The 230,686-nt window shown below is 73.0% G+C and carries 195 protein-coding genes, 4 tRNA genes, 3 rRNA genes, 8 pseudogenes and 2 riboswitches (2 of these 212 running past the window's edge); of the genes and pseudogenes, 131 read left to right on the forward strand and 79 right to left on the reverse strand.

The window, feature by feature from the left end; translation table 11 throughout:
- A protein-coding gene (locus tag O7606_RS26330; protein ID WP_281596680.1) for a lipoprotein crosses the window boundary here: on the forward strand, window positions 1–467 show its 3' portion. The gene continues 181 nt to the left of window position 1, outside the view; 467 of the gene's 648 nt are visible here — the last part of the coding sequence; its start codon lies off the left edge, out of view; the stop codon is at window positions 465–467.
- Between the two features lie 174 nt (window positions 468–641).
- Complete coding sequence (locus O7606_RS26335; protein ID WP_281596681.1) at window positions 642–1,304, forward strand: GNAT family N-acetyltransferase; 663 nt, start codon at window positions 642–644, stop codon at window positions 1,302–1,304.
- Between the two features lie 21 nt (window positions 1,305–1,325).
- Here the strand turns inward: O7606_RS26335 and O7606_RS26340 are convergent, their stop codons facing one another.
- Window positions 1,326–1,670, reverse strand: a complete 345-nt coding sequence (locus O7606_RS26340; RefSeq protein ID WP_281596682.1) for a hypothetical protein — start codon at window positions 1,668–1,670, stop codon at window positions 1,326–1,328.
- Window positions 1,671–1,877: 207 nt separating this feature from the next.
- Window positions 1,878–1,951, reverse strand: a tRNA-Gly gene (locus O7606_RS26345).
- 316 nt (window positions 1,952–2,267) lie between these two features.
- Here O7606_RS26345 and O7606_RS26350 point away from each other — a divergent pair.
- The 7 genes from O7606_RS26350 (at window position 2,268) to O7606_RS26380 (ending at window position 9,457) form a co-directional block, all read left to right on the forward strand.
- Window positions 2,268–3,512, forward strand: coding sequence for an IS256 family transposase (locus tag O7606_RS26350; protein WP_281596683.1), 1,245 nt, complete (start codon window positions 2,268–2,270; stop codon window positions 3,510–3,512).
- 419 nt (window positions 3,513–3,931) lie between these two features.
- Window positions 3,932–4,005, forward strand: a tRNA-Pro gene (locus O7606_RS26355).
- 225 nt (window positions 4,006–4,230) lie between these two features.
- Entirely contained in the window at window positions 4,231–5,583 is a 1,353-nt protein-coding gene (tig, locus tag O7606_RS26360; protein ID WP_281596684.1) for a trigger factor, read from the forward strand.
- 169 nt (window positions 5,584–5,752) lie between these two features.
- The gene (locus tag O7606_RS26365; protein WP_281596685.1) at window positions 5,753–6,394 is read left to right on the forward strand and encodes an ATP-dependent Clp protease proteolytic subunit; all 642 of its coding nucleotides are present in this window, start codon (window positions 5,753–5,755) and stop codon (window positions 6,392–6,394) included.
- Window positions 6,395–6,408: 14 nt separating this feature from the next.
- Window positions 6,409–7,071: an ATP-dependent Clp protease proteolytic subunit gene (locus O7606_RS26370; protein WP_281596686.1), complete on the forward strand. Its 663-nt coding sequence runs from the start codon at window positions 6,409–6,411 to the stop codon at window positions 7,069–7,071.
- Between the two features lie 211 nt (window positions 7,072–7,282).
- Window positions 7,283–8,581: an ATP-dependent Clp protease ATP-binding subunit ClpX gene (clpX, locus tag O7606_RS26375; RefSeq protein WP_281596687.1), complete on the forward strand. Its 1,299-nt coding sequence runs from the start codon at window positions 7,283–7,285 to the stop codon at window positions 8,579–8,581.
- A 78-nt stretch (window positions 8,582–8,659) separates the two neighbouring features.
- Window positions 8,660–9,457: a carbon-nitrogen hydrolase family protein gene (locus tag O7606_RS26380; RefSeq protein WP_281596688.1), complete on the forward strand. Its 798-nt coding sequence runs from the start codon at window positions 8,660–8,662 to the stop codon at window positions 9,455–9,457.
- 50 nt (window positions 9,458–9,507) lie between these two features.
- Here the strand turns inward: O7606_RS26380 and O7606_RS26385 are convergent, their stop codons facing one another.
- Window positions 9,508–9,738: a hypothetical protein gene (locus tag O7606_RS26385; protein WP_281596689.1), complete on the reverse strand. Its 231-nt coding sequence runs from the start codon at window positions 9,736–9,738 to the stop codon at window positions 9,508–9,510.
- Window positions 9,739–10,384: 646 nt separating this feature from the next.
- Between O7606_RS26385 and O7606_RS26390 the strand changes: the two genes are divergently transcribed.
- The 3 genes from O7606_RS26390 (at window position 10,385) to rrf (ending at window position 15,556) form a co-directional block, all read left to right on the forward strand.
- A 16S ribosomal RNA gene (locus tag O7606_RS26390) occupies window positions 10,385–11,899 on the forward strand.
- Window positions 11,900–12,252: 353 nt separating this feature from the next.
- A 23S ribosomal RNA gene (locus O7606_RS26395) occupies window positions 12,253–15,360 on the forward strand.
- A 79-nt stretch (window positions 15,361–15,439) separates the two neighbouring features.
- Window positions 15,440–15,556, forward strand: a 5S ribosomal RNA gene (rrf, locus tag O7606_RS26400).
- The 16S, 23S and 5S rRNA genes sit together here, the layout of an rRNA operon.
- Before the next feature lie 326 nt (window positions 15,557–15,882).
- On the opposite strand, the gene O7606_RS26405 is transcribed toward rrf, so the two are convergent.
- Window positions 15,883–16,569, reverse strand: coding sequence for a hypothetical protein (locus tag O7606_RS26405; protein ID WP_281596690.1), 687 nt, complete (start codon window positions 16,567–16,569; stop codon window positions 15,883–15,885).
- 70 nt (window positions 16,570–16,639) lie between these two features.
- On the opposite strand from O7606_RS26405, the gene O7606_RS26410 reads away from it, so the two are divergent.
- The 3 genes from O7606_RS26410 (at window position 16,640) to O7606_RS26420 (ending at window position 21,023) form a co-directional block, all read left to right on the forward strand.
- Complete coding sequence (locus O7606_RS26410; protein ID WP_281596691.1) at window positions 16,640–19,258, forward strand: valine--tRNA ligase; 2,619 nt, start codon at window positions 16,640–16,642, stop codon at window positions 19,256–19,258.
- A 131-nt stretch (window positions 19,259–19,389) separates the two neighbouring features.
- Window positions 19,390–20,661 (forward strand): folylpolyglutamate synthase/dihydrofolate synthase family protein, encoded by a 1,272-nt coding sequence (locus tag O7606_RS26415; RefSeq protein ID WP_281599892.1) that lies wholly within the window; start codon window positions 19,390–19,392, stop codon window positions 20,659–20,661.
- The gene (locus O7606_RS26420) at window positions 20,658–21,023 is read left to right on the forward strand and encodes a DUF4233 domain-containing protein (protein ID WP_281596692.1); all 366 of its coding nucleotides are present in this window, start codon (window positions 20,658–20,660) and stop codon (window positions 21,021–21,023) included. Before O7606_RS26415 ends, O7606_RS26420 begins: the two co-directional genes overlap by 4 nt.
- 13 nt (window positions 21,024–21,036) lie before the next feature.
- On the opposite strand, the gene O7606_RS26425 is transcribed toward O7606_RS26420, so the two are convergent.
- Window positions 21,037–22,611 carry a VOC family protein gene (locus tag O7606_RS26425; protein WP_281596693.1) on the reverse strand — a complete coding sequence of 525 codons (1,575 nt, stop codon included), beginning with the start codon at window positions 22,609–22,611 and terminating at the stop codon, window positions 21,037–21,039.
- Between the two features lie 143 nt (window positions 22,612–22,754).
- On the opposite strand from O7606_RS26425, the gene ndk reads away from it, so the two are divergent.
- On the forward strand, window positions 22,755–23,180 hold the full coding sequence (gene ndk / locus O7606_RS26430; RefSeq protein ID WP_281596694.1) for a nucleoside-diphosphate kinase: 426 nt from the start codon (window positions 22,755–22,757) through the stop codon (window positions 23,178–23,180).
- A gap of 37 nt (window positions 23,181–23,217) precedes the next feature.
- Here the strand turns inward: ndk and sigJ are convergent, their stop codons facing one another.
- Complete coding sequence (gene sigJ / locus O7606_RS26435; protein ID WP_281596695.1) at window positions 23,218–24,192, reverse strand: RNA polymerase sigma factor SigJ; 975 nt, start codon at window positions 24,190–24,192, stop codon at window positions 23,218–23,220.
- A complete protein-coding gene (locus O7606_RS26440) occupies window positions 24,189–24,629 on the reverse strand; it encodes a carboxymuconolactone decarboxylase family protein (protein WP_281596696.1) in 441 nt (146 codons plus the stop codon). The genes sigJ and O7606_RS26440 overlap by 4 nt, the downstream gene beginning before the upstream one ends.
- Window positions 24,630–24,877: 248 nt before the next feature.
- Between O7606_RS26440 and O7606_RS26445 the strand changes: the two genes are divergently transcribed.
- The 3 genes from O7606_RS26445 (at window position 24,878) to O7606_RS26455 (ending at window position 30,929) form a co-directional block, all read left to right on the forward strand.
- Complete coding sequence (locus tag O7606_RS26445) at window positions 24,878–26,431, forward strand: alkaline phosphatase D family protein (protein WP_281596697.1); 1,554 nt, start codon at window positions 24,878–24,880, stop codon at window positions 26,429–26,431.
- 528 nt (window positions 26,432–26,959) lie between these two features.
- Window positions 26,960–30,133: an isoleucine--tRNA ligase gene (gene ileS, locus O7606_RS26450; RefSeq protein WP_281596698.1), complete on the forward strand. Its 3,174-nt coding sequence runs from the start codon at window positions 26,960–26,962 to the stop codon at window positions 30,131–30,133.
- 118 nt (window positions 30,134–30,251) lie between these two features.
- The gene (locus O7606_RS26455) at window positions 30,252–30,929 is read left to right on the forward strand and encodes a lysophospholipid acyltransferase family protein (protein ID WP_281596699.1); all 678 of its coding nucleotides are present in this window, start codon (window positions 30,252–30,254) and stop codon (window positions 30,927–30,929) included.
- A gap of 57 nt (window positions 30,930–30,986) precedes the next feature.
- Here the strand turns inward: O7606_RS26455 and O7606_RS26460 are convergent, their stop codons facing one another.
- The gene (locus tag O7606_RS26460; protein ID WP_281596700.1) at window positions 30,987–32,462 is read right to left on the reverse strand and encodes a cryptochrome/photolyase family protein; all 1,476 of its coding nucleotides are present in this window, start codon (window positions 32,460–32,462) and stop codon (window positions 30,987–30,989) included.
- Between the two features lie 71 nt (window positions 32,463–32,533).
- On the reverse strand, window positions 32,534–33,067 hold the full coding sequence (locus O7606_RS26465) for a hypothetical protein (RefSeq protein WP_281596701.1): 534 nt from the start codon (window positions 33,065–33,067) through the stop codon (window positions 32,534–32,536).
- On the opposite strand from O7606_RS26465, the gene O7606_RS26470 reads away from it, so the two are divergent.
- The 12 genes from O7606_RS26470 (at window position 33,054) to O7606_RS26525 (ending at window position 46,044) form a co-directional block, all read left to right on the forward strand.
- Window positions 33,054–33,434: a hypothetical protein gene (locus O7606_RS26470; RefSeq protein ID WP_281596702.1), complete on the forward strand. Its 381-nt coding sequence runs from the start codon at window positions 33,054–33,056 to the stop codon at window positions 33,432–33,434. The genes O7606_RS26465 and O7606_RS26470 overlap by 14 nt on opposite strands.
- Before the next feature lie 33 nt (window positions 33,435–33,467).
- Complete coding sequence (locus tag O7606_RS26475; RefSeq protein WP_281596703.1) at window positions 33,468–33,602, forward strand: hypothetical protein; 135 nt, start codon at window positions 33,468–33,470, stop codon at window positions 33,600–33,602.
- 950 nt (window positions 33,603–34,552) lie between these two features.
- Window positions 34,553–36,547, forward strand: coding sequence for a TIGR03960 family B12-binding radical SAM protein (locus O7606_RS26480; RefSeq protein WP_281596704.1), 1,995 nt, complete (start codon window positions 34,553–34,555; stop codon window positions 36,545–36,547).
- A 182-nt stretch (window positions 36,548–36,729) separates the two neighbouring features.
- Window positions 36,730–37,443 (forward strand): TIGR03936 family radical SAM-associated protein, encoded by a 714-nt coding sequence (locus O7606_RS26485; protein ID WP_281599893.1) that lies wholly within the window; start codon window positions 36,730–36,732, stop codon window positions 37,441–37,443.
- A 141-nt stretch (window positions 37,444–37,584) separates the two neighbouring features.
- On the forward strand, window positions 37,585–40,590 hold the full coding sequence (locus O7606_RS26490) for an Rne/Rng family ribonuclease (protein WP_281596705.1): 3,006 nt from the start codon (window positions 37,585–37,587) through the stop codon (window positions 40,588–40,590).
- Between the two features lie 322 nt (window positions 40,591–40,912).
- Window positions 40,913–41,227, forward strand: a complete 315-nt coding sequence (gene rplU / locus O7606_RS26495; RefSeq protein ID WP_281596706.1) for a 50S ribosomal protein L21 — start codon at window positions 40,913–40,915, stop codon at window positions 41,225–41,227.
- 10 nt (window positions 41,228–41,237) lie between these two features.
- Complete coding sequence (gene rpmA / locus O7606_RS26500; protein WP_281596707.1) at window positions 41,238–41,495, forward strand: 50S ribosomal protein L27; 258 nt, start codon at window positions 41,238–41,240, stop codon at window positions 41,493–41,495.
- A gap of 102 nt (window positions 41,496–41,597) precedes the next feature.
- Window positions 41,598–43,148: a GTPase ObgE gene (gene obgE / locus O7606_RS26505; protein WP_281596708.1), complete on the forward strand. Its 1,551-nt coding sequence runs from the start codon at window positions 41,598–41,600 to the stop codon at window positions 43,146–43,148.
- A gap of 70 nt (window positions 43,149–43,218) precedes the next feature.
- Entirely contained in the window at window positions 43,219–43,668 is a 450-nt protein-coding gene (locus O7606_RS26510) for a GNAT family N-acetyltransferase (RefSeq protein ID WP_281596709.1), read from the forward strand.
- Window positions 43,669–43,947: 279 nt separating this feature from the next.
- Window positions 43,948–44,838, forward strand: a complete 891-nt coding sequence (locus tag O7606_RS26515) for a hypothetical protein (protein WP_281596710.1) — start codon at window positions 43,948–43,950, stop codon at window positions 44,836–44,838.
- A 67-nt stretch (window positions 44,839–44,905) separates the two neighbouring features.
- On the forward strand, window positions 44,906–45,403 hold the full coding sequence (locus O7606_RS26520; RefSeq protein ID WP_281596711.1) for a phage holin family protein: 498 nt from the start codon (window positions 44,906–44,908) through the stop codon (window positions 45,401–45,403).
- Window positions 45,400–46,044 (forward strand): DUF3618 domain-containing protein, encoded by a 645-nt coding sequence (locus O7606_RS26525; protein ID WP_281596712.1) that lies wholly within the window; start codon window positions 45,400–45,402, stop codon window positions 46,042–46,044. Before O7606_RS26520 ends, O7606_RS26525 begins: the two co-directional genes overlap by 4 nt.
- Before the next feature lie 48 nt (window positions 46,045–46,092).
- On the opposite strand, the gene O7606_RS26530 is transcribed toward O7606_RS26525, so the two are convergent.
- The 3 genes from O7606_RS26530 to O7606_RS26540 form a co-directional block, all read right to left on the reverse strand.
- On the reverse strand, window positions 46,093–47,112 hold the full coding sequence (locus O7606_RS26530; protein ID WP_281596713.1) for a glycosyltransferase family 2 protein: 1,020 nt from the start codon (window positions 47,110–47,112) through the stop codon (window positions 46,093–46,095).
- A gap of 97 nt (window positions 47,113–47,209) precedes the next feature.
- Window positions 47,210–48,454, reverse strand: a complete 1,245-nt coding sequence (locus O7606_RS26535) for a cytochrome P450 (protein ID WP_281596714.1) — start codon at window positions 48,452–48,454, stop codon at window positions 47,210–47,212.
- A gap of 277 nt (window positions 48,455–48,731) precedes the next feature.
- Window positions 48,732–48,950, reverse strand: coding sequence for a DUF397 domain-containing protein (locus tag O7606_RS26540; RefSeq protein ID WP_281596715.1), 219 nt, complete (start codon window positions 48,948–48,950; stop codon window positions 48,732–48,734).
- Window positions 48,951–49,017: 67 nt separating this feature from the next.
- On the opposite strand from O7606_RS26540, the gene pepN reads away from it, so the two are divergent.
- The 8 genes and pseudogenes from pepN to O7606_RS26580 all read left to right on the forward strand — a co-directional run bounded on the left by pepN (window position 49,018) and on the right by O7606_RS26580 (window position 59,460).
- Window positions 49,018–51,528, forward strand: a complete 2,511-nt coding sequence (gene pepN, locus O7606_RS26545) for an aminopeptidase N (protein ID WP_281596716.1) — start codon at window positions 49,018–49,020, stop codon at window positions 51,526–51,528.
- Entirely contained in the window at window positions 51,525–52,541 is a 1,017-nt protein-coding gene (locus O7606_RS26550; RefSeq protein ID WP_281596717.1) for a serine/threonine dehydratase, read from the forward strand. Before pepN ends, O7606_RS26550 begins: the two co-directional genes overlap by 4 nt.
- Window positions 52,542–52,792: 251 nt before the next feature.
- Window positions 52,793–53,389 carry a nicotinate-nucleotide adenylyltransferase gene (nadD, locus tag O7606_RS26555; protein ID WP_281596718.1) on the forward strand — a complete coding sequence of 199 codons (597 nt, stop codon included), beginning with the start codon at window positions 52,793–52,795 and terminating at the stop codon, window positions 53,387–53,389.
- Window positions 53,390–53,498: 109 nt separating this feature from the next.
- A complete protein-coding gene (gene rsfS, locus O7606_RS26560) occupies window positions 53,499–53,948 on the forward strand; it encodes a ribosome silencing factor (RefSeq protein ID WP_281596719.1) in 450 nt (149 codons plus the stop codon).
- Window positions 53,945–54,544, forward strand: a pseudogene (locus O7606_RS26565) (histidine phosphatase family protein); the annotation flags it as partial. The gene rsfS and the pseudogene O7606_RS26565, both read left to right, overlap by 4 nt.
- 305 nt (window positions 54,545–54,849) lie before the next feature.
- Window positions 54,850–55,698 carry a DegV family protein gene (locus O7606_RS26570; protein ID WP_281596720.1) on the forward strand — a complete coding sequence of 283 codons (849 nt, stop codon included), beginning with the start codon at window positions 54,850–54,852 and terminating at the stop codon, window positions 55,696–55,698.
- A gap of 466 nt (window positions 55,699–56,164) precedes the next feature.
- The gene (locus O7606_RS26575; protein ID WP_281596721.1) at window positions 56,165–56,953 is read left to right on the forward strand and encodes a ComEA family DNA-binding protein; all 789 of its coding nucleotides are present in this window, start codon (window positions 56,165–56,167) and stop codon (window positions 56,951–56,953) included.
- A 164-nt stretch (window positions 56,954–57,117) separates the two neighbouring features.
- The gene (locus O7606_RS26580) at window positions 57,118–59,460 is read left to right on the forward strand and encodes a ComEC/Rec2 family competence protein (protein WP_281599895.1); all 2,343 of its coding nucleotides are present in this window, start codon (window positions 57,118–57,120) and stop codon (window positions 59,458–59,460) included.
- Here O7606_RS26580 and O7606_RS26585 read toward each other — a convergent pair.
- Window positions 59,443–60,252, reverse strand: coding sequence for an inositol monophosphatase family protein (locus tag O7606_RS26585; protein WP_281596722.1), 810 nt, complete (start codon window positions 60,250–60,252; stop codon window positions 59,443–59,445). The genes O7606_RS26580 and O7606_RS26585 overlap by 18 nt on opposite strands.
- A 178-nt stretch (window positions 60,253–60,430) precedes the next feature.
- On the opposite strand from O7606_RS26585, the gene holA reads away from it, so the two are divergent.
- Both holA and O7606_RS26595 read left to right on the forward strand, forming a co-directional pair.
- Entirely contained in the window at window positions 60,431–61,411 is a 981-nt protein-coding gene (gene holA / locus O7606_RS26590) for a DNA polymerase III subunit delta (protein ID WP_281596723.1), read from the forward strand.
- A gap of 242 nt (window positions 61,412–61,653) precedes the next feature.
- The gene (locus O7606_RS26595; protein ID WP_281599896.1) at window positions 61,654–62,091 is read left to right on the forward strand and encodes a hypothetical protein; all 438 of its coding nucleotides are present in this window, start codon (window positions 61,654–61,656) and stop codon (window positions 62,089–62,091) included.
- Window positions 62,092–62,282: 191 nt separating this feature from the next.
- Here the strand turns inward: O7606_RS26595 and rpsT are convergent, their stop codons facing one another.
- Both rpsT and O7606_RS26605 read right to left on the reverse strand, forming a co-directional pair.
- The gene (rpsT, locus tag O7606_RS26600) at window positions 62,283–62,549 is read right to left on the reverse strand and encodes a 30S ribosomal protein S20 (protein ID WP_281596724.1); all 267 of its coding nucleotides are present in this window, start codon (window positions 62,547–62,549) and stop codon (window positions 62,283–62,285) included.
- Between the two features lie 129 nt (window positions 62,550–62,678).
- On the reverse strand, window positions 62,679–63,779 hold the full coding sequence (locus O7606_RS26605) for an aminoglycoside phosphotransferase family protein (protein ID WP_281596725.1): 1,101 nt from the start codon (window positions 63,777–63,779) through the stop codon (window positions 62,679–62,681).
- Window positions 63,780–63,833: 54 nt separating this feature from the next.
- Between O7606_RS26605 and O7606_RS26610 the strand changes: the two genes are divergently transcribed.
- The 8 genes from O7606_RS26610 (at window position 63,834) to O7606_RS26645 (ending at window position 71,737) form a co-directional block, all read left to right on the forward strand.
- The gene (locus O7606_RS26610) at window positions 63,834–64,448 is read left to right on the forward strand and encodes a DUF4240 domain-containing protein (protein WP_281596726.1); all 615 of its coding nucleotides are present in this window, start codon (window positions 63,834–63,836) and stop codon (window positions 64,446–64,448) included.
- A complete protein-coding gene (locus O7606_RS26615) occupies window positions 64,445–64,981 on the forward strand; it encodes a DUF4240 domain-containing protein (protein WP_281596727.1) in 537 nt (178 codons plus the stop codon). Before O7606_RS26610 ends, O7606_RS26615 begins: the two co-directional genes overlap by 4 nt.
- A gap of 197 nt (window positions 64,982–65,178) precedes the next feature.
- Window positions 65,179–67,062, forward strand: coding sequence for a translation elongation factor 4 (gene lepA, locus O7606_RS26620; RefSeq protein ID WP_281596728.1), 1,884 nt, complete (start codon window positions 65,179–65,181; stop codon window positions 67,060–67,062).
- A 316-nt stretch (window positions 67,063–67,378) separates the two neighbouring features.
- Window positions 67,379–67,663, forward strand: a complete 285-nt coding sequence (locus O7606_RS26625) for a GlsB/YeaQ/YmgE family stress response membrane protein (protein WP_281596729.1) — start codon at window positions 67,379–67,381, stop codon at window positions 67,661–67,663.
- 158 nt (window positions 67,664–67,821) lie between these two features.
- Complete coding sequence (locus O7606_RS26630; RefSeq protein WP_281596731.1) at window positions 67,822–69,111, forward strand: sugar ABC transporter substrate-binding protein; 1,290 nt, start codon at window positions 67,822–67,824, stop codon at window positions 69,109–69,111.
- Window positions 69,108–70,097: a sugar ABC transporter permease gene (locus O7606_RS26635; protein ID WP_281596732.1), complete on the forward strand. Its 990-nt coding sequence runs from the start codon at window positions 69,108–69,110 to the stop codon at window positions 70,095–70,097. Before O7606_RS26630 ends, O7606_RS26635 begins: the two co-directional genes overlap by 4 nt.
- A complete protein-coding gene (locus O7606_RS26640) occupies window positions 70,097–71,035 on the forward strand; it encodes a carbohydrate ABC transporter permease (protein ID WP_281596734.1) in 939 nt (312 codons plus the stop codon). Before O7606_RS26635 ends, O7606_RS26640 begins: the two co-directional genes overlap by 1 nt.
- Window positions 71,036–71,110: 75 nt before the next feature.
- Window positions 71,111–71,737 (forward strand): MOSC domain-containing protein, encoded by a 627-nt coding sequence (locus O7606_RS26645; protein WP_281596735.1) that lies wholly within the window; start codon window positions 71,111–71,113, stop codon window positions 71,735–71,737.
- 116 nt (window positions 71,738–71,853) lie between these two features.
- Here O7606_RS26645 and O7606_RS26650 read toward each other — a convergent pair whose 3' ends face one another.
- The 3 genes from O7606_RS26650 to O7606_RS26660 all read right to left on the reverse strand — a co-directional run bounded on the left by O7606_RS26650 (window position 71,854) and on the right by O7606_RS26660 (window position 74,724).
- Window positions 71,854–72,756, reverse strand: a complete 903-nt coding sequence (locus O7606_RS26650) for a phytanoyl-CoA dioxygenase family protein (RefSeq protein ID WP_281596736.1) — start codon at window positions 72,754–72,756, stop codon at window positions 71,854–71,856.
- A gap of 186 nt (window positions 72,757–72,942) precedes the next feature.
- Window positions 72,943–73,812, reverse strand: coding sequence for a hypothetical protein (locus O7606_RS26655; protein ID WP_281596737.1), 870 nt, complete (start codon window positions 73,810–73,812; stop codon window positions 72,943–72,945).
- Between the two features lie 120 nt (window positions 73,813–73,932).
- Complete coding sequence (locus O7606_RS26660; RefSeq protein WP_281596738.1) at window positions 73,933–74,724, reverse strand: enoyl-CoA hydratase family protein; 792 nt, start codon at window positions 74,722–74,724, stop codon at window positions 73,933–73,935.
- 17 nt (window positions 74,725–74,741) lie between these two features.
- On the opposite strand from O7606_RS26660, the gene hemW reads away from it, so the two are divergent.
- Window positions 74,742–75,965 carry a radical SAM family heme chaperone HemW gene (gene hemW, locus O7606_RS26665; RefSeq protein WP_281596739.1) on the forward strand — a complete coding sequence of 408 codons (1,224 nt, stop codon included), beginning with the start codon at window positions 74,742–74,744 and terminating at the stop codon, window positions 75,963–75,965.
- Window positions 75,966–76,046: 81 nt separating this feature from the next.
- Here the strand turns inward: hemW and O7606_RS26670 are convergent, their stop codons facing one another.
- The gene (locus O7606_RS26670; protein WP_281596740.1) at window positions 76,047–76,844 is read right to left on the reverse strand and encodes a DUF4870 domain-containing protein; all 798 of its coding nucleotides are present in this window, start codon (window positions 76,842–76,844) and stop codon (window positions 76,047–76,049) included.
- A gap of 256 nt (window positions 76,845–77,100) precedes the next feature.
- Here O7606_RS26670 and hrcA point away from each other — a divergent pair, with 256 nt between their 5' ends.
- The 3 genes from hrcA (at window position 77,101) to O7606_RS26685 (ending at window position 80,073) form a co-directional block, all read left to right on the forward strand.
- Window positions 77,101–78,123: a heat-inducible transcriptional repressor HrcA gene (gene hrcA / locus O7606_RS26675; RefSeq protein ID WP_281596741.1), complete on the forward strand. Its 1,023-nt coding sequence runs from the start codon at window positions 77,101–77,103 to the stop codon at window positions 78,121–78,123.
- Between the two features lie 74 nt (window positions 78,124–78,197).
- On the forward strand, window positions 78,198–79,337 hold the full coding sequence (gene dnaJ, locus O7606_RS26680) for a molecular chaperone DnaJ (protein WP_281596742.1): 1,140 nt from the start codon (window positions 78,198–78,200) through the stop codon (window positions 79,335–79,337).
- Window position 79,338: 1 nt separating this feature from the next.
- Entirely contained in the window at window positions 79,339–80,073 is a 735-nt protein-coding gene (locus O7606_RS26685) for a 16S rRNA (uracil(1498)-N(3))-methyltransferase (RefSeq protein ID WP_281596743.1), read from the forward strand.
- Window positions 80,074–80,091: 18 nt separating this feature from the next.
- On the opposite strand, the gene ppk2 is transcribed toward O7606_RS26685, so the two are convergent.
- Both ppk2 and O7606_RS26695 read right to left on the reverse strand, forming a co-directional pair.
- Entirely contained in the window at window positions 80,092–81,003 is a 912-nt protein-coding gene (ppk2, locus tag O7606_RS26690; protein WP_281596744.1) for a polyphosphate kinase 2, read from the reverse strand.
- Between the two features lie 62 nt (window positions 81,004–81,065).
- Window positions 81,066–81,827, reverse strand: a complete 762-nt coding sequence (locus O7606_RS26695; RefSeq protein WP_348651124.1) for an SDR family oxidoreductase — start codon at window positions 81,825–81,827, stop codon at window positions 81,066–81,068.
- Between the two features lie 104 nt (window positions 81,828–81,931).
- Between O7606_RS26695 and O7606_RS26700 the strand changes: the two genes are divergently transcribed.
- A complete protein-coding gene (locus O7606_RS26700) occupies window positions 81,932–82,282 on the forward strand; it encodes a histidine triad nucleotide-binding protein (protein ID WP_281596745.1) in 351 nt (116 codons plus the stop codon).
- Between the two features lie 30 nt (window positions 82,283–82,312).
- Complete coding sequence (locus tag O7606_RS26705) at window positions 82,313–83,695, forward strand: serine hydrolase domain-containing protein (protein WP_281596746.1); 1,383 nt, start codon at window positions 82,313–82,315, stop codon at window positions 83,693–83,695.
- A 137-nt stretch (window positions 83,696–83,832) separates the two neighbouring features.
- Here the strand turns inward: O7606_RS26705 and O7606_RS26710 are convergent, their stop codons facing one another.
- The gene (locus O7606_RS26710; RefSeq protein WP_281596747.1) at window positions 83,833–84,396 is read right to left on the reverse strand and encodes a snapalysin family zinc-dependent metalloprotease; all 564 of its coding nucleotides are present in this window, start codon (window positions 84,394–84,396) and stop codon (window positions 83,833–83,835) included.
- 370 nt (window positions 84,397–84,766) lie between these two features.
- Between O7606_RS26710 and O7606_RS26715 the strand changes: the two genes are divergently transcribed.
- The 9 genes from O7606_RS26715 to O7606_RS26755 all read left to right on the forward strand — a co-directional run bounded on the left by O7606_RS26715 (window position 84,767) and on the right by O7606_RS26755 (window position 92,483).
- Window positions 84,767–85,828, forward strand: coding sequence for a PhoH family protein (locus O7606_RS26715; RefSeq protein ID WP_281596748.1), 1,062 nt, complete (start codon window positions 84,767–84,769; stop codon window positions 85,826–85,828).
- A gap of 13 nt (window positions 85,829–85,841) precedes the next feature.
- On the forward strand, window positions 85,842–86,315 hold the full coding sequence (gene ybeY / locus O7606_RS26720) for an rRNA maturation RNase YbeY (protein WP_281596749.1): 474 nt from the start codon (window positions 85,842–85,844) through the stop codon (window positions 86,313–86,315).
- Window positions 86,291–87,703, forward strand: coding sequence for a hemolysin family protein (locus O7606_RS26725; RefSeq protein WP_281596750.1), 1,413 nt, complete (start codon window positions 86,291–86,293; stop codon window positions 87,701–87,703). The genes ybeY and O7606_RS26725 overlap by 25 nt, the downstream gene beginning before the upstream one ends.
- A complete protein-coding gene (locus tag O7606_RS26730) occupies window positions 87,696–88,073 on the forward strand; it encodes a cytidine deaminase (RefSeq protein WP_281596751.1) in 378 nt (125 codons plus the stop codon). The genes O7606_RS26725 and O7606_RS26730 overlap by 8 nt, the downstream gene beginning before the upstream one ends.
- Complete coding sequence (gene era / locus O7606_RS26735; RefSeq protein WP_281596752.1) at window positions 88,070–89,044, forward strand: GTPase Era; 975 nt, start codon at window positions 88,070–88,072, stop codon at window positions 89,042–89,044. Before O7606_RS26730 ends, era begins: the two co-directional genes overlap by 4 nt.
- 189 nt (window positions 89,045–89,233) lie before the next feature.
- Window positions 89,234–90,343 (forward strand): acyltransferase, encoded by a 1,110-nt coding sequence (locus O7606_RS26740; protein WP_281596753.1) that lies wholly within the window; start codon window positions 89,234–89,236, stop codon window positions 90,341–90,343.
- A 153-nt stretch (window positions 90,344–90,496) separates the two neighbouring features.
- On the forward strand, window positions 90,497–91,318 hold the full coding sequence (recO, locus tag O7606_RS26745) for a DNA repair protein RecO (protein WP_281596754.1): 822 nt from the start codon (window positions 90,497–90,499) through the stop codon (window positions 91,316–91,318).
- 28 nt (window positions 91,319–91,346) lie between these two features.
- Window positions 91,347–92,156: an isoprenyl transferase gene (locus tag O7606_RS26750; RefSeq protein WP_281599898.1), complete on the forward strand. Its 810-nt coding sequence runs from the start codon at window positions 91,347–91,349 to the stop codon at window positions 92,154–92,156.
- Between the two features lie 132 nt (window positions 92,157–92,288).
- Entirely contained in the window at window positions 92,289–92,483 is a 195-nt protein-coding gene (locus O7606_RS26755) for a hypothetical protein (protein WP_281596755.1), read from the forward strand.
- 205 nt (window positions 92,484–92,688) lie between these two features.
- Here the strand turns inward: O7606_RS26755 and O7606_RS26760 are convergent, their stop codons facing one another.
- Window positions 92,689–92,880, reverse strand: a complete 192-nt coding sequence (locus tag O7606_RS26760) for a hypothetical protein (RefSeq protein ID WP_281596756.1) — start codon at window positions 92,878–92,880, stop codon at window positions 92,689–92,691.
- Window positions 92,881–93,392: 512 nt separating this feature from the next.
- Here O7606_RS26760 and O7606_RS26765 point away from each other — a divergent pair.
- The gene (locus O7606_RS26765) at window positions 93,393–93,665 is read left to right on the forward strand and encodes a hypothetical protein (RefSeq protein ID WP_281599899.1); all 273 of its coding nucleotides are present in this window, start codon (window positions 93,393–93,395) and stop codon (window positions 93,663–93,665) included.
- A gap of 222 nt (window positions 93,666–93,887) precedes the next feature.
- Here the strand turns inward: O7606_RS26765 and O7606_RS26770 are convergent, their stop codons facing one another.
- The gene (locus O7606_RS26770) at window positions 93,888–94,184 is read right to left on the reverse strand and encodes an MTH1187 family thiamine-binding protein (protein ID WP_281596757.1); all 297 of its coding nucleotides are present in this window, start codon (window positions 94,182–94,184) and stop codon (window positions 93,888–93,890) included.
- 261 nt (window positions 94,185–94,445) lie between these two features.
- On the opposite strand from O7606_RS26770, the gene O7606_RS26775 reads away from it, so the two are divergent.
- Entirely contained in the window at window positions 94,446–94,682 is a 237-nt protein-coding gene (locus O7606_RS26775) for a hypothetical protein (protein WP_281596759.1), read from the forward strand.
- A 221-nt stretch (window positions 94,683–94,903) separates the two neighbouring features.
- On the opposite strand, the gene O7606_RS26780 is transcribed toward O7606_RS26775, so the two are convergent.
- The 3 genes from O7606_RS26780 to O7606_RS26790 all read right to left on the reverse strand — a co-directional run bounded on the left by O7606_RS26780 (window position 94,904) and on the right by O7606_RS26790 (window position 97,890).
- A complete protein-coding gene (locus tag O7606_RS26780) occupies window positions 94,904–95,704 on the reverse strand; it encodes an energy-coupling factor transporter transmembrane component T (RefSeq protein ID WP_281596760.1) in 801 nt (266 codons plus the stop codon).
- Window positions 95,701–97,164, reverse strand: coding sequence for an ABC transporter ATP-binding protein (locus O7606_RS26785; RefSeq protein WP_281596761.1), 1,464 nt, complete (start codon window positions 97,162–97,164; stop codon window positions 95,701–95,703). Before O7606_RS26785 ends, O7606_RS26780 begins: the two co-directional genes overlap by 4 nt.
- Before the next feature lie 132 nt (window positions 97,165–97,296).
- Complete coding sequence (locus O7606_RS26790; protein ID WP_281596762.1) at window positions 97,297–97,890, reverse strand: ECF transporter S component; 594 nt, start codon at window positions 97,888–97,890, stop codon at window positions 97,297–97,299.
- A 72-nt stretch (window positions 97,891–97,962) separates the two neighbouring features.
- A riboswitch (TPP riboswitch) is annotated at window positions 97,963–98,071 on the reverse strand.
- A 435-nt stretch (window positions 98,072–98,506) separates the two neighbouring features.
- On the opposite strand from O7606_RS26790, the gene O7606_RS26795 reads away from it, so the two are divergent.
- The 4 genes from O7606_RS26795 to O7606_RS26810 all read left to right on the forward strand — a co-directional run bounded on the left by O7606_RS26795 (window position 98,507) and on the right by O7606_RS26810 (window position 101,806).
- Complete coding sequence (locus O7606_RS26795) at window positions 98,507–99,451, forward strand: permease (protein WP_281599900.1); 945 nt, start codon at window positions 98,507–98,509, stop codon at window positions 99,449–99,451.
- Window positions 99,448–100,224 carry a TIGR03943 family protein gene (locus tag O7606_RS26800; RefSeq protein WP_281596763.1) on the forward strand — a complete coding sequence of 259 codons (777 nt, stop codon included), beginning with the start codon at window positions 99,448–99,450 and terminating at the stop codon, window positions 100,222–100,224. The genes O7606_RS26795 and O7606_RS26800 overlap by 4 nt, the downstream gene beginning before the upstream one ends.
- 36 nt (window positions 100,225–100,260) lie before the next feature.
- Window positions 100,261–101,091 carry an alpha/beta hydrolase gene (locus O7606_RS26805; protein WP_281596765.1) on the forward strand — a complete coding sequence of 277 codons (831 nt, stop codon included), beginning with the start codon at window positions 100,261–100,263 and terminating at the stop codon, window positions 101,089–101,091.
- Window positions 101,092–101,308: 217 nt separating this feature from the next.
- Entirely contained in the window at window positions 101,309–101,806 is a 498-nt protein-coding gene (locus tag O7606_RS26810) for a DUF6328 family protein (protein ID WP_281596766.1), read from the forward strand.
- A 70-nt stretch (window positions 101,807–101,876) separates the two neighbouring features.
- Here the strand turns inward: O7606_RS26810 and O7606_RS26815 are convergent, their stop codons facing one another.
- The 7 genes from O7606_RS26815 to O7606_RS26845 form a co-directional block, all read right to left on the reverse strand.
- Entirely contained in the window at window positions 101,877–102,482 is a 606-nt protein-coding gene (locus O7606_RS26815) for a hypothetical protein (protein WP_281596767.1), read from the reverse strand.
- Window positions 102,483–102,546: 64 nt separating this feature from the next.
- Window positions 102,547–102,948, reverse strand: coding sequence for a Fur family transcriptional regulator (locus O7606_RS26820; protein WP_281596768.1), 402 nt, complete (start codon window positions 102,946–102,948; stop codon window positions 102,547–102,549).
- A 127-nt stretch (window positions 102,949–103,075) separates the two neighbouring features.
- Complete coding sequence (locus O7606_RS26825) at window positions 103,076–103,375, reverse strand: metalloregulator ArsR/SmtB family transcription factor (RefSeq protein WP_281596769.1); 300 nt, start codon at window positions 103,373–103,375, stop codon at window positions 103,076–103,078.
- Between the two features lie 42 nt (window positions 103,376–103,417).
- Window positions 103,418–104,284: a metal ABC transporter permease gene (locus O7606_RS26830; RefSeq protein ID WP_281599901.1), complete on the reverse strand. Its 867-nt coding sequence runs from the start codon at window positions 104,282–104,284 to the stop codon at window positions 103,418–103,420.
- Window positions 104,281–105,045, reverse strand: a complete 765-nt coding sequence (locus tag O7606_RS26835; RefSeq protein WP_281596770.1) for an ABC transporter ATP-binding protein — start codon at window positions 105,043–105,045, stop codon at window positions 104,281–104,283. Before O7606_RS26835 ends, O7606_RS26830 begins: the two co-directional genes overlap by 4 nt.
- Window positions 105,042–106,037 carry a metal ABC transporter substrate-binding protein gene (locus O7606_RS26840; protein ID WP_281596771.1) on the reverse strand — a complete coding sequence of 332 codons (996 nt, stop codon included), beginning with the start codon at window positions 106,035–106,037 and terminating at the stop codon, window positions 105,042–105,044. The genes O7606_RS26835 and O7606_RS26840 overlap by 4 nt, the downstream gene beginning before the upstream one ends.
- A gap of 104 nt (window positions 106,038–106,141) precedes the next feature.
- A complete protein-coding gene (locus tag O7606_RS26845; RefSeq protein ID WP_281596773.1) occupies window positions 106,142–106,399 on the reverse strand; it encodes a DUF6703 family protein in 258 nt (85 codons plus the stop codon).
- Window positions 106,400–106,426: 27 nt separating this feature from the next.
- Here O7606_RS26845 and O7606_RS26850 point away from each other — a divergent pair, with 27 nt between their 5' ends.
- The 3 genes from O7606_RS26850 (at window position 106,427) to O7606_RS26860 (ending at window position 108,870) form a co-directional block, all read left to right on the forward strand.
- Complete coding sequence (locus O7606_RS26850) at window positions 106,427–106,768, forward strand: antibiotic biosynthesis monooxygenase family protein (RefSeq protein ID WP_281596774.1); 342 nt, start codon at window positions 106,427–106,429, stop codon at window positions 106,766–106,768.
- A 25-nt stretch (window positions 106,769–106,793) separates the two neighbouring features.
- Window positions 106,794–107,342 (forward strand): hypothetical protein, encoded by a 549-nt coding sequence (locus O7606_RS26855; RefSeq protein ID WP_281596775.1) that lies wholly within the window; start codon window positions 106,794–106,796, stop codon window positions 107,340–107,342.
- 148 nt (window positions 107,343–107,490) lie between these two features.
- Window positions 107,491–108,870, forward strand: a complete 1,380-nt coding sequence (locus O7606_RS26860) for a glycine--tRNA ligase (RefSeq protein ID WP_281596776.1) — start codon at window positions 107,491–107,493, stop codon at window positions 108,868–108,870.
- 74 nt (window positions 108,871–108,944) lie between these two features.
- On the opposite strand, the pseudogene O7606_RS26865 reads toward O7606_RS26860, so the two are convergent.
- Window positions 108,945–109,679: pseudogene (locus O7606_RS26865) on the reverse strand (class I SAM-dependent methyltransferase); the annotation flags it as partial.
- Between the two features lie 188 nt (window positions 109,680–109,867).
- Here O7606_RS26865 and dusB point away from each other — a divergent pair.
- The gene (gene dusB, locus O7606_RS26870; protein WP_281599902.1) at window positions 109,868–111,031 is read left to right on the forward strand and encodes a tRNA dihydrouridine synthase DusB; all 1,164 of its coding nucleotides are present in this window, start codon (window positions 109,868–109,870) and stop codon (window positions 111,029–111,031) included.
- Window positions 111,032–111,101: 70 nt separating this feature from the next.
- Here dusB and O7606_RS26875 read toward each other — a convergent pair whose 3' ends face one another.
- Window positions 111,102–111,899: an AfsR/SARP family transcriptional regulator gene (locus tag O7606_RS26875; RefSeq protein WP_281596777.1), complete on the reverse strand. Its 798-nt coding sequence runs from the start codon at window positions 111,897–111,899 to the stop codon at window positions 111,102–111,104.
- 203 nt (window positions 111,900–112,102) lie between these two features.
- On the opposite strand from O7606_RS26875, the gene O7606_RS26880 reads away from it, so the two are divergent.
- Both O7606_RS26880 and ppdK read left to right on the forward strand, forming a co-directional pair.
- Complete coding sequence (locus tag O7606_RS26880; protein ID WP_281596778.1) at window positions 112,103–112,855, forward strand: response regulator transcription factor; 753 nt, start codon at window positions 112,103–112,105, stop codon at window positions 112,853–112,855.
- Between the two features lie 331 nt (window positions 112,856–113,186).
- A complete protein-coding gene (gene ppdK / locus O7606_RS26885; RefSeq protein WP_281596779.1) occupies window positions 113,187–115,895 on the forward strand; it encodes a pyruvate, phosphate dikinase in 2,709 nt (902 codons plus the stop codon).
- On the opposite strand, the gene O7606_RS26890 is transcribed toward ppdK, so the two are convergent.
- Window positions 115,896–116,387: a roadblock/LC7 domain-containing protein gene (locus O7606_RS26890; protein WP_281596780.1), complete on the reverse strand. Its 492-nt coding sequence runs from the start codon at window positions 116,385–116,387 to the stop codon at window positions 115,896–115,898.
- A gap of 447 nt (window positions 116,388–116,834) precedes the next feature.
- Here O7606_RS26890 and O7606_RS26895 point away from each other — a divergent pair, with 447 nt between their 5' ends.
- From O7606_RS26895 to O7606_RS27010, 24 genes and pseudogenes are all read left to right on the forward strand, one after another.
- Window positions 116,835–118,067, forward strand: a complete 1,233-nt coding sequence (locus tag O7606_RS26895; protein WP_281599903.1) for a deoxyguanosinetriphosphate triphosphohydrolase — start codon at window positions 116,835–116,837, stop codon at window positions 118,065–118,067.
- A gap of 101 nt (window positions 118,068–118,168) precedes the next feature.
- Window positions 118,169–119,002 carry a siderophore-interacting protein gene (locus O7606_RS26900; RefSeq protein ID WP_281596781.1) on the forward strand — a complete coding sequence of 278 codons (834 nt, stop codon included), beginning with the start codon at window positions 118,169–118,171 and terminating at the stop codon, window positions 119,000–119,002.
- An 89-nt stretch (window positions 119,003–119,091) separates the two neighbouring features.
- Window positions 119,092–120,723 carry a BCCT family transporter gene (locus tag O7606_RS26905; protein WP_281596782.1) on the forward strand — a complete coding sequence of 544 codons (1,632 nt, stop codon included), beginning with the start codon at window positions 119,092–119,094 and terminating at the stop codon, window positions 120,721–120,723.
- A gap of 77 nt (window positions 120,724–120,800) precedes the next feature.
- Window positions 120,801–122,682, forward strand: a pseudogene (gene dnaG / locus O7606_RS26910) (DNA primase).
- Complete coding sequence (locus O7606_RS26915; RefSeq protein ID WP_281596783.1) at window positions 122,682–123,203, forward strand: hypothetical protein; 522 nt, start codon at window positions 122,682–122,684, stop codon at window positions 123,201–123,203. The pseudogene dnaG and the gene O7606_RS26915 overlap by 1 nt, the downstream one beginning before the upstream one ends.
- Before the next feature lie 170 nt (window positions 123,204–123,373).
- Window positions 123,374–124,843, forward strand: coding sequence for a thioesterase domain-containing protein (locus O7606_RS26920; RefSeq protein WP_281596784.1), 1,470 nt, complete (start codon window positions 123,374–123,376; stop codon window positions 124,841–124,843).
- An 86-nt stretch (window positions 124,844–124,929) separates the two neighbouring features.
- Window positions 124,930–126,072: a YhjD/YihY/BrkB family envelope integrity protein gene (locus O7606_RS26925; RefSeq protein ID WP_281596785.1), complete on the forward strand. Its 1,143-nt coding sequence runs from the start codon at window positions 124,930–124,932 to the stop codon at window positions 126,070–126,072.
- A gap of 346 nt (window positions 126,073–126,418) precedes the next feature.
- A complete protein-coding gene (locus O7606_RS26930; RefSeq protein WP_281596786.1) occupies window positions 126,419–127,597 on the forward strand; it encodes an ROK family transcriptional regulator in 1,179 nt (392 codons plus the stop codon).
- Between the two features lie 29 nt (window positions 127,598–127,626).
- Window positions 127,627–129,189 carry a sugar ABC transporter ATP-binding protein gene (locus O7606_RS26935; RefSeq protein WP_281596787.1) on the forward strand — a complete coding sequence of 521 codons (1,563 nt, stop codon included), beginning with the start codon at window positions 127,627–127,629 and terminating at the stop codon, window positions 129,187–129,189.
- Between the two features lie 76 nt (window positions 129,190–129,265).
- Entirely contained in the window at window positions 129,266–130,387 is a 1,122-nt protein-coding gene (locus tag O7606_RS26940) for an ABC transporter permease (RefSeq protein WP_281596788.1), read from the forward strand.
- A gap of 123 nt (window positions 130,388–130,510) precedes the next feature.
- Window positions 130,511–131,563 (forward strand): substrate-binding domain-containing protein, encoded by a 1,053-nt coding sequence (locus O7606_RS26945; protein ID WP_281596789.1) that lies wholly within the window; start codon window positions 130,511–130,513, stop codon window positions 131,561–131,563.
- A 20-nt stretch (window positions 131,564–131,583) separates the two neighbouring features.
- Window positions 131,584–132,801, forward strand: a complete 1,218-nt coding sequence (locus O7606_RS26950) for a Gfo/Idh/MocA family oxidoreductase (RefSeq protein WP_281596790.1) — start codon at window positions 131,584–131,586, stop codon at window positions 132,799–132,801.
- A gap of 628 nt (window positions 132,802–133,429) precedes the next feature.
- Window positions 133,430–134,590: an inositol-3-phosphate synthase gene (locus tag O7606_RS26955; protein ID WP_281596791.1), complete on the forward strand. Its 1,161-nt coding sequence runs from the start codon at window positions 133,430–133,432 to the stop codon at window positions 134,588–134,590.
- On the forward strand, window positions 134,574–135,431 hold the full coding sequence (locus O7606_RS26960) for an SCO3242 family prenyltransferase (protein ID WP_281596792.1): 858 nt from the start codon (window positions 134,574–134,576) through the stop codon (window positions 135,429–135,431). The genes O7606_RS26955 and O7606_RS26960 overlap by 17 nt, the downstream gene beginning before the upstream one ends.
- Window positions 135,428–136,270 (forward strand): sugar phosphate isomerase/epimerase family protein, encoded by an 843-nt coding sequence (locus O7606_RS26965; protein ID WP_281596793.1) that lies wholly within the window; start codon window positions 135,428–135,430, stop codon window positions 136,268–136,270. Before O7606_RS26960 ends, O7606_RS26965 begins: the two co-directional genes overlap by 4 nt.
- Window positions 136,271–136,369: 99 nt before the next feature.
- The gene (locus O7606_RS26970) at window positions 136,370–136,969 is read left to right on the forward strand and encodes an EboA domain-containing protein (protein WP_281596794.1); all 600 of its coding nucleotides are present in this window, start codon (window positions 136,370–136,372) and stop codon (window positions 136,967–136,969) included.
- Between the two features lie 28 nt (window positions 136,970–136,997).
- On the forward strand, window positions 136,998–137,849 hold the full coding sequence (locus O7606_RS26975; protein ID WP_281596795.1) for a TatD family hydrolase: 852 nt from the start codon (window positions 136,998–137,000) through the stop codon (window positions 137,847–137,849).
- Window positions 137,849–139,039, forward strand: coding sequence for a metabolite traffic protein EboE (eboE, locus tag O7606_RS26980; RefSeq protein WP_281596796.1), 1,191 nt, complete (start codon window positions 137,849–137,851; stop codon window positions 139,037–139,039). Before O7606_RS26975 ends, eboE begins: the two co-directional genes overlap by 1 nt.
- On the forward strand, window positions 139,036–140,472 hold the full coding sequence (locus O7606_RS26985; protein ID WP_281596797.1) for a nucleotide pyrophosphatase/phosphodiesterase family protein: 1,437 nt from the start codon (window positions 139,036–139,038) through the stop codon (window positions 140,470–140,472). The genes eboE and O7606_RS26985 overlap by 4 nt, the downstream gene beginning before the upstream one ends.
- Window positions 140,472–141,542 (forward strand): polyprenyl synthetase family protein, encoded by a 1,071-nt coding sequence (locus O7606_RS26990; protein WP_281596798.1) that lies wholly within the window; start codon window positions 140,472–140,474, stop codon window positions 141,540–141,542. The genes O7606_RS26985 and O7606_RS26990 overlap by 1 nt, the downstream gene beginning before the upstream one ends.
- A 378-nt stretch (window positions 141,543–141,920) precedes the next feature.
- Complete coding sequence (locus O7606_RS26995; protein WP_281596799.1) at window positions 141,921–144,761, forward strand: PQQ-dependent sugar dehydrogenase; 2,841 nt, start codon at window positions 141,921–141,923, stop codon at window positions 144,759–144,761.
- A gap of 408 nt (window positions 144,762–145,169) precedes the next feature.
- Complete coding sequence (locus O7606_RS27000) at window positions 145,170–148,034, forward strand: PQQ-dependent sugar dehydrogenase (RefSeq protein WP_281596800.1); 2,865 nt, start codon at window positions 145,170–145,172, stop codon at window positions 148,032–148,034.
- Between the two features lie 88 nt (window positions 148,035–148,122).
- A complete protein-coding gene (locus tag O7606_RS27005) occupies window positions 148,123–150,255 on the forward strand; it encodes a ThuA domain-containing protein (RefSeq protein WP_281596801.1) in 2,133 nt (710 codons plus the stop codon).
- Window positions 150,256–150,544: 289 nt separating this feature from the next.
- Complete coding sequence (locus O7606_RS27010; RefSeq protein WP_281596802.1) at window positions 150,545–151,552, forward strand: sugar phosphate isomerase/epimerase family protein; 1,008 nt, start codon at window positions 150,545–150,547, stop codon at window positions 151,550–151,552.
- Window positions 151,553–151,715: 163 nt separating this feature from the next.
- Here the strand turns inward: O7606_RS27010 and O7606_RS27015 are convergent, their stop codons facing one another.
- Entirely contained in the window at window positions 151,716–152,126 is a 411-nt protein-coding gene (locus O7606_RS27015; protein WP_281596803.1) for a hypothetical protein, read from the reverse strand.
- Window positions 152,127–152,392: 266 nt separating this feature from the next.
- On the opposite strand from O7606_RS27015, the gene O7606_RS27020 reads away from it, so the two are divergent.
- The 5 genes from O7606_RS27020 (at window position 152,393) to murF (ending at window position 157,818) form a co-directional block, all read left to right on the forward strand.
- Window positions 152,393–152,465: transfer RNA gene (locus O7606_RS27020), tRNA-Asn, on the forward strand.
- A 186-nt stretch (window positions 152,466–152,651) separates the two neighbouring features.
- Window positions 152,652–154,772 carry an MMPL family transporter gene (locus tag O7606_RS27025; protein WP_281596804.1) on the forward strand — a complete coding sequence of 707 codons (2,121 nt, stop codon included), beginning with the start codon at window positions 152,652–152,654 and terminating at the stop codon, window positions 154,770–154,772.
- The gene (locus O7606_RS27030) at window positions 154,762–156,000 is read left to right on the forward strand and encodes an FAD-dependent oxidoreductase (RefSeq protein ID WP_281596805.1); all 1,239 of its coding nucleotides are present in this window, start codon (window positions 154,762–154,764) and stop codon (window positions 155,998–156,000) included. The genes O7606_RS27025 and O7606_RS27030 overlap by 11 nt, the downstream gene beginning before the upstream one ends.
- A 143-nt stretch (window positions 156,001–156,143) precedes the next feature.
- Window positions 156,144–156,217 (forward strand) — tRNA-Ile (locus O7606_RS27035).
- Window positions 156,218–156,426: 209 nt separating this feature from the next.
- Window positions 156,427–157,818: a UDP-N-acetylmuramoyl-tripeptide--D-alanyl-D-alanine ligase gene (murF, locus tag O7606_RS27040; RefSeq protein ID WP_281596806.1), complete on the forward strand. Its 1,392-nt coding sequence runs from the start codon at window positions 156,427–156,429 to the stop codon at window positions 157,816–157,818.
- Window positions 157,819–157,831: 13 nt separating this feature from the next.
- Here murF and murC read toward each other — a convergent pair whose 3' ends face one another.
- A complete protein-coding gene (murC, locus tag O7606_RS27045) occupies window positions 157,832–159,277 on the reverse strand; it encodes a UDP-N-acetylmuramate--L-alanine ligase (RefSeq protein WP_281596807.1) in 1,446 nt (481 codons plus the stop codon).
- A 363-nt stretch (window positions 159,278–159,640) separates the two neighbouring features.
- Window positions 159,641–160,216: a helix-turn-helix transcriptional regulator gene (locus tag O7606_RS27050; RefSeq protein ID WP_281596808.1), complete on the reverse strand. Its 576-nt coding sequence runs from the start codon at window positions 160,214–160,216 to the stop codon at window positions 159,641–159,643.
- 183 nt (window positions 160,217–160,399) lie between these two features.
- On the opposite strand from O7606_RS27050, the gene O7606_RS27055 reads away from it, so the two are divergent.
- Both O7606_RS27055 and O7606_RS27060 read left to right on the forward strand, forming a co-directional pair.
- Window positions 160,400–161,266, forward strand: a complete 867-nt coding sequence (locus O7606_RS27055; RefSeq protein WP_281596809.1) for a helix-turn-helix transcriptional regulator — start codon at window positions 160,400–160,402, stop codon at window positions 161,264–161,266.
- Window positions 161,259–161,450 (forward strand): DUF397 domain-containing protein, encoded by a 192-nt coding sequence (locus O7606_RS27060; RefSeq protein WP_281596810.1) that lies wholly within the window; start codon window positions 161,259–161,261, stop codon window positions 161,448–161,450. The genes O7606_RS27055 and O7606_RS27060 overlap by 8 nt, the downstream gene beginning before the upstream one ends.
- 302 nt (window positions 161,451–161,752) lie before the next feature.
- Here O7606_RS27060 and O7606_RS27065 read toward each other — a convergent pair whose 3' ends face one another.
- The 3 genes and pseudogenes from O7606_RS27065 to O7606_RS27075 all read right to left on the reverse strand — a co-directional run bounded on the left by O7606_RS27065 (window position 161,753) and on the right by O7606_RS27075 (window position 163,656).
- A complete protein-coding gene (locus O7606_RS27065; protein ID WP_281596811.1) occupies window positions 161,753–162,610 on the reverse strand; it encodes a hypothetical protein in 858 nt (285 codons plus the stop codon).
- A 713-nt stretch (window positions 162,611–163,323) separates the two neighbouring features.
- Window positions 163,324–163,404: pseudogene (locus O7606_RS27070) on the reverse strand (PIN domain nuclease); the annotation flags it as partial.
- Window positions 163,401–163,656, reverse strand: a pseudogene (locus O7606_RS27075) (type II toxin-antitoxin system prevent-host-death family antitoxin). The pseudogenes O7606_RS27075 and O7606_RS27070, both read right to left, overlap by 4 nt.
- A 211-nt stretch (window positions 163,657–163,867) precedes the next feature.
- Here O7606_RS27075 and O7606_RS27695 point away from each other — a divergent pair.
- Window positions 163,868–163,975, forward strand: a pseudogene (locus O7606_RS27695) (prevent-host-death family protein); the annotation flags it as partial.
- Between the two features lie 49 nt (window positions 163,976–164,024).
- Window positions 164,025–164,186, forward strand: a complete 162-nt coding sequence (locus O7606_RS27080) for a type II toxin-antitoxin system RelE/ParE family toxin (RefSeq protein WP_281599904.1) — start codon at window positions 164,025–164,027, stop codon at window positions 164,184–164,186.
- A gap of 340 nt (window positions 164,187–164,526) precedes the next feature.
- Here the strand turns inward: O7606_RS27080 and O7606_RS27085 are convergent, their stop codons facing one another.
- Entirely contained in the window at window positions 164,527–164,937 is a 411-nt protein-coding gene (locus O7606_RS27085) for a RidA family protein (RefSeq protein ID WP_281596812.1), read from the reverse strand.
- Window positions 164,938–164,997: 60 nt separating this feature from the next.
- Complete coding sequence (locus O7606_RS27090) at window positions 164,998–167,415, reverse strand: LuxR C-terminal-related transcriptional regulator (RefSeq protein ID WP_281596813.1); 2,418 nt, start codon at window positions 167,413–167,415, stop codon at window positions 164,998–165,000.
- Between the two features lie 222 nt (window positions 167,416–167,637).
- Between O7606_RS27090 and O7606_RS27095 the strand changes: the two genes are divergently transcribed.
- Entirely contained in the window at window positions 167,638–168,027 is a 390-nt protein-coding gene (locus O7606_RS27095) for a rhodanese-like domain-containing protein (protein WP_281596814.1), read from the forward strand.
- A 278-nt stretch (window positions 168,028–168,305) separates the two neighbouring features.
- Here the strand turns inward: O7606_RS27095 and O7606_RS27100 are convergent, their stop codons facing one another.
- Window positions 168,306–168,683: a hypothetical protein gene (locus O7606_RS27100; protein ID WP_281596815.1), complete on the reverse strand. Its 378-nt coding sequence runs from the start codon at window positions 168,681–168,683 to the stop codon at window positions 168,306–168,308.
- Window positions 168,684–168,842: 159 nt separating this feature from the next.
- On the reverse strand, window positions 168,843–169,604 hold the full coding sequence (locus O7606_RS27105) for an SDR family oxidoreductase (protein WP_281596816.1): 762 nt from the start codon (window positions 169,602–169,604) through the stop codon (window positions 168,843–168,845).
- Between the two features lie 101 nt (window positions 169,605–169,705).
- On the opposite strand from O7606_RS27105, the gene O7606_RS27110 reads away from it, so the two are divergent.
- Window positions 169,706–170,542 carry a helix-turn-helix transcriptional regulator gene (locus O7606_RS27110; RefSeq protein ID WP_281596817.1) on the forward strand — a complete coding sequence of 279 codons (837 nt, stop codon included), beginning with the start codon at window positions 169,706–169,708 and terminating at the stop codon, window positions 170,540–170,542.
- Between the two features lie 214 nt (window positions 170,543–170,756).
- Complete coding sequence (locus O7606_RS27115) at window positions 170,757–171,698, forward strand: hypothetical protein (RefSeq protein ID WP_281596818.1); 942 nt, start codon at window positions 170,757–170,759, stop codon at window positions 171,696–171,698.
- Between the two features lie 111 nt (window positions 171,699–171,809).
- On the opposite strand, the gene O7606_RS27120 is transcribed toward O7606_RS27115, so the two are convergent.
- The 4 genes from O7606_RS27120 to O7606_RS27135 form a co-directional block, all read right to left on the reverse strand.
- On the reverse strand, window positions 171,810–172,259 hold the full coding sequence (locus tag O7606_RS27120; RefSeq protein WP_281596819.1) for a helix-turn-helix domain-containing protein: 450 nt from the start codon (window positions 172,257–172,259) through the stop codon (window positions 171,810–171,812).
- Between the two features lie 99 nt (window positions 172,260–172,358).
- Window positions 172,359–172,853 carry a TetR/AcrR family transcriptional regulator C-terminal domain-containing protein gene (locus O7606_RS27125; RefSeq protein WP_281596820.1) on the reverse strand — a complete coding sequence of 165 codons (495 nt, stop codon included), beginning with the start codon at window positions 172,851–172,853 and terminating at the stop codon, window positions 172,359–172,361.
- Window positions 172,854–173,059: 206 nt separating this feature from the next.
- A complete protein-coding gene (locus tag O7606_RS27130) occupies window positions 173,060–173,578 on the reverse strand; it encodes a GNAT family N-acetyltransferase (protein WP_281596821.1) in 519 nt (172 codons plus the stop codon).
- 55 nt (window positions 173,579–173,633) lie between these two features.
- Window positions 173,634–173,882, reverse strand: a complete 249-nt coding sequence (locus O7606_RS27135; RefSeq protein WP_281596823.1) for a GntR family transcriptional regulator — start codon at window positions 173,880–173,882, stop codon at window positions 173,634–173,636.
- Window positions 173,883–174,042: 160 nt separating this feature from the next.
- On the opposite strand from O7606_RS27135, the gene O7606_RS27140 reads away from it, so the two are divergent.
- The 3 genes from O7606_RS27140 (at window position 174,043) to O7606_RS27150 (ending at window position 177,347) form a co-directional block, all read left to right on the forward strand.
- Complete coding sequence (locus O7606_RS27140; protein ID WP_281596824.1) at window positions 174,043–174,492, forward strand: helix-turn-helix transcriptional regulator; 450 nt, start codon at window positions 174,043–174,045, stop codon at window positions 174,490–174,492.
- Between the two features lie 5 nt (window positions 174,493–174,497).
- Window positions 174,498–174,908 carry a VOC family protein gene (locus tag O7606_RS27145; RefSeq protein WP_281596825.1) on the forward strand — a complete coding sequence of 137 codons (411 nt, stop codon included), beginning with the start codon at window positions 174,498–174,500 and terminating at the stop codon, window positions 174,906–174,908.
- A 63-nt stretch (window positions 174,909–174,971) separates the two neighbouring features.
- A complete protein-coding gene (locus tag O7606_RS27150) occupies window positions 174,972–177,347 on the forward strand; it encodes an excinuclease ABC subunit UvrA (RefSeq protein WP_281596826.1) in 2,376 nt (791 codons plus the stop codon).
- Between the two features lie 161 nt (window positions 177,348–177,508).
- Here O7606_RS27150 and O7606_RS27155 read toward each other — a convergent pair whose 3' ends face one another.
- Both O7606_RS27155 and O7606_RS27160 read right to left on the reverse strand, forming a co-directional pair.
- A complete protein-coding gene (locus O7606_RS27155) occupies window positions 177,509–178,153 on the reverse strand; it encodes a response regulator transcription factor (RefSeq protein WP_281596827.1) in 645 nt (214 codons plus the stop codon).
- 43 nt (window positions 178,154–178,196) lie between these two features.
- On the reverse strand, window positions 178,197–179,453 hold the full coding sequence (locus O7606_RS27160) for a histidine kinase (protein WP_281596828.1): 1,257 nt from the start codon (window positions 179,451–179,453) through the stop codon (window positions 178,197–178,199).
- Between the two features lie 146 nt (window positions 179,454–179,599).
- Between O7606_RS27160 and O7606_RS27165 the strand changes: the two genes are divergently transcribed.
- The 5 genes from O7606_RS27165 (at window position 179,600) to O7606_RS27185 (ending at window position 186,892) form a co-directional block, all read left to right on the forward strand.
- Window positions 179,600–180,349: an ABC transporter ATP-binding protein gene (locus tag O7606_RS27165; protein ID WP_281596829.1), complete on the forward strand. Its 750-nt coding sequence runs from the start codon at window positions 179,600–179,602 to the stop codon at window positions 180,347–180,349.
- The gene (locus O7606_RS27170; RefSeq protein ID WP_281596830.1) at window positions 180,346–182,964 is read left to right on the forward strand and encodes an ABC transporter permease; all 2,619 of its coding nucleotides are present in this window, start codon (window positions 180,346–180,348) and stop codon (window positions 182,962–182,964) included. The genes O7606_RS27165 and O7606_RS27170 overlap by 4 nt, the downstream gene beginning before the upstream one ends.
- 856 nt (window positions 182,965–183,820) lie before the next feature.
- Window positions 183,821–184,468, forward strand: coding sequence for a hypothetical protein (locus O7606_RS27175; protein WP_281596831.1), 648 nt, complete (start codon window positions 183,821–183,823; stop codon window positions 184,466–184,468).
- Window positions 184,469–184,513: 45 nt separating this feature from the next.
- The gene (locus O7606_RS27180) at window positions 184,514–185,443 is read left to right on the forward strand and encodes an LLM class F420-dependent oxidoreductase (protein WP_281596832.1); all 930 of its coding nucleotides are present in this window, start codon (window positions 184,514–184,516) and stop codon (window positions 185,441–185,443) included.
- 180 nt (window positions 185,444–185,623) lie between these two features.
- Entirely contained in the window at window positions 185,624–186,892 is a 1,269-nt protein-coding gene (locus O7606_RS27185) for a D-arabinono-1,4-lactone oxidase (RefSeq protein ID WP_281596833.1), read from the forward strand.
- A 143-nt stretch (window positions 186,893–187,035) separates the two neighbouring features.
- Here the strand turns inward: O7606_RS27185 and O7606_RS27190 are convergent, their stop codons facing one another.
- The 3 genes from O7606_RS27190 to O7606_RS27200 form a co-directional block, all read right to left on the reverse strand.
- Window positions 187,036–188,175 (reverse strand): site-2 protease family protein, encoded by a 1,140-nt coding sequence (locus O7606_RS27190; RefSeq protein ID WP_281596834.1) that lies wholly within the window; start codon window positions 188,173–188,175, stop codon window positions 187,036–187,038.
- Window positions 188,176–188,226: 51 nt separating this feature from the next.
- A complete protein-coding gene (locus tag O7606_RS27195; RefSeq protein ID WP_281596835.1) occupies window positions 188,227–188,922 on the reverse strand; it encodes a proteasome protein in 696 nt (231 codons plus the stop codon).
- A 127-nt stretch (window positions 188,923–189,049) separates the two neighbouring features.
- Window positions 189,050–190,495: an alpha-amylase family protein gene (locus O7606_RS27200; protein WP_281596836.1), complete on the reverse strand. Its 1,446-nt coding sequence runs from the start codon at window positions 190,493–190,495 to the stop codon at window positions 189,050–189,052.
- Window positions 190,496–190,830: 335 nt separating this feature from the next.
- Between O7606_RS27200 and O7606_RS27205 the strand changes: the two genes are divergently transcribed.
- Window positions 190,831–192,558, forward strand: coding sequence for a hypothetical protein (locus tag O7606_RS27205; protein ID WP_281596837.1), 1,728 nt, complete (start codon window positions 190,831–190,833; stop codon window positions 192,556–192,558).
- Window positions 192,555–194,015 (forward strand): NADH-quinone oxidoreductase subunit NuoF family protein, encoded by a 1,461-nt coding sequence (locus tag O7606_RS27210; protein WP_281596838.1) that lies wholly within the window; start codon window positions 192,555–192,557, stop codon window positions 194,013–194,015. Before O7606_RS27205 ends, O7606_RS27210 begins: the two co-directional genes overlap by 4 nt.
- Window positions 194,016–194,036: 21 nt before the next feature.
- On the opposite strand, the gene O7606_RS27215 is transcribed toward O7606_RS27210, so the two are convergent.
- The 6 genes from O7606_RS27215 to O7606_RS27240 form a co-directional block, all read right to left on the reverse strand.
- Window positions 194,037–194,399, reverse strand: a complete 363-nt coding sequence (locus tag O7606_RS27215; protein WP_281596839.1) for a hypothetical protein — start codon at window positions 194,397–194,399, stop codon at window positions 194,037–194,039.
- Between the two features lie 201 nt (window positions 194,400–194,600).
- Window positions 194,601–195,890, reverse strand: coding sequence for a serine--tRNA ligase (serS, locus tag O7606_RS27220; protein ID WP_281596840.1), 1,290 nt, complete (start codon window positions 195,888–195,890; stop codon window positions 194,601–194,603).
- A gap of 223 nt (window positions 195,891–196,113) precedes the next feature.
- Window positions 196,114–197,163 (reverse strand): MerR family transcriptional regulator, encoded by a 1,050-nt coding sequence (locus O7606_RS27225; protein ID WP_281599906.1) that lies wholly within the window; start codon window positions 197,161–197,163, stop codon window positions 196,114–196,116.
- A gap of 47 nt (window positions 197,164–197,210) precedes the next feature.
- Window positions 197,211–198,464, reverse strand: a complete 1,254-nt coding sequence (locus O7606_RS27230; protein ID WP_281596841.1) for a saccharopine dehydrogenase NADP-binding domain-containing protein — start codon at window positions 198,462–198,464, stop codon at window positions 197,211–197,213.
- A 74-nt stretch (window positions 198,465–198,538) separates the two neighbouring features.
- Window positions 198,539–199,696, reverse strand: a complete 1,158-nt coding sequence (locus tag O7606_RS27235) for an alcohol dehydrogenase catalytic domain-containing protein (protein ID WP_281596842.1) — start codon at window positions 199,694–199,696, stop codon at window positions 198,539–198,541.
- Window positions 199,693–200,067, reverse strand: a complete 375-nt coding sequence (locus tag O7606_RS27240) for a hypothetical protein (RefSeq protein WP_281596843.1) — start codon at window positions 200,065–200,067, stop codon at window positions 199,693–199,695. Before O7606_RS27240 ends, O7606_RS27235 begins: the two co-directional genes overlap by 4 nt.
- A gap of 138 nt (window positions 200,068–200,205) precedes the next feature.
- Between O7606_RS27240 and O7606_RS27245 the strand changes: the two genes are divergently transcribed.
- A complete protein-coding gene (locus tag O7606_RS27245; protein WP_281596844.1) occupies window positions 200,206–203,073 on the forward strand; it encodes a LuxR C-terminal-related transcriptional regulator in 2,868 nt (955 codons plus the stop codon).
- An 88-nt stretch (window positions 203,074–203,161) separates the two neighbouring features.
- On the opposite strand, the gene O7606_RS27250 is transcribed toward O7606_RS27245, so the two are convergent.
- Both O7606_RS27250 and O7606_RS27255 read right to left on the reverse strand, forming a co-directional pair.
- Window positions 203,162–203,713, reverse strand: a complete 552-nt coding sequence (locus O7606_RS27250; RefSeq protein ID WP_281596845.1) for a DsbA family protein — start codon at window positions 203,711–203,713, stop codon at window positions 203,162–203,164.
- 139 nt (window positions 203,714–203,852) lie between these two features.
- Window positions 203,853–204,308 (reverse strand): annotated as a pseudogene (locus O7606_RS27255) (BON domain-containing protein); the annotation flags it as partial.
- Window positions 204,309–204,487: 179 nt separating this feature from the next.
- Between O7606_RS27255 and O7606_RS27260 the strand changes: the two are divergent.
- The 3 genes from O7606_RS27260 (at window position 204,488) to O7606_RS27270 (ending at window position 210,066) form a co-directional block, all read left to right on the forward strand.
- Window positions 204,488–206,341 carry a hypothetical protein gene (locus O7606_RS27260; protein WP_281596847.1) on the forward strand — a complete coding sequence of 618 codons (1,854 nt, stop codon included), beginning with the start codon at window positions 204,488–204,490 and terminating at the stop codon, window positions 206,339–206,341.
- Between the two features lie 233 nt (window positions 206,342–206,574).
- Window positions 206,575–209,301 carry a cellulose binding domain-containing protein gene (locus O7606_RS27265; protein ID WP_281596849.1) on the forward strand — a complete coding sequence of 909 codons (2,727 nt, stop codon included), beginning with the start codon at window positions 206,575–206,577 and terminating at the stop codon, window positions 209,299–209,301.
- Window positions 209,302–209,427: 126 nt separating this feature from the next.
- Window positions 209,428–210,066 (forward strand): maleylpyruvate isomerase N-terminal domain-containing protein, encoded by a 639-nt coding sequence (locus O7606_RS27270; protein ID WP_281596850.1) that lies wholly within the window; start codon window positions 209,428–209,430, stop codon window positions 210,064–210,066.
- Between the two features lie 72 nt (window positions 210,067–210,138).
- Here the strand turns inward: O7606_RS27270 and O7606_RS27275 are convergent, their stop codons facing one another.
- Together O7606_RS27275 and O7606_RS27280 are read right to left on the reverse strand one after the other, a co-directional pair.
- Window positions 210,139–210,546, reverse strand: a complete 408-nt coding sequence (locus O7606_RS27275; protein WP_281596851.1) for a hypothetical protein — start codon at window positions 210,544–210,546, stop codon at window positions 210,139–210,141.
- A gap of 157 nt (window positions 210,547–210,703) precedes the next feature.
- Complete coding sequence (locus tag O7606_RS27280) at window positions 210,704–210,847, reverse strand: hypothetical protein (RefSeq protein WP_281596852.1); 144 nt, start codon at window positions 210,845–210,847, stop codon at window positions 210,704–210,706.
- A gap of 365 nt (window positions 210,848–211,212) precedes the next feature.
- Here O7606_RS27280 and O7606_RS27285 point away from each other — a divergent pair, with 365 nt between their 5' ends.
- Window positions 211,213–211,581, forward strand: a complete 369-nt coding sequence (locus O7606_RS27285; protein WP_281596853.1) for an STAS domain-containing protein — start codon at window positions 211,213–211,215, stop codon at window positions 211,579–211,581.
- A gap of 64 nt (window positions 211,582–211,645) precedes the next feature.
- On the opposite strand, the gene O7606_RS27290 is transcribed toward O7606_RS27285, so the two are convergent.
- The 6 genes from O7606_RS27290 to O7606_RS27315 all read right to left on the reverse strand — a co-directional run bounded on the left by O7606_RS27290 (window position 211,646) and on the right by O7606_RS27315 (window position 219,131).
- Window positions 211,646–212,479: a 5'/3'-nucleotidase SurE gene (locus tag O7606_RS27290; protein WP_281596854.1), complete on the reverse strand. Its 834-nt coding sequence runs from the start codon at window positions 212,477–212,479 to the stop codon at window positions 211,646–211,648.
- Between the two features lie 274 nt (window positions 212,480–212,753).
- Entirely contained in the window at window positions 212,754–213,851 is a 1,098-nt protein-coding gene (locus O7606_RS27295) for a hypothetical protein (protein WP_281596855.1), read from the reverse strand.
- A 4-nt stretch (window positions 213,852–213,855) separates the two neighbouring features.
- Window positions 213,856–213,987, reverse strand: a riboswitch (cyclic di-AMP (ydaO/yuaA leader).
- A gap of 154 nt (window positions 213,988–214,141) precedes the next feature.
- Entirely contained in the window at window positions 214,142–215,056 is a 915-nt protein-coding gene (locus O7606_RS27300; RefSeq protein ID WP_281596856.1) for a cation diffusion facilitator family transporter, read from the reverse strand.
- A gap of 308 nt (window positions 215,057–215,364) precedes the next feature.
- On the reverse strand, window positions 215,365–217,482 hold the full coding sequence (locus O7606_RS27305; protein ID WP_281596857.1) for an AAA family ATPase: 2,118 nt from the start codon (window positions 217,480–217,482) through the stop codon (window positions 215,365–215,367).
- A gap of 123 nt (window positions 217,483–217,605) precedes the next feature.
- The gene (locus O7606_RS27310) at window positions 217,606–218,544 is read right to left on the reverse strand and encodes an alpha/beta hydrolase (protein WP_281596858.1); all 939 of its coding nucleotides are present in this window, start codon (window positions 218,542–218,544) and stop codon (window positions 217,606–217,608) included.
- Window positions 218,545–218,798: 254 nt separating this feature from the next.
- Window positions 218,799–219,131 carry a hypothetical protein gene (locus O7606_RS27315; protein WP_281596859.1) on the reverse strand — a complete coding sequence of 111 codons (333 nt, stop codon included), beginning with the start codon at window positions 219,129–219,131 and terminating at the stop codon, window positions 218,799–218,801.
- Between the two features lie 376 nt (window positions 219,132–219,507).
- Here O7606_RS27315 and O7606_RS27320 point away from each other — a divergent pair, with 376 nt between their 5' ends.
- Together O7606_RS27320 and O7606_RS27325 are read left to right on the forward strand one after the other, a co-directional pair.
- On the forward strand, window positions 219,508–219,999 hold the full coding sequence (locus tag O7606_RS27320; protein WP_281596860.1) for a DUF3145 domain-containing protein: 492 nt from the start codon (window positions 219,508–219,510) through the stop codon (window positions 219,997–219,999).
- Window positions 220,000–220,080: 81 nt separating this feature from the next.
- Entirely contained in the window at window positions 220,081–221,802 is a 1,722-nt protein-coding gene (locus tag O7606_RS27325) for a glycoside hydrolase family 3 N-terminal domain-containing protein (RefSeq protein WP_281596861.1), read from the forward strand.
- Window positions 221,803–222,211: 409 nt separating this feature from the next.
- On the opposite strand, the gene fabF is transcribed toward O7606_RS27325, so the two are convergent.
- From fabF to O7606_RS27350, 5 genes and pseudogenes are all read right to left on the reverse strand, one after another.
- Window positions 222,212–223,438 (reverse strand): beta-ketoacyl-ACP synthase II, encoded by a 1,227-nt coding sequence (fabF, locus tag O7606_RS27330; protein ID WP_281596862.1) that lies wholly within the window; start codon window positions 223,436–223,438, stop codon window positions 222,212–222,214.
- 2 nt (window positions 223,439–223,440) lie between these two features.
- A complete protein-coding gene (locus O7606_RS27335; protein ID WP_281596864.1) occupies window positions 223,441–223,680 on the reverse strand; it encodes an acyl carrier protein in 240 nt (79 codons plus the stop codon).
- A gap of 86 nt (window positions 223,681–223,766) precedes the next feature.
- The gene (locus O7606_RS27340) at window positions 223,767–224,711 is read right to left on the reverse strand and encodes a beta-ketoacyl-ACP synthase III (RefSeq protein ID WP_281596865.1); all 945 of its coding nucleotides are present in this window, start codon (window positions 224,709–224,711) and stop codon (window positions 223,767–223,769) included.
- Window positions 224,712–224,725: 14 nt separating this feature from the next.
- Window positions 224,726–225,640, reverse strand: a pseudogene (locus tag O7606_RS27345) (ACP S-malonyltransferase); the annotation flags it as partial.
- 106 nt (window positions 225,641–225,746) lie between these two features.
- A complete protein-coding gene (locus tag O7606_RS27350) occupies window positions 225,747–226,967 on the reverse strand; it encodes a helix-turn-helix domain-containing protein (RefSeq protein WP_348651178.1) in 1,221 nt (406 codons plus the stop codon).
- A gap of 71 nt (window positions 226,968–227,038) precedes the next feature.
- Here O7606_RS27350 and O7606_RS27355 point away from each other — a divergent pair, with 71 nt between their 5' ends.
- Window positions 227,039–227,695, forward strand: coding sequence for a phosphatase PAP2 family protein (locus O7606_RS27355; RefSeq protein WP_281596868.1), 657 nt, complete (start codon window positions 227,039–227,041; stop codon window positions 227,693–227,695).
- 598 nt (window positions 227,696–228,293) lie between these two features.
- Here the strand turns inward: O7606_RS27355 and O7606_RS27360 are convergent.
- Complete coding sequence (locus tag O7606_RS27360) at window positions 228,294–228,935, reverse strand: hypothetical protein (protein ID WP_281596869.1); 642 nt, start codon at window positions 228,933–228,935, stop codon at window positions 228,294–228,296.
- Window positions 228,936–229,181: 246 nt separating this feature from the next.
- Between O7606_RS27360 and O7606_RS27365 the strand changes: the two genes are divergently transcribed.
- Window positions 229,182–229,772 carry a copper resistance protein CopC gene (locus O7606_RS27365; RefSeq protein ID WP_281596870.1) on the forward strand — a complete coding sequence of 197 codons (591 nt, stop codon included), beginning with the start codon at window positions 229,182–229,184 and terminating at the stop codon, window positions 229,770–229,772.
- A 396-nt stretch (window positions 229,773–230,168) separates the two neighbouring features.
- Here the strand turns inward: O7606_RS27365 and gltX are convergent, their stop codons facing one another.
- On the reverse strand, window positions 230,169–230,686 hold the end of the coding sequence (gene gltX / locus O7606_RS27370) for a glutamate--tRNA ligase (RefSeq protein WP_281596871.1). Its footprint extends 892 nt past the window's final position; the window shows 518 of its 1,410 coding nt (coding positions 893–1,410); the start codon falls outside the window, past its right edge; it ends in the stop codon at window positions 230,169–230,171.

Raw genomic sequence — 230,686 nt, forward strand, 5'->3', positions numbered from 1 at the left:
GCGTCGGCAGCGCCTGCGAGCTGCCGGTCACCTTCGGGCTCGCGGCGTCCTGGCAGCCCGAGGCCGTCGCCCCCATGGCCCCGGACGACCCGTGGGCCGCGCTCGCTCGTCGCGGACCGCTCACCATGGCCTGCGAGATCGACGCCAAGCCCGCCGGCGCCATCGGCTTCCTCCGGGTCTGGACCGGCGGCGAGGCCGAGCCGCGGGCCAGCCTGCGAGCCTTCATCGGTACGCAGGCACAGGATCCCGCCTACACCGAGCTGCGCGTGGACGGCCGTCCCGCCGTGGAGGTCACCTACCGTACGAGCAGCCAGCTCGACGACGCGCTTAAGCCGGAACGGGCGTTCGCCGTGCGGACCGGGCGGGGCGTCGTCGCGGTCTCCCTGGACAGCCCCGACCACGAGGAGCACGAGGAGATGCTGCCCGCCTACGAGCTCGCCAGGCGCACCCTCGTGGTGACCCGGTGACCGCCGCCGCCTGATCCAGTCCGCCGCCACCTGATCCGCCCCGCCGGCCGCGTTCCGACCCGCCGCCCGGTCGACGCTACGCCGGGGTCCGACGGCCGATCGCGGTCGTCGATCCGTCGCCGCCCGACCGGAAAGGGGTTGCCGGGCAACCCGGAGCTGCGGCAACCTGCGGAGGTGACCGAGACGCGGGTGCTCACCGAGCACGACTGGCCGCTGTGGCGAAGCCTGCGGCTCGCCGCGTTGACCGAGGCCCCCCACGCCTTCGGCGCCCGCCTGGCCGACTGGCAGGGCGACGGCGACCGCCCGGAACGCTGGCGCGGCCGGCTGGCCATCCCCGGCTCGTGCAACGTCGTCGCGTCGCACGACGGACAGCCCGTCGGCATGGCCAGCGGAATCCCGACCGACCAGCACGACGTCGTCGAGCTGATCTCCATGTACGTGGCCCCGTCGGGGCGGGGCCGGGGCGTCGGCGACCAGCTCCTGCGGGCGGTCGAGCAATGGGCCCGGCAGGTGGGCGCGCGGACGCTACGGCTGGCGGTGGCGGAGGGCAACGAACCCGCCCGGGCCCTGTACCGACGCCACGGCTTCCACGAGACCGGCGAACTCGGCGGGCTCATGCCCGACGGACTCCGCCGCGAACACATCCTGGCCAAGCGCCTTACCGCTCAGGGCGTGTGCGATCCTCCCGGAGCCGACGGAGCCGACGGAGCCGACGGAGCCGACGGAGCCGACGGGACGGAGTGGACGACGGGCGCCGGAGTCGTCCCTCGTCACGGACGACCGACGCCCGCCAGCCGGTCTGAGCGGCCCTCCGCCGGGCCAGGCGGGGACACCTGAGCCGGCCCGACCCCGGCGATGTCACCGGCAGACGGTGCCCAGCGACACGACCAGACAGCACGCGCCGACGACGACCAGGACGAGCGCGGTAGCCGCCCGGACCGCCCAGGCGCGGTGGCGTCGGGTGACCGGAAGGATCTGCTCGACCGCCACGGCGCTGACCCAGCCGAACGCCAGCAACGGCAGATACAGGTCCCAGGCCGGGTCCGCGAAGGCGCTGGCGTTGCCGGAGCCCCCGTAGTTCGGGCAGTCCCTCTGCTGGACGATCGGCTCCAGCGCCGATATCACGACCACGAGAGCCAGGCCGCCCACCACCAGGGACCAGAAGCCGGCCAGGAACGGTGGACGCCCGCGATCGTCGTTCACGCCGGCCACTGTATGCGCATACCCGAGCGCCCGAGGACCGCCGAGCGGGGCGAGTTCCCTGCTGTCGACCTGGATGGGGTCGCCGGGTTGGGGCGACCGCCAGGGTGACACGAGCCGGGGGTGAGAGATCCGTGGTACGTGGGCCGTCCAAGATCGAAGATCCGCTATCAATGTGATCGGAGTTAAGGCCTTGAACTGCTGTTTGTGTGGAGCGGGCGACGGGAATCGAACCCGCACCGTCAGTTTGGAAGACTGAAGCTCTGCCATTGAGCTACGCCCGCGTACGCCCCGCCGCGACGGGACGCGCCGACAGCCTACCGTGTGCCCGCTGGCGTCGCGCAGCCACATACCAGCGCCCTTCCGACGCCAACGGAGGAACGCCGGGCGCCTGCTCCGGCGACCCGACGTCGACGCGCGGGGATCGTTCCGCCGGCCACCCCGATCCGACCGACCGTACGCCGGACGGTGGGCGCCGCAGAGGTTGCGTCCACAGGAGTGGTGTACGACTTGCCCGTGTTGGGCGTGTTGCGTAGATGAGAGACGGCCATCGCGTCGATCCTTCAAGACGACCAAGTCAGAGAAGGAAGAGAGAACGCGATGGCCGCTTCAGAGAGTGTGAACCCTGTTGACCTGCTGCGCGAGCAGATCGCGGGCGCGTCGCCGGACGTGTTGCAGGCGATGATCAAGACGTTCGCGCAGGCGGTGATGTCCGCCGAAGCCGACGCGATCTGCGGTGCCGGGTACGGGCAGCGCAGCGACGAGCGGGTCAACTCCCGCAACGGCTACCGGCAGCGCGAGTGGGACACCCGGGCCGGGACGATCGACCTGGCGATCCCGAAGCTGCGCCAGGTCAGCTACTTCCCGGACTGGCTGCTGACCCATCGTCGGCGGGCCGAGCAGGCCCTGATCTCGGTCGTGGCGACCTCGTATCTGCTGGGGGTGTCGACCCGGCGGGTGGAGAGGCTGGTCGAGCAGCTCGGCGTCCGGCAGCTGTCGAAGTCGCAGGTCTCGGAGATGGCCGCCCACCTCGACGCGCAGGTCGAGGCGTTCCGCAACCGGCCCCTCGACTCCGGGCATTACACGTTCGTGTGGATGGACGCGCTGACGATGAAGGTCCGCGAACACGGACGGACCGTCAACGTCCACGCCCTGATCGCCGTCGGCGTCAACGCCGACGGCCAACGCGAAGTGTTGGGCCTGGACGTCGCCTCCGACGAGGACGGCGCCGGCTGGCTGGCGTTCCTGCGGTCGCTGACCGCCCGCGGCCTGACCGGTGTCCGCCTGGTCATCTCCGACGCCCACGCCGGCTTGGTGCAGGCCATTGGGGCGGCCCTGCCCGGGGCCTCCTGGCAGCGGTGCAGGACCCACTACCTGCGGAACCTGCTGACGAAGGTCCCGAAGTCAGCGCAGCCGTGGATCGCCACCCTCGTCCGGACGATCTTCGACCAGCCCGACACCGACGCCGTCCACGCCCAGTACACGCGGGTCGTCGCCACGATCGAGGCGAAGTTCCCGGCCGCCGCCGAGCACCTCGACACGGCCCGCGACGACCTGCTCGCCTTCACCGGGTTCCCGCGCGAGATCTGGCGTCAGATCTGGTCCAACAACCCGCAGGAACGCTTGAACAAAGAGATCCGTCGGCGCACCGACGTCGTCGGGATCTTCCCGAACCGGCCCGCGATCATCCGCCTCGTCGGTGCCGTCCTGGCCGAGCAGACCGACGAGTGGACCGAAGGACGCCGCTACATGGGCCTGGAACTCCTCGCCAAAGCCCGCCTGATCACCGTCGACACCGACCAACACGACACCGACCAGCCCGACCCCACCCCGATCGCCGCATAACATCAGACCGGATCCCGCGATGGCCGTCTCCTACACCACTCGCGCGGACGTGACCCGCGCAGACGGGGCAGCTCGACAGGGCGCCCGACCAACCTGCCCGGGTCCTCCTCGCCGCCCACCTCGTTCGGCCGCCCCACCGGCCGCCCCGCCCCCCACGGCGGACCGCGTCCGACCGCCCCACCCCCACGGCGGACCGCGTCCGACTCCCGCCGACCCCAACCGGGCGTCCGCCGACGCCGTTCGGCCGACTGCCGGGCGCGGCTTCGCAGAAACGGGGCCGTCCGGGGGAGTGGATACCCCTACTTCCGCGAAGTGGGTGCGCGGAGGGACGCCCGGCCGGCCGGTTTGTCGGAATCTGGGGGTGGGCGCGCCGCCCGGAGACGCCTGCCGGGCGCGGACGGCATACACTTCTGTCGCCACGGGGTGTGGCGCAGCTTGGTAGCGCACTCGCTTTGGGAGCGAGGGGCCGTGGGTTCAAATCCCGCCACCCCGACTGTCGTCGCGGCCGGTCCGCCGGGGCGTCGCCGCACCGGTGCCCGAGCGGCCGCGAGCCGCAACGGGGCCCGAGCGGCCGAGCCGCAACGGGTGCCCAAGCGGCCGAGCCGCAGCGGTGCCTGGGCGGCTGCCGGAGCGTCCGGCCGGCTCGCCTACACTCGATGGGCTGAAGCATCGCCCCAGCCAGACCGATCAAACCGAGATCCGTTCAAGGAGTACGCCTGTGAAGAGCACCGTCGAGACTCTGAGCCCGACGCGCGTGCGGCTCGCCATCGAGGTGCCGTTCGTCGAGCTCGAGCCGAGCCTCAAGAAGGCGTACCGGGAGATCGGCCAGCAGGTCCAGGTGCCCGGCTTCCGTCGGGGCAAGGTCCCGGCCGCCGTGATCGACCAGCGGGTCGGTCGGGGCACCGTCCTCAACGAGGCGGTGCAGGAGGCCATCCCGCAGAAGCTCCTGGACGCCGTCCGTGAGCACGACCTGAAGACCCTCGGCCGCCCCGAGGTCGAGATCACCGAGTTCAACGACGGTGACAGCCTCAACTTCACCGCCGAGGTGGACGTCCGTCCGGAGATCACCCTGCCGGACCCGGCCACCATCGAGGTGACCGTCGACGAGCTTCAGATCGACGACAGTGAGATCGACGAGCAGGTCGGCAGCCTCCGTGACCGGTTCGCCACCCTCAAGACCGTCGAGCGGGCCGCCGCCAACGGCGACTTCGTCCAGATCGACCTGAACGCCACCGTCGACGGCGAGGACGTGCCGGGCGGCTCCGCGACCAACCTCTCCCACGAGGTCGGCAGCCAGCAGCTCCTGCCCGGCCTGGACGAGGCCCTGGTCGGCCTCTCCGCCGGCGAGAGCGCCACCTTCACCACCCAGCTCGTCGGCGGCGACTTCGCCGGCCGGGAGGCCGAGGTGACGGTGACCGTCCGCACGGTCAAGGAGAAGGAGCTGCCGGAGCTGAACGACGAGTTCGCGCAGATGGCGAGCGAGTTCGACACGATCGACGAGCTCCGGGGCGACGTCCGGGAGCGGATCACCCGGGGCAAGCGGGTCGAGCAGATCTACGCGGCCCGGGACAAGGCCCTGGAGCAGCTCGTCGCCGCGGCCGAGGTGCCGGCGCCGGAGGGCGTGGTCCGCGAGGAGATCGCCAGCCGCAAGCAGGCGATGATCGACCAGCTCGAGCGGATCGGCGCCTCGCTGGAGGAGTACCTCGCGGCCGAGGAGAAGACCGAGGAGCAGATCGACGAGGAGCTGACCACCTCGGCGACCGAGGGCGTCAAGATCCAGCTCCTGCTGGACACTCTGGCCGACGCCGAGGACGTCCAGGTCTCCGACGACGAGTTCGGTCACGAGATCGTCCACCGGGCGCAGCGTGCCGGGATGCCCCCGCAGCAGTACTACGACCAGCTCGTCCGCTCCGGCGCGGCCGCCGCGGTCTTCGGCGACGTGCGGCGCGGCAAGGCGCTGGCCTCGGTGATGGAGCGCATCACGATCAAGGACGCGGCCGGCGAGGTGGTCACCCTGGACGCGCTCAAGGCGGAGGCCGAGGAGACGCACCAGCACGACCACGAGCACTGATCGCGGGTTCGGCCGCCGTCCGCCACTACCGGCGTTCGGCGGCCGAAACCCTTTTCCGGGTACGGGTCCGAGGGGCTGCGCTGATAGCGAACAGTGCCCCGACCGGGACTCTGCCGCCCGACGCAGCGGTTAGTGTCGGGTACGACGGTACGGAGAGCGAAGGGCTGCCATGACCGACATGCACATCCCAGCGAAGCCGCTCCGGGCGCTCGACGCCCGAGGTGGCGACACCATTGGCAACCTCGACGACTCGGTCTACAACCGGTTGCTCAAGGAGCGCATCATCTTCCTGGGCAGTGAGGTGAACGACCAGGTGGCCAACCGCATCTGCGCGCAGCTCCTGCTGCTCGCGGCGGAGGACCCGGACCGGGACATCTTCCTCTGGATCAACTCGCCGGGTGGCTCGGTCTACTCCGGCATGGCGATCTACGACACCATGCAGTACATCGACAACGACGTGTCCACGGTGGCGATGGGCATGGCGGCCTCCATGGGTCAGCTCCTGCTCTGCGCCGGCACGAAGGGCAAGCGGTACGCCCTGCCGCACGCGCGGATCATGATGCACCAGCCGTCCGGCGGCATGGGCGGCACCGCGTCCGACATCGCCATCCAGGCCGAGCAGATGCTCTACACCAAGCGCATGTTCCAGGAGCGCGTGGCGCACCACACCGGCCAGAGCCAGGCCCAGATCGAGGCGGACTCGGACCGGGACCGCTGGTTCACCGCCAAGGAGGCCATGGACTACGGCTTCATCGACAAGGTGATCACCGGAGCCGCCCAGGTTCCGGAAGGCGCCGGGACCCTGAGCTGATCGAGGAGCTGACGATGACCGACCTGAGCCTGCCGCCGCAGTTCGCGCCGGTGCACAACCGCTACGTCCTGCCGTCGTTCGTCGAGCGCACGTCGTACGGGGTGAAGGAGTCCAACCCGTACAACAAGCTCTTCGAGGACCGGATCATCTTCCTCGGCGTCCAGGTGGACGATGCGTCGGCGAACGACGTGATGGCGCAGTTGCTGACCCTCGAGGGCACCGACCCGGACCGCGACATCATCATGTACATCAACTCGCCCGGTGGCTCGTTCACCGCCATGACGGCGATCTACGACACCATGCAGTACGTCCGGCCGGACATCCAGACCGTGTGTCTCGGGCAGGCCGCCAGCGCCGCCTCGGTGCTGCTCGCGGCCGGTACGCCGGGCAAGCGGATGGCGCTGCCGAACTCGCGGATCATCATGCACCAGCCGGCCACCGAGGGCGGCTACGGTCAGGGCTCGGACATCGAGATCCAGGCCCGCGAGATCATGCGGATGCGTACGCAGCTCGAGGAGATGTACTCGAAGCACTGCAACCAGCCGGTCGAGAAGGTCCGCAAGGACATCGACCGAGACAAGATCCTGACGGCCGAGGAGGCCCGCGAGTACGGCGTGGTCGACACCATCCTCACCAGCCGGAAGAAGGGTCTGCTGGCCGCCAACGCCGCCAGTTGACACGCGCCGGTCAGCGGCCGGTCCGGGGTCTGTTCCCGGCCGGCCGCTGACACGCCCCGCATTGGGGGTCGGAGAAACCTCCGCCAGCGGGTAACGTCGGGTCCGTACCGCTCCACCGGGTCGGACCGGCGGGGGTGCAGTGAAGGACACGGGGATCAGCGTCCTCAAGCCAGGGCCGGCGCACCGGCCGATGAGTGCAGGGAGAACGTAGGTGGCACGGATCGGTGACGGCGGCGACCTACTCAAGTGCTCCTTCTGCGGCAAGTCGCAGAAGCAGGTCAAGAAACTCATCGCGGGCCCCGGGGTCTACATCTGCGACGAGTGCATCGATCTCTGTAACGAGATCATCGAGGAGGAGCTGGCCGAGTCCGGCGAGGTGAAGTGGGAAGAGCTTCCCAAGCCGATGGAGATCTGCCAGTTCCTCGACAACTACGTGGTGGGGCAGGACCAGGCCAAGAAGGCGCTCGCGGTCGCGGTCTACAACCACTACAAGCGGATCCAGGCCGAGGCGGCCGGCGCGCCGGGCTCCGGCAGCGACGCGGTCGAGCTGGCCAAGTCCAACATCCTGCTCATCGGGCCGACCGGTTGCGGCAAGACGCACCTGGCCCAGACCCTGGCCCGGATGCTGAACGTCCCCTTCGCGATCGCCGACGCCACGGCGCTGACCGAGGCCGGCTACGTCGGCGAGGACGTCGAGAACATCCTCCTCAAGCTGATCCAGGCCGCGGACTACGACATCAAGCGGGCCGAGACGGGCATCATCTACATCGACGAGGTCGACAAGATCGCCCGTAAGTCGGAGAATCCGTCGATCACCCGGGACGTCTCCGGTGAGGGCGTCCAGCAGGCCCTGCTGAAGATCCTGGAGGGCACGGTCGCCAACGTCCCGCCGCAGGGCGGCCGGAAGCACCCGCACCAGGAGTTCATCCAGATCGACACCACCAACGTGCTGTTCATCTGTGGTGGCGCGTTCGCCGGCCTCGATCAGATCATCGAGGCGCGCACCGGCCAGGGTGGCACCGGCTTCGGGGCCCGGCTGCGTGCCGTCTCCGAGCGGTCGACCGACGACATCTTCGGTCAGGTCATGCCGGAGGACATGCTCAAGTTCGGTCTGATCCCCGAGTTCATCGGCCGGCTGCCCGTCATCACCAACGTCCGCAGCCTCGACCGGCAGGCTCTGGTCCAGATTCTCACCGAGCCGCGTAACGCCCTGGTCCGGCAGTACCAACGCCTCTTCGAGCTGGACGGTGTCGAGCTGGAGTTCGAGGAGCCGGCGCTGGAGGCCATCGCCGACCAGGCCATGCTGCGTGGCACCGGGGCCCGTGGGTTGCGCGCCATCATGGAGGAGGTCCTGCTCTCCGTGATGTACGAGGTGCCGAGCAACCCTGACGCCGCCCGGGTCCTGATCACCCGCGAGGTGGTCCTGGAGAACGTCAACCCGACGATCGTGCCCCGCGAGTTCACCGGCCGGCGGGCGGCCCGACGGGACCGCGAGGAGAAGTCCGCCTGAGCGCCGTGGGCCCCTTCGTGGGCTCATCCGGATTCGCGGGCCAGCGCGAGCCCCAGCGACGACCCTAGGGTGGTGCGTATGCGCGTCGCCGTGTGTCAACTGAACTCCCGGGCGGACCGGGCCGCGAACCTGGCGGCTGCCGAACGCCTGCTGGTACGCGCCGCCGAGGCCGGGGCCGATCTCGCGCTACTGCCGGAGTACGTCGACTATCTCGGCCCGGCCAGCGGCGTGCCCGCCCCGGAGCCGGTCGACGGCGAGTTCGGCAGCTTCTTCGCCGAGCTCGCCCGTCGGCTGGGCATGTGGGTGATCGCCGGGTCCTTCCACGAGCGTGGGCCGGACGAGCGGCGCACCTACAACACCTCACTGGTGTTCGACCGGTCCGGCGCGCTCGCCGCCACCTACCGCAAGATCCATCTGTACGACGTGGAGATTCCGGGGCGGGTCTCGTATCTGGAGTCCGCCGCGGTGGCGCCGGGCGCCGAGCCGGTGGTGCTCTCGGTCGAGGGCCTTCGGGTCGGCCTCTCCATCTGTTACGACCTGCGCTTTCCCGAGCTGTACCGACGGTTGGCGACCGAGGGCGGCGCCGAGCTGCTCGTGGTGCCGGCGGCGTTCATGCTGCACACCGGTCGGGACCACTGGGAGGTGCTGCTGCGCGCCCGCGCCATCGAGAACCAGTGTTTCGTGGCGGCGGCCGGGCAGACCGGCGACCACGATCCGGGCCGTACCTGTTTCGGGCGCAGCATGGTGGTCGACCCTTGGGGGACGGTCCTCAACCAGCTTCCGGACGGCAGCGGCCTCACCGTAACCGACCTCGACCTGGAGCGGCTCCGGACGATCCGGGCCGAGTTGCCGAGTCTGGCGAACCGTCGGCTCTGAACGGTCGGTCGGACCGTTCGGGCCGGCGTCGGCAGTGACCGCGGCAGGGTTCAGGGTTGCTGGAGCAGTACGCCGATGACGGCCAGGCCGGCGATGGCGGCGGCCGTGACCAGCAGCGCCGTGGTCATCCGGGACGGACCTCGACGGGCCAGCATCCGCACCGAGGCCACCAGCGCGAAGAGCACGAAGAGCCCGATCACCACCTGCCAGAACGGCAGGAGGAGGCCCAGGAGCGCGTCTTCGGCGAGCACTGTCGCCGGGGACCGTGGTAGGTCAGCCATGTCAGACACTCTGGCACGTGGGACCACCCCGTGTCGGTACTCCATCGGAGCGAAGCAACCCGGCGGCCGACCGGAACAGGCGTGAAAAACAGTGATGAACGTCGATTTGCGTCTCGGAGGCCAGACGCGTAACTTTCTCTCTGCAAGCGGGAGGCCGGGGCAAACCGGCCGAAGCGGGCATCAGGTTCGCGGCGGAGACGCCAAGCGGAGCTGGCCGGGCGGTGCGAAGTTCCCCGAAAGATGGGGTTGCAATCGCGAAGCCGACCGGGTAAAGTACCGAAGCCGGCAGGAGCCGGGCGGAGCGCCGCAGAGCGGCGATCGGCCGGTCTGCGGGAACCCACGACGGAAACGACCACCGATTGCGGTGTGCGTCGACGTGGGCCCGGCAACCAAGCGGAAATGATCTCGCTGAGAGAGTTGACGCCGAGGTGCCGGTAAGGTAGGTTCGAGCGGTTGCCCCGGATGGGTCTCCACGGTGGTGGGGGTTGCTGATGGTGTGTGGTTGTTCTTTGAGAACTCAACAGGGTGCTTGATAAGCCAGTGCCAATTAGTTTACCCCGTGCTGGCGCAGACCTTTGTGGTTTGTGTTGGTGGGGATTCCTTTGGCAACACTTTTTGTTGCCGGGATGGATTTTTCGACAGGTTTTTGTTGGAGAGTTTGATCCTGGCTCAGGACGAACGCTGGCGGCGTGCTTAACACATGCAAGTCGAGCGGAAAGGCCCTTCGGGGTACTCGAGCGGCGAACGGGTGAGTAACACGTGAGCAACCTGCCCCAGGCTTTGGGATAACCCTCGGAAACGGGGGCTAATACCGAATATGACCTTCGGTCGCATGATTGTTGGTGGAAAGTTTTTCGGCTTGGGATGGGCTCGCGGCCTATCAGCTTGTTGGTGGGGTGATGGCCTACCAAGGCGACGACGGGTAGCCGGCCTGAGAGGGCGACCGGCCACACTGGGACTGAGACACGGCCCAGACTCCTACGGGAGGCAGCAGTGGGGAATATTGCACAATGGGCGGAAGCCTGATGCAGCGACGCCGCGTGAGGGATGACGGCCTTCGGGTTGTAAACCTCTTTCAGCAGGGACGAAGCGCAAGTGACGGTACCTGCAGAAGAAGCACCGGCCAACTACGTGCCAGCAGCCGCGGTAAGACGTAGGGTGCGAGCGTTGTCCGGATTTATTGGGCGTAAAGAGCTCGTAGGCGGCTTGTCGCGTCGACTGTGAAAACCCGCGGCTCAACTGCGGGCCTGCAGTCGATACGGGCAGGCTAGAGTTCGGTAGGGGAGACTGGAATTCCTGGTGTAGCGGTGAAATGCGCAGATATCAGGAGGAACACCGGTGGCGAAGGCGGGTCTCTGGGCCGATACTGACGCTGAGGAGCGAAAGCGTGGGGAGCGAACAGGATTAGATACCCTGGTAGTCCACGCTGTAAACGTTGGGCGCTAGGTGTGGGGGGCCTCTCCGGTTTCCTGTGCCGCAGCTAACGCATTAAGCGCCCCGCCTGGGGAGTACGGCCGCAAGGCTAAAACTCAAAGGAATTGACGGGGGCCCGCACAAGCGGCGGAGCATGCGGATTAATTCGATGCAACGCGAAGAACCTTACCTGGGTTTGACATGGCCGCAAAACCTCCAGAGATGGGGGGTCCTTCGGGGGCGGTCACAGGTGGTGCATGGCTGTCGTCAGCTCGTGTCGTGAGATGTTGGGTTAAGTCCCGCAACGAGCGCAACCCTCGTTCGATGTTGCCAGCGCGTTATGGCGGGGACTCATCGAAGACTGCCGGGGTCAACTCGGAGGAAGGTGGGGATGACGTCAAGTCATCATGCCCCTTATGTCCAGGGCTTCACGCATGCTACAATGGCCGGTACAATGGGCTGCGATACCGTGAGGTGGAGCGAATCCCAAAAAGCCGGTCTCAGTTCGGATCGGGGTCTGCAACTCGACCCCGTGAAGTCGGAGTCGCTAGTAATCGCAGATCAGCAACGCTGCGGTGAATACGTTCCCGGGCCTTGTACACACCGCCCGTCACGTCACGAAAGTCGGCAACACCCGAAGCCGGTGGCCCAACCCTTGTGGAGGGAGCCGTCGAAGGTGGGGCTGGCGATTGGGACGAAGTCGTAACAAGGTAGCCGTACCGGAAGGTGCGGCTGGATCACCTCCTTTCTAAGGAGCACCATCCGGCGAAAGCTGGTATGGGGCCCGCGGCCTGCGAATGTTGGGTCGGGGTGCTCGAATGGCGGAGACACTGGTGAGTTTTTGCTGGGCAACGGCCTGAGATTCTAGTACAGCTGCCTTGTGGGGTGGTGGGAACGGGTTGATGGTGCGGCTTGGTGGGAATGTAGGGCACCCTGTTGGGTCCTGAAGGAACAACCCTGTGTGGTGGGTTTCTTCTGGATGTGACTGCCAGGCATGGCCTGGTTTCTCATACCGTCGGCGGTTGTCGGGTCTGGTGGGAGACTGTGGGTTGTGGGTTGGTCGTTTGTTGAGAATTGCACAGTGGACGCGAGCATCTTTGTGGTCAAGTTGTCAAGGGCGAACGGTGGATGCCTTGGCACCAGGAGCCGATGAAGGACGTGGGAGGCCGCGATAGGCCTGGGGGAGCTGTCAACCAAGCTGTGATCCCAGGGTGTCCGAATGGGGAAACCTGGCATCAGTCATGTGATGTCACCTGCACCTGAACACATAGGGTGTATGGGGGGAACGCGGGGAAGTGAAACATCTCAGTACCCGTAGGAAGAGAAAACAATTTAGTGATTCCGTGAGTAGTGGCGAGCGAAAGCGGATTTAGGCTAAACCGGTTGCGTGTGATACCTGTCAGGGGTTGCGTGGTCGGGGTTGTGGGACCCTGCTCAACATGCTGACACGTGTTGGAGAAGTTACAAAGTCAGTGGCTAGTCGAACAGTCTGGGAAGGCTGACCGTAGACGGTGATAGTCCGGTAGGTGAAAGTTGCTGACCTTCTGTGGGTGTTCCCGAGTAGCGGCGGACTCCTGAAATCTGCCGTGAATCTGCCAGGACCACCTGGTAAGCCTGAATACTTCCTGGTGACCGATAGCGGACGAGTACCGTGAGGGAATGGTGAAAAGTACCCCGGGAGGGGAGTGAAATAGTACCTGAAACCGTTCGCCTACAATCCGTCGGAGCCTTGCGGGGTGACGGCGTGCCTTTTGAAGAATGAGCCTGCGAGTTAGTGGCATGTGGCGAGGTTAACCCGTGTGGGGGAGCCGTAGCGAAAGCGAGTCTGAATAGGGCGTTTTAGTCGCATGCTCTAGACCCGAAGCGGAGTGATCTAGCCATGGGCAGGCTGAAGCGCGGGTAAGACCGTGTGGAGGGCCGAACCCACCAACGTTGAAAAGTTGGGGGATGACCTGTGGTTAGGGGTGAAAGGCCAATCAAACTCCGTGATAGCTGGTTCTCCCCGAAATGCATTTAGGTGCAGCGTCGTGTGTTTCTTGCCGGAGGTAGAGCACTGGATGGTCTAGGGGGCCCACAAGCTTACCGAAATCAGCCAAACTCCGAATGCCGGTAAGTGAGAGCGCGGCAGTGAGACTGCGGGGGATAAGCTTCGTAGTCGAGAGGGAAACAGCCCAGATCACCAGCTAAGGCCCCTAAGCGTGTGCTAAGTGGAAAAGGATGTGGGGTCGCATAGACAACCAGGAGGTTGGCTTAGAAGCAGCCACCCTTTAAAGAGTGCGTAATAGCTCACTGGTCAAGTGGTTCCGCGCCGACAATGTAGCGGGGCTCAAGCACACCGCCGAAGCTGTGGCATTCACATGGTACTTCGCGGCGCCTTGATGTGCCGTGCAGGTGTGTGGATGGGTAGGGGAGCGTCGTGCCGGGGGTGAAGCGACGGGGTGACCTAGTCGTGGACGCGGCACGAGTGAGAATGCAGGCATGAGTAGCGAATGAAGGGTGAGAAACCCTTCCGCCGGATGACCAAGGGTTCCAGGGCCAGGCTAATCCGCCCTGGGTGAGTCGGGACCTAAGGCGAGGCCGAGAGGCGTAGTCGATGGACAACGGGTTGATATTCCCGTACCCGCGAAGGAGCGCCCGTGATGAACCTCGTTGTGCTAACCATCCGAGCTGCAGGTGGTCTTCGGATCATGTGTGGTGAGCGTGGGAACCTGGCGGGTAGTAGTCAAGCGATGGGGTGACGCAGGAAGGTAGCTGAGCCCGGCCGGTGGTTGTGCCGGGGTAAGCGTGTAGGCCGTGCCATAGGCAAATCCGTGGCGCACAGGGCTGAGACGTGATGCCGAGCCGATTCAGGTGAAGTCAGTGATCCTATGCTGCCGAGAAAAGCCTCTAGCGAGTTCCGAGCGGCCCGTACCCCAAACCGACACAGGTGGTCAGGTAGAGAATACCGAGGCGATCGGGTGAACTGTGGTTAAGGAACTCGGCAAATTGCCCCCGTAACTTAGGGAGAAGGGGGGCCGGAGACGTGAAGCCCCGCGCGGGTGGAGCGTTGTATGGCCGCAGAGAGCAGGGGGAAGCGACTGTTTACTAAAAACACAGGTCCATGCGAAGAAGTAATTCGATGTATATGGACTGACGCCTGCCCGGTGCTGGAACGTTAAGGGGACCTGTTAGCTCTTCGGGGCGAAGCGGAGAACTTAAGCGCCAGTAAACGGCGGTGGTAACTATAACCATCCTAAGGTAGCGAAATTCCTTGTCGGGTAAGTTCCGACCTGCACGAATGGCGTAACGACTTCCCCACTGTCTCAACCACAGGCCCGGCGAAATTGCAGTACGAGTAAAGATGCTCGTTACGCGCGGCAGGACGGAAAGACCCCGGGACCTTTACTATAGCTTGACATTGGTATCCGAATTAGCTTGTGTAGGATAGGTGGGAGCCGGTGAAGTCCATACGCCAGTATGGGTGGAGGCAATCTTGAAATACCACTCTGGTTGATTTGGGTATCTAACTTCGGACCGTTATCCGGTTCAGGGACAGTGTCTGGTGGGTAGTTTAACTGGGGCGGTTGCCTCCTAAAGGGTAACGGAGGCGCCCAAAGGTTCCCTCAGCCTGGTTGGCAATCAGGTGTTGAGTGCAAGTGCACAAGGGAGCTTGACTGTGAGACTGACAGGTCGAGCAGGGACGAAAGTCGGGACTAGTGATCCGGCACTTGCGTGTGGAAGCGGTGTCGCTCAACGGATAAAAGGTACCCCGGGGATAACAGGCTGATCTTCCCCAAGAGTCCATATCGACGGGATGGTTTGGCACCTCGATGTCGGCTCGTCGCATCCTGGGGCTGTAGCAGGTCCCAAGGGTTGGGCTGTTCGCCCATTAAAGCGGTACGCGAGCTGGGTTTAGAACGTCGTGAGACAGTTCGGTCCCTATCCGCCGTGCGCGTAGGATACTTGAGAAGGGCTGTCCCTAGTACGAGAGGACCGGGACGGACGAACCTCTGGTGTGCCAGTTGTCCCGCCAGGGGCACGGCTGGTTGGCTACGTTCGGAAGGGATAACCGCTGAAAGCATCTAAGCGGGAAGCTCGCTTCAAGATGAGGTATCCCACCCTGGTGACAGGGGTAAGGCCCCCAGCTAGACGACTGGGTTGATAGGCCGGAGATGTAAGCTCGGTAACGGGTTCAGTCGACCGGTACTAATAGGCCGAGGACTTGACTACAAAGATTCTGCTCGCGTCCACTGTGCAACTCACGACAAACGAACACCACGCTCGTGTGTGTTTGATAAGTCGATAGTGTTACGGCGGTCATGGCGGAGGGGAAACGCCCGGTTACATTCCGAACCCGGAAGCTAAGCCCTCCAGCGCCGATGGTACTGCACTCGGGAGGGTGTGGGAGAGTAGGACACCGCCGGACAATCTTTCAACGAGGGTCACCCCAGCTGGGGTGACCCTCGTTGCGTTTCCCGGGTACTCCACGCCACGACTCGCCGGTGAGCCGCGCCGGCGGAGAGCCGGGGGAGCCCGGTCTCCTCCGGGTCGGGCTCGTGCGGCGGCCGCGCGTACCCGGGGTGCGCAGCAGCGCGGTCAGCCGCCGGGAGCGCCCGGACCGAGCCGGCCGGGAGACAGCCGCCACCAGACCGGCGGGTGGTGGCGTCAGACCGGGCCGGATGGTGGCGTCAGGGTGGTGCGGTGCGTCAGGCGGTTCGGCTGGTGGTGACGTCGGGACGCCGGGTGGTGGCGTCAGGGACGGGTCTGGATCTCCTCGCGGATCCGCCGGAACAGCTCGGCGGAGTCGGACACCGGGCGGCCGGGAAACATGCCCATCACGACGCTGCCGTGGTCGGCCCAGCCGCACACCGCGAAGTCGCCCCCCTCACCGCGGGTGGTGCCGCACTTCATCACCCCGCCGAGCCGACCGGCCGGCACCTCGTGCAGCTCGTCCACCGCGCCGGTCTCGTCGGTCATCGTGCCGAAGAGGGTGTCGAGTTCCCGTTCCGGCTGCCAGAGCAGCGTGGCCCCGCCGAACACGAGCACCGACCGTCGTTCGTCCGACGGATCCTGGTAGACCACGCCGAAGCTGCGGTCCAACTGGATGCTGGCGGCGAAGCCGCTGCGCAGGTAGTCGGCGGTGCTGCGGGCCCGTTCGCTGTCGTCCTCGCGGAGACCGGCGGCCTCGGACCGGACGGTGAGCACGGTGTCCTTCTGCTGGGCCACCCGCCACCCGAAGACGCCGACGACGGCAGCCCCGGCCAGCCCCACGGCCAACCCGGCGGCCATGGCGACCCGCCAGCGTCGGGACCGGGGGCGGCGGGCGGCGGGCTCGTCGCCGTCCCGCTCGGGGTGGGTGAGCCGGATCGGTTCGAGGGTGAGGTCGATCGGCGCCGGGCCCCCGCCGGACGGCCGCTCGGACAGGTACGCGTCGGACATGACCGCCACCGTACGCGAACACCAGGTGGCGCACGTCGGGTCCGCGGAAGCGCTCCGTAGACTTTCCCGGGTGACCGAGAGACTGGATGCCCGCCGCCCCGACGCGCCCGAACTGCCCGCCCAGTACCAGCCGGGCGAGGTAGAGCAGCGGCGGTACGAGCAGTGGGTGGCCGGCGGCCACTTCCGGGCGTCGGCGCAGAGCGACAAACCCCCGTTCACCATCGTCATCCCGCCGCCGAACGTCACCGGCTCCCTGCACATGGGGCACGCCCTCGACCACACCGTGCAGGACTCGCTGGTGCGCCGCAAGCGGATGCAGGGCTTCGAGGCGCTCTGGCTGCCGGGCATGGACCACGCCGGAATCGCCACCCAGAACGTGGTGGAGCGGCAGCTCGCCGGCCAGGGGCTCTCCCGCCACGACCTCGGGCGGGAGAAGTTCGTCGAGCGGGTCTGGCAGTGGAAGGCCGAGTCGGGCGGGGCGATCCTCGGCCAGATGCGCCGGCTCGGTGACTCGGTCGACTGGGAGCGTGAGCGCTTCACCATGGACGAGGGGCTGTCCCGGGCCGTACAGACGATCTTCAAGAAGCTGTACGACGACGGCCTGATCTACCGGGCGAACCGGATCATCAACTGGTGCCCTCGCTGCCTGACCGCCCTGTCGGACATCGAGGTGGAGCACACCGACGACGACGGCGAGCTGGTCTCCATCCGGTACAGCGACGACGTGGTGGTGGCCACCACCCGGGCCGAGACGATGCTCGGCGACACCGCCGTGGCGGTGCACCCCGACGACGAGCGGTACCGGCACCTGATCGGCACCGAGGTGGAGCTGCCGCTGACCGGCCGGCGGATCCCGATCGTCGGGGACGAGCACGTCGACCCGTCCTTCGGCACCGGCATGGTCAAGGTGACCCCGGCGCACGACCCGAACGACTTCGAGATCGGCCAGCGGCACGGCCTGCCGGCCCTGACGATCATGGACGAGCGCGGGGTGATCACCGCGCACGGGCCGTTCCAGGGGTTGGACCGGTTCGAGGCCCGGCCGGCGATCGTCGCCGCGCTCCGCGAGCAGGGTCGGATCGTCGCGGAGAAACGCCCGTACGTGCACGCGGTCGGGCACTGCTCGCGGTGCCGTACGACGGTGGAGCCCCGGCTGTCGTTGCAGTGGTTCGTGAACACCACGCCGCTGGCGAAGGCGGCCGGTGACGCGGTGCGCGACGGCCGGGTGCGGATCGAGCCGGCGGAGCTGTCGAAGCGGTACTTCGCCTGGGTCGACAACATGCACGACTGGTGCATCTCCCGCCAGCTCTGGTGGGGGCACCGCATCCCGGTCTGGTACGGCCCGGACGACGAGATCGTCTGTGTCGGCCCGGACGAGGAACCGCCCACCGGCGCGGGCTGGCGGCAGGACGAGGACGTCCTGGACACCTGGTTCTCCAGCGGGCTGTGGCCGTTCTCCACGCTGGGCTGGCCGGAGCGGACCCCGGAGCTGGCGAAGTTCTACCCGACCAGCGTGCTGGTCACCGGGTACGACATCCTCTTCTTCTGGGTCGCCCGGATGATGATGTTTGGGCTGTACGCGATGGACGGCCGGCCGCCGTTCGAGGTGGTGGCCCTGCACGGCATGGTCCGGGACCAGCACGGCAAGAAGATGTCCAAGTCGTTCGGCAACGTGGTCGACCCGCTGGACTGGATCGACAGGTACGGCGCCGACGCCACCCGGTTCACCCTGGCCCGGGGCGCGAACCCGGGCGGGGACGTGCCGGTCAGCGAGGACTGGTGCCAGGGCTCCCGGAACTTCTGCAACAAGCTGTGGAACGCCACCCGGTTCGCGCTGCTCAACGGCGCGCACACCGACGGGCCGCTGCCGGCCACGGCAGACCTGTCGACGGTCGACCGGTGGGTGCTGTCCCGGCTGGCGCACGTCACCGCCGAGGTGGACGCGCAGTTCGAGGCGTACGAGTTCGCGAAGGTCTGTGACCTGCTGTACCACTTCGCCTGGGACGACGTGTGCGACTGGTACGTGGAGCTGAGCAAGCCGGTGCTCGCCGAGGGCGGCCCGGCGGCCGAGGTGAGCCGGCGGGTGCTGGGTCACGTGCTCGACCAGTTGCTGCGGCTGCTGCACCCGGTGATCCCGTTCGTCACCGAGGAGCTATGGATCGCGCTGACCGGCGGCGAGACGATCATGACGGCGGCCTGGCCGGTCGCCGACCGTACGTTCGTCGACGACGCCGCGGAAGGCGAGGTCGGCACCGTCCAGCGGGTGGTGACCGAGATCCGCCGGTTCCGTTCCGACCAGGGGCTGCGGCCGACCCAGCGGGTCGCCGCGCGGCTGGCCGGGCTGGCCGGGGCGGGCGTCGCCGCGCACGAGCGGCTGATCCGCTCGCTGGCCCGGCTCGACGTGGCCGGGGACGACTTCCAGGCCAGCGCCACCCTGGCCATGCCCGGCGAGGTGAGCGTGGCGTTGGACACCCGGGGGTCGATCGACGTGGCCGCCGAACGGGCCCGGCTCACCAAGGACCGCGCCGCCGCCGAGAAGGAGGTCACGCAGGCCCGGGCGAAGCTCGACAACCCGGCCTTCGTCGGCAAGGCCCCCGAGCCGGTGGTCAACAAGATCCGGGATCGGCTGGCGGCGGCCGAGGCCGATCTCGTGCGGATCGACGCCGCGTTGGAGGCGCTGCCCTCGTGACCGACCGCAATCGTCGCGCCGACCGTGCCGGGTCCCCGGACCCCACGGCCGGGCCGGGGCGCGCCCAGCATGCCGACCGGACGGGGTTCGCGGCCGTCGAGGCGGAACTCGCCGGCCGCGGCTTCACCCGGATGGTCTTCGAGCTCGACCGGATCGAGACGCTGCTCGACCTGCTCGGCAGCCCGCAACGGGCGTACCCGTCGATCCACCTGACCGGCACGAACGGCAAGACCTCGACGGCCCGGATGATCGACTCGCTGCTGCGGGCGTTCGGGTTGCACACCGGGCGCTACACCAGCCCGCACCTGGAGACCGTCCGGGAGCGGATCAGCCTGGACGGGGAACCGGTGGGCGAGGAACGCTTCGTGGCCACGTACCGGGAGGTGGCTCCGCTGGCCGGGCTGGTCGACCAGCGGTCCGCCGAGCCGCTCACCTACTTCGACATGACGACCGCGTTGGCGTTCGCCACGTTCGCCGACGCGCCGGTCGACGTCGCGGTGGTCGAGGTCGGCCTGGGCGGGGTGGACGACGCCACCAACGTCCTCCAGGCCGGGGTGTGCGTGCTGACCCCGATCGGGCTGGACCACACCGAGTGGCTCGGCGACCGGATCGAGGACATCGCCCTGGCCAAGGCGGGCATCATCCACAAGGGCGCGACGGTGATCTCCGCCGCCCAGGAGGACGACGCCGCCCGGCCGGTCCTGGAACGCTGCGCCGAGGTGGGCGCGACCATCGCGCGGGAGGGCGCCGAGTTCGGCGTGCTGCGCCGGTCGGTCGCCGTCGGCGGGCAGGTGCTCACGTTGCAGGGCCTCGGCGGGGTGTACGAGGAGGTGTTCGTGCCGCTGCACGGGGCGCACCAGGCGCAGAACGCCGCGGTGGCGCTCGCCGCGGTGGAGGCGTTCCTCGGGGCGGGCGCGAAACGGCAGCTCGACGTGGAGACCGTCCGGGAGGGCTTCGCCACGGCCAGCTCACCGGGCCGGCTGGAACGGGTCCGGACGGCCCCGACGGTGCTGCTCGACGGCGCGCACAACCCGCACGGGATGGCGGCGACCGTCAACGCGTTGCAGGAGGAGTTCGCGTTCAGCAAGCTCGTCGTGGTGCTCGCGGTCCTCGCCGACAAGGACGCGACCAGCCTGCTGGAGCTGCTGGAGCCGGTCGTCGACCAGGTGGTGGTGACCCGGAACAGCTCGCCCCGGGCGATGCCGGTGGCCGAGCTGGCCGCGGTGGCCGCCGAGGTGTTCGGGCCCGAGCGGGTGGAGAGCGCCGAGGACATGCCGGACGCCATCGAGGCGGCGGTGACGCTCGCCGAGTCCGACGTGCCCGGGGAGCTGAGCGGGGTGGGCGTGCTGATCACGGGCTCGGTGGTGACGGTGGCCGACGCCCGTCGGCTGTTGAAGCGGTGAGCGCCGGGCAGGGCCCGCCGGGGCGGCGTTCCGGCCTGCGTGACCCGGTACGGGCGGCGCGTGGGCTGGGCTCGGCGGTGCTGATCCTGGAGGCGGTGGTGCTGCTGCTCGCCATCCAGCCGATCCGGGTGCTCGGCGGGGAGCTGAGCGGCGCGGCGATCGGCCTCATCGTCGCCCTGGCCGTGCTGGCGGTGCTGCTGGCCGGCATGATGGGGCGACGCTGGGCGTGGCAGCTCGGCACCCTGCTCCAGGCCGTGCTGCTGGTCGGCGGGTTGCTGCACCTCTCCCTGGCGGTGCTCGGTCTGATCTTCGGCGCGGTGTGGGCGTACGCGCTGCACGTGCGCCGGGTGATCCTGGGCTGAGGCGGGCCGGGCCTCAGGCGTCGGCCCGGGTCCGCCACTGGGTCAGGGCGATGCCGTGGCCGTCCGGGTCGCGGAAGGCGGCGGCCCAGACGTCCAGCTTCGCGCCCCGGTTCACCACCCGGGGGGCGTAGGTGAACCGCACCCCGGAGTCGCGGAGCCGCTCGTACGCGGCCTGGATGTCGTCGACCTCCAGGTTGACGTGCACCAGCCGGCGGCTGATCGGCGCGGCCTCGCTGACCTCCCGCAACACCAGACGGGTGCTGCCGGAGGCGAGTACCGCGTTGCCGACGCCCCGGTCGACCTCCGCGAAGCCGAGGACGTCGCGGTAGAAGTCCAACGACCGGTCCAGGTCGGTGACCAGCACGGTGATCCCGACGCCGCTGATCGGGCTGGCGGACCCGTCGGCCCCGGCGTCGTAGCCGAAGATCGCCTCGTCCAGGCCGTCGTCGGGGTCGGCGGTGCCGTCCGGTGGGTCCAGCGGGACGTCGACCGGGTCGCTGATCGGCTCACCGACGGCCTCGGGGGCGTCGTCCCGGGCGTCACCCGGCCGGGGGCGCGGGACCTCGTCCGTCGCGGCGTTGCCGGCGTCGGCGGCGTCGGCGGCGTCGGCGGCGGCGTCGGGCGGCCCCGCGTACGGGTCGCGGTACGGGCCGGTCGGGCGGACCCCGTCGGGGTCGTCGGGCGCGCCGCCGTACGGGTCGCCGTACGGGCTGCTGGCCGGGCGGACCCCGTCCGGGTCGTCCGGTGGCCCGTCGTACGGGTCCCGGTAGGGCGTCACGGGACGGCCGGCGTACGGGTCACCGGGCGGGCCGGCGTACGGGTCACCGAAGCCCGGGTGCGTCGGCGGGTCGAAGCGTTCCTCGGCGGGGGCGCGCGGCGCCGGGGCGGCGCGGTGGGGAAGCGCCGCCGAGCCGGGCTCCACCAGGGTGCCCTCCAGCACCACCGGGCCACCCGGGCGCTGGTGGACCACCACCGGCTCACGGTCCTCGGGAAGCCGGTCGGGGTCGTCGAGGAGCGGCTCCGGCCCGGGGCCGTCGGGGTAGCCGTCGTCCGGCCCCCGGTCGGCCCACGGCGGGGCGTCCTGTTGGATCAGCACCTCGTCGAGCGGGTCCGGCCCGGCGTACTCGGGCGGCAGGTCGTCGGCCAGCGCGGCCGTCTCGCTGTGGGTGGGCACCTCGTCCCACAGCACCCGGATCCGGCGCTGGTCGTCGAGGGCCACCCGGATCGGCAGCGCCTGCCCGATGGCGGGCCACTTGGCGATCGGCACCCGGGGCTCGATGATCTTCTTGGACCGGGGTGGCAGCCCCGGCGCGTCGATCAGCAACTGCAGCTCGCAGCGACCGAACGAGTACGTGGTGGGCGGCTCGGAGGCGCTGTGCACGTGCCCGACACCGACCACCCAGGCCCGGCCGCCGGTCTTGAAGGTGGCCAGCGCCACCGCCAGCGCCACCAGCGCCACGCCCAGCGCGACGATCGACCAGCTCCCCATGCCGAACCCGAACAACACCACGAAGGCAGCCACGGTGCCCAGCACCACCGCGAGCAGTTTCCGGGCCGGCGCGATCGCGCGGTTTCCGCCATTCGCCACTGTGGACCTCCCAGGGGTCAAGGGCCAGGCTAGGCCGGATCCGCGGTGGACGGAAGGTCCATCCGCCGCGCCGGGGCCGGGGCCGGGTCGCTACGCTGACCGTACCGAGCAGTCCCGCGTTCCGCGCACAGGAGGAAACCAGCGTGTCCAGCAGCAGCCCGGACGAGCGCACGCTCGTACTGATCAAGCCGGACGCGGTCCGGCGGGGCCTGGTCGGCGAGATCCTCTCCCGCTTCGAGCGCAAGGGCCTGCGGATCGACGCGATGGTGTCCCGGACGATGGACGCGACGCTTGCCGACCAGCACTACGCCGAGCACGTCGACAAGGCGTTCTACCCGCCGCTGAAGGACTTCATGACCGGCGGCCCGCTGGTCGCCCTGGTGCTCTCCGGCGACCAGGTGATCGACGTGGTGCGCGGGCTGATCGGCGCGACCGACGGCCGGCGGGCCGTCGCCGGCACGATCCGGGGCGACCTCTCCCTGTCCAACCGGGAGAACCTGGTGCACGCCTCCGACTCGGGCGACAGCGCCAAGCGCGAGATCACGCTCTGGTTCCCCGAGCTGGTCTGACGGTTGCCCCGCCGACCGGTCAGGGGACGCGGCGGGATCACGGGCCGGGCGGCCACGTCGCCCCCGCCAGCCAGGTGAGCTTGGCGGGGTTGGCGACCAGGTAGATCCCGGTGAGCCGACCGTGCGCGGCGGCGACGGTCACCGCGTACCGACGCCCGCCGGGCGCGTCGACGACCAGCCCGGGGCCGCCGTTCAGCTCGACCCGGGTGATCCGGGCCGGCGCTCGGTGTGGCCCGTGCACGCCCACGAAGAACCGGGCGGTCCGCGCCGCCCCGCGGATCGGGTTCCGCGCCGCGCGGACCTTCCCGCCGCCGTCGCTCCACGTGGTGGCGTCGGCCGCCACCAGGTCGACCAGCCGGCCCAGGTCACCGTCGCGGGCGGCGGCGAGGAACGCGTCGAGCAGTCGGCGCTGCTCCCGCGGGTCGGCGCGGAACCGGCCGCGGTCGGCGGCGACCTGCCGGGACGCCCGGTGGTGCACCTGGCGGCAGCTCTCCGCCGACCGGTCGAGGATCTCGGCGATCTCGGCGTACGGCAGCGTGAACGCGGTACGCAGGACGTACACCGCGCGTTCGGTCGGGGTCAGCCGCTCCAGCAGGTGCAGCAGCGCGAGCGAGAGCGAGTCGCGCTGCTCCGCCTGCTCCAGCGGCCCGAACGGGGCGCCCGCGGTGGGCACCGGCTCGGGCAGCCACGGCCCGACGTACGTCTCCCGGGCCGCCCGCCGGGCGCGCAACCGGTCGAGGGCCAGCCTGGTGACCACCCGTGACAGGTAGCGGCGTGGCTCCGCCACGGCCGCCCGGTCGACGGCCGACCACCGCAGGTAAGCCTCCTGGAGCACGTCCTCGGCGTCGTGCCGGCTGCCCAGCATCCGGTACGCCAGCCCGAGCAGCATCGGCCGGTGCGTGGCGAGGTCGGCGGCGGCCCGCGTCGCCCCGCCTGCCGCCGGGGTCGGGCCCGCGGGTGGGGTCGCGCCCACCCGCGTCGCGTCGGCGGTCACCGGTCCGCCGGTGGTCACTCGTCGGCCACCGGCTGCTGGCGGGTGGCCGCCACGATCCGGTTCCACACGTTGATGGTGGCGATGGCGACCGTCAGGTCGGCCAGCTCCCGCTCCGACCAGACCCGGGCCGCGTCGACCCACACGTCGTCCGGCACGCCGTGGTCACCGAGCCGGGTCAGCGCGTCGGTGAGCGCGAGCGCGGCACGTTCCCGCTCGTCGAAGAAGGGGGCCTCCCGCCAGGCCGCCACGGCGAACAGCCGCCGGGTGGACTCGCCGGCCGCGAGCGCGTCGCGGCTGTGCATGTCGACGCAGAACGCGCAGCCGTTCAGTATCGAGGCGCGCAGCTTCACCAGCTCCAGGACCGTGTGGTCGACGTTGTCCCGACCGTACCGCTCCAGCTCGGCCATCGCCCGGTAGGCCTCCGGCGCCACCGTGGTCAGGTCGATCCGGCTCATCGTGTCCTCCCTCAATCTTTCCTCGGTCACGGGTCCGCGTCACGGGTCCGCGTCACGACGACGCGTCCGTGGGGACGGACGTGACGACCTGCGGTGTGGCGTCCGCCACAACCGGCCTTCCCGGGCTTGCGGCCCGGTCCGGGTCGTCCACTGGTCGCCCGGGCTTCCCCCGCTGGTCACCGGGCTTGCGGTCGGGCCTCATCTGGGGCCGGTACACCACTGGTGACCAACTTCCCTGGAGGGGACAGATGACTTCTCTCGACCGACGTACCCTGCTGCGCGCCGGCCTGGCGACCGGGGCGGGGCTGGCCGGCGGCACCTTGCTGGGCGGCGCCGGGCCGGTCGCCGGCGCGCCGGCCTGGCGGCCCACCGGCCGCCCGGTGCTCACCCACGGTGTGCAGAGCGGCGACGTCACCGCCGGGTCCGCGCTGGTGTGGACCCGCGCGGACCGGCCGGGCCGGATGTGGGTGGAGGTGAGCCACCGGCCCGACCTGCGGGGCGCGCGGCTGGTACGCGGCCCGGTGCTCGACCCGGCCGGCGACTTCACCGGCCGGGTCCGGCTACGCGGCCTGCCGGCGGGCGAACGGCTGCACTACCGGGTGTCGGTGGAGAGCCTGGACCGGCACGGGGCGCGCAGCGAGCCGCTGTCCGGCTCGTTCGCCACCGTGCCCGGTCGACGGGACCGCCGTGACGTCCGGTTCGTCTGGACCGGGGACATCGCCGGGCAGGGCTGGGGGATCGCCCCCGACTTCGGCGGGATGCGGATCTTCGAGGCGATGCGCGCCGTCCGCCCGGACTTCTTCCTGTGCAGCGGCGACACCGTGTACGCCGACGGGCCGCTCGCCGAGACCGTGCCGCTGCCGGACGGCCGGATCTGGCGCAACCTGGTCACGCCGGAGAAGGCGAAGGTCGCCGAGACCCTCACCGAGTACCGGGGGCAGTTCGCGTACAACCTGCTCGACACGCACCTGCGCGCGTTCGTGGCCGAGGTGCCGCAGATCAACCAGTGGGACGACCACGAGGTGACGAACAACTGGTACCCGGGGGAGATCCTCGCCGACGACCGGTACACCGAGAAGCGGGTGGACGTGCTGGCCGCGCGGGCCCGCCAGGCGTTCGGCGAGTGGCTGCCGGTGTCGGACGGGCCGCTGTACCGGAAGCTGTCGTACGGGCCGCTGCTGGACGTCTTCGTGCTGGACATGCGGACCCACAAGGACCCGAACGACGGCAACACCTACGCCGACCCGCGGCGTGGCCTGCTCGGCCGGGAGCAGCGCGAGTGGCTGATCCGGGAGCTGAAGCGGTCCCGGGCGACCTGGAAGGTGATCGCCAACGACCTGCCGATCGGCGTGGTGGTGCCGGACGGTCCGGCCGCGCAGGAGGGCGTCGCGCAGGGCGACCCGGGCGCGCCCGCCGGTCGGGAGCTGGAGTTCGCCGAGGTGCTGCGGGCGACGCACCGGGCCGAGGTGACCGGGCTGGTGTTCCTCACCGCCGACGTGCACTACACGGCGGCGCACCACTACGACCCGGCCCGGGCGGCGGTGGGGGACTTCACCCCGTTCTGGGAGTTCGTCTCCGGGCCGGCGCACGCCGGCGCGTTCGGCCCGAACGCCCTGGACGGCACGTTCGGCCCGAAGGCGGTCTTCGTCAACGCCCCGCCGCGCGCGAACACCTCCCCGGCCGAGGGTTTCCAGCACTTCGGCGAGGTGAGCATCGACGGCGCGTCGGGCGCGTTCACCGTACGCCTGCGCGACCGCGACGGCGTGCCGCTCTGGACCACCACCCTGCCGGCGCCCCGCTGACCCGGTCGAACCCGGCCCGCCGGCGCAGACGCCGACCCGACCTGACCCCCAACCACCACGTTCGGTGACCAGACGGCGGGGCACGGTACTCCGCCCCGCAGGCTTTGCTCTGCACCCACGGCCGCGCCGGTCACGCTCGGTGAGCGGCGCGTCGACGGGTGCAGAGCAAAGCGTCTGGTGGGTTGTGTGTGGGTGCGAGGGGCGAGGCGGGTGGTGGGGGTGGTGGGGGTTTCGGATGGGGGGCCGGGAAACCGGGCGGCGGTCGTCGTCGGGGGTCGGGTAACCTGGGCGTCGAAAGGCGACGACCCGGCCATCACCGGTGAGCCTCCGGAAGAAAGGGCCCCGCGCCCGAGTAGAACCGGACGGGTCCGGCCCGTCACAGCCGGCCAACGAGCGGGCGGTCGCACCTGACCGCCAAGCGGGGTGGTACCGCGGGCCCGGCCCGGCACGCCTTCCGGCGTACCGGAGACGGGTTCGTCCTCGCAGACCACACGACAGGCGTGAGCTGCGCGAGGAGAGCGACCCCCGATGGCCTATCCGTTGCACCACCCGACCGGCACCGGTGTCCCGGCGAGCCCGGACCTGCCCGCGGTCGAGCGTGGGGTCCTGGAGCACTGGACGGCCGACAAGACCTTCGAGGCCAGCGTCGAGGCCCGCCCGGCCGGCGACGACGGCAGGAACGAGTACGTCTTCTACGACGGTCCGCCGTTCGCCAACGGCCTGCCCCACTACGGCCACCTGTTCACCGGGTACGTCAAGGACGTGGTGCCGCGCTACCAGACCATGCGCGGCCGGCGGGTGGAGCGGCGCTTCGGCTGGGACTGCCACGGCCTGCCCGCCGAGGTGGTCGCCGAGAAGCAGCTCGGCATCACCAGCAAGGCGGAGATCCTCGACCTCGGGGTGGCCCGGTTCAACGAGGCGTGCCGCACGTCGGTGCTGGAGTTCACCCACGACTGGGAGCGGTACGTCACCCGGCAGGCCCGCTGGGTCGACTTCGCCAACGACTACAAGACCCTCGACCTGGACTACATGGAATCCGTCATGTGGGCCTTCAAGACCCTGCACGACAAGGGCCTGGTCTACGAGGGCTTCCGGGTGCTGGCGTACTGCTGGCGGTGCGAGACGCCGCTGTCGAACACCGAGACCCGGATGGACGACGTCTACCGGGACCGGCACGACCCGACGCTGACCGTCTGGTTCGGGCTGACCGCCGACGAGAGCGCGCCGGAGCCGGTACGCGGGCCGGTCCGGCTGGGCGTCTGGACCACCACGCCGTGGACGCTGCCGTCGAACCTGGCGCTCGCCGTCGGCCCGGACATCGAGTACGCGGTCCTGGACCGCGACGGCCAGCGGTACGTGGTCGGCGCGGCCCGGCTCGGCGCGTACGCCAAGGAGCTGGAGGGGTACGAGCGGGTCGGCACCGTGCACGGCCGGGACCTGGTCGGCCGCCGCTACACGCCGCTGTACGACTTCCTCGCCGAGCAGGCCGGGCCGAACGCGTACCAGGTGCTCGGCGCGGAGTTCGTCACCACCGAGGACGGCACCGGCATCGTGCACCTGGCCCCGGCGTTCGGCGAGGACGACCAGAACGCCTGCAACGCGGCCGGCATCCCGACCGTCGTGACGGTCGACGACCACACCCGGTTCACCGCGCTGGTGCCGCCGTACCAGGGTGAGCAGGTCTTCGACGTGAACAAGCCGGTGATCCGGGAGCTGAAGGAACGGGGGGTGGTGCTGCGGCAGGACACCTACACCCACGCGTACCCGCACTGCTGGCGCTGCGACACCCCGCTGGTCTACAAGGCGGTGTCGTCGTGGTTCGTCGCGGTGACCCGCTTCAAGGACCGGATGGTCGAGCTGAACCAGCAGATCAACTGGACCCCGGGGCACATCAAAGACGGCTCGTTCGGCAAGTGGCTGGCCAACGCCCGGGACTGGTCGATCAGCCGGAACCGGTTCTGGGGCTCGCCGATCCCGGTGTGGCGCTCCGACGACCCCACGTACCCGCGGGTCGACGTGTACGGCTCGCTCGACGAGATCGAGCGGGACTTCGGCGTACGCCTGACCGACCTGCACCGGCCGGCGGTGGACGAGCTGACCCGACCCAATCCGGACGACCCGACCGGGCGCTCCACCATGCGCCGGGTGCCGGAGGTGCTGGACTGCTGGTTCGAGTCCGGCTCGATGCCGTTCGCCCAGGTGCACTACCCGTTCGAGAACCGCGACTGGTTCGAGCACCACTACCCGGGCGACTTCATCGTCGAGTACATCGGCCAGACCCGCGGCTGGTTCTACACCATGCACGTGCTGGCCACCGCGCTGTTCGACCGGCCGGCGTTCCGCAACTGCCTCAGCCACGGCATCCTGCTCGGCTCGGACGGGCGCAAGATGTCCAAGAGCCTGCGCAACTACCCGGACGTCTACCACGTCTTCGACACGTACGGCTCGGACGCGATGCGCTGGATGCTGATGTCCTCGCCGGTGCTGCGCGGCGGGGACATGGCGGTGACCGAGTCGAGCATCCGGGACGCCGTCCGGCAGGTGCTGCTGCCGCTGTGGAACGTCTGGTACTTCTTCTCGCTCTACGCCAACGCCGACGGGTACCGGGCGAAGCGCAAGACCGACGCCGCGCCGGCCGGTGGCGGCGAAGCCGCCGGCAACCTGCTCGACCGGTACGTGCTGGCGAAGACGAACGAGCTGGTCGCCACGGTCGGGGCGCAGATGGACGCGTACGACATCTCGGGGGCCTGCGCCACCGTGCGGTCGTACCTGGACGCGTTGACCAACTGGTACGTGCGCCGGTCGCGGGACCGGTTCTGGTCCGGTGACCCGGACGCGTTCGACACCCTGTGGACGGTGCTGGAGACGCTCTGCCGGGTGGTGGCGCCGCTGGCGCCGCTGACCGCCGACGAGATCTGGCGCGGGCTGACCGGCGAGCGGTCGGTGCACCTGACCGACTGGCCGTCGGCCGACGAGTTCCCCGCCGACCACGACCTCGTCGCCGCGATGGACGCCACCCGGGACGTCTGCTCGGCGGCGCTGTCGCTGCGCAAGGCCAAGGGGCTGCGGGTCCGGCTGCCGCTGGCCCGGCTCACCGTGGCCACGCCGTCGGCCCTCGCGCTGCGCCCCTTCGGTGACCTGGTCGCCGACGAGGTCAACGTCAAGGCGGTGGAGTTCACCGACGAGGTCGCCAGCTACTGCCAGCAGGTGCTGACCGTGGTGCCCCGGGCGCTCGGACCCCGGGTCGGCAAGCAGGTGCAGCAGGTGATCAGGGCGGTCAAGGCCGGCGACTGGGAGCTGGTCGACGGCGCCCCGGTCGCCGCCGGGGTCACCCTCGCCGACGGCGAGTACGAGCTGCGCCTGGTCGCCGCCGACGCCGGGCACTCCGCGCCGCTGCCCGGCGGTGAGGGCGTGGTGGTGCTGGACACCGAGGTCACCCCGGAGCTGGCCGCCGAAGGGCTGGCCCGGGACGTCGTCCGGGTGGTGCAGCAGGCCCGCCGGGACGCCGACCTGGCCGTCTCGGACCGGATCACGGTGGCCCTGGCCGCCTCGGCGGAGGTCCGGTCGGCGGTGTCGGCGTACCGGGACTTCGTGGCCCGTGAGGTGCTGGCCGACGCGGTGGACTTCGCCGAGCGGCTCGACGGGTTCAGCGGCGAGGTCGGCGACGGCGAGCAGGTGGCCGTCACGGTCCACCGGGTCTGATCCGGCCGGCCCACGGCGGTGGTCGACCACCGCCGTGGGCCGGACGCCCGCTGTCCGTCGCGCTGGCGGCCGTCGGCTAACGTGACACCGCCGCAATCGCACGACCGCCGGAGGACCAGTGCCCCTGCTCTACACCATCGGCCAGTACACCGTGGGCACCCTGCTGCGGTTGGGGTGGCGCCCGACCGTGGAGGGGCTGGAGCACGTGCCGGAGCGCGGCGGCGCGATCCTCGCCGGCAACCACCTCTCCGTCGCCGACGAGCTGTTCCTGGGCGCGACGGTGCCCCGGCACCTCGCCTTCTGGGCCAAGTCGGAGTACTTCAAGGGCACCCACCTGCGGGGCCGGCTGACCAGGTCGGTGCTCACCGGGCTGGGCGCGATCCCGGTGGAACGGGCCGGCGGACGGGCGGCGCTGTCCGCGTTCGACGCGGCGATCCCCGCGCTGCGCGGCGGCGACCTGGTCGTCGTCTACCCGGAGGGCACCCGGTCCCCGGACGGCCGGTTGTACCGGGGACGCACCGGCGCGGCCCGGCTGGCCGTCCTGGCGGGCGTGCCGATCGTCCCGGTCGGCATGATCGGCACCGAGAAGGTGCAGCCGATCGGGGCCCGGATGCCGAAGCTCGGCGCCGGCCGGATCACCGTCCGGTTCGGTAAGCCGCTCGACTTCACCGGCCGCCCCGACGACCGCACCTCGCTGCGGACCATGACCGACGAGCTGATGGCCGAGATCCAGAGGCTCACCGGCCAGGAGTACGTCCCCCGCTACGCGCCGCCCCGCGACCAGCCCACCGGCTGACCGCGCCGCGCGCGCCCGTCGGCGTCGCGGCTGGTGCCGGTCGTGGGCGGTGCGGTGTCAGGGGGCGGTGTCGCCGCGGCGGGACTCCTGGGCCCGGACGGCGTCCACGTCGGCCAGCCGGTCGAGCTGCGCCATCGTCCGGGCCATCCGGGCGTTGCCGGGGATGCGGTCCCGGTTGCGGGCCAGGAACGACCAGTAACCCGCGGTGAACGGGCAGGCGCGCTCGCCGAGACGCTGCTTCGGGTCGTACGCGCAGCCACCGCAGTAGTCGCTCATCCGGTTCACGTACGCGCCACCGGAAACGTACGGTTTCGTGGTCATCCGACCCAGGTCGGCGTACTGGCTCATGCCGATCACGTTGGCGGTCATCACCCAGTCGTAGCCGTCGACGAAACTCTGGTGGAACCAGTCCACCAGCTCCGCCGGCCGCCAGCCCCGTTGCAGGGCGTAGTTGCCGAGCACCATCAGCCGGGGGATGTGGTGCGCCCAGCCGTGGTCGCGTACCCCGGCCAGCACATCGGCCAGACAACGGGCGGTCACCGCGTCGGCGTCCAGCTCACGGAACCAGGCCGGCACCGGGCGGCGGGCCGCCAGCTCGTTACGCCGCCGCCAGGACGGATCGAAGTGCCAGTACAGGTGCCAGACGAAGTCGCGCCAGCCGAGGAGTTGCCGGACGAACCCCTCCACGCTGGCCAGCGGCGCCTGACCCCGCTGGTAGGCCCGTTCCGCGCCCCGGATCGCCTCCATCGGATCGAGCAGACCCAGATTGAACGAGGAGGAGAGCAGGCTGTGCGCCATCCACGGGTCGGCGGCGAGCATCGCGTCCTCGTACGGGCCGAACGTCGGCAGCCGGTGTCGCAGGAAGTGCCGGAGCCGGGCCCTCGCCTCCCTCGTCGTCGCCGGGAAACGGCGCGGACCGTCCCGGCCGACGAACCGGATGCCGTCCTTCTTCTCCCAGCGGTCCAGGTCGGCCCGGACCTCGGCGTCGATGTCGTCCTCCTTCGGCATCGACGGCGGCGGGACGTCCAACCGGGTCGCGCCCTTCGGCGGGGACTGCCGGTTGTCGGTGTCCAGGCTCCACCGCCCGCCGACCGGCTCGGCGCCCTCGACGAGCACCCCGTGCCGCTGGCGGGCGAACCGGTAGAACGCCTCCATCCGCAGCGCGCCGCGACGGCCGTCCGCCCACTGCGCGAAGTCCGCCAGGCTGGTCACGAAGCCCTTCGGCGGCAGCACCGTCACCCCGTCCAGCCGGCGGACCAGGGCCAGCGCCCGACGGGAGGTGGGATGCGCCACCTCCACCGGCTCGCCGAGCCTGCGCAGCGCCTCGGCGTACGTCTCGGCGCGTAGCAGTCGGGCCTGGTCGCCGAGTTCGGCGGCACGGTGCCGCAGCGCGGAGAGCACCAGGTGCGCCTTCTGCCGGTGGAACACGCGCCGCCGGAAGACCGCCTTCGCCTCGATCAGCAGCACCGGCTGCCGCCGGTCGTCGAGGAAGTGCGGCCCGAGCTGGTCGGCGAAGAGCCACCGGCGGGTCATGTCCCGATTGTGCCCGCCCGGCCGGTTCCGTGCCGGCGGAACGTGGAGGACGACCCGGGTCCCGGTCGGGGTCAGTCCCGGCTGACGATGTGCTTCCGTAGGGTGCCGAGCAGGGTGGCGCTGTCGGCCAGCGAGAGCCGGGTGAACACGCCGCTGGCCAGGCTGCCGTGGTCGGCCCAGGTGCAGACCACCACGTCCACCCCGTCGGAGCGGCCGACCGCGCAGCGCTGGTGCTCACCGCGTACGTCCGTCTCGACCACCTGCTGCTCACCCAGGTCGTACTTCGACGTCAGCCGGGTCAGCTCGTCCTCGGCGTCGGACTCCGGGGTCAGGTGGAACCCGGTGGTGCCGAAGACGGTGGCCGTCTTGCCCTGCCGGGTGGCGTACACCCCGGCGAACGTGTCGTCGGCGAGCAGGTGGGCGTTCTGCACGTCCGTCCGTAGCTCCCGGATGGTGTTCTCGCTGCGCGCGTCGGTGCGCAGGCTCAGGTCGGCGACCTGCGCGGGCAGGCTCGCGGTGGCCGGGTACTGCTCCCACATCGGCTTGCCGAAGTACGCCGGGCAGCCGCAGCAGCAGGCGATGGAGAGCAGGGTGACCATCAGCATGCGCGACGGCCAGCGGCGCTTCCGGCGCGGCGACGTCGGGGCGGGCCCCGGGGACGTCGGCCGGTGCGGCGCGGCCACCGGCGGCGGGGCCGGGTTGCGCCGTTGCGCCGGCACGGCGACCGGTGGTGGGGGCGAGACCGGCCGGGCCGGCGGTGGCGGCGGAGGAGGAGGCGCCGCGAACGACGGCGGCGGGGGGGCCGGCCGCGCCGGTGGCGGTGTCGAGACCGGCCGGGCCTGCGGCGGGTACCCGGGCGGCGAGGAGACCGGCGGGTGTCCCGACGGTGAGGAGACCGGCGGCGGGAACGACGGCGGCGAGACCGGCGCGGCCGACGGCGGACCGGAGTGGGGCAGTGGCGTCGCCGGCTGAGCGGAGACCGGCGTCGCCGGCGGCGGCTGCGGCGTGGCCGACGGCTCCGACCAGGCCGGGGAGGACGGCTCCGACCAGGCCGGCGACGAGGGGGCCGGCGGCGGGGTGGACCAGTCCGCAGGCTCGGGCGTGGCCGGGTACGTGCGGGTCGGCGGCAACGGCTCGTAGCCCGCGTCCAGGTGCCAGCTACCGGTGTCGGCGCCGGCCCACGGGTCCACCGGCGGCTGGCTCTCGGGCGGACCGGCCGGCGTCGGCGGCAGCGGGGTCGGCTCGGCCGAGTGCCCCCAACCGCGCTTCTTCGGGCGGGGCGGCGGCACCGCGGCGGAACCGCTCCACCGGGGCGTGGGCGTGAAGTCGGCCGGCTCGTCCGTCCGGCCCGCGCCCGGGTCGATCCGGGTGCGGTCCGGTCCGGTCCGGCCGGGCTCGGCGGCCCCGTCCACGGGCCGGTCGATCCTCGTCGGATCCGGCCTCGGCGCGCCGCTCTCGGCACGCGTCGGCTCGGCCGTGGTGGAGCCCTCGGCACGCGTCGGCCCGGACCCGGTGGGGCTGTCGGCACGGGTCGGCCCGGGGCCGGTGGGAGCGTCGACTCTCGTCCGGTCCGGCCCCGGGGGAGCGCGGTGGACGGTGGGCCCGGCGGCGGGACCGGTCCGGCCGGGCGCCGTAGCGTCCTGGTCCTCCGTCGCCGACGGTGCTGGGGCCGGCGTGTTCCCGTCGGCCGGTCGTTCTGCCCCCGGCTGCGGTTCCGGCATCGCGGCAGTCTCCTCTCGCGCCGTTGCGAGGTTAGTACCGGTACGCCAGCCCGGCCATCCGCGCCCCCCGAACGTCGCCTCGCCCGACGACCGTCGGCCACCCGGGGACCCGTCGGCTACCGGTCCGCCGCTTCGGCGCGTACGGCGGCGAACGCCTGATCGGCGAGGGCGACGGTGGCAGCGGTGAGCCACGGCGGAACCGGGCAGCGCCATGGCGAACGGAAGCAGGGGTGGCGGCGAGCCGGCGACGGGAACTGTGGTTGATCAGCGGGGGATTGTTCCGGTAGCCGGATGGTCACGCATCGTCCGTTCGGCTCGGCGTACCCGGACCGGCGGACGCGGTCGGGTGGGCGCGTACCCTTGGGCGTCATGAGCGTCCCGTCGACCACGTCGCGTCCTGTTGCGGCGAACTCCGTCTGGCCCCGGTTGGAGCCGCTGCTGCCCCAGGTGACCAAGCCCATCCAGTACGTCGGTGGCGAGTTGGGCGCGGTGGTCAAGGACTGGGACACGGCCGTCGTCCGTTGGGCGCTGATGTACCCGGACGCGTACGAGGTGGGTCTGCCCAACCAGGGCGTGCAGATCCTGTACGAGGTGCTCAACGAGCTGCCGGACGTGCTGGCCGAGCGGACGTACGCGGTCTGGCCGGACCTGGAGAAGCTGATGCGGGCGCACGGCGTGCCGCAGTTCACCGTCGACGCGCACCGCCCGGTCCGCGACTTCGACGTGTTCGGTGTCTCGTTCTCCACCGAGCTGGGCTACACCAACCTGCTCACCGCGATCGACCTGGCCGGCATCCCGCTGCTGGCCGCCGACCGCACCGAGGCGGACCCGGTGATCGTGGCCGGCGGGCACGCCGCGTTCAACCCGGAGCCGATCGCCGACTTCGTGGACGCCGCCGTGCTCGGCGACGGCGAAGAGGCGGTCGGCGAGATCACCGCGATCGTCCGGCAGTGGAAGAACGAGGGCAGCCCGGGCGGGCGCGACGAGCTGCTGCTGCGGCTGGCCCGCACGGAGAGCGTCTACGTGCCGCGCTTCTACGACGTCGACTACCTGCCGGACGGCCGGATCCAGCGGGTGGTGCCGAACCGGGCGGACGTGCCGTTCCGGGTGCACAAGCGCACGACGATGGACCTGGACGCCTGGCCGTACCCGAAGAAGCCGCTGGTGCCGCTGGCCGAGACGGTGCACGAGCGGTACGCGGTGGAGATCTTCCGGGGTTGCACCCGGGGTTGCCGGTTCTGCCAGGCGGGCATGATCACCCGTCCGGTGCGGGAGCGGTCGATCACCACCGTGGGGCAGATGGTGCAGCAGGGGCTGGAGTTCTCCGGCTTCCACGAGGTGGGTCTGCTGTCGCTGTCGTCGGCCGACCACTCCGAGATCGGCGACATGTGCTCCGGCCTGGCCCAGCAGTACGAGGGCACGAACGTGTCGCTGTCGCTGCCGTCGACCCGGGTGGACGCGTTCAACATCGACCTGGCGCAGGAGCTGTCCCGCAACGGTCGGCGGACCGGGCTGACCTTCGCCCCGGAGGGCGGGTCGGAACGGATCCGTCGGGTGATCAACAAGATGGTCTCCAAGGACGACCTGATCCGGACCGTGGTGACCGCGTACTCCAACGGTTGGCGGCAGGTGAAGCTGTACTTCATGTGCGGTCTGCCCACCGAGACCGACGCCGACGTCCTGGAGATCGCGGACATGGCGCACGAGGTGATCCGGGCGGGGCGGGCGGCGACCGGCTCGAAGGACATCCGCTGCACGGTGTCGATCGGCGGGTTCGTGCCGAAGCCGCACACCCCGTTCCAGTGGGCGGCGATGGAGCGGCCGGAGGTCATCGACGGCCGGCTCAAGCTGCTCAAGCAGGCGATCAACGCGGACCGTTCGCTCGGCCGGGCGATCGGGTTCCGCTACCACGACGGCGAGCCGTCGCTGATCGAGGGCCTGCTCAGCCGGGGTGACCGCCGCGTCGGCGCGGTGATCCGCCGGGTCTGGGAGAACGGCGGCCGGTTCGACGGCTGGAGCGAGCACTTCTCCTACCAGCGGTGGGTGGACGCCGCCGCCGAGGTGCTGCCGTCCTTCGGCGTGGACCTGGACTGGTACACCACCCGCCAGCGGGACGAGCTGGAGGTCCTGCCCTGGGACCATCTCGACTCCGGTCTGGACAAGGACTGGCTCTGGCAGGACTGGCAGGACTCCCTCTCCGAGTACGAGCAGGACGACTGCCGGTGGACGCCATGCTTCGACTGCGGGGTCTGCCCGGCCATGGACACCGAGATCCAGATCGGCCCCACCGGGAAGAAGCTGCTGCCGTTGACCCCGGTCGGTGGCGACGGGCTGAGGGTCCCCACTCCGACCGTCCCGCAGTGAGCGGTCGCGCCGGCGGGCGCGGCGCGACCGGTCGGCGATTGGTCCCGGACGTGTTGTCCTCGACACGGGGTGTCACGGACAATAGCTCCATGATCAATCGAACCTGACTTCCGAGGAGCACGACGATCAACAGGAAACCACAGCCGGAGGGTGGCCAGGCGCCGGTCGTCCAGCGCGTCCGCATCCGGTACGCCAAGCGCGGGCCGCTGCGTTTCACCTCGCACCGGGACTTCGCCCGGGCGTTCGAGCGGGCGCTGCGGCGAGCCGGGGCGCCGATCGCCTTCTCCCAGGGCTTCACCCCACACCCGAAGATCTCCTATGCCAGCGCCGCGCCGACCGGGGTCGCCAGTGAGGCGGAGTACCTGGAGATCGGTCTGCGGGCCCCGGTCGACCCGGCCGAGCTACGGGTGGCGCTGGACGCCGCGCTCTCGCCCGGTCTCGACGTGCTCGACGCGGTGGTCGCCCAGGGCGGCAGCCTCGCCGACCGGATGGAGGCGTCGCACTGGTGGATCGAGTTGCCGGGCGTCGACGCGCCGGCGCTGCGCGCGGCGGTGGCCGCCTTCACCGCCGCCGAACAGGTGCTGGTCGAGCGGATGACCAAGCAGGGGCGGCGGACCTTCGACGCCCGTGCCGCCGTGGTCCGGATGGACGTCCGGGAGGCGGCCCAGACGCCTTCCGAGGTCACCACCGTGCCGTGTGCGATACTCGAGGTGGTCGTCCGGCAGGTCACCCCGGCCGTTCGACCCGATGACGTCCTTTCCGGCCTCCGCGTGGTGGCCGACCTGGAGCCGCCGGTGTCGCCCAGAACGACCCGGCTGGCGCAGGGCACGCTGACCGCGCAGGGGGCGATCGCGGACCCGTTCGAAACGGACCGCGTCGGGGTAATCATCGGTTGAGCGTCGACCGGCCATCCGGTCGGCGCTCAGGCAGGCAGACTTCGGCGGGCGTGCGCCTTGCGCGTCCGCGGAACAACTTTGCGGCAACCCTGCGTGGCAGCGCTCACCCGCGCCCGGGGCAGCCAGAACTGGAGAACCTCCATGCTCGACAACGAGCCCGAGGGCGGCGAACGGACCGGTACACAGCCGGCCGGCGACACCGCCGAAACCCCTGCCGTCGCGCCGCCGAAGCGACGGACCACCCGGCGCAAGACCGCTCCGCTGAACCAGCCGGAGCAGGTCGAAGCGCCCGTGGACGCCTCGACCGGCACCGCGTCGACCAGCGCCGAGGCGCCCCAGGGCGAGGTGCTCGCCCCGGTCGCCGGTGACCTGGAGGCCGCGCCGAAGACCACCCGCCGCCGACGTAAGGCGACCCCCGCCAAGGCGGTCGAGGAGCCGGTGGTCGTGGCCGAGGTGGTGACGACCGGCGAGGAGGTCGTACCGCCGGTCAAGGCGACCCGGACGCGCCGGAAGAAGGCCGTGGCCCCCGCCGCCGAGCCGCCCGCCGCCGAGGCCCCCGCCGCCGGGTCACCTGTCGACCGGCCGCCGGCCGCCGAGCCGCCGGCCGAGGCGGCGGTGACCGAGGCGTCGCCGGCCGAGCCGCCTGCCGTCGCGCCGTCGGCGTCGCCGGCCGGGACCTCTTCCGGCCCGGGTGTCGCGGGGGCCGCCGGCATGCCGGCCGGGGCCGCGGGCGTCGAGGCGGAGGACGAGGTCACGAGCGGGCCGGCCGGCGCCGGATCCACGGCCGGGGCCGCCGGGGCCGCGGGCAGGGCGGAGAAGCCGACCAGTCGGCGTCGCCGGGCCGCGCTCACCGCGCCGACCGTGCTGTTCATGGCCCCGGAGCCGGAGGTGACGCCGCCGACCCGGGCCGTCCCGCCGGTGACGCCGGTGGAGGAGGAGCCGGTCGCGGTCGAGGAGCCGGCCGAGCCGCCGCGCCGCCGCCGTCGGGCCCGCCGGGAGGCGGAGCCGGTCGAACCGGTCGTCGAGGTCGAGCCGGAGGAGCCGGTCGCCGAGACCGACGACGAGGACGACTCGGTCGATGTCGACGACGAGGACGACGAGACCGCCGCTGGCCGTCGTCGGCGTCGCCGGGGTCGGCGGGGCCGGGGCCGGGGCAAGGGCGGCGCCGACGAGTCCGAGGACGACGAGTCCGAGGAGGTGGCGGCCCAGGCCGAGGACGAGGCCGACACCGAGGCCGACGAGGACGAGAACGGGGACGGGGACGGGGACGGGCTGACCCGCCGTCGTCGGCGTCGGCGTCGCCGGGGCGCCGGTGAGGCCGAGGCGGCCACGGACGACGGCGTGCCGACGGTGGTCAAGATCCGCGAGCCGCGGAAGAACGTCGACGAGGTGCAGGGCGTCTCCGGCTCGACCCGGCTGGAGGCCAAGCGGCAGCGCCGCCGGGACGGCCGGGAGCAGCGCCGGACCCGCCCGCCGATCCTGAGCGAGTCGGAGTTCCTGGCCCGCCGGGAGGCCGTCGACCGGGTGATGGTGGTCCGCCAGCGCGGTGACCGTACCCAGATCGGTGTCCTCGAGGACGGCGTGCTCGTGGAGCACTACGTCACCCGTAACTCCTCCGGCACCATGGCCGGCAACGTCTACCTGGGCAAGGTGCAGAACGTCCTGCCGAGCATGGAGGCCGCGTTCGTCGACGTGGGCCGGGGGCGCAACGCCGTGCTGTACGCGGGCGAGGTGAACTGGGACACCACCGGCCTGGAGGGGCGGGCCCGCTCGATCGAGCAGGCGCTCAGGTCCGGCGACTCGGTGCTGGTGCAGGTCACCAAGGATCCGATCGGGCACAAGGGCGCCCGGCTGACCAGCCACATCGCGCTCTCCGGGCGGCACCTGGTCTACGTGCCGAACGGCAACGCCTCGGGCATCAGCCGCAAGCTGCCCGACAACGAGCGCAAGCGGCTGCGGGACGTGCTCAAGAAGCTGGTCCCGGACGGCGCGGGCGTGATCGTCCGGACCGCCGCCGAGGGCGCCAGCGAGGACGAGTTGGCCCGGGACGTCAAGCGGCTCCAGGCGCAGTGGGAGGACATCCAGGCCAAGGCCACCGAGGGCGGCGCGCCGGTGCTGCTCTACGAGGAGCCGGACCTGGTGATCCGGGTGGTCCGGGACCTGTTCAACGAGGACTTCCGTGAGCTGGTGATCGAGGGCGACGGCGCGTACGACGTGGTCGAGTCGTACCTGTCGCACGTCTCGCCGGACCTGGTCGAGCGGCTGCGCCGGCACGTCGGGACGACGGACGTGTTCGCCACGTACCGGATCGACGAGCAGATCCTCAAGGGGCTGGACCGCAAGGTGTTCCTGCCCTCGGGCGGTCACCTGGTGATCGACCGCACCGAGGCGATGACCGTGGTGGACGTGAACACCGGTAAGTACACCGGCGCGGGCGGCAACCTGGAGGAGACGGTCACCCGGAACAACCTCGAAGCGGCCGAGGAGATCGTCCGGCAGCTCCGGCTGCGCGACATCGGCGGCATCGTGGTGATCGACTTCATCGACATGGTGCTGGAGTCGAACCGGGAGCTGGTGCTGCGCCGGCTGACCGAGTGCCTCGGCCGGGACCGCACCAAGCACCAGGTGACCGAGATCACTTCGCTGGGTCTGGTGCAGATGACCCGGAAGCGGATCGGCGCGGGCCTGCTGGAGGCGTTCAGCGAGACCTGCGACTGCTGCAAGGGCCGGGGTCTGATCATCCACACCGAGCCGGTGCCGGAGAAGCCCCGGCAGGGCACGCCGGAGAAGACCAAGGTGGTGGCCGCGGCGGCCCCGACCGGGCCGGCGGAGTCCAACGGCACGTCCGGGCGGCGGCGGGCCCGCAAGAACGCCGCGCCGGAGCGTACCGCCGTCGAGGTCGAGGTAGTCGAGACGCCGGCCGAGCCGTACCAGGACACCATGGGCTACGACCTGTCCCGGTACGAGGCCGACACGGCCGCCGCCCCGGCGGTGGCCGACGCCCAGCGGGGCGAGTCGGCCCGGCTGGCCGCCGCCGACGACCCGGACGCGCTGGGCGACGGCGAGAACGACGACGAGCTGGCCGACGCCGGCGGCGGTCGCCGCCGTGCCCGCCGTGGTGGCACGCGTCGGCGTACCCGCCCCTGACCCGCAGGACGCGACGCGGGGCCCTGCCCGCCGGTGACCGAACCGGCGGGCAGGGCCCTCGTCCGGTGTCCGCCGGGCGTGACCGCGGTCTCCGTCCGGCATGACCGTCGGTGCGCGTCCGGTTGCCGGCGGGGACGGCCGCCCCGGTTTGGGGCGCAGGTCGGGCATGGCGTACTCTTGCCTGCGGCGTACTTTGGTGCGCCGAGTTCTCGCTGCCCGAGCCGCCGAGCCTCTGCCGCCGGTGAGCCGCTGCGGGAACGACCTGCCGGTGACGGCGGGAGACAAGACGTCAGCAGCCTCAACGACAGGGAGTCCGCCTCCGATGTACGCGATCGTCAAGACCGGCGGCAAGCAGTACAAGGTCGCCGAGGGCGACGTGATCGAGGTCGAGAAGCTCGCCGGCGCCCCCGGCGACGCGGTGCAGCTCACCGCGGTGCTCCTCGTCGACGGTGACGACCTGGTGACCGACGCGGCGAAGCTTGCCGAGGTCGCGGTGTCCGGCGAGATCGCCGCCCACACCAAGGGCCCGAAGATCCGGATCCACAAGTTCAAGAACAAGACCGGCTACCACAAGCGCCAGGGTCACCGCCAGCCGTTGACCCAGGTCAAGGTGACCGGCATCTCCAGCGGGAAGTAGGTCGTCGGATATGGCTCACAAAAAGGGTGCGTCCAGCTCGCGTAACGGTCGTGACTCCGCGGCGCAGCGGCTCGGCGTGAAGCGTTTCGGTGGTCAGGTGGTCAGTGCCGGCGAGATCATCGTCCGGCAGCGGGGCACCAAGTTCCACCCCGGTGACCTGGTCGGCCGTGGCGGAGACGACACGCTCTTCGCGCTGTCCGCCGGCGCCGTCCAGTTCGGCACCCGGCGCGGTCGCAAGACCGTCAGCATCGTGCCGGCGGGTCAGTAGTCTTCCGGCGAAGCGGGCCGCGGACCTGGTGTCCCGGCCCGCTTCGCCTTTTTCGTGGATTCGACGGGTGGTCGCGGGGGTTCCGCGGGGAGGATTGGCAGCGTGACGACGTTCGTTGACCGGGTCGTCCTGCATCTGCAGGCCGGCGACGGCGGGCACGGCTGTGTCTCGATCCACCGGGAGAAGTTCAAGCCGTTCGGCGGGCCGGACGGCGGCAACGGCGGGCACGGGGGCAGCGTCTCCCTGGTCGTCGACGCGCAGGTGCACACCCTGCTCGACTTCCACTTCCGGCCGCACGTCAAGGCCGAGAACGGCAAGGGCGGCGCGGGCTCGAACCGGGACGGGGCCAACGGCCGTGACCTGGTGCTCAAGGTGCCCAACGGCACCGTGGTGCAGACCCCCGACGGGACGGTGCTGGCCGACCTGGTCGGGGAGGGCACCACCTACGAGGTGGCCCGGGGCGGCCGGGGCGGTCGGGGCAACGCGTCGCTGGCCAACTCCCGCCGCAAGGCCCCCGGCTTCGCCGAGCTGGGCGAGCCGGGTGACCAGCTCGACGTGGTGCTGGAGCTGAAGAGCGTCGCCGACGTGGGTCTGGTCGGTTTCCCGTCGGCCGGCAAGTCGTCGCTGATCTCGGTGATCTCCGCCGCCAAGCCGAAGATCGCCGACTACCCGTTCACCACGTTGGTGCCGAACCTCGGCGTGGTCCAGGCCGGCGAGCAGACGTTCACCGTCGCCGACGTGCCGGGGCTGATCCCGGGCGCGGCCACCGGCAAGGGGCTGGGGCTGGAGTTCCTCCGGCACGTCGAGCGGTGTGCCGTGCTGGTGCACGTGATCGACACCGCCACCCTGGAGCCCGGACGGGACCCGGTCGCCGACATCGACATGATCGAGGCGGAGCTGGCCGAGTACGGGGGGCTGGCCGACCGGCCCCGACTGATCGCGCTGAACAAGATCGACGTTCCCGACGGGCGGGACCTCGCCGAGATCGTCCGGCCGGATCTGGCGGCCCGGGACTGGCCGATCTTCGAGGTGTCCGCGGCCACCGGGGAGGGGCTGCGGGAGCTGACGTACGCGATGGCGGAGCGGGTCGAGCGGGCCCGCCGGGCCGCGCCCCCGGTCGAGGCGACCCGGATCGTGATCCGGCCCCGGGCGGTCGACGACGCCGGCTTCACCATCGAGCCGCAGGCCGACGGGTCGTACCTGGTCCGGGGGGACCGGCCGGAACGCTGGGTGCGGCAGACGAACTTCGACAACGACGAGGCCGTCGGCTTCCTCGCCGACCGGCTGGCCCGGCTCGGGGTCGAGGAGAAACTGGCCAAGGCCGGCGCGGAACCGGGTGACCTGGTCCGCATCGGGGAGCGCGAGTTCGACTGGCAGCCCACCCTCTACGCCGGTGTCGACTTCGTCCCCGGCAACCGGGGCACCGACGTACGGCTGGAGGAGAAGTCCACCCGGGCCTCGGCGGCCGACCGGCTGGCCGCGCGCAAGGCGCGCCGGCAACGGCCGGCGGACGAGCTGGACGTCGCGCCGACCGGGTCCGGGGCCGCCGTGGCCGGCGCGCCCGACCCTGACGGCGACACTGCGGAAGACGGCGGGGTCGACGCGGGCGGGCTCGCCGCCGGTGAGTCCACCCGGGACGTCGACGCCGGTTAGTCAGCTGCGCCCCGTGGCCGGGCCGTCCGGTGGAAACCTGGTCGAAACACGGCGTCCCTACCGTGGGGCCATGCTGATCGAGACCCGCCCCGCCGCCGATCCCGAGGTCGTCGCCCTGGTCACCGCACAGCAGCAGGAGCTGCGCCAGGCCGACGGAGGGCTGGACGGTCAGGTCACCCTGACCCGGGACGACATCCGCTACCTGGTCGTCGTCCTCGACGGTCGGGCCGTCGCCTGCGGGGGCGTGCAGGCGCTGGACGCCGAGACCGGCGAGATCAAGCGGATGTACGTCCGTCCGGCGTACCGGGGGCGGGGGATCGGCCGTGACCTGCTGGCCGCCCTGGAGGAGCTGGCCTTCCAGCTCGGGCACCACACGGTCTGCCTGGAGACCGGCACGTACCTGCCGACCGCGATCGGGCTCTACACCTCCTGCGGGTACGCCCCCGTCCCGGTCTACGGGGAGTACGTCGACAACCCGTACAGCGTCTGTTTCGCCAAGCGGCTGCCGCTGGCGGCGTAGCGTCTCCCGCCGGACGTCCCCTCCGGTGGTTCCGCCGGGCGTTCCCCCTGCCGGGGGCAGCGCCCGGCGTCCGTGTGCCGGGGCGACGTCGACGGCTCCCTTGTGGGCGACGCCACCACCGGCAGGCTGGTGGCGACGCGCGCACCAGCAGGAATCCGAAACACGCAGGCATGGACCCGGAACCCGGGGGTAGGTCAATAGACAGCCGGCGAGCAGGGCCGGCGCGACCCCCCCCGGAACAACGAACCGCGAAGAGCTTTCTCCAGCGGAAGGGTGACCATGTCCTACGATCCGGTAACCACCTCCTCGACCACCACCTACGGTGAGCAGTCGCACAACGGCGCGTACGAGTCGTACCAGGGGGCGCACGAGTCCCACGACGGCGTACGCGAACAGGCCCGCCAGGTCGGGTCCGAGGCCGCCCACGCGGGTGGCGAGGTCGCCCAGACCGCCAGGGACCAGGGTCGGGAGGTGGTCGGTGAGGCCACCCGGCAGGCCCGCAACCTCTACGGCGAGGCGCGCACCCAGCTCCACAGCCAGGCCGGTGACCAGCAGCGGCGCGCGGCGAGCGGGCTGCGGTCGTTGGCCGACGAGATGCGTTCGATGGCGCAGCAGGGCGGCCAGGGCGGCCCGGTGACCGAGCTGACCCACCAGGCCGCCGAGCGGGTGCAGGGCGTGGCCGGTTGGCTGGAGGAGCGTCAGCCGGGCGACCTGCTGAACGAGGTGCGCGACTACGCCCGCCGGAACCCGGGGACCTTCCTGGTCGGCGCGGCGGTGCTCGGCGTGCTCGCCGGCCGGCTGACGAAGAACATCGCCGCCGGCGGCGACGGCCAGCAGACGACGAACGGCTACCGGCCGTCGTACCAGCCGGTCGCGGACCCCGAGCGCACCGCGGTGATTCCGCCGGGCGCGTACGCGACGCCCGACCCGGGCTACGCCGACCCGCTGGCCGGCGGGTACACCGAGCCGCCGCGGCCGGGCGGCTACGTCGACCCGCTGCCGCCGAGCGGTACCGGCCAGTCGCTGCCGCCGAGCGGTACGGGTCAGTCGCTGCCGCCGACCGGTACCGGTCAGTCGCTGCCGCCGACGGGCACCGCCCAGCCGCTGCCGCCGGTCGACCAGACCGACCCGCTGCCCGGCGTCCCGTCCAGCGGGGTCACCCGCCCGTGAGCCCGACGACCACCCGGCGCGCCACCGAGCGGGGGCGTGCCGGCGCTGACGGAAAGGAGGCGGCGGCGTGAGCATGCCGACCCAGGGGTACGGAACGGACCCCGGATACCAGCCGACGACGGACGTCAACGGCCACCCCTACCCCGCCGACGGCCACCCGCACACCGCCGAGGAGGTGACCGGCCGCTCCCTCGGTGACCTGATGCGGCAGGTCACCGCCGACCTGTCGACGCTGATGCGGCAGGAGGTGGAGCTGGCCAAGGCCGAGATCCGCCAGGAGGGGAAGAAGGCGGGCAAGGCCGCCGGACTCTTCGGCGGAGCCGGTTTCGGCGGCTACATGGTGGCGCTGTTCCTGTCGCTCGCCCTGTGGGCCGGACTGTCCAACCTGATGGACGCCGGCTGGGCGGCGCTGATCGTCGCCGTCATCTGGGGCGCCGTCGCAGCCGTCCTCTACTCGATGGGCAAGAAGAACGCCGAGCGGGTACGCGGCCTGACGCGCACCAACGACACCGTGCAGCAGATCCCGGACGCGGTCAAGCCCCACCCGGAGGGAGTCATCCGATGAGCACCAGCACCGACCCGGAGCAGATCCGCCGGGAGATCGAGGCCACCCGCGCCAACCTGAGCTCCGACGTGGACGCCCTGGCGTACAAGGTCAGCCCGGCCCGCATCGTCGACGACCGAAAGCAGCGGGCGCGCGGCGCCCTGCAGAATGTGAGGGACAAGGTCATGGGAACCGCGTCGGACCTCGGCCACGCCGGTGGCAACGCCGCCCACTCGGTCACCGATCGTGCCTCGTCGGCGGCGTCCAGCGTCGGCCACGCCGCCTCGTCGGCCGCCTCCTCGGTGGGGGACGCGGCCCAGCAGGCGCCGCAGGTGATCCGGCAGAAGTCCCAGGGCAACCCGCTCGCCGCCGGCCTGATCGCCTTCGGCGTGGGCTGGCTGGCCTCGTCGCTGCTGCCGGCCACCAGCCGGGAGCAGCGGGCGGCCAGCCAGGTCAAGGAGCGGGTCCAGGAGCACTCGCAGGTGGTCACCGAGAAGCTGGGCGAGGTCGCCAGCGAGGTGAAGGAGCAGCTCCGTGAGCCGGCCCAGCAGGCCACCGGGTCGGTGAAGTCGACCGCCCAGGAGGCCGTGCACACGGTGAGGGACGAGACCCGCTCCGCCGCGTACGACGTGAAGGACCAGGCGCAGCAGGCGCGTCGCTGAGCCTACGACAGTCGAGGAAGGGTCCCTTTCGCGGGAAGGGACCCTCCCTCACGTCCGGCGCCCCTCGGGCGTGGCGTGTCGGTGGGCCTGGCGGGCGCGCAGGGCGCGGGGGGAGTGGGCGGCCCGCCGGACCCGGACGCCGGCATAACGGACGCCGCCGAACACCAGCCGCTGGCCCAGCGCCAGCCAGGAGCAGGCGGCCCGTTCCAGCACCCACAGCGGGGCGGCCAGCGCGGTGACCGGCGGGAAGACCGACCGACCACCGGCCCGACGCCGGCCCACCTCGGCCAGCGCCACCGTGGCCGCCACCGCGCCCAGCACCGGGCCGGGGCGGCGGGCCAGCGCCGCCGCGCCGAGGCCGGGCAGCACCGCCAGGAAAACCGTCAACCGCAACGGCTGCGCCAGGTCGTCGTACGCCTGGCGGACCCGCTGGCCCCGGAAGTGCCGGGCGTCCGGCGGCAGCCGGCGGACGTACAGCCCGGGTGGCGCGGCCTCGACGCCCCCGTACGCGCGTACGGTGCGAATCAGCTCCAGGTTCTCGAAGAGCACGTCCGGGTCGTAGCCGCCCATCGCCAGGAAGGTGCTCCGCCGTACGGCCAGGGTGCCCGGATAGTCCGCGCCGAACGCCCGGTTGAGCAGGATCCGCCCGGTGTCCCAGCACGCGTGCCAGGGCAACGGGTCGAAATGGTTCTGCGGCCGGACCAGGTCGGCCCCGCCCAGCAGCCGGTGCACGGCCCGCAGCGCCGCCTCGTCGTACCGGACGTCGTCGTCGGCGAGGACCACGTGCTCGTGCCGGGCCAGCCGGACGCCGGTGAGCACCCCGAGCGCCTTCCCGTTCCCGCCGTGCCGCCCCGGGTCCGGTCGGACGTGCCGCACCAGCCCCCGCCAGGCGGCGGCATGCCTGTCGAACACCTCCGGCGGCGAGCCGTCCACCACGGTCACCTCGACCAGCCCGCTGATCCGCCGCAGGTAACCGGTCAGCTCGGCCAGCCCCGCGTCGTCCGTCCAGCGCAGCGGCAACACGTACGAGACGGGCAGGGACGGTGGCGGGCTGGCGGCGAAGGACAACGGTGGCCTCCGGGGCGACGGCGGTGGCGGTCGACCGGCCGGCAGGGCCGGTGTTCGTGGCGGACGTCCCGCCCCGGCCGGCGGCGCGACACAGGGCCTAGGCGCCCTGGACGTCGGTGAGGACGAAGCGGCTCGCCGGCAGCGCCGGCATCCGGCGCAGGCTCACCGTCAGGTCCTGCGCGGGCACGTCGTACCGCATCGCCGACGTCAACAGCGTGACCGCCCGTTTCATCAGCTCGATCGTCAGCCACTCCCCGGCGCAGCGGTGCCCGGCCCAGTGGTCACCGCCGCCCTGCGGGATCAGGCTGAACGGATCCCCCGGCCAGTCGGTGAACCGCTCCGGCCGGAACCGACCCGGCTCCGGCCAGAGGTCCGGGTGGTGGTTGGTGCCGTACAGGTCGAGCAGCACCAGCCGGCCGCGCGGGAAGTGGTACCCCTGCCACTCGAAGGGCCGCCGGACCCGGGCGGTGGCCAGCGGGAAGAACGGATAGAACCGTCGCACCTCCTGCACGAACCGCTCCGTCTCGGCGTCCCCGGCGCGGACCCGTTCCCGCCACTGCGGGTGCTCGTGCAGGGCCAGCGCCGAGAACACCACGAACCGGTCCACCGCCACCGTGGGACGCAGGATGTTCAGCAGCGCGACCGCGGCGATCCGCCGGGGGAGCAGCCGGTCGGCGGCGTCGCGGTGCTCGGCGATGACGCGCAGCGCGCTGCCGTCGGGCGCGGGCAGCAGACCGGTCCGTTCCCGTTCCACGATCCCGCCGAGCCAGCGTTCCGCGCGGGCCCGTCCCCGCCGTCCCCGCCAGTGGCGTGGCCCGACCGCCGCCGGCGCCTCGATCATGGCGTGCAGGTCCGCGGTCCGGCGCCCCACCTCGGCCTCGGCCAGCGGCACCCCGGCCCAGGCGCAGACCGCCCGGGTGAGCAGCAGCCCCACCTCGTCGTACAGGACCACCCGACCGGCCCGCTCCCAGACCGGGATCCGGGCCCGCCACTCGTCCTCGAACAACTGGCCGAGCCGGCGGACGCCGGTCGGCGTCATGACCGACATCAGCATCGCCTTGCGCTCCCGGTGGGCGGCGCCGTCGAGGCCCTGCACCCCGCCGCGTCCGAGCAGGGTGCGCTGCACCCGCAGCGGCGCGGCCCCGTGCCGCTGGAACAGCTCCTCGTCGTAGAACAGCTCCGCGGCGGCCCGGCCACGCAGGCAGACGGTACGGCGCAACAGCAGCCGGGTCTGGAAGACGTCCCCGCCGTACCGTTCGCAGCGGTTCGTGACGAACCGGTAGCCGTCCCGGAGCAGGGCGAAGGTGCTGTCCGGGCGGTGGTCGGCGGGAATCCGGGACATCTCGCCTCCTGACGCGCGGGTGGGTGGCCGACGGCCGGAGGGAGGCCCCGGCCGGGCTGCGTCTACCCGGGCCGGCGCGGATGAATCCTGGCCGGGCCCGCGCTCCACCGCCGGGGTCCGCGGTCGAGGCCCCGCGCTCCGCGGTCGATGCCCCGCGCTCCGCGGTCGATGCCCACCGGCGGCGTTCGCGCTGCGCGGTGGGCCGCGGCCGGTGTCACCTGCCCGGACGGGAACGCCCGCCCCCGGTGGCCGGAGGCGGGCGCGGTGTCGTTCCCGATCAGTCGAGGTCGAACTCGCCGTCCTGGGCGCCGGCGACGAAGGCGTCCCACTCCGCCTGGGTGAAGACCAGGACGGGACCCTCCGGCTCGGCCGAGTTACGCATGCCGATCAGGTCGTCGACGAAGGCGACCTCGACCGCGCTGTCGGAGGTGTCTCCCTCGGCGCGTTGCCAGACGGCCCGGGACAGGTCGAAATCGCCCTTGGGGTGCTGACTCATTGTTGCGTCCTCCATGCCGAGAGTATTGGGAACGCGGAACGGTTCCCTCATCGGGCAGGATAAGCGGATGCCGAGCCTGAGCCGTGTAGAGGCGACTGCGCGTGGCGCGCTGATCACTGTCGAGTCGTATCAGGTGGACCTGGACCTGACCGGTGACGGCGACCACTTCCGCTCCCACGCCACCATCGCCTTCCGGGCCGCCCCCGGAACGGACACCTTCGTCGAGATCAGACCCGCCCGGCTGACCCGGGTCCGGCTCGACGACCGTGACCTGGAGCCGACCCTGCTGGCCGACGAGCGGTTCCCGCTGACCGGGCTGGGCGGGCGGCACACGCTGACCGTCGAGGCGGAGATGGCGTACTCGAACACCGGGGAGGGGATGCACCGCTTCGTCGACCCGGTCGACGGCGAGACGTACCTCTACGCGATGTCCTTCCTGGACGACGTGCAGCGCCTCTTCGCCGCGTTCGACCAGCCCGACCTGAAGGCGCCGGTGACGCTGGCGGTCACCGCCCCGCCGGAGTGGACAGTGGCCGCCAACGGGCTGGTCGCCGCGACGCCGCGCCCCGGGCGGTGGGAGTTCGCCCCCACCCCGCCGCTGGCCACCTATCTGGTCTCGCTGATCGCCGGGCCCTACCACGCCCGGCACGACGAGCACGACGGCATTCCGCTGGGCATCTACTGCCGCCGGTCACTGGCCGCCGACCTGGACGCCGACGCCGACGAGATCTTCACCATCACGAAGCAGTGCTTCGACCGGTTCCACGAGCTGTTCACCGAGCGCTATCCGTTCGGCAAGTACGACCAGGCGTTCGTGCCGGAGTTCAACGCCGGCGCGATGGAGAACCCGGGGCTGGTGACGCTGCGCGACGACTACGTGTTCCGGTCGGCGGTCACCGACACCCAGCGTGAGCTGCGGGCCACCACGATCGCGCACGAGATGGCGCACATGTGGTTCGGTGACCTGGTCACCATGCGCTGGTGGGACGACCTGTGGCTGAACGAGTCGTTCGCCGAGTACCTGGGCGTCCGGGTCACCGCCGAGGCCACCCGCTTCACCGGGGCGTGGACGACGTTCGCGATGCGCCGCAAGGCCTGGGGGTACGCCGCCGACCAGCGCCCGTCCACCCACCCGGTCGCCCCGGAGGAGGTCGCCGACGCCGCCGAGGGCCTGCTCAACTTCGACGGCATCTCGTACGTCAAGGGCGCCAGCGTGCTGCGGCAGCTCGTCGCCTGGCTGGGCGACGAGGCGTTCCTGGCCGGGCTGAACGCGCACTTCGCCGCGCACCGGTTCGGTAACGCCACCCTGGCGGACCTGCTCGCCAGCCTCTCCGCCGCCAGCGGGCGCGACCTGGACGACTGGTCGGAGCGTTGGCTGCGCCGGGCCCAGGTGAACACCCTGCGCGCCGACGTGAGCGTCGCCGCCGACGGCCGGTACGCCGAGGTGGCGCTCGTGCAGACCGCCCCGCAGACCTACCCGGTGCGGCGACCGCACCGCGTCGCCGTCGGCCTCTACTCGGCCGACGGCGGGGTGGAACGCCGGGAGGTCGACCTCGACCCGGCCGACGAGCGGACCGTGCTGGCCGAGCTGACCGGTCGGCCGGCGGCCCGGCTGCTGCTGCCCAACGACGGTGACCTGACCTTCGCCAAGGTGCGGCTGGACCCGGCGTCGGCGGACACCGTGCCGCTGGTGCTGCCGACGTTGGCCGACCCGCTGGCCCGGGGGCTGCTGTGGGGCGCGACGCTGGACGCCGCGACCGACGGGGAACGCCCGGTGACGGGGCTGGTCGCGTTGATCGCGGCGGCGTTGCCCGCCGAGACCGAGGTGATCATCGCGGAGGACGTGCTCGGTCTCAGCCGTACCCTGATCGACAGGTACCTCGACCCGGTGGCCCGGGCGGCGGCGCTGGCCGAGGTGGCCGGCGCGTGCCACGAGCTGCTGGCCGGCGCCCCGGCCGGCGGGTCGCTGCAACTCGCCGCGGCCCGTGGCCTCATCGCCGCCAGCGCCGACGCCGCCCTGCTCGGCGGCTGGCTGGCCGGTCGGGACGTGCCGGCCGGGCTGGCCGTCGACACCGACCTGCGCTGGCTGCTGCTGCGTCGGCTGGTGGTGCTCGGCGCGGCCGGCCCGGCGGAGATCACCGCCGAGGCGACCGCCGACCCGAGCGCCCAGGGGGCCGAGGAGGCGGCCCGGTGCCGGGCGGCCCTGCCCGACCCGACGGCGAAACACGCCGCCTGGGAGATGATCACCCGCGACACCGGGCTGTCGAACCGGCTGGTCGAGGCGACCGCGGCCGGCTTCTGGCAGCCCGAGCAGGCGGAGCTGACCGAGCCGTACGTGCAGCGGTACTTCGCCGACATGCCGGCGGCGGCGCGTCGCCGTACCCCCTGGGTCGCCGACGAGGTCGCGGAGCTGGCCTTCCCCCGCTACGCGGTGGCCGAACGCACCCGGGAGCTGGCCGCGGCGCTGCTGGCCCGCGACGACCTCACGCCCGGCCTGCGGCGCGTGGTCGTCGACGCCGACGACGACCTGCGTCGGGCGCTGGTCGCCCGGACGGCGGTGGCGGCGGTGGTGGCGTGATCTCCGGTGCCGACGGGGTGTCCGTCACCCGCGCGGACGTCGACGACGCCGTCGCCCGGACCACCGGCCAGGTCCGCCGGACGCCCGTCCTCGCCGCCGAGCCGTGGCCGACGGTCGACCACCCCCCGCAGCACGGGGACGCCGACGACCGGCGGCGCCGGACCGAGGACGCCGACGGCCCGTTGTGGCTCAAGCTGGAGATGACGCAGCACACCGGCTCGTTCAAGGCCCGGGGGGCGGTCAACCGGCTCCGGTCGGCGGCCGAGAGCGGCGAGCTGACCGACGCCGGAGTGGTCGCCGCGTCCGGCGGGAACGCCGGCGCCGCGGTGGCCTGGGCCGCCGCCCGGCTCGGCGTGCCGGCGGAGATCTACGTGCCGACCACGTCCGCGGCGGCCAAGGTCCGCCGTCTGCACGCGCTCGGCGCGACGGTGACCCAGGTCGGCCGGGAGTACGCCGAGGCGTACCAGGCCGCGACCGGACGGGCGGCGCAGACCGGGGCGGTCCTCTGCCACGCGTACGACCAGCCGGCGATGGTGGCCGGGGCGGGCACGCTCGGCGTGGAGCTGTGGGCGCAGACCGGCGGGGTGGACACCGTCCTGGTGGCGGTGGGCGGTGGTGGGCTGGTGGCCGGGGTGGCCGCCGCCCTCGACGGGCTGGCCCGGGTGGTCGGGGTCGAGCCGGTGGGCGCGCCCACCCTGCACGCCGCGTTGGCGGCGGGCCGGCCGACCGACGTGCCGGTCTCCGGGTTGGCGGCGGACTCGCTCGGCGCGCGCCGGGTCGGGCGGATCGCCTTCGACGTGGCGGTCCGGTGCGACGTCGGCTCGCTGCTGGTCGGTGACGACGACCTGGTGGCGGCCCGGCAGTGGCTGTGGGACCGGTACCGGCTGGTGGTGGAGCACGGGGCGGCGGCGGCCATGGCCGCGTTGACCGCCGGCGCGTACCGCCCGACGCCGGGGGAGCGGGTCGCCGTGGTGCTCTGCGGCGCGAACACCGACCCGAGCGACCTGCCCTGAGCGGCGACCTGCCCTGAGCGGCGGTCCGGCCTGAGCGGCGACCTGCCCTGAGCGGCGGTCCGGCCTGAGCGGCGACCTGCCCTGAGCGGCGGTCCGGCCTGAGCGGCGGTCCGGCCGGCCGGGCCTGGGTCGCCGCCCGGCTGGCGCGGGGCGGGCGGGCCGTCGGCGCGGGCTGTCGGTCGGGCAGCGGCCGGTGTGACCGCTGCCGCACGACCAGGTACGCCCCGGCGCCACCGGCCTACGATCATCTGATGGAGCAGGACATCCGGCGGGTCGGGATCATGGGTGGCACCTTCGATCCGATCCACCACGGGCACCTGGTCGCCGCCAGCGAGGTGGCCGACCGGTTCGGCCTGGACGAGGTGGTCTTCGTCCCCACCGGGCAGCCGTGGCAGAAGGCCGACGAGCCGGTGAGCCCGGCCGAGGACCGCTACCTGATGACGGTGATCGCCACCGCCTCCAACCCGCGTTTCCAGGTCAGCCGGGTCGACATCGACCGCGGCGGCCCCACCTACACCGTCGACACCCTGCGTGACCTGCATGCCGAGTACGGGCCGAAGGCGCAGCTCTACTTCATCACCGGCGCCGACGCGCTGGCGCGGATCCTCTCCTGGAAGGACCTGTCCGAGGTCCTCGAACTGGCCCACTTCATCGGGGTCACCCGGCCGGGGTTCGAGCTGTCCGACGAGCACCTGCCCGCCGACTCGGTGAGCCTGGTGCAGGTGCCGGCCATGGCGATCTCGTCCACCGACTGTCGGGAGCGGGTGGGCCGGGGTGAGCCGGTCTGGTACCTCGTGCCCGACGGTGTGGTGCAGTACATCGCCAAACGGCGTCTCTACCAGTGCTGATTCTGCCGGTTTTGTCCGGCTGCGCCCGATAGTCGACCAGAACTGCCAGGTCGTTCCCGCGCCGCGTGTGAGAGGCTAGGAGCATCGTACGGCTGATCGAAGGAGAACGGTGACAGTTTCCGAGCGCGCCCACGAGCTGGCGACCGCAGCCGCCCAGGCTGCCGCCGACAAGAAGGCGCAGGACATCGTCATCATCGACGTGGGCGACCAGCTCGCCATCACCGACGCCTTCCTGCTCGCCTCGGCCCCCAACGAGCGTCAGGTGCTCGCCATCGTGGACGCGATCGAGGAACGGCTGCTCGACCTGCCGGAGAAGGTCAAGCCGGTCCGGCGGGAGGGCGAGCGGGGCGGACGCTGGGTGCTGCTCGACTACGTCGACATCGTGGTGCACGTCCAGCACACCGAGGAGCGCGAGTTCTACGCGCTCGACCGGCTCTGGAAGGACTGCCCGACCATCCCGTTCGTCGACCGGGACCTGGTCGACGCCGACGCCACCGCCAGCCCCTCGGCTCCGGTCTCGGCTTCGGCTTCGGCTTCGGTCTCGGCTTCGGCCGAATGACCCGGCTGATCGTCTGGCGGCACGGCAACACCGACTGGAACGCCGGCAACCGGGTACAGGGGCAGACCGACGTCCCGCTCAACGAACGGGGCCGGGAAGAGGCCCGCGCCGCCGCGTCGCTGCTCGCCGCGCTGCGCCCGGACGCCATCGTGGCCAGCGACCTGAGCCGGGCCGCCGACACCGCCGCCGCCCTCGCCGCGCTCACCGGCCTGCCGGTACGCACCGACCCGCGGCTGCGGGAGCGCTACTACGGCCGGTGGCAGGGGCTGCTCATCACCGAGGTCGCGGAACGCTACCCCACCGAGCACGCCCGCTGGCGGGCCGGTGACCCGGACCCGGGCGCCGAGGTGGAGAGTCTCCACGACCTGGGCGTACGGGTCGGGGCCGGGTTGCAGGCCGCCGTCGACGCGCTGCCGGGCGGCACCGTCGTGGTCGCCACCCATGGCGGCGGGGCCCGGCAGGGCTGCGGTCACCTGCTCGGCTGGGACCACACCGTGCTGCGCACCGTCAGCTCCCTGGCCAACTGCCACTGGACGGAGCTGCGGCACGACGACGTCCGAGGCTGGCAGTTGCGGGCGCACAACGTCGGCGCGTCCACCGCGCCCGTCGCGCGTCCGCTCGCCGCCGAGACCGCCGTCGCCGGTGAGCGGCTGGGCTACGCCACCGCCCCCACCGAAGCAGTCTGACCCCCCTCCGCCCGGGCCGCCCACCACCGGCCGTGCCGGCTGTCGCGCCGCCTCGTCGGCCGGGTGCCGCGCCGCCTCGTCGGCCGGGTGCCGCGCCAGATCAGCGAAGTAGCGGTGTCCTGCGCCCACGACGCCCCCGGATCCTGGAAACGGTGGGCGGCGGGACCCGGTGCTCGGTCCGGCGGTCCGGTCCGAGATCGGCTAGCGTGCCGGGCATGCCCGTCGCGGTCGTCACCGACTCCACCGCCTATCTTCCGCCCGAGCTGGTGCGTGAACACCGGCTGACCGTGGTGCCGCTGACCGTCGTGCTCAACGGCGCGGAGGGCCTGGAGGGGGTCGAGACCCGGCCGGAGGAGGCTGCCCGGGCGCTCGGCGGACGGCGGGTGTCGGTGAGCACCTCCCAACCGGCGCCCGAGCGGTTCGGGCAGACCTATCGTCGGCTGCTGGCCGAGGGGGCCGACGGGGTGTTGTCGGTGCACCTGTCGGCGGGACTCTCCGGCACCGTCGAGGGCGCCCGGGCCGCCGCCACCGAGTTCGGGGGCAGGGTCGCGGTGGTGGACAGCCGGTCCGCCGGCATGGGCATCGGTTTCCCGGTGCTCGCCGCCGCCCGGGCCGCCGCGCGGGCCGCGCAACTGCCCGAGGTACGCGACGCGGCCCAGGCCGCCGTGGCGCGTACCACGATCTTCTTCTACGTCGACACGTTGGAGTTCCTTCGCCGGGGTGGCCGGATCAGCGCCGCCGAGGCGCTGCTCGGCACGGCGTTGTCGGTCAAGCCGATCATGCACATGCTGGACGGCGCGATCGTGGTCAGGGACAAGGTCCGTACCGCGAGCCGGGGGGTCACCAGGCTGACCGAACTCGCCGTCGAGGTGGCCGGCGCCGACGAGGTGGACCTGGCCGTGCACCACCTGGCCGCGCCGCAGCGCGCCGAGCAGCTTCTCGACGCGCTGCGGGGTCGCCTCGGCGACCAGGTGCGCGACACGTACCTCACCGAGGCGGGCGCGGTGGTCGCCGCGCATGCCGGGCCTGGTCTGGCGTCCGTGGTGGTGCACCGCCGGGCGTAGGGCGGGGCCTCCCCGGGAGCTGCGTCTGTCGGACCCGCGCGGCCGGGGCGGGCGCGTCCAATGCGGGCGTGACCGGGGGCGGGCGCGTCCAAGGCGGGCGCGGGCGGGCCGGGCGTGACCGGGGGCGGGCGCGGCCGGGGGGCGGCCGGGCAGCCGCATGCTCGGACACGTCCTGTCGAGCTGCCCCATGTTCGGGGCGGCGGACGACGATCGCCCCCGCAGCGGAGCGGGCGCGCGTGGTCGCCGGCGAAGGACGTTCCGCCCCGGGGGCGGGCGGATCCGCACCGGAGCCGCTGCCCGTCGACGGGTGACCGGCCCGGTGAGCTGCTCGTCCGTGACTCCGGCAGAGCGCCGCTGAGCCGGCGGCCCATACCACACCGAGGGCATGATCAGGGTGTTGTCCACAGGCGGCCCGGCTGTCCACAGGGGACCCCATTGGGCGTCGCCGTCGGTCTAGCGTCACGGCGTGTCCGACGACCAGGAGACCGAGGTACGCGATCGGCTGCGCCGGCTGCTTCCCGTACGCGACGGGGTGTCGCAGCTCCGCCCGGCGCCCGCGTTACCCGGCGACGACGACCCTGACGGGACCGGGCCGGGTCTGCCGTCGACGCCGAGTCGGCGTCGGCTGCCCGGCCCGGGGCCGTTCGATCCCGGGCGGCGCGGCGTGCGGGCGCTGGCCATGGTCGCGGTGCTGGTGGTGCTCGGGGCCGGGTTCTGGGCCTGGCGGTCCCGGCCCCACGTGGAGCCGGTCCCCACCCCGTCCGTGTCGGCCGGGTCGCCGCTTGTCGAAGCGTCCGGCATGCCCTCCGGCGAGGCGGCCGAGCTCGTGGTGGCGGTCGCCGGAAAGGTACGCCGACCGGGGCTGGTCCGGCTCCCGGCGGGGGCCCGGGTCGCCGACGCGATCGAGGCGGCCGGCGGCGCGCAGCCCGGCGTGGACGTCGCCCTGATCAACCCGGCCCGCAAGGTCGTCGACGGTGAGCTGATCGCGGTCGGCATCACCCCGCCGCCGGCCGCCGCTGGCGGTGGGCCCGGCGCTGGCGGTGGGCCCGGCGCGGCGCCCGGCGGAAAGGTCAACCTGAACACCGCCACCGTGGCGCAACTCGACACCCTGCCCGGGGTCGGCCCCGTGCTCGCCGAGCGGATCATCGCCCACCGCGACCGGCAGGGCGGCTTCCGCTCGGTCGGCGACCTGCGACAGGTCGAGGGCATCGGCGACGCCCGTTACGAGCAGCTCAAGGACCTGGTGACGGTGTGAACGGCCGCCGCCCAGCCGGGCCGTCGGGCCCTGGGGCGGGGTCGGGTGACGGGGTGACCGGCCGCCACCGCCCGGCCGGACCGCCACCGCCCGGGTCGGGGTCGGGGCGGCCGGCCAGCCGGCCCACCGACGCGGCCGGTCAGGTCGACCTCCGGCCACCCGACCTGCGGTTGGTCGGGCTCGCGGTGGCCACCTGGCTGACCGCGCTCGCCGGGCTGAGCCTGTCCGCCCCGGCGAGCCTGCTACTGGCCGTGGCGGCGGCGGTGCTGGCCGCCGCGCTCGCCGTCCATCTGCTGGGCCGGCTCGGTCGACCCGGGGCGCCCGCCCGGCGGTACGGCTGGATCGCCGTCGCCGTGCTGCTCGGCGTGGTCTGCGGCGGCGCGGCGACCGCCGCCCGGCTGACCGCCCGGGACGCGGCGGTCGTCCGGGCGCTGACCGGGGAACGGGCGTCGGTCACCGCCGAACTCGTGGTGCGGGACGACCCGCGGCCGGTCCGGGGCGTGGTCGGCCGTCCCGCGATGCTGCTGGCCCCGGCCGACCTGGTCGGCGTGACCGGGCCGGACGGTCGGCGGGTCGACGCCCCGGTCCGGATGTTGGTGCTCGCCACCGACCCGGCCTGGCGGGGGCTGCTGCCCGGCCAGCGGCTCACCGCGCAGGGGCGGCTCGCCGAGCCCCGGGGCGGCGACCTGACCGGCGCGGTGCTCAGCGCCAGCGGTCCGCCGACGCTGCTCGGTGGACCCGGCTGGGCGCAACGCGCCGCCGGCCGGCTCCGGGCCGGGCTGCAACGAGCCTGCGCCCCGCTGCCGGACGACCAGGGTGGGCTGCTGCCCGGCCTGGTCGTGGGCGACACCAGCCGGTTGCCGCCGGAGGTCGAGGAGGACTTCCGGGCCACCGGCATGACCCATCTGAACGCCGTCTCCGGTTCCAACGTGGCGATCGTGGTGGGCGCGGTGCTGCTGCTGGCCCGCTGGGCACGGGCCGGTCCCCGGCTGGCGGTGGCGCTGTGCGGGGTCGCGCTGGTCGGCTTCGTCATCCTGGTGCGACCGTCGCCGAGCGTGGTGCGGGCGGCCACCATGGGCGCGATCGGGCTGGCCGCGCTCGCCGCCGGTCGTCCCCGGGCCGCGCTGCCCGCCCTGGCCGCCGCGGTCACCGTGCTGGTGCTGGCCGATCCCGACCTGGCCGGTGACCCGGGTTTCGCGCTCTCCGTCCTGGCCACCGGCGGGCTGCTGCTGATCGCCCCCCGGTGGCGGGACGCGCTGCGGCGGCGTGGGGTGCCGACGGGTCTGGCCGAGGCGCTGGCCGTGCCGGCCGCCGCCCAGCTCGCCTGTGGGCCGGTGGTCGCCGGGCTGTCCGGCACGGTGAGCCTGGTGGCCGTACCGGCGAACCTGCTCGTCGTGCCGGCGGTCGCGCCCGCCACGGTGCTGGGTGTGCTGGCGGCGGTGTTGTCGCCGCTGTGGCCGGCGGCGGCCGAGTTCGTCGCCTGGCTGGCGAGCTGGCCGGCGTGGTGGCTGGTCACCGTCGCCAGGTACGGCGCCCGGCTGCCCGCCGGGAACGTCCCCTGGCCGGGCGGGGCGTTCGGCGGGTTGCTGCTGGCGGCGGCGACCGTGGCGCTGCTGGTGGCCGTCCGCCGTCCGGTGGTCCGCCGGCTGGTGGCGGTGGTGGCGCTCGCCGCGGTGCTGGGCGCGTTGCCGGTCCGGTTGGTGGCGAGCGGCTGGCCACCCCGGGGTTGGGTGGTGGCGGTGTGCGCGGTCGGCCAGGGTGACCTGGTCGTGCTGCCGGTGGCTGCGGGTCAGGCGGTGGTGGTGGACGCCGGCCCCGATCCGGCGGCGGCCGACGGCTGCCTGCGGCGGCTCGGCGTACGTCAGGTGCCGCTGCTGGTGGTCAGCCACTTCCACGTCGACCACACCGGCGGTGTCGACGGGGTGGCCCGGGGGCGCCGGGTGACGGCCGTGGTGACGCCACGGTGGCCGGAGCCGGCGGCTGGGCGCGACCTGGTCCACACCTCGGCGGTCGTCGCGGGGGCGCGGGTGGGGCCGGCCGTCGACGGGTGGACGTTCCGGGCGGGCGGGGTGGAGTTGGCGCTGGTCGGCCCGCCGTACCCGATGCGCGGCACCCGTTCCGACCCGAACAACAACTCCCTGGTGCTGCTCGCCCGGGTGGCCGGGGTGCGGATGCTGCTCGCCGGGGACGCCGAGACCGAGGAGCAGCGGGCGGTGCTCGACCGGGTGCCGGCGAGCACCCTCGACGTGGACGTGCTGAAGGTCGCCCACCACGGCTCCGCCTACCAGGATCCGGCGTTCCTCGACGCGACCCGGCCGGCGGTGGCGCTGGTGCCGGTGGGGGCGGGCAACGGGTACGGGCATCCGAATCCGGCCGTGCTGGCGAGACTGGCGCGCGGCGGGGCCCGCGTGCTGCGCACCGACACCCAGGGTGACCTGGCGGTGGTCGCCGAGGGTGGTCGTCTGGCGGTGGTGGCGCGCGGCGGCCGGTCAGGGCCGGGCGGGTGAGCCGAACTGGCGCTCCACGACGGCCAGCAGCGCCCGGTGGGTGTCCTGGTCGGCGGCCACCAGCAGACCGCCCCCTCCGGTGTGCAACGGCTGCCCCCGCAGGCCGGTCACCACGCAACCGGCTGCCCGACAGACGGCGATCCCGCTGGCGAAGTGCACGCTGTCCTGGATGTGACCGTCGGTCACGTAGGCGGCCCGCCGTCCGTCGGCGACCCAGGCCACCGCCAGGCTGGTGGAGACCACCCGGGCCCGGAACCGTGCGGTGAACTCCGGGTCAGTGAGCAGGCGGGCCGGCTGGAAAGCGGAGCTGTTCGGCAGCGGGGCGTCCAGGTTGACGTCCACCAGCAACGAGTCGGCGGACGGTCGCAGCAGCTCGTCCACGCCGTCGCGGCGAACGTGGGCCGGACCGCCGTCGGTCCAGAACACCTCCCGGGCGAAGGGGTCGGCCTGGGCGGCCACCGTGACGTCGGCGCCGGTTCGCAGCGCCACGTTCACCGCCACCAGGGGCGTACGGGCGGCGAAGTTCAGGGTTCCGCACAGCGGGTCGACCAACCAGGTCTGGTCCACCGTGTCGGCGCCGGTGAGCCCGGTTTCCTCACCGATGACGGCGTCGGCCGGTCGAGCTGCCCGCAACAGGTCGACGATCACCTGCTCCGATTCGAGGTCGGCGGCCGTGGCGAAGTCGAGCGGGGCCTTCTGGAAGCGGGGGATCACCGTCCCGTACCGGGATCGCACGACGGCGGCGCCCGCTTCGGCCGCGGCGATCGCCAACGCTCCGTCTTCAATCGACATGAGTGGATAATAAAGTGATCTGGTCCGCTGCGCCGGCCTGCCCGGCGGCGTGCCCGGTGGCCCTGGAGACCTGTCCGTTCAGCCAGCTACTGGGACTTATGTCGGTATTGTGCTGAGTGCGGGGCGTGCCGTCGCGGTGACGTTGAGCAGGCACGATTCGCTTCCGGGGCGTGCGAGTATGGGCGGCGTGACCCCCGCCAGCCTTGCTCCCATTCTCCTCGTTCTCGGTGACGAGGAGTTGCTCGCCACGCGCGCCGTCTCCGAAGCCGTCGCGGAAACCCGGAACGTCGACCCCGACGTGGACGTCCGCGAGTACCAGGCGGGCACTCTCACCGTCGGTGAGATCGCCGAGATGCTCAGCCCCTCGCTCTTCGGCGGCCGACGGGTCCTGGTCCTGCGCGCCGGCCAGGACGCCCGCAAGGACCTGGCGACCGCGCTGCTGGCGTACGCGAAGAACCCGGACCCGGACGTCCGGCTGGTCGTCCTGCACGCCGGCGCGGCCAAGGGCAAGGCGTTCGCCGACGGGCTGCGGACCGCCGGCGCGACGGTGGTGCCGGCGGCGAAGCTCAAGGGTGACCGGGAACGGGTGGCCTTCGTGCGCGAGGAGATCCGGCGGGCCGGCGGGAGATGCGCCGACGACGCCGCCCACGCCCTGCTCGCCGCCGTCGGCAACGACCTGCGTGAGCTGGCCGCGGCCTGCTCCCAGTTGATGGCCGACACCGACGGCCGGATCACCCCGGACACCGTCGCCCGGTACTACCGGGGGCGGGCCGAGGTGAGCGGCTTCACCGTCGCCGACGCCGCCATGGTGGGGGACGTCAGTGGCGCGCTGGAAGCGTTGCGCTGGGCGCTGCACGTCGGGGTGGATCCGGTGCCGATCGCGGACGCGCTCGCCGACGGCGTGCGGACCGTCTCCCGGGTCGCCTCGGCCGGACGGGGCAGCCCCTACCAGCTCGCCAGCAGCCTCGGCATGCCCGGCTGGAAGATCGAACGCGCGCAGCGCCAGGCCCGGGGTTGGACCCCGGAGGGGCTGGTGCAGGCGATGCGGGCCGCCGCCGAGTGCAACGCCGCGGTCAAGGGCGGCGCGGACGACCGGGCGTACGCGTTGGAGCGGGCGGTGTTCTCGGTCGTCGCGGCCCGGCAGGGCAGCGCCCGGTGAACGAGCCGGCGATCGGGCGGCGCCGCGCGCTGACGCCCGGAGAGCGCCGGATGGGCCGCGCGCCGACGCCCGGGGAGCGCCGGATGGGCCGGACGCCGACGCCGGGGGAGCGTCGGATGGGCGGGATGGCGACGCCGGGGGAGCGCCGGCCGGGCGGGGCCTCGGTCAGGCAGCGCCGGGTCGACGAGCCGCCGCGTACCGGGTGGGCGACCCTCGCGGCGGACGAGGAGCGTTACCGGCCGCTGTACGCGCGGGTCCTCGGGCTGCGCTTCGTCAACCCGGGCGGGGTGCTCTGCTTCCTCTACTTCGAGGGCGCGGTGGCGCTGGCCGCCCTGCTCGCCCTCGCGGAGCTGGTGAGCTGGTGGGCGGTGCTGGCGCTGCCGGCCGCGGTGGCGCTGATGGTGAAGCTGAACGACGTCGTCGCCGCGTCGGTGGTCCGCTCGGCCGCGCTCGTCCCGGAGCAGGAGCGGGACAGGTTCCGGCGACAGTTGGAGCCGGCGGTGGGCCGGGCGGCCGTTCCGTCCCACCCCGGGCGGGTCCGGCAGCAGCCGGAGCCGTCGGCCCGTCCGCTCGGGGAGCGGCACGCTCCCGCGCGGGGGCGCTGGGTGGTCGACCAGAGGTACGTCGACCCGGAGCGTCTCCCCGTCGACCGGGGAGGTCAACCCGGCGACCCGGCGTAGCCGTCCCGTTGCCCGAGGAAGCGCGCACCGGTCAGGGAACCGGGGACGGTCGGGCGGGCCCGTCCCTGGAGTGGGGGCCGGCGGCCGAATGCCGGCCCGCGGGCCGACCACGGGAGCCGCGCCGGATAACGCCTGGAACCCCCTTGGGCGAGGCCCAGGGGGGTTCCGGTCAGGCGGGTACGATCGCGGCGTCAGGCGGCGAGGGAGCCGACGCGCTTGGCGATCGAGGACTTGCGGTTGGCGGCCTGGTTGGCGTGGATGACGCCCTTGCTGGCGGCCTTGTCCAACTTGCGCGAGGCGTCCTGCATGAGAGCGGTGGCCTTCTCGGCGTCACCGGCCTCGACGGCCTCGTGGAACTTGCGGATGGCGGTCTTCAGCGACGACTTGACCGACTTGTTACGCAGCCGGCGCTTCTCGTTCTGCCGGTTGCGCTTGATCTGGGACTTGATGTTCGCCACGCGACAGCCTCGTCTTGATAGCTCGGGGTTACGGTCTGCTTCGGCGCGCGACGAGCATGCGTCATCGCTGCGCGAAAAGCCAGGTTACCAGGTCCGTCGGGAGCCGCCAAAACCACCCGGGTCGACTGGTCAGCGCCAGCCCTGCCGGTCGGCGAGCCAACGCAGGGCCAGGTGACCGCTGTAGCGCTGGTGCGCCCGCCGGTGCCCCGACGCCGTGCCGGCCACGACGGGGGGTGACCCGGTGGGCGGCGGCGCGGCGGGCGGTGACGTGGCGGGCGGCGAGCTGGGGCGCGGCGATCCGGCGGACGGCGATCCGGCGGAGTGCGGCGCGGGGTGCGGCGGCGCGTCGGCGGAGGTGAGGAAGTAGCCGGACAGTGCCGCCAGGGCGGCGTCCAGGGCGTCCGGGGGCGCGTCGGCCGCCGCCGGGTGCCCGGCGAAGAGGGCGTCGGCGTCCAGCCCGCTGGCGTACCCGGTGAGCAGCAGCCCGGCCAGGTCGAACCAGGCCGGGCCGTGGCAGAGCCAGGTCCAGTCGCACAGCCACGCCCGCCCGGCGCGGTCGACCAGCACGTTGTCCAGTCGCAGGTCACCATGGGTGAGGCCGTCGGTGGTCGCGTACCCGGGCAGTAGCGACTCCAGCGCGACCAGCTCCGGCAGCCGTGCCGCGACGGAGGCCGGCAGCTCCGGCCGGGGTTCCCGGCCGGCGGCGACCTCCGCCCACCAGGAGAGGTCGTCGCGGGCCAGGTCGGCCAGCCGGGGCAGGCCGAGCCCGACCAGCTCCGCCGGGGGTCCGGCCAGCGCGGCGGTGACCTCGGCGTACGTGGTCAGGGTGGCGGCGAGGTCGGCGGGCCTCCAGGGCAGGGCGGGGACCCGTCCGTCGATCGGGTCCTGTCCGATCGCGAACCAGCCGGCCGCCTCCAGGGTCCACCGGGGGCGGGGGACGGGCAGCCCGGCGGGCAGCCGGCGCAGGATCGCGGCCTCCCGGGCGTACCAGTCGACCAGGTGCGGCTGCCTGGTCAGCGAGGCCGCCTTGACGAACACGGCCGCGCCGTCGGCGCTGGTCAGCAGCCCGGCGAAGCCCCGGGTGAAGCCGGCCGTGGCGACCTCGGCGGAGCGGACCTTGCCGTCGATCCGCGCCTCGACCGCGGCCCGCAGGCCGGCCGGCAGCGTCTCCCAGGCCGGGCGGTCGGCGGTGGCGTCGTACGGCACCGGGGGCAGCGAGACCACACGCATCCGCCCATCATGCCGTCGACGTGGTTGTCGTACCGCTCCCGCATACTGCGGCGCGTGCGGGAACGTGACGACTTCTGGTCCCTCGTGGAGGGTTCCGCGGCGGCCACCGACCATCCGGACGGGCGGCTGGCCTGGCTCATCGACCGGCTCGCCGCGCGCCCCGTCCCTGAGGTGGTCGACTTCGCCGTCCGGCTGGACGAGGCGCGTCGCCGGGCCGACACCTGGCCGCTGTGGGCGGCGGCCCGGCGGATCCGCGGCGGCCGCTGCTCCGACGACGGGTTCCACCACTTCCAGGCGTGGCTGGTCGGGCTCGGTAGGCAGACCTTCGAGCGGGTGGTCGCCGACCCGGACGCGCTTGCCGACGTGCCGCAGGTCCGCCGGCTCGCCGGGCGGTCGCCGGACGACTGGGCCCACCACGAGCGGCCCGACTGGGAGTGCCTGGGCTACGTGGCCGACACGGCGTACGAGCGGCTCACCCGCGAGCCGGCGGGGCTGGACGGCTCGGTCGGCGCGCGTGGGGTCCAGCGGGGTCTCCTCCCGGACGGGTCGGACGACGCGGAGGGTCTGCGCGATCCGGCCGTGTTCGCCCGCCGGTTCCCGCGGCTCGCCGGGCTGTTCCCGCTGCCCGGTCCGGTGACCGGGGACGTCTGTCAAACTGCCACCTCATGAGGACCGACGACTTCTGGCAGTTGATCGACCAGGCGCGGGCGGGCGCCCCGGGAGAGCCCGACGCGGTCGCCGCCCGGGCCGTCGCCCTGCTCGCCGAGCGCGATCCGGCGGACATCGTCGGGTACGCGCGCCACCAGCAGCGGGTGCTCGCCGCCTCCTACCGGGTCGACCTGTGGGGCGCGGCGTACCTGATCAACGGGGGCGCCTCGGACGACGGTTTCGAGTATTTCCGGGGCTGGTTGATGACCCAGGGGCGGGCGGTGTTCGCCGGGGCGGTGGCGGATCCCGACTCGCTGGCCGAGTTGCCCCGGGTCCGGTCCGCCGCGCTCAGCGGCGAGGAGTTCGAGTGCGAGGACATGCTGGCGGTGCCGTGGGACGCGTACCGGAAGGCGACCGCGTCCGACCTGCCGGCGGAGCGTGACCCGGTGACTCCGCCGGATCTGAACGACTTCTGGGACTTCGACGACGAGGCGGAGGCCCGTCGCCGGCTGCCCAGGCTGGCCGCGCTCTTCACCGAGCCGCCCGTCGAGTGACCGGGCCGCCCGTCGAGTCAACGAGCCGCCCGTCGAGGTGACCGGGCCGCCCGCCGGGTGGTCCCGTCCGCGCCGGCCGTGCGTCCTCGCGTCCGCGCATGGAGAGCGCTCTGATCGGGCGCCGGGGGACGTGGGAGCATAGAGGGGGCCGGCGGCACGCCGGCCTGCTCACGTCACGCCGACCAGAACGGACCGCTGTGCCACCGACGCTCGATTCCGGCGCGAACGCTCCTGGTGCCACCGACCCGGGGCGCATCAGGAACTTCTGCATCATCGCCCACATCGACCACGGGAAGTCGACCCTGGCCGACCGGATGTTGCAGCTCACCGGCGTGGTCGACCCACGGCAGATGCGCGCACAGTACCTCGACCGGATGGACATCGAGCGCGAGCGCGGCATCACCATCAAGAGCCAGGCCGTCCGGATGCCGTGGACGGTGCGGGAGGGCGACCAGGCCGGCGAGCACGCCGTCCTCAACATGATCGACACGCCGGGGCACGTGGACTTCACCTACGAGGTGTCCCGGTCGCTGGCCGCCTGCGAGGGCGCGATCCTGCTGGTCGACGCGGCCCAGGGCATCGAGGCGCAGACGCTCGCCAACCTCTACCTGGCGATGGAGAACGACCTCCACGTCATCCCGGTGCTCAACAAGATCGACCTGCCGGCGGCGCAGCCGGAGAAGTACGCCGAGGAGCTGGCCCACCTGATCGGCGGCCAGCCGGAGGACTGCATCCGGGTCTCCGGCAAGACCGGCGCGGGCGTGCCGTACCTGCTGGACGAGATCGTCCGGCAGTTCAAGCCGCCGGTCGGCGAGGCCGCCGCGCCGGCCCGCGCGATGATCTTCGATTCGGTGTACGACGTGTACCGGGGCGTGGTCACCTACGTCCGGGTGATCGACGGGCGGATCAGCGCGCGGGACCGGATCAAGATGATGTCCACCGCCGCGGTGCACGAGCTGCTGGAGATCGGCGTCATCTCCCCGGAGATGCAGAAGGCCGACGCGCTCGGCGTCGGCGAGGTCGGCTACCTGATCACCGGCGTGAAGGACGTCCGGCAGTCCCGGGTGGGTGACACGGTCACCATCAACTCCCGGCCGGCGTCGTCCGCGCTCGGCGGCTACAAGGACCCGAAGCCGATGGTCTACTCGGGGCTCTATCCGATCGACGGCTCCGACTACCCCAACCTGCGGGACGCGCTGGACAAGCTCAAGCTCAACGACGCGGCGCTCGACTACGAGCCGGAGACCTCCGGCGCGCTCGGCTTCGGTTTCCGGTGCGGCTTCCTCGGTCTGCTCCACCTGGAGATCATCCGGGAGCGGCTGGAACGCGAGTACAACCTCGACCTGATCTCCACCGCGCCGAACGTGGTCTACCGGGCCATCACCGAGGACGGCCAGGAGATCGTGGTGACCAACCCGAGCGAGTACCCGACCGGCAAGATCGCCGAGGTGTACGAGCCGACGGTGCGGGCCACGGTGCTCACCCCGAACGACTACGTGGGCGCGGTGATGGAGCTGTGCCAGGGCCGGCGGGGCAGCCTGCTGGGCATGGACTACCTCTCCGCCGACCGGGTCGAGCTGCGTTACACGATGCCGCTCGCGGAGATCATCTTCGACTTCTTCGACCAGCTCAAGAGCCGGACCAAGGGGTATGCCTCGCTGGACTACGAGCCCTCCGGCGAGCAGGCGTCCGACCTGGTCAAGGTGGACATCCTCCTGCACGGTGAGCCGGTCGACGCGTTCAGCGCGATCGTGCACAAGGACAAGGCCTACAACTACGGCACCACGATCGCCGCGAAGCTGCGCAACCTGATCCCGCGCCAGCAGTTCGAGGTGCCGATCCAGGCGGCGATCGGCAGTCGGGTCATCGCCCGGGAGACGATCCGGGCGATCCGCAAGGACGTGCTGGCGAAGTGCTACGGCGGTGACATCAGCCGTAAGCGCAAGCTGTTGGAGAAGCAGAAGGAAGGCAAGAAGCGGATGAAGATGGTCGGCCGGGTGGAGGTGCCGCAGGAGGCGTTCATCGCCGCGCTCTCGTCCGACTCCGACGCCGGCGCCGGCAAGGGCGCCGGAAAGAAGTAGCGCCGGCGTTCATCACTCTCCGTACGGCGAGATCCGGCCCGGGTGGGGCCGGTAGGAGCGCTCCCACGGGCCGCCCGGTCGGCGGCCGTTCGGGTCGGAAGAATTTTTCTGACCGCGAGCGGCGTCGATCCGGGTGGCCCTCAGCCGTCCTGACCTGCGGTTTTGTCTCACTCTCAGGTGCTTCTCAGCGTCCCGTTCATCGACCTTCGGCGAGGGGTGTCCGGTTGCGTCGGTTTGAGATTTCGCGGCCTCGGGAACTTAGCGGTCACCACAGGAACGACACACCTAGTGACAAACTTTGAGGAGGAGGGCGACCGTGGAGCTCACCGTCTGGGGAATCATCACTGCGCTCATCGTTGGTCTCATCGTCGGCGCGCTCGGCCGTCTGGTCGTCCCGGGCCGGCAGAACATGCCGATCTGGCTGCACATGCTGATCGGTGTCGGCGCCGCGCTGCTCGGCACGATCGTGGCCCGCGCCGCCGGCTTCGCGGAGACCGCCGGTATCGACTGGCGTGAGCTGATGCTGCAGGTCCTCTTCGCCGCCGTCGCCGTGGCGCTGGTCGCCGGGGTCGGCCGCCGTCGCCACGTCACCCATCGGTAACCGCACCGCAGCACCTGCGTAGGGGTCCCCGGCCGACTGGCCGGGGACCCCTTTCGTCTGTTGTACGGTCGCCTCCCGGTCACCCCTGTCGTAAAAGAAATTTACCGGCTATGGTGCGGCGGAGAAGGTTACTGCCAGACGGCTGAGGGAGATGTGGCGTGAACAGGTGGAAGCGGCTGGCCCCGGTCACCGCCGTCGTGGCCTCGGCCGCGATGCTGATCGCCGGCTGCGGCGGCTCCGACGAGTCCGGGTCGGCCGACGACAGCAAACTGACGGTCTGGATGATGGGCGAGGGCAGCGAGGCGCAGACCGCCTTCCTCGACGGCGTCGAGGCCGAGTTCCAGCAGAAGCACCCCGACACCGACGTGGTCGTCCAGTACATCCCGTGGCTGGAGGCGCCGAAGAAGTTCCAGGCCGCCCTCGCCGGCGGTGCGGGCCCGGACATCACCGAGCTGGGCAACACCGAGACCCAGGGCTGGGCCGCGCAGGAGGCGCTGGCCGACCTGAGCGGCCGGATGGACGGTTGGGCCGAGGGCAAGGACATCCTCCCCGACCTGGTACGCAACGCCCAGCTCGACGGAAAGCAGTACGGCGTCCCGTGGTACGCCGGCGTGCGGGCCATGTACTACCGCACCGACTGGTTCGCCGAGGCCGGCGTGCAGCCGCCGACGACCTGGGACCAGTTGGTCGCCGCCGCCAAGACGGTCCAGGCCAAGAAGCCGGGCACCTACGGCATCGCCCTGCCGGGCAACTCCGAGCTGCCGTTCTACTCGTTCCTCTGGAGCGCCGGCGCGGAGATCGCCACCAGGGAGGGCGACACCTGGAAGTCCGGCTACGACACGCCGGAGGCCCGACAGGCGGTCAAGTTCTGGACCGACCTGGTGACCGTGCACAAGGTCGCGCCGCCGGCCGCCGCCGGCTGGAACGAGATCGACGCCCGCACCCAGTTCGCCACCGGCAAGGCGGCGATGGCCTTCGCCGGCAGTTGGCAGCAGGGCGCGATCAAGAAGGACAACCCCGAGATCGAGAAGGTGTGGGGCACCTTCCCCATCCCCGGCCCGGACGGCAAGCCGGCCCCCGCCTTCGCCGGTGGCTCCGACCTGGCGGTCTGGGAGGACAGCGAGCGCAAGGACCTGGCCTGGGACTACCTCACCGTGCTGGTGAACAAGAAGAACGCCAAGACCTTCGCCGACAGCCTCGGCTTCTTCCCGGTCTACTCCGACCTGGTCACCGGCGGCGGGTACGCCGACGACAAGGTGATGGCCGCGTTCGCCACCACGCTCCAGAACACGAAGCTCACCCCGCTCACCCCGAAGTGGGTGGAGGTCAGCCGGACCAAGACGACGACCCAGGCGATGAACAGCTCGGTGATCAAGGGCCAGAAGACGGTGGAGCAGGCCACCGCCGACGCCGCCGCCGAGATGGAAAGCATCCTCAACGCCAAGTGAGCGCGCTGACCGACACACCGCAGGCCGCCGTCGACGCCGGGGAAACTCCCGTACGCCGGCGGCGGCCCCGGGTGGACCGCCTGCCGTACCTGCTGCTCCTGCCCTGCCTGGTGATCATCGGCGGGCTGCTGCTCTGGCCGCTCGGCCAGGTCGTCTGGATGTCCTTCCACCGGTTGAACAACGTCCGGCAGTTGCGCGGCGACCGGGCCTGGCCGTGGATCGGGCTGGAGAACTACGTCCAGATCCTCACCGACCCGTTCTTCCGTACGGTGCTGCGCAACACGGTGCTGTTCGCCGCGGCCAACGTGGCGCTGACGATGATCCTCGGCACCCTGGTCGGGCTGCTGCTCAACCGGCTGGGCCGACGGATGGCGACCTTCGTCGGCAGTTGCGTGATGCTCGCCTGGGCCACTCCGGCGCTGACCGGCACGATCGTCTGGAAGTGGATCTTCGACGACACGAGCGGGCTGGTCACCTGGTTGTTCAACGCCCTGCCCGACGGGCTGTCCCAGGCGCTGTTCGGGCGCGCCGACTGGACCGGGTACGGCTGGTTCAACTCGCCGCTGATGTTCTTCGCCATCCTCACCCTGGTGGTGGTCTGGCACTCGTTCCCGTTCATCGCGGTCAGCGTCCTCGCCGGGCTCAAGAGCGTGCCGAGCGAGCTGCACGAGGCCGCCCGGGTCGACGGCGCCGGCCCGTGGCGGGTCTTCTGGCAGGTCACCTTCCCGCTGCTGCGCCCGGTGTTCGGCATCCTGGTCGTGCTCTCCACCATCTGGGACTTCAAGGTCTTCACCCAGCAGTTCGTGCTGGCCGGCGGCACCCAGGACCGCCCGACGTTCATGCTCTCCATCTACTCGTACGCGGAGGCGTTCTCGCCCCCGCCGAAGTACGGCCTCGGCGCGGCCATCGCGGTGATCCTCACCCTGATCCTGCTCGTGGTCACCGGCCTCTACGTCCGCATGGTGCTCCGACAGGAGGAGGACTGATGCCCGGCCCGACGACCACCCCACCCGGTACGGCGACCACCCCGCCCGGTACGACGGCGCGACCGCCCGGTACGACGGCGCGAACGCCCCGTCGACGACGGCCGGTCGGGCGACGGATCGCGCTCAACAGCGCCGGGCTGCTGGTGGCGCTGTTCGCCGCCTTCCCGGTCTACTGGATGATCGCCACCTCGCTGAAACCGAACCGGGAGATCTTCTCCGCGACGCCCCGGCCGGTGCCGACCGAGCCGACCCTGGCGCACTACCGGGACATCCTCACCGGCAACCTGATCCCCGGGGTCAGCTTCGCCGACTTCTTCGGCAACAGCATCCTGGTCGCCGGGGCGACCGTGCTGCTCAGCGGGCTGGTGGCGCTGCTCGCCGCGACCGCGGTGGCGCGGTTCCGGTTCACCCTGCGCACCAGCTTCCTGATCATGCTGCTGGTGGTGCAGATGATCCCGCTGGAGGCGTTGGTCATCCCGCTGTTCCTGATGATCCAGCGGCTCGGCCTCTACAACACCCTGCCCAGCCTGGTCCTCACCTACCTGGGCTTCTCGCTGCCGTTCGCGATCTGGATGCTGCGTGGCTTCGTCGCCGCGGTGCCCAAGGAACTGGAGGAGGCGGCGGCGATCGACGGGGCCAGCCGGGCGCAGATCTTCCGACGGATCCTCTTCCCGCTGGTCGCGCCCGGCCTGGTGGCCACCAGCATCTTCTCGTTCATCACCGCCTGGAACGAGCTGATCTTCGCGTTGACCTTCATCAACGACCAGAGCCGGTACACCCTGCCGGTGGCGATGACGTTCTTCTTCGGCCGCGACGACACCGCCTGGGGGCCGGTGATGGCCGCCTCCACCCTGTTCACCCTGCCGGTGATCGTCTTCTTCCTGCTGGTGCAGCGCCGGATGGTCTCCGGCCTGGTCGCCGGCGCCGTCAAGGGCTGAGCCCGGGGCGGCCGGGGCCGTCGGTCGGTACGGCCGGACCGTAGGCTGGCCGCCATGACGGGCAGGATTGTCACAGTGAACGTCGGTGTCGTCACCGAGGCGGATTGGGCGGGCGACGCGAGCGGTCGCAGCGGCATCGACAAGCGGCCGACGGACGGGCGGGCGCGGGTCGAGGAGACCGGCGTGACCGGGGACTTCATCGCCGAGCGGGCCCACCACGGCGGCCCTGACCAGGCGGTGTACGCCTACGCCTGGGAGGACGCCGACTGGTGGGCGGCCGAGCTCGGCCGGAACCTGCCGCCGGGGCGGTTCGGCGAGAACCTCCACACGTCGGGCGTGGACGTGACCGGCGCGGTGGTCGGTGAGCGCTGGGCCGTCGGGTCCGCGCTGCTGGAGGTGACCAAGCCGCGTACGCCGTGCCGGACGTTCGCCGGATTCTGGGGCGTGCCCGACCTGATCCGGCGGTTCACCGTACGGGCGGCGCCCGGCGCGTACCTGCGGGTGCTCAGGGCCGGTGAGGTCGGCGCGGGTGACCCGGTCGAGGTGCTGGACCGGCCGGCGCACGGCGTCACCGTGGGCGAGGTCTTCCGGGCTCTGACCCTGGAGCCGGAGCTGCTGCCGCGGCTGCTCGACGCGCCGGACCTGCCGGACGGGATCCGGGACAAGGCACGCCGCCGGCTGGGCGTCGACTCCGCCGGCTGATCCACTCCACTTCCCGGGAAACGGCGCTTCGGGCCGGGGCGATGCCGCCGTATCCGTGAAGTGGAGTGGATCATGCGTCCAGGATCATGCGTCCGGGCGCATGCGTCGGGTGGGCCTCAGCGGAGCCAGGGGATGTTGCGGTTGAGCAGGCCGCGCTGCTTGAGCTCCTTGCGCAGCGGGATCTCGTCGTCGATGTAGCCGTCCCAGTTGATGCCCCAGTAGTTCGCGGTGTGGGTGCCCTCACCGCAGAGCTGGCGCTGCACCGGCGTGCGGTTGGCCCACCACTCGCCGTCGGTGTCGATGTGCAGCTCGTCCAGCGGGCGGATCCACCGGTAGGTGTAGCCGACGAAGAGCATCTTCCGGGTGATCGTCGACAGGTTCGTCGACCGGGAGTGCCACTGGCGGCGGTCGAAGATGAACGCGTCACCCGGGTTGGCGGTGATCTCCACCGTGCCCTCCGGGTCCGGGTTGTGCACCGTGGTGTCCGCCGGCCGGGGCAGCGAGTTCCACAGGTGGCTGCCCGGGATCACCTTGGTGGCGCCGCGCCCCTTCTCCGACAGGTCGGAGAGCACGTACGCGACCTTCAGCGAGAACATCGGCCGGGGCAGGTTGGGGTCCATCGTCTCCGGGTCGGAGTTCTGCCGGTACCCGTCCTGGTGCCAACCCCAGTACGGCTTCTCCGGCTCGGCCGCCGGCGGGGTCACGTCCAGGTGGTTGTGGTGGGTGTAGATGTTCCACCCGGCCAGGCCCCACATGTACGGGAAGGCGACGGGGTGGGTGAGCAGGTCACCGAAGAGCTCGTCGCGCTCCAGGAAGCCCAGCAGGTGCAGCGTCCCGTCCTTGGTGGTGGTGCCCTTGGCCTGCTCCTCGGCGTAGACCCGGTCCACCGCGGCCTCCAGGGCGGCCCGGTGGTCCTCGGTCAGCACGTTACGCAGCAGGAGGAAGCCCTGCTCGTGGAACTCCTTGCGATCGACATCGCTGATCGGCTCGTAGCCGGTCCGGCCTCCGTAGTCGAACACGCCGTCCACCCTCCCCATGAGGAACCCGTCAAATCTGGCACAGGTGGCCGATCGTAACCCGTGCGCGATTCACGTTGCCTCGGACGCCCGACCGGCACGCTCCGACCCGACGGTGGACCGCCCCCCGGCTGGCCGGCGGGGACCGGACCGCGGCGAGGACCGGGGCCGGGGGACCGGGGCCGGGGATCAGACGTCGGCGAAGACCTCGGCGACGACCCTGGTGTCGTCCCGGTCCCGGTCGGACGCCTTCGACCAGGTGCCCGCGCCGGCCGTCCACTCCAGGTCGGCGTACCGGACCCGCTTGACCCCGTGGTCGTGGGCGTGCGACACCAGCCAGTGGGCGTACCGCCAGCCGGCGCGCGGGTCGGCGGCGGAGACGGACAGACCGGTCAGCTCGGCCAGGCCGGCGGTGCTGGCGTCGGGCAGCCCCCAGTCGAGGAGGAGACCCTCGGTCAACGCGGTCGCGGCGGCGGCGCCGCGCATGGCCGGGGTCCGGCCGACAGTGCAGGCGACGGCGGCGGTGGCGTCCCCGAGCAGCGCCCGGGTGAGCACCTCGGCCTCGTCGGCCCACTTCTCGTACGCCTCGGGGAAGGCGGAACGCTGCACCGCCTGGGCGGCGTCGGTGACCCGCATCCGCTCCCAGCCGCGGACCTTCTTCAGCCCGGCGTAGAACTTGTTCGCGGCGTACCGGGGGTCGCCGATCTGCTCCGGGGTGCCCCAACCCTGGCTGGGACGCTGCTGGAACAGCCCGATCGAGTCCCGGTCACCGTCGGGCAGGTTCTCCAGGCCGGACTCCTGGAACGCGGTGGCGAGCGCCACCACGACCGCCCGCTCGGGCATCTTCCGGCGGATGCCGATGGCCGCGATGGTGGCGGCGTGCGACATCTGCTCGGCGTTGAGGCGAACCTGGCCGTCGGCCTGGACGACGCAGCTCCGGCTGGCCAGCGGCAGTCGGAGCTGGCCCCCGACGTTCCGGACGACGAAGTAGATCCCGAGACCGGCAACGACGACGAGAACGAGGCCAGTTGCCACGATTGCCCGAGTTCGCACCCACACCCCCTGAACGACAGTCAGCCAAGCGTACGTCCCTGCTGCCAGCAGACCGGCGGCTTGGGCGGTCCGTCCGGTAAGCGGCTCTCCGGGCGGAACGCCGGGACGCTCCCGGTCGGCTGCTGGCTACCCCGCGTCGAGCGCGCTCACCCATCGCGGCGGCCGTTTCTCCCGGAAGGCGGCCACCCCCTCGCGCCCCTCGGTCGAGAGGAAGTAACCCGTCGACAGCTCGGCCAGCGCCGCGACCTCCCGCCGCAGGTCCGGCCCGGCCGGGCGGCGCAGCAGCTCCTTGGCCCCGGCCAACGCGCCGGGCGCGCCCCGGACCAGCGCGGCGCAGTACCCGGCCACCACGGCGTCCAGCTCGGCGGCGGGCACCGCCGTGGTCACCAGACCCACCTGCGCGGCCCGCCGGCCGTCGAAGGTCTCCCCGGTCAGGTACAGCTCGGCGGCGGCGCGCGGGGTCAGCCGGGGCAGCACGGTCGCCGAGATCACCGCCGGGATCACCCCGATCCGGACCTCGGTGAACGCGAAGGTCGCCTCCTGCGCGCAGACCGCCAGGTCGGCCGCGGCGATCAGGCCCAGCCCGCCGGCCCGCGCCGGCCCGGCCACCCGGGCCAGCACCGGCTTCGGGCACTCCCAGACCGCCGCCAGCACGTCACCGAGCTTTCCGGCCGGCACGCTCCCGCTGGCGTACGCCGCGGCGGTCTCCTTCAGGTCCGCTCCGGAGCAGAACACCGGACCGGTGTGGTCGAGCACCACCACCCGGACGGCGTCGTCGGCCGCCGCCGTGGTCAGGCCGTCCAGCAGCTCGGTCATCAGGGGCGTGGAGAGCGCGTTGCGGTTGTGCGGGCTGTCCAGGGTGAGCGTGGTCACCCCACCCGCCGTGGACACCCGCACCAGTGCGTCCGGAGAGGTCATGCGGGCAGACTAGTGGCATGCCCGGCGTGCTTCCAGACGGTGAGACCGTCCCGAGTGACGGCGCCCTGCCGTCGTCCGCCCTGCGTGCGGTGGGTGCGCACGGCTTCGGGGTCTACCTCCACGTGCCGTTCTGCGCCAGCCGCTGCGGCTACTGCGACTTCAACACGTACACCGCCGACGAGTTGGGCGGGGGAGCGGGCCGGGAGTCGTACGCCGACACCGTGCTGGCCGAGCTGAGGCTGGCCGCCCGGGTCCTCGCCGACCGCCCGCCGCCCCGGGTCGACACCGTCTTCGTCGGCGGTGGCACGCCGACCCTGCTGCCCGCCGACGACCTGGCCCGGATCCTGGACGCGGTCGACCGAACGTGGGGGCTGGCCGCCGACGCGGAGGTGACCACCGAGGCCAACCCGGAGTCGGTCACCCCGGAGTCCCTGAAGACGCTCCGGGCCGCCGGCTACACCCGCATCTCGCTGGGCATGCAGTCGGCCGCGCCGGGCGTGCTCGCCGTGCTCGACCGCCGGCACTCCGCCGGGCGGGCCACCGCCGCCGCGGTCGAGGCCCGCGACGCCGGCTTCGACCACGTCAACCTCGACCTGATCTACGGTACGCCGGGCGAGCGCGCCGAGGACTTCGCCGCTTCGCTCGACCAGGTGGTCGCCGCCGGGGTGGACCACGTCAGCGCGTACGCGCTGATCGTGGAGGACGGCACCCGGCTCGCCGCCCGGATCCGTCGCGGCGAGCTGCCGTACCCGTCGGACGACGTCGCCGCGGACCGTTACCTGGCCGCCGAGGCCGCCCTCGACGCGGCCGGTTTCTCCTGGTACGAGGTCTCCAACTGGGCGCGCACGCCGGCCGCCCGGTGCCGGCACAACCTGCTCTACTGGACCGGCGGCGACTGGTGGGGCCTCGGCCCGGGGGCGCACAGCCACGTCGGCGGGGTGCGCTGGTGGAACGTCAAGCACCCCGGCGCGTACGCGCAGCGGCTGGCCGCCGGCCGGTCACCCGGCCAGGCCCGGGAGCTCCTCACCGCCGACCAGGCGCACATGGAGGACGTGATGCTGCGGCTGCGGCTCGCCTCCGGCCTGCCGCTGACCGTGCTGGACCCGGTCGGCCGGGCCGGCGCGGACCGGTCGCTGGCCGCCGGCCTGCTCGACCCGGCGGCGTACGAACGCGGCCGGGCGGCGCTGACCCTGCGTGGACGCCTGCTCGCCGACGCCGTGGTCCGCGACCTGCTGCCCTGAGGGCTCCCTCCCGACCGGTCGGGCCACGGCGCGCCGGACCGGTCGGGCCCGGCGGGCCACCGGGGCCCGACCGGAGCGGGGTCAGCGGACGAAGGCGCGGCTGGCCGGGTACGGGTAGAGCACGCCCTCGTTGGCCTTCAGCGCGCCGACCACGCCCAGCACGATCGGCACCAGGGCGATCAGCAGCGGCACGAAGAAGAGCAGCCCGCAGGTGACCGCGGTCAGCAGCCAGCCGATCAGGATGGCGAGCGCCCAGGTGAGCTGGAAGTTCAGCGCGGCCACCGCGTGCGCCCGGACCGCCGGGGACTGCTGCCCCCGGACGAGCAGCACGATCAGCGGACCGACCCAGCCGAAGAGACTGCCGCCGACCACCACGCCGACCGGCCCGCCGGCATGGGCGAGCAGGGCCCAGATCCGGTCGTCGCCGGAGGTCGTCGCGGACGGCCCCCCGGTGGGCGGCTGGCCGGGACCGGGCGGCGGAAAGCCCCCGTCGGGCGGGTATCCGCCCTGGTCACCGGCCGGCGGAGGGTACCCGGGCGGCCCGTACTGCTGGGCGGGCGGCTCGTACTCCGGCGTCCCGTACCGCTGGGTCGGGGGCTCGTGACCGGGTGGGGCGTACTGCTCCGTGGGGGGTTCGTGGCCGGGTGGGCCGTACTGCTGGGTCGGCGGCTCGTACTCCGGCGTCCCGTACTGCTGGGTCGGCGGCTCGTAGTCGGGTGGGCCGTACTGCCGGGTGGGGGGGTCCCAGTCCGGCGCGGCGAAGTTCGTGGTCGGCGGCTCGGGGGGCGGCGGCGGGGACCCGGGCGCGAGCGGGACGGTCGGCTCCGGCGGGCGCCCGTCGGCGTCGCCTGCTCCGGGCGGGCGAGGCGGTTCGGTCATGCAGGTCACGGTAGGGGCACCGGGCAAGTCGTGACCAGCGGGACATCGGCCCGGTCACCCGGACGAACGGCCCCGGCGCGGCGAGGTGCGGGGCACAGGTCGACTCCGATCATCGCGTTCCCCGGGGGCGCCGACGTAGACTGGCACTCGCTACAGTCGAGTGCCAGGAGCAGTGTCCGGAGCGCCGCCCCGGTCGTGTCCGTCGTCCCCGGCGGCATCCGGTCCGGCCGGCCGGCACGCGTGGGAGGTGGGGAGAGTGGGTCTCGACGACCGTAAGCTCGCCGTGCTGCGCGCGATCGTCGAGGACTACGTCGCCACCCAGGAGCCGGTCGGCAGCAGGGCGCTGGTCGAGCGGCACCAGCTCGGCGTCTCCCCGGCGACGGTCCGCAACGACATGGCCGTGCTGGAGGAGGAAGGCTACATCCGGCAGCCGCACACCAGCGCGGGCCGGGTGCCGACCGACCGTGGCTACCGGCTCTTCGTCGACCGGCTCTCCCGGGTCAAGCCGCTCAGCCCGGCCGAGCGCCGGGCGATCGAACGCTTCCTGGTCGGCGCGGTCGACCTGGACGACGTGGTGCACCGTACGGTCCGGCTGCTCGCGCAGCTCACCCGACAGGTCGCGGTGGTGCAGTACCCGTCGCTGGCCCGCTCCTCGGTGCGCCACCTGGAGCTGGTGCCGATCTCCACCACCCGGCTGATGCTGGTGATGATCGCCGACACCGGGCGGGTCGAGCAGCGGCTCGTCGAGCTGCCCGCGCCGGTCCCCGCCGACGACGTGCTGGAGCTGCGCGGCCTGGCCAACGAGAAGCTCGGCGGCACCCGCCTGGTGGACACCCCGCCGCTGGTGCAGGCGCTGGTCGAGGAGGTCCGGCCGGGGCTGCGGCCGGCGATGACCACGCTCTCCACGGTGTTGCTGGAGACCCTGGTCGAGCGGCACGAGGAGCGGATCGCGCTGGCCGGCACGGCGAACCTCACCCGGGGCAACCTGCTGGATTTCCAGGGCTCGCTGCGACCGATCCTGGAGGCGCTGGAGGAGGAGGTCGTCATGCTCAAGCTCTTCGGCGAGGTGGAACGCAGCACGCTGCGGGTCCGCATCGGCGACGAGACCGAGATCGACAATCTCCGGGGGACCTCGGTGGTGAGCACGGGCTACGGCCCGGGCGCCAACGTGGTGGGTGGGCTCGGGGTGCTCGGGCCGACCCGGATGGACTACCCCGGCACCATCGCCACGGTACGCGCCGTGGCACGCTACGTGGGCGAGCTGCTGGCCCAGAACTGACCAGTCAGGGGCCGACGGCCGACTCGGGCCGACGACCGGCGTAACGCGAGACGAAACTGAGGACACGGAACGCAGTGGCCAGGGACTACTACGGCATTCTCGGTGTCAGCCGGGACGCCTCCGACGACGAGATCAAGCGCGCCTACCGGAAACTCGCGCGGCAGTTCCACCCGGACGTGAATCCGGACCCGGAGGCCCAGGAGAAGTTCAAGGACATCAACGCCGCGTACGAGGTCCTCTCGGACGACCGTAAGCGGCAGATCGTCGACCTCGGTGGCGACCCGCTCGCCCCCGGCGGCGGCGGGGCCGGCCCCGGCGGGCCGGGCGGCGCCGGGCCGTTCGTCGGCTTCCAGGACATCATGGACGCCTTCTTCGGCGGGGCCACCGGGGCGCGTGGACCGCGTCCGCGGACCCGGCCGGGGGCGGACGCCATCCTCCGGCTGGAGCTCGACCTGCCCGAGACGGCGTTCGGCGTGGAAGCGCCGATCACCGTCGACACGGCGGTGCTCTGCACCACCTGCTCGGGCGCCGGCACCGCCGCCGGCACCCACCTGGCCACCTGCGAGGCGTGCGGCGGCCGGGGCGAGGTGCAGTCGGTGCAGCGCACGTTCCTCGGTCAGGTCGTCTCGGCCCGGCCGTGCACGGTCTGCCAGGGCTACGGCACCACCATCCCGCACCCCTGCCCGACCTGCGCCGGCGACGGCCGGGTGCGGACCAGGCGCTCGCTGACCGTCAAGATCCCCGCCGGGGTCGAGGACGGCATGCGGATCCGGCTGGCCCAGCAGGGCGAGGTCGGTCCGGGCGGCGGCACCGCCGGCGACCTGTACGTCGAGATCCACGAGCGTCCGCACGACGTCTACTCCCGCAAGGGCGACGACCTGCACTGCCGGGTGACCGTGCCGATGACGGCGGCGGCGCTCGGCACCCGGCTGACCATCAAGACGCTGGACAGCGAGGAGACCGTCGACGTCAAGGCGGGCACCCAGCCGGGCAGCACGCTGCGGCTGCGCGCCCGGGGCGTGCCGCACCTGCGCGGCACCGGCCGGGGTGACCTCTACGTCCACCTCGACGTGCGGACCCCGACGAAGCTCGACGCCGACCAGGAGCGCATGCTGCGCGAGTTCGCCAAGACCCGCGGTGAGGAGGTCGCCGAGCTGAGCAAGCAGGGCGGCTTCTTCTCCCGGATGCGCGACGCGTTCAACGGGCACGCCTGAGTTGTCGGCGCCGCTGTTCCTGGTCGAGGCGCTGCCGACCGCCGACACGCTCACCCTGGACGGCCCGGAGGGCCACCACGCGGCCACCGTGCAGCGGCTGCGGGTGGGCGAGGAGCTGCTGCTCGCCGACGGCCGTGGCGGCACCGCCGCCGCCGTGGTCACCGCCGTCGGCCGGGGCGCCCTCGACCTGACCGTCACCTCCCGCGGGTACGTCGACGCGTCCGTGCCCCGGCTGGTGGTGGCGCAGGGCATCGCCAAGGGCGACCGGGGCGAGCTGGCCGTGCAGGCGATGACCGAGGTCGGGGTGGACGAGATCGTGCCCTGGTCGGCGTCCCGCTCGGTGACGCAGTGGCGCGGCGAGCGGGGCGTACGGGCCCGGGAGAAGTGGGCGGCCACCGCCCGGGAGGCGGCCAAGCAGGCCCGCCGGGCGTGGCTGCCGGTGGTGACCGGCGCGCCGGACGAGTCGACCGCGGCGGTGGCCCGCCGGCTCGCCGGGGCCGCCGCCGGGCTCGTCCTGCACGAGTCGGCGGCGGACCGGCTGACCACCGTCGACCTGCCCGACACGGGCGAGGTGGTGCTGGTCGTCGGGCCGGAGGGCGGGATCGCCCCGGCCGAGCTGGACGCCTTCGTCGCCGCCGGGGCCCGGGTGGTCCGGCTCGGGCCGGCGGTGCTGCGTACCTCGACCGCCGGGGTCGCGGCGCTCAGCGTGCTCGCCGCCCGCCTCGGTCGCTGGTGACCCCGCCGCCGGCCGCTCCTACAGCCGGGGGAAGACCTGCACGACCTCCTCGTCCGGGCGCAGGTCCAGCCCGGTCGGGCCGACGATGAGCGGGTCGGGCGTGCCGACCACCTCCGGGTCCTTGTTCGTGTACGCGAAGCGGTTGAGCACGTGCCGCATCGCCTCCAACCGGGCCCGCTTCTTGTCGTTGCTCTTCACCACCGTCCAGGGCGCGTCGGCGGTGTCGGTGTAGAAGAACATCGCCTCCTTCGCCTCGGTGTACTCGTCCCACTTGTCCAGCGAGGCGAGGTCCATCGGGGAGAGCTTCCACTGTCGTACCGGATCGACCTGGCGGATCGCGAAGCGGGTCCGCTGCTCGTTCTGCGACACGGAGAACCAGAGCTTGACCAGCCGGATGCCGGAACGGACCAGCATCCGCTCCACGTCCGGGGCCTGGCGGAGGAACTCCAGGTACTCCTTGCGGGTGCAGAAACCCATCACCCGCTCCACCCCGGCGCGGTTGTACCAGGACCGGTCGAACAGCACGATCTCCCCGGCCGCCGGCAGGTGCCCGATCCACCGCTGGAAGTACCACTGGGTGGACTCCCGCTCGTTCGGCTTGACCAGGGCGACCACCTTCGCGCCCCGGGGGTTGAGATGCTCCATGAAGCGCTTGATGGTGCCGCCCTTGCCGGCCGCGTCCCGCCCCTCGAAGATGATCACCAGCCGTTCGCCGGTCTCCTGGATCCACTCCTGGAGCTTGAGCAGCTCGATCTGGAGCAGCCGCTTCTGGTGGTCGTACTCCTCCCGGGGCAGCCGCTCGTCGTACGGGTAGTCCTCCCGCCAGGTCTCGACGGGGCCGCCGTCCGGGCGGAGCAGGATCGGATCGTCGTCGTGTCCGTCGACCACCTGGTAGTCGACGGTGAGGTCCAGCAGTTCCGGGTCGCCCATGCCGGTCCTCTTACCCCCTCACGGCCCCCGTCAGCCGTACCGTGGCGGTGATCCGCGACCGCTCAGGTCCGCAGGTACGACGCCCCGTTGAGGTCCACGATCGTGCCGGACGCCCACTGCGCGTCCGGCGAGGCCAGCCAGTGCACGGCCGCGGCGATCTCCTCCGGCCGGGCCACCCGGCCGAACGGGCTCTGCGCCCGCACCGCGTCGCCCCGGGGCGACTTGAGGTGCTCGTTGGTCATGTCGGTCTCCACGAAGCCGGGGGCCACGGTCGCCACCGCGATCCCGTACGGGGCCAACGCCACCGCCAGGGACTGCGCCATCGCGTTCAGGCCCGCCTTGCTCGCCCCGTACGCCGGGTTGCCCGGCTCGCCCCGGAACGCGCCCCGGGAGGACACGTTCACGATCCGGCCGCCCCGGTCGCGCATGTGCTGGGCGGCGCACCAGGCCGCGTTGGCCGCGCCGAGCAGGTTCGTGTCGACGGTCTCCCGCCACCGCTGCCGCCACTGCTCGTAACTGGCCTCGAAGACCGGGTGCGGCGGATCGGGCGGCCCGAACACCCCGGCGTTGTTGACCAGCACGTCCAGCCCGCCGAGCCGGGCCGCCGCCTCGTCCACCAGGGTCCGTACCGCGTCCGGGTCGGCCAGGTCGGCCCGGAGCACGACGTGGCCCGCGCCGGGCAGCTCGGCCCGGAGCGCCTCGGCCAGCTCCGCCGAGTCCCGGTGGTGGACGACCACCCGGTCGCCGCCGGCCGCGAAAGCCCGGGCCACCGCGCGGCCGATCCCGCGCGAGGCCCCCGTCACCAGTACCGCCCGTGAGGTCACGCGCCACATCATGCCCGAGCCGGCCGACCCCGACCCGCCAGGGGCAGGGCCGGTCGGCGTGGCCGAACCGGGCGGAGCAGGTCGGACGGCCATACCATGCGTCGGTGGACAACGACTGCCTCTTCTGCCGCATCGTCGCCGGCGAGATCCCGGCCACCATCGTCCGGGAGACCGACACCACCCTGGCGTTCCGGGACATCGACCCGAAGGCCCCGGTGCACGTGCTGGTCATCCCCAAGGAGCACTACGCCGACGTGGCCACCCTCGGGCAGGGCGATCCGACCCTGGCCGGCCAGGTGCTCACCACCGCCGCCGAGGTGGCCGAGGCGGAGGGGCTGCTCGCCGACGGGTTCCGGCTGATGTTCAACACCGGCGGGTACGGCGGCCAGGAGGTCTACCACGTGCACGCGCACGTGCTCGGCGGCGCGCCGCTCGGCCCGATGCTCGCCCGCTGACCCCGTCCCGCCCCTCCTTACACTGGCGGCGTGGTGGAGATCAACGGGCGGTTGGGGCGGATGACGCGGCAGGTGCAGGCCGGCGCGCGGGTGCCGGCGCTGTCGGTGGCCCTGCACCGGGCGGACCGGCCGCTGTGGCACCTCACCGTCGGCGGCACCGGCAACGACACCCCGCTGACCCCGCAGACCCGGTTCCGGATCGGCTCGGTCACCAAGACCTTCACCGCCGTGCTGGTGATGCAGTGCCGGGACGACGGGCTGCTCGACCTCGACGACCCGATCGGGCGTCACCTCGACCTGCCGGCGCACGGCGAGCTGACCGTGCGCCGGCTGCTGTCGCACACCTCCGGCCTGCAACGCGAGCCGTACGGGGACGTCTGGGACACGCTGCTGGCCCCCGACGCCGGGCGGCTCCTCGCCGAGCTGAGCCGGGCCGAGCGGGTGCTGCCGCCGGCCCGCCGGTTCCACTACTCCAACCTGGGCATGGCGCTGCTCGGCGAGCTGGTCGGCCGGCTGCGCGGCGGGACCTGGGCGGAGGCGCTCACCGACCGGGTCCTGGCCCCGCTGGGGCTGACCGCCACCGGCGTCCGGCCGGGCCCGCAGGCGGCGACCGGGTTCCTGGTGGACGCGTACTCCGACCACGCCCGGCCGGAGCCGCCCACCGACTTCGGCGCGGTCGGGCCGGCGGCGCAGCTCTGGAGCACCGCCACGGACACGGCCCGGTGGGCGGCCTTCCTGGCGGATCCGGCGGCGCTGGACCCGGCCGGCGCGGTGCTCGCCCCGGCCACCCTGGACGAGATGCGCTGGCCGGTCACCCTCACCGACGACACCTGCTGGTCCGACGGCTTCGGGCTCGGGCTGATCCTGGCGCCGCAGCCGAACCGGGCGCTGCACGTCGGGCACGACGGGGCGATGCCCGGCTTCCTCGCCTCGGTGTACGGGCGGCGGGGCGGCGACGGGACGCCCGGCGCGATGGGCTGCGCCGTGCTCGGCTCGGCCGGCACCGCCGCGGCCGTCTTCGACCTGTCGCACCGGCTGCTCGCCGCCGCCGTCGAGCACGACCCGGCCGACGTCGAGCCGTGGTCGCCGGGCGAGCCTGCCCCGCGGGCGTACCGGCACCTGCTGGGGCGCTGGTGGGGCGAGGGTTTCGAGTTCGTGTTCTTCTGGCGGGACGGGGCGCTGCGCGCCCGCCGGGCCGAGGACCCGGCCGGGAAGCCGGCGGCGGTCTTCGCGCCGCTGCCGGACCGGCCGGACGTGCTGCGTACCGTGTCCGGGCGGGAGGTCGGCGAGCTGCTCCGGCTGACCCGGGACGAGCGGGGCACGGTGTGCCGGATGCACTGGGCGACCTACCGGTTCACCCGCGACCAACAGACCTTCGACGGCTACGACGTCCGCGAGCCGGCCCAGGACTGACCCCCGCCCGGCTGGCCGCCCTGCCGGCTGGCCCGCCGACCCGCGCCGGCCCGCGCCGCGCCAGATCGCCGAGATGGCGGTGTCCCTGAGTGGGGACACCGCCATCTCCCTGAAACGGTGTGCGTCAGCGGGCGGGGTCAGCCGACCGTGGCGGGGGTCGGCCAACTGTTCCGGAAGACCTGGGCGCCGGTGGTGGCGAGGCCGCCGAAGTTCCGGTCGACCTGGGCCGACTCGGTGGAGTACGGGTACGGGTTGGTGCAGCCCGTGCCGGCGCTGCCACCGGACATCAGCAGGTAACACTGGCCGTTGTAGTTGTCCGGCAGGCCGAGGATGTGCCCGATCTCGTGGGTCATGATCCGCAGCGGGGAGTACTGCGAGGCCTGGACGGTGTCGATCACCACGTAGCCGTTGCCGAGGCTGCGCCGGACGGCGTACGAGCCGCCCCCGGTGGTGTAGTAGATCATCAGGTTCGATCCGCACTTGGACATGGTCACGTTGCGGGTGTACGAGGTCCAGATCGAGGCGGCCTGGTCGGCGGTGCCCGCGTACGGCCCGGCCTGGCTGGTGTTGTAGCAGACCGTGGCGGCGACGGTGACGTCGGCGGCGGCGGGGGCGGGCTGGCTCAGCAGGCCGAGGCCCAGGGCGGTGGCGGCTCCGGCGAGCAGGGTGGTGAGGCGGCGGCCGATCCTTCGTGGGGACACGGGTCACGCTCCATTCCTGGGAGTCGAGGGTGAGCCGATCCTAGATATGGACGTACATCGATATCAAGATGTCTGTTTTGGTGTTGATCTCATATAATGCAAGCTTGTGCCGTGATCAAGGCTTTCCTGGCGATCTTCGCCTCGGGGCGCCCGGTCTCGGCGGGCGTCGGTCGGCCCGTCCGCCCGGCCCCGGCGTGCTCCGACCGGCCCGCCCGCCCTGCCGTCGCCGGGAAGGCCCCTGCCGTCGGCGAAAATGGGCCGGGTGCCGGCCGGGGCGACCCGATACGATGGGAGCCAACGTCCGTCCGCCGTGCCAGCCCAGGCCGGCTGAGTGTGAGAGCAGGTGGCGCAGGGCCGTCCGGCCCGACCTATGACCGGCACCCCACCTCCCGGCCCGACCCGGGCGCAGACCAGGATCACCGTCCCCGATTCCAAGATCATGGTCAACCTGCTCGGCGCGGGTGACGAGATCCTCCGGCTCGTCGAACGCTCGGTCGACAGTGACGTGCACGTCCGGGGCAACGAGATCACCATCACCGGCGCCCCGGCGGACAACGCCCGCGCCGAACGGCTCTTCGGCGAGCTGTTGGAGCTCATCGAGAAGGGCGAGACCCTGACCACCGACGCCGTCCGGCGTACCGTCGGCATGCTCGAGCAGGGCGGCGCCGAGCGGCCCGCCGAGGTCCTGACGCTCAACATCCTCTCCCGGCGGGGCCGCACCATCCGCCCGAAGACCCTCGGCCAGAAGCGCTACGTCGACGCCATCGACGCGCACACCATCGTCTTCGGCATCGGCCCGGCCGGCACCGGCAAGACCTACCTGGCGATGGCGAAGGCCGTCCAGGCGCTCCAGGCCAAGCAGGTCAACCGGATCATCCTCACCCGGCCGGCGGTCGAGGCGGGGGAGCGGTTGGGCTTCCTCCCCGGCACGCTCAACGAGAAGATCGACCCCTACCTGCGCCCGCTCTACGACGCGCTGCACGACATGCTCGACCCGGAGTCCATCCCCAAGCTGATGGCCGCCGGCACGATCGAGGTCGCGCCGCTGGCATATATGAGGGGCCGTACGCTCAATGACGCGTTCATCATTCTCGACGAGGCGCAGAACACCACGCCCGAGCAGATGAAGATGTTCCTGACCCGGCTGGGCTTCGGCGCCAAGATCGTGGTCACCGGGGACGTCACCCAGGTGGACCTTCCCGGGGGGACCCAGAGCGGCCTGCGGGTCGTCCGTGAGATCCTCTCCAGTGTCGAGGACGTGCACTTCTCCCAGCTTTCCAGCTCGGACGTGGTCCGGCACCGGCTGGTCGGGCAGATCGTCGACGCGTACGCCCGGTGGGACGCCGAGCAGGAGAACCAGCAGGCACAGAGCAGCGTGCACACCGTGCCGGGGCGGGCCGCCCAGGGCGGTCGGGCCGGCCGCCGCCGCTAGAGCAGAGGAAACCGTGTCCATCGAGATCGCCAACGAGTCCGGTGTCACCGTCGACACCGACGCCGTGCTCGCCGTCGCCCGGCACGCCCTCGACGAGATGGGGGTCAACCCGCTCGCCGAGCTGTCCGTGCTGCTCGTCGACATCGACTACATGACCGAGCTGAACCATCGCTGGATGGGCGGCGACGGGCCGACCGACGTGCTCGCCTTCCCCATGGACGAGGGCAGCATCGACCACGGCCCGGGGGAGAGCACCGGCGGCGCGGGTGAGCCCGCGCTCCTCGGTGACATCGTGCTCTGCCCGGAGGTGGCGGCCAAGCAGGCCGTGACCGCGGGGCACAGCGCCGCCGACGAGCTGCACCTGCTCACCGTGCACGGGGTGCTGCACCTGCTCGGCTACGACCACGCCGAGCCGGAGGAGGAGCGCGAGATGTTCGGGCTCCAGGCCCGCCTGCTCGCCAGTTGGCGGTCGAACCGAGTCCGGTGATGACCACCCCGTCAGCGGCAGCCGCCGCCGGCCTGCCCGATCTGCAACTGCTGGTCTTCGCGGCGGGGCTGGTGGTGCTCGCCGGCATCATCGCGGCCACCGAGGCCGCGCTGGCCGCCGTCTCGCCGGCCCGCGCGGCCGAGCTGGCCCGGGACGGGGCGCGTGGCGCGCGTACCCTCCAGGTGGTCGCCGCCGACGTGGTGCGCCACCTCAACCTGCTGCTCCTGCTCCGGCTGCTCGCCGAGTTGACCGCGACCACCCTGGTCGCCCTGGTCGCGGTGGACACCTTCGGCGCGGGCTGGCGGGCCGCCCTGGTCACCGCCGGGGCGATGACGGTGATCAGCTTCGTGGTGGTCGGCGTCGGGCCACGCACCATCGGCCGGCAGCACGCGTACGCGGTGGGCCGGGCGGTCGCCCCGCTGGTCCGCTGGCTGGGCCGGGTACTCAACCCGCTCGCCTCGCTGCTGATCCTGATCGGCAACGCGGTCACCCCGGGCAAGGGGTTCCGGGAGGGGCCGTTCGCCACCCAGGTGGAGCTGCGCGAGCTGGTCGACCTGGCCGAGCAGCGCGGCGTCGTGGAGCACGGCGAACGGCAGATGATCCATTCGGTGTTCGCCCTCGGCGACACGATCGCCCGCGAGGTGATGGTGCCGCGCACCGAGATGGTGTGGATCGAGGAGGGCAAGACCCTCTCCCAGGCGCTGGCGCTCTTCCTGCGCTCGGGGTTCTCCCGGATCCCGGTGATCGGCGAGAGCGTCGACGACGTGCTCGGCGTCCTCTACCTCAAGGACCTGATCCGGCGTACCCAGGGCGGGGACGCCCGGGCCGAGCAGCTCCCGGTGGCCGGGCTGATGCGCCCGGCGACCTTCGTGCCCGAGTCCAAGCCGGTCGACGACCTGCTCTCCGAGATGCAGGCCGCCCGTAACCACCTGGTCATCGTGGTCGACGAGTACGGCGGCACCGGTGGTCTGGTCACCATCGAGGACATCCTCGAGGAGATCGTCGGCGAGATCACCGACGAGTACGACGTCGAGCGCCCCCCGGTGGAACACCTGCCGGACGGGGCGGTGCGGGTCGCCGCCCGCCTCCCGGTGGAGGATCTGGGCGAGTTGTTCGACACCGAGCTGCCCACCGACGAGGTGGAGACGGTCGGCGGCCTGCTCGCCCAGGCGCTCGGCCGGGTGCCGATCCCCGGCGCCGACGCCGAGGTGGCCGGGTTGTGCCTGGTCGCCGAGGGGACGACCGGCCGCCGTAACCGGATCGACACGGTCCTGGTGCGTCGGGTCGAGCCGAGCGACGAGCAGGACAGCCCGGGGCGGGGCGAGCAGGACGAGCCCCGGGGAGGAGACCAGAACCATGCCGAGGAGAGGCAACCCGCAGATGCCTGAGTCACCCGCCGTACCGTCCACCGTGTCCGATCCGGTCGAGCTGAGCGCCGAGGACGCCAAGCTGGTCACCCTGGCCCGGGGAGCGCGCGGTCGGGTGGGCGCCGTCGAGGGCGCCGCGGTACGCGACCAGGACGGTCGGACGTACGCCGCGGCCAGCGTCTCGTTGCCGTCGTTGACGGTGACGGCGCTCCAGCTCGCGGTGGCCTCGGCGGTGGCGGCCGGCGCGACCCGGCTGGAGGCGGCGGTGGTGGTGACCGAGGCGTCCACGTTGGACGAGGCCGGGCGGGCCGTCGTTCGCGATCTCGCCGCCGAGGCGCCGATCCACCTGGCGGCTCCGGACGGCACGGTCCTCGGCACGGTGGTCGAGTGAGCCGGCGTGCCGCGTCGGGCCCGGCCACGCCGCGGTCCGGCGGCGGCCCGGCGGGTCCCGGCCCGGGGGAGGCCGGGTCGGGGGCCGGGGAGCAGCCCTACCGGGCGGGGTTCGCCTGTTTCGTCGGGCGGCCGAACGCGGGGAAGTCGACCCTGACCAACGCGATCGTCGGGCAGAAGATCGCGATCACCTCGAACAAGCCGCAGACCACCCGGCACGTCATCCGGGCCGTCCTGCACCGGCCGGACTCGCAGCTCGTGCTGGTCGACACCCCCGGTCTGCACCGTCCCCGCACGTTGCTCGGCGAGCGGCTCAACGACCTGGTCCGGTCCACCTGGAGCGAGGTCGACGTGATCGGCCTCTGCATCCCGGCCGACGAGCCGGTCGGGCGGGGGGACCAGTTCATCACCGGTGAGCTGGCCGAGTTGAAGGCGACCGTGCTGGCCGTGGTGACGAAGACCGACCTGGTCGACAGGAAGCGGCTGGCCGAGCAGTTGCTCGCGGTCAGCGAGCTGGGTGACTTCGCCGCGGTGGTGCCGGTCAGCGCGGTCTCCGGCCACCAGGTGGACACGCTGGTCGAGGTGATGACGGGTTACCTGCCGGCGTCGCCGCAGCTCTACCCGGACGACATGCTCACCGAGGACCCGGAGCAGGTGCTGGTCGCCGAGCTGGTCCGGGAGGCGGCCCTGGAGGGCGTCCGCGACGAGCTGCCGCACTCGATCGCGGTGATCGTCGAGGAGATGATCCCCGAGGGGCAGCTCATGAAGATCTACGCCGACCTCTACGTCGAGCGGCCCAGCCAGAAGGCGATCGTGATCGGCCACCGGGGCAGTCGGCTCAAGGACGTCGGCACCCGGGCCCGCCGGCAGATCGAGGAGCTGCTCGGCACCCGGGTCTACCTCGATCTGCACGTCCGGGTGGCGAAGGACTGGCAGCGGGACCCGAAGCAGTTGCGGCGACTCGGCTTCTGACGCCCGTACGTCGGGGGCGGTGAACCGGGGGTGGAGGCTCGGGGCCGGGCCGGGAGCGGGGGCATGCTCCCGGCCTGCGGCATTTGTGGGATTACTCACTTTCGATACCCCGGCGTGGGCGTTTGTCGCGGGCAGCGACCAGGGTAGGAAATGCGTCCCGCCCCTGTCCCTAGACATAGATGCAGGCTGATGCGAAATCGATACCTGGACCTGCTGCGTGCCCTGGCGATCATTCGAGTGGTGGTCTACCACGTGACCGGATGGGCCACCCTGACCTTGGTCTTCCCGGCCATGTCGGTGATGTTCGCCCTGGCCGGCTCGCTGATGGCCGCGTCACTCGACCGCTCCGGCGGCGCCGCCGTCGGGCGGCGGCTGCGCCGACTGCTGCCCTCCCTCTGGGCGCTCGCGCTGGTCTTCGTACCGATCATGCTGCTCACCGGCCTGCCACTGACCTGGCGGGTCCTGCTCTGGTTCTTCCCGATCACCGACCCGCCGGCCAACGGCTGGGGCGCGATGGCGCTGAGCGTGATCTGGTACCTGCGCGACTACCTCTGGTTCGTGCTCGCCTCACCCGCGGCCCTCTGGCTGTTCCGGCGGGCCCCGCTACCGACCCTGCTCACCCCGTACGCGCTGCTGGTCCTGGTGGAGCTGGGATTCCCGGCCGCCCCGACCGTGCTGCGCGACTTCGGGCTCTACTTCGGCGCGTGGCTGCTCGGCTTCGCCCACCACGACGGCCTGCTGCGCCGCCTCGGCAACCGCACGCTGTTCACCCTCGCGGCGGTGCTGGCCACCGCCGGGGGCGCCTGGATCCTCACCCACCCCGGCGTACGCGGCTACGACCTCAACGACATCCGGCTCGGCAACGCGCTGTGGGCGGCGGCGTTCATCCTGGTCGCGCTCGGCCGCGCGCCCGACAGCGCGGCCTGGGTCGACCGGAAGGCCCTGGTCGGTAGGGTGGTGACCGTGCTGAACCGCCGGGCGCTGACCGTCTACCTCTGGCACATGCCCTTCGTGGTGCTGCTCACCCCGCTGGTCGACGTGGTCGGCTGGTCCCACCAGGACCCGCTCGGTCTGGCGATCCGGGTGATGCTGGTCTTCGCCCTGGTCGGGGTGGTGACCCTGCTGGTCGGCTGGATCGAGGACGTGGCCGCCCGCCGCCGGCCCGAGCTGCTGCCGGGCCGCCGGCGTCGCCCCGAGCCGGCCGGACGGTCCACCGGCGCCCGGCCGCCGGACCCGCCCGGCCCGCCGGCGCGCCTGCCGGCCCCCCGGGCGGAAGCCACCACCCTGCGCATCGGCTGACCACCCCTGCCGTTGCGGCGACCACCGGTGACTGGTCGGGTCACGACAGCCGGATTCCTGCGGCCGGATTCCTGCGGCCGGATTCCTGCGGTCGGGTGACGGCCGGCGGGGGCCGGCGGGCGCAGGCGCGGCGGGACCGGGAACAATGGGCTGATGGCCGGGTACCGCCGACAGCTCTACCGCGACGACGCGCTGGTGTTGCGGGTGCAGAAGCTCGGCGAGTCGGACCGGATCATCACCCTGCTGACCCGCCGGCACGGCCGGCTGCGCGCGGTGGCCCGGGGGGTGCGCCGCACCACCTCCCGGTTCGGGGCCCGACTGGAGCCGTTCGGTCACGTCGACCTCCAGTTGGCCGGCGACCCGAAGGGCAACGTCGGCAGCTCCCTGCACAGCGTCAGCCAGGTCGAGGGCATCGACCTGTACGGCAAGCGGTTCCTCGGCGACTACCCCCGCTACACGGCGGCCAGCGCCATCGCCGAGACCGCCGAACGGCTCACCCCGGTCGAGCGGGAGCCGTCGCTGCGGTTGTTCCAGCTCACTCTCGGCGCGCTCAAGTCCCTCGCCCGGGGCGAGCACGACACCACGCTGGTGCTCGACGCGTACCTGCTGCGCGGGATGGCGATGGCCGGCTGGGCGCCCGCGTTGACCGCGTGCGCGGTCTGCGGCACCCCCGGGCGGCACCGGGCGTTCTCCGTACCGGCCGGGGGGTGTGTCTGCCCGGACTGCCGGCCGCCCGGCGCGGCCCACCCGGCCCCGGCCACCGTCGACCTGATGTCCGCGCTGACCAGCGGCGACTGGGTGGTCGCCGACGCCACCCCCACCGGGGTACGCCGGGAGTGCAGCGGCCTGGTCGCGGCGCACCTGCAGTGGCACCTGGAGCGCGCGTTACGCTCGCTGCCGCTGGTCGACCGGGGCGCCCCGGCGGCCGGCCCGGCCCCGTCGCGTCGTGGCGACGAGCCGGTGGAGCGGGTGTGAGCAGGGAGAACAGCGAGTGATCCGATCGATGAGGGCGGGCCGGCGGACGCCGACGCCGCCGACGCCGCACCCGTCCGGGGCCCGGCCCCCGGCGCTGCCCGCCGAGGCGCTGCCGAAGCACGTCGCGGTGGTGATGGACGGCAACGGCCGGTGGGCCAAGGACCGCGGCCTGCCCCGCACCAAGGGGCACGAGGCGGGGGAGTTCTCCCTCTTCGACACCATCGAGGGCGCGATCGAGCTGGGCGTCCCCTACCTGTCGGCGTACGCGTTCTCCACCGAGAACTGGCGGCGCTCGCCCGACGAGGTCCGCTTCCTGATGGGCTTCAACCGGGACGTCATCCGCCGCCGCCGGGACCAGTTGGTCGACCTGGGCGTCCGGGTGGTCTGGTCGGGACGGGCCGGGCGACTCTGGAAGAGCGTCATCTCCGAGTTGCAGACCGCCGAGGAGATGTCGAAGGACAACTCGACGCTGACCCTCCAGTTCTGCGTGAACTACGGCGGCCAGGCCGAGATCGCCGACGCCGCCGCCGCGATCGCCCGGGACGTCGCCGCCGGGAAACTCGACCCGGCGAAGGTCACCGAGAAGACCGTGGCGAAGTACCTCTACCACCCGGAGATCCCCGAGGTGGACCTCTTCCTGCGGCCCTCCGGCGAGGAACGGATCTCCAACTTCCTGCTCTGGCAGACCGCGTACGCCGAGCTGGTCTTCCTGGACACGCTCTGGCCGGACTTCGACCGCCGCCACCTCTGGTACGCCTGCGAGCTGTACGCGCAGCGGGACCGCCGGTTCGGCGGCGCGCTGCCCAACCCGGTCGCCCCACCGGCCCCGACGGTGTGAGCCGGCCCGCCGGCCCGGTCGTCTTCGCCGTTGGCCCGGCGGCGGCGGTGTGAGCCGGCCCGCCATCGGCTTACCGGCGGGCTCACCTGGGTACCTGTGTGGTCAGCAGCTATCCACGGAGGTGAACCGACAATGATCCAGAAGCGGATTGGGCAGTGGGCGGTCATGGCGGTCGCGGTGCCGCTGGCGGCTGCCGGCGCGCGGAAGCTGAGCCACACCCTGGAGGCCCGGCGTGGCCCGTCCGGCGTCAGCCGGGCCCTGACCAAGGGCGCGGACTTCCTCCGCCCGCAGAAGGCGAAGCGGCGTTCCTGGCTGCCGGGGCGCTGACCGTCCGGCCGTCCCGGTCGCCGGGGCGGTAGGGCTCAGCCGTCCCGGTGCCGGGGCGGTGACGGTTCAGGCGTTCGACGTACGGCGGGGCTGTGGCGGGGGTCGGTTGTCGACCAACCGCCGCAGCCCCGACTGCCGTACGAGGATCGTCCGCCGCGCGACGGTGATGAACTTCGGCTGCCTCTGCCGTGCTCAGGGCGCTCGATCAGTGCTCGTCCACCGGGCGGGGGCGGTTCTCGGCGATCCACGTCCGAACGGATCTGCCATCCCAGACGCGACCCATCTTCAATGTGGCGAGCGGGTCAGGGAATCCCTTGCGGCCGACGATGATCGTGGCTCGCTGCTTGCTGATCCCGCCAAGCAGATCACGGATCTCATCCAACCCAAGCAGCTCCACGAATCCGACGGTATGGCCCCACGGACTTGCACCATGAAGTATGGGGTGAAGCAACCCCCTTAGGGGTTGCCCTCGTGCAACTCCATGTGATGCCGTTGGCCGGTGACCGACCACGGACCTGTTCTGCCTGTCTGGACCTGCGCGGGGTGTGGAACGCCCTGGCCCTGTCCCACCCGCCGCCGGGAGCTGCCGGCCGGGTACGACCGTGCTCCGGCTGGTGCTCTTCACCGTAGGTTCCTCGGGTGGCTGCCCCTGAGCGCGACGAAGTCCGGCCCCGAGTTGCCCGGCCGGTCGGCACACCGACTCCCGATCAACCAGAGGCGATGGCAGGGGCGGTGGGTCGTGACGGAGAGACCAGAGGTGCCGTTCTCGATCCAGGTGGCCTGGATCGTGCTTGACGAGCACGACGTCCAGCGCTGCCATCGGTGTCGTCCGGACGGCTGGTGCCCTCGTGTCGCGACATCGCGTGCCCGGATTCTGGCCCGGCGGCAGGCGAGGAAACTGCGGTGACCGTGCTCCTGCCGAAGGCCGGCGATCCCGTGCACGTGACGAGAGCTGCCAGCATCCAGTTCGACCAGCCGATCATGTTCCGGGTCATCCGCGTGATCGACGACTGGACCAGGAACGGCTACGACGGGTGGATCTGGCTCGACGGGTACCAACTCGATGCCAAGGGGGAGGCGGTGGAGCGTCGGTCGATCTTCGTCCAGTCGGCGGGACTGCTGGTCCAACGACGAACCGCCCCGGCGCAACCAGGGCGGTCCAGATCGAACATGCGGGCCTGAAGGCCAGCCGTCGGTCACTTAGGCACACCGGGTCTGCCTGGTCCTTTCCGGGCCATCCGCCGTAGCCGTCAGACGGTCGTCATGACGTACGTGCGGATACGTCGTCCACGGGGCCCGCCAAGGCAGCGTCTTCGTCGCCGAGGGGCAAGCTCAGGGCGTGACGTCACCGGGTCCGTCGGCTTCCCGCCCGAGGCGGACCTGCTGCCCCCGGTCGGTCCCCGGTCAGCTCTCGGCGAGACGGGCCTCCACGTGGGCGACCTTGCTGGTCAGGCCGTCGGTCACGCCGGGACGCAGGTCGGCCTTGAGGACCAGGCTGACCCGGGGCGCCTGCGCGGCGACCACGTCGACCGCCCGCTTGACCACCGCCATCACCTCGTCCCACTCGCCCTCGACGGTGGTGAACATGGCGTCGGTACGGTTCGGCAGGCCGGACTCGCGGACCACCCGTACCGCGTCGGCGACCTGGTCACCGACGGAGTCTCCGACGCCCAGCGGGGTTATCGAGAACGCGATCAGCATGTCGTCGATCGTGGTCGGTAATTCGGCTGCGCGCCAGCGGCGCACCGGGTAGCTTCCTGGTCATGCGTTACTGACGCCCCAGAACCCAGTCGGGTCCACCGCCGCTGTCGCCGTGGGCCCGGGTGTCTCCGGGCGTCCGCATCCCCGTTCGTCGCCGTCGTGGCGCGTGCCGTGGTCGGGCCGATCCACCCGGGGCGCCCCGTCCCCGTTCGCCCGACCGTCCCTCTCCGGACGGTCCCTCGTCCGTCGCAGGAGGCACGTATGCCCGCGAAGCGTAATCCGAAGAAGAAGCCCCGTACCCCGTCGCCGAAGCCGACCCTGGCGGAGCTGACGCCGCCCGACCTGGACGCGCTCACGGTGGCCCCGGAGCAGCCGGGGGCCGGGTCGACCCCGCCGCCGGCGCCGAAGGCCGGTCCGCCGCCCCGGCGCGGCGCGGGCTTCGCCGGTCGCGGTCGACCCGCCGCGTCGGGCCGCCAGTACGTCTTCCGCCGGAGCTGACCGTCACGGGCTGGCCGGTCACGGGGCTGGCCGACGCTCGCTACCCACCCAAACCCGCCCAATCCGGCCGACCGGCGTGATCGACTGGCCCGTGATCGACTTCGTTTCCAGGATAAGGGGCACTCCTCGTTCGAGGATGCGCCCGTATCACGGAAACGGAGTCGATCACGGGCGGCGCGGGGGCGGGGGCAGTGGATCAAGGGCGGGCGCCGGGGCGGGGGTCAGCCGATCAGGGGGCGGAAGACGCCGAGGGCGACGCTCACCGCCAGGGTCGACCCGGCCAGCACGAACGCCCCGGCGACCAGCAGCCCGTCCGCCAGGGTGAAACGCTGCCGGCGGGCCACCGTGCGCGGGGTGCCCGCGTCGAAGCCCCGGGCGTCCATCGCCACCGCCAGCCGGGTGCCGCGCCGGATCGCCCCGACCAGCAGCCCGAATCCGGTGGAGACGAAGAGCCGCAGCCGGGCCACCGGGTTGCGGCCGGCGTCCACGCCCCGGGCCCGCCGGGCCATGCTGATCATCTGCCACTCCTGGCCGAGCAGCGGCACCAGCCGGAACGCGGCCAGCGCGCCGATCGCGAACCGGGGCGGGGCCTTGGCGTTCTGGATCAGCGCGTCGGCCAGGTCCGTCGGGTCGGTGGTGGCGAACACGATCACCCCGGGCAGCGCCACCGCGAGCAGCCGCAGCACCAGGCCGAGCGCGGTGACCAGCACCCCCGAGGTGACCAGCACCGGACCGGCCTCGACCAGCACCCGGCCGTCCCGGTCGGCGGCGAACAGCACCAGGGAGACCAGGATGCCGACCGCGCCGAGCAGCAGCGGCCAGGCCCGTCGGGCGAGCACCCGGTACCGGACGCCGAACAGCGGCAGCACCGCCAACTCGATGGCCAGGGCGATGGCCGGGGCGACCGGGTCGAGCGTGGCGACCAGGGTGAACGAGAACAGCAGCGCGGCGGCGAGCTTCGCCACCGGGCTGCGGCGGGCCAGCGGCGCGGTCGGGTCGGCGACCGGCTCCAGCGTGATCACGATGGGCCGTCCTCGGGCCGGCCCGGCCCGGTCCGCCCGTTCTGAGGGGGCCGGGCCAGGATGAGCCGCCGGTCGGCGAGGGCGTCGACGAAGTCCGCGTCGTGGGTGACGGTCACGATGCCGTGCCCGGCGTCCCGCAGGTCGGCGAGGAGGTCCACCAGCTCCGCCCAGGTGCGCCGGTCCTGACCGAAGGTCGGCTCGTCGCAGACCAGCAGCCGGGGCGCGGTGGCCAGGGCGGTCGCCACGCTCAGCCGCCGCGCCTCGCCGCCCGAGAGGGTGTACGGGTTGGCGCGGGCCAGTCGGTCCAGTCGCAGCCGGTTCAGCAGCTCGTCGACGGTCGCCCGGACGGCGGGCTCGGGTTGGCCGACGCGGCGCGGGCCCAGCGCCAGCTCGTCGAAGACCGTGCCGGTGACGAACTGGTGCTCCGGGTCCTGGAAGACCGACCCGATCCGCCGGGCCAGGGCCGGGGCCCGCCACCGGTACGGGGCGACCCGGTGGTCGCCGTCGGCCAGCGCCGGGCTGGCGGTCAGCCGACCGGTCCCCGGCCGGAGCAGGCCGCCGAGGAGCAGGGCGAGGGTGGACTTGCCGGCCCCGTTGGGACCGACCACGGCGAGCGCCTCGCCGGCGCGTACCGTCAGGTCGGTGGCGGCCAGCCGGGGCGGCAGGCCGAGGTGTTCGGCGGCGAGCAGCGGCTCCCCGGGCGGCCGGGTCGCCCGGCGGGGCGACACGGGACGGCCCGGCACCCAGACCCCCTCGGCGGCGAGCGCCGCGCCGTGTTCGGCGAAGACCCGCCCGGGTGGCCCGTCGGCCCGTACGCCGCCGCCGGCGGCCAACACGATCACCCGGTCGACCAGCGGCAACGCCTCGGCCACCCGATGCTCCACCAGGATCAGCGTGGTGTCGGCGGTCACCGCGTCGGCGACCGCCCGCCGGACCAGGGCCGCCCCGTCCGGGTCCAGGTTCGCCGTCGGCTCGTCCAACAGGAGCAGCCCGGGACGCAACGCCAGCGCCCCGGCCAGGGCGAGCCGCTGCTGCTCCCCGCCGGAGAGCGCGGCGGTGGGCCGGTCCCGGTGGTACGGGAAGCCGACCCGGGCCAGCGCCTCGTCCACCCGGGGCCAGATCTGCTCCTCGGGCACGCCCCGGTTCTCCAGCCCGAAGGCCACGTCGTCGCCGCTGCGGGCCATGACGAGCTGGCTCTCCGGGTCCTGGAAGACCATGCCGATCCGGTCGCGGACGGCCCGTGGGTCACGCCCGTCGACGCGGATGCGCCCCTCCTGCTCGCCGGAGTCCTCGGGCAGCAGCCCGGCCAGGGCGGCGAGCAGGGTGCTCTTGCCGGCGCCCGAGGGCCCGAGCAGCAGCACCCGTTCCCCGCGCGTCACGGACAGCTCCACCCCGCGTACCGCCCACGCCCGACGCCCTCCGTGCCGCCACCCGAACCCCTCGACCACCACCCCACCCACGCCGTCTCCTTCCTTCCCGTCCCACTCTCCCCACCCCCGCCCTCGTCCGCGCCGTTGATCAGGAGCTTTCTCGCGTACCGGAAGCTCCTGATCGACCCGGCGGGGCAGCCTTGGCGGGGGTGGGGGTGGGGGTCAGACGGGGGTGTTGTGGTGGTGGGCGACGGGGAAGCGGTCCAGGGCGCCGGTGCGGGCCAGCGCGCCGGTCAGGGCGTAGCCGCCGGCGCCGGCGACGACCGTGGCGCTGACGATGGTCAGCAGCGCGTACGGGATGCGGTAGGCGGTCAGGTCGTACTCGGCGTTCCAGACGAAGAAGTCGAAAAGGGCCGCGCTGAGGCCGGTCGCCGCGCCGGCGAGCAGCGCGGTCGGCAGCCGGAACGAGCGGTACCGGAAGGCGGCGAACGCCAGCTCCGCGCCGAGGCCCTGCACGATGCCCTGCGGGATCACCGTGCCCGCCCACTGACTGCCCAGCAGCGCCGACAGCACCGCCGCCACGGTCTCGCAGTACAGGGCCGCGCCCGGCTTGCGGATCACCAGGCCGCCGACGACGGCCGGCATCAGCCACACGCCGTAGATCAGGGTCTGCGCCGGCGGGAAGAAGGCGAACGCGCCCTCGGTCGCGCTCCAGACCAGGCCCCAGGCCCAGAAGATGACGCCGAAGGCGACCGCGATCACCGAGGCGACGACGATGTCGATGGTCCGCCAGCGCGGGTTGTCGGGTTGGCTCATGATTCCTGCTCCCAGTCCATGGACGAACCAGGCAAGACGCACGCCGCGTCCGGCGGACCGGACGACGGCGCGGCTGGAGGTCGACCGAACTCCCTGCGCTGGCATTACCCAGATCAGGTTCGAGGGTCTGCGGGGCGTGGTGCCCGCACTCTCAGCGCTGTGCGCTCCCCTGTCGGAGGTGAAGTTGTCTCGGCAGACGCTAACACCGATGACGGGCGGAACCCAGGGGAAGAGGGGCGGGCGGGGCCGTCACCCGCGTCACGTTCCGGGTTATCGTGGGCTGCCCTCCGCGTACCGGCAGCGACGGACCGGTCGCGGCCCGTCGAGCGCTCCGGTGGCACGAGCGGTGGGCGTGGCGGGTGTCGTGTCGGAGGGAGGGGCGGCCGTGACGGGTGCCGAGCGGGCCACCGGGGGACCGGACGGTCCAGCCGCCGGATCCGTGCGGGCGTCCCCGCCCCCGTCGGGCGGCTCGCTGGAGGTGGCCGCGCCGACCTCGACCGGGCCGGTGGACGTGGCCGCGCCGGAGGCGGCGTCGGACGTACCGGGTGGCGGGTCGTCGGCGGACGGGCCGCGCCGGGGGCTCGGCGACCGGGTCGGCGCGGCGCTCGGCGACCGGGTGGGCTCGGTGGAGGTGCTGGCCGCGCTGCTGGTGCTGCTGGTGGTCTTCCGGGAGCCGGTGGCCGCCGCGGTCTCCGCGCCCCGGTTGCAGACCTGGACGACGGTGTTCGTCTCGGTGCTGGTCCAGGCGGTGCCGTTCCTGGTCTTCGGGGTGCTGCTCTCGGCGGTGATCGCGGTCTTCGTGCCCCGGTCGTTCTGGGCGCGGGCGCTGCCCCGGCACCCCGCCCTCGCGGTGCCGGTGGCCAGCGCCGCCGGGGTGGTCCTGCCCGGCTGCGAGTGCGGCTCGGTGCCGATCGCCGGCTCGCTGATCCGTCGGGGGGTGACCCCGGCCGCCGCGTTGGCGTTCCTGCTCGCCGCCCCGGCGATCAACCCGATCGTGCTCACCGCCACCGCGGTCGCCTTCCCGAACGACCCGGAGATGGTGCTGGCGCGCGGACTGGCCAGCCTGGTCGTGGCCATGATCATGGGGTGGCTCTGGCTGCGGATCGGGCGGGCCGACTGGATCCGGCTGCCGCGCCGCCCCGACCTGGCCGGGCTGGGCCGGGGCGCGGCGTTCTGGTCGGCGGTCCGGCACGACGTGGTGCACGCCGGGGGTTTCCTGGTGCTCGGCGCGATGGCCGCCGCCAGCATCAACGTGCTGGTGCCGGAGCGCTGGTTGCAGACCCTGGCCGACCGGCCGGTGCTGTCCGTGCTGGCGCTGGCCGTCCTCGCCGTGCTGCTCTCCATCTGCTCGGAGGCGGACGCCTTCGTCGCCGCCTCGCTGTCGCAGTTCTCGCTCACCGCCCGGCTGGTGTTCCTGGTGGTCGGGCCGATGGTCGACCTGAAGCTGGTGTCGATGCAGGCCGGCGTGTTCGGGCGGCGCTTCGCGTTCCGGTTCGCCCCGGCGACGTTCGTGGTGGCCGTCCTGGTGGCCGCCGGCGTGGGGGCGGTGGTGCTGCGATGAACCGGCAGGCCCAGGCGGTCGTCCTGCTGCTGCTGGGCGGGGCGGTGCTGCGGGCCAGCCTCACCGACCTGCACCTGCGCTACGTCAAGCCGGGGCTGCAACCCTTCCTGGTCGCCGCCGGGCTGCTGCTGCTCGCCGCCGCGGCGATGACCCTCTGGTACGAGCTGCGCCCCGACGTCGACCCCGACCCCGACCCCGACCCCGACGACGGCCACGGCCATGACGACGGCCACGGCCATGACCAGGGCCACGGCCACGGGCATGACCACCAGGGGCACGAGCCCCGGGTCGGTTGGCTGCTCGTCCTGCCCGTGGTCGGCCTGCTACTGGTCACCCCGCCCGCCCTCGGGTCGTACGCGGCGGGACAGGCCGGCACCGTGCTGCCCAGCCGGCAGGTGTCCGACTACCCCCCGCTGCCCGCCGGCGACCCGGTCCGGACGACAGTGCTCGACTACGCCTCCCGGGCGCTGTTCGACAGGGGACGGTCCATCGGGGACAGACGCGTTCAGCTCACCGGTTTCGTCACCACCGGCCCGGACGGGCAACCCCTGCTGGCCCGCATGATCCTCTCGTGCTGCGCGGCGGACGGCCGCCCGGTCAAGCTCGGGCTCGTCGGCGACGTGCCCTCCGGGCTGCCCGACGACACCTGGGTCGAGGTGACCGGCCGCTACACCGAGCGGGTCGGCCGGGATCCGGTCAACGACGCGGAGGTGCCGTACCTGGCGGTGGAGTCGTGGCGGCAGGTGCCGACCCCGAGACAGCAGTACGAGTAGGTACGGGCGGGCGATGCCGGCGGTAGGCTGGCGATCATGCGGATCGACGCGCGGGGGCTGACGTTCGAAGTGCACGCCGGCGGCCCGGAGGACGGCGATCCCGTCCTGCTGCTGCACGGTTTCCCGCAGCACAGCGGGGAGTGGGTCGACCTGCTGCCGGCGTTGCACGCGGCCAACCTGCGCACCTACGGGCTGGACCAGCGGGGCTACTCGCCCGGCGCCCGACCGGCCGACGTCGGGGCGTACCGGATGACGGAGTGCGTGGCCGACGCGGTGGCCGTGCTCGACGCCCTGGGCGTCGGATCGGCGCACGTGGTCGGCCACGACTGGGGCGCGGTGGTCGCCTGGACGCTCGCCGCCCGGCATCCGGAGCGGGTGCGCAGCCTGGTCGCCGTCTCCGTGCCGCATCCGGCGGCCATGGCGCACGCCCTGGCCACCGACCCGCAGCAGAAGGCCCGATCGGCGTACATGGCGCTGTTCCGCAAGGAGGGCAAGGCGGAGAAGGTGCTGCTGGCCTGGCAGGCCGCCGCCCTGCGCAAGCTGCTCGGCGGGGTGGGTGACCGGGACCGGGTCGCCACGTACGTGCAGCCGATGCGCGAGCCGGGCGCGTTGACCGCCGCGCTGAACTGGTACCGCGCCATGTCCGGCCGGGACATGGCCGGCACGGGGCCGGTGGCGACGCCGACCACGTTCGTGTGGAGCGACCGGGACATCGCGATCGGCCGCGCCGCGGCCGAGGCGTGCGCGGCCCACGTGACCGGCGAGTTCCGGTTCGTCGAGTTGTCCGGGGTGAGCCACTGGATCCCGGACGAGGCGCCCGGCGCGCTGGCCGAGGCGGTGCTGGCCCAGGTGGACGCGGTCTCCTGACCGGTGTGGACCGGGGCGTCCGCGCTGTCGGCCCGGCCTTCGACCAGCCCGTTCCGCCAGCGGGACCCGGGCGGCGGCCAGGATGCCGCGGCGATCGACGGACATTCACCGTCCCCACGGCACGCGAACGCGTTTCACGGTTGCCGGCGCGGGGCAAACGCTGTGCTGCCCGGCGGAGGGAGCACGCCGCCGGTCCGATCGCAGGCGGAGGTGGCGTTTGTCCAGGGAGACCGAGAAGCAGCGTTGGCAGCGGAACTTCGCCGACCTGTTGCAGGAGCTACGGGTCGCCCAGACCGGTGTGCAGATCCTCTTCGCGTTCCTGCTCACCCTGCCGTTCAGCGCCGGCTTCGGCGAGACCACCGAGTTCCAGCGGGACATCTACGTGGTGGCGCTGTTGGCCGCCGCCGGGGCCACCGCGATGATCATTTCACCGGTGGCGTTCCACCGGGCGCTGTTCCGGCAGGGCCGCAAGCCGGAGCTCGTCCGGTTCGCCCACCGGATGGCCAGTGGCGGTCTGGGGCTCATGCTGGTGTCGATGGTCAGCGCGGTGCTGCTGATCACCGACTTCATCCTGGACCGACCGATCGCCTTCCTGCTCAGCGGGATCGCCGGCCTGTGGTTCCTCACCTTCTGGGTGTTCCTGCCGTTCTCCCGACGCAACTGGGGTGAGGACGACGACGAGGACGAGGAGCCGCCGATCATCCCCGGGAGCTGAGATCCCGGCCGCCGGTCGCCCGGCGGGCAGAAGGCTCGACGGCGACTCACAACTGGCGCACCGGTCGACCCTACCGACCCGGTCGTAGCCCCAGTTCCCGCAGCTCCAGGGCGGCCAGCGCGTCGACCGTGGCGGGGTCGCCGCGCCGCCAGGCGGCGGCGACGTCGGGGTCGATCCGGGTGAGTTTGCCCATCGGCTGCCCGACCAGCGCCCGCAGGGCGAGCAGGTCCCGGCCGGCGGGCGCGGACCGCAGGGCCGCCGCCGCGCCGGCCCGCCGCATCCAGCGCAGCCGCAGCGGCAACCAGCCGACCAGCACGATGCCGAGCGGGAACACCAGCACCGCCACGGCCAGCGCCAGGGCGAGCTGGTCGACCAGCTCCTGCTGGTCCCGGCCGGCCCCGGCCAACGACCGGGCGGCGTCGGCGGCCCGCTCGAACGGCGTGGTCAGCTCGTCACCGACCAACGGCACCCGGCCGACCTTGTCGCTGGCGTCGGCGAGGTTGTCGGCCAGGCCGCCGCCGGCGGACTCCAGCTTCTGTCCGGGTACGGCCAGTTTCTGCACCAGGTCGTGCAGCCAGAGCGCGCCGCGGACCGCGAGCCACACCCAGGCGACGACGAGCAGGTCGGTGAGGATTTGACGGGCGGCGGTCGGAAAACGGTCGGCGTAGATTTTCACGCCGGACAGCGTGCCACGCCGGCAACCCCGACGCAGCCCGCCGTCGGACGGACGCAGACCCCGGTCAGTGGTCGGCGCAGGACGGGCAGGTGCCGAAGATCTCCAGGGTGTGGCTGACGTCGGAGAACCCGTGCTGGGCGGCCACCCGGTCGGCCCAGGTCTCCACCGCCGGCCCGGCCACCTCGACCGTACGGCCGCAGGAGCGGCAGACCAGGTGGTGGTGGTGCCCCTCGCTGCACCGCCGGTACAGGTGCTCGCCGCCCGGCGGGCGCATCACGTCGATCTCGCCCGCGTCGGCCAGCCCCTGGAGGGTCCGGTAGACGGTGGTCAGGCCGACCCGCTCGCCCCGGTCCCGGAGCATGGCGTGCAGGTCCTGGGCGCTGTGGAAGCCCTCCACCTCGGCCAGCAGGGCGCTCACCGCCGTACGCTGCCGGGTGTTGCGGACGGCCGTGCCGGTCTCGCTCACGCCGTCGCCTCCCCGGTCCCGGCCCGCCCGCCGCCGGCCTTCCCGCCTGTGGCGCTACCGCCACGGGCCCCGCCGCCGCTGGCCTGTCGGTCGACCCCGGACCGGATGAACCGGTCACGACCTCTGCTCATGTTCCCTCCCCGGCGTGGCTGACCGCGTCCGCCACGATGTGCGCGACGTGCTCGTCGACCAGGGCGTAGGCGATCTCCCGGCCCCGCCGGGAGCCCCGCACCACACCGGCGCCCCGCAGCACCCGCAGGTGCTGGGAGACCAGTGGCTGCGGCGCGCCGAGCTTCTCCACCAGCTCGTGGACACAGCGTTCACCCTGGGCGAGCTCGCTGACGATGGCCAGCCGGATCGGCGCGGACAGGGCGCGCAGCAGATCGCCCGCGCCCTCGTACACGTCGTAGCCGTTGCCGCTGGTCACTCTGCAACGGTAACCAATCCCGGCGACGCCGCGCGGTCCGGATCAGCGCAGCACCACCTCGTGCGGCTCGGGTTGGGCCGGGGGGTGCGCGGCGTGCCGGCGGCGCACGGCCCGCCACCCCGCGGCGGCGACCGCCACGATCAGGAAGGAGGCTATCGCGAACACCACCACGGACGCCCCCGGGGCGGTGTCGGCGACCGCCGCGACCCACACCCCGGCCCCGGCGGCGAGCAGACCGATCGCCATCGCCGCCGCCATCGTGCTGCGGAACCCCCTGGTGACCTGCTGCGCGGTGGCCACCGGCACCACCATCAGCGCGCTGATCAGCAGGACCCCGACCGCCCGCATGGCGATGGTGACGGTCACCGCCGTGGTCACCGCCAGCAGCAGGTTCAGCGTACGGACCGGCAGGCCGGAGACCCGGGCGTACTCCTCGTCGTGGCAGACGGCGAACAGCGCCGGGCGGAGCACGAGCATGGTGACCAGGATCGCGCCGCCCAGCACCGCGATGGTGACCAGATCGGCACGGGAGGTGGTGGTCAGCGCCCCGAACAGGTACGCGTTGAGGTTGGCGTTGCTGGCGTCGGAGAGCCCCACCAGCATCACGCCGCCGGCGATCCCGCCGTAGAAGAGCAGCGCCAGGGCCAGGTCACCGGAGGTGCGACCACGCTCCCGGACCAGCTCGATGACCACCGCGCCGAGCCCGGCGGCGACCACCGCGGTGAGCACCGGCGAGGTCTGGAACAGCAGGCCGGCACCGACGCCGGTCAGCGCCACGTGCCCGATCCCGTCGCCGATCAGCGCCAGCCGGCGCTGCACCAGGTAGATGCCGAGCGCCGGCGCGGCCAGACCGATGATCAGCGCGCCGACCAGGGCGCGCAGCATGAAGTCGTACTGGAAGAGGCTCACCTGGCGCTCCACAGCCCGGCGGGCTCCTCGGGGCCGTGCGGGTGCACGTGGTCGTGGTCGGGGTCGGCGTGGTGGCCGGCGGGCTCGGGCACCACGCCGTCGTGCGCGATCCCGCCGTGGTGGACGACCACCGCGCGGGTGACCAGCGGGCGCAGCGGCCCCAGCTCGTGGGCGACCAGCAGCACCGTGCCGCCGCCGCTGACGAACCCGCCCAGCGCCCCGGCGAACGCCTCCTGGCTGGCCGCGTCCACCCCGGCGGTGGGCTCGTCGAGCACCAGCAGCTCGGGTCGCCCGGCCAGCGCCCGGGCGATCAGGGTGCGCTGCTGCTGCCCGCCGGAGAGGGTGGCGACCGGGTCGCGGGCCCGGTCGGTCAGCCCGACCGCCGCCAGCGCCTCGGCCACCGAGGCCCGGTCGGCGCGACCGGCCGGGCGCAGCACGCCCCGCCGGGCCAGCCGCCCGGACGCGACCACCTCGGCCACGGTGGCCGGCACGCCACTGCCCGCGCCGAGCCGCTGCGGGACGTACCCGATGCGGTGCCACTGCCGGAACCGGCGCTGCGGGACGCCGAAGAGGGTGACCTGGCCGGAGCGCAGCGGCACCAGGCCGAGCGTCGCGCGGATCAGGGTGGACTTGCCGGAGCCGTTGGCCCCGAGCACGGCGACGACCTCGCCGGCGACGACGTCCAGTGAGACGTCACGCAGCACGGGACGGCCGTCGTAACCGGCCACCCCGTGCGCGATGCTGATGACGGGCGCGCTCACGAACAGCTCAACGCCGTCCGTAGGCTTTCCAGGTTGCTGCGCATCACCGAAAAATAGTCCCCTCCCGCGTTCTCCGCCGACAGGCCCTCGATCGGGTCGAGCACCGCGGTCTTCGCGCCGACCTCCCGGGCGATGGTCTCGGCGACCTTGGGACTGACCAGCGTCTCGAAGAAGATCGTGGTGGCCCGGTGCTCCCGGGCCTCCTCGGCGACCTCGGCGAGCCGCTGCGGGGACGGCTCGTTCTCCGGGGCCAGTCCGGAGATGCCGATCTGGTCGAGCTGGTAACGCTCGCTCAGGTAGCCGAACGCGGTGTGGCTGACCACGATCTCCCGACGCTGGCAGGTCTTCAGGCCGGCGGCGTACTCGGTGTCGAGTTTCTCCAGCTCGGCGCGCAGCGTCCCGGCCCGCGCGGTGTAGTCGGCCGCGTGGTCCGGGTCGGCCGCGCCGAGCCGTTCGGCGAGCCGGTCGGCGATGGTGGCCAGCCGGGTCGGGTCGAGCCAGACGTGCGGGTCCTTGCCGCCGCCCTCCTCCTCGGCGTGCTGCTCCTCGTCCGCGTGCTCCTCCTCGCCCTCGTGCCCTTCCTCGCCCTCGTGTCCGTGGTCGTGTCCGCCGGCCGCGGCGTCGAGCAGCGGCTGCACGGTCGCCACGTCGAACGTCCGGTCGCCGCCGTTCTGCGCGACCGCCTCGTCCACCGCCGGCTGGAAACCCTTCAGGTAGACGATCAGCTCGGCTTCGCTGACCTGGCCGACCTGCCCCGGGTTCAGCTCCAGGTCGTGCGGCTCCGCGCCGGGCTTCGCCAGGTTGGTCACCGCGACGGCGTCCCCGCCGACCCGCTCGGCGACGAACTGCAACGGGTAGAAGGCGGCCACCACGTCGACCCGCTGCGGGTCGGCGCCGGCCACGTCGTCGGACGAGCAGGCGGTGACGCCGCCCAGCGCGAGCAGGGCGGTGGCGGTGGCGGCCAGGAGACGCGGAGCGGAGCTGTTGTTCATGGTCCCCACCCTCCGCCCCAACGACAATCATTGTCAAAAACGCATGCTTGCATGCGACCAGCCACCAGGCTGGGGCGGCGGCCCGGCTGGGGCGGCGGGTCGGCTCAGAGCAGCTTCACCAGGGCCACGGTGACCAGCAGGGTGAGCATGAGCAGCCGGATCACCCGGGTCGCCGGCGTCTGCACCGGCCAGGTCAGCCGCAGCAACGCCACCAGGCCGACGGCGAGCGCCAACAACAGCGCCCCGCCGACCACGCCCGGGACGAGCAGACCCACCAGCACCAGCCCCAGCGTGGCCAGAAACACGGTGGTCGGGTTCACCCGGGCCAGCCGGACCGCCAGAGGACGCTGCGTACGCTGCATCCCACAGACTCTACGAGGAGGCGCCCGGTGCTCGTCACCAACCGGTTCGTGGTCGACGGGGACGTCGCCACCACCTTCGTCGAACGGGCGCACGCCGCCCTCGCCGCGCTCGCCGCCCGCCCCGGCTACCGGCGCGGGGAACTCGTCCGGGCGCTCGACGACCCGCGCCACTGGTGCCTGGTGACCGAATGGGAGTCGGTGGGGGCGTACCGGCGGGCGCTGGGCGGCTTCGACGTCAAGGTCGCCGCCGTGCCGTTGCTCGCCGAGTCGCTGGACGAGCCGTCGGCGTACGAGACGCTGGCCAGCGCCGCGCCCGGCGGCGAGGTGACGGTCTCCGACAGTGATCGGGCCGCTGCCCCGTACCGGTGATCGGTCGGGCACTACCCTGGCCGGTATGACCGCACCCGGACCGGCAGCCCCACCGCCGTACCCCGCGCCGCCCGGCGGGAACGGGACGGAGCCGCACGGCGTACCCGCACCACCCGCCGGCCCCGGGGTGGCCCCGCCGTTCGCGGCCCCGCCCACCGAGGGCCGGGGCGTCCGGATGTGGCTCGGTCTCGGCGCGGGCGCGCTCGCCGTGCTGCTCTGCTGCGGCGGCGGCACGGCCGCGCTGATCGGGCTGGCGGTCGCCGGCACCGAGGCCATCGACGAGCAGGGCCGTGCCGTGACCGGCGACTACTACCGCGCGCTCACCGACGACAAGTACGGCGAGGCGTACGACCTGCTCTGCCGGAGCCTCAAGGAGCGGGAGTCCCGGCCGGAGTTCGAGCGCCGGGTGACCGCCGAGCCGGAGATCACCTCGTACCGGGTCGGGACGGTGGACCTCAACGAGCTCACCGTCCCGGTGGAGGTGGTCCTCGACGGCGGCGGCCGGGAGACCCAGCAGGTCACCCTGAGCCAGAACGGCAGCACCGGGCAGTTGGAGATCTGCGGGGTGAGCTGACCCGCCGGGTCGCCCGCCCCGCGCCGTGGGCGCCCAGGTCACCGGGAGTATTCTGCTGGCCCCGGGGCGGTGGTGCTCGTACCGTTGTCCCGGACATGTCCGGACCGCCACCTGTCCCCGCCGGCCGCCAGCCGGCGTAGGAGGAAACATGCCCGCCGACCGTATCGACGCCGTCGTCAGCCTCGCCAAGCGCCGGGGCTTCGTCTTTCCCTCCAGCGAGATCTACGGGGGCACCCGGTCGGCGTGGGACTACGGCCCGCTCGGCGTGGAGCTGAAGGAGAACGTCCGCCGGCAGTGGTGGAAGACGATGGTCCAGCAGCGTGACGACGTGGTCGGTCTCGACTCGGCGGTGATCCTGGCCCGTGACGTGTGGGCGGCCTCCGGCCACCTGGACGCCTTCGTCGACCCGCTGACCGAGTGCCAGTCCTGCCACAAGCGGTTCCGCTCCGACCACCTCGAAGAGGCGTACGAGGCGAAGCACGGCAGGCCGCCCGCCTCGCTGACCGAGCTGAACTGCCCCAACTGCGGCAACAAGGGCACCTTCACCGAGCCGCGGATGTTCAACGGCCTGATGAAGACCTACCTCGGCCCGGTGGAGAGCGAGGAGGGCCTGCACTACCTGCGCCCGGAGACCGCCCAGGGCATCTTCGTCAACTACAACAACGTGGCGACCTCGGCCCGCAAGAAGCCGCCGTTCGGCATCGCGCAGACCGGCAAGTCGTTCCGCAACGAGATCACCCCGGGCAACTTCATCTTCCGTACCCGGGAGTTCGAGCAGATGGAGATGGAGTTCTTCGTCGAGCCGGGCACCGACGAGACCTGGCACGAGTACTGGCTCGCCGAGCGCTGGAACTGGTACCGCGACCTCGGCATCGCCGAGGAGAACATGCGCTTCTACGAGCACCCGAGGGAGAAGCTCTCGCACTACTCGAAGCGGACCGTGGACATCGAGTACCGGTTCCGTTTCGGCGGCACGGAGTTCTCCGAGCTGGAGGGCGTGGCGAACCGTACCGACTTCGACCTCACCACGCACGCGAAGCACTCCGGCGTCGACCTGTCCTACTTCGACCAGGACAAGGGCGAGCGCTGGGTGCCGTACGTGATCGAGCCGGCCGCCGGCCTGACCCGCGCGGTGCTCGCCTTCCTGCTGGAGGCGTACGACGAGGACGAGGCGCCGAACACCAAGGGCGGCGTGGACAAGCGCACCGTGCTGCGGTTCGACCCCCGGCTGGCCCCGGTGAAGGTGGCCGTGTTGCCGCTGTCCCGCAACGAGGCGCTCTCCCCGAAGGCCAAGGGGCTCGCCGCCGACCTGCGCAGGCGCTGGGTGGTCGAGTTCGACGACTCGCAGGCGATCGGCCGCCGCTACCGCCGGCAGGACGAGATCGGCACCCCGTTCTGCGTCACCGTCGACTTCGACACCCTGACCGACGACGCGGTGACCGTCCGGGACCGGGACACCATGACCCAGGAGCGGGTCGCCCTCGACCAGGTCGAGCGGTACCTCATCGAGCGTCTTCCCGGCTGCTGAGCCGCCGGGCCCGGCCCGGGGACCCGCGCCCCGGGCCGGACTGCTGGCGTGAGCCGGTCCACGCCCGGCCCGGCTCACGCCACCAGCAGGCGCAGGCCGAGCTCTGCCGCGTCGAGGTCGACGAGGTCGCGGTGGCGTTCGGCCCACCGGCCGGAGGCGAGGTCGGCGCGGAGGCGGCCCACCGCCCGCTGCTCGGCGTCCGGCCCGACCCGGCCCCAGACCGACGTCCCGCGCCGCACGCGTTCGTCCAGGTACGCCTCGGGCCGACGCCAGTAGGCCTCGAAGAAGCCGTCCACGCAGTCCCACGGGACGGGCACCGGCTCCACCCGGGCGCCGATCGCGCCGGCCAGCTCGGTCAGCGACGGGCGGCCGACCACCAGACGCCTGACTTCGGGAAGGTAGTCGCGGGTGAGCCAGAACCGGTGGAGCCAGCCCGCGTCACCGGTCTCGTGCGTGAACACCACCACCCGCCTCGCGACCCGCCGCAGCTCGCGTAGCCCGGCGGTCGGGTCCGGCCAGTGGTGGACGGTGGCGAAAGCCATCGCCGCGTCGAAGGACCCGTCCGCGAACGGAAGGCTCTGCGCGGTGGCGGCCACGCACCGCGCCGCGCCCGCGGGGCGCTGCGCCCGCATCAGCGCCGACGGCTCCACCGCTGTGACGTCGCGGTCGGTGGGCTCGTAGGAGCCGGTGCCGGCCCCGACGTTCAGCACCGTCCGCGCGTCACCCAGCGCGGCCCACACCTGGGCGGCGATCCGCGGCTCGGTGCGCCGCGTCACCGGGTAGCTGACGCCGATCGTGTCGTACAACTGCCCGCCGGACATGTCGCCGCCTTCCTGACCGTCACCGGCCCGCCGCGGGCGGGCCCGGCCCGTCGACCGGATGATATCGGCCCGATGTATCGAGACGATATGTCGTGACGGTACTTGTCGGCGCGTCGCGGGACAAGCGCCCCGGACGGGCCGGCGTCAGGGCTCCCTACACTTGTCGGGTGACCGCCGTGACCGCTCCCGCCCCGCGCCCGTTGACCCTCGGGCGGCACGAGGTGTGGCCGCCGGTGGTGCTCGCCCCGATGGCCGGCATCACCAACGTCGGGTTCCGTCAGCTCTGCCGCGAGCAGGGCGGCGGCATCTACGTCTGCGAGATGATCACCACGACGGCGCTTGTCGAGCGGAACCCGAAGACGCTGCGCATGATCGCCTTCGGGGCCGGGGAACGGCCGCGCAGCCTCCAGCTCTACGGCACCGACCCGGAGACCACCGCCAGGGCGGTGCGGATCGTGGTGGAGAAGGATCTCGCCGACCACATCGACCTGAACTTCGGCTGCCCGGTGCCGAAGGTCACCCGGCGCGGCGGCGGGTCGGCCCTGCCGTGGCGGCGGCGGCTCTTCGCCCGGCTGGTGCGGGCCGCGGTGGACGCCGCGTCGCCCGCCGGGGTGCCGGTCACCGTCAAGATGCGCAAGGGCATCGACGACGACCATCTGACGTACGTCGAGGCGGGACTGGCCGCCCAGGACGCCGGGGTCGCCTGGGTGGCCCTGCACGGGCGGACGGCCGCGCAGCGGTACTCGGGGTCCGCCGACTGGGACGCCATCGCCACCCTCAAGCAGACGCTCGACGTCCCGGTGCTCGGCAACGGCGACATCTGGGAGGCCGAGGACGCGCTGCGGATGGTCGCGCACACCGGCGTCGACGGGGTGGTGGTCGGCCGGGGTTGCCTCGGTCGGCCGTGGCTCTTCGCCGACCTGCACGCCGCCTTCGACGGCCGGTCGCAGCGGCGGCTGCCCACCCTCGGGGAGGTCGCGGTCACCATGCGTCGGCACGCCGAGCTGCTGGTCGACCAGTTCACCGCCGGCGCCCGCACCCCGGCCCGGGGCGAGCGGGACGGCTGCACCGACTTCCGCAAGCACGTCGCCTGGTACCTGAAGGGCTTCCCGGTGGGCGGGGAGCTGCGTCGCGCCCTCGCCATGATCGACAGCCTGGCCCAGCTCGACGACCTGCTCGGCAAGCTCGACCCGACCGAGCCCTTCCCGCTCAGCGCGCTCGGCCAGCCGCGCGGGCGGACCAACTCGCCGGGCAAGGTGTTCCTGCCCGACGGCTGGCTGGCCAGCCGGGACGACGACGTCGTACCCGAGGGCGCCGAGCTGGACGACTCCGGCGGCTGACCCGCCCCGCCATGCCCGGCCCGACGCGCCGGCGGGGCGTGCTCGGGCCCGACGCGCCGGTGGCGCGGGGTTACTCCCGGTGGCGGGCCGTCCTCGGCCCGACGGCGTGCGGCGCCGGGGACGGCGCGGCGCGCAGGCCCGGGTCCTGCCGCAGGATCGCCTGGGCCAACTCCGCCAGACCGTCCCCCGGATCGAGGCCGAACTCGTCAACCAGGAGCCGCCGGACGTCGTGGTACGTGGTCAGCGCCTCGCCCGTACGGCCGTCCCGGTGCAGGGCGAGCATCAGGTGCGCCACGCCGCGTTCGCGTAGCGGCTGGTCGGCGACGAGCGCGCGGGCGGCGGCGACGCTGCCGCTGACGTCACCGAGCGCGAGCCGCGCCTCGACCCGGGTCTCGGCCGCGACCAGCCGCAGCTCGGTGAGGCGGGCGATCTCGGCCTGGGCGAACGGGGCGTCGCCCACGTCCAGCAGGGCCGGCCCGCGCCACAGCCCGAGCGCCTCCTCGACGCGTCGGTGCCCGACGCGGGGATCACCGCCGGCCAGCGCCGCCCGTCCCGCCGCGAGGAGCCGCTCGAAGCGGCGCGCGTCGATCAGGTCCGGGTCGGCGGTGAGCCGGTAACCGGCCCGGTGCCGGCACAGCGTGCCCGCGCCGAGCACCCGGCGCAGCCGGGACACGTACGTCTGGAGCGCGTTCACCGCGCTCCGTGGCGGCTCGTCACCCCACACCGCGTCGACCAGGCTCTCCACCGGGACGACCCGGCCCGCCTCCAGCAGCAGCGCGGCGAGCGCCCGTCGCGGCTTGGGTCCACCCACCGCGAGACTCCGACCGCCCTCGGTGACCTCGGTCGACCCCAGGATCCGGTACTCCACTGCTCCCCCTCACGGTCCTGTCGGCCGTCCCTGCCGCCCGCGCGCCCCCGTGGCCGGCTGTTGTCCGGGACGCGGCGACCCGGTCGGATGGTTGCCAGGAGTGCACGCGGATTGCGAGTCGTCTCTGCCACTGTCGACCCGCACGTCCGGCTGTCAGCGCACGCCGGACCCGGACCGCTGCTCGGGGGCGCGAGGTGGAAGAGATGGCCGCAGGCGGGTCGCCGCTGGAGCCGGGCCGGGCCCGTGGCCCGCGCCGTGACCCGGTCGACCGGCACCTCGCCGTCGTGCCGTCGGCCGGCGGTACGGCGGATCCGGCGATCCGGGTGGCCGTGCTGGACGACCAGCCGGTGTTCCGGCTGGGGCTGACGGCCGTGCTGGACGCGCTGCCCGACCTGGGCGTGGTGGCCGCCGCCGACGACGTCGACGGCGTGGTGGCCGTGGTGGCCCGGCACCGGCCGGACGTGGTCGTCCTCGACCTGACGGGCGGGGGCGCCGTGGTCGCGGCGGCCGTCCGTGCGGTCCTGGCCCGCCTTCCCGGTGTGGGCGTGCTGGTGGTGAGTGGGCGCGACGACCCGGAGTCGGTCGTGGTGGCGCTGCGGGCCGGGGCCCGCGGCTACCTGCACAAGGGGGCCGGGCCGGCCGAGTTGGAGCGGGCGGTGCGGGCGGTGGCCCACGGCGAGGTGCTGTTGGCGTCGCGGGTCGCCGCCCGGGCGGTGGAGCGGCTCTGCGCCGGACGCGTCGACGCGCCCCCGCCGTTTCCGGAGCTGACCGGTCGGGAGCGGCAGGTGCTCGACCTGGTCGCCCAGGGGCTGGGCAACGTGCTGGTCGCCCGGCGGCTGTCGGTGAGCCCGAAGACGGTCCGCAACCATCTCTCCAATGTGCTGCACAAGCTCCAGGCCACCGACCGGGGCCAGGCGATCCGGCTGGCCCGCCGGGCCGGGCTGGGCCGGCTCTGAGCCCGGGCCGGGCTGGGCTGGGCCGCTTCCGAGCCCGGGCCGGGCCGGCGTTGAGGCTGCGGCTGGCCGACCTGACCTGGGCGCGGGTCCGCGCCGGTCCGGGCTGAGCTGCGTGAACCTGCGCGTGGGATCGTTCCCAGAAACCCGTACGAACGCGGATAGTCGTGATGACTGTGCCTATTGTCACCGAACGGACCCACAGGGGCGGCCGGTCGCTTAACCTTCGCCCACCGGTGGCCCGTCCGACCTGCGCGTTCGTGGCGTTCGGCCCGTGGCGACCGGCGAGCGAACTCTCGTCAAGTGTCCAACGGCGTACGCGTGGGAGGTTCTGGTGGCTGTGCAGGAGACGGTGGGACACAAGTACGTCTACGACTTCGCCGAGGGCAACCGGGACCTCAAGGAGCTGCTTGGCGGCAAGGGGGCGAACCTGGCGGAGATGACCAACCTGGGTCTGCCGGTGCCGCCGGGCTTCACCGTCACCACCGAGGCGTGCCAGGCGTACCTGGCCACCGGGCGGGAGCCGGACGGCCTCGCCGACCAGATGGCCGTCCACCTGACCGCCCTGGAGCGGCAGATGGGCCGGCGGCTCGGCGACCCGGACGACCCGCTGCTGGTCTCCGTCCGCTCCGGGGCGAAGTTCTCCATGCCCGGGATGATGGAGACGGTGCTCAACGTCGGTCTCAACGACCGCAGCGTGGTGGGGCTCTCCGCGCAGGCCGGCGGGAACGACAGGTTCGCCTGGGACTCGTACCGGCGGCTGATCCAGATGTTCGGCAAGACCGTGTGCGAGGTGCCGGGCGAGGAGTTCGAGCACGCCCTCGACGAGGCCAAACGCGCCAGGGACACCACCGACGACCTGGACCTGACCGCCGACGACCTGCGGGCGCTCGTCGACACGTACAAGAAGGTGTTCCGCGCGCACACCGGCCGGGACTTCCCGCAGGAGCCCCGCGAGCAGCTCGACCTGGCCGTCCGGGCGGTGTTCGAGTCCTGGAACGCCGAGCGGGCGGTGCTCTACCGGCGGCAGGAACGCATCCCCGCCGACCTCGGTACCGCGGTCAACGTGGTCGCGATGGTCTTCGGCAACCTCGGCCCGGACTCGGGCACCGGGGTCGCCTTCACCCGTGACCCGGCCAGCGGCGCGCAGGGCGTCTACGGCGACTACCTGGCCAACGCCCAGGGCGAGGACGTGGTCGCCGGCATCCGCAACACCGTCCCGTTGCAGGAGCTGGAACGGATCGACAAAGCGTCGTACGACGAGCTGCTCGACATCATGGCCCGGCTGGAGCGGCACTACCGTGACCTGTGCGACATCGAGTTCACCATCGAGCGCGGCAAGCTGTGGATGCTGCAGACCCGGGTGGGCAAGCGCACCGCCGCGGCGGCCTTCGTCATCGCCGGTCAGCTCGTCGACGAGGGGCTGATCGACCTGGACGAGGCGACGCACCGGGTCACCGGCGCGCAACTGGCCCAGCTCATGTTCCCCCGGTTCCAGCTCGACCACGACTTCGCGCCGGTGGCGCAGGGGGTCGGCGCGTCCCCCGGCGCGGCCTCCGGGAAGGTGGTCTTCACCACCGCCCGGGCGGTGGAACTGGCCGGCGCGGGGGAGAAGGTCGTCCTGGTCCGGCGGGAGACCAACCCGGACGACCTGCCGGGCATGATCGCCGCCCAGGGCATCCTCACCTCGCGCGGCGGCAAGACCAGCCACGCGGCGGTGGTCGCCCGGGGCATGGGAAAGACCTGCGTCTCCGGCGCGGACGAGATCGACGTGAACGTCCCGGCACGGCGGTTCACCGTGGGCGGACACACCGTCGTCGAGGGCGACGTGGTGTCGGTCGACGGCACCACCGGCAGGGTCTACCTCGGCGAGGTGCCGGTGACGCCGTCGGAGGTGGTGCAGTACTTCGAGGGCACGCTCGACCCGGCCACCACCGACGACGCGCTGGTACGGGCCGTGCACCGGATCATGACGCACGCCGACGGGCGGCGGCGGCTGGCGGTGCGGACCAACGCCGACACCGGCGCGGACGCCGCCCGGGCCCGGCGTTTCGGCGCGGAGGGCATCGGGTTGTGCCGCACCGAGCACATGTTCCTCGGCGACCGCCGGGAGCTGGTCGAGCGGCTGATCCTGGCGCGCGCCGACGACGAGCGGGAGGCCGCCCTCGCCGCCCTGCTGCCGTTGCAGCGGGCCGACTTCGTGGACATCTTCCGGGAGATGGACGGGCTGCCGGTCACCGTCCGGCTGATCGACCCGCCGTTGCACGAGTTCCTTCCCCCGCTGGAGCAGCTCGCGGTGAACGTCGCCGTCGCCCAGGAACGCGGCGAGGACGTGGCCCAGGAGGAGGCGCTGCTGGCCGCCGTCCGGCGGATGCACGAGGAGAACCCGATGCTCGGCCTGCGGGGCGTGCGCCTCGGGCTGGTGATCCCCGGCCTGTTCGCGATGCAGGTCCGGGCGATCACCGAGGCGGCCGTCGAGTGCGCCGGCCGCGGCGTCACCGCCCGACCGGAGATCATGGTCCCGCTGGTCGGCGCGGTCCAGGAGCTGGAGACGGTACGCGCCGAAGCCGAGAAGATCATCGCCGAGGTGGTCCGGGACGCCGGAATCGAGGTGCTGATCGGCACCATGATCGAGGTGCCCCGGGCCGCCCTGACCGCCGGCCAGATCGCCGAGGCGGCGCAGTTCTTCTCGTTCGGCACCAACGACCTGACCCAGATGGCCTGGGGTTTCTCCCGGGACGACGTGGAGGGGGCGTTCTTCTGGCGCTACCTGGAGCTGGGCATCTTCGGCATCTCGCCGTTCGAGTCGATCGACCGGGACGGGGTGGGCCGACTGGTGCGCATCGCCGCAGAGGAGGGCCGGGCCGCCCGGCCGGACCTCAAGCTCGGCGTCTGCGGCGAGCACGGCGGCGACCCGGAGTCGGTGCGCTTCTTCCACGCCGTCGGGCTGGACTACGTCTCCTGTTCGCCGTTCCGGGTGCCGGTCGCCCGGCTGGAGGCGGCCCGCGCCGTCGTCGAGACCGACGGCTCCGACAGCCGCTGATCAGACCGGTGGACGTCGCCAGGCCGGCGCGGCGCGCAGCAGGTGCCGGGGAACCGTCGCCATCGGCGTGCGGGTGACCAGCGGGCGGGGCACGACCGGCGTGGGGACGGCGTACCCGACCCGGTGCGCGTCGACGATCTCGCCGACCCGCCCGGCCGCCGCCCGCGCCGGCTCGCGCAGCGCCCCGGGGTCGGCCTGCGCGCCGACGACCAGGACCAGCAGCGCGTGCCCGCCGGCCGGGTGCACGACCACGTGACCGGCCGTCGTCCGGACCACCTGCTCGCGGAACTCGCCCTGCTCCACCGCGAGGGCGAACCGCTGGCCGAGGCCGAAGCTCGCGGCGGCGAGCGCGGCGAGGTGGGTGGCCGCCGGCTCGGTCAGGTCGCTGGCGACCAACAGACCGTCCGTGCCGGCCAGGACGACGCCGGACACCTCGGGCCGACCGGCCCGCAGCAGCCGCAACTCCGCGTCGATCAACGCGTCAGCGTCCACGATCGCCCTCCCGGGTGCTCGGGTCACCGCCGCGTGGCGTCGGTGACGTTCCGCTCCTGGGACGTTACCGGCGGCCACTGGTCCCCGTGGTCCCGCAGCGGTCCGCGATCGGTCCACACCTCCAGGCCCGTTCGGTCGATGCGTGCTCCGCCGAACCGTCGCTCCGGCTGGGAGGGTGGGGGTGACCTGGGTCGGTCGTCGTCACCGCGCCGGCCGCCGCCGGTCGGCGTAACCTGGGCTGGCCCGAGACACCGTGGTCCGCAGCGAAGGAAGGCCCGATGACCAGCGTGGGGGAGCGCCCGACGAGCGACGCCGATGGTCCGGCCCGACGCGCCCGCCGGTGGGCCGGGCCCGCCGGCCCCGGGGGGAACGGGTTCCGCGTGTTCCGCCAGCGCGAGCAGACCGGCTGAGCGGGCGGTGGACCCCGACGTCGACCCGGCGGCTGCCGTGGCCCGCCCGGGCGACGGCGACACGCGGCGGTGGGTGGCCGAGTCGCCGAAGGACACCGGGCACGGTCGCGGCCCGTACGAGCGGGACCGGGCGCGGGTGCTGCACTCGGCGGCGTTCCGTCGGCTCGCCGCGAAGACCCAGGTGCACACCGCCGGCACCGACGACTTCCTGCGTACCCGGCTGACCCACTCGCTGGAGGTGGCGCAGATCGCCCGGGAGATGGGCGCCCGCCTGGGCTGTGATCCGGACGTGGTGGACGTCGCCGGGCTGGCCCACGACCTGGGGCACCCGCCGTTCGGGCACAACGGCGAGGCGGCCCTGGACGCGCTGGCCGCCGAGTGCGGCGGATTCGAGGGCAACGCGCAGACCCTGCGCGTGCTCACCCGGTTGGAGGCCAAGGTGCTCGCCCCGGACGGCACGTCGGCCGGGCTCAACCTGACCCGGGCGTCCCTCGACGCGGTCAGCAAGTATCCCTGGCCGCGCCGCCCCGGCCAGGTGAAGTTCGGCGTGTACCCGGACGACCGGGCGGTCTTCGACTGGCTGCGGGCCGGCGCGCCCACCGGTCGACGCTGCCTGGAGGCGCAGGTCATGGACTGGGCCGACGACGTGGCGTACTCGGTGCACGACGTGGAGGACGGCATCCACGGCGGGTACGTCACGCTCCGGCCGCTGCGGCACGACGCCGACGAGCAGGCGGCCCTCTGCGCGGACGTGGCGGCGGTCTACTCCGGGGAGTCCGCCGCGGACCTGGCCGACGTGCTGGCGGAGCTGCTCGCCGACCCGGTGCTCGCCCCGGTCGTCGACCACGACGGCAGCCATCGGGCGCAGGTGGCGCTGAAGGCGACGACCAGCATGCTGACCGGGCGGTTCGTGGCCGCGGCGGTGGCGGCGACCCGGGAGCGGTACGGCCCCGGGCCGCACCACAGGTACGCCGCCGACCTGGTCGTGCCCCGCCGCACGCGCGCCGAGTGCGCGCTGCTCAAGGGCATCGCTCTGCGGTACGTGATGCGCGGTCCCGGGGCGGGCGCCCGGTACGCCCGCCAGCGGGAGCTGCTGGGCGGGCTGGTGGCGGCGCTGGTGGCGCGGGGCGGGGACGCCCTGGACCCGGTGTTCGCGCCGTGGTGGCGGGCCGCCCCGGACGACGCCGCCCGGCTGCGGGTGGTGGTCGACCAGGTCGCGTCGCTGACCGACCCGGCCGCGGTGGCCTGGCACCGTCGACTGGTCACCTGAGCCACCCGCCCGCCCTGACGCCGTCGACCGACCGTCCGACGCCCCGCCCGGGGCCGTCGACCGACCGTCCGTCGTCGTCGGGGCGGGGTTAGCCTGACGCCATGAGCGACCGTCCGAAGAAGGTCACCACCGCCCACGTCGTCCGCGCCGACCGCCTCACCCGGTACGTGATCCGCCTGGTCGTGGGCGGTGACGAGCTGGTCGGCCTGCCGCTGGGCGAGCACACCGACCACTACGTGAAGCTGCTGTTCCCCCGGCCCGGGGTGTCGTATCCGACGCCGTTCGACCTCGCCGCGATCCGCCGGGACCTGCCCGCCGAGCAGTGGCCCCGGCTGCGGGCGTACACCGTGCGGGCCTGGGATCCGGTGGCGGCCCGGATGACCATCGACATCGTGCACCACGGCGACGAGGGGGTGGCCGGTCCGTGGGCGGCCGGGTTGCGGCCCGGCGACCCGGTCCACTTCACCGGCCCCGGCGGCGCGTACGCGCCGAGCCCGGAGGCCGACTGGCACCTGCTCGTCGGCGACGAGAGCGCCCTGCCGGCGATCGCGGCGGCGCTGGAGCGGCTGCCGGCCGGCGTGCCGGCCCGGGTCTTCGTGGAGGTCGACGGGCCGGCGGACGAGCAGCCGCTGCCCAGTCCCGGCGCGGTCGACCTGGTCTGGCTGCACCGGGGCGACCGGCCGGTCGGCGAGGCCCTGGTCGACGCGGTCCGCGCGCTGGCGTTCCCGTCGGGCGTGGTGCACGCCTTCGTGCACGGTGAGGCGACCTTCGTCCGGGAGCTGCGCAGGCTGCTGCGCGTCGAGCGGGGGGTGTCCCGGGAGATGCTGTCGATCTCCGGCTACTGGCGGCGTGGCTTCGACGACGAGGGCTGGCGGTCGAGCAAGCCGGACTGGAACCGTCAGATCGAGCGGGAGGAGACCGCCGCGATCCACTGAGCCCGGGGTGGAAGGGCATCCGGCATCGGGATGAGGATGACGAATGGTATGCATGGCGCATCATTCGCGATTCTGGCAGGGTGGGCAGCATGGTCGAGGAGAAGTCACGTCCCGCGAGCCGGGCCGCCGACCCCCTGGTGCTCGCGCTCGGCGTCGGCGGGGTGCTGGCCGTGGTCGTCTGGGGCGTGGCCGGCCGGGACTCCCTGGCCTCGTTCGGCACCTCCGGCCTGGCCTGGGTGATCGACACCTTCGGCTGGTTCTTCGTGGTGGCCGCGGACGCGTTCCTGGTGCTCGCCGTGGTGCTCGCGGTGTCCCGGTTCGGTCGGGTCCGGCTCGGCGCCGACGACGAGGAGCCGGAGTTCTCCGGCCTCGCCTGGGTGGCCATGATGTTCAGCGCCGGCATGGGCATCGGTCTGGTCTTCTTCGCCGTGGCCGAGCCGATCCAGCACTACGCCACGCCACCGCCGGCCAGCGGGGTCGAGCCGCAGACCGGCGCGGCCGGGGCGGCGGCCATGCAGTACACCCTCTTCCACTGGACCCTGCACCCGTGGGGCATCTACGCCGTGGTGGCGCTCGCGCTGGCGTACTCGACCTTCCGGCGGGGTCGGGACAACCGGATCTCGGCGGCCTTCACCCCGCTGCTCGGTCGGCGGGCCGACGGCGTGGCCGGTCGGGTGATCGACCTGCTGGCCGTCTTCGCCACCGTCTTCGGCTCGGCGACCAGCCTGGGTCTCGGCGCGCTCCAGGTCGCCGCCGGGCTGGACCTCGTCGCCGGGGTGCCGGACACCACCACCGTCGAGCTGGTGGTGATCGGAGCGTTGACGCTGGCCTTCGTCGTCTCCGCCTTCTCCGGCCTGCACCGGGGCATCAAGTGGCTCTCCACCACGAACGTGCTGCTGGCGGTCGGGCTGCTGCTGTTCGTCTTCGTGCTCGGCCCGACCATCTACACCCTGGAGGTCCTGCCCGCCGCCGTCGGCGACTACCTGAGCGACCTGGTCACCATGTCCACCCGGACCGGGGCGTTCTCCGACCCGTCCTGGCTCGGCGGCTGGACGATCTTCTACTGGGCCTGGTGGATCTCCTGGGCGCCGTTCGTCGGCGTCTTCATCGCCCGGATCTCCCGGGGTCGGACCATCCGGCAGTTCCTGATCGGGGTGCTGCTCGTGCCGAGCGGGGCCAGCGCGGTCTGGTTCGCGGTGCTCGGCGGCAGCGCGCTGCGCGCCCAGGCCACCGGCGCCCGGGACCTGGTGGCCGACGCGGCGGCCAGCAGCGAGCAGGCGCTGTTCGGGCTGCTCGACACGCTGCCGCTGGCCACCGTCACCAGCGTGCTGGCCATGGTGCTGATCTCGATCTACTTCGTGACCAGCGCCGACTCCGCCTCGCTGGTGCTCGGCTCGCTGAGCTCCCGGGGGGCGCTGCGGCCGTACCGGCCGGTGGTGGTCCTCTGGGGGGTGCTGATCGGCGCGGTCGCCGCGGTGCTGCTGCTGGTCGGCGGGCTCGACGCGTTGCAGCAGGCCACCATCATGGTGGCCCTGCCGTTCGTGGTGGTGATGCTCGGTCTCGCCGTGGCGCTGCTGCGCGACCTGGCCCGGGATCCGCTGGTCCAGCCGACCCGGACCCGCCGCCCGGCCGGCCTGGCCACGGCGGTGCGGGCCGCCCGGTCGTACGAGGACGAGGACCCGCCCTCGGTCACCCGGCACTTCTGGCGGCGCGGCTCCTGACCGCCGCCCGCCGGGTCCGTCGACGGCGGTCACCCCTCCGAACCCCGCCGGGCCGGTCGCCGGTCCGGCAGGGCAGGATGTACGCCGAGGGGGTGACCGATGGCGGGACGGATCCGGGACGAGGACATCGCGCTGGTCCGGGAGCGCACCTCGATCGGGGACGTCATCTCGGAGACGGTCACCCTGCGCTCGGCCGGCGGCGGCAACCTCAAGGGCCTCTGCCCGTTCCACGACGAGAAGAGCCCCTCGTTCAACGTCTCGCCGGCCCGTAACGTCTTCTACTGCTTCGGCTGCGGCGTCGGCGGCGACGCGATCAAGTTCCTGATGGACGCCGAGCACCTCAGCTTCGTCGAGTCGGTGGAGCGGCTGGCCGCCCGCGCCGGCATTCAGCTCCGGTACGTCGAGGACGGCAAGCCGGCGCCGCGCGCGCGGCAGCAGCAGGGCCAGCGGCAACGGCTGGTCGCCGCGCACGCCGCCGCCGCCGAGTTCTACGCCGCCCAGCTCGGCACGGCCGGGGCCCGTCCGGCCCGCGAGTTCCTCGCCGAGCGCGGTTTCGACCGGGCCGCCGCCCAGCGGTACGGCTGTGGTTTCGCCCCGGACGCCTGGGACCTGCTCACGAAGCATCTGCGTCAGCAGGGGTTCAGCCACGACGAGCTGGTCACCGCCGGGCTGTCCCGGCCGGCCCGGTCCGGCTCGCTGATCGACCGGTTCCGCCGCCGGCTGCTCTGGCCCATCCGGGACCTCGCCGGCGACGTGATCGGTTTCGGGGCGCGCAAGCTGTTCGACGACGACGACGGACCGAAGTACCTGAACACCCCCGAAACGCCGATCTACAAGAAGTCGCACGTGCTGTACGGCCTCGACCAGGCCAAACGGGAGATCGCCAGGCAGGGGCGGGTGGTGGTCGTCGAGGGGTACACCGACGTGATGGCCTGCCACCTGGCTGGCGTGAGCACCGCCGTGGCGACCTGCGGCACCGCCTTCGGCGCGGACCACATCGGCGTGCTGCGCCGGCTGCTGCTGGACACCGACGACGTGGCCGGCGAGGTCATCTTCACCTTCGACGGGGACGCCGCCGGCCAGAAGGCCGCGCTGCGCGCCTTCGACGACGACCAGCGGTTCGTCGGGCGGACGTTCATCGCGGTCAGCCCGGACAACATGGACCCGTGCGAGCTGCGGCTGGCAAAGGGCGACCTGGCCGTCCGGGATCTGGTGGCCCGCCGCGAGCCGCTCGTGGACTTCGCGTTGCGGCACGTGATCAGCCGGTTCGACCTGGACACCGTGGACGGTCGGGTGGAGGCGATGCGCCGGGCCGCCCCGCTGGTGGCGAAGCTCAAGGACGCCGAGAAGCGTCCCGAGTACGTCCGCAAGCTTGCCGGTGACCTCGGCATGGAGATCGAGCCGGTGCAGCGGGCGGTGGCCGCCGCCGGGGCCGATCCGGGCCGGGAGGGGCGTCCCGCGCCGGTCCGGCGGGGGCCGGCGGTGGACAGCCCGCAGTCGATGGTCGAGCGGGAGGCGCTGAAGCTGGCCCTCCAGGAGCCGGTGCTGGCCGGCCCGATGTTCGACGCGGTCGACGCGGACGCGTACCGGCATCCGGTACACCAGGTGGTGCGGTCGGCGGTCGCGGCGGTCGGCGGGGTGACGGCGGCGACCGGCGGGGCGGTCTGGATCGGCCAGGTCCAGGACGCCTGCCCCGACCTGGGCGCGCAGGCGCTGGTCGCCGAGCTGGCGGTGGAGCCGCTGCGGATCGACGGCGAGCCCGATCCCCGGTACGTGTCGGTCACGCTGGCCACGTTGCAGTGGGGCTCGGTGACCGGCCGGATCAGGGAGCTCAAGTCCAGGATCCAGCGGGTGAACCCGGTGGCGGAGAAGGACGAGTACTTCGCGCTCTTCGGGGAGCTGCTGTCGTTGGAGCAGCACGCCCGGGCGCTGCGCGAGCAGGCGGCGGGAGGTCTGTGATGGGGCTGTTCCAGCGTCGGCGCAGACTTCCGGCCGCGCGCCGGCCGGCGTTGGCGGCGCACGAGCGGGTGCTCGCCTGGGCCGGGGTCGGTGACTCCGGCGACGGCGTGGTGGCCGCCACCAATCTGGGGCTCTGGCTGCCCGGCCGGGCCGAGCGGCTGGGATGGCACGACGTCCTCAAGGCGGTGTGGTCCGGGCGGGAGCTGACCGTGACCCCGGCCGAGCCGGTCGCGGAGCGGGACGGCTGGCTGGTGGTCGCCGACGCGCCCGTGCTGACGTACCTGCTGCTCGACCCGGGGGAGTTGCCGCACCAGGTGCGCGCCCGGGTGACGAAGTCGGTGGGGTACACCGCGCACCATCAGGTGCCCGGCGGGGCGGGTCGGATCGCCGCCCGGCGGGTGCCCGGCGTGGACGGGTTGACGTGGACGGTCCGCTACGACCCGGGCACCCCGGTCGACGACCCCGAGGTGGTCGCGGAGACCGGTCGACTGGTGGCTGCCGCCCGGTCCGCCCTCGCCTGATCACCATTTTGTTTCCGGCCTGTTCCGAATAGTCGACAGGGCCGACGGAAAAGATGATCAGTCACGCCGAGTGACTTGGCGCACACCTCCGGCTCGACCGGCAACTCCCCTTCCTCGACCGGTTCGCGCCCCACGGTCTCGCGCCCTCGGCGCTGTGGCCCGCGTTCGGCATGACCGAGACCTGCGCCGGCAGCATCTACTCCACCGACTTCCCGGCCGCCGACACCGGCCAAAAGTTCGCCAACCTCGGCACCTGCGTGCCCGGCCTGCGGATGCGCGTGGTGGACGACCAGGACCGCGAGCTGCCCCCCCCGGCCAGGTGGGCGAGCTCCAGCTCACCGGCCCGATGGTCACCCCCGGCCACCACCGCGACGAGCCGGCCACCCGGGCCGCCTTCACCGCCGACGGCTGCCCGCCGGTTGGGCGTGACGGATCTGGAGATCATCACGGTGCCGACCGCGCCGAGCGTCCGCGCCCTGGCCGCGCGGCCCACCGACGACGCCGCCGTCCAACGGCCGTACGACCCGGTCGTCACGTTGCAGGGCAGCGGGGACAGGACGCCGCTGTTCTGCGTGCACCCCGGGGTCGGCGAGGTGCTGGTCTTCGTGAACCTCGCCAGGTACTTCGTCGGCGACCGGCCGTTCCACGCGCTGCGGACCCGGGGCTTCAACGCCGGCGAGACCCCGTTCGCCAGCATGGCCGAGATGGTCGACACGTACCTCACGGCCATCCGGTCCCGGCAACCGCACGGCCCGTACGCGGTCGCCGGCTACTCGTACGGCGGGGCGGTGGCCTTCGAGATCGCCAAACGGCTGGAGGCCGAGGGCGAGCGGGTCGACTTCGTCGGCAGCTTCAACCTGCCACCGCACATCAAGTACCGGATGAACGAGCTCGACTTCGTCGAGACCGCCACCAACCTGGCGTTCTTCCTCGCACTGATCGACAAGAGACAGTCCCTCGACCTGCCCGACCAGCTCCGTGGGCTACCCCGCGAGGAGCAGTTGGCCCACCTCGTCGGCATCGCGCCCAAGGAACGGCTGGCCGAGCTGGACCTCGACCTGGCCAAGTTCACCGCCTGGGCGGAGCTGGCCGACCGGCTCACCGACCTGGGCCGCCGTTCACGGCGCAGGCCGAGGCGTCCCTGGCGGCGGCCCTCGACGCCGTCCGCGACCTCGCGGGGTCGAGCGCCGGGCCGTCGGCGTCGCGGTGATCGTCCCGGCCGGCCCCCGGCCCGGATCGGCCTGACCACCGGCGACGGCCTACCGGACCGGCCGTCGCCCCCATCCGACACACCGACACCTCGCCCCGGGAGGCTCCATGTTCATCGCGCTCGTCGTCCTGTCCCTGCTCCTCGCTGTCGCGTTCGTCGTCATCGGGCTCTTCAAGGTGTTCAACGTGCCCCAGGCCGCCGAGTCGGCGCGGCACCTGGGGTTGTCGACCAACCTGTCCCGCCTGATCGGCCTGCTCGAACTGGCCGCCGCCGCCGGGCTGGTGATCGGCATCGGCGTCGGTCGGGTGGCCGCCCCGGCGTGGCCACCCGGACGCTCGCGCGGGCGCCCGACCCGGTCTCGCGGACCCGCGCCGAGCGGGGCGGTGAGCGGGGCGCCCACGTGGGCGCCCCGGCCCGCGGGTGGGTGTGACATCGGGTCGGTCCCCGCGATGGTGGGTTATCCGGTCGGCCGGTGGGGCATGACGAGGAGGAGACAGCCGACCTGAGGGAGGGGCGATGGCCTCCGACGAGCCCACCGGCCGCGGATCGCGGCGCGACCGTGCGGTGACCACCGCCGACCGGGACGACGTCGACCGGCCGGGCCGGACCGGCGCCGACCGCCCGACCGGCGCCGACCGCCCGACCGGCGCCGACCGCCCGACCCGGGCCGACGACGACCCGGACCGCCCGGCCGGGGGACGGAACCGCCCGGTGGGGCCGGGCGACGGCCCGGACAGCCCGACCGAGCTGTCCGGCACCGGCTGGCTGGACACGCTGCGCCGGACGTTCCGGGAGTTCTCCGACGACAGCCTCACCGACTGGGCGGCGGCCCTGACGTACTACGGCGTGCTGTCGATCTTCCCCGGGCTGCTGGTGCTGATCTCCCTGCTCGGGCTGCTCGGCCAGAACGCCACCGACGAGGTCCGGGACACGGTCACCGAGGCGGTGCCGGAGGAGAACATCCGCGCCATCATCGAGGGCGCCATCGACCAGGCGGGCGCCTCCGGTGGGCTGGCCAGCGTCGCGGCGGTGATCGGTCTGCTGGCCGCGTTCTGGTCGGCCTCCGGCTACGTCGCCGCGTTCATGCGCGCGTCGAACTCCATCTACGACGTGCCCGAGGGGCGGCCGATCTGGAAGACCCTGCCGATCCGGGTCGGGGTGACCGCCGTGATCGGAGTGCTGCTGCTGGTCAGCGCGGTCATCGTGATCTTCACGGGTCGGCTGGCCGAGGCCGCCGGCGAGGCGATCGGGCTCGGCTCGACCACTGTCGCGGTGTGGAACGTGGCCAAGTGGCCGGTGTTGCTGATCCTGGTGAGCCTGATGTTCGCCATCCTGTACTGGGCGTCGCCGAACGCCCGGCACGGCGGGTTCCGCTGGGTCAGCCCGGGCGGGGTGCTCGCGGTGGTGCTCTGGGTGGCGATCTCCGGCCTGTTCGCCTTCTACGTCAGCAACTTCGGCTCGTACAACAAGACGTACGGGGCGCTCGCCGGCGTGATCATTTTCCTGGTCTGGCTCTGGTTGAGCAACATCGCCATCCTGCTGGGCGCGGAGTTCGACGCCGAGCTCGAACGGAGTCGGGCCATCGCGGCCGGGCACCCGCCGGACCGGGAGCCGTACGTCGAGCTGCGGGACGACCGTAAGCTCCGCAAGAAGCGCTGACCTGCTCCGCCGCGCCCGGGAGGGCGTCCGACGAGAGCCCGACGAGTCCCGCGACGAGCCGGCCGCCGACCAGGCGGCCGGCTCGTCGGCTGTCGACCGGCGCTCCCCGCCAGCGGAGGGCCGGCGCGGGCGGCGCCCGGCCCCGGGCGGCCGAGAGCCGCCCCGGGCGGTCGGGGCGGCGCCCGTGGCGTCGGAGCGACACCATCCGTAGCTTTTGTCCGAGAAGACAAAAGTTGGAGCCTGATTCGCTGAAGCCCTAGACACGTGCTGCGGAAGACTCCTACTGTGTCGGGCACAACACATCGACATTCCGTCGATGTGAACGGCTGGAATCGAGGTGAGCCTGGTGCGGACGGCCGACCACCTGCACCTGCGGCTGCTGCGGTTGCTGCGCGACGAGGGCGCGGTGTCCCGGGCGGAGCTCGCCGACCGGCTCCAGATGCCCCGGCCACGACTGCTCGCCGAGCTCGACCGACTGGTCACGCTCGGCTACGTGGCCGAGGCCGGTCTGGCCGCCTCCCGGGGCGGTCGCCGGTCCACCCTGGTCGAGCTGAATCCCAGGCTGCGCTTCGCGGCGGTGGACATGGGCGCCAGCTCGATCGACGTCGAGGTGGTCGACGGCCGGCTCGAACCGGTCGCCGCGTACGCCGAGCCGGCCGACATCCGGTCCGGGCCCAAGGCGACGATGCACCGGGTCAACGAGCTGCTGCACAAGGCGAAGGCCGACGGGGTGTACGAGCGGCTCGACGCGATCGGCGTCGGCTTGCCCGGCCCGGTGAGCTTCCGCGACGGCGTGCCGGTCTCGCCGCCGATCATGCCGGGCTGGGACCGGTTCCCGGTGCGCGAGCTGCTGACCCGGGAACACGGCTGCCCGGCGGTGGTCGACAACGACGTCAACATCATGGCCATCGGCGAGCGGCACGGCGGCGTGGCGCACTCGGTGGACGACTTCCTCTTCATCAAGATCGGCACCGGCATCGGGTGCGGCATCTACCTCAGCGGCGAGGTCTACCGGGGCACCGACGGCTGTGCCGGCGACATCGGGCACATCCAGGTCGACCCGAACGGTCCGATGTGCTCCTGCGGCAACGCCGGCTGCCTGGAGGCGCTGTTCAGCGGCGCGGCCCTGGCCCGGGAGGCGACCGTCGCCGCGCGCGGCGGGTCGTCCCCGGCCCTGGCGGAGCGGCTGGCCGACCGCGGCGCGGTCAGCGCCCTCGACGTCGCGCTGGGCGCGGTGGAGGGGGACGTGACCTGCATCCAGCTCATCCGCGACGGCGGGCGGCGGGTCGGTGGCGTGCTGGCCGGACTGGTCAGCTTCACCAACCCGTCCATGATCGTGATCGGTGGCGGGCTGGCCCAGCTCGGGCACATCCTGCTCGCCGAGATCCGCAGCGTGGTCTACCGCCGGTCGCTCCCGCTCGCCACCGGCAACCTGCCGGTGGTCCTCTCCGAGCTGGGGTCGCGGGCCGGGGTCGCCGGGGCGGCGGTGCTCGCCAGCGACGTCGCCTTCCTCGAGGCGTCATGAGCACAAGAGACGACCAGCCGGGAGGCGGCATGGACAGTCAACCCCTGGTCGGAGCATCCGCCGACACCGTCGTCGGTGACGTGGTGCTGCGACTGACCGACGTGGTCAAGACATTCCCCGGCGTCCGGGCCCTGGACGGCGTGCAGTTGGAGGTGCGGGCGGGCGAGGTGCACTGCCTGCTCGGTCAGAACGGCGCCGGCAAGTCCACCCTGATCAAGGTCCTCGCGGGCGTGCACCGGCCGGACTCCGGGCTGGTCGAGTGGCGGGGCGGGCCGACCGTCTTCGCCAACCCGCAGGCCGCGATGCGCGCCGGCATCGCCACCATCTACCAGGAGCTGGACCTCGTCGAGGATCTCTCGGTCGCGGAGAACGCGTTCCTGGGTCACGAGCCGCGTCGGCTCGGGTTCGTGCGCCGTGGTCACATGGCCCGCCGTACCCGGGAGATCCTGGGTCGGCTCGGCCACCCGGAGATCCCGCCGGGCCGGATGGTCCGGGCGTTGCCGGCAGCCGGCAAGCAGATCGTCAGCATGGCCCGGGCGCTCTCCCACGAGGCCCGGCTGATCATCATGGACGAGCCGAGCGCGGTGCTCGCCCACGACGAGGTGGGCAACCTCTTCCGCATCATCCGGGAGCTGACCGCGCAGGGCATCGCCGTCATCTACATCTCGCACCGGATGGAGGAGATCCGCGAGATCGGCGACCGGGTCACCGTGCTCAAGGACGGCCGCACCACCGCCGCCAACCTGCCCGCCCGGACCACCCCCACCAACGACCTGGTGAGCCGGATGACCGGGCGCAGCATCGAGTACGTCTTCCCGGAGCGCCCGGCCGACGACGGCGTGGGCGACGAGCTGCTCCGGGTCGACGGGCTGAGCCGGGCCGGCGAGTTCAGCGACGTGTCGCTGCGGGTGCGGGCGGGGGAGATCGTGGGCATCGCCGGGCTGGTCGGCTCCGGCCGGTCCGAGGTGCTGGAGACGATCTTCGGCGCCCGCCGGCCGGACGCGGGCACGGTCGCCGTGGCCGGTCGCGCCCTGCGGCCGGGCAGCGTCGGCGCGGCGGTCCGCGCCGGGCTCGGCATGGCCCCGGAGGAGCGCAAGAGCCAGGCGCTGCTGCTCGGTGAGCCGATCTACCGCAACGTCACCCTGGCCACCTTCGCCCGGTTCGCCCGGCTGGGCTTCACCAACGCCGGGCGGGAGCGCGCCGAGGCGAACCGGATCGCCGACCTGCTCGAACTGCGCCCCCGCGACGTGCTGCGCCCGGTGCGGACGCTCTCCGGCGGCAACCAGCAGAAGGTGGTGGTGGGGCGCTGGCTGCTCGGCGACACCCGGCTGCTGCTGCTGGACGAGCCGACCCGGGGCGTGGACGTGGGCGCGCGGGCCGAGCTGTACCAGGTGATCCGGGGGCTGGCCGCCCGGGGCGTCGGGGTGCTGCTGGTCTCCAGCGAGGTGCCCGAGGTGCTCGGTCTGGCCGACCGGGTGCTGGTGATGCGCGAGGGCCGGGTCGTGCGCGAGGCGCCGGCCGGCGAACTTGACGAAGACACCGTGCTCGACCTCGTCATGGCGGGGTCCCTCATGGAAGGCGCGCCGGCATGAGCGCGCGGAGCGAGCGAATCAGACTGATCGGCGCGAACGAGCCTCAGGCCGGCGCCGAGCGCAGCGAGGGGGCGGCATGAGCGACGCGACAGGCACCACGACACCGGAACGGCCCGCCGACCTGCCGGCCCAGTCCCCGCCGGTCAGCAAGGAGGGCACCGAGGCGGCGACCCACCGGGAGCCGGCAACGGGCCGGCTCTCCTTCTGGAAGGGCGACAGCGGTGAGGGCGCCCGACGCAACCTCGGTCTGATCGCCGTCCTGGTCATCCTCGTGATCATCGGGATCGCCACCCGGCCGGACCTCTACTCCAACCCGGACTGGGTGTGGGACAACACCCTCACCATCCTCAAGCTGGCGTCGGTGGTCGGCGTGGTCACGGTCGGCATGACCTTCGTGATCATCGGCGGTGGCATCGACCTCTCGGTCGGGGCGATCGTCGCGCTGGCCGGCGTCTGGTGCACCACCGTCGCCACCCAGAGCTTCGGCGCGGGCGGCATGATCTTCACCGCGGTCGTCGTCGGGTTGTGCGTCGGCCTGGTCAACGGGGTGCTCATCTCGTACGGCAGGCTGGTGCCGTTCATCGCGACGCTGGCGATGCTGGTGGCCGCCCGGGGCCTGGCGGCGGAGATCTCCGACAAGCAGACGCAGGTCTCGGACAACGGCGCCATCAACGGCATCGCCAGCACCAACGTGCTCGGCATCCCGCTGCTGGTCTACATCCTGGCCGCGGTCGTGATCGCCGGTTGGGTGCTGCTCAACCGCACCACCTTCGGCCGGCGTACGGTCGCCGTGGGCGGCAACCCGGAGGCGGCCCGACTGGCCGGCATCAACGTCAAGCGGCACACCGTGCTGCTCTACGCGCTCTCCGGCGTCTGCTGCGGCATCGCCGCCATCATGCTCACCGCCCAGGCCAACTCGGCCCAGGCGGCCATGGCCAACCTGTACGAGCTCGACGCGATCGCCGCCGCGATCATCGGCGGGACGCTGCTCAGCGGCGGCCGGGGCACCGTCGTCGGCTCCCTGCTCGGCGTGATCATCTTCTCCACCATCACCAACCTGTTCGCCATCAACGGGCTCTCCACCGAGGCCCAGAACATGGTCAAGGGCGGCATCATCGTCGCCGCGGTCCTGGTCCAGCAGGTCCAGTACCGCAGCGTCACCGGGTTCTTCAACCGCAACAAGCCCACCGCCGCCTGAGCCGCCCGGCCCCTCGGGGCCGGGCACCCACCAGCGGCCACCGACCCGATCGGACGGTGGCCGGGACCACCACACCTTCCTCAGCCGACATTTCCTCCACCACCTGACCCCCAGGAGGTCACGATGACCACGCAGAGCCGCGACCTGTCGCGTCGCCGGATGCTGTTCGGCACGGCCGCGCTCGGCGCCGGCGCGCTGCTCGCCGGTTGCACCAGCAACGAGACCGAGCCGACCGCCGCGCAGACCAAGGCCGCCGAGACCGGCGGCAACGCCGAGCCCGGCAAGCGCGTCACCATCGGCTTCTCCGCGCCGGCCGCCGACCACGGTTGGATCGCCGCCATCACCAACAACGCCAAGGCCCAGGCGGGGGCGTACTCCGACGTGGAGTTCAAGACCGTCGAGGCCGGCGCGGACGCGGCGGCCCAGCGGGCGGCGCTGTCCACCCTGCTCTCCCAGAAGCCGGACGTGATCGTGCTGCTGCCGCACGACGGCAAGGAGCTCAACGCGTTCGGTCTGGAGGCGATGCAGGCCGGCATCCCGGTGGTCAACCTGGACCGGGCCTTCCCGGACGCCAAGGCGTACCGGACCCAGATCAAGGGCGACAACTACGGCATGGGCGTGGCCGCCGCCAACTTCATGATCGAGCAGTTCAAGGCGAAGGGCGTCAGCGCCCCGATCATCGGCGAGATCGCCGGCATCGACTCGCTGGAGCTGACCCAGGAGCGCTCCAAGGGCTTCGCCGACACCCTGGCCCAGGCCGGGTTCAAGGTGGCCAACCGGCGGGCGGCCGAGTTCACCGCGGACTCCGGCCAGCAGGCCGCCACCGGGCTGCTCCAGGCCCTGCCGAAGATCGACGCCATCTGGAACCACGACGACGACCAGGGCATCGGCGTCCTCGCCGCGGTCAACCAGGCCAGCCGCAGCGAGTTCTTCATGATCGGCGGCGCGGGCTCGAAGAAGGCCATGGAGGACATCCAGGCGGACAACACCGTGCTGAAGGCGACGGTCACCTACAGCCCCTCGATGGCCTCCTCGGCCATCTCCCTGGCGCGGCTGATCGGCCAGGGCAAGGGCATGTCCGACCTGGTGGAACTCCAGGTACCGAAGGAGATCGTGCTCGCCTCGGAGACGATCACCAAGGAGAACGCGGGCGACTACCTGAAGCTCGGGTTCTGACACACAGGGAGAGACCCACCTTGTCCACTGTAAGCAGAGAACTGCGGATCGGCCTGGTCGGCTACGCGTTCATGGGCGCCGCGCACTCGCAGGCGTGGCGCACCGTGAACCGGGTGTACGACCTGCCGGCACGGGCCCGGATGGCGCTGATCTGCGGCCGGGACACCGGGAAGGTGGCCGACGCCGCCGACCGGCTCGGCTGGGACGCGTACACCACCGACTGGCGTGACCTGGTCACCCGGGACGACATCGACGTGGTCGACGTCTGCACGCCCGGCGACAGCCACGCCGAGATCACCCTGGCCGCGTTGGCCGCCGGCAAGCACGTGCTGTGCGAGAAGCCGCTGGCCAACACGGTCGAGGAGGCCCGGGCGATGGTCGCCGCGGCGACGAAGGCCCAGGCCGCCGGGGTCCGGTCGATGTGCGGTTTCAACTACCGTCGGGTGCCCGCCGTCACCATGATGCGGGACCTGGTGGCCAGCGGCCGGCTGGGCGTCATCCGGCACGTCCGCGCGGTCTACCTCCAGGACTGGATCGTCGATCCGCAGTTCCCGCTGGTCTGGCGGTTGCAGAAGGACAGGGCGGGCTCCGGCGCGCTCGGCGACATCGGCGCGCACATCATCGACCTCACCCAGTTCGTGACCGGGCAGCGGATCACCGGGGTCAGCGCGGTGACCGAGACGTTCGTCAAGGAGCGACCGCTGCCGGCGGAGTCCAGCGGGCTGGCCGCCTCCGCGAACGGCGCGGACGGGGCGGAGCCGGCCACCGGGCCGGTCACCGTCGACGACGCGGCGGTCTTCGTCGCCCGGCTCGACGGCGGGGCGCTGGCCACGTACGAGGCGAGCCGGTTCGCCACCGGCCGGAAGAACGCCCTGCGGGTCGAGATCAACGGCTCGCTCGGCACCGTCGTGTTCGACCTGGAACGCCTCAACGAGCTGGAGTTCTACGACGCCACGCGGCCCGCCGCCGAGCAGGGCTTCAGCCGGATCCTGGTCACCGAGGCCGACCACCCGTACATGTCGGCCTGGTGGCCGCCGGGGCACATCATCGGCTACGAGCACTCCTTCACCCACCAGATGCGTGACCTGGTCGAGGCGATCGCCACCGGCGTCGACCCGACCCCCTCCTTCGTCGACGCGTTGCAGGTCCAGCTCGTGCTGGACGCGGTGACGCGGTCGGCGGAGGCGGGCTCGTCCTGGACCGGGGTGGAACCGGCGCTGGCGCCGGTGAACGCCTGACCGGCGGGCCGCCGACCACCTGGCCGGCGGCCCACCCGGCTCCTGCCCATCCACCGTGGCGTCGGCCGTGCGGCCGGCGCCACCCGAGGACTTTCCGGACCGACCGGCGAGGGCCGGCCGCGGTTGCGCCCCGCGGCCGGGACGAGGTCGGCGCCGGAGAGGGCGTGCCCACCGGTTGAGGTGGCGCACGGCAGCACGACGGCCGTCCGGCGCGGCCGGACCGGGATTCCCCGGTCGCGCCGGACGACCCGGCCCTGGCACTGTCCACCACCACCACGGAGGAACAGATGGCCCCGTCACACCGTCCACCCGGCCACCGGCGACCCGGCCGACGCACGCCCTGACAGACGTCCGCCCGGGGCGGTGCCAGCGTCCCGACCGGCGGGCGGGGCGGGCAGGGCCGAGACGCCGAACGGCCCTGCCGGCCTGCCCCGTCCGTCCCCACCCGATCGGGTCCGCGGGCCGGCGGCGACGCCGCCGACGCCGCCGCCGGTTCCCCGGCGCTCTCCCGAGCGGGCGGACGGACGGGGCATCCGCCGGGCCGCTCCAGCAGCTTCCGGACCGTCGGATGTCGTTCCCGTCGACATCTGATATCCATGAAACTCACTGTGTTGTCGAAGGGGGCGCCATGCGTACGGGGGTCTGGCTGGTAGGAGCACGCGGCTCCGTCGCGACCACCAGCATCGTCGGGGCGCTCGCCCTGCGCGCCGGCCTGACCGGGCCGACCGGCTGCGTCACCGAACTCCCCGGAGTCCGGGGCCCCGCCCTGCCCACCTTCGCCGACCTGGTCTTCGGCGGGCACGACGTCGCCGCCACCCCGCTGGTCAAGAAGGCCGAGTCGCTGGCGGCGGCCGGCGTGCTGCCCGGCCGGCTGGTCGACGCCCTCCCCGACGAGCTGGCCGCCGTCGAGGCGGAGATCCGCCCGGCCCCCACCGGGGACACGCAGGCCGACCAGATCGCCGCGACCGTCCGCGACCTGGCGTCGTTCCGCGACCGGCACGGGCTGGCCCGGGTCGTGGTGGTCAACGTCTCCGCCACCGAGCCGGTCGCCACGCCGCACCCGGCGCACGCCGACCCGGCCGCCCTGCGGACCGCGCTCGCCGGCCCCGACGACGTGCTGCCGGCCAGCTCCCGGTACGCGTACGCGGCGTTCACCGCCGGCTGCCCGTACGTCGACTTCACCCCGTCGACCGGGGCCCGGCTGCCGGCCCTGACGGCGCTGGCCGCCGAGCGCGGCCTGCCGTACGCCGGGCACGACGGCAAGACCGGGGAGACCCTGGTCAAGTCGGTGCTCGCGCCGATGTTCGCGATGCGGCACCTGGCCGTGCGTTCCTGGTCGGGCGCGAACCTGCTCGGCGGCGGCGACGGGGCCACCCTCGCCGACCCGGCCGCCAACGCCGCGAAGGCCGCCAGCAAGCAGCGCGTGCTCGCCGAGACGCTCGGCTACCAGCCGCAGGGCACCACCCGGATCGAGTACGTCGAGGACCTGGGCGACTTCAAGACCGCCTGGGACCTGGTCACCTTCAGCGGCTTCCTCGGCACCGGCATGCGGATGGAGTTCACCTGGCACGGCTGCGACTCCGCGCTGGCTGCCCCGCTGGTGCTCGACCTGGCCCGGCTCACCGCCGCCGCGCACGCCGCCGGCCACACCGGCCCCCTGGCCGACCTGGCGTTCTTCTTCAAGGACCCGCTGGACGCCGCCACCCACTCGCTCGCCGAGCAGTGGCAGCGTCTGACCGCGTACGCGGCCCGACTGCACGCCGGAGGCTCCCGTGCCGACGCTGGCTGACCTCGCCGAGCTGGTCCGGGCGCCGGCCGCCCTGTCGGTGCCCGGCGACGTGCTGGCCGGCGCGGCGGCGGCCGGGACGCTCGGGCCGCGCACGCCCGCGCTGGCCGGCGCGTCGGTGCTGCTCTACTGGGCCGGCATGGCCGCCAACGACTGGGCCGACCGGGGCCTGGACGCGGTCGAACGCCCGGAACGGCCGATCCCCGGCGGCCGGATCGCCCCGGCCACCGCGTTCGGGGTCGCCGCCGGGCTGACCGCCGCCGGGGTGGCGCTCGCCGCCGCCGCCGGGGGCCGCCGGGCCGCCGCCGTCGCGGTGCCGCTGGCCGCCAGCGTCTGGGGTTACGACCTGGCCGCCAAGAACACCGCCGCCGGCCCGGCCGTGATGGCCGCCTGCCGGGGGCTGGACGTGCTGCTCGGCGCGTCGGGCGGCCGGCTCGTGCGGGCCGTGCCGGCGGCGGTCACCGTCGCCGCGCACACCTGGACGGTCACCGCGCTGTCCCGCCGCGAGGTCACCGGCGCCGACCAGCTCCTGCCGGCGCGTACCCTGGCCGGCACCGCGGTGGTCGCGGCCAGCGCGGTGGCCACCCGCCGGCCGACCCGCGCGGACGTCCTGCCGGCCGCGCTGACCGCCTGGTACGCGGCCCGCTACGGCGGCGCCCAGGCCCGGGTGTACGCCGACCCGTCCGCCGGTCGGGTCCGCGCGGCCGTCGGCGCCGGCATCACCGGGCTGCCCGCCCTCCAGGGGGCGCTGACCGCCCGGGCCGGCGCGGGCTGGCTGGGGATCGCCGTGGCCGCCGCCGCGCCGCTGGCCCGCCGGCTCGCCCGGAAGGTCTCGCCGACATGACCGGCCGGCTCCGGTTCGGGTACGGCACCAACGGCTTCGCCAACCACCGCCTCGACGACGCGCTGGCCCTGCTGGCCGACCTCGGCTACCAGGGGGTCGCGTTGACCCTGGACCACGCCCACCTCGACCCGTTCGCGGCCGGGCTGGCCGCCCGCACCGCCGCCGTACGCCGTCGGCTGGAGAGCCTCGGCCTGACCGTGGTCGTCGAGACCGGCGCGCGTTACCTGCTCGACCCGTGGGAGAAGCACGCGCCGACGCTGCTGCACGACGACCCGGCCCGGCGGATCGAGTTCCTGCGCCGGGCCGTCCGGGTCGGCGCGGACCTGGGCGCGGAGGCGGTGTCGTTCTGGGCCGGCGTCCGACCCGGCCCGGTCGCCCCCGAGGTGGCCTGGGACCGGCTGTTCGCCGGCTGCGCCGAGATCGTCGCCGTCGCCGACGCGGCCGGGGTGCCGCTGGGCTTCGAGCCGGAGCCGGGCATGCTCGTCGAGTCGATCGCCGACTGGCGGCGGCTGCGCGACGCGCTCGGCGCGCCGCCCGGCTTCGGCATCACCCTCGACATCGGACACTGCCGCTGCCTGGAGCCGCAGCCGGTGCCGGACTGCGTCACCGACGTCGCCGGGCACCTGGTCAACGTGCAGATCGACGACATGGTCCGGGGAGTGCACGAGCACCTGGAGTTCGGCGCCGGGGAGATCGACTTCCCGCCGGTGCTGCGGGCGCTGGCCGACGCCGGCTACCGGGGCCTGGTCGGGGTGGAGCTGCCCCGGCACTCGCACGCCGCCCCGACGGTGGCCGCCCGGTCGATCGAGTTCCTCCGCGCCGCCGCCCGCGCCGGCTGACCCGGCGGGGCAGGGCAGGGCCCCTCGTCGTCGCCTGCGGTAGAGAAAGGGCCCCCTCCTTGCACCTCGGCAGGGGACGAAACGGAAGGGAGACGGGAAATGACACCGGACGAGCTTCGGGCGGCGCTGCGGGACGTACCCGATCCGGGGTGGCTGGCCGCGGCGGAACGGGACGTGGCCACCGACCCGACCACCCTCGGTCGGCACGTGGCCGCCGCCGGGCGGCGCTGCGGCCGGGGCCCGCTGCCCGGCCGGCCCGACTGGACCGTCGACGACGCGGCCCGGGCGCTGCTGCTGACCGCGTTGCCCGCCGACCACGCCACCTGGGCCACCACCGTCTACCGGCAGGGCGACGCGGCGGAGAAGCGGGCCGTGCTGCGCGCCCTGCCGATGCTGCCGGTCGGTGACGCGGGCGTGCCGCTGCTGCACGACGCGATCCGCACCAACGACACCCGGCTGGTCGCCGCCGCGCTCGGCCCGTACGCCCGACGTCTGGACCCGCCGGCCTGGCGGCAGGCCGTCCTCAAGTGCGTCTTCATGGATGTCCCGCTCGACGTCGTCGCCGACCTCGACGAACGGGCCGACGCCGAGCTGGCGGTCATGCTCGGCGGACTGGCCGACGAACGCCGGGACGCCGGCCGGTCGATGCCCGCCGACGCCACCGAACTGCTCCACCGGCTCCGCGCCAGGCAGGCGTGAGGGCCGGCACCGTCCCAGGGGAGGCCCGATGCGAATCTTCGACCCGCACATCCACATGACGTCCCGCACCACCGACGACTACGAGCGGATGGCCGCCGCCGGGGTCCGCGCGGTGGTCGAGCCGGCGTTCTGGCTGGGCCAACCGCGCACCAACCCGGGGTCGTTCACCGACTACTTCGACTCGCTTGTCGGCTGGGAGCCGTTCCGGGCCGGGCAGTTCGGGGTACGGCACCACGCCACCGTCGCGCTCAACCCGAAGGAGGCCAACGACCCGCGCTGCCGGCCGGTGCTCGACCTGCTCCCGCGCTACCTGGAGAAGGACGGCGTGGTCGCGGTCGGCGAGATCGGGTACGACTCGATGACCCCGGAGGAGGACGAGGTGTTCGCCGCCCAGCTCGCCCTGGCGGTGGCGCACGACCTGCCGGCGCTGGTGCACACCCCGCACCGGGACAAGGCCCGGGGCACCGAGCGCAGCCTCGCCGTGGTCGCCGAGTCCGGCATCGACCCGGGCCGGGTGGTGATCGACCACCTCAACGAGGTGACTGTCCAGGTGGTCCGGGAGAGCGGTTGCTGGGCCGGTTTCTCGATCTACCCGGACACCAAGATGTCCCCGCCGCGCATGGTCGAGCTGCTGCGCCACTACGGCCCGGAGCGGATGCTGGTGAACTCGGCGGCCGACTGGGGCCGCTCCGACCCGCTGCTGACCCGGGTCACCGGCGAGGCGATGCTGGCGGCCGGGTTCTCCGACGACGACGTCGACTGGGTGCTGTGGCGCAACCCGGTGGAGTTCTACGGCCAGTCCGGCCGGCTGGACCTGACCGACCTGGACGCCCCCGGGCCCACCTTCGCGGGCAACTCGATCCTGCGCGGGGGCTCGTGATGCGGCTGCGGCACGCCGACGGCAGCGCCGTCCACGTCAGCTACTGCACCAACGTGCACCCCGCCGAGGAGCTGCCCGGCGTCCTCGCCCAGCTCGACACGTACGCCACGCCGGTGCGGGAGCGGCTCGGCGTGGACCGGCTCGGCCTCGGCCTGTGGCTGGCCGCCCCGGTCGCCGCCGAGCTGGCCGCCGACCCGACGGCCCGCGCCCGGCTGCGGCACGAGCTGACCGTACGGGGGCTGGAGGTGGTGACGCTCAACGGCTTCCCGTACGCGGCGTTCCAGGCCCCGGTGGTCAAGGGCGACGTGTACCACCCGGACTGGGCGACGCCGCAGCGGCTGGCGTACACCCTGGACCTGGCCCGGGTGCTGGCCGACCTGCTGCCCGACGACGCGGCCCGGGGCTCGGTGTCCACCCTGCCGCTGGCCTGGCGGACCCCGTGGGACGCCGACCGGGCGGACGCCGCCCGCCGCCGGCTGGACGAGCTGGCCGCCGGTCTGGCCGTGGTCGAGCGGGACACCGGCCGCCCGGTGCGGGTCGGCTTCGAGCCGGAGCCGGGCTGCGTGGTGGAGAGCACCGGCCAGGCGGCCACCGCGCTGGCCGGGGTGGACTCCGACCGGCTGGGCGTCTGCCTGGACCTGGCCCACCTGGCGTGCGCCTGGGAGGAGCCGGCCGCCGCGCTGGCCCGGCTGCGCGCCGCCGGCCTGCCGGTGGTGAAGGTGCAGGTCTCCGCCGCCATCGAGGCCGCCGACCCGGCCGCGCACGCCGACGAGCTGCGCCGTTGGGTGGAGCCGAGGTTCCTGCACCAGACCCGGTCGGCCGGCTGCGCGCACGCCGCCGACCCGGCCGATCCGGCGTACGCCGCCGACGACCTGGACGCCGCCCTCGACGCCGGGCTGCCGGACGCCTGGCGGGTGCACTACCACGTGCCGCTGCACGCCCCACCGGAGCCGCCGCTGGGCTCCACCGTCGCGGTGCTGCGCGCCGCCCTGGCCGAGCTGCTGGGCGGCCCGGTGGCCGGCTGTGACCACCTGGACGTCGAGACGTACACCTGGGGGGTGCTGCCGGCGGCCCGACGGCCGCGCACGGACGCGGAGCTGGCCGCCGGTATCGCCGCCGAACTGGCCTTCACCCGAGACGAGCTGACGGCGCTGGGCCTGACCGCGCCGGCGGAGGTGGTGCACTCATGAGTCGCAAGGTGGTCGTGTTGAACGTGGTCGGGTTGACTCCCCGGCTGCTGGCCCACATGCCGAGCCTGCGGGCGGTGGCCGAGGGCGGGTTCACCGCGCCGCTGGGCACGGTGCTGCCGGCGGTGACCTGTTCGGCGCAGTCGACGTTCCTCACCGGTGAGCTGCCCGCCGGGCACGGCGTGGTCGGCAACGGCTGGTACTTCCGGGACCTGGGCGAGGTGCTGCTGTGGCGGCAGCACAACGCGCTGGTCGGCGGGGACAAGATCTGGGACGCGGCCCGTCGCGCCCGGCCCGGCTACACGGTGGCGAACATCTGCTGGTGGTACGCGATGGGCGCGGACGTGGACTGGACGGTGACCCCGCGGCCGGTCTACCACGCCGACGGGCGCAAGGAGCCGGACTGCTACACGTACCCGCCGGAGCTGCACGACCGGCTGACCGCGAAGCTGGGCACCTTCCCGCTGTTCACCTACTGGGGGCCGGGCGCGGGCATCGCCTCGTCGCGGTGGATCTGCCGGGCCGCCGAGCAGGTGATGGCCGACCACGACCCGGATCTGACCCTGGTCTACGTCCCGCACCTGGACTACGACCTGCAACGCTTCGGGCCGTCCGCGCCGCAGGCCGCCGCCGCGGCGGCCGAGCTGGACGGGGTGCTCGCCCCGCTGCTGGACGCCGCCCGCCGCCGGGACGCCACGGTGGTGGTGCTCTCCGAGTACGGCATCACCGAGGTGTCCACCCCGGTGCACGTCAACCGGCTGCTGCGCGCCGAGGGGCTGCTGCGGGTGCACACCCAGGAGGGCATGGAGTACCTGGACCCGTGGACCTCGCGGGCGTTCGCCGTCGCCGACCACCAGGTGGCCCACGTGTACGTGAAGGATCCGGCGGACGTGCCGCTGGTGGCGAAGCTCTGCGCCGGCCTGCCCGGGGTGGCCGAGGTGCTCGACGCCGAGGGCAAGGCGGCGCACGGGCTGGACCACGAGCGCGCCGGTGAGCTGGTGCTGGTGGCCGAGCCGGCGGCCTGGTTCACGTACTACTACTGGCTGGACGACCGCCGCGCGCCGGACTTCGCCCGGCTGGTGGAGATCCACCGTAAGCCCGGGTACGACCCGGCGGAGCTGCTGTTCGACCCGGCCGCGCCGGGGGCGGCGAAGCGTCGGGCCGGGATCGCGTTGGCCCGCAAGAAGCTCGGCATGCGGTACCTGATGAGCGTGGTCGGGCTGGACGCGGGGGCCCGGGCGGTCCGTGGCTCGCACGGCCGGCTGCCGACGGACGACGCGGACGCCCCGGTGCTGCTCTGCTCCGATCCGGCCGCCGCCCGGGAGCGGGTCGGGGCGACCGCCGTGAAGGGTCTGCTGCTGGAGTTGGCCGGCCTGTCGTCGGGGCGGGTGGCGGACGGCGCCGGACCGGTCGGCCCCGCCGGGGAGGCCGGCTGATGACGGTCACCGCCGAGTCGGAGACCGACGCGGGCCGGTTGCGGGCCCGCTTCGACGCCGCGTTGACCGCCTTCCTGGAACGGCAGGACCCGGACTGGCCGGACGGGGCGCCCCGGGGGGTCTTCACCATCCTGCACCGCTTCGTGTTGGCTGGCGGGAAGCGGCTGCGTCCGCTGTTCTGCTACTGGGGTTGGCGCGGGGCGGGCGGGCCGGACGGCGCGCCGATCGTGGTCGCCGCGGCGGCCCTGGAGCTGTTCCACGCGTTCGCGCTGATCCACGACGACATCCTGGACGGCAGCGACCAGCGGCGCGGCGAGCCGTCGGTGCACCGGCTCTTCGCCGACCTGCACGCCCGGTCCGCCTGGCGGGGTGATCCCGCCGCGTACGGCCGCAACATCGCGTTGCTCTGCGGCGACCTCTGCGCCGCCTGGTCGGACCAGATGTTCCACGAGTGCGGGCTGACCGTGGAGGAGGTGCACCGAGGGTACGGCGTGTTCGCCCGGATGCGGACCGAGGTGATCGCGGGGGAGTACCTCGACCTGGTCTCCGGGGTGGGCGACGGCTCGGTGGCCAGCGCGCTCACCGTGATCCGGATGAAGGCCGCCCGCTACACGGTGACCCGGCCGTTGCAGATCGGGGCGGCGCTGGCCGGGGCCGAGCCGGACGTGCTCGCCGCGCTCACCGAGTTCGGCGACCCGCTCGGTGACGCGTTCCAGCTCCGCGACGACGTGCTCGGCGTCTTCGGTGATCCGGCGGTGACCGGCAAGTCGGTCCTGGACGACCTGCGGGAGGGCAAGCCGACGGTGATGATGGCGCTGGCCCGGGACGCCGCCGACCGGCCGCAGACCGCCCGACTGCGCGAGCTGTTCGGTAATCCGACGTTGGACGCCGACGGCGCGGCCGAGCTACGCGAGATCATCGTGACGACCGGGGCCCGGGACCAGATCGAGCGGATGATCACGGTTCGCGCCGACGCTGCCCTGGCTGCCCTGGAACGCGCCCCGGTCACGTCGGAGGCGCGGCAGGTGCTGGCCGAGCTCGCCACCCAGACCATTCACCGCCAGTCCTGAGCGTCCGGTCCTCTCGTCCGGGGCGGCCTGCGGCCGCCGCCGGTCCGGCCGCCGTCCCGCCGTCTCAGCCCTGCGGAGGCGGGGGCTTTTCGCGGTTCGAGCAGAAGTGCGCCGTGGTCGGGCAGAAGGGTATGGACAGCGGGATCGAAACCGCTTAATGTCTTCGCCATCCCGAAAATGTTTCGGCGAGGTGAACCGGCAGCTCGGTGACCCGTCGCCCGTCATCCCCTGTACCCGTGTCCCGCAGATCCGTCGGTCCAGGCCCGCCCGGAAGCGGCACCTCCCGGTGCGGGCCCACCACATCCCCCGCTACGGCATCCGGCGCGACGGCGCGCGCCCCGCCCTGGCAGTCGAACGTCAGGAAGGGACGGACAGAGCATGTCCACACACGACCGTGCATCCGGCCGACGAACGGCCCCGGTGAGCTCCACGCTGCTGCTGGTGGCCGCCACCGGGCTGGTCGCCCTCGGCGGCCCGGCCCCAGCCCAGGCCCACCCGATCAACGCCAGCGACTTCCAGCAGGTCACGCTGGCCAAAGGCGTCGCCGAGGTCGGCGAGCCGATGACCATCGCGGTGCTGCCCGACCGGTCGGTGCTGCACACCGCCCGCAACGGCACGCTGCGCCGTACCGACGCGGCCGGCGCCACCGCAGTGGTCGGCAACGTCGCGGTCTACGCCCACGACGAGGAGGGACTCCAGGGCGTCGGCGTCGACCCGAACTTCGCCACCAACCGGCACATCTACCTGTACTACGCCCCGCCGCTGTCCACCCCCGGCGGGGACGCCCCGGCCACCGGCAGTGACTTCTCCGCCTGGCAGGGCGTGAACCGGCTGTCGCGCTTCACCCTCAACGCCAACTGGACGCTGAACACCTCCAGCGAGGTGCGGGTCCTGGACGTGCCGGCCGACCGGGGCATCTGCTGCCACGTCGGCGGGGACATCGACTTCGACGCGGCCGGCAACCTGTACCTGTCGACAGGTGACGACACCAACCCGTTCGAGTCCGCCGGGTACTCCCCGATCGACGAGCGCAGCAACCGCAATCCGGCGTACGACGCGCAGCGCAGCGCCGGCAACACGAACGACCTGCGGGGCAAGATCCTGCGGATCAAGGTGAACGCGGACGGGTCGTACTCGATCCCGGCGGGGAACATGTTCGCCCCGGGGACCGCGCGGACCCGTCCGGAGATCTACGCGATGGGGTTCCGGAACCCGTTCCGGATGAGCGTCGACAAGGCCACCGGGGTCGTCTACGTCGGCGACTACGGTCCGGACGCCGGCACGACCAGCGCCCGGGGGCCCAGTGGCCAGGTCGAGTTCAACCGGGTGACCGGGCCGGGCAACTACGGTTGGCCGTACTGCACCGGCACGAACACCAGCAACGAGACGTACGCGGAGTGGGACTTCAACAGCAACACCGCCGGCGCGAAGTACAACTGCACCGGCGGGCCGACCAACAACTCGTTCCGCAACACCGGCCTGACCACCCTGCCCGGGGCGAAGCCGGCCTGGATCCGGTACGCCGGTGACGCGGGCAGCCCGCCGGAGTTCGGCGGCGGCTCCGAGTCGCCGGCGGCGGGCCCGGTCTACCGCTACAGCGCGTCGAACCCGTCCACCACCAAGTGGCCGCAGTCCTTCGACGGGCAGTTCTTCGCCGGTGAGCTGGGCCGGGGCTGGATCAAGCCGATCCACCTCAACGCCGACGGCTCGCCCGGGGCCATCGACGCCTCCTTCCCGTGGAACGGCAAGCAGGTCATGGACATGGCCTTCGGCCCGGACGGCGCGCTGTACGTCCTCGACTACGGCACCGGCTACTTCAACGGCGACGCCAACTCGGCGTTGTACCGGTACGACTACGTCGCCGGCGGCAACCGCGCGCCGACCGCCGTGGCCAGCGCGAACCGGACCTCCGGGGTGGCCCCGTTGACGGTGAGCTTCTCCTCGGCCGGGTCGTCGGACCCGGAGGGCGGGTCGTTGACCTACTCGTGGAACTTCGGTGACGGCACCACCTCGACGGCGGCGAACCCGAGCAAGACCTTCACCGCCAACGGTACGTACAACGTGACGTTGACCGTGCGTGACCCGCAGGGCGCGACCGGCACGGCCAGCGTGCAGATCGGCGTGGGCAACACCGCGCCCACGGTCACCATCAACGGCCCCGCCAACGGCACCCTCTTCTCCTACGGCGACACCGTCCCGTTCAGCATCACCGTCACCGACCCGGAGGACGGGACGATCGACTGCGCCAAGGTCAAGATGACCTACGTGCTCGGCCACGACCAGCACGGCCACCAGATCACCTCGCGGAACGGCTGCTCCGGCTCGATCACCATCCCGGTCGACGGTGAACACGACGACGCGGCGAACATCTTCGCGATCTTCGACGCCGAGTACACCGACGCCGGTGGGCTGACCACCCACAAGCAGCACACCCTCCAGCCGCGCAAGCGCCAGGCCGAGCATCTCAGGACCTCGTCGGGGGTGACCCTCCACGACAAGGCCGCGGCCGAGGGCGGTCGGACCGTCGGCAGTATCGACAACGGCGACTGGATCGCGTTCGAGCCGTACCGGCTGGACAAGGCCACCTCGTTCAGCGCCCGGGTCTCCTCCGCCGGCGCCGGCGGCGCCATCCAGGTGCGGATGGGCTCACCCACCGGCGCCGTGCTGGGCTCGGCGACCGTGCCGGTCACCGGCGGGTGGGACGTCTTCACCACCGTCACCGGCGTCATCTCCGGCGCGCCGACCACCACCGGCACGCTCTACCTCACCTTCGCCGGGGGTTCCGGCGCGCTGTTCGACGTCGACACGTTCACCTTCGTCACCAGCGCCACCACCGCCGGCACCGGGCCGGTCGTCGGGCTCGGCGGCAAGTGTCTGGACGTGCGGAACGCCTCGTCGACGGACGGCACGCAGCTCCAGATCTGGACCTGCAACGGCACTGCCGCGCAGACCTGGACGGTGACGCCGAACGGCCCGGTGAAGGCGCTGGGCAAGTGCGTGGACGTGTCCGGTGGTGGCGTCGCCGACGGTACGAAGATCCAGTTGTGGACGTGCAACGGCACCGCCGCGCAGAACTGGTCGGCCCAGGCGGACGGCACGTTGCGTAACCCGCAGTCGGGCAAGTGCCTGGACGTGTCGGACAACAGCTCCGCCGACGGTCAGGCGGTGCACCTGTGGTCCTGCCACGGCGGCGCGAACCAGCGGTGGACCCTGCCGTGACGCGGTAGGGCCGGACCCCTCGCCGTCCCCAGGGGAGGGCGGGACAGGGCCCTCCGTCGCGCGTCGTCCGGACCCACCGCCCGGTGGGTCCGGACGACGCGGCCCGGTCGCCCGGTCACGGTGGAACGACCGAACTTCTCCAGCGGCGGACGAAAGTTCGGCCGGGACGGGTGGAAGGTGTGGACACCCGCATCGATTCGGCTTAATGTTTCTTCGTCACGGCGATGTTTCGTCTGGGTGAACCGGCGGCGCGGTTCACTTCCGACGGGTGATCTGAGAGCGTGTGCGCCGAAGGTCCGTGGGCACGTCGAGCGGGACGGCACCGTGGCATCAACGAATCTCCTTGCCACGGCACCGGCGCGACGCCGCGCCCTGCCTCAAGCAGTCAGGGAAGGAACGGACCCCCCTATGCCCAGATCCGACAGCGCGTCGGGACGACGACCCCTGTCGTTCGCCTCGGCGCTGCTCATGGTGGCGGCGACCGGCACGGTCGCCCTCGCCGGCGGCGGTGCGCCGGCTGCCGCACACCCCATCAACGCGAGCGACTTCCAGCAGGTCACCCTGGCCAAGGGCGTCGCCGAGATGGGCGAGCCGATGACCCTGGCGGTGCTGCCCGACCGGTCGGTGCTGCACACCGCCCGCAACGGCACGCTGCGCCGTACCGACGCGGCCGGCGCCACCAGCGTGATCGCCAACATCCCGGTCTACGCCCACGACGAGGACGGCCTCCAGGGCGTCGGCGTCGACCCGAACTTCGCCACCAACCGGCACATCTACCTGTACTACGCCCCGCCGCTGTCCACCCCCGGCGGCAACGCGCCGAGCACCGGCACGAGCTGGTCCTCCTGGCAGGGCGTGAACCGGCTCTCCCGGTTCACCCTGAACTCCAACTGGACCGTCAACATGTCCAGCCAGGTCAACATCCTGGACGTGGCGGCCGACCGGGGCATCTGCTGCCACGCCGGCGGGGACATCGACTTCGACGCGGCCGGCAACCTGTACCTGTCGACAGGTGACGACACCAACCCGTTCGAGTCCGCCGGGTACTCCCCACTGGACGAGCGCAGCAACCGCAATCCGGCGTACGACGCGCAGCGCAGCGCCGGCAACACGAACGACCTGCGGGGCAAGATCCTGCGGATCAAGGTGAACGCGGACGGGTCGTACTCGATCCCGGCGGGGAACATGTTCGCCCCGGGGACCGCGCGGACCCGTCCGGAGATCTACGCGATGGGGTTCCGGAACCCGTTCCGGATGAGCGTCGACAAGGCCACCGGGGTCGTCTACGTCGGTGACTACGGTCCGGACGCCGGCTCCACGACCAACCGGGGCCCGAGCGGGCAGGTCGAGTTCAACCGGGTGACCGGGCCGGGCAACTACGGTTGGCCGTACTGCACCGGCACGAACACCAGCAACGAGACGTACGCGGAGTGGGACTTCAACAGCAACACCGCCGGCGCGAAGTACAACTGCACCGGCGGGCCGACCAACAACTCGTTCCGCAACACCGGCCTGACCACCCTGCCGGCCGCCAAGTCGTCCTGGATCAAGTACGCGGGCGACTCCGGCAGCCCGCCGGAGTTCGGCGGCGGCTCCGAGTCGCCGTCGGCCGGTCCGGTCTACCGGTACGACGCGAACAACCCGTCCACCACCAAGTGGCCGCAGTCCTTCGACGGGCAGTTCTTCGCCGGCGAGTTCGGCCGGGGCTGGATCAAGCCGATCCACGTCAACGCCGACGGCACCCGGGGCACCATCGACTCGTCGTTCCCGTGGAACGGCAAGCAGGTCATGGACCAGGCGTTCGGGCCCGACGGCGCGCTGTACGTCCTCGACTACGGCACCGGCTACTACAGCGGCGACGCCAACTCGGCGCTCTACCGGTACGACTACGTCGGCAGCGGCAACAACCGCGCGCCGACCGCGGTGGCGACCGCCGACAAGACGTCCGGGCAGGCCCCGTTGACGGTGAGCTTCTCCTCGGCCGGGTCGTCGGACCCGGAGGGCGGGTCGTTGACCTACTCGTGGAACTTCGGTGACGGCACCACCTCGACGGCGGCGAACCCGAGCAAGACCTTCACCGCCAACGGCGCGTACAACGTGACGTTGACGGTGCGTGACCCGCAGGGCGCGACCGGCACGGCCAGCGTGCAGATCGGCGTGGGCAACACCGCGCCGACGGTCACCATCAACGGCCCCGCCAACGGCACCCTCTTCTCGTACGGCGAGACGGTGCCGTTCAGCATCACCGTCACCGACCCGGAGGACGGGACGATCGACTGCGCCAAGGTCAAGCTGACCTACGTGCTCGGCCACGACCAGCACGGCCACGCGATCAGCTCGCACACCGGCTGCTCCGGCTCGGTGACCATCCCGGTCGACGGTGAGCACGACGACGCGGCGAACGTGTTCGGCATCTTCGACGCCGAGTACACCGACGCCGGTGGGCTGACCACCCACAAGCAGCACACCCTCCAGCCCCGCAAGCGCCAGGCCGAGCACTACAAGACCTCCTCCGGGGTGCTCACCTACAGCAAGACCCCGGCCGAGGGCGGCGTGACCGTGGGTGACATCAACAACGGCGACTGGATCGCGTTCGAGCCGTACCGGCTGGCCAACGTGACCTCGTTCAGCGCCCGGGTCTCCTCCGCCGGCGCCGGCGGCACCCTCCAGGTGCGGGCGGGCTCGCCCACCGGCACCGTGCTGGGCTCGGCGACCGTGCCGGTCACCGGCGGCTGGGAGACCTTCACCAACGTCACCGGGACGGTCGCCAACCCGCCGTCGGCGACCACCACCCTGTACCTGACGTTCTCCGGCAGCGGCACCGGGTTCCTGTACGACGTCGACACGTTCACCCTGAACACCGGCACCACCACCCCGCCCCCGACGAACGGTGTCGGACGGATCACCGGGCTGGCCGGCAAGTGCCTGGACGTGCGGAACGGCTCGTCGACGGACGGCACGCAGGTGCAGATCATGACCTGCAACGGCACCACCGCCGCTCAGCAGTGGACGGTGACGCCGAACGGTCCGATCAAGGCGCTGAACAAGTGCCTGGACATCAGCGGCGGCGCGTCGGCCGACGGCACGAAGATCCACATCTGGACGTGCAACGGCGGCGGGAACCAGAACTGGTCGGCCCAGGCCGACGGGTCGTTGCGGAACCCGACGACGGGTAAGTGTCTGGACGTGGCGAACAACAGCTCCGCCGACGGTCAGGTCGTCCACCTGTGGTCCTGCCACGGTGGCGCGAACCAGAAGTGGACCCTGCCCTAACCCCGAGTGCAGGGAAGGGCCCCTTTCTCACGCCTCGGGTACGGCAAGGGGCCCTTCCTGACCCCTCTCACCCCCTTGGGAGAGCGACATGCGCAGACTCCTCCGATCGACACTCGGCGCGGCCACCGCCGTCCTCGCCGTCCTCGCCGCCACCACGGCCGCCACCCCGGCCAGCGCCGCCGACGCCCCGTACGACGTGCTGGTCTTCTCCAAGACCGCAGGCTTCCGCCACGACTCGATCGCGGTGGGCACCCAGGCCGTCCGGGAGCTCGGCTCGGCCAACAGCTTCACGGTCACCGCGACCGAGGACGCCAACCAGTTCACCACCGCCAACCTGGCCCAGTACGAGGCGGTGATCTTCCTCAACACGACGGGTGACGTCCTCAACAACACCCAGCAGAGCGCCTTCGAGTCGTACGTCAACGGCGGCGGCGGGTACGTCGGGGTGCACTCGGCGTCCGACACCGAGTACGACTGGTCGTTCTACGGCAACCTGGTGGGCGGCTACTTCTCCTCGCACCCGGCCATCCAGCAGGCCACCATCCGGGTGGAGAACCGGGCGCACCCGGCCTCCGCCCACCTGCCGCAGAACTGGACCCGCACCGACGAGTGGTACAACTTCCGGGCCAACCCGCGCTCGTCGGCCCGGGTGCTGGCCAACCTGAACGAGTCGTCGTACTCGGGCGGGTCGATGGGCGGTGACCACCCGATCTCGTGGTGCAAGACGCTCGGCGCCGGCCGGTCGTTCTACACCGGGCTCGGCCACACCCAGGCGTCGTACTCCGAGGCGGCGTTCCGGTCGCACCTGCTCGGCGGCATCCGGTACGCGGCCGGCCGGGCCAAGGCCGACTGCCGTCCCGAGTCGGGCTACACGGCCCTGTACAACGGCTCCACCACCGGTTGGTCGCAGAGCGGGCCGGGCAGCTTCACCAACTCCGACGCCACCCTCACCTCGGTCGGCGGCATGGGGATGCTCTGGTACAGCGCCAAGCAGTACACCAACTACTCGCTGAAGCTCGACTGGATGATGCCCGGCGACGACAACTCCGGCGTGATCGTCGGCTTCCCGCCGGGCAGCAGCCCGGACGCGGCCCTGGCCGCCGGCTACGAGGTGCAGATCGACGCCACCGACGCCACCGACCGGACCACCGGCGCGATCTACGCGGTGAAGTCCGCCGACATCGCCGCCCGGGACGCCGCGTTGAACCCGCCGGGGGAGTGGAACAGCTTCGAGCTGCTGGTGGAGGGCAACCGCCTCCAGGTCTTCCTCAACGGCGCGAGGATCAACGACTTCACCAACACCAACTCGGCCCGGTCGCTGGCCGGCGCCATCGGCATCCAGAACCACGGCACCGGCGACGACGTGTCCTTCCGCAACATCCGGATCAAGGACCTGGGTGGCGGGACCACTCCGCCGCCGAGCGGGAACACCACGATCCAGGCCGAGTCGTACAGCTCCGCCAACGGGGTCCAGAAGGTCTCCAAGTCCTCCGCCAACGGTGGACAGGCCGTCGGCTACATCGACTCGGGCGACTGGACCGCGTACCAGGGGGTGGACCTGACCGGGGTGACGTCGCTGCGGGCCCGGACCTCCTCCGCCGGGGCCGGCGGCACCATCCAGGTGCGCGCCGGCTCGGCCACCGGCACGGTGCTCGGCCAGGTCTCGGTGCCCAACACCGGTAGCTGGGACAGCTTCACCACGGTCACCGCCAACCTGTCCGGCGTGCCGAGCGGCACCCAGAACCTGTACCTGACGTACAGCGGCGCGAGCGGCAGCCTGTTCGACGTCGACGAGTTCACCCTGGTCCGTTCCGGCACCACCACCCCGCCGCCCACCGGCAGCGGCGGCCCGATCGTCGGGCTCGGCGGCAAGTGCCTGGACGTGCGTAACGGCTCCTCGACCGACGGCACGCAGATCCAGATCTTCACCTGCAACAACGCCACCGGCCAGCAGTGGACGGTGACGCCGAACGGCCCGATCAAGGCGCTGGGCAAGTGCCTGGACGTCAACGGCGGCGCGTCGGCCGACGGCACGAAGATCCAGTTGTGGACGTGCAACAGCACCGCCGCGCAGAACTGGTCGGGCCAGGCGGACGGCTCGCTGCGCAACCCGGCGACCGGCAAGTGCCTGGACATCTCCAACAACAGCTCCGCCGACGGTCAGGCCGTCCACCTGTGGTCCTGCCACGGTGGCGCGAACCAGAAGTGGACCCTGCCCTGATCCTGCGCTGAACGGGAGGGTCCCTTCCTGACGCCCCGCGTCAGGAAGGGACCCTTGCCGTATCCGGCCGGGCCTTCCGTGGCGGCGGTGACCGTCCTAGAGTGGTCGGTGGCTGCCGTGACCGGCGGCCGGTGACCCGGCGGGAGGCGCAACCCGCTGGGTTCCAGGTGCGTACGCATCCACCGGCCGTTCGGCCCGGTCTGGTCCCGTGTCCCGGGGCCGGTCACCCTCGCCCCGGTCCCGCACCCACCGGAATCCCTTTTCCACACCCCAGGGGAGAAGGACGACAATGGCGCGACCGATCACGCTCTTCACCGGCCAGTGGGCCGACCTGCCGTTCGAGGAGGTCTGCCGGCTCGCCTCGGAGTGGGGCTACGACGGCCTGGAGATCGCCTGCTGGGGCGACCACTTCGAGGTCGACAAGGCGCTGGCCGACGACTCGTACGTCGAGCGCAAGCGCGAGACCCTGGCCAAGCACAACCTCCAGGTCTTCACGATCTCCAACCACCTGGTCGGCCAGGCGGTCTGCGACCACCCGATCGACGAGCGCCACCAGGACATCCTGCCGGCGCGGATCTGGGGCGACGGGGAGCCCGAGGGGGTACGCCAGCGGGCCGCCGAGGAGATCAAGGACACCGCCCGGGCGGCGGCGAAGCTCGGCGTGAACACCGTCGTCGGGTTCACCGGCTCGTCGATCTGGCACACGGTGGCGATGTTCCCGCCGGTGCCGCCGGCCATGATCGACCGTGGCTACCAGGACTTCGCCGACCGCTGGAACCCGATCCTCGACGTCTTCGACGAGGTGGGCGTGCGCTTCGCCCACGAGGTGCACCCCAGTGAGATCGCGTACGACTACTGGACCACCAAGCGGACCCTGGAGGCGATCGGGCACCGGCCCGCCTTCGGCCTCAACTGGGACCCGTCGCACTTCGTCTGGCAGGAGCTGGACCCGGTGAACTTCATCTTCGACTTCGCCGACCGGATCTACCACGTGGACTGCAAGGACGCGAAGGTCCGCACCGGGGACGGCCGGCGGGGCCGGCTCTCCTCCCACCTGCCCTGGGCGGACCTGCGGCGGGGCTGGGACTTCGTCTCCACCGGCCACGGCGACGTGCCCTGGGAGGACTGCTTCCGCGCGTTGAACGCGATCGGCTACGACGGCCCGATCTCGGTGGAGTGGGAGGACGCCGGGATGGACCGGCTGGTCGGCGCGCCCGAGGCGCTCCAGTTCGTGCGCCGGCTCGCCTTCGACGCCCCGTCCGCCGCGTTCGACGCCGCGTTCAGCAGCAAGGACTGACCGCCACCGGTCCGGCCACGGACCGACCGCGGCGCCGAGCCACGGACCGACCGCTACCGCGCCGGGCCACGGACCGGGCACCACCGGTCCGTGGCCCGGACCGGTGACGACACGCGACGGGCCGGCCGCCAGATGGCGGCCGGCCCGTCGACGAACCGTGCGGTCAGATGGCGCTGCCGTTGGTCCCGGTGCCGGACGGCTTGCCCTTGCCGGTGGTCCCGGTCGAGGCGGAGCCGGTCGAGTTGACGCTCGACGATCCGGCGGCGGTGCTGCCCGACTTGGCCCCGACGGTGGCCGGCGTGCCGGCGAACGCGTCGTCGGCCGAGGTCAGCTCGTGCTTGCCGCTGCCGTTGTGCAGCTTCTCGCCCAGCTTGGAGCTGTTGAGCTTGTCCTTGCCCTCGCTGTAGAGCCGGTTGGCCTGGGCCTGCGCGACGCCCGCCGCCTCCTGCACGGTCGGGTGGTCGAGCACCTTGCGGCCCTGGACGACCAGCTCCTCGTACTTCTCCCGGCCGGCACGGGCGCCCAGGACGAATCCCGCAGCCAGCCCGCCAAGGAACATGATCTTTCCGCGCATGGCGGCTCCTTTCGTACCTGACGCGCTACCGACTTCCGACCGGGCCGTGACCCGGTCGGAAGTGGTCGTCTCGCGCCTGCTTCCGCTGTTGGCAGCTAACTACCCATCCTGCTCCGCGCTCATACCTCCTGGCGTCATGACGCCGATTTATGCTGTTTTCTGAGGGTCCGAAGTTGAGTGGTAACCCCCTGGACCAACACCCCCCGGAGTCCTGTACTCTTGTCCCGTCGCACGGCGCAGGAGAGATCCGACCGCCGGAAACGCGATCCCCCGTAGCTCAATTGGCAGAGCAGCCGGCTGTTAACCGGCAGGTTTTTGGTTCGAGTCCAAACGGGGGAGCTTCACCCATCCGAGCCCGTCGGTCCTCCGGCGGGCTCCGTCGTGTCCCGGCCCACCCGGCCGGGCGCCAGCGGGTCCCGTCCTGCCCGTTTCCTCCCCCCGCCACCCGGTTGCCGGGCAGGATGACCGGTGTCGCCATAAGCTCCGACTGCGTCGATTTCTGCGTCGGTTGATGGATGGGTGGAGATGGCCGGGAAACTGGGCCGCAACGCGGCCACGCTGGTCGCGGTGGCCGTGGTGCTCGGCTGGCTGCTGGTCGGCGCGCTCGCCGGCCCGTACGCGGGGCAGCTCGGCGATGTCGCCACCAACGACAACGCGGCGTTCCTGCCCGCCGACGCCGAGGCGACCCGGGCCCAGGACCTGGCCGCCGGATTCGTCGACCGGCCGACCACCCCGGCCCTGGTGGTGTACGAACGCGTCACCGGCCTCACCGACGCCGACCGGCAGCGGGCCGGCGCCGACGCGGCCGAGTTCGCCCGGGTGCCCGGCGTGGTGGGCCCGCTGCCCCCGCCGCTGCCCAGCCAGGACGGCCAGGCCCTCCAGGTGGTCGTGCCGATCGACGACGCCGAAGGGGAACGGATCAGCGAGGTCGTCGACGAGCTGCGCCGGATCGCCGGGGACGGCGCGGACGGCCTCACCGTCGACGTGGCCGGCCCGGCCGGGCTGCTCGCCGACCTGATCGAGGTGTTCAGCGCCATCGACGGCACCCTGCTCGGGGTCACCCTCGTCGTGGTGCTGGTCATCCTCCTGATCGTCTACCGCAGCCCGGTGCTGTGGATCGCCCCGCTGCTGGCCGCCGGCATGTCCTTCGCCCTCGCCGCCGTCTTCGTGTACCTGCTCGCCGACGCCGACGTGATCAAACTGAACGGGCAGGCGCAGGGCATCCTCACCGTCCTGGTCTTCGGCGCGGGCACCGACTACGCGCTGCTGCTGACCGCCCGGTACCGGGAGGAGCTGCACCGGCACGCCCGACCCCCGGCGGCCATGCGCGCCGCCTGGCGGGGCGCCGCCCCGGCCATCGTCGCCTCCGCCGGCACCACCATCGCCAGCCTGCTCTGCCTGCTGCTGTCCAGCCTCAACTCCAACCGGGCGCTCGGCCCGGTCGCCGCCATCGGCATCGCCGCCACCCTGCTGGTGATGCTCACCTTCCTGCCCGCCCTGCTGGTGCTCGGCGGACGCTGGGCGTTCTGGCCGCGGGCGCCCCGCCCCGACCAGGCGGACCCGCAGACCGAACACCGTCTGTGGAGCCGGGTCGCCCGGTTCGTCGCCGGCCACGCCCGCCCGGTCTGGCTGGTCACCGCCGCCGCGCTGGCCGTGCTCACCCTCGGGCTCACCCAGCTCGGCGCGACCACGCTCGGCCAGAGCGACCTGTTCACCACCCGCACCGACTCCGTCGCCGGGCAGGAGGTGATCGCCCGGCACTACCCGGGCGGCACCGGCAGCCCGGCGACCGTCTTCGCCCGGCAACCGGCCGCCCAGCAGGTCGCCCAGGTGGCCCAGGGGGTGCCCGGGGTGGCCGCCGTCCGCCCGGTCAACGGTGACCCGACCGGCCCGCCGGACCCGGCCGCGCCGCCCACCGTGGTCGACGGGTGGGTGCAGCTCCAGGCCACGCTCGCCGACCCGCCGGACAGCGACGCCGCCGAGCGGACCATCCGCGACCTGCGCGTCGCCGTGCACCGGGTGCCCGACGCCGACGCGGTGGTCGGCGGCTTCACCGCGATCAACGTGGACACCGCGGACGCGTCCACCCGGGACCAGAAGGTGATCATCCCGGTGGTGCTGGCGGTGATCGCCGTCATCCTCGCCCTGCTGCTGCGCGCCCTGATCGCGCCGCTGCTGCTCATCCTCACCGTGCTGCTGTCGTACGCGGCCACGCTCGGGCTGTGCGCGCTGATCTTCCGGTACCTGTTCGACTTTCCCGGGGTCGACGCGTCGTTCCCGTTGTTCGCGTTCGTCTTCCTGGTCGCGCTCGGCATCGACTACAACATCTTCCTGATGAGCCGGGTCCGGCAGGAGTCGGTCCGACGCGGCACCCGACCCGGCGTCCGGCACGGGCTGCTGGTCACCGGTGGAGTGATCACGTCCGCCGGGATCGTCCTCGCCGCGACCTTCTCCGCGCTGGCCGTACTGCCGCTCGTGGTGCTCGTCGAGCTCGGCGTCGCGGTCGCGGTCGGCGTCCTGATCGACACCATCGTGGTCCGGTCGCTGCTGGTCCCCGCGCTCGCCCACGACATCGGCCCCCGGATCTGGTGGCCCAGCCGGCTGTCCCGCGCCGCCCCCGAGGAGAGGACCCCCGATGCCCACTGACTCCGACGTCGTCATCGTCGGCGGTGGCCTCGCCGGCCTCGCCGCCGCCCGCCGCCTGCACCGGGCCGGGGTGCCCTGGCGCATCCTGGAGGCCGCGGACCGGATCGGCGGCCGGGTCGCCACCGACCCCACCGACGGCTACCTGCTCGACCGGGGCTTCCAGGTGCTCAACACCGCGTACCCGAAGCTCGGCGCCCTGCTCGACCTCGGCGGCCTGCGGCTCGGCTACTTCACCTCGGGGGTGCTGGTCCGCCGGGGCGACCGGCTGGTCCGCCTGGTCCACCCGGTACGCGAACCGGCCGGCGCCCCCGGCACCGCGCTGGCCGACGTCGGCTCGTTCGCCGACCGGCTGCGGTTCGCCCTGCTCGCCACCGGCTGCGCCACCCTGCCGCCCCGCCGGCTGATCGAGGCGGCCGAGACCACCAGCGAGACCGCGCTGCGCCGGGCCGGGCTCTCCGACGCCATCATCGAGGAGGTGCTGCGGCCGTTCCTCTCCGGTGTGCTCGTCGACCGGGAGCTGGAGACCTCCAGCCGGGTGCTGGCGTTGGTGCTGCGCTCCTTCGTCCGGGGCCGGATCGGACTGCCCGCCGAGGGGATGGGCGCGCTGCCCCGGGCGATCGCCGCGCCGCTGCCGGCCGACCTGATCGACCTGCGCACCCCGGCCACCGCCGTCGGGCCCGGCCGGGTCCGCACCGCCGCCGGCGAGCTGCGCTGCCGGGCCGTGCTGGTCGCCGTCGACCCGCCGGCCGCCGCCGCGCTCCTGCCCACCCTGCCCCCGGTACGGATGCACAGCTACACGACGTACTACCACGCCACGGACGAGCCGCCGCTGACCGAGCCGATCCTGGTGCTCGACGGCGACCGCCGGGAGCTGATCGCCAACACGACGGTGGTCAGCCGGGCCGCCCCCGGCTACGCCCCGCCCGGCCGGCACCTGGTCGCCACCTCCGTGGTCGGCCCGACCGCCCCGCCCGAGCCGGTCGTCCGGGCCGAACTCGCCCGCCTCTACGGCCGGGCCACCGACGACTGGACGCACCTCACCACGGTCGCCGTTCCGCACGCCCTGCCCGCCGCCCCGCCCCCGCAGGGCAACCTGCGCAAGCCGGTCTCCCTCGGCGACGGCCGCTACCTGGCCGGCGACCACCGGGACACCCCCTCCATCCAGGGCGCCCTCGCCAGCGGCTGGCGCGCCGCCGGGGCCGTCCTCCACGACCTCCGCCAGCGGTGACGAACCCGGTCCGGCCATCCGGGTCCGGCGGGCCCTTCCCGATCGATGCGGGCTGTTATTCTCGCGTTGCCCATCGTGCCCGCCCCGCGTGGCACGTGGTGGCCGGTGACCGCGCGCTCGGGTTACTATTCCGCGCCGGTAGCGGGGCGGTAGCTCAGCAGGTTAGAGCAGGGGACTCATAATCCCTCGGTCGCGGGTTCGAGCCCCGCCCGCCCCACCGACCGCACCATTGTGCGAACCATCTGTGCTACTCCTCAGGAAAAGAGCGTCTCACCATCCGGTAGCGGAGCCGAGAATGTCGCCGCGCGAAGGCGGCCAGATGGGCGACCAACGTCGCGAGGTGTTTCTCCCCTCAATCCGGCTGCCCCCATCGGTGACCGCGCCCGCCCCACTCACTGGGCGCGGTAGGTTCATGTCGTGCTTCCGATGACCTTGCAGGAGATCGCGGTTGTTGTCGGTGGGGCTGTCCACGACGTTTCCGGCCCGGTGACGGTGACGGCCCCGGTGGTGTTCGACAGTCGGCGTGTGGAGCCCGGCGGGATGTATGTGGCACTGCCCGGTGAGCGTGTGGATGGGCACGACTACGCCACCCCGGCGATCGAGGCCGGTGCGGCGGCGGTGCTGGCGTCACGGCCGGTCGGGGTGCCGGCGGTGGTCGTCGAGGACGTGCCTGCCGCGTACGGTCGGCTCGCCCGCGCGGTGGTGGACCGGTTGCCGCAGACCACGGTGATCGGGGTGACCGGGTCGGTGGGCAAGACGTCGACCAAGGACATCCTTGCGCAGGTGCTGCCGGCGTGGGGTGAGACGGTGGCCAACCGGGCGTCGAACAACAACGAGCTCGGGCTGCCGTACACGGTCACCCGCGCCACCACCGACACCCGCTATCTCGTGTTGGAGATGGGAGCGCGGGGCATCGGCCACGTGGCCTACCTGACCCGGATCGCCCCGCCCACCGTCAGTGTCGTCACCCGGGTCGGCCACGCGCACCTCGGCGAGTTCGGGTCGGTGGAGAACATCGCCCAGGCCAAGGGCGAGATCGTGGAAGCCCTGCCCGACGCCCACGACGGCGGGTTGGCAGTGCTCAACGCCGACGACGCGTTGGTGGCGGCCATGGCCAGCCGCACCAGCGCCCGCGTGCTGACCTACGGCATCGACCGCCCGGCGGATGTGCGCGCCGAGGAGTTGGCTATGGACGAGCTGGGCCGCGCCGGCTTCCGTCTCGTGCATGACGGCCAGGCCGCCGAGGTGCGGTTGCGTCTCTACGGGCTGCACCAGGCGTCCAACGCCCTTGCCGCCGCCGCCGTCGCCCATGGCCTCGGCCATTCCATCGGAGCCGTGGCCGACGCGGTGTCCCGGGCCGAGGCGGTGTCACCGGGACGGATGCAGGTCACCACCCGCGCCGACGGAGTGACGGTCATCAACGATGCCTACAACGCCGCCCCTGACGCCATGCGTGCCGCGCTGCGTGCCCTGCACACGATGACCGGGGACGGCCGGCGGGCGGTCGCGGTGCTGGGCGAGATGGCCGAACTGGGTGAGCACGCCCCACAGGTGCACCGGGAGATCGGGCAGCAGGTGGCCCAGATCGGGGCCGGATGGCTGGTGGCGATCGGCGGAGCCGACGCCGAGCAGTACGCGAACGGAGCCGCCGGCAACGGCATCGCGGTGGACCGGGCAGCGAACGTTGCCGAGGCGTGGGAGTTGCTGCGCGACGGGCTACGGTCCGGGGATGTGGTGTTGGTGAAGGCGGCCAACAGCGCCGGACTCCTCGCGCTCGCGGACAAGCTGATCGAGGAACCCGGCGCTGTCACCGCCTGACAGGGAAAAGGAATCAGGCCGACAGGGCCACCTCGGACCGGCAGCCCAGGCTGTCCAAGATCGCCGCGCCGTACCTGGTCACGTCACCGGTGCCCATCGTCAGCACCACGTCGCCGCGTCCGGCCATCCGTGCGATCACCCGGGCCGCGTGGTCGGGTCCGAGGGGCAGGCAGTAGTCGCCCTCGCGCAGCTGCGCCATGAGGGCGGTGGTGTCCGCGACCGGCTGTCCGTCCGGCACGGTGCCGTGCACGTCCAGGAGCAGGACGTGATCGGCGTTGTCCGCCAGGATCCGCCCGATGCGCTCGCCGAAGGCGAGGACGCGGGCGTGTCCGGAGGGCTGGAACACCACGAACACCCTCCCCCGGGTCAGGGTGCGCGCGGCTTGCAGGTCAGCGGTGATCTCGTTGGGGTGGTCGGCGTAGGAGTCGACCAACGTCACCCCCGATCGGATGTCGAGGTGCTCGAACCGGCGGCGCACCCCGGCGAAGGTGCACGCCGCCCCGGCCGCCTCGGCGGGGTCCAAGCCCAGGGCCACCGCGCACGTCATGGCCGCCGTGGCGTTGTCCAGGTGGTGCGTCGCCGGGGTCGGCAGCGTCAACCGCGCCTCGGTGCCGTCAGGCATCCGCACCGTGGCGGACGCCGACCAGCCCTCGGCGTGCACGTCCAACAGCCGCACGTCCGCCGTGCGGTCCCGGCCGTAGCGCAGCACCGTCAGGTCTGGTCGCTCGTCGGCGATGACGTCGGCGGCCACCGTCGCGCCCACGCAGTCGGCGTTGACGATCAGGAACCCGTCCGGCGCGATCCGGCAGCCGAACCCGACGTAGGCGCGCAGCACGTCGGCGTGGCTGGCGAAGTTCTCCGGGTGATCGTCGGTCACGTTGGTGACGACCGCGATCGAGGGGGTGAGGAAGTGGAACGAGCGGTCCGACTCGTCCGCCTCCGCGACCAGCAGCTTCGACCGGCCGAGGTGAGCGCCGGAGCCCGGCTTGGTCAGGTCGGCGCCGATCAGGTAGGTCGGGTCCTGCCCGAGGGTGCGCAGGACGTGGGCCAGCATTCCTGCCGTGGTGGACTTGCCGTGCGAGCCGGACACCGCCACCAGCCGCCGCTCGGCGGCCAGCCCGTCGAGCACCTGCGCCCGGTGCACCACCGGGACGCCGGCGGCACGGGCCGCCCGCACCTCCGGCGTGTTCCGCGCGACGGTCGTGTAGACGACGCAACTCGCGCCCTCGATGTGCGAGGCGTCGTGCCCCGAGCGCACCAGGACGCCGGCCGTCCGCAGCGCCGCCAACGTGGCAGAGTCCTGCGCGTCGCTCCCGCTGACCTGGCGGCCCAACTCCGCCAGCAGCCGGGCCAGGCCGGACATCGCGGATCCCCCGACGCCCACGAAGTGGGGGCGGGACAGGTCGACCGGGCCGTTGTACGCCTCGATGGTCGGATTACCGGTGATCGTGTCGGTCATGGTGCCGTGTCTCCTTCGGTGAGAGTTGACAGGTTGGTGTCGCGAGCTGACGTGCCAGAGAGACAAGCTCCTTCCACTCGTGCGATCCCTTGCGCGCGGCCGAGTTGGCCTCGGGTCACGAACTCGGCCGCGCGGGTTTAATCGATCTGGGTCGGCCCATCCACCACCCGTTCCGTCACACCGGGGGGCGAGGCGCCAAAGTCAGGAGGCCGGCTGTGGCCGGTGGACTGCACCGCTGGGTCGGGAGGCTGCCGTTCCCGCTTCCGCTTGGTTCGGCACGCCGGACAGGCACAGGGCCGACCGCCCGGGAACCGGCGTGTCCGATGCCGGCGATGCCTCGGCCGGGTCAGCGCCGCATCGTCGTCATCCACGGCCGCTTCCCTCCGCGTCGGCGAATGCAGCGGATGAGCGATCGAGGGACACCGACGCGTCAGGTTCAGCGAGCATCCCTGGATGATCAGGACACGCGCAGCCCGGCGACCGCCGCGCCAACCGCTGCCGGAACAGTTCCATCGCCTTCTGCTCCCGCAGGCGACGCGACAACACCTCGACCCGCTCCCACTCGGCCAGCAAGGCTCCTTCACCGCCCAAGACCGCGTCGCAGGCCGCCCAGAACGCCATGGGCGCTGACTGACGTGCTGTCTCCACATTGGCCACCGTGCTCCGTGACCAAGACACCATCCGGGCCAGGCACATCTGAGTCACACCGGCGGCTCGTCGCGCCGCAGCCAGCCCATTCCCTGCCAGCCTGCGGGCGTCCGCCACCTCCTCCGGCGTCACCAAGCCCGCCGACGGACGTGAGCCAGCAACGTCGTGGGGACCGCCCACAATGACGTCGGACGGGTACGGCCGTAGCTGTTCGCCACGGTGGGCGAACGCCGCGCGCTCTACGACATCGACGGGTTCGTCCTTGCGCTGGAACCACTTCCATCGGGGCATCCAAATCACCTTCGGTGTCCGTGCATCAGCCTTGCTGCCAGCTACGATCCGGCAGGATCAATTCAGACTGCAACACTCTTGGTGAGACGATCAGACTGAGACGCGACTAGCGGTCGATGATGCAACAGCCGTCTCGCGGCACGTCGAACGACGCATCAGGATGAGACTGGGAGGATGGTGCCGATGACTGAAGCGGGATCGACGGTGCCGCGGCGGGAGCTTGGCCGGCTGCTGAGGCAGGCCCGGGAGCAAGCCGGTATCGGCCTGGAAGCTGCGGCGTCTGACCTTGAGTGGTCACGCGCCAAGATGTACCGGATCGAGTCAGGGCAGGCCCCCGTACGCGCGCTCGATGTCGACCAGATGTGCCGCCTGTACGGGGCGTCGCCCGAGATGACCGAAGTCCTGATCAGCCTGGCCAAGGAGTCCAAGAGCAAGGGCTGGTACCACGCCTACGGGGAGGTCATCCCCCGATGGTTCGAGCTGTACGTAGGGCTTGAGTCCGCAGCCAGCCGGATACGAACCTACGAACACGCCCTGGTGCCCGGTCTGTTGCAGACACCGGACTACGCCGCTGAGGTGGCACGGACTCGACCAGGCGTCAGCGACGAAGAGGTCGCCAAACTCGTTGGCCTACGGACGGAGCGTCAACGCCTGCTGGTCCGGAAGCGGCCGGCGGCTCCCGCGCTGGAAGTGATCATCGAGGAGGCGCTCCTACACGCGAGCGTGCCCGGCATGGCCGGACAGATCGATCGACTCATGGAGGCGAGCACCGCACCCAACGTCTCCGTCAGGCTCCTGCCACTGAGCAAGACATTGAGTCAGGTAGCCATTGCTGGCAGCTTCGTCATCCTGGACTTCCCGACGAACGGTGCCCGTTCCGCAGAGCCGACGACCGTATACAACGAAGGGCTCTCGGGAGCTCTCTACATCGACCGCCTGGAAGAGGTAAGGGCGTACGCCGAGGTGTGGAACACCCTCACGCGGCAGGCATTGAGCGTTGAGGAGTCCCGCAAACTCATGCAAGTGATCAAGGAGAGGAATCATGATTGATCTGACCGGCGCGGCTTGGCGGAAGAGCACCCGCAGCAGCTCCCAGGGCAACTGTGTCGAGGTTGCAGCCAACATCGCAGGACTTGTGGCCGTCCGAGACAGCAAAGACCAGCGCGGGCCGGCGCTGGTCTTCACTCCTGCCGGATGGGACGCCTTCCTCAGCTTCGCCAAGACTCGGAGGTGACCTGTGCCAACAGCGGAGCAACGAATGCCGGCAGCCGGGCATGGTCAGAATTCGAATGCACGGTAAGTCCATCCTAGTTCGAATTCGTGCGGACCGACAGGCATGAGTGATCGTTGACGGACGGCCCGTAATGGAAGCATAGACGATAGGGAGTGAAATTTCGGCTTACGAGGTGGTGGGCGACTGCCCGCTTGCCGCGCAGTACGACATATTCCTGTCGGTCCCTAATTTTCCGTCGAAACCCACCTCGTGACCACCGAGGCCTACCTCCCAAGAGCCGACCCTGACCGGAACCAGGGAGATCAGGGTCGGCTCTTGGGGGGTTCGATACCATGGGTGCGCTTCGTGACGACCATCGCCGGATGCTCGGTGCGATTGGGTGCAGCAGGACCATCGCGGCCATGAGCCGGCGATTCTCTAGGCCACCGGCGAAGCCTCCGTCGTCCCGTCGGTAAGCGTATACCTGTCGCGAGGGTGTCCGCCCAGCTCATGTGTGTTGTGGTGTGGTGGTGATCTTGGCGTTGTTGTGGTGCCATGTTCTGTGGATGAGCACCCTTTGCCGTGGGCAGGTCGAAGCGCAGTTCAGAGCGGGAGAAATCCTGACCCACCCGCAGCTCCCGCCGGAGCTGCCCTTCATTGAGGCTACGCCTCCATGGCCGGCCGTCCCAGCCGTGGTGCGGCGTGACCTTGAGCGCGCGAACCTCCCTGGGGCGAACGAGGGCTAGAGACTGCGCGTCCGCGTGATCCTGAGCCTCGCGGTTGAGGCGACACATTGAATCCTCGACAGCCGGCTCAAGCAACGGCTGGCGCGACCTCCAACCGTCGAGATGGCGCTCCTTCTGGATCCTGTCCATGATCGGCTTCCAGCTCTCGCGACGTTGATCCTGTCGCGCCGGCTTGGCGTCGACTGAGACGATGTCGTATTTCTTGAATGCCTCGTTGCTGTCGAGATGCCGGAAGTTGATCGGGTAGAGGCGGACCCACGTCGGTTTCAACACGTCCGTCCGCAGCCCCGCTACGCAGACGGTCTCTCCGTACTTTTCCGAGGGGTTCGGTGCAGCCTTCACAGTGATCAGGAGCTGTAGCCGAACGATGCGGTCGTTGGCCGGCTTCGGGTCAGGTTCGGTGTCGCTTGGACCGAAGAGCGACATCTGGGCCATGCCCGCCTCCCGCGCGAGTAGCTGTAGGTGATCGTGCGAACACGTGCGGGATTCAGGTTCTCACGGGACCGGCGGATCGGCATAGAGCGCGTGGTGCCGCCAGTGGTGCCAAGCGGGAGCGGTTCACGTGGTTGCGGTGCCGTGGAGTCCGGGTCTCCTGGACCAGGACCGGCTCCTACCCGAGACGGGCCTGGGGCGGGTTCCTCTCGGGTGATATTGGTCCGGCATGCTCGATTTACGCCTGTCGAGAAATCCGTCGTTACCACTTGTCAATCGACGGCGATACAATCGATCGGATTTGATCCGGCCTATCGAAGGGGTGCTTATGTCCAAACTTGTTCGGCTGTTCGTGGCGGCTGCCGCCCTCGCGTTCGCCTTCGCCGGCGCCCAACTGGCGTTGGCGTCGGAGCCCTCCAGCGACGTTGTCGCGTCCTGCGCTATCCCGCCTCGGGGGTGCCACAGCTGACCTGCGCTCCTGCGCCCATCGCTCGGCTCGCGGCGGCGGGTGGCACCTCGCTCGAGATGCCACCCGCCGTCCAGCGGGGGTAGCAGGCGACGTGCCCGCAGCTAGCGTGCGTGGTCGGGTTCAGCCGGCGAACCGAGGCTGCTTCCAACGACAGCGGCGGATCACCGGCGATGGTCGCCGGTTGGTTCGGATTATGGTGCCTCCGCCCCACCCGAAACGGATACCCAAGCGGAGGGATCGGGAGCCGCCGATCGAGGAACTCGTCGCCGAGGGTCGGGTCGCCTGTGATGGCCCACAGCGCGACATGTGTGTCCAGCAGCAGGGTCATGCGCCGATGCCGAAGTCGCCGGCGATCTCGGCGTTAGGTCTGGGGTGAGTCCCAGTCGCCGGAGAGATCCAACTGGCCGGCGAGGGAGCCGACTGCGGTGCGGTTGGCTCGCCGCACCAGCGGCACGACCTTCGCCACCGGAGTGCCGGCCCGATCGATGATGATCTCCTCGCCGTGTTCCGCCCGTTCGATGATGCGCGACAGGTGGGTCTTGGCATCGTGCATGTTGTAGTGCACGGCCTCAGCTGACATGACGCGTCCTCCTCGGTTAGCTAACAGCTAAGCCTGCCTGATCCGTTGTCGTCACGGATCCGTAGGCCGCCGGCCTGGCCGGGCCGGCGGGTGCCGGCGCTCGGCCACGGCGGCGCCAGGTTCGGGGAACCTGGGCGGCAAGGGGCGGCGGAGCGAGATCGGACAGCCATGGGCCCTCCGGGGCGTCGGTTGCTGGTCCGGACGCTCAACGATGCTGATCTCGGTGGCCGGGTACGAGTCGATGCGGAAGACGTTGGACCTGCTGTCCGACGACGAGACCCTCGCGGACCTGCGCCAGTCGCGGGAGGATTTCGCGGCGGACCTGCCGCTGGAGGTGGCGGTCGCGGCGAGGGACCATCCAGCGGGCGATCGCGGTCAACCCCTACCGGGGCAAGCCTCTCGACGAACCCTTCGACGGTTTCCGCTCTGCCCGGCGCGGCACGTACCGGATCGTCTGCCGGATCAACGAGGCGAAACGAGTCGTGGAGATCCATTCGATCCGCCACCGGCGCGACGCCTACCGTCGGTAGGACACCTTCCAGGAGCGGGTCAGGCCCGGGCGGGCCGCCGCTGGGGGCACGACGACGTGACTCCTCAGCTGGGATAGCAGCGCTGCGAGCTGGCTGGTGTATCGGATCAGCAAGGACGACGTCGAGTTCATCGCCTGCCGTTACCACTACGGTGACCGGTAGCGGACCGGAATCAGGGGCGTCGGTCGTCCGGCCACGGAACCTCGGGACGCGCGGATTGAGGGTTTCCAGCGGAAGCGGGTCACTGGGGTGGTGTACGACTGCCCGACGAGGAGATCCGCTACGTCCGCACGTCCCGTTCCGTACCCGCCAGAGTGGGGAGGAGCCGCATCGGTGTGCGTTACGGGACCTCGGGAAGGGCTGCGGTCACGTCCAACTCGACCCGTTGCCCGGTGAAGCCGAGCTGCGCCACCCCGAGCAGAGTGCTGGCGGTCGTGAACGCGGCCGCAAGTGGCGAGGCCAGTAGACGTCGCCAGACTCGGGCGAGCACAGTTTGATCGTCGCTGACAACGTAGACCACGGTGCGGACGACATGCTCCGGGCCGGCACCGACTGATCGGAGAGCGGCCAGTGCGTTCTTGGCGATCTGGTCGACTTGGGCGTCGACATCGTCGCGCCCTACCAGGGCTCCGTCTGCATCCAGAGGGCACTGTCCGGCAAGGTAGGCGGTGCGCCCGGCCGGAACGACCGTGACGTGGTGGTACCCCGGCGTGGAGTGAAGGCCTTCGGGGTTGGAGCGGGTGATGGTCATGAGGCGCAGCATTCCGGAACGGCGGATCGGCGTCGCCGGATTTTCCACAGGCACGGCGAGCTAGGTGCCCCATCCGGGTAGGAGGTTTGCTGGGGTGGAGGCGCGTCCCTCGGACATCGCCGGCTCGAACGACTCGCCGAGTCTGTTCCGCAGGAGCGATGACAGGTGTTCGGCGTCCAGCACGGGACGACGGCCGGGGTCGAGTTGCCCGGCCACCCCCTCCGCGCAGCCGAGCAGAAGGGCGGCACGGTGAGGGTCGCCGCCTGCTAGTGCACACTCGGCAAGCAGTCGCAGGCCCTGTGCGATCTCACGTCTGTCTCCGGTGCTCCGCGCGATCCGTACGCTGTCGGCAAGGTTCTCGGCGGCGACGTCGTACGCGCCCGCGTGGAGCGCCGCCACGCCCACTCCGTTGAGGCATCGACTCAGGCAGCGAAGATCGCCGATCCTACGGAACTCGGGCAGCAGCGTCTCGAACGCCGCGCCGGCTGCTGCGGGACGCCCGCGAAGCTGTTCGAGCCGTGCCAGGCAGACCTCCGCGTGCAGCCTCTCGTGATTGCTCTGGGTCGACTCGGCGAGGTCGCGGGCTTCCGTCAGCCATGTCTCGACGTCATCGGGTCGGGAGCCCACGTCGATGCATCGGGAGGCCATCTGGATGAGGCAGTTGCTGCGCTTCACCAGGTCGCCGATCCGCCCGAACGTGTCAGCCGCCTGCCGGAGATGTTCGAGGGTGTCGTCGAGATCGCGTCCCGCGAGGGCCAGGCCCTCGAGACTGAAGGCGAGATGCCAGTCGTCTCCGTGGCCACGGAACTCGTCCACCGCCCGGTGGAACTGCTCGCGAGCCGGCCCGGCTTGTCCGTCGTACATCAGGGCCCAGCCCACCGCCATGGTGGCCAGGGACCGCGTGTGCTCACCCAGTGCGAGCCCCGCTGCCAGTTCCACGCCTTGTCGGGCTGTTTCGAGCGCTGCTCCGGTGTCCTGGTAGCACCGGAGCAACGATGCGGTCACGGCAGCCTGCACGCCGAGGCGGGAGGGGGGCAGCGGATGCTCGAGCAGGCGGTCCAGCCAGTCGAAGAGCTCACCGCGGGCGCCGAGGATCTCCCAGCCGGTGCCGACCCCGGAGACGAACGTCCAGGCCGCGTCCAGGTTCCCCGTGTCGAGCGCCCAGCGCACCGCCACCCGGACATCGGGCCACCGCTGCTCGAACCAGTGCAGGGCTCCGGCCTGGTCCCTGCCCTGAAGATCCGCCAGCCGTGCGGGGCCACCCCGCAGGTGGTGGACGGCATGACGCTCTCGCAGAGCGGCCAGACCGCCACGCTCCTCCAGGCGGGAGTGGGCGAAGTGGCGGATGCTGTCCAGCAGGCGGTACTCGCTGGCTCGCCCGTCCCGCCGGCTCGACAGCAGGGAGCGGTCCAGAAGACGCGGGAAGACGCGGACCACGTCGTCGTGGGTGACGGTCGGCGGGTCGGACACGACCGCGTCAGCGGTGTCGAAGTCGAAGCTGCCGGGAAACACCGAGCACCGTTCGAAGAGCACCCGCTCCTCCTCGTCGAGCAACTCGTAGCTCCAGCGGATAGCGGCCTCCAGGGTGCGGTGCCGGCCAGTCGCGCCTCGGCCGGTGCCGGCCAGGAGCGCGAAGCGGTCCTGCAGGCGCACGGACAGCTCACTGGGTGAGAAGGCGCGAAGCCGAGCGGCGGCGAGTTCGATGGCCAGCGGTAGGCCGTCCAGCTTTCGGCAGATCGCCGCGACGTCGTCGGAGTTCCTGTCGTCGAGGGTGAAGCCGGGGAGTGCCCTGGCGGCCCGGTCCGTGAAGAGCCGCTCGGCCTCCGAGGGTTGCAGGGGCGCGACATCGTAGAGAGCCTCTCCGGCCACGCCGAGGGGAGCGTGTCCGGTGGCGAGCACATGCAGGCTGGTACACGTCCCGAGCAACTCGTCCAGCAGTCGCGACGTCGACTCCGCCACGTGCTCGCAGTTGTCGACGAGCAACCAGTGATCACCGTGTGCGAGCACGTCGCGCAGTTGCGACAGCAGCCGGCGTTCGTCCGCGGCGATCCCAAGGCTGTCGGCGAAGACCCGCGTCACCGGATCGTCCGGGGCAGCGCTCGCCAGGTCGACCAGCACCCACGTTGCCGGGTGTGGCAGCGTGCCCGCGACGTGAAGGGCCAACCTGGTCTTGCCCACCCCCGGCGGCCCGGTGAGCGTGACGAGCCGATGCCGTTGGACAAGCGAGGTGACCTGAACCGTCTCCCGCGCTCGACCGACGAACGACGACAACGGCTGGCGAAGGACACCGCGACGGCGCACAGCCAACTCGTCGGCGGCATCGACGAGCATTCGCCGGCGCGTCACCCCGAGCTTGCGTAACAGTGACGAGACGTGGCTCTCCACGGTGCGCTCCGACACGTGCAGCGCTTCCGCGATCTCCCGGTTCTGCAGCCGTCCGCCGACCAGCCGGAGGACGTCGGCCTCCCGCCTCGTCACACCGGCCGCTCGAAGCCTGCTAGGGACCTGTTCCGCATCGGGCACCCACCAAGGATCAGGGACCGGCTTCCCGGGGTCCACCTCCGACCCGGGTTCGAGTTTCCGTACTGGTTTCCGTACTGAGCACGGATGTGGCAGGCGACGAGGCGCGCTCGAATGGGTCGAGACCAACGAGCACGGCCGGCGCCACCTCAGGGCGCGGCCATCGCCAAGGAGGACGGCATGACCCGCACTGTTCAGCAGTTGGTGGCTCAAGCGAAGAGCGAGGTGCGGAACCTCTCGGTCGACGAGGTGGCGCAGCACCTGGAGTCCGGTGCCGTACGGCTCGTCGACATCCGAGAGCCCGAGGAGGTGGTGCGGGACGGCGCCATCCCGGGTGCTGTCCTGGCCCCACGCGGCATGTTGGAGTTCTGGGCCGACCCCTCCAGCGCATACCACCGTGCCGAGTTCGATCCGAACTCCAGGACCATCCTCTACTGCGCATCCGGTGGCCGGTCCGCGCTCGCGGCGCAGAGCCTGCAGCTTCTCGGGTACACCGATGTTGCTCACCTCGACGGCGGCCTCAAGGGCTGGAAGCAGCAGGGTCGCCCCGTCACCTTCCAACAGAGCTGACCCGGAAGCCAGCCACCCGACCTCGGAGAGGGACAACACGATCAAGAAGATCGCCGCCCTCGTCACGGCCCTGCTTGTCGCGCCCGCAGGGCCTGCCCTCGCCCACGACCAGACCATCGTGCCACCCGGGTTCGACTCGCCTGTGGTGTCCGGAGGAGTCGTCGGCTTCTCACCGCCGTACGGCATCTGCTGACCGCACGCAGGCACATGCTCGCGTCACCGGCCGCACGGCCCGGATGGCGTCGGGCCGTGCGTGCACTGAGGTCCGACGCCGAAGGTTACGACGAGGGACGTGGCCGGAAACCGGAGCAGAGGATCCGCAGGTAGGAGAGCCGCCCGGCGCTGACCCGGTAGTACGCCTGCTGCTCGACGACCTGCGGCCCGCTGTCATTGGTGACGTCGAACCGATAGCCGACGCGTTTCACGTCTGCGAGGTCCTCGCCGCGTTCGAGCCGCGTGATCGCCTCGATGTGGTCCGTCTCCTCGAACCAGTGGTCGAAGAGGATCTCCGCCACCTCTGCGGGCGACCCCGCCTCCCAGTACCGGCCGGGGGTGAGGCCGCGGAAGTTGACATCGGGGCTCAGGAGGGCCTGGAGGGGCAAGCGGTCGCGCTCGGCGATCGCCCGTACGAAGCGCTCAGCCGGATCACCGCTCATCGCGGTCCCACACCGGTACGCATGACCTCGCGATCTCCCTCCTTCAGGGGCACCGACCAGGTGGTGCTACCACGACTCGGGATGGTCGTGGCAGCTGGGTTGACTGCTGTCTCCGCGTGGTGATCAGCCTTGTCGTCGGTGGGCCGGCGTGGCCGACCTTCAGGCGGACCGGGTCGCCGTGATGCCTCCGTCGACGGCGATCTCCGCGCCGTGGAGGTAGCTGGCGTGCCCCGAGAGCAGCCAGGCCACCGCGTCGGCGGTTTCCTCGGGGGTTCCGGGGCGTCCGGCAGGGGTGCCGGCGGTCATCCGAGCGATGACGTCGCTGTCGGAGGCGTTGATCGGGGTGCGTGTCGCCCCGGGGGAGACGGTGTTGACCCGCACACCGCGGGGACCGAACTCCGCGGCCCAGCTACGGGCGAGTTGGATCTCGGCGGCCTTGGTCGCGGAGTACAGCCCGACGAAGGGATGCCCGACATGTGCCATCCAGGAACCGATGACGACGATCGCTCCGTGGCCACGTTCGGCCATCGGCGGGGCCAGCGCAGCGGTCAGGACGTGGGGAGCACGGACGTTGACCGCGAGCGTGGCCTCCAGGTCGGTGTCGGTGAGGCTCACCGTGTCGACGGCCGGGCACAGGGCGGCGTTGTGGACCACGGCGTCCAGTCGCCCGTCGGCGGCCTCGATGGCGGCACGGGCGAAGTTCCGCAGCGCCTCGGGTGGCTGGGTCAGGTCGGACGGGACGAAGACGGCGTGTCCGCCGCTGCCGTCGATGTCGGCGACGACGGCGGCGCCGCGGACCTGATCGCGGCCGGTGACGACGACGCGCCATCCCTGCCCGGCCAGGGCCCGGGCGGTGGCGGCGCCGATGCCGCTGGTGGAGCCGGTGATCAGGACGGTGCGGGTCTGCTCGGTGAAGGTCATGCCCACCACCTCACCGCGGGCGCGCGCCGGGCGCCAGGACGCGCCCTGCCTGGTCACCTCATGACCAGGTTCGCGTCGCGGTCTGCTCCTACACTCGATGGGTGCCTGTCGACCGTGTTGCCCTGGGGGCGTTCCTGCGCTCCCGGCGCGACCGCCTGACCCCTGCCCAGGCCGGCATCGAGGCGTTCCCCGGCCCGCGGCGGGTACCGGGTCTACGCAAGGAGGAACTCGCCGTGCTCGCCGGGTTGAGTACGGACCACTACAGCCGCCTGGAACAGGGACGCCAGCACACCGTCACCGACGAGGTGGTGCGGGCGTTGTCGCGGGCGCTGCGGTTGGACGAGATCGAACGCGCCCACCTGCGGGATCTGGCCGCCCCGGCCGCGCGCCGGCGGTGGGCGGGTCCGGAGGTCGCTCAACGGCCCGACCCGGGCATGCTGCGCCTGATGGCAGCGCTCGACCACGTTCCGGTGTTGCTGTTGGGGCGCCGTGCGCAGGTGCTGGCGCGCAACGGGCTGTTGAGCGCGGTCCTGGGGTCTGCCCTGGAGCCGGGGTCGTCGTTCGCGCGGTGGCTGTTCCTGGAGCCCGACGCGCGGGCGCGGATCGTGAACTGGGCCGACTTCGCCGCCGCGGCGGTCGGGGCGCTGCGCTACGAGGCGGGACGCCACCCCGACGATCGCCGACTCGTCGACATGGTGCAGGAGTTGCGCCGCGGCGATCCCGACGTCGCGCGGTGGTGGGACGACCAGCGGGTCACCTTCCGCACCTCGCTGACCAAGCAGTTGGCCCACCCGACGGCCGGGCCGCTCAGCTTCGGCATCGAGTCGGTCGTCGGGCCGCACGATCCCGAGCAACGCCTGGTCGTCTACACCGTCGAACCCGACTCGCCCACGGCGCGGGTCCTGCCCATGCTCGCCAGTTGGACGGCCGTGCCGTAGCTGGGCAAAGCGAGTGGTGACGGGCGGCCGTGTGCGGTCGGACGGCGGCGCGCTCGCCGCGGGCGCGGGTGACCCGGTTCGGCGGCACGGCCTCCTCGCCTGCGATACGGAGCACATGGCGGGCGTTGTTGACCGTCCTGCGCGTGCGGAATAGCCTAACTTCGATGGACTCCGGAGCGTCCGGCCTCGGGTCGTCGACGTACGGGGGAGCAACATGCGAATTGGTAGACGTCTGTCCGTTTTCAGCGCGGTCATCCTCGGCCTTCTGGTCCTTTCCGGACAACCAGCCCAGGCGGCCTACTACAACACCTACACCACCCTGGCCACCCTGCCCGACACCAGCGGGGCCACCGGGGTGCAGGGCTTCGCCGCCGGCGCCACCTACCTCTACTCGGTGAAGGCCCGCACGGCCAACGACCTTTCCGCCATCTACCGCGTCCACAAGAGCACCGGCGCGCGGGTGCAGATGACGAACGGCACCAACAACACGACGACCAACACCTGGCTCGGGCACGGCAACGACATCACCATCGTCGACATCGACGAACAGCATCACATGTTCATCGTCACGATGAACGAGACCGGCGCGCAGCTCGTGAAGCTCCGCTACGAGGGCACCACCTACTACTACGTCGGCTCGTACCAGGTGCAGCTCAACGGGGCCCCGTTGACGGTGTCCGGCATCAACCGGGTCTCGGTCACCAGCTCCACGATCACGTTCATGTTCAAGAAGGGCCGGACGATCTACAACGGCAGCCTGCCGCTGCGCGCCAACTCCGGCACGATCACGCTGACCAAGGCGTTCGACCTCCAGGTCGAGGGCGCTCTGGTCAACGGCGCCGTGGTGCCGGACCTGACCGACTTCACCAACCAGGGGTTCTTCTACGACGAGAACCGGCAGGTCCTCTACTACCCGCTGACCAAGGACAACCGCAGCATCGTGCTCGTCTACCGGAACGTGTCACCGGCGACGACCGGGACCGCGCCCGCGGCCACCGATCTCTCCTTCCGCATCACGTCCTCGGCGTACCCGGTCCAGTTCGAGATCGAAGGCGTCGGGCTCAGCGACGGCAGGCTGTACTTCAACACGAACCGCCGAAGCTCCACCGAGGCCTCCGACGGGGTCCACGTGTTCGACGGTTACGTCGCGTCCTGACGTACCCGACGTGAGGGACCGCCGTGGCCCGGACGCCGGGTCACGGCGCTCCCCGTCCGACCTGATCTTCCCGCCCGGGTACGCCGTGAGGCCGCCCGTCAGGTCGGGGCGTCAGCCGGGCGGGCGGGCCGTGTCGTACCGCTCGCGACTGGCGCGCACCTCGTCCAGGTGCGCCTCGGCCCACTCCTTGACGCCGCGCACCACCCGGTGGAGCGAGAGACCGAGGTCGGTCAGCTCGTAGGTGACCGTCACCGGCACGGTCGGCGTCACGGTGCGGATGACCAGACCGTCGCGTTCGAGGGAGCGCAGCGTCTGGGTGAGCATCTTCTGGCTGATCCCGGTCAGCCTGCGGGCCAGCTCGGAGTACCGCATCGCCGGTGGGGCGTCGGCACGGTCGTGCCCGGGGCGGCCCGGGCCGTCGCTGCCCAGCGCGGCAAGGACCAGCGCGACCCACTTGTCGGAGATCCGGTCGAGTAGCTGGCGGCTGGGGCAGCTGGCCAGGAACGCGTCGTACTCGGCCCGCGCCTGGGCGCGCTGCTGGGCCGCGGTGCGGGTGGGCATCGCCTGCGCTCCTTCCTGCTTTGGTGGTCTACGCACTTCCAGGTGCCTACTTCCCATGGGGAAGTTACCCGACCACGCCACCCGAGCACGCCACCGCGTTCACCGGGGAGTGACGCCGCTGCGGGCGCGTTCCAGGCCGTCGAAGAGCAGGTCGAGGGTGAACTCGAACTCGGTCTGGCTGTCGCACCAGCCGAGCGTGGGATCGGCGGCGTCGTGGGTCTCGGCGGCCACCATCGCCGCCAGGTGGGGAAGCTGCTCGGCCAGCGCGGCCAGTTGGGCCTCCGCCGCGTCGGCGTCGACCTCGTCGCCGGCTGCCGGCTGGAAGATCTCCTGGGCGAAGCCGAGCGCCAGGCTGCCGAACGCGTGCAGCGCCCGGTGGGCGATCCGGTACGAGAAGCCGCCCTCGACCAGGGTGGCGAGGATGCCCTCGTAGTAGCCGTACACCGAGGAGGGAACGCCCGGCCGGGAGCTGACCAGCGCGGGCGCCCATGGATGCCGCAGCATGACCGTACGCGCGGCGAGGAAACGCCGCCGCAACCGGGTGGGCCAGTCGTCGCCGGCCGTGTCCGCCCCGGCGTGGCCGGCTGCCGCCACGATCTCGGCGACGACGGCGTCGACGAGGCCGTCGAGCAGCCCTTCCTTGCCGGCCCGCGCCCCGCGCCGGGATCGTCGGTGACCTGCTGGTGGTCCCCGCCACGGTGGGCGAGTTCTGGATCCTCGGGTACCTGATCGTCTTCGGCGTCCGGAGGCGGGCGCTCCCGACCCCGCCGCCCAACTCCGCGATCGGGGATGCCCGGCGGTCAGGCCAGATTTTCGGCCCGGACGGCGCGCTCGTCTCCGGTGGCCAGGGTGAGCACGTGCCGCAGCCCGGGACGTCCGTCAAGTGACACCTCGCCGGCGGGGGTGAATCCGACGCGCCGCAGCACCGCCAGCGACGCGGCGTTGTCCAGGGTGGTGGCGGCGGTCAGCCGGCGCAGCCCGTACGTCTCACGGGCGAGCGCGGCCATCCGCCGTACGCCGTCGGTGGCGACCCCGCGCCCGGCGGCCCGCCGCGCCACCCGGTAACCCAGCTCGGCCTCGCCGCCCGCGACGTCGACCAGGTTGAACCGGCCCAGCACCTCCGCGTCGTCGACCAGGAGGTGGAAGTGGCACCGACCGGTGGTCTGCTCGGCGAGGAGCGCGGCGTGCCGGGCGGCGAAGTCGGCGAAGTAGTCGTCACCCCGGTCCGGCACCGAGCGCGCGAACCAGGCACGGTTCTCCTGCTCGAACGCCAGCAGCGCGTCGGCGTGCTCGGCGGCGAGCCGTACGAGGGCGGGCACCGGCGCAGCCTAACGCGACGTCCGACGGGCCGGGTCGATTCGGCCCCGGCCGTCGCTACTTCTCCGTCGGCTGTGGTTTGGCGACGACGTACGTGCCGCGACCCACGACGGTCACCACCAGACCGCGTTCCCGGAGCAGTTGGATCGTCTTGCGGGCGGTGCCCCGGGCGACGCCGTACTCCTGGACGAGCTGGTTCTCCGAGGGGATCGGACGGTTCGGGAGCAGCTCACCGGCCCCGATGCGCGCCTCGACAGCGTCAGCCACCTGCACGTACAGCGGTGTCGGGCCGTCATGGTCGATCACATTCCTGACCATCGCACCTGATGGGGCATCGCGATCCGCAAAGGGTAACCATGCACAGGAACGGGCAAGGCCGGATCGCGAAGTTGGATCGGCGCAGGAACAGGGCACTTGATTCACGCCGTGCTGGGCGATCCCCGCTCCGGGTGGCACGATCGGGCGGGTGACCGGCAGACCCGACCTGGCCGAGCGGCTGCGTGAGCTGGCCCGGCTGCGCCGCGTCCGGGACCGCATCGACCGCGAGTACGCGCAGCCGCTGAACGTCGAGGCGCTGGCCCGGGGCGAGCACATGTCCGCCGGGCACCTCAGCCGCCGGTTCCGCGCCGTCTACGGCGAGTCGCCGTACGCGTACCTGATGACCCGGCGGATCGAACGCGCGATGGCGCTGCTGCGCCGGGGCGACCTCAGCGTCACCGAGGTCTGTTTCGCGGTGGGGTGTTCCTCCCTGGGCACCTTCAGCACCCGGTTCACCGAGCTGGTCGGGGTGCCGCCGAGCGCCTACCGGGCCCGGACGGCGCACCTGACCGCCGAGCCGCCCCCGTGCCTGACCAAGCAGGTGACCCGACCGATCAGGAATCGAGAAGCCGGCCGTACTCCGCCGCACCTAGCCTGAGCAGCATGAACGTCATCATTCACTACGCTTTCCTCCCGCACACCGACGCGGGCGCCGCCCTGGGGTTCTACCGGGACGCGCTCGGCTTCGAGGTCCGCAACGACGTCGGCTACGAGGGGATGCGCTGGCTGACCGTCGGGCCGACCGGCCAGCCGGGCACGGCCATCGTGCTGCACCCGCCGGCCACCGATCCGGGCATCACCGACGACGAACGGCGTACCATCCTGGAACTGATCGCCAAGGGGAGTTACACGGCGATCACCCTGGCCACCGACGACCTCGACGGCCTCTTCGACCGGGTGCAGGCCAGCGGCGCCGACGTGGTCCAGGAGCCGACCGAGCAGCCGTACGGGGTGCGCGACTGCGCGTTCCGCGACCCGGCCGGCAACCTGGTCCGGATCAACGAGCTGCGCTGAGCCGGCCGGCAACCGCGGGGACCGACCTGACGGCGGACCCGCCCACCGAAGGACGGAGACACGATGAGCACGACCAGCGGGGCGGACCGGCACGTGGCGGACAGCCACGACCTGATCCGGGTGCAGGGCGCGCGGGAGAACAACCTCAAGGACGTCGACGTCGAGCTGCCGAAGCGCCGGCTGACCGTGTTCACCGGGGTCTCCGGCTCCGGCAAGAGCTCGTTGGTGTTCGGCACCATCGCCGCCGAGTCCCAACGGATGATCAACGAGACGTACAGCGCGTTCGTGCAGGGGTTCATGCCGACCCTCGCCCGGCCGGACGTGGACGTGCTGGACGGCATCACCACCGCGATCATCGTCGACCAGGAGCGGATGGGTGGCAACGTCCGCTCCACGGTCGGCACCGCCACCGACGCCAACGCGATGCTGCGCATCCTGTTCAGCCGGCTCGGCGAGCCGTACGTGGGCCCGTCGAACGCGTTCTCCTTCAACGTCCCCTCGGTCCGCTCCAGCGGCACCATCACCGTCGAGCGCGGCGCCGACGTCACGGCCGAACGGCGGACGTTCACCCGGGCCGGCGGCATGTGCCCACGGTGTGAGGGGACGGGCGCGGTCACCGACTTCGACCGGACCCAGTTGTACGACGACAGCAAGTCGCTCAACGAGGGCGCGCTCACCATCCCCGGCTACAGCGTCGACGGCTGGTACGGCCGCATCTTCGCCGGCTCCGGCTTCCTCGACCCGGACAAGCCGATCCGCGAGTACACCGAGAAGGAACTGCGCGACCTGCTGTACCGGGAGGCGACCCGGATCAAGGTCGACAACGTCAACGTGACGTACGAGGGCCTGATCCCGAAGATCCAGAAGTCGTTCCTGGCCAAGGACGTGGACAGCCTGCAACCGCACGTCCGCGCCTTCGTGGAACGGGCGGTCACCTTCACCACCTGCCCGGACTGCGCCGGCACCCGGCTCAACGAGACGGCCCGCTCGGCCCGGATCCGGGGCCGCACCATCGCCGACCTGTGCGCCATGCAGATCAGCGACCTGGCCGACTGGATCCGTGACCTGGACGAGCCGTCGGTGGCCCCGCTGCTCGGCAAGCTGCGGCACACCCTCGACTCGTTCGTGGAGATCGGGCTCGGTTACCTCTCGCTGGACCGGCCCTCGGGCACCCTCTCCGGCGGGGAGGCCCAGCGCACCAAGATGATCCGGCACCTCGGGTCGTCGCTGACCGACGTCACCTACGTCTTCGACGAGCCGACGATCGGCCTGCACCCGCACGACATCCAGCGGATGAACGACCTGCTGCTGCGGCTGCGGGACAAGGGCAACACGGTGCTGGTCGTGGAGCACAAGCCGGAGACCATCGCGATCGCCGACCACGTGGTCGACCTCGGCCCCGGCGCGGGCACGGCCGGCGGCGCGGTCTGCTTCGAGGGCACCGTCGAGGGGCTACGGGCCAGCGGCACCCTGACCGGCCGGCACCTCGACGACCGGGCCACCCTCAAACCGACCGTCCGTACGCCCACCGGCGCGCTGGAGATCCGCGGCGCGAACGCGCACAACCTGCGTGACGTCGACGTGGACATTCCGCTGGGGGTGCTGGTCGTGGTCACCGGCGTCGCCGGCTCCGGCAAGAGCTCCCTGGTGCACGGCTCGATCCCGGCCGGCGCCGGGGTGGTGTCGATCGACCAGGGCGCGATCCGGGGCTCGCGGCGCAGCAACCCGGCCACGTACACCGGCCTGCTCGACCCGATCCGCAAGGCGTTCGCCAAGGCCAACGGGGTGAAGCCGGCCCTGTTCAGCGCCAACTCCGAGGGCGCCTGCCCCACCTGCAACGGCGCGGGCGTGATCTACACCGACCTGGCGGTGATGGCCGGCGTCGCCACCACCTGCGAGGACTGCGCGGGCAAGCGGTTCCAGCCGGCGGTGCTGGAGTACCACCTCGGCGGGCGGGACATCAGCGAGGTGCTCGCCATGTCGGTCACCGAGGCCGAGGAGTTCTTCGGCACGGGCGCGGCGCGCACCCCGGCCGCGCACGCCGTCCTGCGCCGGCTCGCCGACGTCGGGCTCGGCTACCTCAGCCTCGGGCAGCCGCTCACCACCCTCTCCGGCGGCGAGCGGCAGCGGCTCAGGCTGGCCACCCACATGGCCGCCAGCGGCGGCGTGTACGTCCTCGACGAGCCGACCACCGGCCTGCACCTGGCCGACGTCGCGCAGTTGCTCGGGCTGCTCGACCGGCTGGTCGACGCCGGCAAGTCGGTGATCGTCATCGAGCACCACCAGGCGGTGATGGCGCACGCCGACTGGATCATTGACCTCGGTCCCGGGGCCGGGCACGACGGCGGGCGGGTCGTCTTCGAGGGCACCCCCGCCGAGCTGGTCGCCGCCCGCTCCACCCGTACCGGCGAGCACCTCGCCGCCTACGTGGGCGGCTGACGCTCGTACCCGCCGCCCCCGGGGTCGGCCCGCGGCCCGCGGTAGCCGGAGCTGGCCGACCCCGGCGGCGGGCGTCATCATCGTCCGGCGTGCGTAACCGGGCGGCCCCGGGAACCCCCGGCCAGGGTAGGCCGGGGGTTCCGCTTTCCCCCCGACGCCGATCACCCGACCAGGCGGCGTTCCCACGCCCAGGCGGCGATCTCCACCCGGTTGCGGGCGACCAGCTTCGTCTGCACGCTGCCCAGGTGCGTCTTGACCGTGCCGACCGTGATGAACAGTCGGGCGGCGATCTCGGCGTTCGTCGCGCCCCGCGCCACCAGCCGCACCACCTCCAGCTCCCGCGGCGACAGGCCGGTCTGCGCCGGGTCGCCGCCGGCCGGTGGCGGGCTGAGTCGCCGCAGCAGCCGTACGGTGATCGACGGGCTGATCAGCGCGTCCCCGGCCACCGCCGCCCGCAGCGCCTCCACCAGCAGCGCCGGGCCGGAGTCCTTCAGCAGGAACCCGCACGCCCCGTCGCGCAGCGCCCGGTGCACGTACTCGTCGAGGTCGAAGGTGGTCACCACGACCACCCGCAGCGGGTCGGGCGCCTCGGGGCCGGCGAGCAGCCGCAACGCCGCCAACCCGTCCAGCCGGGGCATCCGGATGTCCAGCAGGACCACGTCGGGCCGAAGCCGGCGGGCCGCCTCGACCGCCTCGACGCCGTCGGCCGCCTCACCGACCAGCGTCATGTCCGGCTGCGCGTCGATGATCATGCCGAAGCCGGTCCGTACCATCGCCTGGTCGTCGGCCACCAGCACCCGGATCACCGGCCGTCCCTCCCGTCCGCCACCCACGCCCGCCGGACCCGCCTCACCGGCCGTCCCTCCCGCCGGGCAGCGGCAGCGCCAGATCCACGGTCCAGCCGCCGTCCACGCCCGGCCCGGCGGTCAGCCGGCCGCCGAGCGCCTCGGCCCGCTCGGTCAACCCGAGCAGCCCGAAACCGTCCCGGCTCCGGGTCCGCCCGGGGCGCGGGCCCGGCCCGTCGTCGGCCACCCGGACCAACAGCCAGTCCGGGGTACGGCTCACCCGCACGTCCGCGTGGCCCGCCCCGGTCGCGTGCTGGCGGACGTTGGTCAGCGCCTCCATCACCACCCGGTACGCCGAGGAGGTCACCTCGACCGGCAACCCGTCGAGGTCGCCCTCGGTGTGCAGGCGCGCCGGCACCGGGCCGGCGGCGGAGAAGTTCGCCACCAGCTCCGGCAGGTCGACCAACCCGGCCAGCGGCGTCACCGGCGCGTCGGACGTCCCGTCGGCCGGGTCCGGGCCGGGCGCCCCGTCCGGCCCGCGCAGCACGCCGACCATCCGGCGCATCGCCGTCATCGTCTCCGCCCCGGCCCGTTCGATCTGTTCCAACGCGACCACCGCCCGGGCCGGGTCCCGCTCGGCGACGTACCGGGCCCCCTGGGCCTGCACCACCATGCCGGTCACGTGGTGGGCGATGAAGTCGTGCAGGTCCCGGGCGAACTCGGCGCGCTGCTGCGCGCGTACCGTGGCGAGCTGCCGCTCCCGCGCGGTGGCCGCCATCCGGAAGTACATGCCGGCGGCGGCGCTGCCCGCCGCCAGCAGCGCGTAGACCGTCCCGAAGAACTGGTGGACGGTGGTGACCTCGACGCGCAGCGGCAGCGCCGACACGGCCACGCCGGTCGCGGCGACCAGGGCCAGCGCCGGGACCACCGGGGCCCGCCGGGCCAGCACGAAGACCACGCCGAGCAGACCGACCGACTCGGCCAGGCCCCAGAAGGTGGGGCTGCCGCGCGGCTCCCACCGGCCGAACAGGTCGGGCTGCGTGGTCACCAGGAACCGGCCGAGGGTGGTGGCCAGTGACCAGAGCACCAACACGGACGCGGCGACCACCAGCCGCCGGGAGCCCTGCCGCCAGGCCGACAACCACACCACCGCGGTCGCCACCGCCAGGCCGACGTGCCAGAGCCCGGCCAGCAGGCCGGCGTCGCCGCTGACCACGAAGATGCCGCTCTGCAGGACGTCGAACACGCCGAGCAGCGCCATCCCGGCCAGGGCCGTCGCCTGACCGGCCCGGCGTCCCCAGGCGTGCATCCGTTCCATCATCGCGCCACCACCGTATCGCCGTCCCGGCCGGCGGCGGATCTGCCGAAAGTCGGACCCGGGCGGCCCGGTTCCCGACCGGGGACGGATGTGCCGCCGGAGGTCGCGCGGCGACGCTGGGCCGGTCATCCGTCAGCGAGGGAGAGAACATGACGACGCACCCCGTCGAGACGGCCGCCGTGGCGGCCGTCGACGTGGTCAAGGTCTACGGCAGGGACGAGACGGCGGTACGCGCCCTCGACGGCGTGTCGGTGGGCTTCGGCCGGGGCCGGTTCACCGCGATCATGGGGCCGTCCGGGTCCGGCAAGTCGACGCTGATGCACTGCCTGGCCGGGCTGGACACGGCGACCTCGGGTCAGGTGCTGCTCGGCGGCACCGACCTGACCCGGCAGTCCGACCGGGTGCTCACCCGGGTCCGCCGGGAGCGGATCGGGTTCGTCTTCCAGTCGTTCAACCTGTTGCCGCAGCTCACCGCCGCGCAGAACGTCCTGTTGCCGCTGGACCTGGCCGGTCGCCCCGTCGACCGGGAACTCTTCGACCACCTGGTGGAGGTGCTGGGGCTCGCCGACCGGCTGACGCACCGGCCGAGCGAGCTCTCCGGCGGGCAGCAGCAGCGGGTCGCGCTGGCCCGGGCCCTGGTCACCCGGCCCGAGGTGGTCTTCGCCGACGAGCCGACCGGCAACCTGGACTCCCGTTCCGGGGCGGAGGTGCTGGCCTTCCTGCGTACCTGCGTGCGGACCCTCGGGCAGACGGTGGTCATGGTGACCCACGATCCGGTGGCCGCCGCGTACGCCGACCGGGTGGTGCTGCTCGCCGACGGCCGGATCGCCGGTGACCTGGACCGACCCGACCGTACGGCGATCAGCCGGGCGCTGCACGACCTGGCCGGCGCCCGATGAGCCCCCGGACCACGAGCGCCCCGGCCCGTTCCCGGTCCGCCGCCCGACCGTCGGCGGGCCGCCCGGTCCCGGGGCGGCGCACGACGGTGCTGCGGACCCAGCTCGGTGACGCCGTCCGCCGCCCCGCCCGGATGGCCATGATCGGCCTCGCCATGATCATCGGCGCGTTCGTCGCGTTCGGCACGGTGCTCGCCCAGGAGATCACCGAGCGGACCGTGGTCGCCGGGCTCAGCGGCACGCCGGAGGCGGTGGACCTGGTCGTCGCCCCCGGCGACGAGGAGTCCACCACGGTCGCCGCGCTGACCGCCGCCCGGCGCACGCCCGGGGTCGCCGAGGCGGTCGGCCGCGTCGACCTGTACTGCGACATCGACGGCCGCCTCGGCCTCGGGTTCAGCCTGTACGCCGACCCGGGCGCCGGCCCGCTCGCCACCGTCCGTGTCGTGACCGGCAGCTACCCGGACGCGCCGGGCGAGATCGCGGTCAGCGAACGCACCGCCGACCGGCTCGACCTGCCGCCCGGCAGCACGGTCCAGGTGCGCGGCCCCGGGGAAGGGGAGGTCGTCCGGTTGACGGTCAGCGGGGTGGTGTCCGCCCCGGACGACGCCGGCCAGGTCGCGTACACCCGGGACAGCTTCGTCACCCGGCTCGCCGGTCACGACAGTCTCGGCCAGATCGAGGCGCGGCTGGCCGCCGACGCCGACCCCGACGCCGTCCGCGAGGCGCTGACCCGGGCTGTCGCGGGCACCGGCCTTGCCGGCGTCGACCCGACGGTCGACACCGGCGAGGCCACCCGGCTCGCCGAGGCCGAGGCGGTCACCGACCAGGTCCGCGACGTGTTCGCGCTGGTCGCCATGTTCGTCGCGGCCAGCCTGGTCGCCGCCACCCTGGTCGCCACGTCCACCTTCCGGATCGTCTTCGCCCAGCGGATGCGGCAACTCGCCCTGCTGCGGGCCGTCGGCGCCGACCGGCGGGCGCTGCTGCGGGCCCTGGTCGGCGAGGGAGCCGTGACCGGGCTGCTCGCCGGCGCGGTCGGGGTGCTCGGCGCGTACGCCGTCGGCCACCTGCTGCCGCCGGCGCTGCGCGGCCTCGGGTACGCGATGGCCGCCCCCGGTCATCCGGTCGGCGCGGCGGTCGCCGTGGTGCTCGGCACGGGGCTGGTAGCCGTGCTGGCCGTGCTCGCCCCGGCGGTCACCGCCGCCCGGGTCGCGCCCCTGGAGGCGCTGCGCACGGCGAGCGTGTCGGCCGGTCAGCGGGGTGTCGCCCGGCTCCGGGCCGCCGTCGGCCTGTTGGCCGTCGTCGGCGCGGCGCTGGTCGCCGGGCTGGTGGTCCGTGGCCTGCCTGGTCCGGCCGAGGAGAGCTACTCCCCGGCCCGCCCGCTGCTGCTGATCGTCGTGTCGGGCACGCTCGCCTACGTCGCCCTGGTGGCGCTCGGCCCGGTGCTGGTCCGCCCGGCCCTGGCCGTGGTCGGCTGGCCGCTGCGCCGGCTCGGCCCGGTCAGCCGGTTGGCGGTCGGCGGGGTGGGCGGGGCGCCCCGCCGGGCCGCGGCGGTCAGCGTGGTCGTCGCGCTCGGCGTCACCCTGATCGCGGGCACCCTGATCGGGGCGGCCTCCATCAGGACCCTGGTCGAGCGGGAACTCGCCGGGATGGCTCCGGCCGACCTCCAGGTCGTCGCCGTGGGGGAGCAGAGCGGGACCCTGCCGCCCGGATTCGTGGAGCGGGTCCGCGCCGACCGGGAGCTGACCGGGGTGGTGCCGTACCGCAGCAGCGCCGACGTGGGCGTCCCCGGCACGCCGGTGGAGGGGCTGGTCGCCGTCGACCTGCCGCTGCGACAGCTCTCCACCTGGTCGGACTTCGGCGCGAGCGCCGGTTCGCTCACCGATCTGGGGCCGGGCCGGGTGGCGCTGCTGTCGTTCTACGCCCGCGAGGCCGGGGTCACCCCGGGGGACGACCTCACGGTCAGCCGGGGCGGGCGGTCGGTCACCCTGCGGGTGGCCGCCACCCTGGACAACACCCCGGCCGACGCTGGCCTGCTCCTCGACCCGGCCGACCTGGACCGGCTCGGCGTGCCGTCCGCCCCGACCGGTCTCCTCGCCGACCTGGCCCGGGACGGGGAACGGGCCCGCACCGACGCGGTGCAGCGGTTGCGCGCCGTCGGGGGGCCGCAGGTCGGCGTGCTGGTCCTCGCCGACCTGCGGGACGAGTTCGAGGGCGACCTAGACGGGCTGGTCGGTGTGGTGCTCGCCCTGATCGGGCTGACCGTGGTCGTCGCGGTGACCGGCGTCGGCACCACCACCGGCCTGTCGGTGGTGGAACGGGTACGGGAGTCCGCCCTGCTCCGCGCGGTCGGCCTGTCCCGTAGCCGCCTCCGGACCATGTTGACCGCCGAGGCGGCGTTGTACGGGATTCTCGGCTCGGGCCTCGGCCTGCTACTGGCCCTGCCGTACTCGTGGCTGGCCATGGCCGCGCTCGGCGACGGCGTGCCGGTCACGTTCCCGGCCGGACAACTCGCGCTGGTGGTGGTGGCGCTGGCCGCGGCGACCGCGCTAGCCGGTCTGTTGCCCGCCCGACGTGCCGCCCGGACCGATCCGGCCGCCGCCCTCGCCGCCGACGACTGACGTCCACCGCCCGGGTGGCCGGGCGCGCTGCCCCCGCCACCCGGGCGGACCGCTCCCGTGGCCAGCGTCGGTCGCCCGTCCCGTCCCGCCCGGCCCCGGCCCGCCCGGCCCCGGCCCGCCCGGCGCCGGCCCCGCCCAAGGCGCGCGGTGACCGGTGGGGCGGACGGTCGGGTGGGGCCGATGGTCGGTGGGGCGCGGGGGAGCGCGGGAAGGGCCGGTGGGCGGGGAAGGGTGCCCTGGTCGACGCCTTTGGAGCTGCCCCGTATCTGGGGCAGCGGTCGTCGAGTAACCGTGGGCACCGAAAAGTTCGGTCCGACCAGCGCCAACGCAGGCTGACTCGGCAGTGCGACCACTTCGATCCGCAGCAGGCTGAAGAGCCGGCAGCCCGACTCCGGCGTGTGGCCCTCCGGGTGGGGGGCACTCGGGGTGGCACGGCTTCCACCGGTGGTGTGGCTCTCGGGGTGGTGCGGCTCCCCCGATGGCGCGGCAGAGCCGCCTCGGGAAGCCTGCCCCAGATATGGGGCAGCTCCAAAGGCTGTGCGCATAGTTGATCTGCCTTGCGGTCACCGCCCTGAGCGTCTGCCGGTCCGAGTGTCCCGGCCCTGAGCGTCTGCCGGTCCGAGCGTCCGGCGCTGGCGCTCGTCGCCGTCCCGGCCGACGTCGTCCGCTGCCGCCGAGGAGGGGCCGTTCCGGGCCGATGGAAGTCTGATTGACCGGAGCTGGCGTCATTTGACGACGTCGACGTTCGCCGGGGGTATTTCCGGCCGGTGGTCGGGCTCCGGAAGTGGTGACCGTGCCGGCGTGGAAGGGTCCGCGTCGGTGTTCCGCGTGGATGGGAGACCGTGTCATGGTAACTGTGCGCCGTCGTGTCCGTCGTCTGCTGTTGGCCGTGGTGGCCGGTACGGCGCTGGCCGGCCTGCTGGGCGCGACCACCGCTGCCGCCGTCGCTGCCACCTCCGCCGCCACCGCTGCCGCCGCCACCTCCGCCACGGCCGCCCCGCCGAAAACCTCGGCGGGGCGGGTCATGTCCATCACCGACGTCTACATCCGGGACGTGGCCAGCGACGTCGGTCTCCAACCGCAGTGGGACACCCCGGTCTGGGCCAGCCCCGACGTGAAGGTCTGCGCCACCCCGACGGACTGCGCCACCAGCGTCAACCCGGTCGTCGGGTCGACCAGCCACATCGTGGTCAAGCTGCGTAACCCCGGCCCGTACGGCTCGGGTGTGGACAGCGGGACGTTGTGGCTCTTCCGGTCGATCCCGGGCGGCGGGCATCTCTGGCCGTCCGCCTGGGTGACCCTCTCGTCGGTGGCCGTGGTCGTCCCGCCGGGGGTGACGACGGTGATCGTGCCGTGGAGCGGGGTGCCCGGCCCGGCCCACTTCTCGGTGCTGGCCCTGTGGACCTCGCCGACCGATCCGCTGTTGCTCAGCACCTCCGACATCCTGAACTTCGTCCGGTACAACAACAACGTCGCCTGGCGGGACCTCTACTCGGTCCTCTGACGCGCGCTCCGGTGCCTGCTCCGCGCCGGGCATATGCTCGGGGGCATGGAACTGCGGATCTTCACCGAGCCCCAGCAGGGGGCCAGCTACGACGACCTGCTCATGCTGGCCCGCTGCGCCGAGGACGCCGGTTACGGCGCCTTCTTCCGCTCCGACCACTACCTCAAGATGGGGTCGGTCAGCGGGGAGCCCGGTCCCACCGACGCCTGGACGACCCTGGCCGGGCTGGCCCGGGACACCACCCGGATCCGGCTGGGCACGCTGATGACCGCGGCCACCTTCCGGCTGCCCGGGCCGCTGGCCATCACCGTCGCCCAGGTGGACGCGATGAGCGGCGGGCGGGTCGAGTTCGGCGTCGGCACCGGCTGGTTCGAGGCGGAACACCAGGCGTACGGGATCCCGTTCCCGTCGCTCGGTGAGCGCTTCGACCGGCTGGAGGAGCAGTTGGAGATCATCACCGGGCTGTGGCGGACCCCGTCCGGCGGGACGTTCGACTTCGCCGGGAAGCACTACACGGTCACCGGTTCGCCGGCCCTGCCGAAGCCCACCCAGACCCCGCACCCGCCGGTGCTGCTCGGCGGGAAGGGCGCGAAGCGTACGCCCCGACTGGCCGCCCGGTTCGCCGACGAGTTCAACCTGCCGTTCGTCGGGCTGGACGAGACGACCACCCAGTTCGGTCGGGTCCGCGACGCGTGCGCCGAGATCGGCCGGGACCCGGCGGAGCTGTGCTGGTCCAACGCGCTGGTGCTGTGCGTCGGGCGCGACGAGGCCGAGGTACGGCGACGGGCCGGGCGGATCGGCCGGGAGCCCGACGAGTTGCGCGCCAACGGCCTGGCCGGCACCCCCGCCGAGGTCGTCGAGACGATCGGCCGGTACGCCGAAGCCGGCAGCCAGCGCCTCTACCTCCAGGTGCTCGACCTGGCCGACCTCGACCACGTCGAGTTGGTCGCCGCCGAGGTCGCGCCCCAGCTCTGAGCCCACCGTCGACGAGCCCACCGTCGACGAGCCCACCGTCGACCATCATGACGTCGCGTCCGACCGTCGTGGCTGTCGACGTCGGGCAGGAAACCGACCAGGTTCCCCACTGGCGGCCCCCGGCAAACGTCCGCCGCCGGCGAGGCGGGCCCGGGCCGCCCCATCGAGAGGATTCAGGCCATGGCAGCAGGCGTCGGGGTGGCGTCGGAGGAGGGCGTGCCCGACCGGAACTGGGCCGGGAACGTCACCTGGTCGGCGGCCCGCCGGCACCGGCCCGGGTCGGTCGACGAGCTGCGGGCCCTGGTGGCGGGCAGCGACCGGGTCCGGGCGGTCGGCAGCCGGCACTCGTTCAACCGGCTCGCCGACACCGCCGGTGACCTGGTCGCGGTGGACGGCCTGCCGGCCACCGTCGAGGTCGACCCGGGTCGGGGCACCGCCACCGTGTCGGCCGGACTGCGGTACGGCGAGGTCGCCGCCCACCTGCACGAACAGGGGTACGCGCTGCCGAACCTGGCCTCCCTGCCGCACATCTCGGTCGCCGGGGCGGTCGCCACCGCCACCCACGGCTCCGGCGTGGCGAACGGCAACCTGGCCACCTCGGTCGTCGCCTTGGAGCTGGTCACCGCCGACGGTGGGCTGCTCAGGGTGGACCGTACCGACGACCGGTTCGCCGGCCTGGTCGTCGGCCTCGGCGCGTACGGGGTGGTCACCCGGGTCACCCTGGCCGTCGAGCCCACGTTCGACGTGCGCCAGTACGTCCGCCTGGACCTGCCGCGCGAGGCGGCGGCCGAGGCGCTCGAATCCGCGTACAGCGTCAGCCTGTTCACCGACTGGCGGGGGCCCCGCTTCAACCAGGTGTGGCGCAAACAGCGGGCCGACCAGGCCCCGCCGCCGCCCGGCTGGCTCGGCACGACGCCCGCCGACCAGCCGTGTCACCCGGTGCCCGGCCGGCCGGGGGACGTCTGCACCGGGCAGTTCGGCGTGCCCGGCCCGTGGCACGAGCGGCTGCCGCACTTCCGGCTCGGCTTCACCCCGAGCAGCGGCGCGGAGTTGCAGTCGGAGTTCCACGTGCCCCGCTCGGCGGGCGTCGACGCGCTGGCCGCCCTGGACCCGCTGGCCGACCGGATCGCCGCCGTGCTCCAGATCAGCGAGCTGCGTACGGTCGCCGCCGACCGGCTCTGGCTCAGCCCGCAGTACGACCGGGACACCCTGTCGATCCACTTCACCTGGATCGCCGACGCCTCGGCGGTCGCCCCGGTGCTGGCGGCCGTCGAGGAGGCGTTGGCCCCGTTCGATCCGCGCCCGCACTGGGGGAAGGTCTTCGGTCTGTCGCCGGCGACGGTCGCGGCCAGCTACCCGCGTTTCGCCGACGCGTCGGCGCTGGCGTCGGCGCTCGACCCGACCGGCACGTTCCGCAACGACATGCTGGACCGCTACCTCTCCCGTTGACCGCACGCCCCCACACCGCGCCGGGGTCGCGGTCGAAGCGGGCGGCCCGCCGCACGGGATCACGGATCCGGCGGTGTCGCCCGGGTGGGACAGCCCACCATCCACGAAGTGGCGCGCCCGGTCCGCGCCCGGGGGGCGGCGGGTCAGCGTCCCGCGGTGGCCTGTTCGCGCAGGCTGCTGCGCTGTACGGCGCGACTGATGTCGCTCGGGGAGACGATGCCGACCAGCCGCCCGTCGGTCACCACCAGCGCCCGGCCGTCCGCGCAGTCGCTGAGCCGGGGGAGCAGGTCGGTCAACTGCTCCTCCGGCCGGGCCAGCACGAGCTGGTCGGCCCGGCAGGCCACCTCGGCGAGCGTGGTGCCGGCGCGCCGGTCGGCCGGCAGGCGCCGGACCCGGTCCAGGGTGACCAGGCCGACCGGGCGGTCGTCCTCGGTCAGCGGCAGCGCCGAGTGCCGGTACGCGAAGAGGTAGTGGTCGACGAAGTCGCCGACGGTCATCTCCGCGGAGGCGGTCTGCGGTCGCGGGGTCATCACGTCGGCGACCCGCACCCCACGCAACGCGGAGCCGACCCGGGCCTGCCGTTCCTCCATGGTGGCCGCGCCGATCAGGAACCAGCCGATCAGCACCAGCCAGAGCCCGCCGATGCCGGCCCCGAGCAGGAACCGCCACAGCCCCAGCGCGATGAGCGCGGTGCCGAGGATCCAGCCGGCGCGGGCGGCCACCACCGAGGCGCGGGCGCGGTCACCGGTGGCCTTCCAGACCGCCGCCCGCAGCAGCCGCCCGCCGTCGAGCGGGGCGGCCGGCAGCACGTTGAACACGGCCAGCAGCAGGTTGATCCCGGCCAGCCAGGTGAACGCGCCGACGGCGAGTCCGGTCACCCCGCCCAGGGCCAGCGCCAGCGCGACCCCGCCGAACGCCACCGCGACGAGCAGGCTCACCAGCGGTCCGACCCCGGCGATGCGCAGCTCCGCGCCCGGGTCGGGGGCGTCGCCGCGCAGCTCGGCCACCCCGCCGAACAGCCACAGGGTGATCCCCTCGACGCCGAGTCCGTTGCGTTTCGCCACCACCGCGTGGGCGAGCTCGTGGGCGAGCAGACCGCCGAAGAAGACCACCGCGGCGGCCAGTCCGGACAGCACGTACGCCCAGGTCGGCTCGCCGGGGTAGGCGCGCGGGAACTGCCGGGCGGCGAGCGCCCAGGCGATCAACGCGAAGATGACCAGGACACTCCAGTTGACGCCGACGGGTACGCCGGCGATCCGGCCGAGCCGGAAACTCGCCTTCATGGGCGGGTCATACCCCGGCCGGCGGCCACCATGCCGGTGGCCGGCGCACGGTCAGTCGAACAGCCGGTCGAGCGCCTCCTGCTCCAGGTCGCACCAGCGCTGGACGTCCTTCAGCGCCTTCGTGATCTCCTTCTCGTCGAGATGGTGGGCGCCGTCCTCCTGGATGCGCGCGACGCTGAACGGCCCGCCGACCGACGGCGAGGTCTGCGACAGCGTGTCCAGCACCCGCACGATTCCCAGCACGCCGTACTCGACGCTGCGCTCGGTCATCCGGAAGTGGGCCAGCAGCGCGCCGGCCTGCTGGGCCATGGGCGCGCCGGAGCCGATGGCGTGGAAGCCCACGTCCTCGTACCGGCCGATCAGACCGTTGGGGTTGATCTCCACGATCCACGGCCCGCCCTGGCTGTAGCCGGCCGCGAGCAGGTACGCCGACACCCCGCCGCCGCTGCCCTCGCCGGGCACTTCCGGGATGTAGTTCCCGTAGTGCTTCTTCAGGATCGGCAGGACGCGTTCCTGGATCTCGTCGCCGATGTCGGGCGCTTCGAGGATGGCGGGGGCCGACTCCTCCAGGATGGGCCGCAGGTCGTTGAGCACGCCCCGCGCGCCGCTGCCGCCCCAGGCGGCGCACGAGCCCAGCGGGTGCAGCTTCTGGGCCGGGTAGCTGAGGCCCCGGTCGCTCTCCGTGATCTGGGAGTCGGAGCCGATCACCACTCCGTCGCTGCAGACGACGGCGAGCACGACGGTCATGGGGATCCTCCTGGGCCGGGCTGGGGGGTCGGGCGCGAGGTACCCGGCATCCGGCCCGCCTACACCCCGTCGACATGGAGAACCCCTCCCCGCGCCGGGGCGTCGGGGAGGGGTTCCGGCTACGGCGTCAGGACAGGCGGGCGCCCACGTGGATGGCGATCGCGTCGTGCGCCGGCACGTTCGCCGCGAACCAGCCGCCGGAGTCGACGGTGATCACCGGGCCGCTGCACGAGCCGTTGGCGTACGTGCCGTGGATGACGTCGCAGTACCGCCCGGCCGGCAGGCCGGTGTAGTACGACCGGCCGTTGATCGCGGAGTCCTCGTCGTTGATGGTGACGAACCCCTTGCCGGTACGGCTGAACGCGATGTGGTTGTTGCCGTTGTCGTACCAGTTGGCGACCCCCGCGCCCTCGGTGGCGTTGCGGAAGCCGACCATGTTGGCGATGGCCGCCCAGCGGTGCTCGCACTCCCACCCGGAGTAGCAGGTGGCGTTCAGGGTCTTGTTGTTGCCGTCCGAGGGCGGGCCGGCGTCGCGGTTGCTGAAGGTGTAGCTGGACATCACCGTCGGCGACCCGTACGGCCAGGCCAGCATGAAGGTGTTGGCCAGCGCGTAGATGCCCCGGTCCCGGTAGGTGAGCACGCCGCCGACGTCCCGCTGGGTGTCGTGGTTGTCGACGAAGACCGCGGAGACGCCGCTGGGCAGGTGCCCCCAGCCCTCGCCGAAGTTCTTCAGGTACGCCAGCCGCTCCGAGCGGAACACCCGGGCCAGGTCCTTGCCGTACCGGAACTCGTGCACGTCGCCGTTGCCGGTGTACTCGCCCGGGCCGATCGGCTCGCCCGCGCCGTAGATGACCTCCTGCACGATGTACGCCGGGCGGGACAGCCGGCTCCTGATGGCGGCGATGTCGGCGGCCGGCATGTGCTTGCTGGCGTCCAGCCGGAAGCCGTCCACGCCGAGGGAGAGCAGGTCGTTGAGGTAGGCGGCGAGCCGGCCCCGGACGTAGTCCGACTCGGTCTTCAGGTCGGCGAGGTTGACCAGCTCGCAGTTCTGCACCTGCCACCGGTCGTGGTAGCTCTGGATCTCGTTGCCCGAGGTGCCGCAGTAGTGGAAGTCCTGGGACTGGTAGCTGCCGGGGTAGTTGTAGTGCCCGTACGACGAGCCGGCCCAGCCGGTGCCGCCGGCGTCCTGGCCGGACATGTGGTTGACCACCGCGTCCACGATCACCTTCACGCCGGCGGCGTGGCAGGTGTTCACCATGGACTGGAACTGCGCGCGGGTGCCCTTGCGGGACTCGATCCGGTAGCTGACCGGCTGGTACGCCACCCACCACTGGTTGCCGCGGACGTGTTCCTGGGGCGGGGAGACCTGGACGTAGCCGTAGCCCTTGGGGCCGAGCACGGTGGCGCACTCGTTGGCTACCGACGGCCAGTTCCACTCGAACAGGTTGGCGATGACCTTCTTGGCGCCGGCGGGGGCCGCGGCGGCCGGGGGCGCCGTCACGGTGGCCGGGGCGAGCAGTCCGGCGAGCAGGCCAACGGCCAGCATCGCGTAGCGGCGTCGACGTCGAAGCATGTGAACTCCTGACGGGGTGGGGGACGGGGGACGCGCCAGGGAAGGGTCGGTGTCGCCTTCTTGCAGCAACCCCTGAAATTTGCCGAAAGATTACAAGCGTGTTGCAGCGGCTGTCAATGCATGGATATGTGTCTCTGCTGCCCGGGGTGGGCGCACGGCCCTGCAAGACCTTGCCGACCCGGCCCGGCGTCGCTGGTTCGTCCCGGCGACGAGGCCGCCGGAGCCCGCCGAAGAAATTCCGCCGCCCACTGATCCGAACGCCCCGACGGTCCGTACTCGATGGGGGAGCAGGGTCGAACCGGCGGACACCGCCGCGAAAGACGATCGAGGAGCGTATGGCCCGGGCAGAGACGAAGCAGCGAGCGGCCACCGTCCGGACCAGGCGTACCAGTCGGGGCGCGCCGAACCGGTCCGGGCCGGCGGTGACCCTGTTGGCGGTCTCGGCGCTCGCCGCCGCCTGGGCGGGCGCCATGCTGACCGGCGTCGGCCAGACCGCGTACGGCTATCTCTTCTTCTTCACCGAGTTCTACGCCGGGGTGGTCACCCTGGTGGCGCTGAGCCTCACCGTCATGCTCGGCCTGCTCGCCACCGACCGGCTGGTGCTGCTCATCCCGCACCGGGTGCTGATGCAGTCCGCCCACCGGGCCACCGGCATCATCGGCGTGTCCGGGCTGGTCCTGCACGTGCTGACCAAGATCGCCACCGGCCGGGCGGCGGCCACCGACGCGATCCTGCCGTTCCTCGGCGGCCGGGGCCTGCACGTCGGACTCGGCACGGTCGCCGCGCTGCTCATGGCCAGCGTGCTGTGGACCGGCCTGGTGCGGGCCCGGTTCGCCGGCGTCGGACCGAAGTGGCTCTGGCGCTCCCTGCACGCCACCGCGTACCTCTCCTGGCCGTTCGCGCTGCTGCACGGCCTCAACGCCGGCCGCGCGCCGGCCACCTGGGTGACCCTCAGCTACCTGGCCTGCGTGCTGCTGGTGCTGGTGGCCCTGGTCGTCCGCCTGTCGGTGAACCTGGGCCGACGCCGCCGCGAGCGGGCGCAGAGCGCCGCGCTGGACAGGGCCCTCGCCCGCCGCGCCACGGACCGCGCGGCGGCGCGTGGCGTGCGGGCCCGGCTCACCCGTCGCCGGGACGCCGGAACGGAGTCCGCCCCCGCCCGGGGCCGGACGGTCCGCCGCGCCGCGAGCTGGGCCGAACCTCCCGAGCCGGCCCAGGAGCGCACCGGCTGGCCCACCCGGCGGTCCGGTCGCGGCGCGGAACGCTTCGCCGTGCCGGTCGTCCCGCCGCCCGGCACGGTCTCCGACGCGACCACGACCACGACCGCCCGCCGCCGTCGCCGGGCGGGCACGGAACCCGGCGTCGACCTGACCACGCCGACGCCCGTGGAAGCGGGCGCGTCGGCCGGCCGGCGTCGCCGACCGGCGGCGGACGCCGGGCCGGAGCCGGTCGCCCGGGGCCGCCGACGGGCGGAACCGGCCCGCTCCCGCCGCGCCGCGTCGGCCGGGGACCGGTATCCGGCGGCCGAGGACCTCTCCGGGCGCGCCGGAACGCGGTACGCCCCGACCGGGGACCGGTACCTGCCGGACGAGGAGCGGTACCTGCCGGAAGAGGACCGCTACCTGTCGGACGAGGAGCGGTCGACGCCGGTCTCTCCCGGCTGGGCCGACGAACCGGTGTCCACCCCGGTCACGGCCACCAGCGGCGCCGGCTGGCAGGGCTGGCGCAGCGAACCCGAGGAACCGTGGGACAGCCCCCGCCGCTGGGCGGACAGCGGCGACCGCCGGACGCTCGGCGTGGCCGGGGCGGCCACCACCGGCAGGGCCGGGCGGCACAGCGCGGACGACGACGCGCCGGAACCGGTCACCGAGTACTGGCGGCCACCGTCCCGGTACGTCCCCGACGAGTCGCCGCTGCCGCCCGACGACACCCCGACCCTGGTCGACCTGGCCGCCCGCCGCGCCAGGCGGGCCGCCGGCGAGAGCCGCTCCGCCCGCCGCCGCCGGGCCACCGCCGACGCGGTCGACGGGGCGTACTGGGCCGGGCTGCGCGGGGAGGCCAAGTGACCCGCACGACCGTCCCGCCGGTCGCCTGCCTCGGCGAGCCCCGACTCACCGCCGGGTTCGCCGAGTACGGCCGCCTCGACCGGGACGCCCACGACGACGTGCACGGCCCGCTCGACCCGATGGAAGCCGACCAGCTCCTCCGGCTGGTCGAGGAGATCACGCTCAAGGGAAAGGGCGGGGCGGGCTTCCCGTTCGCCCGCAAGCTGCGCGCCGTGCTCGAATCCTGCGAACGGCAGGACCTCCCGGCCGTGGTCGTGGTCAACGCCACCGAGGGCGAGCCGGCGAGCTGGAAGGACAAGGTGCTGCTCACCCGCGCGCCGCACCTGATCCTCGACGGCGCCGCGCTGGCCGCGTACGCGCTGGACGCCGACGAGATCGTCATCGGTGTCGCCGACGACGGGATCGGCGCGCAGTCGCTCACCGACGCGTTGACCGAACGCCGGATGCCGGCGCCGACCAGCGTGGTGACCGTGCCGCACCGGTTCATCTCCGGTGAGGGCGGCGCGCTGGTGCAGGGCATCAACGGGCTGCCGCACATCCCGCCCGGGCAGAAGCGGCGCTCCAGCGACTCGGGCGTGCACGGCCTGCCCACCCTGCTGTCCAACGCGGAGACGTACGCGCAGCTCGCCGTCGCCGCCCGGCTCGGCCCGTACGCGTACGCCGAGGTCGGCACCGCCGACGAGCCCGGCACCGTGCTGCTCACCGTGACCGGCGCGGCGGCCCGACCGGCGGTCGTCGAGTGCGCCACCGGCACCCCGCTGCGCGACATCCTCGACCTGTGCGAGGCGCCCGACGGACCGGGCGTGCTCACCGGCGGCTACCACGGCCGGTGGATCACCGCCGAGGCGGCCGACCGGGCGGAGGTCTCCCGGGCCGGGCTCAGCGCCGTGGGCGGCGCCCTCGGCGCGGGCATCCTGATCCCGCTCGGCGCGGACACCTGCCCGCTGGGCGAGGCCGCCCAGGTGGTCCGCTACCTGGCCGGCGAGTCCGCCGGCCAGTGCGGCCCGTGCCGGATGGGCCTGCCCGACCTGGCCCGTGCGGTGGACCTCGCGGTGGCCGGCAGCGCCGCGCCGGACATCGTCCGGGCCGCCGCCGGGATGGTCAAGGGCCGCGGCGCGTGCAGCCACCCCGACGGCACGGCCCGGTTCGCCGTCTCCGCGCTGGAGGTCTTCGCCGACGACCTCGTCCGGCACGCCACCGGCGAGGGCTGCGGCCGACGGGTCCGGGGTGTGCTGGGCCTGCCCGGGGGACCGGACCCGACCCCGCGCACGCTGACGGTGGACTGGTCCCGCTGTGACGGGCACGGCCTGTGCGCGCACGTCGTGCCCGAGTTCATCCGGCTGGACGGCAACGGTTTCCCCGCGTTCCCGCCCACCCCGGTGCCCACCTGGTTGCAGGACGGCGCGCGCAAGGCCGTCAAGGTCTGCCCCGAGCTCGCCCTCCGCCTCCAGTCGTAGCCCTCCCCGGTGGGGAATTCCTCAGCAGCGGTTCGGGCTGCCGTAACCGCTGAGGTGGGCGTCCCAGATCCAGCCGTACGCCACGACACGCGGATTCTGCACGAACGTCCACGTGTTTCCGGAGCTGTTCGTCACGTAGCAGTAGAAGATGAGCTCCGCCCCTTTGTGCTCGATGGCGCTGGCTCGGCAACCCTCGTTCGGGCCGATTCGCAGCGGTGCCTCATCGCTGATGACCGACCCCCTGGTGGGCTTGTCCAGCCTCGGAACCGGGTTCTGGCAGGCGAGCGGGACGACGTCGGACGTGGCCGGTGCCGCGTCGGCCGGCGTGGCGCCGACAGCAAGCGGCAGTGACAGCGCAGCGAGACCAACAGTAAACAGTCGCATATGCAGCGACCTCCCCGTGAGTGGGAATTGACGCCTGCAAAAAGGGTCGCATTCCCCCCGAGGGAAGGACGCAAATGGATCTGTCCCCTTATCGACGGCTGTCGTCGCTTGACAGTCCGCCTGGCGTATCAGGCGGAACATACCCCGCGTCCCGTAGCCCCCGCACGGCCCACGCGAGGGCTTCGGGACATCGTGCGCGGGTCAGCGGGTGGGCGGGGTCAGGCGGTCGACGCCGAGTTTGGGCTGGAGCACCTCGGGCACCAGCACCGAGCCGTCCGGCTGCTGGAACTGCTCCAGGATCGCCGGGAGCAGCCGGCTGGTGGCCAGCGCCGACCCGTTGAGCGTGTGCACGAACCGGGTCTGCTTGCCGCCGGGCTCCTTGTACCGGATGGCCGCCCGCCGGGCCTGGTAGTCACCGCCCCAGGAGACCGACGAGACCTCCTTGTACTTGCCGGTGCTCGGCATCCACACCTCGATGTCGAGGGTCTTGCGCATCGACGCGCTGGCGTCCCCGGCGGCGAGCAGACTGCGCTGGTAGTGCAGGCCCAGCCCCTCCACCAGGCTCTCCGCGTGGTCGACCATCGCGGTCAGCGCGGCGTCGGCCTGCTCGGGCAGGGTGAACTGGAAGATCTCCACCTTGTTGAACTGGTGACCCCGCACGGTGCCACGCTCGTCGGAGTGCGACCCGGCCGCCTCCCGCCGGTAACACGGCGTGTACGCGAACACCCGCAGCGGCAGCTTCGCCGGGTCGAGGATCTCGTCCTGGTACGCCCCGAGGATCGCCGTCTCCGACGTGGGCAGCAGGAACTGCCCGCGCGGGGCGGACTGCCGGTCCAGGTGGTAGACGTCGTCGTAGAACTTGGGGAACTGGCCGGCGGCGAACCCGGCGGTGTCCAGCAGCAGATGCGGTGGGAGCAGGAACTCGTACCCGGCCTCGATGTTCCGCTCGATCAGCCAGTTGAGCAGCGCCCACTCCAGCCGGGCCCCCATGCCGGTGTACATCCAGAACCCGGAGCCGCCCAGCTTGACCCCACGCTCGTGGTCGACCAGACCGAGCGCCCGGGACAGCTCCACGTGGTCGCGCACCTGCCCGATCGTCGGCGGCTCGCCGAAGACCTTGACCACCCGGTTGGCTTCCTTGCCGCCGGCCACCACGTCGTCGGCGGGCAGGTTGGGCAGCTCGCTCATCCGGGCGCGCAGCGTGGCCTGCACCTCGGCCAGCTCGGCCTCCAGCTCGGCGAGCTGTTTGCGGCCGGCCTCGGGAGCGGACGCCTCCGGCTCGGCGCCGGCGCGTTTCGCCGCCGCGTACGCCCGGGCCTCCGCCTTGCGGCGCTGCCGATCGGCGTCGATGTCGGTGATCAGGGCACGTCGGGCCTGGTCGAGCCGTTGGATCTCGTCGAGGGCGCGGGTGACCTCGGCCGGATCGAGCCGCTTGGCCAGGGCGGAGGCCACCGCCTCCCGATCCTTCCGGATCAAGTCCATGTCGAGCATGCTGCTCCGTACGCCTCCGTCCAGGGCTCGGGTGGGACCTCCAGATGCTACCGTCGCCGCCCGCCCCGACCCGGTGCCCCCCGACCGCCCCCGCCCCGACCACCAGCCCCGCCCTCGGGACCGGCCCCGGGCAGCCCCGCCCGCCGTTTCCCTGATGTGGCGGTATCGCGGCGGCCGGACACCGCCACATCGCCGAACTGGGCCGGCACGCTGCCCGGGGAGGTCAGAGGCGGATGGGCATGAGCAGGGAGAAGGAGCGGTCGTCGTCGGGGCGACGGACGATCAGGGGGGTGATCGGGCCGTCCAGCTCCAGGACCAACTGGGCCTGACCGGCCGCGTCCAACGCGTCCAGCAGGAACTCCCGGTTGATCCCGACCCGCAACGCGTCCCCGGCGACCGGGGCGTCCCCGACGACCTCGACCGTTCCGGCGTCGTCCACGCTGAGCACGGTGACGTCGTAGCGGACGCCGTCGTGCTCGCGGACCACGGTGGGCGCGCCGGTCAGCGCGGCGCGCAGCGCTGGCGCCTGCACGGTGGCCCGGCGGGTGCCGGCGGCGGCCCCGACCAGCCGCCGGTGGTCCGGGTAGTCCACGTCGACGGCCTCCCCGGTGACCTGCGCGTCCCCGACGGCGACGGTGAGCCCGTCGGCGGACACGGTCAGGGCGGCCTCCCCGGCGGTCGCCGAGGCGAGCAGCTCACGGACCCGGTCGGCCACGTCGACCGGCACCGGCAGCCGGACCGGCGGGCCGGTGACGGTGGCGTCCGCGCCGGCCACGGCCAGCCGGTACCGGTCGGTGGCGACCAGGGTGACCGCGTCCGCCTCGACGTCGACCAGGACGGTGGCGAGCTGGGGCAACCCGGGGTCGGCCCCGACGGCGAACCGGACCGCCTCGAACGCGGCGGCCAGGTCGGCGCGGGACAGGATGATTCGGGTGGTCATGACGATCTCCTCGGGATCGAGCAGGGCACGGATCCGGGAGAGTTCACGGCGGGCATCGGCGAGCCCGGCCTCCAGTCGGCGCAGGTGCGCGTCGAGCAGGCCGTGGACCGCCGCCGGGTCGGCGCGGACGGCGGCGGCGATGCCGGCCAGCGGCATCCCCACCCGCCGCAGCCCGGCCGCCAGCCGGGCGGCGCGCACCTGGTCGGCGGCGTACCAGCGGTAGCCGGTGTGCGCGTCCACCCACGCCGGCGTCAGGATCCGGTGCCGGTCGTAGAAGCGCAACGCGCTCACCGTCAGGCCGCTGGCCCGGGCCAGCTCGCCGATGCTGAGCAGTTCCCTCTCCACGGGCACCGATGCTGGTGTCTCGACCTGGTCGAGGGTCAACCGCCGACCGGGGGAGCCGCGCCACCGGCCGCAGCGGCCGGGGACGAGCCGGGCGGGGCGGCGGAGCCGGGCGCGGGGGAGTCCACCACCCGGACGGTGATGCCGGCCCGGGTCAGCCGGTCCAGCAGGGCGTCGCCCATCGCCGTCACCGGGGTCACCTGCCCGGCGGTGGCCGGCAGGTCGTCCAACGCCAGGCACAGCGCCGCCTCGGCGAGCATCTTGGCCGTCTCGTCGTACCCGGGATCGCCGCCGGAGACCTCGGTGACGACCCGACGGCCTCCGCCCACGCCGGCGAACCGGACCCGGAACCAGCCCTTCGCCCGCTGCGCGGCGGTCGGCCCCTGACCGGAGGCGAGCCGGCCGTGCAGCCAGCGCCGGGCCGGCGGGATCTGGGCCAGGCCGATCAGCGCGGTCAACCCGACCGCGCCGGCCAGCAGGGTCGGCAACCGCCGGATCGCCGCGAAGTGCCGGTAGGTGAAGTCCGGGCCGTACTCCGGGCGGGCCAGCGCGGTCCGGCGGACCACCTGCGGGTCGACGGTGGCCAGCGGGGCCACCCACATGCCCAGCTCCGCCGAGCGGCCGACCCGCCCCGGCACGGCCCGGACCCGGCGGCCCGCCGGCCGGGGCTCGGCGGCGCGGCGCTCGCGGGCCGCCCGGCGCATCTGCCCGGACCGCTCAAACGCGGTGAGCGCCGAATGGTACGTCCCGGCGGAGACCCTCCCGCCGGCCCGGACGTACCCCTCGACGGTCACCGGGCCGTCGGTCGGCAGGTGCTTGAGGGTGAACCAGACCCCCACGTCGTACGGGATCGAGTCGAAGCCGCAGGTGTGCACCAACCGGGCCCCCGTGCGCGCCGCCTCGGCGTGGTGCCGCAGGTACATCTGGTCGACGAACTCCGGCTCGCCGGTGATGTCCAGGTAGTCGGTGCCGGCCCGGGCGCACGCGGCGACCAGGGGCTCCCCGTGCCGCAGGTACGGGCCGACGGTGGTCGCCACCACCCGGGCGCTCTCCGCCACCGCCCGCAGCGACGCCGGGTCGGTCACGTCGGCGGTGAGCAGCGGCAGGTCGGCGCAGGACGGATCCACGGCGGCCAGCCGGTCCCGTACGCCGGCCAGCCTGCCCGGATCACGGCCCGCCAGCGCCCAGCGCAGCCCGGCCGGGGCGTGCCGGGCGAGGTAGTCGGCGGTCAGCGCGCCGGTGAAGCCGGTCGCGCCGAACAGGACCAGGTCGTACGCGCGGTGATCGGTCACCCGACCGAGTCTGCCACCCACCGGAACGCCCCGCCGACCGGCGCGGCCGACACCCGGCCACCGGGGCGACGGGCTCAGCCCGGGGTGAACAGCACCCGTACGCAGCCGTCCGCCCGCTCCCGGAACAGCGCGTACCCCTCGGCGGCCCGCTCCAACGGGAACCGGTGGGTGGCCAGGTACTCGGTGCGCAGCTCGTCACGGGCCATCCGGTCCAGCGCGGCCGGGATGTGCCGGGGGCCGTGCGGACGTCCGCCCCGCACGGTCAGCCCCTTCCGCACGACCGCGCCCATCGGGAACGCGTCCACGAACCCGTCGAGGTCCCCCAGCACCACGACCGTGCCGCCCTTGCGGCAGGCGTGCACCGCCTCGCGCAGGGCCAGCGGCGTACGGGGCGCGCCGCGTAGCCGTCCCGGCAGCCGCTCGGCGAGCCCACGGCCGCCGTCGACGGCGCCGGCGGCCTCGACGCACACGTCCGGGCCGCGTCCGCCGCTGCGTTCGGCCAGCTCGGCCGGCACGTCGTCGTGGCGGTAGTTCACCGTCTCCGCGCCGACGTGCCGGCGGGCCATCCGCAACCGGTCGTCGTACCGGTCGACCACGATCACCCGGGCCGCGCCGCGCAGCACCGCCGCCCGCGCCGCGAGCTGCCCGACCGCGCCCGCGCCCCAGACCGCCACCACGTCTCCCGGGCGCACCCCACCCAGCTCGGCCCCGGACCAGCCGGTCGGCACGGCGTCCGAGGCGAACACCGCCCGTTCGTCGGTCACCCCGTCCGGCACGGGGAACGCGCCGACGTCGGCGTACGGCACCCGGACGTACTCGGCGTGGCTGCCGGCGAACCCGCCGGCGGTCGCCGGGTGGCCGTAGCAGCCGGCCGGGCTCTGCTCCCAGACCGGCTCGTCCACGGCCGGCCCGGCGGTCCCGTTGTCACAGCTCGAGTACCACCCGTGGGCGCAGTGCCAGCACCGGCCACAGGCCACCACCGAGCTCACCACGACCCGGTCGCCGACCCGCCGCCGGCGCACCTGCGGGCCGACCGCCACCACGTCACCGAGGAACTCGTGGCCGAGCACGTCCCCGGGCGTCAGCGCGCCACTTGCCATCAGGCGCAGGTCCGAGCCACAGGTGGCGCTCTGCCGGACCCGGACGATCGCGTCGTGGCCGTTGCGCAGCTCCGGGTCGGGCACCTCCCGTACGGCCAGCGCGTCGCCCCCGACCCAGCACAGCGCCCTCACCTCCGCTCCCCGGTCGGCCCCCGCTCCCCGGTCGGCCCCCGCCGCGTCCGGGGCGGGTCGGGACGCAGCGGCTCCCCGGTCTCCGCCACCTGCCGCACCTCGCGCAGCGCCCGGCGGAGCACCCGGTCAGGGTCGTCGCCGACCAGGTGGGCGGCCAGGCCCGCGTACCCGTCGGCCGGGGCGCGGGCGGCCAGCTCGGTGCCCCGCCCCCCGGGCGCCGGGCGCGACGTCACCTGCACCCGGTCACCGAGCCGCGCCAGCGGCTCCGGCAGCCGCCCGTCGGGCAGCACCACGGCGGGTGGCCGGGCCACGGTCACCACCTGCCAGCGTCCCACGGGCACCGGTCGCCTCCTGCGTGCCACCGTCCTCACCTGCCTCCCGCCTCGGGTGCCGGGTCTCTCCTTCGCACGGTCCGCCCACCCCGGGTGACCCGGGTTCCCCCGCAAGGGGTGAACGGCGACGGGCCGGGTAACCGCCCGCCGCGACCCGGACGTGGGGAGGACGAACGGATGGCCGAGGAGTCGAGCGCCGGTGTGGCCGGGCTGCCGCTGCTGCTGTCCCGGCTGGTCGCGCCCGCGCCGCCGGAGCCGATGGTGCGCCGTCCCCGGCTGCTGAGCCGGCTGGACGAGGCAGCCGACGGGCCGGTCACCCTGGTGCGGGCCCCGGCCGGCTGGGGCAAGACCACCCTGCTCGCCGCGTGGGTCCGGGCCGCCGGCCCGCAGCACGCCTGGCTCACCGTCGAGGCCGACGACGACGGGGCACGGCTGTGCGCGTACCTGGCCGCCGCGCTGTCCGGTCCCGTAGCGCCTGAGCAGCTCGCCGTGGCGCTCGCCGGCCGGGACCAGCCGGTGGTGCTCGTCCTCGACGACCTGCACCGGGTGACCGAACCGGCGGCGCTGGCCGGTCTGGAGTTCCTGCTCCGGCACGCCGGTCAGCGGCTGCGCCTGGTGATCGGGACCCGGGTCGAGCCGGCGCTGCCGCTGCACCGCTGGCGGCTCTCCGGCGAGCTGACCACGCTCGACGCGGACGACCTGGCCTTCACCGCCGACGAGGTGGCCGAGCTGCTGACCGCGCACGGTGTCACGGTGTCCCCGGCCACCCTGTCCCCGCTGCGGGAACGTACCGCCGGCTGGCCGGCGGGGCTGCGGTTCGCCGCGCTGGCCGCGCGGGCCGCCGCCGACCCGGCCGCCGCGATCGACGGGTACGCCGGAGACGCCCCTGACGTCGCCGGCTACCTCCGTGACGAGGTGCTCGCCGAGCTGACCGACGACACCGTGGACCTGCTGCGGCGGGTCACCCTCACCGGGCCGTTCTGCGGTGACCTGGCCGACGCGTTGACCGGCCGGCCCGGTGGCGACGGGATGCTGAGCGACCTACTCCGGCGCGGTGGTCTCGTCGTCGCCGACCACCGCCGTCCGGGCTGGTACCGGTGCCATCCGCTGGTGACCGACCTGCTCCGCGCCGAGCTGCGTCGACGGCCCGACGTGGAGCTGCGGGAGCTGCACCGCCGGGCGGCCGGGTGGTACGCCGGACACGGCCGTCCGGGCCCCGCCCTGCGGCACGCGCTCGCCGCCGGGGACTGGGACCGGGCCACCGCCCTGGTCCTGGCCGAATGGCCGGAGCTGGTCCCGTACGACCCGGAACCGGACGGTCCCGCGCCGGCCGCCCCACCGGAGGACCGCCTCGCGCGGGACCCGGAGCTGGGGCTGGCTCTCGCCGTCGAGCGGGCCGTCGCCGGTGACGCCCGGTCGGCCGGTGGGCGCCTGCGGCAGGCGGTCGCCGGGGGAGACATGTTGCCCACGCCCCGCCGGGACCGGTTCGTCCGGCTGGCCACCGCGCTGGAGATCGCGCTGGCCCGGCTCGCCGGCGACCACGAGGAGGTCCGGGCCGCCGCCGCCCGGCTGCGCGGCACCCTGCCCGGGCCGCCCGCCGGGCCGGGTGACGACGGCTCCGGCCTCGGGGAGCACGTCGACGTCCGGCTCCTCGCCGGGGAGCACGCTGATGTCCGGCTCGTCGCCGGGGTCGCCGAGGCCCTGGCGGATCTCGCCGAGGGGCGGTTCGGTCGGGCCGGCGCCCGGTTCCGGACGCTGGCCGAGGCGGCCCGGGCGACCGGCCGGACCCGCGCGGAGCTGCTCTGCCGGAGCCGCTCGGCGCTGGCAAACGCCTGGTGGGGCCGGCTGCGGGAGGCCGAGCGGGCCGCCGGGGACACCCTCGGCGGGGCTGCCGGGCCGGGCGAGCGCGGCCACGCGTACCTGGCGTTGGCGCTGGTGGCGCTGCACCGGGACCGCCCCGGTGAGGCCGAGGCGCACCTGGGCCGGGTCGACCTGCCGGCCACCGACCCGGTGCCCTCGGCGGTGGCCGCGTACTGCCGGGCCCTGCTCTGCCGGGACCGGGGCGACCCGGCCGGCGCGCGCCGGCTGCTGACCCGGGCGCGCGACGACGGCCCCGGACCGGAGGTGACCGACCGGTTGCGCGCCGCCACAGCCGACCTGGACGCGGCGCGCGGTGACCCGGCCACGGCCCGGGACCTGCTGCGCGCCCCGGCCGCCGACGACCGGCCGACGACCGACCCGCCCCACGTCGACCCGTCCCGCCTCGACCCGCCCCACGTCGACCCGCCCCGCCTCGACCCGCCCCACGTCGGCCCGTCCCGCCTCGGCCCGCCCCACGTCGACCCGTCCCGCCTCGGCCCGCCCCACGTCGGCCCGCCCCATTTTGGGGATCTGGGGGTGTCGCCGCTAATGGATCACGCGTTTTCCGGGAAGCGGAGCGGGTCAGCGCCGGAGTTGGCCGTGGCGCTGGCCCGGATCGAGTTGCGGGCCGGCGACCCGCGGGCCGCCGCCGCCGCGCTACCGCCGTGGGACACCCCGGACGCCGAGCGCTGGCCTTTGCCGACCCGCCTCGACGCCGGCCTGCTCGACGCGCTGCTGGCCCGTCGGGACGGCGACCCCCGGCGCGCCGGGCGGCTCCTGGAACGGGTGCTGGAGCTGGCCGAGCCGGAGGGGCACCGGCGGGTCTTCACCCGGGCCGACCCGCCGGTACGGGACCTGCTCGCCGCGCACCTGGACTCCGGGACGGCGTACTGGCCGTTCGTGGCGGAGCTGCGACAGGACAGCGCGCCGGGCGACGCCGCCCACCCCGGCCCGGACGGGTGGCGGCCCGGCGCGGCGGAGCAGGGCCGGCACGAGCCGCTCACCGAACGGGAGTTGACCATCCTGCGGTACCTGCAGAGCATCCTGTCGAACGTGGAGATCGCCGGTGAGCTGTCCCTGTCGGTGAACACCGTCAAGACGCACGTCCGCAACATCTACCGCAAACTGGACGCCACCCGACGACGGGAGGCCGTCCGCCGGGCCCGGGAGCTCCACCTGCTCTGAGCCTGCCTGGTCGGCCGCGTGCCCGGTCGGGCTGTCCGCGCCCCGACCAGGCCGCTCACCGGCCCGGTCGGGCCGTCCGCGCGCCCGGTCAGGCGTTCGCCACCAGGTCGACGGCGGCGAGCAGGTCCGCCACGGAGTGTCCGCCCTCGTGGCAGTCGTCGTTGACGAACAGCGCCGGCACCCCGGTCACCCCGCTGAGGATGCCCCCGACGAAGTCCTGCCGTACCCGGTCCGCGTGCACCTGCCCCTCGACCTCGCCGCCCACGTCGTCGGCGGAGACGCCGAGCTGCTCCACGCCGAGCGACAGGTGCACCGGGTCGAGCTGGTCCTGGTGCTCGAAGAGCCAGTCGTGCATCTCCCAGAACCGGCCGCGCCGGCCGGCCGCCTCGGCGATCTGCGCCGCGCTCTCCGCGTAGGGGTGCACGTTGGCGATCGGGAAGTGCCGGAACACCAGCCGGACCAGCTCCGCCCGCTGCCGCTGCACCTCCCGCAGGTTCCGGTACGCCGCGCCGCAGTGGACGCACTGGAAGTCGGCGTACTCGACCAGGGTCACCGGGGCGTCGACCGGCCCCCGGACGTGGTCGGCCCCGCTCACCGGCGCCCGCAGGCGGGCCACCGTGACCTGGAGCGGCGTGGTCATCCGTCGCTCACCCCCCTCCCGGCTCGGACCGGTCCGTGCCGTCCCGCGCCGGTCGGCGCGGTCGCCCGGTCGGTCACGTCGTCCAGTCTGCCGGCGGGGCGGGTGACGGCGGCTCGCCCGCTCGGGGTGGTTCGGGCCGGGGACGTACCCTGATCTGGTTGCCGACTCCGCGCACCCCGGGCAGCCGACGCACCGCCGACTCGGCGGCCCGCCGCTGGTACTCCCAGTCGAGCCGGCCGCGCAGGGTCACCCACCCGTCGGCGACTGTCACGTCCAGCTCGTCCAGCGGCAGGAACGCCTCCCACTCCAGGGCGTGCCCGACCGCGGCGGCGAGCTCCGGGCCGGTACGTCCGGTCGAGGCGGACGGCCGTACGGCGAGGTCGTTGGCGACCGCCCGGACCCGGGCGGCCCGATGGGCGGCGCGTTCGGCGGCCCAGCGCTTGGCGTACGCGTCCACCCAGCCGCTGAGCGTGACCACCCCGTCGGCGACGCTCACGCCCACCTCGTGCGGGCGTACCCCCGGCTCGCCGGCCAGCTCGGCACGCACCTGGGCCTGGATGTCCTGGTCGACCCGGATCGTCGTCGCGCTGCGCATGCCTGTCTCCCCTCGCCGCGGGGCGCGGGCACCGGATGCGGCGGCCCGCGCGTACGCCGTCGACGATGGCCGGCGGGCGGGTGAGCCGCCCTCACCCGGATGGGACGGGGATGACAGCGACACCAGCGATACGGCACGATCTGGATCGATCTCTTCACAGAAGGCGACGAGGGCGGACGATGAGCACCGACACCGGGACGACGGCGTCCACTCCGGCACCGGCGGGACAGCCCGGGGCGCGACGGCTGCTGCGGCTGGCCCGGCACGAGTGGACCCTGGTCGTGCTGGGATCCCTGCTGCTGGCCGCGGTGCTGACCTGGCCCACGCTGGGCGGTCTGACCGGCACCATCCCGCAGGACGTCGGTGACCCGACGTTGCAGGCGTGGCAGGTGGCCTGGGGCGGGCACGCGCTGCTCACCGACCCGACCAGTCTGTGGCACTCGAACACGTTCTTCCCCGAGCCGTACACCTACGCGTACTCGGACACCCTGCTCGGCTACGCGCCGGCCGGCATGGTCGGGGACGGCCCGGTGGCCGCGGTGGTCCGCTACAACCTGCTCTACGTGCTGACGCACGCTCTGGCGTTCGTCGGGGCGTACGCGCTGGCCCGGCAGTTGGGCGCGGGCCGCGCCGGGTCGGCGGTGGCCGGCGCCGCCTTCGGGTACGCCCCGTGGAAGCTGGCCCAGGCCGGGCACCTGCACGTGCTCAGCATCGGCGGGATCGCCCTCGCGTTGGCGATGCTCGCGCGGGGGCACGGCTGGTCGCTGCGGGACGGCTACCGGCCGGACCGGGCGCGGCCGGGCTGGGTGGCGGCCGGTTGGCTGGTCGCCGCCTGGCAGATCAGCCTCGGTTTCGGTATCGGCCTGCCCTTCGCGTACGCGTTGGCGCTGGTCTGCCTGGTCGCGGCGGCCGGGTACGGCTGGTCGACCTGGCGGCGGGCCCGCCCGCCGTTCCCGCGCGGGCTGCTCCTGGCCGACCTGGCCGGCGGGGTGTTCTTCGCCGGGGTGGCCCTGTTCATGGCCGCCCCGTACTTCGAGGTGGTGAACCGCCACCCGGAGGGACGACGCACCGTCGCGCACATCGAGATGTTCTCCCCGCCGCTGAGTGGTTTCCTGACCGCGCCGCCGGAGAGCTGGCTCTGGGGCGAGCGGCACGCCGCCGCCCGGGAGCAGCTCGACTTCGCCAACGAGATGACGCTGCTGCCCGGCGTGGTGCTGCTCGGGCTGGCCTGCGCCGGGCTGGCGTTCTCCGCCTGGCGGGTCCGGCACCGGCTGCTGCTGCTGGCCGGGGTGCTGGTGACCGGCGCGCTGGCGATGGGCACCCAATTCCTCGGTGACGGTGATCCCGGCTACGTCACGCTGGTCGAGCACGCCCCGGGCTGGGACGGCATCCGTACGCCGGGCCGGCTGGTGCTCTGGACGACGCTGCTGCTGGGTCTGCTCGCCGCCGGCGCGCTCACCCGGGAGCCGCAGCCGCCCGCGGACTCGGCCGGGGCGAGCCCGCCCCCCGACCCGGCGCCGTCGGAGCCGGCGGTCGGGCCGGCGTCGGCGGGGGCGACAGCGGTCGGGCCGGCGTCGGCGGGGGCGGGTGGGCGGTCCACCGGGTGGGCGCGGTGTCTGCTGGTGGTGCCGCTGGCGCTGGTGCTGCTGGAGGGGGTGAACCGGACCCCGCACGTGCCGACGCCGGAGCAGCCGGCGGCGTTGCGCGGCGTGACCGGGCCGGTGCTGGTGCTGCCCAGCGACGGGATCCGTGAGCTGCACGTGATGCTCTGGTCCACGGACGGTTTCCCGCAGGTCGTCAACGGCTTGGCGTCGTTCGTCCCGGCGAGTCAGGCGGAGATCCGGTCGGCGAGTCTGGGCTTCCCGGACGCCGGCTCGGTGACGTACCTGCGGCAGCGGGGCATCCGGACGGTGGTGGTGCTGCCGCAGTACGCGGTGGGCACGCCGTGGCAGGACGTCGAGACGCGGCCGGTCACCGCCCCGGGAGTACGGCGGGAACAGGTGGGCGACGGCTACGTGTACCACCTGGACTGAGCCACCTGGCCGGGAGCGGACCGCCCCGAACAGCGACGACTTAGTTGGGATCCCTTCCAAACTGGAAGCTCTCGCGGTTAGGGTGGAAGTCCTCCTCGGTGGGAGCCGACGCGCCGGTGGTGGGGGAGCCAGGGCAAGCTCCCCGGTTCATGTCGTCCGCCCGGCCCGGTCGTGTGCCGCGGCGCCGGGCGACCCGGACCCCTGCCCGGGTGCAACCCCCGAGAGGACCGCTGATGCGGAGAAGTCTCGCCGGCGCGGCAGCGGCCGTGCTGGCCGCCGGCGCGGCCGTGCTGGCCGTGCAGTTCACCGTCGCCCCGTCCGGCTCCGCCGCCGCCGCGGCGGCCGAGCCGTACTCCTGGAAGAACGTCCGGATCGACGGGGGCGGCTTCGTCCCCGGCATCGTCTTCAACCCCACCGAGAAGAACCTGATCTACGCGCGCACCGACATCGGCGGGGCGTACCGCTGGGAGCAGGCCAGCCAGTCCTGGACGCCGCTGCTGGACTGGGTGGGCCTGGACAGGTGGGGCTGGAACGGCGTGAACTCCATCGCCACCGACCCGGTGCAGACCAACCGGGTGTACGCGGCGGTCGGCATGTACACCAACGACTGGGACCCGAACAACGGCGCGATCCTGCGCTCGGCGGACAAGGGCGCGACCTGGCAGGTGGCCGAGCTGCCGTTCAAGATCGGCGGGAACATGCCGGGCCGGGGCATGGGGGAGCGGCTCGCCGTCGACCCGAACCGCAACAGCGTCGTCTACTACGCCGCCGAGGGCGGCAACGGCCTGTGGCGCAGCACCGACTCCGGCGCGACCTGGGCGAAGGTCGCCAACTTCCCGAACGTCGGCAACTACGTCGCCGACCCGTTCGACAGCACCGGCTACCAGAGCCAGAACCAGGGTCTGACCTGGGTCAGCTTCGACAAGAGCACCGGTACGGCGGGGACCGCCACGCAGACCGTCTACGTCGGCGTGGCCGACAAGCAGAACCCGGTGTACCGCAGCACCAACGGCGGTTCCACCTGGGAGCGGATCCCCGGCCAGCCCACCGGCTACCTGGCCCACAAGGGCGTGGTGGACCACGTCGGCGGGCACCTCTACATCGCCACCAGCGACACCGGCGGCCCGTACGACGGCGCGAAGGGCGACGTCTGGAAGTTCACCCGGTCCACCGGCGCGTGGACCCGGATCAGCCCGGTCCCGTCGGACAGCTCCGACGCGTACTTCGGCTACAGCGGGCTCACCATCGACCGGCAGAAGCCGAACACCCTGATCGTGGCCACCCAGATCTCCTGGTGGCCGGACGCGATCTTCTGGCGCAGCACCGACGGGGGCGCGACCTGGAGCCGGATCTGGGAGTTCACCAGCTACCCGGACCGCGCCAAGAAGTACACCATGGACATCAGCTCGGTGCCCTGGCTGGACTTCGGCACCAACCCGTCCCCGCCGGAGGAGACCCCCAAGCTGGGCTGGATGAACGAGTCGGTGGAGATCGACCCGCACGACTCGAACCGGTTCCTGTACGGCACCGGCGCGACCATCTACGGCAGCACCGACCTGACCAAGTGGGACACCGGTGGGACGTTCACCATCAAGCCGATGGTCAAGGGACTGGAGGAGACCGCCGTCCTGGACCTGATCAGCCCGCCGACCGGCGCGCCCCTGGTCAGCGGCCTGGGCGACCTCGGCGGCTTCCGGCACACCGACCTGGACGCCGTGCCGGCGAAGATCTTCACCCAGCCGGTCTTCACCAGCACCACCAGCCTCGACTACGCCGAGAGCAACCCGGCGGTGATGGTCCGGGCCGGCAACTTCACCGACGCCGACCGGCCCAACGACAGCCACGTCGCGTTCTCCACCGACGGCGGCGCGAACTGGTTCCAGGGCACCGAGCCGAGTGGGATCGACAACGGCGGCACGGTCGCCGCGGCGGCCGACGGCAGCCGGTTCGTCTGGGCCCCGGGCGACGCCGGCCGGCAGGTCGTCCACTCGGTCGGCTTCGGCAACTCGTGGGCCGCCTCGACCGGCATCCCGGCGAACGCGGTCGTCGAGTCCGACCGGGTCAACCCGAGCAAGTTCTACGGCTTCAGCGGCGGCAGGCTCTACGTCAGCGTCAACGGCGGGGCCAGCTTCACCGCCTCCGCCGCGACCGGCCTGCCGACCACCGGCAACGTCCGGTTCAAGGCGCTGCCCGGCAAGGAGGGCGAGCTGTGGCTGGCCGGCGAGGGCGGCCTGTGGCGGTCGACCAACTCCGGGGCCAGCTTCACCAAGCTGGCCGGGGTCAGCGCCGCCGGCAGCATCGGCTTCGGCAAGGCGGCCCCCGGGCAGACCTACCCGGCGTTGTACCTGTTCGGCACGGTGGACGGACAACCCGGCGTGCACCGCTCCGACAACGTCGGCGCGAGCTGGGTCCGGATCAACGACGACCAGCACCAGTACGGTAACGCGGGCGACGCGATCACCGGCGACCCGCGCGTCTACGGGCGGGTGTACCTGGGCACCAACGGCCGGGGCATCCTGGTCGCCGACCGGCTCGGCGGCACCCCGTCCCCGACGGCGACCCCGACCACCCCGACGCCCGGCCCGACCACGCCCACCCCGGGCCCGACGGTGACCCCGACCGGGCCGCCGCCGCCCACCACTCCCGGCCCCATCCTCGGCTGCCGGGCGACGTACTCGGTGATCGGCTCCTGGTCCGGTGGGATGCAGGGCGAGGTGACCGTCCGCAACTACGAGGACGTCCCGATCACCGGCTGGACGGTGACCTGGTCGTACGCGAACGGTGAGAAGATCAATCAGATCTGGGGCGGCAAGCTCACCCAGACCGGGGGCGCCGTGACGGTGCGCAACGCCGACTACAACGGCTTCCTCACCACCGGCCAGAGCACCACCTTCGGGTTCCTGGCCAGCGTGCCCGGCGCCACCGGCATCCCCACCCCCACCTGCTCCTACTCCCGCTGACCCGGCCCCACCCCGCTGCTCCCACCGCCCGCCCCGTCGACCCGCGCCCGGGTCGGCGGGGCGGCGCGACGCCAGGGCGGCTCGAGGCGCGGCCGATAGGATCGGCCGGATCAAGGTGGAGGTGGCGTGAATCAGACCAGGACGGCGTACCTGACCGCGGCGCGTTCGGCGGTGGCCCTGCTCGGTGAGCCGGCGGTGGCGCAGCGGTGGGACGAGCCGAGCGCGCTCGCCGAGTTCCGGGTCGGCGGGCTGGCCGCCCACCTGGCCGTACAGCTCTTCCGGGTGCCCACCATGCTGGACGCCCCGGCCGGGTCGGACGACCCGATCGACCTGATGGCGCACTTCGGCCGGGTGCCGTGGGTCGACGCCGCGCTGGACGACGAGGTGAGCGTCGCCGTCCGCCGGATCGGTGACGAGCTGGCCGCGCCGGGCCCCACCGCGCTGCTGGCCCGGGCCGGGGCGACCCTGGACGAGCTGCCCGGGCGGTTGGCCGACGCGCCGGCCGACCGGACGGTACGCGTGCCGCCGGGCGGCTGGTCGCTGACCCTGGACGACTTCCTGGTCACCCGTCTGGTGGAGATCGCCGTGCACGTCGACGACCTGGCGGTCAGCGTGGGGCTGGGCACCCCCGAGCTGCCGTCCGAGGTGATCGATCCGGTGCTCACGCTGCTGGCCCGGCTCTCGGTCCGGCGGCACGGTCAGCCGGCGGTGTTGCGCGCGTTCTCCCGCGCCGAACGTGCCCCGGCCGACATCACCGTCTTCTGAGCTTCCGCACGGCTGCGGGCCCCACCGGTGTTCCGGTGGGGCCCGCAGCCGCAGGTCGGGTGTCGGGGGCCGTCAGGTGTCCTGGCCGGCCGGCGAGTTCGGCCGGTCCACGTCGACGAACTCGATGTCGTCCACGTCCCGCTCGCTGCGGGAGCCGACGGCACGGGCCGCCGACCCGGCCGCCCAGCCGATCGCCGCGCCGGCCAGCACGGCGCCGACGAGCAGCGCCCACGGCAGGGCGGGCCGCCGGCCGGCGAGCGCGTCGAAGGCGTGCATGGCCCGCCGCCGGGCCTCGTCGGCGGCCGAGCCGACCAGGTCACCGGCCTCGTCGGCGAACGTGAAACCGTTGGCGCGGGCGGCGCGGGCGGTGTCCCGCACGCTGCTCCCGGCGGAGTCCACGGCGGATGTCAGGTGTTGCCACGCCTGCTCCGCGATCCGCTCGGGCCTGCTCCGGCGCTCCAGCAGTGTGGATCCGAACATCCTGGTTACCTCCCTCGGGTACCGAAGCCGGCGGTCACCGGGACCACGGCGTCACGGTCGGCGGCGCTGGCCGGCCGTCCAGCGTTCAGGTGCCCCGTCCCGCGCGACCGCAAACCCGCCCGGTCGGGGCGGGCCCGACACCGCCGGCAGCGGACGGTCAGCGTAGCGTGACGACGGCCGTGCCGCGGGCGAAGTCGTCATCGTCGTCATCGTCGTCGTCACCCGCGCCGCCGAAGCCGCAGGCCAGCACGAGGGCGAGCAGGGCGCCGACACCGGCCAGCCCGAGCAGTCTCTTGATCATGGTGGATCCCTTCGTCGCCGCTGGGTCGATCCCGGTGTCGATGCTAGGCCCGCCCGGCAACGCGCCGACCACGTCCCGCCGCGCGGGCCCGACCGGCCGGCGCCGGGTGAGCGGGGGCACGCCGGTCCGGTGGGTGCGCCCGGCGTCGACGATCGACGGTTACTCTTGGTCGGCGGACGTTCCGTGCCCGGGAACGAGCGTCCGGCACAGATGAGGGGAAAATTTCGGATAAGGGTGATCCAGCCCGCCCTGATCCACGAATTGCTCATCCCCGGGGGTGGCGACCGAGGCGGTCGGAGGAATACTCTCGGTCGCGGCCCGCGTACTGATGAGGCGCCCGATGACGGGCGAGTGGAGGTGCTCGCGTGAGCCTGTCGATTGTGAAGTCGGTCCTGTCCGGTGGCGTCGTCCAGATCTCCCCGCGTGGGGAGATCGACGTCGACACCGCCTACGAGGTACGCGAAGCCGTCGTCGAGGTGCTGGCCAAGGGCCGCCCGAAGCGCATCGAGCTCAACATGAGGCTGGTCACCTTCATCGACTCCGTCGGCATCAGCGCGATGGTCGCAGGCTTCCAGACCGCCGAGGTGAGCGGGGTGAAGCTCGTCGTCACCGAGCCGAGCCGGTTCGTGCACCGTCAGCTCTGGGTGACCGGCCTGCTCGGTCTCTTCGGCGCTCCGGAGCCGTACTTCGCCGGCGCCGCCGCTCCCGAGCCCGAGGTGCTGCCCGGCGGCTGACCGGCCCGCTGCCAGCCGGCCGTGAGCGTGCCGACAGGCCGGTGGGGCAACCCGTGGCGTGCCGTCAGGTCGGCCGCCACGCCTCGCCGCTGAGCCCGGACAGGTCCACGTCCGACACCTCGGTGACCGCGCGGATCGCGGTCGCCGACGCGTACCCCTCGGCCAGCCAGAACAGGTCGGTACCGGGCTGCACGACCTGTTCCGGCGCCGTCAGGGCGGTACGCAGGTACCCGTGGCCGGTCTCGGCGACGGTCATCTGCGCCTGGCCGAAGCTCGCCAGGGCGGCCCGACGCACCCCACGCAGCCGCTCGTACGGCAGATCCGGGGCGTTCACGTTGAGCACGCTCTCCACCGGGCCGCCGGTGAGCCGGGGCAGCAGGTCCAGCGCCACCCGGGCGGCGGTGGACCAGTGCCGCCCGACGTCCCGTACCCGCATGGCCGGGTTCCCGGCCGGGCCGCCGGCGACGGCTCCGGCGGACGGGGGCACGTCCAGCGAGACCGCCATCGCCCGGCAGCCGTTGGCGGCGGCGGTGAAGGCCGCGCCGACCGTGCCGGAGTGCAGCACCGCCCGGCCGACGTTCGCGCCCCGGTTGACCCCGGCGAGCAGCACCGACGGCGGTGGCCCGAACGCCCCGCGCACGGCGATCAACACGACGAAGCCGGGGGAGCCGGCGACCCCGTAGACGGGCACGTCCGGCAGCTCGGGCAGCGGCTGCTCCCGCACCACCACGTGCCCCTCGTGCTCCACCGCCGTCATCGCCGCGCTCGCCCCGCTGGCCTCCTCCAACGGGGCGGCCACCACCACGTCCAGCCCCCGGTCGACGGCTTCCCCGGCGAGCCGGGCCAGCCCCGGCGCGGTGACGCCGTCGTCGTTGGTGACCAGCACCCGCAGGCTCATCGTCCGACCGTCCGGTCGGCCGCCCCGCTGGGACTGGTCGGCGTCTGCCGGTGGTCACCGGCCGGGGCCGGCACGTGCCTGTCGGGGACGTCCACGCCGGTGCCCACCTCTCGTCCGCTCGCGCGGCCGGATTCCCCGCCCCGGGCCCGTCATGCGACCTCTTTCGCCGGCCGCGGCCGGCGGGCCGGACCCGCCGCGACGCCGGCGGGGCGGTGGACCGGGCCGCGGCCCGCCGCTTCTCGGGGAAGCCGGCGGCGGACCGGGGCGGACGGCGTCAGTAGACCGACAGGTGCACGTGGTTGGTGTGGTCGCTGGACGGGTCGCCGTTGGCGCCGCTGTACGACTTCCAGCCGCTGCTCGGCAGCCAGATCTGCCGGTACCAGATCACGTACAGCACGGCGAGGCGGTCGGCGTTCTTGACGAAGTACGCCGCGAGGTTGTTGCCGTAGGTGCGGTCACCGCCGGTGGCGTCTCCGCCGAAGCCGTTCTTCTGGGCGGCGAAGTCGCAGGCCCGGCCCTTGGGATGCTCGCCGGAGCCGCCGGAGCGGTAGCAGGAGACGTAGCGGGTGAAGCCTGCCGACTTCGCCTGGTTGAGCGCGTGCAGCGTCCGGGGGGTGACGCAGCCGTCGGCGGGGGTCGGGTCGTTCACGCTGCACGACTCCCGGGGCCACGAGCCGTCGGAGTTGCGCGGTGCCGGCTTGGCCGTGGCGGCCCCGGACGACGACGACCCGTTGCCGCCGCTGTTGCCGCCGCCACTGGCCTTGGGCGCGGCGTTGTTCTGCGCGGCGGCCACCGTCAGGGCCCGTTCGGCCTGCTGCTTGCGCTTCGCCATCACCTCGACCTGCTTGCGCTGCTCGGCGATCTCCTTGGCCAGCGCGGTCTTCGCCTGGTTGGCCTGGTCCCGGGTGGCGAGCAGGCCGCGCAGCTCGCGGTCCTCGTTGGCGGCGACCGCGTCCAGCGCGGCGGCCCGGTCCAGGAAGTTCTCCGGCGAGTCGCTCTGCAGCAGCGCGGAGACCGGCCCGAGCCGACCGCTGCGGTACGCCACGCCGGCCAGCGCGCCGACCTTCCGGTCCCGGACGACCAGGTCGGCCTCGATCGTCTTGAGCTGCTCGTCGAGCTTCCGCTGCCGGCCGATCGAGCCGTCCAGCGCCTTCTTGGCGTCCAGCCAGCCCTTGCTGGCCGCCTCCAACTGGGCCCGCAGCGCCGGGGTGCCGCCCTCCGGGTCGTCGCCGGGCGCCTTCGCCGCCAGCGGTGGGGCCGCCGCGGCGGGAACCACCGCCACCGGGGTGACGGCGACGCCGAGGGCGAGCGTCGCGGCGATCAGCGCCACCATCCGGGCGGCGTTACGTCGTACGGGTGCCACTACTGGCATGAAAGTGTCCTTCCGTCAGCCGCCGACCGGGTTAGCTGACGGGTTCGGGACGGAAGATCCCTACCGCGGACGCGGATGCACCCCATGAACATGGTTCCCCGGCTCGCCCTGACTGGCGATTAGGCGACGGTCTCCGCAGGCGCCGATGGGCGCCGCCCGGCGGTGACCGGATCCGAGACTACCGAAGCCGACGCCCCGGCGGCAGCGCAGGCCACCCTGCCTCCGGGAGACGACATCCGCAAAACTGGCATAATCCGGACAATACTCTCCCAGATTTAAGCCTGCCCTAATTACCACTCAACTCGACCACACGCCCCGGGTGACGCAGTGGGCTCGACCTGTAACGTGGCGTGCTCGATGTGGAAGTCCTCGTGCAGCGCGGCCCGCGCGGCGGCCAGCACCGAGCCGACCTCCGCGTCGGGCTCCATGGTCAGGTGGGCGGAGGCGACCTCCATCCCGGAGGTGAGCGTCCACACGTGCAGGTCGTGCACCTCGACCACGCCCGGCACCGTGCCGAGCCGGTCCCGGACGGCGTCCACCTGCAGGTGCTCGGGGGCGGCCTGCACCAGGATCCGCAGCGCGGCCCGGGCCAGCCGCCAGGTGCGCGGCAGGATGAACGCGCCGATCGCCACCGCCACCAGCGGGTCCGCCCACCACCAGTCGGTCGCCATGATGACCAGCGCGGCGGCGATCACCCCCACCGACCCGAGCAGGTCGGCCACCACCTCCAGGTACGCCCCGCGCAGGTTGATGCTCTCCCTGGCCCCCTCGCGCAGCAGGCCGAACGCGACCAGGTTCGCCAGCAGGCCGAGCGTCGCCACCACCAGCATCGGGCCGGTGACCACCTCGTGCGGGTCGCCGAACCGGCGGACCGCCTCGACCAGCACGTAGACCGCCACCCCGGAGAGCAGGACGGCGTTGGCCAGGGCGGCGAGCACCTCCAGCCGGTAGAGCCCGAAGGTGCGCTGCGGATCCCGTCCGGCCCGCCGGGTTGCGGTGATCGCGGCGAGCGCCATGCCGATGCCGAGCACGTCGGTGAACATGTGCCCGGCGTCGGAGAGCAGGGCGAGCGAGCCGGTGCCGAGCGCGGTCACCGCCTCCACCACCATCAGCCCGGCGAGCAGCGCGAACGCCGTCCACAACCGGCCGGTGTGCCGCCGCGCGGCGTTCGCGATCCCACCGTGGTGGTCATGACCTGCGCCCACGCCCACACCCTCCGTCCCTGTGTCGGACCGGATCCAATGTATGTTCACATCGCTATGTGTGCAAGTGACCCACGCCGTGCCGGGCTGCGCCGTGCCGGACCGTGCCGGGCTGCGCCGTGCCGGACCGTGCCGGACCAAGTCGGACCGCGGTTTGCCCTTTGCTCTGCACCCGTGCACGCGCCGGCTACGCGTCGTGACTGACGCGTCGGTGGGTGCAGAGCAAAGGAAGCAAAAAGAACACCATGCCCCGGCCCCATCATGCCCCGGCCCCGCGTCCGGCCCCGGCCCCTTCTCCGGGCCAGTCGGACTCAGTCGACTGGATCGATGGTGGTCAGTCGCTGGGTGGCGCGGGACAGGGCCACGTAGAGGGTCCGTACCCCCGAACCCGGCTCGGCCCGGATCTCACCCGGCGCGACCAGCGCCACCCCGTCGTACTCCATGCCCTTGGCCTGGAGGCTGGTCACCACCTGGAGCCGGGGCGAGGCCAGCCCGGTCAGCCAGCCGGCCACCTCGTCCCGACGCGGCACCGGAGTGATCACCCCGACCGTGCCGGCCACCTCCGCCAGCAGCGCGGCGACCGCCTCGACCGTGCGGGCGGCCAACTCCGCCGCCGACGTCCGCAACGCCACCGGCGGCACCCCGGTGGACCGGACCGCCGTCGGCAGCGGCAGATCCGGATGCACCGTACGGATCTCGGCCGCCGCGACCGCGAAGATCTCCGCCGAGTTGCGGTAGTTGGTGGTCAACGTGAACTCGTGCCGCTTGCGCCGGCCCAGCGCCTGGTCCCGGGCCCGGGTCAGCTCCGCCGGGTCACCGGTCCACGCGGTCTGCGCCGGGTCGCCGACCACCGTCCAGGACGCCAGCCGGCCCCGCCGGCCCAGCATCCGCCACTGCATCGGCGACACGTCCTGCGCCTCGTCCACCACCACGTGCGCGTAGTCCCGGTAGTCGGCCGGACGCTCCCGGGCCGCCGCCCGCTGGGCGCGCTGCCGGTCGGCGAAGGTGCTCAACTCGCGTACCCCGCCGGCGAGCTGGAACGGGTCACGCTGCCGGCGGGCCGGTCGCATCGGCTGGCCGAGCAGGGTGTCCAGCTCGTCGAGCAGCGCGACGTCCGCGATGGTCAGGCCGTCGCTGTCCAGGGTCCGCCAGGCCGCCGTCAGCGCCCGGATCTCCGCCGCGGAGAGGATCCCCCCGGCGTACGCGCGCAGCCGCTCCGGCCGGGTCAGCCAGCCGAGCACGTGACGCGGGTGCAGGCGCGGCCACCACGCCTTGAGGAACTCCCGGAACTCGGTCCGCTCGGCCAGCTCGTCCTCGAAGGCGCGCTGCGTCGGCAGCCCGACGATGCCCAGCTTGCGGGCCTGGGACCAGAGCGCGGCGAAGATCCCGTCGAAGCCGGCGCGGCGAGCCTCGTTGCGCCGTGCGCCCCGGGGCAGCGCCCGGGCCCGGATCGCGTCCAACTCGCCCCGGCCCAGCCGGAGCAACTGCCCCCGGTAGAGCAGCCGGAACTCCGGCGGGCCGTCCGGCGGGGCGTCCCGGGACGCCCGCTCCAGCACCCGTCGCATCCGCAGCGAGCCCTTCACGGCCGCCACGTCCGGCGGGTCGGTACGGGTGGCCGACAGCCCCGGGAAGAGCGTGCCCAACGAGCGCAGGGTGGCGGTGTCCTCGCCCAGCGAGGGCAGCACCGAGGCGATGTACTCGACGAACACCGTCGACGGGCCGACCACCAGGATCCCGCCCCCGGCGTACCGGCTGCGGTCGGCGTAGAGCAGGTACGCCGCCCGGTGCAGGGCGACGGCCGTCTTGCCGGTGCCCGGCCCGCCGGAGACGATGGTCACCCCGGAGGCGGGGGAGCGGATCGCCTCGTCCTGCTCCCGCTGGATGGTGGCGACGATGTCCCGCATGCCCCGTCCGGTCGCCCGGGACAGCGTGGCCAGCAGCGCGCCCTCCCCGACCACCGGCATCTCCGGCGGGGCCGCCGCCGGGTCGAGCAGGTCGTCCTCGATCCGGGTCACCCGCTCCGCCGAGGAGCCGATGGTGCGCCGGCGCACCACGTTGCCCGGCTGTGCCGGCGTGGCCTGGTAGAAGGCGGCGGCGGCGGGGGCCCGCCAGTCCACCACCAGCGTCTCGGCGTTCTCGCCGCGGACGCCCAGCCGGCCGACGTGCAGCACCGAACGGTCCCGCAGGTCGAGTCGGCCGAAGACCAGCCCCTCGTGCTCGGCGTCCAGCAGGTGCCGCCGCTGCGCGGCGTGGAACACCATCGCGTCCCGCTCGACCAGCGCCCCCACGTTGCCGACCCGGGCCAACTGGTAGCCGTCCCGTTCGGCGCGGGCGGCCGACCGCCGCAGCTCGGCCAGTCGGGCGTACACCCGGTCGAGATGCCGTTGTTCGACGGCCATCTCCTGTTCGAGGGTGTTCTGGTCGGTCACGCCCGTGCTCCTGTGACGATCGGCTGGTCTCAGACGCCGGACGGACGCGCGCCGCGCCCTCCCGACCGGCTGAGGGTACGGGGAGCCGCCGGTCACCGTCGCGCCGGTGCGGGAAGAGGCCCCCTACCCGCCAGCCGTCAACAGCGGACCCGCCCCGGCGTCGGCGTCGGCGAGGACCCGGCGGAGCACACCGGTCAGGGCGGCGTTGACCTCGTCCGGCCGTTCCATCATCAGCATGTGCCCGGCGCCGGGGCAGACGGTCAGCTCGGTCTGCGGCAGCGCCGCCGCGATCGACTCGGCGCACGGCGGCGGGGTGAGCCGGTCCCGGTCGCCGACCAGCGCCGCCGCCGGCACGTCGCCCAGCTCGGCGAGGGTGTCCAGCCGGTGCTGCGCGCCGATCGAGGCCCGGAAGCCGCCGATCGAGCGGAGCGTGGCCCGGGCCACCGCCGAGGTGACCAGGCGGACGTCGGTCGGGTCGCACCGGTCGCCGAAGAGCAGCCACCGCAGCGACGGGCGCAGCGCGCGCAGCAGCGCCTGCGGGGGCCGCCACGCGCCGCAGCGGGCCAGCACCCCGGCCCCGGTCGTCTCGGCCAGTCGGATCAGCCGGGCGATCCGGGGGGAGAGCCCGTACGCGGTGTGGGTGTGCCCCTCGGCGGTCGTCGACACGAAGACCAGCCCGGCGGTACGGGCGGCGAAGTGCCCGGGGTGGCGGTGCGCGTACTCCATGATCGTCATCCCGCCCATGGAATGCCCGACCAGCACCACCGGCCCGGTCGGCGCCAGCTCGTCGAGCACCACGGACAGGTCCTCGCCGAGCTGCGCCAGGGTGGCCGTGGGCAGGTCCATGCAGCTCGACCGCCCGTGCCCCCGGGCGTCGTAGGTGACCACCCGGACCCGGTCGGCGGTCAGCTCCGCGAGCCCGGCGAGCTGCCGGTGCCAGCTCCGCCCGTCCAGGGTCCACCCGTGCAGCAGGACCACCGTGACCTCGGCGTCGGCGGGGCCGGTGACCTCCGCGTGCAGCCGTACGTCGTCGGGAAGCCGCACCTCGTACCGCTCCGGCATCGCCACCTCCCCTGGAACCGGGCCGACCCGGCGTCGCCGGGTACCCGGCGGTAACCCATCGGCTACCCGCCATCAGACCACGCCAATCGTGGCGAGAGAAGATTCACCGGGCCGGATCGGCGCGGAGGGTCAGAAATCTATCGACGCGAATTCCGTTCACGGCGGATCCCGTTCCCGGCGGATCCCGGGCACGACGAGAGCCGCCCGCCGGGTCGACCCGGCGGGCGGCTCTCGTCGCGTGTCGCGTACGGAGGTCAGGCCGCCTCGAAGACGCCGGCCTCGACCAGGCGCTTCTCGGTCGCGTCCCAGCCGTCGCCGGGGTGCGTGGCGTTCAGGTTGTTGATCTCCGCGCGGATCTTGGCGGCGTGCCCGGCGGCGGCCAGCACCCGGATCTCCTCGACGAAGGCCTCGGAGTCGGTGCGCAGGTGCGCGGTCTTGCCGTTGGTCAGGTTCCGCACGTAGGCGTGCTTGCCGCCGTTGAGCGGGATGAGGTACTTGAACTCGCCCAGCACGCTGAGGGCGCCACCCTGGCCAGCCTGGCCGGCCCGGACTGACGCGCGCGCGGTCTTAGAGGTGTTGCTCGCCACGGAGGTACTCCTTGCAAGACGTACGGGAGGACGGGAAGTCCGGGGGCGTGCGGACCGCCCCCTGGAGGGAGGGCGGGCCCGCGTCAGGCGTGGCGCCGGGCCGCAGGCTGGTGCAGGTGCCGCAGGCCGGTGAGGCGCCACAGGGTGGTGCGCGGCGGCACAGACCGCCGAGTGAACTGTACACGATCCCGGTTCCCCGGACGGTCGGTGACCGTCCCCCGACGCAACCGCCGCCACCTGCCGGGCTATTCCGTCCGGCGGATTTTCCGATTCTCTGGCGCATCATCCGCCACACCAGTCATCATGTGTTACCTGGTACCACTTGGCGATCGAGGTCGTAGGGGAAGACGCACCTCGCTCTCCGGGAGGTTCCACCGTGCCAACGCGTGGCGTCGTATACGTCCACTCCACTCCGCTCGCCGTGTGCCCGCACGTCGAGTGGGCCATCGCGCGCGTGCTCACCGCGCCGGTCAGCCTGCAGTGGACGGCCCAGCCCGTCGATCCCGGCGCCCGCCGGGCCGAGTGCGGGTGGACGGGCCGTCCGGGTACGGGCGCCGAGCTGGCCGCTGCCCTCCGGCAGTGGCCCATGATCCGTTACGAGGTGACCGAGGAGCCCAGCCCCGGCGTCGACGGTGAACGTTTCATGTACGTGCCGGGCCGGGGCCTGTTCCGGGCCACCGTGGGCGCGGCCGGTGACATCCAGCTCGGCGAGGACCGGCTGCGCACGATCATGGCCGCCGCCCGGGGGCCGGAGGCGCTCGCCCACGCCCTCGACAAGGCCCTCGGCACCTCCTGGGACGCCGAGCTGGAGCCCTACCGCTACGCCGGCGACGGCGCCCCCGTCACCCTCCTCACCCGGGTCGGCTGACCCGCCCACCCCTCCCCGGCCGGGGAGGGGTGGGAGCGGGGGATTTGGTGGGCGTGGGGGAAGGCTGGTGGGATAGGGGGTGTGTCGTCCCTGCTTCGGCGTACCGGCGCCGCCTCCGTCCTGCTGGCCGTCCTCGGCGCTGCGGGGTGCGCGGGGACAGCGGGACCGTCGGCCGCCCCGAGCGCCAGCCCGACGGTGACCACCTCGGCTCCCAGCCCCAGCCCGGCCGCCGACCCCGCCGCCCGGGCGGCCGAGCTGGTCGCCCGACTCGCCGACGAGGACCTGGTCGGGCAGGTGCTGATGCCGTACGCCTACGGCAGCTCGGCCACCGACGTGTCGGCCGGCTCGGCGCAGGGCAACAAGGCGCTGGCCGGGGTGGCCACGCCGGCCGAGATGGTGGCGAGGTACCGGCTCGGCGGGCTGATCCTGGTGGGCTTCTCCGCCGACGACCCGACCTCCGGCAACCAGGAGACCACCAACGTCGACAACCCGGAGCAGGTCCGCGCGCTGACCGGTGGGCTGCGCGCCGCCGCCGGCAAGCTGCCCGCCGGGGCGGCGCCCCTGCTGATCGGCACCGACCAGGAGTACGGCGTGGTCACCCGGATCACCGACGGCGTCACCCAGTTGCCCAGCGCCCTGGCGGCCGGCGCGGCCGACGACCCGGCCCGGACCGAGGCCGCCTGGCGGGCCGCCGGCGCCGAGCTCGCCGCCCTCGGCATCAACCTCGACTTCGCCCCGGTGGCCGACGTGCTCGCCACCCGCAGCACGGTGATCGGCTCCCGATCCTTCGGCGCCGACCCGAAGCGGGTCGGCGCGCAGGTCGGCGGGGCGGTGCGCGGCCTCCAGGGCGCCGGGGTGGCGGCCACCCTCAAGCACTTCCCCGGCCACGGCCACAGCGCCGCCGACTCGCACGCCGAGCTGCCGGTGCTCACCCAGCCCCGCAGGACGCTCGACGCCGGGGCGCTGCCCCCGTTCGCCGCCGGGATCGACGCGGGGGCCTGGGTGGTGATGTCGGCCCACCTCGACGTCCGGGCGGTCGAGCCGGGCGTGGCCGGGACGTTCTCCCGCAAGCTGCTCACCGACGTGCTGCGGGGCCAGCTCGGCTTCCAGGGCGTGGTGGTCACCGACGGGATGAACATGGCCCCGGCGAAGAAGTACCCGCCGGGCGAGGCGGCGGTCCGGGCGCTCAACGCCGGCAACGACCTGATCCTCATGCCACCGAACGTGACCCGGGCGTACGACGGCCTGCTCGCCGCGCTGCGGGACGGCTCGCTGCCCCGTGCCCGGCTGGTCGAGGCGGTGACCCGGGTGTTGACCCTGAAGTTCCGACTGGCCGACCTCCCGACCCCGGACCCGGCCGCCATCGGCGACGAGGCCCACGTGCGGGCCGCCCGGGACCTGGCCACCGCCGCGGTGACCATGCTGCGTGGCTCCTGCTCCCGGGCGAAGGTCCCCGGCCCGGTCACCGTCACCGCCTCCGGCGGGCGGGACCGGACGAAGGCCGCGTTGACCGAGGCGCTGACCGCCGCCGGGGTGCGGGTGGTCCCCTCCGGCGGCACGGTGGTGCACCTCGTCGGGTACGGCGACGGGGCCGGCGACCTGAGCGCCGACGCCGACGTCACGGTGGCCATGGACACCCCGTACGTGCTGGCGAAGGCGACGTCACCGGTTCTGCTGGCCACGTACTCGTCGAGCCGGGCGTCGATGGCCGGGCTCGCCGACGTGCTCGCCGGGCGGGTCCGCCCGACCGGGCGTGCCCCGGTGCCGGTGCCCGGCCTCTCCGCCGGGACCTGCGCCCGCTGACCGGCGGCGCCCCGGCAGGGACGGCTGGGCGGTGGTCCGGCCCGCGCCCCGGCCGGAGCGCTTCCTGCCGGAGCGACCGGCGTGCGACCGGCGAGTGGAGGCACGTGGTGGGTTGTCGAGTCGCGACAGCGTCCCGCTGCTTGAGAGCAGGCAACGGGCAGGGACGGGGCCGCCCGGTGACGGCTCCGGCTGCCCGGCGGCGCGCAGACGAGGGAGAGGGGCTTCCCGGCGGTGCGGACGCTGGGCGTTCCTCGCCGAGAGCGCCGGGACACCGCCGGGCGTGTCGCGGAAGGCTGCGCGGTCGCGTCGGGGCGGCGGCGGGGACGGCGGACCCGCGCCACCCCGACGCAGAAACGGCCCGGGCCCCGCTGCCGTGGTACGACAGGGGGCCCGGGCCGATCGGGGTGACTCAGGGACGGGTGAAGACGAGCGCCACGTTGTGCCCGCCGAAGCCGAACGAGTTGTTCAGCGCGGCGGGGACGTCCATGTGGCGGGCCTTGTTGGCGGCCACCTCCATGTCGAGGCCGTCGTCCGGGTCGTCCAGGTTGATCGTCGGGGGCACCACGCCGTCCCGGATCGCCAGGATCGTGGCGATCGACTCCAGCGCGCCGGCCGCCCCGAGCAGGTGACCGGTCATCGACTTGGTGGCGGTCAGCACGGGGTGGTCGCCGAGGGCCCGGTGCAACGCCACGATCTCCGCCAGGTCACCGACCGGCGTGGAGGTGGCGTGCGCGTTGACGTGCACGATGTCGCTCTTCGCCACCCCGGCGTCGGCGATGGCCTTCGCGATGGCCCGGACCGCGCCCGCGCCCTCCGGGTGCGGCTGCACGATGTCGTACCCGTCGGAGGTGATGCCGGACCCGGCGAGCCGGGCGTAGACCCGCGCGCCGCGGGCGGCGGCGTGGTCGGCCCGCTCCAGCACCACCACGCCGGCGCCCTCGCCGAGGACGAAGCCGTCCCGGCCCTTGTCCCACGGACGCGACGCCAGCTCCGGCTCGTCGTTACGGGTGGACATGGCCCGCATCGACGCGAACCCGGCCATCGGCAGCGGGTGGATGACCGCCTCGGTGCCGCCGGCCACCACCACGTCGGCCCGGCCGGCGCGGATCATGTCCAGGCCGAGCGCGATGGCCTCCGCGCCGGTGGCGCAGGCGCTGGCCACCGCGTGCACGCCGGCCTGCGCGCCCAGCTCCAGCCCCACCCAGGCGGCGGGACCGTTCGGCATCAGCATCGGCACCGTGTGCGGGGAGACCCGCCGCGGGCCGGACTTCTCCAGGATGTCGTCCTGGTTGAGCAGGGTCACCGCGCCACCGATCCCGGAGCCGACGCTGACCCCCAGCCGCTCCGGGTCCAGCCCGGAGTCGGCCAGGCCGGCGTCCGCCCAGGCCTGGTGCGCGGCGATCAGGGCGATCGCCTCGGACCGGTCGAGCCGGCGCAGCTTCACCCGGTCGATCAGCCCGCCCGGATCGACGGCGAGCCGGGCGGCGATACGGACGGGAAGCTGGCCGGCCCACTCCTCGGTGAGCGCGCTCACCCCGGAGCGGCCGGCGAGCATGGCCTCCCAGGTCGACGCGACGTCCCCGCCCAGCGGGGTCGTCGCGCCGAGCCCGGTGACGACGACGTCGGAGCGACTCATGATCAGGACTGCGCCTCGATGAAGCTGACGGCGTCCCCGACGGTCTTCAGGTTCTGCACCTCGTTGTCCGGGATCTTGACGCCGAACTTCTCCTCCGCGGCCACCACGACCTCCACCATGGAGAGCGAGTCGACGTCGAGGTCGTCGGTGAACGACTTCTCCTCGGCCACCTCGTCCGGGTTCACCCCGGCCACCTCTTCGAGGATCTCGGCGAGGCCGGTGGTGATCTCGTCACGGGTCATTGCGATGTGCTTCCTCTCCATAAGGGTGTACACGTCCGACAGCGGTGCCGGCGGACGGGAACGGCGGGCTGACGCCACGCCGGACATCAGGGACAGCGGACGACCTGACCGGCGTAGGTCAGGCCACCGCCGAAACCGAAGAGCAGCACCGGCGCCCCCGAGGGCACCTCCCGCCGCTCCACCAGCTTGGACAGGGCCAGCGGCACGCTCGCCGCCGAGGTGTTGCCGGACTCGACGATGTCCTTGGCGATCACCGCGTCCGGGATGCCCAGCCGCTTGGCGATACCGTCGATGATCCGGCTGTTGGCCTGGTGCGGCACGAAGGCGGCCAGCTCCTCGGGGCGTACCCCGGCCCGCTCGCACGCCTGCAGCGCCAGCGGGGCCAGCTCGGTGGTCGCCCAGCGGAACACCGCCTGCCCCTCCTGCTGCACGTACGGCCGCCAGCCCTCGATGCGTACCGCGTCGCCCTTCTCCGGGACCGAGCCCCAGACCACCGGGCCCACCCCGGCCGGCTCGCCCTCGGCGGTGGCGGTGACCACCGCCGCGCCCGCGCCGTCGGCGAAGATGATGCAGGTGGACCGGTCCGTCCAGTCGACGAAGTCGGAGAGCTTCTCCGCGCCGATGACCAGCGCGTTGCGGGACGCCCCGGCGCGGATCGCGTGGTCGACGGTGCCGAGCGCGTACGCGAAGCCGGAGCAGGCGGTGTTCAGGTCGAACGCGCCCGGCGCGGTGATGCCCAGCCGGGCGGCCACCCGGCAGGCCACGTTCGGGCTGCGGTCGATCGACGTGCAGGTGGCCACCACCACCAGGTCGATGTCGGCGGCGGTGAGACCGGAGTTGGCAAGCGCCTTGTCGGCGGCGAGGGCGGCCATGTCGGCGACGCTCTCGCCGTCGGCGATCCGGCGGCTGGCGATGCCCACCCGGTCCCGGATCCATTCGTCGTTGGTCTCCACGAGCTGGGCCAGCTCGTCGTTGGTCACCACCCGGGACGGCTGGTAGTGCCCCATGGAGAGAATCCGGCTTCCGCTCATGCCTGCTGTCCTCCGTGCCGGGCGATCAGGTCCCGAGCGGCCGGCAGGTCGTCCGGGGTGTTCAGGGTGACGATCTCGGGGAGCGCGACGGAGCCCTTGTACTCGCGCTTGATCAGACCGGCCAGCGTGCCGGCCGGGGGCAGCTCGATCACCGCGGTCACCCCCAGGTCGACCAGGCTGGCCATGCACAGATCCCAGCGCACCGGCGCGGTGACCTGCCGGACCAGCCGCCGCACCAGGTCACGGCCCTGCCCCACGGCGGCCCCGTCGAGGTTGGAGAGCAGGACCCGGGCCGGGTCGTCGACGGTGATCCCGTCGGCGAGCGCGGTCAGCGTCGCCTCGGCCGGAGCCATGTACGGGGTGTGGAACGCGCCGGCGACCTTGAGCCGCATGATCCGGGCGCCGGTCGGCGGCTCGGCGGCGAGCCGGTCGATCCCCTCGCTCGCGCCGGCCGCGACGACCTGGCCGGTGGCGTTGCGGTTGGCCGGGTGCAGCCCGTGCTTCTCGATCACGGTGAGCACCTCTTCGGCGTCACCGCCCAGCACCGCCGCCATGCCCGTCGGCTCGACCGCGCAGGCCGCCGCCATCTCCCGGCCACGCACCCCGGCGAGCGCGATCGCGGCCTCCGCCGACAGCGCTCCGGCCAGGGCGGACGCGCCCAGCTCGCCGACGCTGTGCCCGGCGGTGAGCCCCACGTCGTGCATCGGCAGGTGCTCGGCGGCGAGCAGCGACGCCGCGACGAGCAACGGTTGGGTCCGGGCGGTGTCCCTGATCTCGTCCGCGTCGGCGGTGACGCCGAGGTGCAGCAGGTCGACCCCGGTGAGCGCCGACCACCAGCGCAGCCGCGCCTCGGCGCCGGGAAGGCCGAGCCACGGGGTCAGGAAGCCGGGTTTCTGCGAACCCTGGCCTGGAGAGAGTACGGCGAGCACCCCTATGACTCTCCTTGATACTCGTGGGTCATGCGTTGTCGACAGACACCAAACCGCACTAGATGCTTTGGAGGGATCCTACAAACATCCCTGGTGACCCCGCTGATCAGCGGGTTTCTGCCCGCCCACCGCCCACGGTGGGTGTAACCGAGGTCACCGGATCGAGCCGGCCCACGGTCAGCGCCACCTGCAGGGCGAACGCCTCCCGGGGGATCAACGGGGACAGCCCGGTCACCTCGGCGATCCGACGCAGCCGGTAACGAACGGTGTTCGGGTGCACGAACAGCGTACGGGCCGTGCTCTCCAGCACCCCGCCGGCGGCGAGGAACGCGTCCAGGGTCTCCAGCAGCTCACCGCCGGCCCGGACCAGGGTGGCGTAGCAGTCGTGACGCAGCCGCCGCCGGGCCTCGGCGTCCCCGGCCAGCGCCCGCTCGGGCAGCAGCTCACCGGCCGGCACCGGGCGGGGCGCGGCCGGCCAGGCCGGAGCGGCCCGGTAACCGGCCAGCGCGGCGCGGGCCGACTCGGTCGCCTCGTCCAGGCTCGGCACGGCCGGGCCGACCACCACCGGCCCCTCGCCGAACGCGGGCAGCAGCTTCGCGCTGGCGGCCAGCGGATCGGCCGCCCCGCCGAGCACCACCACCAGCCGGTCGCCGTGCACCCCGCCGATCACCTCCACCCGGATCCGGCGGGCCAGCCGGTAGACGGTGTGCAGCACGGCCGCCACCTCGCCACCGGGGGAGCGGCCCACCGCCACCGCCACCGGGGGCGCGTCCGCCCAGCCCAGCGCGGCGGCCCGGCTGGCCAGCACGTCCGAGGAGTCGCCGCGCAGCAGCGCGTCCACCAGGAGGGCCTGGAGCCGGGCGTCCCACGCCCCCCGCGTCTCGGCGGCCCGCGCGTACGCCCGGGCGGCGGCGAACGCGATCTCCCGGGAGAAACGCAGCACCACCTCGCGGAGCTGCTGCTCCTCGCCGTCGGCGGCCAAGTCCGGGACCTGCTCCTCGACCACGTCGATGGTGACCTTGATCAACGCGACGGTGTGCTGGAGGCTGATCGACCGGGCGAGGGCCTGCGGGGCGGTGGCGAAGACGTCGTCGGAGACCTCCTGGGTGCTGTCCGCCCGACCGCCGCCGTCGCGCAGCCACTGCACCAGCGACCGGACGCCGGCCTGCGCCACCAGCATCACCCAGGAGCGCTGCTCGGCCGGCAGCGCCCGGAACCAGGGCAGCGTCTCGTCCATCCGGGCCACGCTGGCGGTGGCCAGGGCCCCCGCCGCCCGTTCGATCCGGCGCAGCGTGGCCCGCAGCCCGACGGACTCCGGCTCGCTCACCACGGCCTAAGCCTGACACGCGCCCCGCAGGTCACCGTGCCCCAGCCCCCCTGCCGTGCCATCATGCGGCGATGATCGCCCGTCCGCCCCTGTCCGTGCCGCTGTCCGCCCTGGCCGGCCTCGTGCTGCTGACGATTCTGGTCGTCGCGGGCTGGCCGCCGCTGGACCGCGCCGACCACGCGGTGAGCGAGACCTTCCGGGCGTACGGCGACCGCGCCCCAGCCCTGGTCGCGGCGCTGCGGATCCTCACCGACGTGGCCGCCACCGTCCCCTTCCTGCTCGCCGGGCTGACCGCCGCGATCGCCCTGGCGGCGCGCGGACGTCGCCCGGCGGCGGTGTGCTGCGCCACGGTCACCGTGGTCGTGCCGGCGCTGTGGGGCCTGGGCCACTGGCTGCTGCGCCACCCCCGCCCGCTGGACGGGTTCGTCACCGTGCACAGCAACGGCTTCCCGAGCGGGCACACCAGCAACGCGGTGGCCGCCGCGCTCACCGTCGTGCTGCTGCTCTGGCCCCGGCTGACCCGGACCGGGCGGACGGTGGTGGCGCTCGGCGCGGTCGGGTTCGCGCTCTTCGTCAGCCTGACCCGGGTCGCGTTGCTGGCGCACTGGCCGGCCGACGTGCTCGGCGGCTGGCTGCTGGCGCTGACCGTCGTCCCGCTGGCCGCCCGGCTGGGCACGCGCGTCGTCCGGGACAGCGCCGCGACCGCCTCCGCCACCCGTTCGGACTGAGCGCCCGGGTGGGCCGGTCGTGGCGCGGTGTTTACGCATGCGACGTACCGCGCGACGCCGCCGGCCAGTACGGTGACAGGGCACGGCGCAATTCGTGGAACTTCCATGAACGGCGATGGTGCGTCGCCGGCGGGGTCGACCCGACGGCAGGCGCGAGAAGTGGATCGCCTGCGGGCGAAGGCGAGCGTGAGGAGACCGCAATGGCGCACGGGGAGGCCGAGCACGGTTGCGTCCAGGGGGACCCGGCCCGCCCGGCGCACCCTGACCCGCAGGGCTCCGGCAAGCCTCACGGCCACCGACGGTCGCCCCTGGGCCCGCCGCCGGTGGGCTCGCCGCCGGCCGAGCCGACCGCTCGGCCCGTCGAGGAGGACGCGCCGGTGCCCCGGCCCAGGGTCGCCGAATGCATCGACCCGGAGCCGGCGTCGCAGCCGTCCTGCCGGAGCGAACAGCCCGGTTGGGCCGGCGCGCACCGGCACGGACCGGTGCGGCCGAGCCAGCGCGCGAGCCGCCGGGAGCGCCCGCCGCGTCGGTGGTGCTGACCGCTCACGTCAGTGGCGGGCCCTGCGGGTAGCGTGACCGACGTCACTGTCGGCAGTGGTCAGCGGGTACGACGTCGGATCAGCAGGGCGATGCCGGCCAGGCCGATCGTGATGGTGACCACCACGCCCGCGTTCAGCAGCAACAGCCGCTGCAACTCGCCGAGCGCCTCGTCGAGGTCACGCCCGGGATCCAGCGACTCCTCGGGGATCATCCGCTCACCACCGCCGACCCCGCCGCTGACCGTCTCGACCTGCCGGGGCAGGGGCACCCCGGCCGTCCGCAGCGTCTCCGACATGTTGAGCCGGCCGAGGAACCAGCCGTCCCGGGCCTTGCGCCCGTCGGGCTGCTTGGCCGGGCGGAACGCCCGCGGGCCGCCCTTGGCGAGCGGGTAGAGGTCGAAGGTCTGTTTCGCCTTGTCCCCGGCGAGCACCACGACCGTGTACTTCGGACCGAGATCGGCCGCCTTCGGGCCGGACGCTTCGCCGGTGGCGGCGAACCAACTGACCTGGTCGATGACCGCGGTCACGTGCGCGGCGTCCGTCTCGACCCGCAACCGGAGCGGCTCGGTCAGCCCCTCGCCGGTGATGTCCACCCCGGGCGGTGGTGGTTTCGGGGCCGCCGCGGCGACGCTGACCGGCGCCAACACGACCAGCATCACGCCGATCGCCGCACCGAGCAGTCGACTCACCCTCCGGACCATCGCCGCCTCCTCGCCCCGTTTCGATGGATGGCCTTGCCGCAGGTCACGTGCTGACTGGAGATGGCACGACCGAGTCCCACCGGACCGGGCCTCCATCTCAAAGACTCCGCCGAACGTTGCCTGGTTGCAGCTTCCCGATCAGTATTTGGAACTATCTGCGATCTCGGTCCGACTAACAACCAGACGTTCGACCGGTGGGCGGATCGTACCGTTACGGAGGAAAGCATGGGGGGCGGAGTCCCACGAGTGGCGGCTGGCTGGCTGGTCGCGATCGTCATGGCGCTCGGTGTGGCCTTGTGGCCGGCGGCGCCGGCCGCCGCGCACAACTCGCTGACCGGCAGCGACCCGCGTGACGGCGCGCGGTTGGCGCAGCCACCGACCCGGGTCGAGCTGCGATTCCTCGCCCGGCTCGATCCGAAGACGACGAAGATCACATTGACCGGGCCGGACGACGTGCCCGCGTCCCGGGGCGCCCCGACCTTCGAGGGCTCCCGGGTCCGGGTGGCGTTCGCGCCGGGCGCGGCCGGCCGCTACACCGTCGCCTACCAGGTCGCCTCGTCCGACGGCCATCCGATCAAGGGCGAGATCCGCTTCACGGTGACCACCGGCACGCCGGCCGACCCGTCGCCGACGACCGCCTCGCCCACGCCCTCCGCGGAACCGTCCACGCCGGCCGCCCCGACCGACGTGGCCACCACCGCGCCGGCCGTGGAGCCGGCGGCCGACTCCGCCGACGACGGTGGCCCGCCGGTCTGGCCCTGGGTTGTCGGAGCCGTCGCCGTGCTGGCCGCGCTCGCGGGCGGGCTCCTGGCCCGCCGCCGCTCCACGACGCGCTAGCCACCGCCATCGCTGCCGCCATCGCTGCCGCCACCGCCACCGCCACCGCCACCGCCACCGCCACCGCCGTCGCTGCCGTCGCCGGTGCCGGTGCTGTCGGTGCCGGTTGTCACTGTCGTTGTTGCCGGTGCTGTCGCTGCCGCGCGTGCCCCGGACACCGCCGGCGCCGGGGTCCCGGCGGCGTCCCGACCTCGCAGGCGGGCGGGCGGGAGAGGGGTGCGCGACAGAGACTGTCGAGCTGCCCCATATTCGGGGCAGAGGCATCGGGCCGCGACGGAAAGGACGGCCGCCGTCGCGGACGTCGCCCGACTCCGTGGCCCGTTCTGTGTCGGCAGCGCCCGCCGTCGGCAGCGCCCGCCGAGACGGCTGGTGGGTGGCGGTGGGGCGGTGGGGCCGTCAGGGGAGGCGGACCCGGGCGGCGCGCAGCCGCGCCAGGGCGCGCTCGCGGCCGAGCACCTCCAGCGACTCGAACAGCGGCAGCCCGACGGTACGGCCGGTCACCGCGACCCGGACCGGGGCCTGGGCCTTGCCGAGCTTGAGCCCCCGTTCGGCGCCCACCGCCTCCAGGGTCGACTTGAGCGTCTCCGCGTCCCAGGAGGTCAGCGTCTCGTATGCGGCCACGGTGGCGTCCAGCAGGTCGCCCGCGCCCTCCTTCATGGCCTTCGCCCACGCCGCCTCGTCGATCAGCGGGGACTCGACGAAGAGGAAGTCGACGTTCGGCACGATCTCGCTGAGCACCGCGATCCGGGTCTGCGCCAGCGGGGCGACCGCCGCGAAGGCGTCCGCGTCGAACTCGGCCGGCTGCCACGGCGGCGGCGCGATGGTGTCGGTGCCGGTGAGCCACGGCCGGCAGGCGTCGACGAAGTCCTCGACCGACAGCGCCCGGATGTACTCCCCGTTGAACGCGCGCAGCT

It is taken from the genome of Micromonospora sp. WMMD882, from assembly GCF_027497255.1.
Classification (GTDB): Bacteria; Actinomycetota; Actinomycetes; order Mycobacteriales; family Micromonosporaceae; genus Micromonospora.

Coding starts and splice junctions, on each gene's coding strand:
- O7606_RS26350 (WP_281596683.1), top strand. CDS start 2,268: ATGGCCGCTTCAGAGAGTGTGAACCCTGTTGACCTGCTGCGCGAGCAG.
- O7606_RS26365 (WP_281596685.1), top strand. CDS start 5,753: ATGACCGACATGCACATCCCAGCGAAGCCGCTCCGGGCGCTCGACGCC.
- O7606_RS26370 (WP_281596686.1), top strand. CDS start 6,409: ATGACCGACCTGAGCCTGCCGCCGCAGTTCGCGCCGGTGCACAACCGC.
- O7606_RS26380 (WP_281596688.1), top strand. CDS start 8,660: ATGCGCGTCGCCGTGTGTCAACTGAACTCCCGGGCGGACCGGGCCGCG.
- O7606_RS26385 (WP_281596689.1), bottom strand. CDS start 9,738: ATGGCTGACCTACCACGGTCCCCGGCGACAGTGCTCGCCGAAGACGCG.
- O7606_RS26405 (WP_281596690.1), bottom strand. CDS start 16,569: ATGTCCGACGCGTACCTGTCCGAGCGGCCGTCCGGCGGGGGCCCGGCG.
- O7606_RS26415 (WP_281599892.1), top strand. CDS start 19,390: ATGGTCTTCGAGCTCGACCGGATCGAGACGCTGCTCGACCTGCTCGGC.
- O7606_RS26440 (WP_281596696.1), bottom strand. CDS start 24,629: ATGAGCCGGATCGACCTGACCACGGTGGCGCCGGAGGCCTACCGGGCG.
- O7606_RS26445 (WP_281596697.1), top strand. CDS start 24,878: ATGACTTCTCTCGACCGACGTACCCTGCTGCGCGCCGGCCTGGCGACC.
- ileS (WP_281596698.1), top strand. CDS start 26,960: ATGGCCTATCCGTTGCACCACCCGACCGGCACCGGTGTCCCGGCGAGC.
- O7606_RS26460 (WP_281596700.1), bottom strand. CDS start 32,462: ATGACCCGCCGGTGGCTCTTCGCCGACCAGCTCGGGCCGCACTTCCTC.
- O7606_RS26465 (WP_281596701.1), bottom strand. CDS start 33,067: ATGCTGATGGTCACCCTGCTCTCCATCGCCTGCTGCTGCGGCTGCCCG.
- O7606_RS26480 (WP_281596704.1), top strand. CDS start 34,553: ATGAGCGTCCCGTCGACCACGTCGCGTCCTGTTGCGGCGAACTCCGTC.
- O7606_RS26490 (WP_281596705.1), top strand. CDS start 37,585: ATGCTCGACAACGAGCCCGAGGGCGGCGAACGGACCGGTACACAGCCG.
- rplU (WP_281596706.1), top strand. CDS start 40,913: ATGTACGCGATCGTCAAGACCGGCGGCAAGCAGTACAAGGTCGCCGAG.
- rpmA (WP_281596707.1), top strand. CDS start 41,238: ATGGCTCACAAAAAGGGTGCGTCCAGCTCGCGTAACGGTCGTGACTCC.
- O7606_RS26510 (WP_281596709.1), top strand. CDS start 43,219: ATGCTGATCGAGACCCGCCCCGCCGCCGATCCCGAGGTCGTCGCCCTG.
- O7606_RS26515 (WP_281596710.1), top strand. CDS start 43,948: ATGTCCTACGATCCGGTAACCACCTCCTCGACCACCACCTACGGTGAG.
- O7606_RS26525 (WP_281596712.1), top strand. CDS start 45,400: ATGAGCACCAGCACCGACCCGGAGCAGATCCGCCGGGAGATCGAGGCC.
- O7606_RS26535 (WP_281596714.1), bottom strand. CDS start 48,454: ATGTCCCGGATTCCCGCCGACCACCGCCCGGACAGCACCTTCGCCCTG.
- O7606_RS26540 (WP_281596715.1), bottom strand. CDS start 48,950: ATGAGTCAGCACCCCAAGGGCGATTTCGACCTGTCCCGGGCCGTCTGG.
- pepN (WP_281596716.1), top strand. CDS start 49,018: ATGCCGAGCCTGAGCCGTGTAGAGGCGACTGCGCGTGGCGCGCTGATC.
- nadD (WP_281596718.1), top strand. CDS start 52,793: ATGGAGCAGGACATCCGGCGGGTCGGGATCATGGGTGGCACCTTCGAT.
- O7606_RS26570 (WP_281596720.1), top strand. CDS start 54,850: ATGCCCGTCGCGGTCGTCACCGACTCCACCGCCTATCTTCCGCCCGAG.
- O7606_RS26585 (WP_281596722.1), bottom strand. CDS start 60,252: ATGTCGATTGAAGACGGAGCGTTGGCGATCGCCGCGGCCGAAGCGGGC.
- holA (WP_281596723.1), top strand. CDS start 60,431: ATGGGCGGCGTGACCCCCGCCAGCCTTGCTCCCATTCTCCTCGTTCTC.
- O7606_RS26605 (WP_281596725.1), bottom strand. CDS start 63,779: ATGCGTGTGGTCTCGCTGCCCCCGGTGCCGTACGACGCCACCGCCGAC.
- O7606_RS26615 (WP_281596727.1), top strand. CDS start 64,445: ATGAGGACCGACGACTTCTGGCAGTTGATCGACCAGGCGCGGGCGGGC.
- O7606_RS26640 (WP_281596734.1), top strand. CDS start 70,097: ATGCCCGGCCCGACGACCACCCCACCCGGTACGGCGACCACCCCGCCC.
- O7606_RS26660 (WP_281596738.1), bottom strand. CDS start 74,724: ATGACCTCTCCGGACGCACTGGTGCGGGTGTCCACGGCGGGTGGGGTG.
- hemW (WP_281596739.1), top strand. CDS start 74,742: ATGCCCGGCGTGCTTCCAGACGGTGAGACCGTCCCGAGTGACGGCGCC.
- O7606_RS26670 (WP_281596740.1), bottom strand. CDS start 76,844: ATGACCGAACCGCCTCGCCCGCCCGGAGCAGGCGACGCCGACGGGCGC.
- ppk2 (WP_281596744.1), bottom strand. CDS start 81,003: ATGGGCGACCCGGAACTGCTGGACCTCACCGTCGACTACCAGGTGGTC.
- O7606_RS26715 (WP_281596748.1), top strand. CDS start 84,767: ATGACCGGCACCCCACCTCCCGGCCCGACCCGGGCGCAGACCAGGATC.
- O7606_RS26730 (WP_281596751.1), top strand. CDS start 87,696: ATGCCTGAGTCACCCGCCGTACCGTCCACCGTGTCCGATCCGGTCGAG.
- O7606_RS26740 (WP_281596753.1), top strand. CDS start 89,234: ATGCGAAATCGATACCTGGACCTGCTGCGTGCCCTGGCGATCATTCGA.
- recO (WP_281596754.1), top strand. CDS start 90,497: ATGGCCGGGTACCGCCGACAGCTCTACCGCGACGACGCGCTGGTGTTG.
- O7606_RS26750 (WP_281599898.1), top strand. CDS start 91,347: ATGAGGGCGGGCCGGCGGACGCCGACGCCGCCGACGCCGCACCCGTCC.
- O7606_RS26755 (WP_281596755.1), top strand. CDS start 92,289: ATGATCCAGAAGCGGATTGGGCAGTGGGCGGTCATGGCGGTCGCGGTG.
- O7606_RS26770 (WP_281596757.1), bottom strand. CDS start 94,184: ATGCTGATCGCGTTCTCGATAACCCCGCTGGGCGTCGGAGACTCCGTC.
- O7606_RS26775 (WP_281596759.1), top strand. CDS start 94,446: ATGCCCGCGAAGCGTAATCCGAAGAAGAAGCCCCGTACCCCGTCGCCG.
- O7606_RS26790 (WP_281596762.1), bottom strand. CDS start 97,890: ATGAGCCAACCCGACAACCCGCGCTGGCGGACCATCGACATCGTCGTC.
- O7606_RS26800 (WP_281596763.1), top strand. CDS start 99,448: ATGAACCGGCAGGCCCAGGCGGTCGTCCTGCTGCTGCTGGGCGGGGCG.
- O7606_RS26805 (WP_281596765.1), top strand. CDS start 100,261: ATGCGGATCGACGCGCGGGGGCTGACGTTCGAAGTGCACGCCGGCGGC.
- O7606_RS26840 (WP_281596771.1), bottom strand. CDS start 106,037: ATGAACAACAGCTCCGCTCCGCGTCTCCTGGCCGCCACCGCCACCGCC.
- O7606_RS26845 (WP_281596773.1), bottom strand. CDS start 106,399: ATGCAGCGTACGCAGCGTCCTCTGGCGGTCCGGCTGGCCCGGGTGAAC.
- O7606_RS26855 (WP_281596775.1), top strand. CDS start 106,794: ATGACCGCACCCGGACCGGCAGCCCCACCGCCGTACCCCGCGCCGCCC.
- O7606_RS26860 (WP_281596776.1), top strand. CDS start 107,491: ATGCCCGCCGACCGTATCGACGCCGTCGTCAGCCTCGCCAAGCGCCGG.
- O7606_RS26880 (WP_281596778.1), top strand. CDS start 112,103: ATGGCCGCAGGCGGGTCGCCGCTGGAGCCGGGCCGGGCCCGTGGCCCG.
- O7606_RS26900 (WP_281596781.1), top strand. CDS start 118,169: ATGAGCGACCGTCCGAAGAAGGTCACCACCGCCCACGTCGTCCGCGCC.
- O7606_RS26905 (WP_281596782.1), top strand. CDS start 119,092: ATGGTCGAGGAGAAGTCACGTCCCGCGAGCCGGGCCGCCGACCCCCTG.
- O7606_RS26915 (WP_281596783.1), top strand. CDS start 122,682: ATGGGGCTGTTCCAGCGTCGGCGCAGACTTCCGGCCGCGCGCCGGCCG.
- O7606_RS26920 (WP_281596784.1), top strand. CDS start 123,374: ATGACCGAGACCTGCGCCGGCAGCATCTACTCCACCGACTTCCCGGCC.
- O7606_RS26925 (WP_281596785.1), top strand. CDS start 124,930: ATGGCCTCCGACGAGCCCACCGGCCGCGGATCGCGGCGCGACCGTGCG.
- O7606_RS26935 (WP_281596787.1), top strand. CDS start 127,627: ATGGACAGTCAACCCCTGGTCGGAGCATCCGCCGACACCGTCGTCGGT.
- O7606_RS26940 (WP_281596788.1), top strand. CDS start 129,266: ATGAGCGACGCGACAGGCACCACGACACCGGAACGGCCCGCCGACCTG.
- O7606_RS26945 (WP_281596789.1), top strand. CDS start 130,511: ATGACCACGCAGAGCCGCGACCTGTCGCGTCGCCGGATGCTGTTCGGC.
- O7606_RS26955 (WP_281596791.1), top strand. CDS start 133,430: ATGCGTACGGGGGTCTGGCTGGTAGGAGCACGCGGCTCCGTCGCGACC.
- O7606_RS26965 (WP_281596793.1), top strand. CDS start 135,428: ATGACCGGCCGGCTCCGGTTCGGGTACGGCACCAACGGCTTCGCCAAC.
- O7606_RS26970 (WP_281596794.1), top strand. CDS start 136,370: ATGACACCGGACGAGCTTCGGGCGGCGCTGCGGGACGTACCCGATCCG.
- O7606_RS26975 (WP_281596795.1), top strand. CDS start 136,998: ATGCGAATCTTCGACCCGCACATCCACATGACGTCCCGCACCACCGAC.
- eboE (WP_281596796.1), top strand. CDS start 137,849: ATGCGGCTGCGGCACGCCGACGGCAGCGCCGTCCACGTCAGCTACTGC.
- O7606_RS26985 (WP_281596797.1), top strand. CDS start 139,036: ATGAGTCGCAAGGTGGTCGTGTTGAACGTGGTCGGGTTGACTCCCCGG.
- O7606_RS26990 (WP_281596798.1), top strand. CDS start 140,472: ATGACGGTCACCGCCGAGTCGGAGACCGACGCGGGCCGGTTGCGGGCC.
- O7606_RS26995 (WP_281596799.1), top strand. CDS start 141,921: ATGTCCACACACGACCGTGCATCCGGCCGACGAACGGCCCCGGTGAGC.
- O7606_RS27000 (WP_281596800.1), top strand. CDS start 145,170: ATGCCCAGATCCGACAGCGCGTCGGGACGACGACCCCTGTCGTTCGCC.
- O7606_RS27005 (WP_281596801.1), top strand. CDS start 148,123: ATGCGCAGACTCCTCCGATCGACACTCGGCGCGGCCACCGCCGTCCTC.
- O7606_RS27010 (WP_281596802.1), top strand. CDS start 150,545: ATGGCGCGACCGATCACGCTCTTCACCGGCCAGTGGGCCGACCTGCCG.
- O7606_RS27015 (WP_281596803.1), bottom strand. CDS start 152,126: ATGCGCGGAAAGATCATGTTCCTTGGCGGGCTGGCTGCGGGATTCGTC.
- O7606_RS27025 (WP_281596804.1), top strand. CDS start 152,652: ATGGCCGGGAAACTGGGCCGCAACGCGGCCACGCTGGTCGCGGTGGCC.
- O7606_RS27030 (WP_281596805.1), top strand. CDS start 154,762: ATGCCCACTGACTCCGACGTCGTCATCGTCGGCGGTGGCCTCGCCGGC.
- murF (WP_281596806.1), top strand. CDS start 156,427: ATGACCTTGCAGGAGATCGCGGTTGTTGTCGGTGGGGCTGTCCACGAC.
- murC (WP_281596807.1), bottom strand. CDS start 159,277: ATGACCGACACGATCACCGGTAATCCGACCATCGAGGCGTACAACGGC.
- O7606_RS27050 (WP_281596808.1), bottom strand. CDS start 160,216: ATGCCCCGATGGAAGTGGTTCCAGCGCAAGGACGAACCCGTCGATGTC.
- O7606_RS27055 (WP_281596809.1), top strand. CDS start 160,400: ATGACTGAAGCGGGATCGACGGTGCCGCGGCGGGAGCTTGGCCGGCTG.
- O7606_RS27060 (WP_281596810.1), top strand. CDS start 161,259: ATGATTGATCTGACCGGCGCGGCTTGGCGGAAGAGCACCCGCAGCAGC.
- O7606_RS27065 (WP_281596811.1), bottom strand. CDS start 162,610: ATGGCCCAGATGTCGCTCTTCGGTCCAAGCGACACCGAACCTGACCCG.
- O7606_RS27085 (WP_281596812.1), bottom strand. CDS start 164,937: ATGACCATCACCCGCTCCAACCCCGAAGGCCTTCACTCCACGCCGGGG.
- O7606_RS27095 (WP_281596814.1), top strand. CDS start 167,638: ATGACCCGCACTGTTCAGCAGTTGGTGGCTCAAGCGAAGAGCGAGGTG.
- O7606_RS27100 (WP_281596815.1), bottom strand. CDS start 168,683: ATGAGCGGTGATCCGGCTGAGCGCTTCGTACGGGCGATCGCCGAGCGC.
- O7606_RS27105 (WP_281596816.1), bottom strand. CDS start 169,604: ATGACCTTCACCGAGCAGACCCGCACCGTCCTGATCACCGGCTCCACC.
- O7606_RS27115 (WP_281596818.1), top strand. CDS start 170,757: ATGCGAATTGGTAGACGTCTGTCCGTTTTCAGCGCGGTCATCCTCGGC.
- O7606_RS27120 (WP_281596819.1), bottom strand. CDS start 172,259: ATGCCCACCCGCACCGCGGCCCAGCAGCGCGCCCAGGCGCGGGCCGAG.
- O7606_RS27145 (WP_281596825.1), top strand. CDS start 174,498: ATGAACGTCATCATTCACTACGCTTTCCTCCCGCACACCGACGCGGGC.
- O7606_RS27150 (WP_281596826.1), top strand. CDS start 174,972: ATGAGCACGACCAGCGGGGCGGACCGGCACGTGGCGGACAGCCACGAC.
- O7606_RS27160 (WP_281596828.1), bottom strand. CDS start 179,453: ATGATGGAACGGATGCACGCCTGGGGACGCCGGGCCGGTCAGGCGACG.
- O7606_RS27165 (WP_281596829.1), top strand. CDS start 179,600: ATGACGACGCACCCCGTCGAGACGGCCGCCGTGGCGGCCGTCGACGTG.
- O7606_RS27170 (WP_281596830.1), top strand. CDS start 180,346: ATGAGCCCCCGGACCACGAGCGCCCCGGCCCGTTCCCGGTCCGCCGCC.
- O7606_RS27180 (WP_281596832.1), top strand. CDS start 184,514: ATGGAACTGCGGATCTTCACCGAGCCCCAGCAGGGGGCCAGCTACGAC.
- O7606_RS27185 (WP_281596833.1), top strand. CDS start 185,624: ATGGCAGCAGGCGTCGGGGTGGCGTCGGAGGAGGGCGTGCCCGACCGG.
- O7606_RS27190 (WP_281596834.1), bottom strand. CDS start 188,175: ATGAAGGCGAGTTTCCGGCTCGGCCGGATCGCCGGCGTACCCGTCGGC.
- O7606_RS27195 (WP_281596835.1), bottom strand. CDS start 188,922: ATGACCGTCGTGCTCGCCGTCGTCTGCAGCGACGGAGTGGTGATCGGC.
- O7606_RS27200 (WP_281596836.1), bottom strand. CDS start 190,495: ATGCTTCGACGTCGACGCCGCTACGCGATGCTGGCCGTTGGCCTGCTC.
- O7606_RS27205 (WP_281596837.1), top strand. CDS start 190,831: ATGGCCCGGGCAGAGACGAAGCAGCGAGCGGCCACCGTCCGGACCAGG.
- O7606_RS27215 (WP_281596839.1), bottom strand. CDS start 194,399: ATGCGACTGTTTACTGTTGGTCTCGCTGCGCTGTCACTGCCGCTTGCT.
- serS (WP_281596840.1), bottom strand. CDS start 195,890: ATGCTCGACATGGACTTGATCCGGAAGGATCGGGAGGCGGTGGCCTCC.
- O7606_RS27245 (WP_281596844.1), top strand. CDS start 200,206: ATGGCCGAGGAGTCGAGCGCCGGTGTGGCCGGGCTGCCGCTGCTGCTG.
- O7606_RS27250 (WP_281596845.1), bottom strand. CDS start 203,713: ATGACCACGCCGCTCCAGGTCACGGTGGCCCGCCTGCGGGCGCCGGTG.
- O7606_RS27260 (WP_281596847.1), top strand. CDS start 204,488: ATGAGCACCGACACCGGGACGACGGCGTCCACTCCGGCACCGGCGGGA.
- O7606_RS27265 (WP_281596849.1), top strand. CDS start 206,575: ATGCGGAGAAGTCTCGCCGGCGCGGCAGCGGCCGTGCTGGCCGCCGGC.
- O7606_RS27275 (WP_281596851.1), bottom strand. CDS start 210,546: ATGTTCGGATCCACACTGCTGGAGCGCCGGAGCAGGCCCGAGCGGATC.
- O7606_RS27280 (WP_281596852.1), bottom strand. CDS start 210,847: ATGATCAAGAGACTGCTCGGGCTGGCCGGTGTCGGCGCCCTGCTCGCC.
- O7606_RS27290 (WP_281596854.1), bottom strand. CDS start 212,479: ATGAGCCTGCGGGTGCTGGTCACCAACGACGACGGCGTCACCGCGCCG.
- O7606_RS27295 (WP_281596855.1), bottom strand. CDS start 213,851: ATGCCAGTAGTGGCACCCGTACGACGTAACGCCGCCCGGATGGTGGCG.
- O7606_RS27310 (WP_281596858.1), bottom strand. CDS start 218,544: ATGCCGGAGCGGTACGAGGTGCGGCTTCCCGACGACGTACGGCTGCAC.
- fabF (WP_281596862.1), bottom strand. CDS start 223,438: ATGAGTCGCTCCGACGTCGTCGTCACCGGGCTCGGCGCGACGACCCCG.
- O7606_RS27335 (WP_281596864.1), bottom strand. CDS start 223,680: ATGACCCGTGACGAGATCACCACCGGCCTCGCCGAGATCCTCGAAGAG.
- O7606_RS27340 (WP_281596865.1), bottom strand. CDS start 224,711: ATGAGCGGAAGCCGGATTCTCTCCATGGGGCACTACCAGCCGTCCCGG.
- O7606_RS27355 (WP_281596868.1), top strand. CDS start 227,039: ATGATCGCCCGTCCGCCCCTGTCCGTGCCGCTGTCCGCCCTGGCCGGC.
- O7606_RS27360 (WP_281596869.1), bottom strand. CDS start 228,935: ATGGTCCGGAGGGTGAGTCGACTGCTCGGTGCGGCGATCGGCGTGATG.